Source organism: Streptococcus halotolerans, assembly GCF_001598035.1.
GTDB classification, from domain to species: domain Bacteria; phylum Bacillota; class Bacilli; order Lactobacillales; family Streptococcaceae; genus Streptococcus; species Streptococcus halotolerans.
Window position 1 is genome coordinate 288,357 of sequence record NZ_CP014835.1, and the last position, 230,686, is coordinate 519,042.

Sequence of the window (230,686 nt, forward strand, 5' to 3'; positions counted from 1 at the left end):
CGACTAAGACAGGGGAGATTATGCATCAAACAGAGACTCTAAAGGAGAAAATCAGCTTATTTCTCAAGCTTTTTTTCCCTATTTTAATTTATCAATTTGCCAATTTTTCAGCAACCTTCATTGATACTATGATGACGGGTAAGTATCGTACCGTTGACTTGGCAGGTGTTTCTATGGCTGGGAGCCTCTGGAATCCTTTCTTTACCTTGTTAACGGGTATTGTGTCAGCCTTGGTTCCCATTATCGGACAACACTTGGGACAGCGAAATCTTCACAAAGTCAAAGATGATTTCCACCAATTTATCTATATTGCTTTGATGTTGTCAGCAGTCCTTTGGCTTATTGTTCATGTTGGAGCCATTCCAGCTCTAACGCATTTTAATCTGGAACCATCTGTTGTAAGGGTTGGACAAGGTTATCTGTCCTGGATTTCAATGGGGATATTGCCCTTACTTTTATTTAGTGTCTGCCGTTCTTTCTTTGACTCTTTGGGCTTGACCAAGTTGTCCATGTATCTTATGTTGCTCTTGCTACCCTTTAATTCATTTTTCAACTATATCTTGATTTATGGAAAACTAGGTCTTCCTAAGATGGGGGGAGCAGGGGCCGGGCTTGGAACAGCCTTGGCATATTGGTTGCTCTTGCTAGTAGTAATAGCTGTCATGGTTGTTCATCCGACTATCAAATCTTTTCAAGTTTGGCAGTGGACGGCACCAAATAAAAAATTATTGAAACAAGGTTTCTTGCTGGGCCTACCAATTGGTTTACAAATTTTTGCGGAAGTGGCTATTTTTGCGACTGTCAGCTTGTTCATGGCTAAATTCTCGACAGAGATTATTTCAGCCCACCAGTCAGCCATGAATTTTACGACCCTCCTTTATGCCTTTCCGCTTAGCATTTCAATCACCATGCCGATTGCTATTTCCTTTGAAATTGGAGCAGGGAATTACAAGTCGGCTCGTGATTTTGCTAAAATTGGACGCTTGACAGCTATTGTTTTTGCGATTGTGACATTGACGTTCTTGTATTTCTTTAGAGAGCAAGTGGCCTACCTCTATGGTTCGGGGGATAGCTTTATCAGGTTGACAACTGAGTTCTTGGTTTACGCCTTTTTCTTCCAGTTGGCTGATGCTTTTGCGGCACCTATTCAAGGAATTTTACGTGGTTACAAGGACACTACCTACCCATTTGTTATTGGTGTTTCAGCTTACTGGGCCGTCGCTCTTCCGGTAGGTTGGTCACTTGATTTGATGACAACTTTAGGTCCCAAGGCCTACTGGATTGGGCTGATTGCTGGCCTCTTTTCTTGTGGTATTCTCTTGCGTTTGCGCTTGGCAATCATTGAGAAGCGTTATAAAGCTGGCAATCCTTTGGAGAGAGTGGTGTAAGGTATGATCATTAGACTGATTTAGTGAGCAGATACTATATTAGGATGGCTGAGAGTGTTCGTTCTAGTTTAAAAAGAATAGGTTTAGATAAACCTGAGACAACCTATTGTGATCCTTCCTTAGCTGATTTGGCCGATGCTTGTCATCAAGATACCCAATCAGCTGAGATGATGGCTGGTGACATGATTGTATTCTGGGTGGTTCAGGTAGTTTTGGCAAAACCACTGATAGCATATGTGAACGTCAAAAGCGTTATGTTGCTGAAAAAGCTAAAGGTAAGGGATTGGAAGTCGCTATCTGTTCAGCTAAAGAAGTTGATTATGATAAGATGTATTGACAGGTTTCGACAATCAAAAGCAGCCGTTGATGGCTTGATGTGATGGATTCCAGTTCTATCTGTATCAGAGTTGTCTAGTCTGCTTGTGATTTTCATTGAGTATTAGAGATGACAGAAGTCTTAGCACAAGCTGTTAGACCATATGAAAGTTTGGAATTTGAGCATTTAGATGCTCTATTAGCTAATGATTATGAGCATCATGCGATGACTATTGGGATGATGGAAGATTTGAAAAAAGAGTGTTTAGCGGTATAGCTAAACTAGAAAAGGAAAGATATGGCATTAATTTGGTCTTATTTGAAAAAATACCCTAAGTGGTTATTTTTAGATATTTTAGGAGCCTTTCTCTTTGTTGTGGTCAATTTGGGCTTACCGACTATTTTGGCTAAAATGATTGACGAAGGCATTAATATGCGTGATGTTGACCAGCTTTACTTTTGGGGCTGGATGATGTTAATTGTGGTAATCTTAGGGATTGTTGGCCGGATTGTTTTGGCTTACGCTGCTGGGAAACTAACCACAACGATGATTCAAGACATGCGTAATGATATGTATGATAAACTTCAGGATTATTCTCATAGTGAGTACGATAGAATTGGGATTTCATCCTTGGTAACACGTATGACGAGTGATGCGTTTGTGCTGATGCAATTTGCAGAACAAAGCTTGCGTCTTGGTATGGTAACGCCAATGATGATGATTTTCTCAGTCGTTATGATTTTCCTGACTAGCCCATCTTTGGCATGGATTGTTGCAGTATCCATTCCGTTTTTGGCTTGGGTTGTTGCCTATGTGGCTATCAAAACGAAACCCTTATCTGAAAAACAACAAAAAACACTTGATAAAATTAACCAGTACGTCCGTGAAAATCTTACTGGGCTTAGAGTGATTAGAGCCTTTGCTCGAGAATCCTTTCAAGAGGAACGTTTTGATGGGAAAAATGAAGAATACTCAGAAACCTCTCAGTCTCTCTTTATTTTGACAGGTTTGACTGAGCCATTATTTGTGCAAATTATCATTGCGATGATTGTTGCTATTGTTTGGTTTGCGTTAGATCCTTTAAGACAAGGAACTTTACAAATTGGTGACTTAGTTGCCTTTATCGAATACAGTTTCCACGCGCTCTTTTCATTTCTACTGTTTGCCAATCTGTTTACCATGTATCCTCGTATGGCGGTATCCAGTAGACGGATTCAAGAAGTCATGGATATGTCGATCTCTATCTCTAAAAATGAAGATGGCATAACAGAGACGGAAACGAGAGGCTATTTAGAATTTGACAATGTCACTTTTGCTTATCCTGGTGAGACAGAATCACCAGTGCTTCATGATATTTCCTTTAAAACCAAACCAGGTGAGACAATTGCCTTTATCGGTTCGACTGGTTCAGGGAAATCTTCTCTGGTTAACTTGATTCCTCGTTTTTATGACGTGACGTTTGGTCGTATCTTAGTGGATGGCGTTGATGTTAGGGATTATAATCTTAAAGCACTTCGTCAGAAAGTTGGGTTTATTCCACAAAAAGCGCTCCTCTTTACAGGAACTATCGGAGAAAACTTAAAATATGGTAAGGCAGATGCGACTCATCCAGAATTAGATGAAGCGAGCGATGTGGCGCAAGCCCGAGAATTTATTGAGAGTCGTGAGAAGCGTTATGAAACCCATCTAGCTGAAGGTGGTTCCAACCTGTCAGGGGGACAGAAACAACGCTTGTCCATTGCTCGTGCCATTGTTAAAAAGCCTGATATTTACATTTTTGATGATTCCTTTTCAGCGCTGGACTACAAAACGGATGCTACTCTTCGCCGTCGTTTGAAAGAAGTGACTGAAGACGCAACTGTTTTGATTGTGGCACAACGTGTTGGTACAATCATGGATGCTGATCAGATTATCGTCCTTGATGAAGGTGAGATTGTTGGCCGCGGCACACACGATGAGTTGATGGTATCCAATGACATCTACCGAGAAATTGCCAATTCGCAGCTTAATAGTCAAAACTTAGAGGAAGGAGAAGCTTAATGACAAATCAATCCCATGTTTTTAAACGCCTTTGGTCTTATTTAAGAAAATACCAAGGAGCGGTCTATATTGCTATCTTCTTAAAAGTGATTAGCGCTGTTATGAATGTGCTCGAGCCGTTTGTCTTGGGGCTTATTATTACAGAACTTACTAGCAACCTTTTGGACATCGCCAAGGGAGTTGAGGGAGCGAGTATCAATGTTAGCTACATTGCCTTTGTTTTAGCGCTTTATGCTGTTCGTGCCCTCTTTTATGAAATTGGCGCCTACGGTTCTAATTACTTTATGACGAAAGCTGTTCAAAAGAGTATTAAAGATTTGCGGAATGATCTCAGCCAAAAAGTCAATACCATTCCCGTATCTTACTTTGATAAACATCAATTTGGAGATATGCTTGGCCGTTTTACCAATGATGTTGAAACTGTTTCAAATGCTTTACAACAAAGCTTTTTACAGATTATCAATGCTTTTTTAAGCATTATCTTGGTTGTTGGGATGGTTCTTTATCTCAATTGGAAATTAGCCATGATTGTGATTATTATGATTCCCCTGACCTATGTGTCAGCACAAGCGATTGTTAAAAAATCACAGCCCTATTTTAAAAAGCAAGCAGATGCTCTAGGTGCGATGAATGGTTTTGTCCAAGAAAAATTAACAGGCTTTAATGTGCTGAAACTTTATGGTCGAGAAGAAGCGTCAGCTGAGGAATTTCGTCAAATCACTCAAAATCTTCAAGAGGTTGGGTTTAAGGCTAGCTTCCTTTCAGGAATGATGATGCCTGTTCTTCATGCCATTTCAGACAGTATTTATTTGATTTTAGCTGTTTTTGGTGGGCTTCAAGTCATCTCTGGTAAATTAACGGTTGGTAATCTTCAAGCCTTTGTTCAATATACTTGGCAAATTTCGCAACCCATCCAAACGATTTCGCAGTTAGCAGGTTTACTTCAAAGTGCTAAATCATCGCTGGATCGTATTTTTGCAGTGCTGGATGAAGCAGATGAAGCTAACAAAGTGACTGAAGTGCTTGAAGCAGATTTAACTGGTCAAGTTAGTTTTAACCATGTTGATTTCCAATATGTTGAAGGAAAACCATTGATTCGTGATTTCAACTTGGAAGTCAAACCAGGTGAGATGATTGCCATCGTTGGTCCAACCGGAGCTGGTAAGACCACGATGATCAATCTGTTAATGCGCTTTTACGATGTGACGTCAGGCTCTATTACGGTGGATGGTCACGATATTCGTCACCTGTCTCGTCAAGATTTTCGTCAGCAGTTTGGCATGGTATTACAAGATGCTTGGCTCTATGAAGGTACCATTCAAGAAAACCTTCGCTTTGGAAATCTAAACGCTACAGAGGAAGAGATTGTTGAAGCAGCCAAAGCTGCCAATGTGGATCACTTTATTCGTACCTTGCCTGGTGGTTACAAAACGGATATGAACCAGGAGTCAAGTAATATTTCTCAAGGTCAGAAGCAGCTTTTGACCATCGCGCGTGCTCTTTTGGCAGATCCTAAAATTTTGATTTTAGATGAAGCCACGTCATCCGTTGATACCCGCTTAGAACTCTTAATTCAAAAAGCCATGCGGCGTTTGATGCAGGGACGGACTAGCTTTGTGATTGCTCATCGTCTCTCTACTATTCAAGAAGCTGATAAAATTCTTGTTCTTAAAGATGGTCAAATCATCGAACAAGGTAATCATGATAGTCTCCTAGCTGACAAAGGATTTTATCATGACCTTTACATGAGTCAGTTTGCCTCGCAAAACTAAGCTGTTTCATTCTGCTTGTTATACTAAAGTTTAGCTAGTGTGTTTTAAGCTGGTCGCTTGTCATGCTACAAGAATATAGCTAATAAAATAACCGTTGAGGAACTGACTCTCAATCATTACTTTTTTACTTATAGGACTTAGCATTGAGCCAAATATCAGGTATAATGCTAAGTCTTTTTAGGGCTCTTTGTCAACTGTAGTGGGTTGACTTATAGTTAACACCGAGAGAGGACCAGTTTGGTCTTCTCTTTTGTTGTATTCAAAGCAAGATAAATCCGTTTTTTGAAGTTTTCGAAGTTCCTAAAGCCAAAAGCATTTCGCTTAATGACTTTAATAAGGTTGTTGGTCGCCTCTAGTTTGGCATTGGAATAAGGTAGTTTCAGGGCGTTGATAATCTTTTCCTTGTCTTTTAGAAAGGTTGATAAGACGGTCTTGAAGATGGGATGGACTTGTTTGATGGTATCAGAAATGAGTTCAAAGAAGTGTTTCTCCTGCTTTTCTTGGAAATGAAAGAGAAGGCATTGGAAGAGTTCATAGTGGTGACGTAGCTCATCAGAGTAGCTCAAAAGACGTTGCACAATCTCTTGATTGGTCAAGTGCATGCGAAAAGTTGGACGATAAAACCGTTTATCGTTTAGGTTACGACTATCTTGTTGGATGAGTTTCCAGTAACGTTTCAAGGCCTTATATTCGTGAGATTGACGCTCAAATTGGTTCATGATTTGGATACGGAGACGGTTCATAGCGCGAGATAAATGTTGAATAATGTGGAACCTATCGAGAACAATCTTCGCCTTAGGAAACAGTGTCTTAGCGATGTCATAGTAGGGACTAAACATATCCATGGTGATGACTTTAACACGACTGCGCACCTTGTGAGAATACCGCAAAAAATGATTTCTGATGACAGCTTGCGTCCGACCATCAAGGATAGCGATAATCTTGTTAGCATCGAAATCTTGGGCAATAAAGCTCATCTTTCCCTTCTTAAAAGCATACTCATCCCAGGACATGTTCTCGGGTAACCAGGTTAAATCGGTCTTGCACTCAAAGCGGTTGAGCTGCCGATAGACGGTTGACACAGAGACAGACAGGTCTTCAGAGATTTTTGTCATTGCCTCACGACTCATGAGTTTGTCGGTGATTTTGTGGTTAATGATGTTGGGAATCTGGTGATTTTCTCTGACCAGAGAGGTCTTAGCAACAGCCATTTTCCCACACGCTTGACATTTGAAGCGACGCTTTTTGAGACGAATCAGTACTTTACAACCCGCCATTTCCAGATAGGGAATTTTGCAAGGCTTTTGGAAATCGTACTTTGTCATTTTTCCTTGACAAACAGAGCATTGAGGGGGATCATAATCTAACTTGGCATGATACTCTCTGTGAGTGAAGAACTTGTCAAATGTCTTTTCAAAAGTGATGTTAGGGTCTTTAATGTCGAGCGAATCTTTGATATAATCTAGTTGTTCCATATGAGTCTTTCTAATGAGTGGTTTAGTCGCTTTTCATTATAAGTCATATGGGACTTTTTTGCTATATTCAAAAAGACTCCATAATCTCCGAGAAGAATTTACCCACTACAGAAATTATAGAGCCCTTTTTAGCTACCCTTTTTGTGTTGGGGAAATGGCTGGTGCGAATCGACTTTTTATACTCATCCAAAATCAAAAACTAACTTTCTGTAACCATTGTCTGTTGACGGTGGTTTTTAATACTCTTCAAAATCAAAGGCAGACCTTATTGACATGATTTGATGAACTTTAGTTCTATCTGTATCGGCGTTGCCTAGTTTGTTTTTGATTTTCATTGAGTATTCACAGCAGTGTTTAGCCTTGGCCTTAACTATACTTGCTTGAGAGATGTTAAAAGGGTACTTTAAGTAACAACGGTTGTCCATAAACCCTGTAAGGCATATAGTTAGTTTTAGGCTCACTAAAGAAAAAGGAAAGTATCATCAGGCCTAATCCATTTAGGGCATTCATTACCTTAATGTGACGTCTATTTGTCTTGTAAGCTTAGCAGATACTGTTTGGTGTCAGAAATCTATTTTTGTATTTTGTCAGACTTTTTAGGATTTGTTATAATGACACTAAGGATTAGAAATGGAGCGAAGCATGATCATCGAGAAAGTGTATAACAATAATGTGATTCAAGTGAAAGACGATAAGGACCAAGAATTGATTGTTATGGGAAGAGGTCTTGGTTTTCAGAAAAAGATGGGTGATGAAATTGATCAATCCAAGATTGAAAAGGTGTTTGCGCTTCAAAAAGGGAAATTGTCTTCTGATTTGGAGGATTTGTATGAGCAATTGCCACATGACGAGTTAACTAGTTTCCTGCAGGCCATTGATTGTTCGGAAAAAGCATTGGGTGTTACTTTTAATAGTAACCTACACCTATCGTTGACAGATCATTTGCATTTTATGTTAGCGCGGGTAAAGCAGGGAATTACGATTTCTAACCCTCTAGCCTGGGAAGTTCGTAAATTTTATCCTAAGGAATATAAAGTAGCGCAAGAATTACTAGGTCGTCTAGGTGATGATTTTGGTTTATCTATTGACGATGATGAAGCTTCTTCCATTGCTTTGCATTTTATTAATGCTCAAAGTGAAAATGGCGACATTAACCAGTCGCGACAGACGACTCGATTGGTGATTGATATTTTAGAGATTGTTCGATTACATTTTGGAAAAATGGTAGCGGAAGATAGTATCTCTTATAATCGTTTTGTAACCCATTTGCAGTATTTTGCGCAGCGTGTGGTGAATGGGTTGGTTCAAGGTTCCAATGATCCCTTCTTGTATGAGCAAATTAAGCAGAATTATCCGGTGAGTTTTAGTTGTACTCAAAAAATTGCCCACTACGTGAAGGACAATTATGAGTTCGAGATGAGTATTGATGAAAAGGTGTATCTGACGATTCACATTCAACGCATGCAAGATGCTCGGTAACTTGAGAATGGCTGAAAGTGTCAACACTGTCCATAAGATGAGTCAAAGAACAGAGGTTAAAAAATCATTCTGATTTAGATTTGAGGGTAAGACTCTAGTCATCATCATTCTTTCGAACCTTGGTTACTTTTTTCCTGAAAAGAGTTAACTAGGTAAAGGTATTCCTTTTAAAAGACTGCTGTTTGATGTGATCGCTGATGTTACAGAAAAAGGTCAGGGAAAGTACATGAGAATGGGCATTAATACCCTACAAAAACAGCTTTTAGGTCATCCATTATGTGTCAGTTGACTTTTCAAGTGATTTGATTTTCGACAGAATTTGTGGAGAGTGACTATTTTTGCCATAGGTTTGTCTTATGAAGTTGAGGTCATAAAAAAGGAGTCGTTGTCTAGTTGCCTGAAAATTAAGGTATTTAGACTTTGTGCTGACTGAATGTTGAATGAGAATTGATTTTAAGAGGGTGGATTGGAATAGTTCTTTCTTAAATAGTAATAGCATAAACAGTTGAGTGACGATTTGGCTTTTTCTTTTAGAAAGAATCAGATCGTTTTTTTTTACACCTTTCTAAGAAATGGCAGCTTCTAATGTTTGACCGTATGTTTAGTTGTCAAACAAAGTATGAGTCGTTTTTAGCGGTGGATTTTCAGCTCCCGAGATTCACTCGTTCATAAGTTAGCATCGTGACAGAGTCAGATAAAACGAAGAGTTATCGGTAAAGCCCTTTCATACTTGGTTGACAGCCCTTTCTTTTAATGTTAGAGTGACTATTGTAGAAACAATTTAATCAAATATACCATGATACGATTTAGTTTTGCTCTTTTGACCACCATATAATTGTTGTGAAAGCGTATAGCCAAGGAAAAGAGGGTTAGTTGAACTAGTATCTGATAATTTGCAATTATTTTAGATTAGAAAGGAAAGGCTATGACAACTAAAAAAGAACAAGCTATTCGGCAATTAGCTCAATTACCAACGCATCAATTATTAGAAGAGTTAAAGACTCAGCCAGAAGGATTAGATCATGAACAAGCCGAGCAACGCTTAGAACAATTCGGTCCTAATAAAATCAACGCTGAAAAACCAAGGACAGTCTGGCAGATTCTTAGGAGATGTTTTACTGATCCTTTCGTACTTGTTTTATCCCTCTTGATGATTGTCTCATTCGTGACAAGAGATATCGAGTCAGCAGTGGTTATGTTACTAATGATTATTGTCAGTGTCAGTATTTCATTTGTTCAGGAATATAAAGCCCAGCAATCGAGTCAGGCCTTGAAACAGATGATTGAGAATACGGCCACGGTGACACGGTCTGGTCAAAAGGTAGAAATTCCCATGGAAGACATCGTTCCTGGCGACATCATTACACTGACCACTGGCGACATGATCCCTGCCGATGCTATCTTAATTCAGAGTCGAGACTTATTTATCAACCAATCTTCCTTAACCGGTGAGTCTGTTCCTGTTGAAAAAAGACATGAGCGCGACTCTGATGATAGCAGTGCTATCTTTGACCAATCCAATTTGATTTTTATGGGGAGCGATGTGATTAGTGGTTCAGGCTTAGCAGTTATTAGCCACACTGGAGAAGCTACCTTATTTGGAGATATTGCTAAAAAAGCGACCAATCAGCGTCGGAAAAATACTTTTTCAAAAGGGTTAAGAGACGTCAGTAAGTTGCTGATTAGAATTATTGCCATTTTGTTTCCACTAGTCTTTCTTTTAAATGGCTTTTTCAAACACGATTGGAGTAATGCTTTTTTCTTCGCCATTGCTGTAGCTGTCGGTTTAACACCTGAAATGCTTCCTATGATTGTGACCAGTAACTTAGCCAAAGGAGCAAATCGTCTTGCTAAAGAAAAAGTTATTGTCAAAGAAAGCGAAGCCATTCAAAATTTAGGGGCTATGGACATTCTTTGTACAGATAAAACAGGGACCATCACTGAAGACCGTGTTGTCCTTGTTGAACACTTAGGCGCAGATGGTCAAAGTAATGAGCAAGTCATCGAGTATGCCTTTTTAAATTCCTATTATCAAACAGGTTGGCGAAATTTGATGGATGTTGCCGTTATTGACTACTTTGAAAAGCACTTTGCCACACCCCATGCTTATCAACACAAGATTATTGATGAAATCCCCTTTGATTTCTCTAGACGTCGGATGAGTTTAATTGTTGATCACAACACCCATCATTTGATGATTACCAAAGGCTCTATTGAAGAGGTCATCGAAGTGGCTACGCATGTCCATATCAATGGCACCAGACAAGCATTGACCAAAGCCAGACAAGAACACTTTTTAGAACTCAGTGAAACCCTTAATGCCAAAGGGATGCGTGTTTTAGCTGTTGCCGCTAGAGATTTGGCTGAGCATGATCTCGAATACAGTGTTTCTGATGAAAAAGAGATGACCATTCTAGGGTTAATAGGCTTTTTAGACCCAGCGAAACCCTCGGCGGCAGAGGCGATTCAAAACCTACATGAATACGGAGTCAATGTTAAAGTATTGACAGGAGATAATCCGATTGTCGCTGCTAAAGTTTGTGAAGATGTTGGTATTCGTTCAGATAAATACCTTTTAGGAACGGACATTGACCAGCTCTCTGATCATGATTTAAAAGAGATAATTGACAAGATACAGCTGTTTGCAAAATGCACACCCAATCAAAAATCTCGACTCATTAGATTGTTGCAGGAAAAAGGGCATACTGTTGGCTTTATGGGGGATGGTATCAACGATGCACCTGCTCTCAGAACAGCTGATGTCGGCATTTCAGTGGATACTGCTGCAGACATTACCAAAGATGCTAGTTCGATTATTTTACTTGAAAAGAGCCTAATGGTTCTGGTAACAGGTGTGTTAGAAGGTCGAATCGTCTTTGAAAATATGATGAAATACATCAAATTAACCCTCAGCTCAAATTTTGGTAATGTCTTTTCAATCTTGATTGCCAGTATCTTTCTTCCTTTTCTTCCCATGCTGTCCATGCAAATTTTACTCCAAAATCTCATTTATGATTTATCGCAATTAACACTTCCTTGGGACAATGTCGATAACAGTGCGATTGAAAAACCGACCAATTGGAATTTGACGGAACTATGGAACTTTACCTGGAAAATCGGTCCTGTCAGCAGTATCTTTGATATTCTAACTTTTCTCGTCCTATGGTATGTGATTGGGGCTAACAGTTTAGCAACACAAGGTATTTTCCAAGCTGGTTGGTTCGCTGTTGGATTAGCGACTCAAATAGGTGTCGTTCACATTGTTAGAACAAACAAAATCCCATTTCTTCAAAGTCGTGCTAGTACTTTAGTGCTGGTTACCTCACTACTTGGGATTCTTTTAGGCTTTGTGATTTTACTAAGCCCCCTACACACCTATGTTGATTTTGGGGAAATCCCTGGAGCATTTTGGTTCTGGTTTATTTTCTTGGTCTTTGGTTATTTAATAACGATTCAACTGTTGAAAAAACGCCTACAATCGTAATGATTTCCCTCTGTTGGGGATGATGAGATAGGATGCCAACTATTATTAAGATTGACGAAGTGTTATTCATCGGTTTTAAAGTCGATGAATAACACTTTTTGTGTTCTTTTCCTACTCGGGTGGCTGACTAGAAAATACTAACCTTTAGACAGCGTGAAACATGTTGGTTTTGTTTTTTTAAAAGCCCCATCAATGATAGCTGTTGATTTAAGGACATCCTAGAAAAGCAGTTTTGTAATCCTCAAAGGCCCCATTGGATTTGTTGGAGAATGTTCAAAAGAGCCCTTTACTTTTCCCAACATTTTAGTCATAATGGTAAAAAACGACAAAGAAGGGTTATTATGAAAGATATTTTATTACCTAAAGAGCTGGCTCAAGTCTTGTCTTCCGAAGAAGAGAAAAGGATTCAAGTAGCGATTACAGGTGATGGAAATCTCTTGTTGAAGTCATACCCCAAAAAGTCAGAACTGCCTATCAAAACTTGGGTTCTTATTCTAATCAATTCATTGATTAGCCTGATATGCTACCTGGTGTTAAGAATGACAGGGACAAGCCATCTCCCTCTGACAGGGAGACCTTCGATTTTTGCGGCTCTCTTAGTTGTGGGTGGAATTGTCAGTTTAGCAGTGTTTTTAGTTGGCTTTATTAAAAGTCGGGCTTATTTTTTAGATGGGCTTCCTAAACGCGTTTTTTGGCGAGTATTGCCTGTGATTGTCTTATCATTTGCTGTTGTCTTGGTACTGCTGATTCTAGGGATAGCTTGGGTTTTTGGTCAACTATTCAAAGGGATTTTATTTGATCGCCTGACGGCTTCATTTTTATTGGGGATTTTAAGTTTTATCTTATCTTTCCTGATGACAATCTTGTCAGAGCGTTTGAGAGGAAACTGGCTGACTAGTCTTTTTTCAATCATTATCATTAGTGGTGTTGTTCTGGCTATGGTCAGTAACCAAAATAACCAGTGGTGGCAGGTTAATCTCAGCTTTCTTGGGACTAGTCAAGCTAATAACAGTTGGACCTTCAACCTTGCTTTGATGCTATCAGCCATGGTTTTGCTGGCTTTGATTGATTATCTCTTTGTTGCCTTACGTGTGAGATATGGAACCTCTAAGCGGTTGATGTTACTACAAGGTCTGCTCGTTTTATTGGCGCTTGATTTGGGAGCCGTTGGCTATTTTCCAAATGATAATAGGTGGCACACGATTCATACAACTGTTGCTGGTTATCTGGTCTATATTATTATTGCCTTAATTGTGAGCGTTCGTTGGTTGTTACCAGATGTTAATCGCGATTTTTTGGCGGCTTCCTATACGATAGGGGCACTCCTGGTGGTTCAAACAATCGCTTTTTATGGGCTAGGTTATCTGTCCTTAACGGCTTTTGAAATCCTGTCATTTTTACTGGCTTTTTCTTGGATTATCATGCTGTTAAACCGTTTAGAACAACTCTTGATGATAGAGGATTCAGAGATGATATACCTACTTAAAGTGACTGATTAAGGTGTCCTGTGACCTGATTAAGGAGACAGGTCTCTATTAAGATTGTTTTTTAAAGACTATATAAAGAAAGCTATTTCTCCAAACCCCAGAATGGTATCGCTATTTGGCAATACTATTCTGAGGTATTTTTTATCTGAGCCTATGGTTTTTCAATAGAATTGTACCTAAAAGGTAGTGAGCAATAACATCTTATGGCGTTGCTCTTGATAACGTTTATGTACTGGTTACACGTCATTACGCTATACCGGAATGTTAACAGCAGTAGTGTCCAAACGAGCTTTATTTCCAATTGAGTTTTGCTTAGAGAAGCTCCGCCACTCGGCTTTTGACGTTAAGATTCTTGATCCCATTACTCAGAAAATAGCATGCTAGGCTAATAAGGCATGAGGCCAGTACATGAGCGAGGCAATTATCTAGCTTACAAGAAGTCCTCTCTTAGTGGTTGAAAAGTTAAATGATAGAAGCGACTTGGCTAATTCAAAGCAATTGGTTCAGCAGTTGTGGTGAGAGTCATTCAAAATAAAAAACACAACAAAAGATAAAGACTAGTATTCCATTAGTCACTCAAAGAGGAGATAGAAATGCAGTTGGATAACCTAGTTTGATAGTCTGAAACGAGGTTCTGATCGAAAGGCTTGACTAGATAGAGCGTTTAAACCATTTAGTCACAAAATCTTCAAAAAAACTAAAAAAGCGCTTGCATTATTCAGAAAAGTCTGCTATGATAATAAATATCAGATGGATTGTTACTGGTCAAGCAGGCAAAACCTAAATAAATACAAGATAAACAAGGACAGCAGTCTATACGTCTGTTGGTGGTTTATTTGGTATTTGTTTAGGTTTTTTCTTTGCCTAAATGCAATCCAATAAACAACTATTTAGGAGGAGCCAAAATGGCTAAAAAAGATTACACTGAGTTGGCAAAAGATATTGTTGCTCATGTTGGTGGCAAGGATAATGTTGTCAACCTTCGTCATTGTGTGACGCGTTTGCGTTTTGTTTTGAAAGACGAAAGCAAGGCAGATACGGATTACCTCAAAGCGCGTGATGGTGTCGTAACTGTTGTTAAAGCTGGGGGACAGTACCAAGTTGTTATTGGGAACCATGTTCCAGATGTTTACGCAGCTGTTCTCGAACAAGGTGTTTCTGGTATTGGTTCACTTGATATCGATGAGGGTGATGATTTTAATGGCAACCTTTTTGATCGCTTTATCGATGTCATCTCTTCTATTTTCCAACCATTCCTTGGTGCTTTGACTGCAGCCGGTATCTTAAAAGGGGTTACAGCACTTTGCTTGGCTCTAGGAATGAATGATAAAAGTAGTGTTTATATCGTTTTGAACACGCTTGGCGATGGTTTATTTCAATATCTACCAATGATTTTGGCTGTCACTGCAGCTCAAAAATTTAAAATGAATATATTTACAGCTATTGCTATTGCTGGGGCGCTTCTTTATCCTAACTTAGAAGCTACTTTGGCAGAAGCTACTGGCTTTAACATTGCCTTGCCAGCTGGTGGGTACTTCCAAACGGTTCTTCCAATTATTTTAGCTATCTTTGTGGCTTCAAAAATTGAAAAATTCATGGCAAAAATGTCACCAGATTCATTGAAAATGTTCTTGGTACCGTTGGTTACTATTGCCATCACAGTTCCTCTAACATTCTTAGCAGTGGGACCTGTTGCTAACACAGCATCTGCATGGGTTGGAGCAGCCTTCCAAGCTATCTACGGTTTTAGCCCAATTCTTTACGGTTTAGTACTAGGTGGTCTATGGCAAGTATTAGTTATGTTTGGACTTCATTGGGGTCTGGTTCCGATTGCTATCTTGGACTTTGCAATGAACAAGCAAAGTACATTCCTTGTTGCCGCAGGTCTTCCAAACTTTACACAAACAGGTGTTCTTTTGGCAATCTGGCTTAAAACAAAAGAAGATAAAGTTAAGAAAGGTGCAATGCCTGCCTTGATTTCATCACTTGTTGGGGTTACAGAACCAGCTATTTATGGTTACACTCTCCCAATGAAAATTCCATTCTATATCTCATGTGTGGTTTCTGCTATTGTCGGTGCCTTTGTATCATTCTTTGGTACAACTGGTTATGCCATGGGTGGTCTTGGAATCTTCCAGTATCCTTCATACATTAACCCAACAACAAAAGATTTCACATTCATGTGGGTAATGCTTGCTGGTACAGCAATTGCTATCATTCTATCATTTATCATTCAATACTTTGCACCAGTTCCAACGCTTTATGGAAATCCAACTGAAGAAAAAGTCAAAGAAGCAGAAGCAGTTGCAGCGGAAGAAGTTGTTGATATCAAACAAGAAATTATTGCTAGTCCACTTATCGGTAACATCGTAGCTCTTGAAAATGTTCCTGATGAAGTCTTTGCTTCAGGAGCAATGGGGAAAGGGATCGCTGTTGATCCAGCGGACGGTGTTGTTGTTGCACCCGCGAATGCAGAAGTATCGCTTGTCTTTCCAACAAATCACGCTATCGGTCTTAAAACTGAAAATGGCGCTGAAATCTTAATTCATATCGGCATGGATACTGTGTCATTGGCTGGTAAAGGTTTCAAGAACTTTGTTGCCGTTGGTGATAAAGTGACACCAGGACAAAAACTTCTTGAATTTGATGTTAATGCCATCAAAGCAGCGGGTCTTCCAGTTATCACCCCAATTATTATCACAAATACTGATCATTATGCAGATGTGTTAACAACCCAAGAAGGTCGTGTCAACATAGGTGACTACCTTCTAACAACAGTTCAATAAAGATATATCAATAAATACTATCTGTTTTATCAGGTGGTATTTATTGATATAAAAAAATGTAAGCGCTAAGTTTTTTTATATTCCCATCAAGAAAGGAAGTTTATATGAGAAAAATATTCAGCCTGATATTTAGTATATTTGTATCTATTGTTTTGGTAGCATGTGGCCAGGAAACTGATAATACTGCCTTTAAGAATGACGTGGTTAAGGAAATTTCAACGGGTCCTCTTAAAGGGCATATTGATGAAGAGAACCAAGTTCTAGAATGGTTGGGGGTACCTTATGCGGAAGCCCCGGTTGGAGAACTAAGATGGAAGGCTCCACAACCTCCTAAAAAATGGAAAGAGGAGTTTGATGCTACGACTAAAGGTGATTCATTTATTCAATTATCGAATAGTGAAATTATTGGGACAGAAGAATCACTTAATTTAGATATTGTAAGACCAAACACAACTGATAGTAAACTACCTGTAATGGTTTTTATTCATGGAGGAAATAATCAGACTGGACATGCGCAAGAAATCAAAGGGAATGACTTTGTAAACGATGTGAATGCTGTTTATGTTTCTGTGAATTATCGTTTGGGAGCGCTAGGGTTTAATCCTTTAGAAGCATTAAAAAATGGCACTGATGAAGAGAATTCTGGGAATTTTACCTTACTTGATATTGCTGCTGCACTAGATTGGGTAGAACAAAATATTGAAACCTTTGGTGGAGATAAGGATAATGTGACCCTGGTCGGTTTCTCAGCTGGCGGACGAGATGTTATGGCAACATTAATCTCCCCCCTGTTTAAAGATAAATATGATAAAGCTATTTCATTCAGTGGTGGTATGACTTTGGCTGATGAATCAAATAGTCAACAAATTTTTGCCAAATCTATGGCTCCATTAGTAGTAGAAGATGGAAAGAAAGCGTCACTGGAAGAAGCTGAGAAGTGGTTGTTGTCATCCGACAAAGAAGTAAGAGACTACCTATATGATCTGTCTGCGGATCGTTTAGCTCCGCTAATGGGAAATGCTGGTATTCGTATGTCAGTATTCCCCCATCTATACAAGGATGGAGTCGTTATTCCTAAGGAAGGGTTTGAAACTAAAAAATATAATGATGTTCCGTTATTGCTGCTGACTGGTACGAGTGAATTTTCACTGTTTGCAGCGTTTGATCCCTATTTTGTATCGCCTGCAACGGATGGTAGTCTATTTGAAGATCAAGAGAAGTTGAAAGAGTTTGTTTTTGCAGAGACGTATGGTAGTGCCCTTTACCGCATGTCAAATACAGTGGATAGTGCAAGGGTTATGAGTGGTCTTTATAACTCGCCTATCTATATAACAAATATTTCTTATGGTGATGATAAGAGGGTTGCACCAAAAACCGCCCCACTCTTGGGAGCCTTTCATGGCGTATTTGAGCCTCTTCTGCAAGATTCCTCAAATTATGCCACTTTTATTGGTGATGATTTTAAATCTGCTGGTCCTAAGGAGTTGAGCGCAAACTTCAAAAGTTATTTGAAAGAGTTTATTGCCAATGGTAATCCGAATAGTGACCAGTTGCCTCAATGGAAAGAATGGACTGCTGAAAGAAACGAAATTCTTCAAATGGATGCAAGTAAAGAAGAAGCTAACATTCAAATGAGGGTAGACAAACAGACTTCTAAGGATATTATTGCAGAAATGAAGGCTGATACGACTCTATCAGCGGATAAAAAACAGGTTTTAGTGGATAATGTGATGAAAGGTAGATGGTTTAGTCAGCCCTTGGAAGAAGTAGTGTTTGAATAGATAATTAAAACTTATCCAAAATCAAAAACTAACTTTCTGTAAACATTGTTTGTTGACGATGGTTTTTAAAATGGATTAGTCTAAATCTTGAATCACCTCTTGCAGCTTGTTCCCGACGTCATTAAGTGTTTTAAACGTGGCTTTAAGAATAAGAGATTTAGAACATTAAATGAGGTCATTGATAACCTTCAAGAAGTGATTCAAACTTTGTCATCTTGTCAACTAAAGTCGATTGTGCAGCGGTAATGCCACGGTTGAATTTTTATTGCCGTTTAGTTTATTATTTTTGAAAGGATTTTTTATGAGACAAGAACTTTATAATAACGATTGGCTTTTTTGGAAAGACGGTGATTCGTTTGCTCTAGTGTGGAATGTGCCGGAATATGCTCAAAAAGTCACACTTCCCCATGATGCTATGATTTTTGAGAAAGCTTATGCTGAAAGTAAAAATGGAAGTAATACTGGTTCTCGTGATGGTGGCAATTATGTCTATGTTAAAACCTTTAAAGCGATTGCAAGTGATTTGACCAAACGTCACGTTCTCAAATTTGAAGGCTCCTACATGAACACATTTGTTTATGTTAATGGGCAATTGGCAGGAAAAAACCATAATGGCTATACTAGTTTTTATGTTCCTATTCACGATTTCTTGCACGAGGGTGATAATGAAATCCGTGTTCAGGTGCGTAATGCTGCGATGAGTAATAGCCGTTGGTACTCTGGAAGTGGACTTTATCGAGATGTTTATCATTTGACTAGTGATGATCTCTATATTGCTGAAACTGGAAGTTGTGTTAAAACATTAGCCTTAGAGGAAGATTTAGCGACTTTAGAAGTGAGTGTGCCTGTCAGAAATGGGTCAAGTCGAGCAAAAGATGCTCAATTGGATCTGGTGATTAAGGATGAAAACGGGGAAACTGTTCAAAAGGACAGTCGACCTTATTTAATAAAAGCTGGTGAGGAATTACCAATTATCACTCGTTTAATCGTCACTGATGCTAAAGCTTGGTCAACTCAAACGCCAACTCTTTATCACTTAGAAGTTTCCCTTCGAGATGGCGAAGAAGAACGTGATAGAGATAGCCGGTCATTTGGTATTCGAACAATCAGTGTTGATAGTAAACGAGGACTTCGTATAAACGGGCAGGTGACTAATCTGCGTGGTGCTTGTATTCACCATGATAGTGGTCTTTTGGGAGCGGCAACTTATGACATAGCAGAGCGCCGTCGTGTACGCTTGCTAAAAGAAGCTGGCTTTAATGCCATTCGTATGTCACATCATCCAGCTGCACCTGCACTTTTAAAAGCTTGTGATGAGTTGGGAATGTATGTCATGGATGAGACATTTGACATGTGGACTCGTTTTAAAGGAGATTTTGACTATAGTTTAATCTTTGAAGAACAATGGCGTAATGATGTGACATCCATGGTAACAGTTGATTATAATCATCCTAGCGTCATTCTATACTCTATTGGTAATGAGATTCCCGAAATCGCTACCCCTCATGGAGCTCATTTAGCTAAAGAAATTCATGATCATATTAAGTCTCTCGATGAGACACGCCCAACTTTAGCTGGGATAAATGGTGTCTTTGCTTCGAGTGATGGCATACCTCAAATCCTGCGGGATGTAGCTGCTGAAAAAGAAGCCAGGGGCGAAGAAGTGGTTGGTAATGTTAATGACTTTATGACCATGATGGGTACCAGTATGGATCAAATTGTCATCCATCCTATCGTCTCTGAAAATCTGGAACGGGCGACAGCCGCAACAGATATCGCTGGTTACAACTACATGACTGCTCGCTATGAGGGCGACAGCCAGACCTACCCTAACCGTGTCATGGTCGGTTCTGAAACCTATCCGCCTGAGATTGCGCGTAATTGGGCCTTGGTGGAAAGATTACCGAGCGTCATTGGTGATTTTACTTGGACAGGTTGGGACTATATCGGTGAAGCTGGTGTTGGTGTTCCTGCCTACAATCGGGGTGAAGGTGGGTTTGGTGCCCAATTCCCTTGTCAATTGGCCTACTGTGGTGACATTGATATCACAGGTGTTCGTCGTCCGCTATCTTACTATCGTGAAATTGTTTTTGGATTGCGAAAAGCCCCTTACATCGCCGTTCAGAAGCCTGAGCACTATGGCAAGCATCTGATTAAAACACCTTGGGTGTTGTCTGACGCTATTCATTCTTGGAATTGGTCAGGTTTCGAAGGAAAACCTATTATTGTGGAAGTATATGCTGCAGGTGATGAAGTTGCTCTTTATCTCAACGATACGCTTCTTGAGAAGAAAGTTGTTGGTCAAGAATTAGGTTGTTTGACTTGCTTTGAAATACACTACCAACCAGGTGTTCTTAAGGCTATTAATTATAGTGATGGAACTGTAGTTGGAGAGACTGTACTAGCAACAATTGATGAAGATAGACCTAATCTTGTAGCAACAGTTGAAGACAATGATCAATTAACCTATGTGAGTTTGAGTATCACAGACCAGTCGGGTCAAATCATTCCGACTGCGGAAGTTGCTCTGCAGATCCAAGTCGAAGGTGGTGAATTACTTGGTTTTGGTACAGGCAATCCAAAACCAAATGATAATTATCCTGATTCAGAAACCACAACTTATCACGGTCGTGCATTAGCTATTATCCAAAAAAGAGATGATACAGCAACAGTCACCGTATCAGATAAAGAAATGATAACAACCGTAACGATTTAATAGAACAAGCAAGGACAGGGGAGCCCTGCACTTGCTTGTTTGAGTGCACGTTCATCAAAAAATAGAAAGTATGATGTCTTCAGCAAGTTTCAGATAAATTATTTTGAGATTAACTAGCACCACGAGTATATATAAGTTGTTTTTTGATTTTGGATGAGGTGAATCTTTACGTTTTATCATGTAGTACCCAGCATTGGTGCTGAGTGAAAAAAATACTGTTGTTCCAATTTCATTAAAATATGATTGAGCGAATCAGTTATGGTAAATATCTAGATGGTGGAATTGTTTAGCTATTTATAGTCTTTTGAATTAAGGTTGATACATCACCGCTTTCGACTTGCCGTACTCAAGTACTGTCTGTGTTTCAGTTCCTAGTTAATTCATTTGATCATAAATGGCATCAATGAGTATTTCAATCCTTCCCTCGGGAGGGATTTTTTTAGGACGACGGGCATGTCGTATTAAAAAAAACAGGTTACTTGTTTAAGTGGCCTGCTTTAATAGAGAACATCATCGGTGGGGTTAATCAGCATTTTAGCTTCTTTCTTCTTCTTGAATTGTGTTCGATATTGACTTGGTGTTAGTTGGTAATACTTTTTAAATTGGCGATTGAAGTTGGAGAGGTTGTTAAAACCAACTTGCGTGGCGATGTCTATGATTGGTTTACGGGTGTTCACTAGAGCATCGCAGGCTTTGTTTAGCCTTACTTGAATGATGAATTCGATACAAGATGAGCCTGTTTGCTGCTTGAAGACTGACATAAAATGAGTTTTACTGTATCCCATTTTTTCAGCCAGAGATGCGATGGATAGTTCTTCGTGATAATGATTATTGATGTAATCAATCAATTCTCTGAGTTTTTCATCTTTGCGGTAGCTGTCGTCTGTCAATTTTCGAACCACGTAGCGGTGGAAGAAGAGCAAGTAGATCAGCTCGTTCAATCTGGCTTTGAGCAAGACTTCAAAGTGTCTCCCTTCTTCTGTGGCTAATTGAAACAAATCAAAAAGGATCCGTTTAATTTCATTGTAGCCCTCCATGTGGGGTTGAATCCGCTGGACGAACTTGTAGGTGGAGTTTTGCAAAGGTTGGAGATAGCGTATGCTCACCTGATCGACAATGGAGTAGCCAATCATGTCCAAGTGGAAGAGGAAAGTATCAGTGACGTGTTCTTGATGATCGATAGGATGGATAGAGTGCATGCCGTTTGGACGAATGAGGATAATATCACCAGCAGTACTGTTGAAAAAATCGTAATCAATATGATAACGAGCGCTACCTTCATAGACATAGTTGATCTCTAACTCAGGATGCCAATGAAAAAGGGTATCTGGTCGCCCATTCCTAACTTCTGTGTGATAAAAGTGATAAGGCAATAAGTGGTTATCGTAATCGATATCAAGACGAAAATCTTCTTTTTGTTTGTTCACGCGTACTCTCCTTTTATTCCTTTCTATTTTAGCATAAGTGATAAGATTATCAAAGGATAGTATCAGTATTTCAAAGGATAGTGTTAGCTGTTAAACAGATGTCTTTATATAATAACATTATCATTAAAATGAACGAGGTAAACAAATGACTAACATATTTCCAAAAGAGTTTCTCTGGGGCGGTGCAACCGCAGCCAATCAATTTGAAGGGGCTTATAACCTTGATGGCAAAGGATTGTCCGTTCAAGATGTGACCCCAAAAGGGGGTATGCCTGCTAAAGCTGGAGACCATAATCCTATCATTACAGATCAACCGACAGAAGATAACCTCAAATTGGAGGGGATTGATTTCTACCATCGTTATAAAGAAGATATTGCCCTTTTTGCCGAAATGGGTTTTAAAGTATTTCGATTGTCGATTGCTTGGTCACGGATTTTCCCAAATGGTGACGAAACAGAACCCAACGAAGCAGGTCTTCAATTTTACGATGATGTCTTTGATGAGTTAGCCAAATACGGTATTGAGCCCTTGGTAACTCTATCTCACTATGAAACGCCCCTCCATCTAGCTCGCAAGTACAACGGATGGGCTAGTCGTGAATTGATTGGATTTTATGAAAATTATGTCCGTACTGTCTTCACACGTTATAAGGATAAAGTTAAGTATTGGTTGACGTTTAATGAGGTCAATTCGGTTCTTCATGCCCCCTTCATGTCTGGCGGGATTGCCACACCAGTTGAGGAGTTATCCAAACAGGACTTATACCAAGCGGTGCACCACGAGTTGGTTGCCTCTGCTTCAGCGACAAAAATCGCTCATGAGATTAACCCTGATTTCAAAGTAGGTTGTATGGTGCTTGCGATGCCAGCCTATGGGATGACCTCAAATCCTTTAGATCAATTAGCTGTACGTGAATTTACAAACCAAAACTATCTCTTCTCGGACATTCATGCGCGTGGGAAATACCCTAATTACATCAAGCGTTATTTCAAAGAAAATGACATTGAGATTACCTTTGCTGAGGGAGATGAGGAATTGTTAACTCATACCGTTGACTTTATTTCTTTCTCATACTACATGTCTGCTGTTGCAGCGCACAATCCTGAAGAGTATCAAACAGGTCGTGGTAATATTTTGGGAGGCATCTCTAATCCTTATCTAGAAGCGTCTGAGTGGGGCTGGCAAATTGACCCAGTAGGTCTTCGTTTAGTGCTAAATGATTTCTATGATCGCTATCAATTGCCACTCTTTATCGTAGAAAATGGTCTGGGTGCTAAGGATGTGTTAGTAGACGGTCCTGATGGACCTACTGTTGAAGATGATTATCGGATTGACTATCTTCAAAAGCATCTAATCCAAGTGGCCGAAGCTCTCCAAGATGGCGTGGAACTATTGGGTTACACCACATGGGGACCAATTGATTTGGTGTCAGCGTCAACGGCACAGCTCTCCAAACGTTACGGCTTTATCTATGTTGATCGCAATGATGATGGAACAGGAAGCTTGGCTCGCTATAAGAAAAAATCATTTAACTGGTACAAAGAAGTGATTGCAACGAACGGTCAATCCTTATTCCGGTAATTCTTCCAAAAAACTCTCTAGCTTCTCTCCAGACTAGAGAGTTTTTAGCTAATCAGAATTATGTTACAATGAAGTAAGCGTTTTATGAAATAGCTATATTTTTTGATGATAAATGCTATGTTTATTGTCAAGTCATCGTCATTTAACGATCGACAAAGTGACCTTTGCGTCTTAATTAGGAAGGATCTTATGATTACAACAGGATTTATAGGAAATGGCAAATCAACTAACCGCTATCACATGCCTTTTATCTTAAAAACAGGCAAATTTAAGGTTAAAACCATTTATAACCGCTCCCTCAAAGAAGATTGGGCAAAGGTTGAAGGAGCAGTCTACACTACTGATTTGGACCAGCTGTTACATGACCCCGAAATTGAACTCGTTGTGGTAACAACGCCTTTGTCTAATCATTATGAGTCTGCCAAAAAAGCACTCTTGGCTGGTAAACATGTTCTTTTGGAGAAACCATTTACAAGAACTCTTTCAGAAGCTAAAGAATTATTTGAGCTTGCGCGTGAGAAGGGGCTTATGCTTCAGGGGTATCATAATCGTCGCTTTGATGCCGATTTTTTAACCACTCAAAAGGTTATCCAATCACAGAAATTGGGGAAACTTCAGGAACTTGAGATGCATTATGATTATTTTCGTCCAGAAGTGCCCGAGAGTGTGACCGAATTTTCAATTGATACCAGCTTTTTGTATAACCATGGCTGTCATACTTTGGATCAAGTGATTTCCTATTTTGGAAAACCTGATCATGTTCATTTTGATTTGCGCCAGCTTTTAGGGGAAGGGCGTATGAATGATTATTTTGACATCGATCTGACCTATGGGGAACTTAAGGTTTCGGTCAAGTCCTCTTATTTCCGATTGAAAGAACGCCCTAGTTTTGTGGTTTATGGCGATAAAGGGGTCTTTATCAAAGCAAGCAAAGATCGCCAAGAAGAAGATTTGAAGAAATTCTATCTCCCTGAGCATGCTGATTTTGGTTTGGATCGCCCTCAAGATTATGGAATCCTTTCTTATATGGAAGGCGGACAATTCCACGAAGAAAAAGTGGTGTCAGAGGTCGGTGATTACAGCCTTTTCTATGATGCTCTCTACGATACTTTGAAACATGGGGCTGAACCACTAGTCAAAGAAGAGCAGACCTTACTGTTGATGTCCTTGTTAGAAGAAGGCATCGCAACGCTACAAAAATAAAGGAGTTTCAATGATTAAATTAATCGCAACAGACATGGATGGTAGTTTTCTGAGAGATGACAAAAACTATGATGTACCGAGATTTGAGAGACTTTTAAAGCGTCTAAAGGCTCATGATATTAAGTTTGTGGTGGCTAGCGGAAACCAATACCGTCAATTGACAATGAAGTTTCCTAATGATTATAAAGACCTGACCTTCATTGCGGAAAATGGTAGTCATATTGTATCAAAGGAAAAGATTATAGCCCAACACTTTCAATCTGGTGAAGAGATTGAAGCCTTAATACGATACATTGACAAAATATTTCCAGAAGCTGCTATTTGCCTGACAGGGGAAAAAGCTGGTTATTTATTAGAGACGACTAGTGATCAGATTAAGGAGTTTTTGAAGCTTCATTTACCGGTGATGGTAGAGGTGGAACATTTGCTACCACTTCCTGAAGATCATTTTTATAAAACGGTAGTAGTCGTTCCAGATGGTAATAGTGAACCAGTCATAAGAGCTGTTTCTAAGGATTTGGCTGATTTATCATTGGTGCCTGTCGCTAGCGGTTATGGCAGTATTGATTTGATCACAAAAGGCATGCACAAAGCTTGGGGACTAGAGCAGCTGATGACGATGTGGGGGATTAGCGCTGATGAAGTGATGGCCTTTGGCGATAATTCTAATGATATGGAAATGTTAAGATTAGTTGGAGAGTCATACGCTATGGCAAATGCTAGTGATGCTGTTAAGGCATCAGCCAAGTATCAGGCCAAGTCTAACGAAGAAGACGGTGTGCTAGATGTTATCGAAGCTTATCTGGACACTTTAGACGCTTAATTGAGCTGTTATACCACTAAGATGAGAATTCTAGACGACTACTTAAAGCCGTCTAGGATTCTTTTTTAGACTGATTATGAGAATGGTACCTGTTGACTAGTAGCCACGCAGAAGGTTCCTAGTCGTCTACATACCCGGCCTCAATCTTAGTTGTGATAGAGTCTTCCAATCAACCAAGTTTTTTGAACTTGGACAATCAAAATCAGACATTGAAGACGTGCTTGAAGGTCAGTCTTATCTGCCTAGGTATCACCTCGATTGGGTTACTTTTGATTGAGAAACAGGGACTAACAGTACGATTAGACTAGCCCAAACGCATGATGAAAAGGCGATTTTCGGAAAAACGATTTTTGAGTTTAACTGCCACTTTTAGGTGAAAAAGTCTTGTAATACCCCTGAAAATGAGGAATGATTCATGCTATTGCGCCAATTTTATGGAAATATTTTAATCAATGCGACCATCTAATCTAGAAAACAGTTACAGTCCTTTTTGTGATGCGTATGACGTGCGCTCAGACTTTCTTAAATATCATAAGATAGTATCATTTTTTCATGCAATGCTATCAGAAATTATCTACTGATTGCGCTACAATATAGCTAAGATATCAAAAAAGAAAGAAGGATGACAATGGTATTTCCAAAAAATTTCCTATGGGGTGGTGCAATTGCCGCCAATCAAGCTGAAGGGGCATATAACGAAGATGGTCGCGGACTTGTTGCGACGGATGTGACAACAGGTGGTACAGTAAATTCACCCCGTTACATGACTTACATAGACAAAGATGGTCAACCTGGTAAAGTTAGTGCAATGGGACACAACGGTCAGATTCCAGCAGGTGCTAAGCATGCTGTTTTGGATACGGAGTACTATCCTAACCATGTCGCGGTAGATTTTTACCATCGTTACAAAGAAGATATTAAACTCTTTGCAGAGATGGGTTACTCAATTTTTCGCCTATCCATTTCTTGGGCTCGCATTTTTCCTAACGGTGATGATGCCCAACCTAATCAGGCCGGACTTGATTTTTATCGATCTGTTTTTGAAGAGTGTCGTAAATACAATATTGAACCTTTGGTGTCCATCTGGCATTTTGACACACCCTTAGCTCTTGAAGAAAACTACGGTGGCTGGACCAACCGCAAACTGATTGATTTTTACGTCAAATACTGCAACGTGATTTTCAATGAATACAAAGACCTTGTTAAATACTGGTTGACCTTTAATGAAATCAATAACACCACCATGTTTCTTGATATGTTTGGAGGTCAGGCTTCTGATGAGGAATACCAAACTGGTTATCAAATCTTACACCACCAATTTGTTGCCTCAGCCAAGGCTGTCCAACTTGGTCATAAGATCAATCCTGACTTTATGATTGGAAACATGATTTGTGGTATTACCTTCTACCCAGCGACTTCCGATCCTAAGGATATTTTGGCAAATCAACACAAGTGGGAGTCTGGTATTTACTATTGTGGGGATGTACAAGCGAAAGGGAAATACGGTACCTACGCGAAGCGTCTATGGCAAGAGCATCAGGTAGAGCTAGATATTACTGAAGAGGATTTGGAAGATCTTCGAAATGGAACTGTGGACATGTATACTTTCTCTTACTACATGTCAAACAACGTTACCACCCACACAGGTGTTGAACAAGTAGCAGGTAACTTTTCTACCGGAGCTAAAAACCCTTATCTGACCTACTCTGATTGGGGTTGGGCACACGATCCAGACGGTCTTCAATACTACCTTGAAAAAATCTATGATCGTTATGAAATGCCACTTATGGTGGTGGAGAATGGTCTTGGAGCATTTGATACCCTAGAAGAAGACGGCTCGATCCATGATGATTACCGTATTGATTATCACCGCGCCCATGTGAAAGCTATGAGCAAGGCCATTGACAATGGTGTTGACCTGATCGCCTACACCACCTGGGGTTGTATTGATATAGTCTCAGCAGGGACAGGGGAGATGCGCAAGCGTTACGGATTCATCTATGTGGATATGGATGATGCCGGAAACGGAACACTTGATCGAACTCCAAAAGATAGTTTCTACTGGTATCAAAAAGTCATCGCCTCAAATGGTGAGCACTTAGATTAAATCCTAAAATCACGGTTGTTTGAGCAGCCGTGATTTTGAACTGTTAACAAAGGAGAGAAAGAATATGTCATTTCTAGCTATTGATTTGGGTGGAACCCAGTTTAAATCAGCCTTGATTTCAGAAGAGTTTCAACTCGAAAAATCGTTTGAACCCAGACCCTCCGCACGCCATTTAAAGGAGTTTCAAGAACTCTTACAGGACATGATTCAGCCACATTTGGCTACTATTAAAGGGATTGCCATTTCCTGTCCGGGTACTATCGATCCCATAACAGGAACGGTTTATAAAGGGGGGATGTTACAGTATTTAGATGGATTTTCATTGAAAGCTTTCCTAGAGCAATCCTATGAAAAACCAGCAGCTGTTCTTAATGATGGCAAGGCAGCTGTCTTAGCCGAATTAGCTTCTGGAAATTTAAAAGGGGTTACGAATGGTTTAGCCATGATTGTAGGAACAGGTCTTGGTGGGGGAATTATCATCAATGAACAACTTTATCAAGGGTCACATTTTCAAGCTGGGGAATTAACCTTTGCTCTGCCGCAAGACAAGATGTCGCCGTTATCAGCAGCAGATTTGGCAGGCGGCGCATTATCTGCGGTTAATTTCATTACAACATGCGCTAAAGCACTTGGTTTACCAGATGAACAGGATGGTAGAGCGGTATTTGAAGCCATTAAGGGTAAGGATGAGCGTGTCTATCCTGGCTTTCAACGTTATTGTCGCCACTTTGCCCTTCAAATCAACAATCTACAAAGTATTTTGGATGTGGAACGAGTGATTATTGGTGGTGGCATTTCTGCTCAAACGATCTTAATTGACGAAGTCAACCGTCAGTTGGACCAGCTAGAAACCGAAGAAGGCTGGGTTTTCAAAGTGGTAAAAAGACCACAGGTCATGGCCTGTTTCTACCACAATTCAGCCAATTTGATTGGTGCAGCCTACTATTTGGGGCAAAGCCTATCAAAAGATTAAACTAGTTTTTGGTGACGAAAGGCATAATGGCATTACCCAACCAGTGTTCAACTTTTCAGCTCTTTAAAAAGAAAGTTCTTGTTAACCTGAAAAAACTGAGCTAAAGAAGGAATTAAGAGTTATAGGACAGTCCTAAGTCCTAAATAGAAGGTAAAGCTAAGCTTGCGTTGACTGGCTGGAGAATAATCGTAACAAGATCTAGTTGACGTGTAATAAAAAAATAAAAAGAGTATGGAGCAAAAGTTGATAACTTACAACGGTTGATTTTGCAATTTCAGTTTGGATTGATGATGATAAAACCACCGAAGGCGGATTCCTTAAGCGTAACCACTTGAAAAAATGAAACAAGCTAATGCGAAAGATTAGAGGCTTTATGACAGTTTCTTAGCCTAACATTTCCGTAGTCACTAAGGAAATTTGTAATATGGTAATATATGAAAACGCTTGCTAGAATAGAGCTATCAATATATTTAGAGGAGGAAATGATGTCTAAATTACGTGAAGATTTCTTATGGGGTGGAGCGGTCGCTGCTCATCAGCTTGAAGGAGGATGGCAAGAAGGTGGAAAAGGTGTTTCCGTAGCCGATGTGATGACATCAGCTCGTCACGGTGTCCCTCGTGAAATCACAGAAGGTGTTGTAGAAGGCAAGTATTATCCTAACCACGAAGCGATTGACTTTTACCATCGCTACAAAGAAGATATTGCTCTTTTTGCGGAAATGGGCTTTAAGTGTTTCCGTACATCAATTGCTTGGACACGTATTTTTCCTAAAGGAGATGAGTTAGAGCCAAATGAAGAGGGGCTTCAGTTTTATGATGATCTTTTTGATGAGTGTTTAAAACATGGTATTGAACCAGTAGTGACGCTGTCTCACTTTGAATTGCCATATCATCTTGTAACGGAATATGGTGGCTTCACCAATCGCAAAGTGATTGATTTCTTTGTTCGATTTGCTGAAGTGGTTTTCAAACGCTATAAAGACAAGGTTAAATACTGGATGACCTTTAACGAAATCAATAACCAAGCAAACTATCAAGAAGATTTTGCTCCTTTTACCAACTCAGGCATTGTTTATAAAGAAGGTGACGACCGTGAAGCGATCATGTATCAAGCTGCTCACTATGAGTTGGTTGCCTCAGCTCGTGCTGTCAAAATTGGGCATGAGATTAATCCTGATTTCCAAATTGGTTGTATGATTGCCATGTGTCCGATTTATCCTGCGACATGTAAACCATCTGATATTCTAATGGCTCAAAAAGCCATGCAAAAACGCTATTACTTTACAGATGTTCATGTGCATGGCTTCTACCCAGAACACATTATCAAGTATTGGAAACGCAAAGGGATTGAGATTGATTTCACCGAGGAAGATCGTAAAGACTTGCTTGAAGGCACGGTTGATTATATCGGATTCTCATACTACATGAGTTTTGCTATTGATTCTCATCGTGAAAATAATCCTCACTATGACTATCTTGAAACAGAAGATTTGGTTAAAAATAATTATGTGAAGGCTTCTGATTGGGATTGGCAAATTGACCCAGAAGGCCTCCGTTATAGCCTAAATTGGTTTACCGATATGTATCACTTGCCACTCTTTATCGTTGAAAATGGTTTTGGTGCCATTGACCAAGTTGAAGAGGATGGTATGGTGCATGATGATTACCGTATTGATTATCTCGGCGCTCATATCAAAGAATTCATCAAAGCAGTGGATGAAGATGGTGTTGATTTGATGGGTTACACACCGTGGGGCTGTATTGATCTAGTATCTGCTGGTACAGGTGAAATGCGCAAACGTTATGGCTTTATTTATGTTGACAAGGATGACAATGGTGAAGGAACTTATGAACGCTCTCCAAAACAATCCTTTAACTGGTATAAAGAAGTGATTGCAAGTAATGGCGAAAGCCTCTTGCAGTAATAAGACATCGCATTATGATAACTGTGTAAATGCTTGTTTAACAAGGTCTGACTTGATTTTTTACCTTAGTTGAGAATGATGTTAATGATGCAGAACCAAAAGACTTCATCATAGCAGCATTTGATTGAAAATCAGGACAAGTCTTTGTTACCTCAAGAAGAATAGTATCCTTTATTAGAAAAAAGTGATAAGTAAACAAGAGTTGAAAGCAACTCTTGTTTTTTTGAAAAATGCTTCAAAAAAACGAAGGAAACGCTTGCACAAGTGATTTTTTAAGAGTAGAATATAGTTAATTTATGTCATAGAAAGTGTGAAACGTATGTTATACGTGCCTTTGTTTTTAAGATTTAATTTATTTAAACCACCGAGAGAAACTCTTTCGTAAATTGATGTCTAATAACTAAAAAGAAAGAGGCTAAAAATGGAAGTATTATTTGGACTTATTGTTATTGTTGGCTTTATGTATTTTTTCTGTAGAATTGTGATTGGAGCCAGAAAGAATCTAATTGCACCTAGCTACGGAGAAAACAAGAAGTATACGACTTACTTTATTAATTTTAAAAATACTACTAGACCAGATTTAAGAACAAGTGATCGTTTCAATGAGGTGGCGAAAGTTAAATTTGATACAGAAGATGGCTATAGCGTAGCCTCCTCCATTAATGATCGTAAATTGAGAGATTTAGTTATGGCTGAATTTAACTTAAAACCTAGTCAAGTTATTGTGACTTATAGGCAGGTTGTTTAAAAGGTGTTTATGTTATGATTGTTACTTTTATTTCTGCTCTATTTGCGATGCTTTTTTTTGTAATTCTTTTAATTTGGGTGAACCATAAGCTTAAAGAAAAACAAACAGAAAATCACTATGCTGTTTATCGTATCCAATTTAAAGATAGTGCTGATAAAGTGACGATTACTCAAAGTGCAGACATTTTATCTCACGTGACAGTCGCCATTGAAGATGATTATGGTTATGTTGCTCATAGTGATATTGATGATCATCATTTGAAAAGTTTAATGCTGCAAGAATTTAATCTCAAACCATCACAGTTTATTGTGACATCAAGACAATTTATGAATTTCTAGAGGGAGGTATGTTGAGTGGTAGTGGTATTTGTATATATCATTGGAATTCTACTGCTATTATATATTTTCTATCTCTCCTTTAAGTTTATGGTTTTTGTTAATAGAAACTGCGGTTATAATTACTTGGTTCGTTTTTATAAAATAGAAGACATTCCATATTTAAAAGCTAATAAACGGTTTTATCGGAAATTTAGAGTAGTATCACATTCTTCAAAAGGTGTTTATACTATTCAATCCAAATGGAGTGATCGAGAGTTAAAAGAAAATATTATAAAAGAATACAAACTTGATAATAATCAAGTAACGGTATAATCTCTACAGATCTCAGGACCATTGGGAATGGTTTAACAAAATGGAAAATCAGCTCAAATGAGCTGATTGTTCCTATTTTGATTAGATAAGGAAATTCTAAAAATTAAATAGAGACTTTTTCCGCAATGCTAAGGAAAAAGTCTCTTTTGATGTTGTAAACGATTTCAATTATACTTTAACCATAAGATAAATAAAAAAATACTTGGAGGTTATCTTTATGACTAAAGCTTTGATTATCTGTGCTGGAGGTATGTCATCTTCACTCATTGCTAAAAAAACACAAACACTTTTGGCAGAACAAGGGCATGATATTGAAATGAATGCTGTGGGTGTACCAGAAGGTGGTAAGAAAATCAATTCAGCTGAATATGATTTATATCTCATTAGTCCGCAAACTAAAATGCATTACAAACAATTTGAAGAAGCTGCTAAAAAAGTTGGCAAACCAATCGTTCAAATCCCACCTCAAGCTTATATTCCAATTCCAATGGGAATTGAAAAAATGGCAAAATTGGTTTTGGACAACATCTAAATCCTTGATATAATAGAGTGACTATTTAATTTAGGAGGATGATATGCTTAACACAAAAGAAAAGATGATTTTACAATATCTCTACCAACATCGGGGAGAGTATTCCACTAGTAAAGTCTTAGCAAATTATCTTTCCTATTCGGACAGAACGATTCGGACTTATATCAAGAAATTATCAGCTGATTTATCTGTTGAGGAAGCTGGTTTTAGGATTATTTCCAAACAAGGGTTCGGTTATCAGCTTGACATTATAGATGATGATACGTATCATCATTTTCTTGTCGCGAATGATTTGGCTGTGGGCCTAGATTATGGCGATATTGAAAACCGTCATAAGGCAATTTTAAACAAACTGATTTTTGAAGAAGAAACGGTTTTGTTTGATGATTTAGCAGATCAGCTATTTGTGAGTCGTTCAACCTTATCCAGTGACTTTAAAAAAATCAGGAGCCAGTTGGCTAAATACCAACTCAGTATCGAGAGTAAACCCTACCGTGGCGTTTATGTTTTGGGAAACGAACAAGATAAGCGCCACTTTATTATGGATTATTTCTTCGGTGATCAATTTCATCAAAACATGACACACTTTGTGGGTAAAGACATTTTATTATTACCATTATCATTAGAAGAATTAACCATAATAGTTTTGGATGAATGTCGCAATCATGGATTGAAATTATCAGATTATGCGATTCAAAATCTTGTCATTCATTTGGGATTAGCAGTCCAACGATTTCAAAAAGGTTTTCGGATTTCATCCATTGATTTGGATCAAGCGAAATACCACAAGGAATTAACCGTTGCGCGAAGTATTAGTCAACGTCTTGCCAATCGCTTAAAGGGAATTGAGTTAATTCCCGAGGAAGAGACCGACTACATTGCTTTGCATTTGATTTCAAAATCGTCAACAGATCAGAAATCCTTAGATATGACGGCAAGTTTAAGGCAAGAGGTTGGGCTTCGATTAGAAGAGTATGATCTCAAAGAAGGCTATGATTTTTTAAATGATATGTCTTTGCGAGAAGGTCTGCTGACACACTTAGAAATACTTTTAGAGAGATTGGTTAATAATATCCACTTAAACAATCCACTTTTAGAGGATATCAAAACCCGTTATCGAGACACTTTTAGATTAACAGCAGATTTTATGTCAGGCCTTCCGTCTTTTCAGAAGTATCAACTTTCAGAGGATGAGATAGCTTATGTCGCTCTTCATTTTATGGCATCCTTAGAGCGTCAAAAAGAAAGCCATAAATTAAACGTTCTAGTCATTTGTGCAACCGGTTTTGGAAGTGCGCAAATGCTCAAAAATAGAATTATTAATGAGTTGGGACAACTAGTAACCATTTCAGACGTCATTGGTTATTATGACTTGACTAACGATAAACTTAAAGATGTTGATGTGATTATGTCGACCATTGATTTATCGAATCTGGTTTTTAATATCCCTGTTCAAACAGTTAGCGTTTTTCTTACAGATCAAGAGGTAATTGAAGCTAAAAAGACATTTTCCCAATTAAAAAAGAAATGTCATCCTAAAGAAGCTAAGCAGCTAAATGATCCTCTACGTGAGGGTAGTTTACTGTCGGCATTTGATCACTATTTTTCAAAAGAACATTTTATGGTTTTGGAAAATGCTGAGAAACGAGGACTTGCTTCTGAAATGATTCGAACGTTAATTCCTGATGACGTTAAGCAACAAGAAGAGTTAGCGAATTTAATTAAAAGTCGAGAACGTTTAAGTACCTTGGTATTTGATCAAGACATCGCCGTTCCTCACCCAATAAAGCCAATTAGTGAGAAACATCAAATTGCTGTTGCTATTATCAAAAATGGATTGTATTGGGAAGATGGTTTTGAAGCGATTAAGCTAGTTTTCTTGGTGGCACCTTCTATTTATTCAAATGAAGGATTAAAGCTAATTACCAATCGAATGGTTGATTTAGTTGATTTGCCAGATGTTAAGGAAGCACTGATAAAAGCAGAAGATTTTGAGACATTTAAACAGATATTTGTAGATAGTAAAAGGAGTTAATATGAATACAGAAGAATTGCAAATGGCTGCTTTTGGTATCATCTTAAGCAGTGGCAATGCTCGCACCATTGTACATGAAGCTTTTGCAGCTATGCGTGAAGGAGACTATGACAAGGCTGAGCAGCTATTAGAAGATGCTAACGCCGACATGTTAGAAGCGCACCACGCACAAACAGATTTGCTACAAGAGTATGCCAGTGGTACAGAAATTAAAATTGAAATTATCATGGTTCATGCTCAAGACCATTTAATGACAACCATGACACTACGCGAAGTGGCGCTTGAAATGCTAGCTTTGTATAAAAAAGTCGGATAGGAAGGTAATGAGATGAGTAAAGTAACGTCTATTCATAAAAAAAATAATACTCCTAGATCAACCGAGGAGATTAGAAGAGAAGTTAAACAAAAAAATAATTTATTTAACCGTTACATGCTCTTTCGTTATAGTCTAGCCCTCTTTTTCTTTGCTAATATCTATTGGTCATTGACTTTATTTTTTAAGCCAAATCTATACTTGGTTATCCCTCTCGCTTTACTAGTCATACTAATTATGGCAACGGTTGAGCAATTTAAATTATACGGCGCATCTGTCCCAAAATTATCACGTACAGAGTTAGCTTTAAAAGTACAGTTGGTGACTAACCTATTAGTTATTGCTTTGACGGTGTTTAACCAAACGTCTGTCTTATTTCCAACTTTTACCAATCAATTACCTGCAAAGTTAATGATTGTTATCCTGCAAGTTTTAGGAGTGCTTCTCGTTAATTTAAATCTAAATCGCATTACCTTAATTAAGCAGAATAAGGACAAATATTATCAACGTTTTCAAAATATTGAAAAATACATTTAATTTTTAGGAGGAGTTCTCATGGAAGAACAAAAAGGTTTCTTTGGTCTACTGGACAAATATCTCATGGGGCCTATGGGTAAACTGGCATCTTATAAAGTAGTTCGTGCTATCACAGCTGCTGGTATGGCTGCAGTTCCTTTTACCATTGTTGGGTCTATGTTCTTGGTATTTAGTATTTTGCCACAAGCATTCTCATTCTGGCCAATTGTTGCTGATATTTTTGCAGCATCATTTGACAAATTTACAGCTCTCTACATGGTTGCTAACTATGCAACAATGGGATCACTATCACTTTACTTCGTGCTTGCTATTGGATACGAATTGACAAAAATTTATGCTGAAGAAGAGGAACTTGATTTGACACCAATCAATGGTGCGCTCCTGTCACTTTTTGCATTCATTATGACAGTTCCTCAAATCATTTTTGAAAAAGGAATGATGTCTCCAGTCGTTTCTCTTAAAGAAGGTAACGTTGTTGCTGATGGTTGGGCGATGGCAAATGGGGTTACTCGTTTTGGTACAACAGGTATTTTTACAGCTATCATCATGGGGGTTGTTTCAGTTCTTTTATACCGTATGTGTGTTAAAAATAACTGGGTCATCAAAATGCCTGAGTCAGTTCCAGAAGGTGTATCTCGTGGTTTCACAGCCTTGATTCCTTCATTTGTTGTTGCTTTCTTCGTTATTATTTTAAATGGTATCCTTGTAGCCTTAGGAACAGATATCTTCCAAGTTATTGCGATTCCATTTGGTTTCGTTGCAAATCTTACAAGCACTTGGATCGGACTTGTAATCATCTACCTTTTAACTCAAGCTCTTTGGATTGTTGGTATTCACGGTGCTAATATCATCTTTGCCTTTGTTAACCCAATTGCCCTTGCGAATATGACTTTGAATGCTTCAGGTCAACGTCTTGTTGTTGCTGGTGAGTTCTCAAACATGTTCGTCATCGCTGGTGGTTCTGGTGCGACGCTGGGACTATGTATTTGGTTAGCTACTCGTGCTAAGTCTGAACAACTTTCTGCTATCGGTAAAGCATCAATTGTTCCAGGATTTTTCAATATTAATGAACCTTTGATTTTCGGATTGCCAATTATCTACAATCCAGCACTTGCTATTCCATTCATGCTTGCACCTGTTGCTTCAATGACTGTTTACTATTTCTCAATGAAACTTGAACTCATTAAACCAGTTATTGCGCAAGTGCCATGGCCAACTCCTGTCGGTATCGGTGCTTTCCTAGGAACAGCTGACTGGAAAGCAATCATTGTGGCGTTGATTTGTGCCTTGGTTGCATTCCTTGTTTACTATCCATTTATTAAAATCTATGATAAACAATTGCTTAAAGAGGAAGCTGAAAACGCAGCTGAATTAGCATAGTACATGTCATACATTAGGCCACTATACGTGGTCTTTTAATTTCCCACAATAGTATCAGTTTTTCATATCAAAAGCCTAGTTTTTGTAGTCTAGGCTTTTTATAATGTAGGATAAGGGAGGTTTTGTATGACAATTAAAATGATAGCCAGTGATATGGATGGGACCTTTTTGAATGATAAGGGGACTTATGATCGCAAGCGTTTTGAAAAGCTTTTAGATCGTCTTGATGAACATGGCATTCGCTTTGTGGTAGCAACTGGCAACAATATGAATCGCGTTAATATCATGTTTAAAGGGCTTTTAGACCGTTTGGATTTTGTAGCAGAAAACGGTGCTCACTTACTGGTTAAAGGCGAAACGATTGATCGATTTGTTTTGGATCAAACTGATGTGGCCCTGTTTTTAGAATATTTTAAAGCTCAATTGGCAGCTTACCGTGTGATTTTAACAGGCACCAGACATTCTTACATGTTAGACGCTGCAGAATGGGAGATGGTGCACCATATGATTGCACCCGAAGAAGCAAAAGCTTTTATGGATGCTATTGTTAGAGTAAAATCCTTTGAAGATATTCCAAAAGATGAGCCCATTATTAAAATGAGTATGGTAGCTACTGATTTTACAGAAGCTGACGCAGTCATGGCTGACTTTAATGCCCATTTTACAGGAAATCTAACAGCGGTGTCTTCGGGATTTGGCACGATTGATATTATTCAAACAGGCGTTCATAAAGCAGCAGGCTTACAAATACTTATGGATAGATTTGGAATTTCAGCTGATGACTTAATGGCTTTTGGTGATAGCGGCAATGACGTCGAAATGTTACATCTAGCTAATTACTCTTATGCTGTTGGAAATGCGCCGCAAATCATTAAGCAACACGCTAAATTCTTAGCACCGAGTCACAAGGATGATGGTGTTTTAGAGGTTATCGAGGATTATTTGGATAATCAAGGCTTAAAATCGTAAGATAGTATCATTATGTCGTAAGATAAGACAAGAAAAGGGTTACCATTCTTGTTAAACTATAACTATCTTAACTATGATAAAAGGAGTTTTTCATGACAAAACAATTTCCTAAAGAATTTTTATGGGGCGGTGCTACGGCTGCCAATCAGTATGAAGGTGCTTGGAAAGAAGGTGGTCGTGGACCAGCCACTTCAGATACAGCACGCGCAGTTTCTCCAGAAGAGCGTAAGACAATAGGTGGCGAATTCACAACACCTATGAATCGAGAGCGCTTAGAGTTTGCCCTGAATGATCAAGAAGGCCTTTATCCTAAACGCTGGGGATCTGATTTTTATCATCGTTATAAAGAAGACATTGCTCTCATGGCTGAAATGGGCTTTAAGACTTTCCGTCTATCCATTGCCTGGTCTCGTATTTTCCCAAATGGGGACGAAAAGCTCCCCAATGAAGAAGGCTTGGTTTTCTATGATGCGGTCTTTGACGAGTTGAACAAACATGGTATTGAGCCTCTAGTAACTCTTTCTCACTATGAATTTCCGATTGGATTGGTAACAAAATATGGTGGGTGGAAAAATCGTAAGGTCATTGATTTCTTCGTTCATTATGCTGAAACTGTATTCAAACGTTACAAAGGGAAAGTCAAATACTGGTTGACCTTCAATGAAATCAATATTCTTGGAATGACGGGTTATTTATCGGGGGGCTTGCTTTTTGAAGATGGTAAACTTAACCTGCAAGAGATGTATCAGGCAGTCCATCACCAATTTATCGCCTCCAGTTTAGCTACAAAAATTGGACATGAGATTGATTCTAATAACCAAATCGGAATGATGCTAGCCCGTATGGAAGCCTACCCAGCAACTTGCCATCCAGATGACATCATGCAGTCTATCACTAAAGACCATGAAAATCTTTTTTATGCTGATGTGCAGATTCGTGGTCAATACCCCAGTTACATGAACCGTTTCTTTAAAGAAAATAATATTAATCTTGTTTTTGCAGAAGGTGACGAAGACATTTTAAGAAATTATACCGTTGATTTCATGAGTTTTTCATACTATATGTCATCAATAACACGTCATCCAAACAATCAAACTGCAGAGCAAAAAGCGACAGCTGGTAACCTGATTCTGGGAGAAGCCAATCCTTACCTAGAAGCTTCTGACTGGGGTTGGCAAATTGACCCCGTTGGCCTTCGCGTGACTCTCAATAAACTCTATGACCGTTATCAAATCCCATTGTTCATCGTGGAAAATGGTCTTGGAGCTCTTGATCAGTTAGAAGAGGATGGTTCTGTTCACGACCAGTACCGGATTGATTATCTTGAGAAACATATTAAGCAGATGTACGAAGCCATTGAAGACGGAGTTGAGCTTATGGGTTATACCATGTGGGGTTGTATCGATTTGGTATCAGCTTCAACTTCTGAAATGTCTAAGCGTTACGGTTTTGTTTATGTGGATGCTGACGATCAAGGAAATGGCAGCTTTGACCGTTACCGTAAAGATTCCTTCTTCTGGTATCAAGAATTGATTGCCACCCAAGGTCAATCCATTTTAGAAGATAACTAATAGAAAAACCAGTGCCGTCTGGTTTTCTTCTAAAATGCTAACAAGTTGTTAGAAGTAGTGGAAGGGTTATCTGTTGAGGGAAAGCAGGGTGAATGTCTTGTTGTGATTGGCAATTGTGCTTTCTGATAAGCGTCTAATCATCCAAGTAGAAGATAGAGGTGAGTGAGTGTGAGAAAACTTTATTTAATGAGACATGGGGAAACCCTATTTAATACCCAAAAACGTGTACAGGGAGCTTGTGACTCCCCCTTGACGGAACTGGGGATTGAACAAGCCAAACTAGCTAAAACATACTTTGAAAAAGAAGGCATTCATTTTGATGAGGTCTATTCTTCAACGCAAGAACGTGCGACAGACACTGCTAAATTGGTGTCAGGTCGTGATCAAGTCGCTCAACTTAAGGGACTCAAGGAAATGAATTTTGGTCAATTTGAAGCACAACCTGAAATCTTATTACCCAAGCATCGTCCAGGTACCATTTCTTTTGAGGATTTATTAGTACCTTTTGGTGGTGAGGATATTCGTCAAGTAGGTGTCCGAGTACGTGAAACCATTCAAGAAACCTTGAGTCAGTCACAAGCTGACCAGATTCTCATGGTAAGTCATGGTGCTGCTATGTGGGGATTGATGCTAGAACTTGGTATTACCTTTCCACCAGGTGTGCGGTTTTCAAACTGTGCAATCTGTGCTTTTGATGTAGCGGAGGATGGCCAACTAAAGCTTGAAAAACTCATTTTACCAACACAGGATTTTGACGTACATTACTTTTAAGGAGGTTGCATGACAAAAACGTTGTATTTAATGCGCCACGGTCAAACACGATTTAATGAACTAAAACGTATTCAAGGGGTCTCTGATAGCCCTTTGACGCCGCTTGGTATTCAACAGGCGACAAAAGCACGTGCTTATTTTCAAAAGTTAGGTGTCGAGTTAACAGCAGTTTATTCATCAACGCAAGAGCGAGCAGTTGACACTGCAGAGATTGTCTCAGGTAGCACTGATATTGTGCGTCTTAAAGGGTTGAAAGAAATGGATTTTGGGACCTTTGAGGGACAATCTGAAACTCTAAATCCGCCATTGATTCCAGGTATCGGGTATGCTGATTATTTTGTTCAGCATGGTGGTGAAGATTCCCTGGCAGTACGCCAAAGAGTGGGGGACACCGTACGTGATTTACTGGCAAACCATGCTGATGGAGATACTATTTTAGTCGTCAGTCATGGAGCAGCCATCGCACAATTTTACCGTGGTGTTTTGGAAAATCCGCCACAAGTTCGTATGAGAAACTGTGCTATTTTAGCATTTGAAGTGGAAGATAATAACTTTCGACTGGATTACATTTACGATCCTGTGAACGAAAGTATGCTTTATGAAAATACAGCTGCAATATCATAGCATAGTATCACTTTATCTGATGAAACAACCAGTTTTTGACGACTAGGAGTGGTATAATGACATTATTAAATCATGAAAGAGGTTTCAAAATGACAAAATTAAAAGCATTTCCAGAAGGTTTTTTATGGGGTGGAGCAACTGCTGCCAATCAAGTAGAAGGTGCTTACGATGTAGATGGTCGTGGACTTGCTAATGTTGATGTGGTGCCAATTGGTGAGGATCGTTTTCCAATCATTGCCGGTCAAAAGAAAATGTTTGATTTTGAAGACGGTTATTTCTACCCAGCTAAAGGATCGATCGATTTTTACCACAATTACAAAGAAGATATTGCTCTCTTTGCAGAAATGGGCTTTAAAACCTACCGCATGTCAATCGGTTGGACACGTATTTTTCCTAAGGGTGATGAGTTAGAGCCAAATGAAGCTGGTCTTCAATTCTACGAAAATGTTTTTAAAGAATTGCGCAAGTACGACATCGAACCATTGGTAACCATCACGCATTTTGATTTTCCGATGCATCTGATTGAAAAGTATGGCGGCTGGCGTAATCGCAAGGTTATCGAGTTCTACGAGCGTCTTTGCAAAGTCATCTTCAACCGTTACAAAGGTTTGGTTAAATACTGGCTAACCTTTAATGAAATTAACATGATTCTTCATGCACCATTCATGGGAGCAGGATTGTATTTCGAAGAAGGCGAAAACCAAGAACAAGTCAAATACCAAGCAGCTCACCATGAGTTGGTAGCGTCAGCTATTGCCACTAAAATCGCTCATGAAGTGGACCCAGAAAATAAGGTAGGTTGCATGCTAGCAGCTGGACAATACTATCCAAACACAGCACACCCACGTGATTATTGGGCAGCAATGCAGGAAGACCGTGAGAACTATTTCTTCATTGATGTGCAGGCGCGTGGGGAATACCCAAACTACGCTAAGAAGAAATTTGAGCGTCTCGGTTTAGACATCGAGATGACAGACGAAGATTTGGCCATACTGAAAGAACATACGGTTGATTTCGTGTCATTCTCATACTATTCAAGTCGTGTGGCTTCAGGTGATCCAGAAGTCAATGAAAAAACAGAAGGAAATATTTTTGCTTCCATCAAAAATCCGTATCTAGAAGCTTCTGAATGGGGCTGGCAAATTGATCCACTAGGTCTTCGCATTACGCTAAATACCATCTGGGATCGTTATCAAAAACCAATGTTTATCGTGGAAAATGGCCTCGGAGCGATTGATACCCCTGATGAAAACGGCTATGTGGCAGATGACTATCGCATCGATTACCTTCGTTCACATATTGAAACCATGAACCAAGCCATCAACGAAGATGGTGTTGAGCTTCTTGGCTATACGACTTGGGGTCCGATTGACCTTGTCTCAGCAGGAACAGGAGAAATGAAAAAACGTTACGGTTTCATCTATGTTGATCGTGATAATCAAGGGAATGGAACCCTCAAACGCTCTAAGAAAAAATCATTTGACTGGTATCAAAAAGTGATCGCTTCAAATGGGGTAGATATTGATTAAATCAACTGAATAAGGTCACGTCAAACACTAGTTTAAGGTTATTAGACTAGTGTTTTTTCATCTGAGATGGTCCATCATTATGAATTTTCTCGCGATGATAACTCTTGTCAGGCCATTTTTTGAGGAGAGGAAATTCAATTTTTTTTTCATGTTATAATAGAACAATATCATTTTTTAGGAAAGGTTTTGGTTTTGTTTCATAAGGTTAATCGTTTGTCTCAAATATTGTTTTATATGATTGGTGTTTTCCTGCTTGGTTTGGGGATTACTCTGTGTACTAAGACTTCTCTTGGAGTATCGCCAGTAGTTTCTCTAGCCTACAATGCTTCAGTTATTTTCAATATTCCAATTGGAATAACCAGCTTTGCTAACTTCGTTCTTTGTATCTTCATTCAGTTTTTACTGTTGGGAAAATCATTTGATCAATTTAGGATCTTCCAGGTAGTGGCTAGTTTTCTAACTAGCTTTGTCATGCAGTTTTTCGACAATACTCTCATAATGCCAGAGAGTATGGGCATGCGATTTGTTTGGCTCTTAGCAGGAGTTGTGATCACAGGCTGTGGTGCCTCTTTGAGTGTTGCTATGCGCTTCATTCCAAACCCTGCTGATGCACTCGCTCATACGATAGGTCAAGTAACGGGTAAAGGATTTGGAACGGGGAAAAATCTCATGGACCTTGTTTACATCAGTCTTTCCTTGTTTTTATCCTTCGGAACTGGTCAGGGATGGCTTGGCGTTGGTATTGGAACACTGATTGCCAGTGTAGTAACAGGTCGAGTGATAGCTATCTCTTTTCCAACATTTGAAAAACTATATGAGAAACAAGTCGCAAAAACATAGGATAGTATTATTATTTCAAAGGATAGTGATGGTTTCATAGCGATCTTTTCTGTATAATTAAAGTTATTAAGATTAGAATGATTAAGTGAGGTAAGACATGTCAAAAATTATCTTTTTAGATGTAGATGGAACATTGGTAGATTATCACAATAGGGTCCCAGAATCAGCGGTTAAAGCAATCCGCTTAGCACGCGACAATGGACATAAAGTCTATGTCTGCACAGGTCGCAGCCGTGCTGAGATGCAAGATGCCATTTGGGATATTGGTATCGATGGAATGATTGGTGGCAATGGCTCCTACGTAGAAGATAATGAAGAAGTGGTTATGCACCAATTGATTTCAAAAGAGGAAGCCAAACATATCGTTGATTGGCTTCACAGTCGCGGTTTAGAATTTTACCTTGAATCCAACAATGGGCTCTTTGCTTCTGAAAACTTCAAAGAAGCAGCTCGCTTGGTTCTAAGGGAATACAGCCTTCGTAAAGGAAAAACGGAAGAAGAAGTGAAAGATCAAGAGCCTGAAGATGCTTTGCATGGTTTGATTTATGGCGGTGAACTTTACCGTGATGACCTCAACAAGGTCAGCTTCATCTTATCAGACTACCAGGACCATCTTGATTCCATAGAGGAATTTCCAAATCTAGAAGCCCATACTTGGGGGGGGCGTGGTGAAACAGCTCTCTTTGGAGATCTAGGTGTTAAAGATATTGATAAGGCCCATGCTGTGGACGTTCTTTTAAAACACCTTGGTGCTGATCGTAAAGATACCATTGCTTTTGGTGATGCCAAAATTGACATCCCTATGCTAGAATACTGTCAAGTTGGTGTTTCGATGGGAAATGGTGGGCCAGAGATTCTTGCGATGGCTGATATGGTAACAGATGATGTCGAAGAAGACGGTCTCTACAATGCCTTTGAAAAACTAGGACTTCTAGCTTAAGTTAAACAAAAAGCCTAAGCTCTCTTTGAGTCTTAGGCTTTTAATATGCATTTTTTACAATCGCAGGCTGGCTATGGTTCCAGAGAAACCGATCACGAGCAAGATAAGAGATAAGAATTTACCGATAAAAACAGAAGTGAAAATAGGGCTTGCCAAAAGCAAAATGCCTAGCAGTAGAAGTCCCCAACCTGATAAGAAGGTACGCTTGGTAAATCCAGATCGACGAAGCTGATAGCTGGAAATCAGTCTCAAAATACCCACCACTAAAATCCAATAGGCAATGATGGTGATAACTAAGCGACTAAGTGAAAAGGCTGAGCTACCAAGCAGAATGAATCCAAAAATGATGGTTACGATTGCTTGAAGCAGTTGCCAAACAGTTCGTTGAGAGCTATCGCTACGGAAATAAGTAAGCAAGCTTTGAACACCCCAGACAAAAATCATAAGGGCAATTAGCCAGCCGATGGAGGCGATGGCAGATAGGGGCTTATTAAAAAGATAGAAGCCTAATATGAGTGAAAAGAGGCTTGGTATTAATGTCAATAGTTTCATAGAAATCTCCTTTGTGTATCATATTATAGTCAATAAAGGTCAAACTGTCAAAAATCTGCTGCTAGCTTGTTTATCAGTTTCGTTTTTAGAGAGAGTAACCGGTTGCCAAATTACTTTGAAATCGTTAGGATAGTAATAGGAGGATATTTTTATGAAAATGTTACACACTTGTATCCGAGTTCAAGACTTGGAGGCATCTATTGATTTTTACACTAAAGCTTTTCCTTTGGAAGAAGTGCGTCGCAAAGATTTTCCAGATAATCAGTTCACCCTTGTTTTCTTGAAAACACCCGATGACTCCTTTGAAATTGAATTGACCTATAATTATGATCATGGACCTTATGATATCGGTGACGGCTATGGTCATTTGGCTGTTGGCGTAGATGATCTTGAAACAACACATGCCCAGCATAAAGACACCGGTTTTGAAGTCACAGACCTAAAAGGGCTCCCAGGACAGGAGCCACATTACTACTTTATCAAAGATCCAGACGGCTACAAGATCGAAGTCATTCGCCTAGGAAAATAAGAGCAAGATTCTGAGTGTGAGCTCAGAAGCTTGTTAAGTTTTGTACAGCTGTTTTAAGAATAGCAGTCACCTCACTTGGTGTTTCTTTAAAGTCATTTTTAACCCAAACGAATATGATGGTTTTGATTGTCATCACATAGATGGAAAGAAGGTATTTTTCAGAAAAATGATAACCTTCTTTTAGTTTGGCGTTTAGATGGTCTATACTAGAGTGCTTAGGATCGGTCATCTTTGTAATGTAGTTAGTAACAATCTGATCAATATTGGGGTAGTATAGAACTAAAGCTCTGGTGTAGTTGCTATGCTCTTTCAAAAATGTTAACGCGTCAACAACAACCTGATCTGGGTAGGCCAAGTCCTGGTTTAAAATGAGGGTGATGTGATCTATATACGCTGATAGACAAAAATCAATCAAGCTTTCTTTGCTGTCAAAATAATTATAGAAGGTTGTTCGACTAACGCCTGATACGTTTAAAATATCAATGATACGAATATCGGCTGGTGATTTCTCATCCAAGAGCTTGATAAAAGCATCAATAAGATAACGTTGAGATTTTGTTAGGGTTTGATGCGGAGATGTCATAATATTACCTGCCTTTTTCGGTGATCGGTTAAAATATCTAAACTATTATAACACTGAAATCTAAAAAAAGTATTAAATGACTTACTGGAAGATGTTTTTGAGCTATTATTACGGGAAAATGCAAGTAGTCGCATGAGGCTCTGACTATCGTTGTCATAGATCATCAGTTGTAGGATTTCTAAAAGGTAGGCTTAAATAGGGACAGCTTTATGAATGTTTTCTGCCATGTCTGGACTGGGCTCTACAAAATTAGAGCTTACCCATTTGTAGATAAGAATCTTAACTGTTACTATATACACATCAGATGCGAATTTTCAGGAACGCGATGCCCAACCTCTAATTGTTTGCCAAGAACAACGCTATCAGAATGTTTGTATAACAGCGGTGACCTTATTGTCAAAATCAGAGTGATGCTCTTTTCAGATCTGACAGTAGGAACTGTTTTTTCGATATCATCTAACAACTTGGATAAAATAGGTATATTAAACAATTAATTCTTATCTAAAATATATCATTGATAGCAATTATCAGACAGGGCGGTTTTAGAGCAATTAAGCTACTGAAATGATTATAAAAGTGGCACAGCTCGTGTTAGCGGACTGCGCAACATGAGTGTTACTGATGTTAGTCAGCTTTTTTCGTTCTAGAGCGAGGTGTATGCTCAAATGATGTTTCTTTTAGCAGAATTCATAACTATCTCAACATCAACTAACTTTTCTCATTTCTAATTTTTAAATCGATTATCATTGATTTCGGAATAATAACCAAATGATGCTGTGTTTCTTCTTTAATCATTTGGCATTTACGATCATTAAGGACCACTGGTTTGGTAATAAGATTTCAGTCAGTGTGATAGGATTTGCAATAGGTTAAGACCTTACTGAAAAGGACACAAAAGATTCTCGTAACTCATATAAGAGATAGCAATAAACGCTAAGGATAAAAAGGATTTGAGACACTGGTAGGATGTCGAGTCGTTTTGGAACGACTGTTCTAGACATGAAAGTGAGATTTCGACGTTCAGCACACGATGAGCGATTTTAGGTTAGTTTATTGAGAAATGAGTGTTCTGTATCAATGATTAGTGGCTTGTCTGGTGTCAGGTCAGTTTGTCTAAGCTAAAATCCGAAAAATAAGTCAAAATAAGAGGTAAAAACTTGACAGCAAAATTCTGAAAAATTTATACTATGTTAAGTGAACTAAAATTTAGATCTCGAGAGGAAATCATTATGGTATCAGGAAAAGAATACGTTACTAACGTTTTTGAAAAAGTAAAAGAGCAAAACGCTCATGAAGAAGAGTTTCTACAAGCTGTTGAAGAAGTGTTTCAATCACTCGTCCCTGTTTTTGACAAGTATCCCAAATACATCGAAGAAAATCTCCTCGAGCGCTTGGTCGAACCTGAGCGTATTGTTTCTTTCCGCGTGCCTTGGGTTGACGACAAAGGTCAGGTACAGGTTAACCGCGGGTACCGTGTGCAATTCTCATCTGCTATTGGACCGTATAAAGGTGGCCTTCGTTTCCACCCATCGGTTAATCAATCCATCATTAAATTCCTTGGCTTTGAACAAATTTTTAAGAATTCATTGACTGGTCAGCCTATTGGCGGTGGTAAAGGTGGGTCAAACTTCGACCCTAAAGGAAAGTCTGACCTAGAGGTGATGCGCTTTACACAAAGCTTTATGACAGAGTTGCAAAAACATGTCGGACCAGATAGTGATGTTCCAGCTGGGGATATTGGTGTTGGAGCTCGTGAGATTGGCTACATGTTCGGTCAATACAAACGCCTCAAGGGGTATGAAAATGGTGTCTTGACTGGTAAAGGACTGACTTACGGTGGCTCTCTGGCTCGTACTGAAGCAACTGGTTATGGAACAGTTTACTTTGCTGAACAGATGCTTAAAGCCCGTGGAGAAGACTTGAGTGGCAAAACGGCTATTGTTTCAGGCTCAGGGAACGTGGCTATTTATGCTACTGAAAAACTACACGAGCTTGGTGCAAAAGTGATTGCAGTGTCAGACTCATCAGGTTATGTATACCATGGTGATGGTATTGATCTTGACCTTTTGAAAGAACTGAAAGAAGTTAAACGTGCCCGCATCAGTGACTACGTGGAAACATACTCAGACGCTGTCTTCACACCAGCAGATGAAAACTCTATCTGGACCTTGAAAGCTGACCTTGCCTTTCCATGTGCAACTCAAAATGAGCTTGATGAAGAAGATGCTAAAGCCTTAGTTGCCAACGGTGTCAAGGCTGTCGCTGAAGGAGCCAATATGCCATCAACACTTAAAGCTATTAACGTCTTCCATGAAGCAGGTGTCGCCTTTGGACCAGCCAAGGCTGCCAATGCTGGTGGTGTTGCCGTTTCAGCACTTGAAATGTCTCAAAATAGTCAGCGTACTTCTTGGTCATTTGAAGAAGTTGATGAAAAACTCAAAGGGATTATGACAGATATCTACAATCAATCAGCTTCAGCTGCGAAAGAATTTGGTGCTGAAGGCAACCTTGTTGTCGGATCGAACATTGCAGGTTTTCTAAAAGTAGCCGAAGCGATGTCTGCCCAAGGCATTGTATAAGACAGATTAATCCTAGAAGCGGTTGGAAACGTCCAGCCGTTTTTTTAAGGACGACGAGCATGTTGCACAACTGGGGTGAAAGTGCTCTTTGGGCACTCACTACCGATAAATCTGATAGTGACTTCCAAGCTTGACTAGAATGAGGTAGCGGCCTAAATCAGTCTGAGGATAGATTGTTTTAAGGTTGAGGCTAGAAACTAAAACCCTCATCAGGGAAGCTTCTTACAATTGGTGATCAGTACAATCATGAGAGTGGTAACCTCATATAGGCGTTCTAATTTGGAAATTTCTACTGTTATCAGTGTGATGGTTGAAGTTCCCAGAGATGTAAGCATTGTTTTGACGATGACAGAGACTAGGGCAAGGGAAGGCTTGCTAGCCTCATCAAACCGTAGACGATGAGGGAGATGGCTTTGGGTAAAAGCAGCTGTATTGTCCAAGCCTAGCTAAAATCTCCCTTAGATTAAAAGGATATTGCTAACGCTAACCGATGATGATTTTGACAATTACGTGATTAAATTGATGTGCCTATCAAAACTAATCTAAGTTATTTTTAGAAACTCTTACAAGATAATAGCAAATCAATCAAGTAAGGATAGCTAAACTTGCTTAACTTTATGGATTTGACATAGCATGGAAAGCTTGAGATGAAAGGTCTTAAGCTTTTTGGTATAATGCCTAATAGTGAATGCTACTATAAATAGGAGTTATTATGATTAAAACTATCGTCAAAGACATTTTTTTCTTGGGACAAAAGTCACAGAGAGCGAGTAAAGAAGACCTCTATATTGGTCAGGATCTAGAAGACACACTCAACTATCATCGTGAGACCTGTCTTGGCCTAGCGGCCAATATGATTGGCTATCAAAAGCGTGTGATTATCATTAGTCTGGGATTTGTAGAACTGGTTATGTTCAATCCTGAGATTGTCGCCAAAAGTGAGCCTTTTAATACGGAAGAATCTTGCCTTTCTTTAACAGGATCTCGCCCGACTAAACGCTATCGTCAGATAAGCGTGACTTATCGCGACAGCAATTGGATGACAAAAACCATTACGCTCAAAGACTTGCCTGCACAAATCTGTCAGCATGAATTGGACCATCTGGAAGGGATTATCATCTAATCGACAAGTAACCAAACAAATAGCTTGAAGAAATTTAGGCAAAAAGTTACTATTCATTAGTAGTAAAAATCCGGAGGTTATGAATTGCTTAAACGTATTGGTATCATTGTGGGAAGTGTTCGCGAAAAATCCTATTCTAAGTCTCTTGCTAAGGCTATATCAAGCTTCTTTCCTGAAACAATAGAGATGACCATTATCCGCATCGACGATTTGCCTCTTTTTAATCCTGATTTAGATCAAGATGTGGCTCTGAGACCAGACAGTTATGAGCGGTTTAGAAGAGAAGTGAAGGCCCAAGATGCCCTGATTGTGATTAGTCCAGAGTATAATCGTACCATTCCTGCAGCTCTAAAAAATGCTATTGAAGTTGGCTCTCGTCCAATGACTGACATTGCTTTCAATGGTAAGCCAACATTGGTTATCACGCAATCTGCAGGTAGCATGGGAGGCTTCGGGGCCAATCATCATATCAGACAGGCACTTGTTTTTTTGAATGCTATTGCCATGCCTCAACCAGAAGTGTATCTATCAGAAATTCATCACTTGATTGATAAGGAAGGGACTATTTTAAAAGCAGATACAGAGCAATTTTTACGAATGGTTGTTAAGAACTTTCTTGGGTTTGCGACATTATTTTGAAATGAGAAATAGTAAAAACAATAAGAAGCCTGAACCGATCAATCATCGAAGTTATTAAAAGAACAAACAAAAATCACCTTTTTGGGTGATTTTTGTTGCTTTTAAGGAACGATTTGTCTTTTTTATTATGGATTTTACAGAAAAACAGTAAACTTCTCATTTGACATAGTGACCACTTTATTATATTATATGGTGGTAACTTAGTGACGATATCATTCGTAAGACGATATGGTCACTAAAGAGAGGAGAATAATGTGACATTACTCGAAGTCAAAAATCTAACCAAAGTATTTGGTAAAAAACAAAAAGCGGCGCTTGAGATGGTCAAAGAAGGCAAGTCAAAAACTGACATTTTAGAAAAAACAGGCGCTACTGTCGGTGTCTATGATGCTAGTTTCGATATCAAAGAAGGTGAAATCTTTGTTATCATGGGTCTTTCAGGATCTGGTAAATCAACGCTGGTTCGCATGCTTAACCGTTTGATTGAACCATCGTCAGGTAATATTTTACTTGACGGCAAGGACATTTCTAAGATGAACGCAGAAGAACTGCGAAACGTTCGCCGTCACGATATTAACATGGTTTTCCAAAGCTTTGCCTTATTCCCACACAAGACGATCTTGGAAAATACAGAGTTTGGACTAGAGCTTCGTGGTGTTTCCAAAGAGGAAAGAACACAAGCAGCTGAAAAAGCTCTTGATAATGCAGGTCTCTTAGCCTTTAAAGACCAATATCCTAACCAATTATCAGGTGGTATGCAGCAGCGTGTTGGTCTAGCGCGTGCCTTGGCTAATAAGCCTAAAATCCTTTTGATGGACGAGGCTTTTTCAGCCCTTGACCCATTGATTCGTCGTGAAATGCAAGATGAACTCTTGGATTTGCAAGATGCTAGCAAGCAGACGATTATTTTCATCAGTCACGACTTGAATGAGGCGCTTCGCATTGGTGACCGTATTGCCCTTATGAAAGATGGTCAAATTATGCAAATCGGTACAGGTGAGGAAATTCTTACCAACCCAGCCAATGATTTTGTCCGTGAATTCGTTGAAGATGTTGATAGATCAAAAGTCTTAACAGCACAAAATATCATGATTAAACCAATCACAACAACACTAGAATTAGATGGTCCCCAAGTAGCACTGATGCGTATGCATACTGAGGAAGTATCTATGCTAATGGCAACCAATCGTCGTCGAGAGTTGATTGGAGCCGTGACTGCTGATGCAGCGCTGGAAGCTCGTAAAAAGGGCTTGCCACTGTCAGAAGTTGTTGATCGTGAAGTTCTAACGGTTTCTAAAGATACTGTTATCACGGACATTATGCCTCTTATCTATGATTCATCTGCACCGATTGCCGTGACCGATGACAATAACAAACTGATTGGAGTTGTTATTCGAGGACGTGTGATCGAAGCCTTGGCAAATGTCCAAGACGATGCAGAAGAAACAGTTGAGAAATAAAGAAAGAGGTAGTCTAGTTTGGATATTTTACAAAAACAATTACCAGTTGCTCAGCTGGTAGAAGCATTTACTGAGTGGATTACAAAGACCTTCTCAGGGCTCTTTGATTTGCTACAAAGTATTGGTAGTACTCTTATGGATTTTGTTACCAATACCTTACTATTTATTAACCCGCTATTATTTATCGTTTTAGCGACAGTGGCTGTTTTCTTCTTGGCTAAGAAGAAATGGCAAATTCCAACTCTAACTTTCCTTGGGTTCTTGTTTATCTATAATCAAGGACTCTGGGAAGAATTGCTCAATACCTTTACCCTGGTACTTGTGGCAAGTCTTATTTCGATAGTTATTGGTGTTCCATTAGGGATATGGATGGCTAAAAGCAATACTGTTAAGAACATTGTTAACCCAATTCTTGACTTTATGCAGACCATGCCGGCCTTCGTTTATTTGATTCCAGCCGTAGCCTTCTTTGGTATTGGTATGGTACCTGGTGTTTTCGCCTCCGTTATTTTCGCCTTACCGCCAACGGTTCGTTTTACTAACTTGGCTATTCGCGAAATTTCAACTGAATTGATCGAAGCATCAGATTCATTTGGGTCAACACCATCACAAAAACTCTTTAAGGTAGAGTTGCCACTGGCTAAAAATACCATTATGGCAGGTGTTAACCAAACCATGATGCTTGCACTTTCTATGGTGGTAACAGGTTCGATGATCGGGGCTCCTGGTCTTGGACGTGAAGTATTGTCCGCCCTACAAAAAGCTGATGTTGGTAACGGTTTTGTGTCAGGGATTTCCTTGGTAATCCTGGCTATCATCCTTGACCGTGTGACACAAGCTTTTAATGCAAAGTCAGAGGGTGGTAAGTCAAAATCAGCTGTCAATAAATGGGTAGGTATCGCAGCCTTAGTGGTCTTCTTTGGGGCAGCACTAGGACGTGTATTTGTTAATATGAACTCTGATAAATCTGGTAAAGGCGAAACCGTTCGTATTTCTTACGTACAGTGGGATTCAGAAGTAGCCTCAACCAATGTTATTGCAACAGTCTTAGAAGACCAAGGCTACAAAGTTGATATGACACCGCTTGATAATGCGGTTAACTGGCAAACCATTGCTAACTCAGATGCAGACTTTTCAACCAGTGCTTGGTTACCAGTTACACACGGTAATCAGTATAAAAAATATAAAGATAAACTGGATGATTTAGGACCTAACCTAAAAGGAACTAAATTAGGCTTGGTTGTTCCAGCTTATATGGAGGCTAACAGCATTGAAGAATTATCTGATCAGGCTGGTAAGAGAATTACCGGTATTGAACCTGGTGCAGGTATCATGAATGCTGCTGAAAATGCTCAAAAAGATTACAGTAACCTTTCTAGCTGGGAGTTAACATCTGCGTCAACGGGTGCTATGACATCTTCATTGGAAAAAGCGATTAAGTCTAAGGATGAGATCGTCATTACTGGATGGTCACCACACTGGATGTTTTCAAAATATGATTTGAAATATCTGGAAGATCCTAAAGGTTCATTTGGTGCTGAAGAAAACATCAACACCATTGCACGTAAAGGATTGAAAAAAGATATGCCTGATGTCTACAAAATTGTTGACAATTTTAACTGGACAACAGAAGATATGGAAGCAGTTATGCTTGACATGAATGACGGCATGTCTCCAGAAAAAGCAGCTCGTAAATGGGTTGATGCTAATCAAGATAAAGTTAAAAAATGGTTACCATAAGCCTTAAAGAATCCTAAAGAAGTCGATGAATCGGCTTCTTTTTTCGTTTTTTAAAAGTGTAAAATGGTATAATAAAAAGCATATCATCCTGAATCATAGGAGTGATTCTCCGAGTGATGTGATGTCATGATGTTGAATCGTTCATTGGATTCAAACCTTGTAGCTAGTGGAAAAGTTATTGACCCATACGACTACTTAACGGTCAAAAACCGTTGGCGCAACGGATCTGTTTTAAACCATTGGACAGAACTTATGTCCAAAAGGTGTTAACGTATAAGAACCGTTTCATCTAAATGGAGTCGCTATGATAAGACTTACCCAGTACCCCTAGTATTACTATTGAAGAAGAGTGAGAAAACATGTCTATTTATGGTCCATATGCCCAATACCTTCCCTTTATCCTTGATGATTTAGAACAGCGCATTCTAACAGCTAATCAGACGATCAAGGCAGCGACTGGTTTTAAATTATATGAACATCTTCATTCGCGAATTAAGACAGTGGAATCCATGCAGGAAAAGTTGGTTAGAAAAGGTTATGCCCAAACCCCGCAGTCTGCCTTGAAAAAAGTTCGAGATAGTATTGGTTTTCGAATCGTCTGTGCTTTTGTCGATGATATTTATCAGACGATCGAAGTGTTACGTGAGATGGATGATATTACTATCGTCGCAGAAAAAGATTATATTCAAAATGCAAAGCCAAATGGTTATCGATCCTATCATCTTATTCTTGAGATGGCAACCTCTTACCCTGATTGTGAAGGAAATGAGCAGGGACGCTATTATATTGAAATTCAACTAAGAACCATTGCCATGGATTCTTGGGCGAGCCTGGAGCATCAAATGAAGTACAAACGGACGGTCAAGCATCAGGAGATGATTACAAGAGAACTAAAGCGTTGTGCTGATGAGTTGGCTTCTTGTGATTTGACCATGCAGACCATTCGGGATTTGATTCAGATGGATAATCAACATAAGGAGTCGTCACTATGAAAATCTTATTAGCAGAAGATGAGCTACAAATGTCGCGTGTTTTGAGCGTTGCCCTTTCACGTGAAGGGTATGATTTAGACGTTGTTCATGATGGACAAGCAGCTGTTGAGATGGCTGCTCAAAATGCTTACGATGTGATGGTATTAGATATCATGATGCCAATAAAAACAGGTATTGATGCCCTCAAAGAAATCCGAGCTACTGGCGATGAGAGTCATGTCATTATGCTAACAGCTATGGCAGAAGTTGATGACCGCGTGACCGGCCTTGACTCGGGGGCAGATGATTATTTGACCAAGCCTTTTTCCTTGAAGGAATTGCTGGCTCGTTTACGCTCAATGGAGCGTCGTCTTGAGAAGATGTCGCCAAATATCATCGCAGTGGGTTCAGTAAAGCTCAATCTAGGAGAGCAAGAACTCTCTGCCGGAAATAGCATCCGATTATCGGGAAAAGAAGCTAAGATGATGGCTTATTTTATGCGACATCAAGGCAAAGAGCTAGCAGCAGATGACATTTTTACCCATATTTGGACCAAGGAGGAAAGAGACGAAGTTGACCCAAGCTACGTTTTTGTTTATGTTTCTTATTTGAGGCAGAAATTACAAGCAATAAAGGCGGATATAACAATATCAGATGCTGATGATGGGCAGTTTGTTTTGGAGCAAGTGGAAGGAGACCGTGATGTTTAAACGCTTGCGTATTCGTTTTATCCTCGTTGCCTCCTTAGCTATTTCCATATTGATGGCAACCATTCTTGGTATCACGACTTCTATCCGCTATTTTCAAACACAAGGTGAAATTTCGTCAGTCTTAGAAGTCTTATCTGAAAATAAAGGAAGCTTTCCTAGTTTGGATGAAACGGAGAAAAGGTTGGGACAGCCCACCAGTAAAGACACACTTAGCAAATATCGTTTTGTGAGTGCCAGGATTGCCAGTGATGGGACAGTGTATGATCTTAATACCAGTAATATCTCTGAATTATCATCTGAAGAAGCCATTGCCTATGCTGAAAATTTAGCTAAAAGTGGACATGAAACTGGCCGCTTTTCGGATGGCTTGCGTTATTATGCCTACCAAGTAAATCACTTAAAGAATAAGGAAACCTTTGTTGTCCTATTAGATACGACCGTCATTCTAGCAGAGTATCAAGCTCTCTTGAAAATCTCGATTTGGTTGGGGCTTGGGGGCATTCTTTTCTTTACAGTGATTATTAGTGTCTTATCCAAAAAGATCATTGAGCCCTATGTTCGGAATTATGAGAAACAAAAACGATTCATTACAAATGCTGGGCATGAGTTAAAGACACCATTGGCTATTATTTCTGCCAATAATGAACTGGTTGAATTGATGAACGGTGAATCTGAATGGACGCAGAGTACGACCGTTCAAGTTCGGCGTCTTACAGACTTGATTAATCAGATGGTAACGTTAGCTAGACTCGAAGAACAAGAGGAAGTGGTATTACATGATTTAGACTTTTCAGTGGTTGCTGAAGACGCTGCAGAAGATTTCAAAGGTCCTGTTATAAAGGATGGCAAAACCTTCCGAATGGACATTACACCGGGTATCCATGTCAAGGCAGAAGAAAAGTCACTATTTGAGTTAGTGACCATTTTGGTGGATAATGCTAATAAGTATTGCGATCCAGGCGGTGAAGTGCGCGTATCCTTGAAACCAATAGGAACTGTTTCAAAAAAAGCTAAGCTCAGTATTTCCAATACCTATAAAGAAGGGAAAAACCTTGATTATAGTCGCTTCTTTGAGCGTTTTTACCGAGAAGATGAGTCACATAACAATGACCGACAGGCAGGATATGGCATTGGCTTATCAATGGCAGAAAGCATGGTTAATCTATTTCATGGTAAAATTTCTGCCCATTATAAGAATGATAACATTACCTTTACTGTTATCTTGTAAAATAGCTTATCATGCTAAGGTCAACTCTTCTTTAATATAACCAATAAAGGCTTCTACAATGTCAGAAGTCTTTTTTTTGTTAGAAATAACATAACCTAATGTATGAAGAGAGCTATCGGATAAAGGAATTAGTGTGATATGGTCCTTTACAAAGCCTGTCACAATTCCCAAACCAGAAGCGTAGGCTTGCGTAGCTAAAAGAATATTCATCAAACTGCCGCGATCATTGGCATAGATCACTTTTTGACCATCTTCAATTGCCAAGGGATCTTCATCAAAGGTCATACCAGAATCATCTTGACTAAAGCGAATTTGAGCATACCCTTGCAAGTCAGATATGGTCAGTTCCTCTTTCTTAGCTAAGGGATGATTTTTGCTCAAAAAAATTTTTGTTTGAAAGTCTCCCAGTGGAATGAAAGAGAGGTCTTTTTGCTTGAGACTCCTTTCTAATGTGACTTTGTTACTATCATCGAGGTAAATAATCCCCAAGTCACTTTGAAACGAAGCAACACTATCAATAATAGCTTTTGTAGTGGTTTCAACGAGTTGAAATTCTTGATAAGAAGCAGAAAACTGCTCTGAAATAGTTGCCAAAGGTTGGGATAGAAAGTCATAGTGGTGACTAGCAACCACAAAGCTTTTCTTAAAGTCTTCTTGATAGCGATTTTGGAGCAAGTCCAATTCGCCAATAATCCGCTTGGCATATTTAATAAAGTCAAACCCATCTTCAGTCAATCGCGCCCCCGTATTGGAACGGATAAAGAGCTGAACCCCAAGTTCATCTTCTAATTGATGGATTGATGCCGAAAGGTTAGGTTGACTAACAAATAATCTTTTAGCAGCCTCACTAAAAGAGCCAGCTTCTGCAATTGTGACAACGTAACGACATTGTTGAAAATTCATGGGACCTCCAGAAACATGTATTAGGACTATTATAACAGAAGGTTGCTTGGTATTTTTAACAATCTGATAGTGACTTTTAGGATGGCTATAAGTTTTTCTTATACCCATCCATCAAAAATATAGATTGGTCAAGATAAGACTAACGTGTTAAGATAGTAACATCAAAAAAAGAGAGGTAGCATGTCATGGGGAAACCAATCATAGGGATTACAAGCACTGAAACAAAGGTATCACCTGACGGCTTGATGGTTCACAGCTCAGTGTCTCGACACTTTGCGCGTGCAGTCATTAAAGCTGGTGGGGTACCAATCCACATACCTGTTTGTAGTCCAGACATGGCTGAATCTTATGTTTCAATGATTGATCGTTTGATTTTATCAGGCGGTCAAGATGTTCAACCTTCTCTTTATCATCATGAAAATGACATTGATACTGGCCTTTATTTTCCAGAGCGAGATGATTTTGAAGTTGCTCTTGTCCAAGAAACCATTCGTCAGAAAAAGCCAATCATGGGGGTTTGTCGTGGGATTCAACTTTATAACACGGTACAAGGTGGTAGCTTGAATCTCGATATTAAGGGGCATCAATACGAGAATCCTGAAGTTCTTGTCCATGGTATTTCCGTTGAAAAAGGAAATGCACTTCACGATATTTTTGGAAACAAAGGTGCAGTCAATTCTCTACACCATCAAAGTATCAAAGATTTGGCACAAGGTTTGGAAGTTCTAGCGCGTGATAGCAAGGATGAAACCATAGAGGCTGTCCAGTCAAAAGATAAACGCAGCTTTCTTGGAGTCCAATGGCATCCAGAATACCTTTTGGACATCAATCCTAAAAGTCAAAACTTGTTTAATTATTTCATCAGTTTATAAACTGTCTCGTCAATGGCAATAGTAAGCAAGATTCCCAATAATGATATATAAAAAGTTCCGAAGTAAAATCTGATACTTCGGAACTTTTTGTATTTTAGAAATAATCCATCACAAATCATTTGTCATTCTCCTATCACGAGCTATCTCCCATGATTTTCACACTACCGTATACTGTCAGTAGCAAATCAAACGAAGGGCATAGTCACGTTACAACCTATTCTTTGTTAGAGGTTGTACAATCTCAACCTTTTAGAAAGAAAACGAGACATAAGCCGCTGATGATTTGCTGTAAGTTTTTTGATCAGAACAGTGAGTGAGTCTATGCCTTGCCTGGTTCTTGTTTTCCCAAGAATCCCTAAACTATTTAGACTAAGGGGGATAGAGTAATACCTGACTAGAATAGTAATAGTCTGTTTATAGGGGATGGATGAAATCGAAAGAAACATCAAACTCTCTGCGTTTATAGGAAAAATTAGCATATTTTTATCAAATGTTCATGAGACGATTAACCTTTCTAAGGGTTAATCGTTTTTAGGTAACAGCTTAGAAGAAAATTGATGCATCAAGTAGATAGTTTGTTAAGATATATTTACAATTATCTTATACTATCAGTCATTGTTTTATCATTTGTTAGAAAATCAGAATATTGTTTTAGTTTATCATTTTTCCTATTTTATCAAGACAAATATGCTTATCATAGCTTGATGTTATCAGTTTTAACGTTATCGAAAATAATTTTGAATTTTGAGAACTGATTATTACAATTAAATATTGACACGTCAGATGGTTTCTGTTACAATCACCATAATCAATGAGAGACTAATGTTAAACTAATGATTAACTTGTGATTAGAGGTTGGAAATGAATGAAGTTTTGAGACAGGAAAAGAAGTATTTGATTACTATCGAAGATTATTATCGTTTGTCTGAACAGTTTTCACAATTGATGACTTTGGACTCGCATAGTTCTGGTGATGGTTATTGTATTCGATCCTTGTATTTTGATTCGTTAGAGGATGTGGATTGGCATGAAAAAGATGATGGTGTCGATTTACGACGCAAGATTCGCTTTCGTAATTACGGCAGCCATAGTCAATTTGCAAAATTAGAAATGAAGCAAAAGCAAGGAGCCAATCAAAAGAAGCGGTCGTTACGTCTGTCTAGAGAGGACGCACAAGAATTGATTAGGGGAAATCATTCAGTGTTGTTATCTTACCCAGATGATTTTGCGGCAGAATGCTACGCTCTGATGAGTATGAAGCTTTATAGGCCTAAAACTGTCATTGAATACCAGCGAAAAGCTTTTGTGGCCAAAGAAAATAATATTCGGATTACCTTCGATCACCATATCATTGGAACTGAGTCCTGTTACGATATTTTTTCAGAAAACTTGAATCAAAATTATCTGTTAAATCCTTATTTGGTGATTTTAGAAGTCAAGTACAATGGATTTCTTTTATCTTATATTAAAGAATTGTTGACTTCTATAGATGGGAGTGAGTTGTCAGCAAGTAAATACTGCATGGGTAGAGCTATCAGCAAGCATTACAGATTTTAAAATTAGTAGTTAGTGTTTAAGAGAGAGGATTAAAATGAAACAGTTATTGAGAGAGATTTTGGAGCAAAATGGCAATTTGACCTTCCAAGATATGTTATTGCATATTCTTGTAGCGGCTTTATTGAGTGGAGCCATCTATATTTCATATGCCTATACGCATAGTGGGACTTCTTATAGTAAAAAATTCAATGTTTCTTTAATGACGTTAACAGTTTTAACAGCAACAGTAATGACAGTTATTGGTAATAATGTAGCCCTATCTTTGGGGATGGTCGGTGCCTTGTCTGTTGTCCGTTTTAGAACGGCTATTAAGGATTCAAGAGATACGACTTATATCTTTTGGACAATAGTAGTTGGTATCTGTTGTGGTGTTGGAGATTATGTCGTTGCTTCTTTAGGGAGTGGTGTTATTTTTATCCTGTTATGGATTATGGGCAGGGTTAGAAATGAAAATCGACTGTTATTAATTGTACGTTGTGATCGATTACTTGAAGTCGATGTAGAAGGTATATTTTTCAGATATTTTGCCGGCAGAGCCATCCAACGAGTCAAAAATTCGACGGCTGATTCCATCGAAATGATTTTTGAGATATCAAAAAAGGATTATGATAAATACTACCAAGAAGATAACCAACTAACAGCAAAAGTTTACCAATTAGGGAATATTGATTATTTCAATATTGTTAGTCAAAGTGATGAAATTAATGGGTAGACTTATGAGAGGAAAAGTAATTTATGTAATGACACTTATGGGGCTTTTCTTATTTATCATTTTGGCGGTTGGGCTACCTAAACGTCATCATAAGAGGGTTCATCATCACCAATTGCCTTCCTATCCTACCAATAAAGGGGGAAAGGGACTCAAGAGTCATCTGCCTATCATCAGCATTGATACAAACCATCAGACCATTCCTCTTGTCATGAAAGAAGAAGGAGAATACTTTAAGGAAAAAGATAATGTCTTAGCAAAAGTGGAACTTCGTGACCAGCTTGATCGGTCTCATGATATCAACGAAAAGCCTAGAGTAACAGCAAAAGCATTAGTTACCTATCGAGGAAACTCTTCACGTTATTTCGATAAAAAGTCTTTGAAAATCAAGTTTGTGACAAAAAAATTAGATAAAAAAGAATATAAGATTGCCGGCATGTCTAAAGAATCTGAATGGGTTTTGCATGGTCCTTTCCTAGATAGGAGTCTCATTCGGAATTATCTTAGCTATAATATTGCTGGTGAAATCATGGACTATGCCCCCAATGTTCGTTATTGTGAATTAATTCTTAATAATACTTATCAAGGACTTTATCTTGCTGTTGAAAGTATTGAGCAGGGAAAAAAACGTGTTGATATTGAAAAGAGTGATAAAAGGTCTCATAAAACCGCTTATATTGTAGCTTGGGATAGAGAACATAAGGCCAAACAAAAACTTGATAATTATCTCCATTATAGCCATCAAGCTGGGGTTTCAGCGTTAGATGTTAAATATCCAGGCAAAAACCGATTGACACCAGGACAGTTAGACTTTATTAATAAAGATATTAGCCATATTGAAAAAATACTCTACTCCTATGATTTTAGTCAGTATCCTAAATACATAGATCGGAAATCATTTGCAGACTATTTTATCATTAATGAATTTTTTCGAAATGTAGATGCTGGGAAGTTTTCAACCTACCTATATAAAGACTTACGTGGAAAAGTTAAATTGGCAGTCTGGGACTTTAACAATGCTTTTGACAATCAAATTGAAAGCAAAGTTGATGAAGCTGATTTTACATTGACAGATGTCCCTTGGTTTTCAATGTTGGTCAAGGACCGAGAATTTGTTGATTTGGTTATTCAAAGGTATCATGAATTGAGGCAAGGCGTCTTGGCAACGGATCATTTAAACGCTTACATAGATGAAACGGTTTCTTTTTTAGATTCAGCTATTGATCGAAATAATGATAAGTGGGGCTATGTTTATCAACTCGAACATCCCGATTCAAGAAATTATTTACTGCCTTTGGATCGTAATGTGACGAGTTATGAGCAATCAGTTGATCAGTTAAAAACATTTATTAGGCGAAGAGGAAGATGGCTAGATAAGCATATTGAGACCTTGTACCAATACAGTGCCCCTTCTAAGAATGTCAATACTACTTTGGAGTAACTCATTATGAAAAGATATTTAAGTATTGTTGGTTTATTGACTATCGTGCTGAGTTTTAGCTATTATTTTTATTATTTTGATGGGAGCCTTTATCTGCCAAACGGACTTTTTGAAAAATCCATCAAAACTAATTTTCAAGTCAAAGGCAAGCATATTTGCCAGACACAATCTGGTCAGCCTTTTCAAGTCAAAGGTGTTGACTTGGAGTCTTCTCTTGCAGGTTATCATCAAAATGAGTTTCCAATTGACGAGGCCACCTATCGGAAATGGTTTCGGAAGATTACTGCTATGGGAGCCAATACCATTCGAGTGAAGATGCCGATGAATGTTGCCTTTTACGATGCTCTTTACCATCATAACCGAGAAGAAGATATTCCCCTTTATTTATTGCAGGGTTTCCGGATTGATTCCTATCGAAATAATGCTGCTATGACCGCTTTTGACAATCCTTACCGAGGTTATTTATTACGTGAAGCTAAGGGAGTTGTGGACATCATTCATGGTCGTAAACAGGTTTGGAATACGGATTTTGGTAGCAGCCATTACCATCACGATTTAAGCAAGTGGCTGCTTGGTTATATTGTTGGCGATGATTGGAACAGTGGAACGGTAGCTTATACTAATCACCAGCAAAAGCCCCAGCGCTTTAAGGGGAATTATTTTTCAACATCGTCCGATGCCAATTCATTTGAAACGGTGTTAGCCGAAGTGATGGAAGAAGTGATTCATTATGAGAGTAAAAAATATGGTTGGCAACACCTTATCAGTTTTTCAAACTCTCCTATGACAGATCCTTTTTTATACCATAAACGTTTTGCAGCTCAGGCCCCTAAATATGTGTCTCTCAATATCGAACATATTAAACCGAGTGCTCAGGTTAAGGCTGGTATATTCGCTTCTTATAAAGCTTTTGATTTTCATCCAGATTATAAAGATTATCTTCTTTTTCATCGAACGGGCGTCGATAATGACATTGTTAGACAGGTTAAAGCCTTATCCTTGGCTCAAGGATATGTCAGATTATTGACTGCCTTTCATAAAAAGCCTGTCCTTGTTACAGGTTTTGGTTATTCTACATCTAGAGGAGTCGATAAAGATCGAATTGATCAAACGGAACTGCCAATGACTGAAGAAGTACAAGGCAAACGCATTGTGGCTGATTATAAGTCCTTTATTGATTCTGGCACAGTGGGAGCTACTATTAATGCGTGGCAAGATGATTGGAATGCTAGAAGTTGGAATACTTCCTTTGCGACAGATAAACATAGCAATTTTCTTTGGGGAGATGTGCAAGTTTATAATCAGGGATATGGTCTTATGGGCTTTGAAAATGCACTGAAAACGCACCGTATTGATGGCAAAAAGGGGAAGAAAGAATGGCAAAAACCTCTCGGAAACCAAAAGAAAGGCCACCGCTTGTTTGTTGATAGCGATCAAACCTATCTTTATTTAGGATTAGAAGGTAGCTTTAGTGATAGTAATCAGGAACTTGTGATTCCGATAGATGTAACGCCAAACTCAGGTAGTCAAAAGGCAACTGGTATTTCGGCAAGCTTTGAAAAAAAGAGCGACTTTTTACTGTTGCTCAATCCTAAAGGTCAATCGCGATTGTTAGTTCAAGAAACTTATAATGCTACTAAAGCAAACTATTTAAAACAAATGAATGGTAAAGATTTTTACACCTATCCGCCTGAGAAAGATTCGAAGCAGTTTGATTTGGTTACGATGGTTTTACGTAATACAACTATTCTTGAAGATATCGAAAAAGCAGGAGCAGCTGAGAGGTACCTACCAACTTTCCCAACGGGACTCCTAAGAAAGGGAACGGATCACCATGGAGTTAAGATGCTTGATTCTCAAACAGATATTGTCTTTGGGGAAAAGTGGACTGAAATGCGGATTCCATGGCAACTGTTGAATTTTTCTAATCCGGCTACAAAACGCATTCACGATAATTATTTTCAGCATTATGGTGTCAAACAAATGGAAAGTAAAACGATTGCTCTGGGATGCGGATTAGCACAGTCACAAGAGACTATTAGTATGGCTGACTATCCGTTAGCCAATTGGGAAAGACCCAAAGTTAAAGCTTTTCTAAAAGCGTCATATTCTATTATTAAAAGAGAGTGGAATAAAAAAGGAGAGTAGTAATATGGTACATCGCGTTTTATATTTTTATATTATCATTTGTGTAGCGTTAATTATTTTTAATCTTAGTTATATTCTGAAGCAGCGTTTTATTCAGTTTCAAAGACCTCATTTCTTTGATCACTGGACAAAAAGACGGTAAACGCTAAGATGGAGGAGAAAGAAGCATGAAACTATTCTTTACTTTTTTGCAGATATCACAGCTCATTTTTTTAGTGCTGTTGATTGCTTATGCCAGTTTTTTAATAGTTTCTATCGTTATTGGAGGGGTCCATCTTTATGAAAAGCGAAAAAGTAAAGCCAATTTAGCGCATTGTTCGAGCGATATTGCGGTTTCTATTATAGTTCCAGCCTATAATGAGGCAATGACTATTATCAGTTCGATTGATTCTTTACTTCATCTTGATGATGACAACTATGAAATTATCGTGGTTGATGATGGTTCTATTGATCAAACGTCAGAGTTGTTAAAAGATCACTTCCAACTCTCTCTTCATCCAAAAGATATCAATCAACACATCCTGACTAAGCCCTGTAAAGCGGTCTATAAAGGAGAAGCCAATGGCATACAGCTTACCTTGATTAGTAAAGAAAATGGAGGTAAGGGAGATGCTTTAAATATGGGAATCAATGCTTCTTGTTATGACTATTTTGTGTGCTTGGATGCAGATTCAATGTTGCAGGCAGATTCTTTAACCCAAATTGTGAAAATAGTCCGTCAAGATCCAACAGTAGTGGCAGTAGGTGGCTTAGTCCAAGTTGCTCAAGGGGTTAAAATTGAAAAGGGACAAGTGGTCTCTTACCATCTTCCTTGGCATGTGATTCCTTGTGTTCAAGCGATTGAATATGATTCTTCATTTTTAGGAGCTCGTATTTTCCTAGATTATTTGAAAGCTAATTTGATTATTTCGGGTGCTTTTGGTCTTTTCAAAAAGGATGTGGTGAAAGCTGTCGGTGGATACGATACACAGACTCTTGGAGAAGATATGGAGTTGGTCATGAAACTACATTTTTTCTGTCGCAATAATCAGATTCCATATCGTATTTGTTATGAGACAGATGCGATTTGCTGGAGTCAGGCGCCAACTAGTTTAGGAGATTTAAGAAAGCAGAGACGGCGTTGGTTTTTAGGTCTTTATCAATGTTTGAAAAAATATAAAAGTATTTTTGTCAATTATCGTTTTGGGGCAGTTGGGTCTATTTCGTACATGTATTATATTTTATTTGAATTATTATCTCCTTTTTTTGAACTTTTTGGAATTGGAGTCGTTTTATTAGCCCTAATATTCCACCAACTCAATGTTCCCTTTTTCTTTTCTCTCATTTCGCTGTATATTTTTTATTGTATTTTAATTACTTTAACGGCTTTTTTGCATCGTATTTATTCTCAAAAACTAATGATTGGGATTATGGATATCGTCAAAGTTATTTATATAGCTATTTTTCGATATCTCGTGTTACACCCTATATTGACTTTAGTTAAAGTAGCTGGCATTATTGGCTATCGCGAGCATAAGAATGTTTGGGGGCAACTGAAACGCGAAATTCAGATGCAGGAATACGATCATTCACTTTCTCAGAGGAGTTCAAAACAATAGAAGGCATAGGATAGGTTTTTTAAAGGATTGTCATAAAAAACTTTATCTGTAAAAATATCCTTAAAATAGTCGCGCCCAAGGTATGAAGTAAGTATTGTTTGTAGACATCGAAAAACACCATCACAAAATCAATCAAAGTAGTAAACTTAAAGATAGGAACTACGATGATTGATTTTATTTTTTTATAGAAGATATGTAGGCATTTATGACGAACGATGTTGAAAAATTGGAAAGTCAGTTCCTATTAACTCTAGGAGTTATTCTATTAGCAACTGTCTTATATGTTTTTAGACAAGGGTAAATAAACTTTCAGCATTTTCCTCTTTGCAAGAGTTTTCGCCTTGGAAAGACTTTCTAGAAGGTAGGTTATCTATTTCCCAGCTTTCAAGCCATGCTGCTTAGCTGTTTCTAGTAAGCTCATGGTGACGCAGAGTCACCTCTAGTTCTTCGTTTCCATGTAGAAATATCTCAAATAATAGGTCAGCTGGCTGTTGCTTTCTAAGTCTCTATAAGTGAGGAGTAGTGGCGGTGTCAATAGCTTCTTTCACAAGAAAGGAGGACGGCATAATATCATAGAATGAAACAAGAATAAGGCAACAATACTTCAAGAAAAGTGCAGCAACGAAGCGATAGTTTGCTGAGGTATGTTACGAAAATCTGGTGAATGTATCATATAACATGATATCATCATGGTGTCGTCGTTATATGGTTTTTGTTTCATGTTATGATACTGACTAGAGTCTATGTGTTAGTTGGTGATCACTTTGTCAGAAAAGAACCGCAGTTAAGTGGATGATAGATTAGATCCTGGTTTTTGAATTGAATGCCATATGACATTATAAGAAGTGGTGAAGAGAGATAAATTTAGCAATAAGCTGGAGCTTCTTAGGGATGACTGGCTTTATTGTAGAAATGAGTCTTGCTAAGAACAAAAAGGGAACGCTGGTTAGTTAGGGAGATTTCGTTGGAGACGAGTCGAAATAGACTGAAGAACAAAGGGTTATTAAGTTCTTGTTGAGGTGTTTCAATAAAAATGGCTATTTGGAAATAGTCTGACAATAGTTAAAAAAGGACGTTACTCATTCATTTAAGTTGTTATTTTTAAATTGTGAAAAAATTTAGGGTACCGGAAGGGGTTCTTTGAAGTATAAGTCGCATTTTCTTTAAAAATACGGTAAAATAGTTCTGTTATAAAACGTCAAAAGAAAAGATAAAGTTATGAAATCTATTGGAATAGGTAAGTCACATAGTAAGATCATTTTGATGGGAGAACATTCTGTTGTCTATGGTTTTCCAGCTATTGCCTTGCCGCTCAAAAATATTGAAGTGACCTGTCAATTAACACCAGCTAAACAGTCGCTAAAAATGACCATTGCTGATCCTTTGGTTACGGCTATTTTTGCTGCTTTAGAGTATTTGGAAATCTCACATGCAAAAATAAAGTATGAGATTATCTCATCCGTTCCACAAAGACGTGGGATGGGGTCTTCAGCAGCGGTAGCAATTGCCGCTATTCGCTCTGTTTTTGATTACTATGAACGGGATTTGGACACTCAAACCTTAGAGATATTGGTTAATCAGGCAGAAATTATTGCTCACACTAATCCAAGCGGTCTTGACGCTAAGACCTGTTTAAGCGATAAGGCCATTAAATTCATTCGAAATATCGGATTTTCAACCCTAGAAGTTGATTTGGATGCCTATCTCGTCATTGCTGATACAGGCATTCATGGTCATACTAGAGAGGCAGTTGAAAAAGTTGAAAGCCAAGAGGAAAAAGCATTGCCATTATTACATGGACTCGGTCAGTTGGCCGATGCCTTTGAAGAAGCCCTTGCCGACAAAAACTTAGAACGTATGGGCTTGGCGATGAACCATGCCCACGATTTACTAGATGAATTAGGTGTGTCAAGTCCAGAATCTAACCATCTCGTGCAGATTGCTAGAGAAGGGAAAGCTCTGGGTGCCAAGATGTCAGGTGGGGGTCTAGGCGGTTGTATCATCGCTCTCGTCCATACCAATGAAGAAGCAGAGCAGCTATCTCAAGTATTAGAAAAAGAAGGAGCCGTTAACACATGGATCGAAAACCTGTAAAGGTCAAATCGTACGCCAATATTGCCATTATTAAATATTGGGGAAAAGCAGATGCTGACAGAATGATTCCTTCCACCAGCAGCATTTCGCTGACTTTGGAAAATATGTTCACTGAAACGCAATTAACACCTTTGGATAAGGCAAGTTCAGATGAATTTTATATCGGAGATGTCAAACAAGGAGCTGATGAACTTAATAAAATGAGTAAGGTCCTTGACCTCTTTCGTCAAGACCCGTCAGAGTTTGTCAAAATAGAGACTTGGAATAATATGCCAACAGCTGCAGGACTGTCATCAAGTTCCTCTGGTTTGTCAGCTCTTGTTAAAGCAGCTAATGACTACTTTGACGCTAATAAGTCACAAAGTGAGCTGGCTCAAATGGCTAAGTTTGCCTCTGGTTCTTCTTCACGCTCTTTCTTTGGCCCTTTAGCGGCTTGGGATAAAACGACTGGAGACATTTACCGCGTTGAGACTGACCTCAAACTTGGTATGATTATGCTAGTTTTGAACGACCAAAGAAAATCTATTTCAAGTCGTGAAGGCATGAAACGTGCTTCAGAAACGTCAGGTTACTTCTCAGAGTGGATCAGGCAGTCCGAGCAAGATTACAAGGATATGCTGACCTATCTAAAAGCTAATGACTTTGAAAAAGTTGGAGAATTAACAGAAGCTAATGCTCTCCGTATGCATGAAACGAACCATCAGGCCCAGCCAGCCTTTTCTTATCTAACTGACAAAACTCAGGAAGCTATGGACTTGGTCAGAAACTTACGTCAAGCTGGTGCGAAATGTTACTTTACCATGGATGCAGGACCAAATGTCAAAGTGCTTTGCCTAGAAAAAGATATGGAAGACTTGGCGGCTATCTTCCAAAAACATTATCAAGTGATTACTTCTCCAACAAAGGTGCTGTAAGATGATGAAAACCATCAGTGTTAAAACCGGAGGAAAGCTCTACCTTGCTGGAGAGTACGCCGTTTTGACTCCCGGAAAAACAGCTCTTATTAAAAACATCCCCCTTTACATGACAGCTCAGGTGAGTCAAGCGACTCACTTGCAGCTCAAGTCTGACATGTTTGATTATGCTGTGAATATGACAGCTGACAAAGGCTATGCTTTGATTCAAGAAAGCGTGCGTACGTTTGCTGCTTTCCTTGATAAGAAGGTGGAAGACTTAGTCCCCTTTGAATTGTCTATTTCAGGCAAGTTGGAAAAAGATGGTAAGAAGTTAGGAATCGGCTCGAGCGGGAGTGTCACGGTGCTCACCATTAAAGCGTTAGCAACTTTCTTTGACGTTCCCCTCAGTAAGGACCAGCTTTTCAAACTAGCTTCCTACACCTTGCTCAAGATGGGAGACAATGGTTCCATGGGAGATATCGCCTGTATTACCTACGACGACCTTGTCGCTTATACATCCTTTGAACGCAACGCCATTTCGTCTTTACTTTTAGAAAAATCCTTAAAAGAACTTTTGGCTATGGATTGGGGATACGAGATTGTCACTCTAAAGCCCAAGCTAACAGCTGATTTTTTAGTAGGGTGGACTGCTCAGCCAGCATTGTCTAGTCAGATGATTAAAGATCTCAAAAATCATATTTCAGCTAGTTTTCTAGAGCAGACACAAAAGCAAGTTTTATGTGCTAAAGCAGCTTTAATAAAAGGCGATAAAGACATTCTAAAAGAATCTTTAGAAACAGTTAGCGATCTACTAGCTTCACTTAGCCCAGCTATTTACACGGACAAATTATTGGCACTCAAAGAAGCTAGTCAAGATTTGGATGCTATCGCCAAGTCTTCAGGAGCAGGTGGTGGCGATTGTGGCATTGCCTTGTCTTTTAATCCTGAAAACACAGCCATCTTAAAAGAGTGCTGGAAAAAAGCTGGAATTGAGATTCTCTATCAAGAAAGTTGGTAAGCATGACAGACTTAGCATTGATTAAACCAAGTATAGACTATTTGGAAACCATTGCTGCCTATAAAAATGAATTTGCGCAAGCAAATGAGCATCTTTATGGTGGTGCGCATTTGGAAAATGATGTCGATTTAGGCGCTTGGATTGCCTACACTCAAGCCATCGAAACAGAAAGTGGCGTTAAAGAGGGACAGGCACCATCGTCAACCTTTCTTTGTGTGCGTCAAGCAGACCAAAAGATGGTTGGCATTTGTAATATCAGGCATCATCTGAAGCAAGATTCTTTAATTCATTTTGTTGGTCACATTGGTTACTCGATTTGTCCCAGTGAGCGGCGAAAAGGTTACGCCAAAGAACAATTAAAACTTGCTTTAAAGGAAGCCTACAAACTTGGCATCACAAAAGTTTTGGTGACTTGTGATGCGGATAATCTTGCTTCTGAAAAAACCATTTTAGCTAATGGTGGGGTTTATGACAATACCTATGTCGACCCAGACGATTATTCTCAAACCAAACGATTCTGGATAGAGGTAAACCATGGAGATAAACCGTAAAGACGATCATATAAAATATGCCTTAAAGTACCAATCGCCCTATAATAGTTTTGATGATATGGAGTTGATACACCGTTCTCTGCCAGATTATGATTTGGACGAGATTGATCTGTCCACTCAATTCTTGGGTATGGATTTTGACTTTCCTTTTTACATCAATGCTATGACTGGTGGTAGCCAGAGAGGGGCTGAAATCAATCGAAAATTAGCTCAGTTAGCAGAAGCAACTGGCATTATCATGGTGACGGGTTCCTATTCTGCCGCTTTAAAAGATCCAACGGATACTAGCTTTCAAGTAAAAAAACATCATCCCAATCTTACTCTAGCGACTAACATTGGGATTGATAAGGACTATAAACTTGGACTACGGGCTGTTGAAGAGATGGCGCCTGCATTTCTTCAAGTGCATGTTAATCTTATGCAGGAACTTCTTATGCCAGAAGGAGAGAGGCATTTTCGTTCCTGGAAGAAAAATCTTGCCGATTATGCTAAGCAGATGCCTGTCCCTGTCATGCTTAAGGAAGTGGGATTTGGACTGGATTTGAAAACCATGGAAACAGCTTATGATTTAGGATTTAGAGCTTTTGATATCTCTGGTAGAGGGGGGACCAGTTTTGCCTATATCGAGAATGAGCGTGGTGGTGATCGTTCATTTCTTAATGAATGGGGACAAACTACTGTACAAGCTCTTTTAAATGCCCAGCCCATGATGGCTAAAGCTGATGTTTTAGCCTCTGGTGGTGTTCGCCATCCATTAGATATGATCAAATGTCTTGTTCTTGGAGCCAAAGCAGTGGGCTTATCCAAAACAGTCCTAGAATTGGTCGAAACCAAACCAATAGAAGAAGCTATTGCTACGGTTAATGGCTGGAAAGATGATTTGCGCTTGATTATGTGTGCTCTAAACTGTCAAAAGGTATCGGACTTAAATAAGGTCGACTATATGCTTTACGGCAAATTGAATCACCTCAAAAAAGAGGATATCAAAAACTGAAGCTAGCTGTGCTAGCTTCAGTTTTCTTGTCTCAATTTTTGGAGCAAGGCTTTAGAGGTTTCCAAGTTCATGTGTTTTTCTTTTAAGAGCTCTTGAACTAATGGTCCAACTTCTTTGTCTTTGGCACCAGCAAGAAGTGCTAAGGATTTAGCCTGTAATTTCATGTGCCCTGCTTGGATTCCCGTTGAGGTCAAAGCCTTCAGGGCTGCAAAGTTTTGCGCTAAACCAAGTGATGCAATCAAGCTAGCAAGTTCTTTAGCGTTAGGATTGCCTAACAAGTCATGAGCGACTTGAACGGTTGGATTGAGACCAATAGAACCACCTCTAGTGGCGATTGGCATTGGTAAAGTCATATGTCCCTTGATAGTGGCAGCTTCTTCATCGTAACTCCAGTGGCTCAACCCTCTGTACTGACCATCTCGGCTAGCATAGGCATGAGCACCAGCTTCAATCGCACGCCAGTCGTTACCTGTTGCCATAACCAAAGCGTCAATGCCATTAAAAATGCCTTTATTATGAGTGCTAGCACGATAGGAGTCAACTTGTGCTAGTCGACTGGCCATGACCAGTTTTTGCGCCAGGTGATGCGCCTCTTCCTTATTCCGACTAAGGCTAGAAATATTAACTTGACAGTCAGCTGAAACTAAACTTTCTGTAGCATAGTTAGAGAGGATGGCCATTAGAGATTGTCCTTGGGACAATTCTTCTAAAGAAGGAACCAGGGCTTCCATCATGGTGTTGACCATGTTAGCTCCCATAGCTTCTTGGGTATCCACTGAAACATAAACTATAAGAAAGTCTTCTTTTGGCTCTAACCAGAGGTTTCGAGTACCGCCACCACGTTTGACGATGGAAGGGTGGGCTTGATTCGCTAGGCTAAGCAAGAAGGCCTTTTTCTCTAAAATACTAGCAGTGGCCTCGTCAACATTAGGCACTTCAAAGAGGGCAACCTGTCCAATCATTTGACGATTATGGACAGTGGTTGTAAAACCTCCTGAACGTTTAATCATTTTAGCGGCGAAGCTAGCAGCAGCTACTACAGAAGGTTCTTCCGTCACCATAGGTAAGTGATAGGTTTTACCATTGACCAAAAAGTCAGGGGCGATGGCAAAAGGTAGAGACAGCTCAGAAACGACATTTTCGGCCATTTGATTCGCTGTTTCTAGCGGTAATTTTTTCTGTTGTTGTAGAATCTCTTGGCTCTCTTCTTTGAGCAAGCCAAACTCTCTAATCAGGTCAATCCGTTCTTGTGGGCTTTTTTTAGCAAAGCCAGTCCATTTTAAATTAGTCATGTTCTTTTCTCACATAGATGCGTTGATGATTTTGGATTTGTTCTAAGGCGAAGCTCCCTGTATCATAAGTGTCAAACTTGGCATTTCCTTCTTCAGTCAAATCAGGTTCTTCATAAAAGAGTTTTTCATAAGCACTGATACTAAGAGCGCTACGCTTCTCCAAGTCAGCTGTGCGATCACTGCGGAGCATTTCCTTAAAACCATCTATCAAGTGAAGGGAGAAAATTTCAGAAACAGCGCCAGAGCCATATGAAAAGAGCCCAATTTTATCACCAGCTTGGAGTGTTTGACTATTTTCTAAAAGAGACAGTAAGCCTAAATAGAGCGATCCGGTATAGATATTGCCGACTTTTCGACTATATTGAATTGAAGCCTCAAACTGATCGGTCAAGTGGTTTTTAAACGATTCATCTAAGTCCTTAGGCATGATTTTTTTGAGTCCTTTTAAGGCTAACTTAGGGTATGGCAAGTGGAAGCAAAAAGCAGCAAAATCTTCTAAGTTGGCTTGATGTCGTTTTTGGTACTCGGCCCAAGTTGTTTTGAGACTATCTAAATATTGTTTGGTTGAGTAAATACCATCAACAAAGGGTGTTGTTGAATAGTTTGGACGCCAGAAATCATAGATATCACGGGTTTGAGCGACATTGTCATCTGAGAAAGCGGCAATGCGAGGATTGGAAGTTACTAACATGGCGACAGCTCCTGCCCCCTGAGTGGCTTCACCAGCAGATGCGATACCATATTTGGCGATGTCACTTGCGATAACGAGCACTTTGCGGTCAGGATTTTTTTCCACATGCAATTTAGCATAGTTTAGCCCTGCGGTTCCTGCGTAGCAAGCTTCTTTCATTTCCACAGAACGAGCAAAGGGTTGGATACCAAGGAGTTGATGAACATAGACGCTGGCTGCTTTGGATTGGTCAATACCGGATTCCGTCGCTACGATAACCATGTCAATAGTTGTCTTGTCGTCATCTGTCAAAATAGTTTGAGCAGCAGAAGCCGCCAAGGTGACAATATCTTCTGTAATCGGTGTGATACTTAAGGCATCCAACATCAGACCTGTTGTGTATTTTTCGATTTTTTGCCCACGGGCTTGGGCCAATTCTTCTAACTTTAAAACGTACTGACTGGTTGCAAAACCAATCTTATCAATTCCGATGGTCATAAAACCCTTCCTTCATCTCTTCATAAAATGTTTTAGTAATTAAATTGTAACATAAAACGAGCCGTTGCTTGTTATTTTGGCATATGATTTGATAAAAGTGATGGAATGATTTAATAACTATTTTTCTAGTGGAAAAAAAGAGTAAAATTCGATAAACTATACTAGTTATAGAAAAATAAACGAGGTAACTGAGTCCATGACAAAAGCAGATGATATTTTTAAAGCCAATATTAAGCGTATCTTAGACGAGGGTGTCATGTCTGAACAGGCTCGTCCCAAGTATAAGAATGGTCAAACGGCTAATTCAAAGTATGTGACCGGAGCATTTGCGGAGTATGATTTAGCAAAGGGAGAGTTTCCTATTACCACTTTGCGTCCAATTCCTATAAAATCTGCTATTAAAGAAATTCTTTGGATTTATCAAGATCAATCTAATAGTCTGGATGTTTTAGAAGAAAAGTACAATGTTCACTATTGGAATGATTGGGAAGTTGGTGACAGTCGGACGATAGGAGAGCGTTACGGAGCTGTCGTTAAAAAACATGACATTATCCATAAGATTTTGAAGCAACTGGAAGAAAATCCATGGAATCGTCGTAATGTCATCTCGCTTTGGGATTATGAGGCTTTTGAAGAAACAGGTGGTCTCCTCCCTTGTGCCTTTCAAACCATGTTTGATGTTCGACGGGTAGATGGCGATATTTACTTGGATGCAACGTTGACCCAACGTTCAAATGATATGTTGGTAGCGCATCATATTAATGCCATGCAATACGTTGCTCTTCAGATGATGATTGCCAAACATTTTGGTTGGAAGGTTGGGAAATTCTTTTATTTCATTAACAACCTTCATATTTATGATAATCAATTTAACCAAGCTAATGAGTTATTAAAACGTGAACCCAGTGTTCATCAGCCACGATTGGTATTAAACGTTCCAGATAAGACTAATTTCTTTGATATTAAAGCAGAAGATTTTCAATTGGTGGATTACGATCCTGTTAAGCCACAATTAACATTTGATTTAGCTATCTAGTGATTTTATGTCAGCATTTTTGCTTAAATTTTGCTAGAATAAAAATGATAGATATTAAAAAGTAGGAAGCAAATGAGCAAAGATATTATTGCCATATGGGCAGAAGATAACCATCATTTAATTGGTCACAAAGACAGCTTGCCATGGCGTCTACCAAAGGAATTAAAACATTTTAAAGACACCACCATGGGGCAAGTCTTGCTGATGGGAAGGGTGACTTTCGAGGGAATGAACCGCCGCGTTCTTCCTGGAAGACAGACTATCGTTTTGACGAGGGATAAAGACTACCAAGCTGACGATGTTATTGTCCTACACTCAAAAGCAGAAGTGCTTGATTGGTTTGACAACCAAGACAAAACCTTGTTTATTGTTGGCGGAGCTCGTATTTATCAGAGCTTTTTATCGGTGGCTAATAAGTTATTAAAGACGGAAGTCGATGGTGTTTTTGAAGGGGATACCTATTTTCCTGATTATCCCGAAACAGACTTTGAACTAGTTTCTGAAAGATTTTTTGAAAAAGACGACAAAAACGCATATAACTTTACAGTTAAAGAATTGGTAAGGAAGGTGAAGTAAGCCATGCAGCGTAGTTTATTTGGTGTTTTTACCGCATGTTTGGCGATCATCTGCTTTTTATGCGCATTGCCAGCGTTCAAAAAAAACCGATACGGATTAGGAGTCATTTTTTTATTAAATGCCTTTACAAATCTAGTTAATACGATTCATGCCTTTTACGGTACACTATTTTAGGAGATAAGAAAAATCATGGTTGGAAATCGAACGAATGATACAATGGTTTATTGCTCTTTTTGTGGCAAAAACCAAGATGAAGTCAAAAAAATCATTGCCGGAAATGGTGTCTTCATCTGTGATGAATGTGTTGCTTTATCACAAGAAATTATAAAAGAAGAGTTAGCTGAAGAAGTTTTAGCTGATTTGACAGAAGTTCCAAAGCCAAAAGAATTGTTGGCTATTTTAAACCAATACGTTGTTGGTCAGGATCGAGCTAAACGTGCCTTGGCAGTAGCAGTCTACAATCACTACAAACGGATTAGTTTTACAGAGAGTCGTGATGAGGAAGATGTCGTTCTTCAAAAATCGAACATTCTAATGATTGGTCCAACAGGTTCGGGAAAAACATTCTTAGCCCAAACCTTGGCTAAAAGTCTCAACGTCCCATTTGCCATTGCTGATGCGACATCCTTGACAGAAGCTGGTTATGTGGGAGAAGACGTTGAGAATATCCTGTTGAAACTGATCCAAGCAGCCGACTACAATGTAGAACGAGCTGAACGTGGCATTATCTACGTCGATGAAATTGATAAAATTGCCAAAAAAGGTGAGAATGTTTCCATTACACGCGATGTTTCGGGTGAAGGGGTACAACAAGCACTTCTCAAAATTATCGAGGGAACGGTTGCCAGTGTGCCGCCACAAGGGGGACGTAAACACCCAAGTCAAGAAATGATTCAAATTGACACGAAGAACATTCTGTTTATTGTTGGTGGTGCTTTTGATGGTATCGAAGAGATTGTTAAACAGCGTCTCGGCGAAAAGATCATTGGATTTGGTCAAAATAGTAAGAAAGTTTCAGATGATTCGTCTTACATGCAAGAAATCATTGCCGAAGATATTCAAAAATTTGGTCTTATTCCGGAGTTCATTGGTCGCTTGCCTGTCACAGCAGCGCTTGAACAGTTGACGGTTAATGACTTGATTCTCATTTTGACAGAACCTAAAAATGCGCTTGTTCGCCAATATGAAACCCTGTTATCATATGACAACGTCGAATTAGCATTTGATCGTGAAGCCTTAGAAGCCATTGCTGCTAAAGCTATTGAACGTAAAACAGGTGCGCGCGGCTTACGTTCCATCATTGAAGAGACCATGATGGACATCATGTTTGAAGTTCCAAGCCAAGAAGATGTCAAGCGTGTTCGGATTACCAAAGATGCAGTAGATGGTACAGGTCAACCGATTTTAGAAACGGCTTAGGAGAATTTATGGCTGAAGAACAGGTTTTAAATACCCACAATGCCTCAATCCTTTTGAGTGCTGCAAATAAATCTCATTACCCCCAAGACGATTTACCCGAGGTAGCTCTAGCTGGTCGTTCAAATGTAGGGAAGTCTAGCTTTATTAATACGCTTTTGGGACGCAAGAATCTAGCACGTACGTCAGGAAAACCAGGAAAAACACAATTGCTAAATTTCTTCAATATCGATGATAAACTGCGATTTGTTGACGTCCCTGGCTATGGTTATGCCAAGGTATCCAAAAAAGAACGTCTTAAATGGGGAAAAATGATTGAGGAATACTTAGTCACACGGGATAATCTAAGAGTGGTTGTGAGTTTAGTTGATTTGCGTCACGACCCTTCTCAAGATGACATCCAGATGTATGAGTTTCTCAAATACTATGAGATTCCTGTTATTATTGTCGCCACAAAGGCAGACAAAATTCCTCGCGGAAAGTGGCAGAAACACGAATCAGCGATTAAAAAGAAATTGAATTTTGATCCAAACGATGCTTTTATCGTTTTTTCATCAGTGACTCGTGAAGGATTGGATGCTTCATGGGACACCATTTTAGATTACCTTTAGGAGAATTATGTTGATTGTATTAGCTGGAACCATCGGAGCTGGTAAAAGCTCTCTTGCCAAGGCTTTAGGAGAACATCTGGGAACAGATGTTTTTTATGAGGCTGTTGATAACAACCCTGTTTTGGATTTGTATTATGAGGATCCTAAAAAGTATGCCTTTCTTTTGCAGATTTATTTTTTAAATAAACGCTTTGAATCCATCAAGGCAGCCTATAAAGATGATAATAATGTGCTTGATCGGTCTATTTTTGAAGATGAATTGTTTTTAACGCTAAACTACAAGCAGGGTAATGTCACGAAAACAGAACTCGATATTTATAAAGAATTACTCGATAATATGATGGAAGAATTAGATGGGATGCCTAAAAAACGCCCTGATCTTCTGATCTACATCGATGTTACGTTTGAAAAGATGCTGGAGCGTATTGAAAGACGTGGCCGTTCGTTTGAACAAATTGACGGCAATCCAGGACTTTATGATTATTATCAATTGGTTCATGGGGAGTACCCAACATGGTATGATAATTATGATTTTTCACCGAAGATGCGCATTGTCGGAGATGAATTGGATTTCGTCAATTCAGAAGAAGACCTCCAAACGGTTTTGAAGATGATTGAAGAAGAGTTGAAAAAACTCAACTTGAACAAATAAGAAGAAAGCTACTGAGCTCCCCTTAAAATGGGCTATTCAGTGGCTTTTTGTTTTATATAGTTAACGATAGCTTAGCAAACATTATGACTTTCAGATCCATCAATGAAGAGGTTCCTAATTGACTATCTTGAATAATAATGTATTTCATTTCAAGTATTCCTGAGATGCGATCGCTCACAAAGGCCTTACTTTATTGGTTAAGTTTAAGCTAATCTTAAAAGCATCGCAGTAGAAGAAGACATATTTTCAGGGATAAGCACACTTTTTCGTACCAATATAGTTTTAGTAAAGAAGCCTTTAAGTTTATTTAAGTAGCTTTAGGATTTTCTTAAAGAGAAGGCAAGAAGCGAGTAGATGATGTCAGCTATTCCGTATGAACCCGGTCAACATTTTTCTTAATAAGTGCAAAAGACTTGCTCAAATAAACGAATTCTGTTAAAGTTATAGTTGTATTTAATACAAGTACAAAATAGAAAGCAACTATATGGATACAAAATTTTCGGTAGCCCTTCATATCTTGGTAATGATTAGTGAAAGTAAGGAAGTGTTTAGTTCACAAGCCCTTGCGACAAGCGTTGGAACAAATGCGAGTTATATTCGAAAGGTTATTTCTCTGTTGAAAAATGCTGGTCTGATAACTTCTCATCAAGGAAAGTCTGGTTACCAGATCAGCAAGTCACCTAAAAGAATTTCTTTATTGGAGATTTACTATGCGACACAGGAAATTGACCACATCCGTCTCTTCCAAATTCACCAAAATGCTAATCAGGATTGTCCTGTCGGGAAGCATATAGAAGGAGCAGTAGCTCCCATTTTTACAAGTGTGGAACAACAATTGGAAAAGGAATTGATAGATCAAACGCTAGATCAAGTGATTGATAATCTTTATCAGATTGCTAAGTAAGTCTATATCTGACTGAGTAAAAGTCAGATTTTCTCAACGCAACAATGTATCTGTTTTAGATACAAGTACATTTTAACAAAAAAAGGAAGAAAACATGAAAGCCGCACAACATACAACTTATAACAAAAACAATATCGCATTAACAATGGTAAACATTGCAAAACCAGCAATTACCCAACATCAAGTGCTTATCAAGGTCAAAGCAGCAGGAGTGAATCCCTTGGATAATATGATTTCTCGTGGTGAGGTCAAGATGATCGTTCCTTATAAAATGCCACAGATAGCGGGTAATGAAGTGGTTGGTTTGGTAGAGCAAGTTGGGTCAAATGTCACAAGTTTTGAAGTGGGAGACCGTGTTTTCGGGCGCTTGCCACTTGATCATATCGGTGCTTTTGCAGAGTATGTCGCAGTGGATGCCGCGTCTCTTGCTAAGGTTCCAGCCTATCTGACAGATGTGGAAGCTGCCGCTGTTCCCCTCACTGCCCTCACCATTATGCAGGCGTTAGATTTGATGGAAGCGCAAGCAGGCAAGACCATCTTCATCTCTGGTGGAACTGGAGGTGTCGGTGGTATGGCGATTCCGATTGCAAAAGCTAAGGGGTTGACGGTTCTTACCAACGGTGATGGTGCCAATGCAGAGCGTGTCCTAGCTCTAGGAGCTGATCGCTTTATCGACTATAAGACAGAAGATTACACCAAGCTTCTTGGAGATGTGGATTATGTCTTAGATACCCTTGGTGGGGAAGAAACTGAGAAACAGATGTCAATTATGACAAAAGGTGGACATTTGGTATCCCTTAGAGCTATGCCAAATGGCGATTTTGCAAAACGCATGAACTTACCAAAAGCAAAACAACTGTTGCTCGAGGTAGCTGGTCATAAGTTTGACAAAATGGCTGCGAAATATGGTGTGCACTACCACTTCATCTTTGTAGAAAGCAATGGTCGACAATTACAAGAAGTAGCTGATCTTTTCACGAAGCTTGAAATCAAGCCGTCTATTGATACTGTTTATCCATTTGAAGAAGTCAATGTAGCCCTTGATAAAGTAGCAAATGGTCGTTCACGTGGCAAAACAGTCCTCAGTTTTGATAATCATTAAGGAGAAAGCATGTCTTATATCACAACGAAAAATCAATATATAAAAGTAGCTGATAACAGAATCGCTTATCGTGAACTTGGTAAAGGAAAGTCTAACTTGCCTCTTGTTATGTTGGTGCATTTAGCAGCTACTTTGGATAATTGGGATCCCAAATTACTCGACTTGATTGCTGAAAAGCAACACTTGATTGTTTTAGATCTGCCTGGTGTAGGTGCTAGTCAAGGAAAGGTGGCAACTACCATTCCTGGTATGGCGGAGCAGGCAATTCACATTATAAAAGCCTTGGGTTACGATCGGATTAACCTACTTGGACTTTCTATGGGCGGAATGATTGCTCAAGAAATCGTACGTCTAAATCCTGACATGGTTCAACGTTTGATTTTAGCAGGAACAGGTCCTCGTGGTGGCAAAGAAATGGATAGAGTGACAGGGAAAACCTTCCGTTATATGTTAAAAGCTGGTTTGGAACGTGTTGACCCTAAGCGCTATATCTTTTATAATCATGATGAACAAGGTAAAGTAGAGGCCGATAAAGTTTTGGGACGCATGGGAATGCGAAGCGATGCTCATGCGGATAAGGAGATGAGGATCTCTGGTTTTCTAACCCAGTTAAAGGCCATCAAGCGTTGGGGGAAAGCTGTTGAGGATGATTTGAGTCACATTACGCAGCCGACCTTGATTGTCAATGGGGATAAGGACATGCAAGTACCGACTGAAAATTCTTATGATATGCATGCGAAAATTAAGGGAAGTAACCTCATCATCTATCCAAATGCAGGTCATGGCTCTATTTTCCAATATGCTGACGAGTTTTCAAAGGACTTACTAGCTTTTTTGGCAGGCTAAAGTATTCAAGTCATTGTAATATTTCTTCAATATAATTGTCTAAAATCTACTACTGGTGACTGTTTCTAATGGGTAATCAGTTATCTTTTCCTATTATGCTCTTCGAAAATCAAAATTAGGTCTCTTGGGCGTGATTGGATGACCTTCAGTTCTATTTTACCTCAGTATCGTTTAGTTTGATTTTATATTTATTGAGACTTAGTGGATTACTGATGAGATAATGTAGCCATTTGACATAATAGTAGAACAAAAGTACCTCAAGAAAAGTACCGCTGTTTGGCGATCTTTTCCTGAGGTGCTTTTGAGTTACCCCCTATTTTCTCAATGAGATGATACTTAGGTGATTGGGGAGACAACAGGATTTATTATTTGGACCATAACGGTAGTATTGGTACTGTATTTCATTGTAGTAGCATTCTTCAAAATAACTAACAGCCAACGTCTTTAGGCGCTAGCTGTTAGTTTGCTCTATATTTCTCGCTCAAATCTTTTCAACTCGAGTGATGGGAAGGATTTTGGATTGTAATGTCTAGTATTGTCAGTGTAAAACATGAGCGACTTTTCCTTAGCGGTGGTTATTTATTCTTAAACAGTTTGGTGTTAGTGTATTTTTCACCATAAGCAACCATCAATTCTAAAATGGGTAAAAGGTCTCTTCCTTTATCAGTTAGTGAATATTCCACTCTAAGTGGTACTTCTGGATAGACACAACGGTTAATCAATTGATCGTGTTCCATCTCTTTGAGTTGTTTAGTGAGTGATCCTTGGGATAGCCCCCCGAGATGGCGCTGAATGTCACTAAAGCGTTTATCCTCATCTATTAGATAATCTAAAATCATCAATTTCCAGCGCCCTGTCATGATATTTTGTGTATATAACAGATGAAAAATGGGTGTCGGATTTTCTAAATCTTCTTCATGAAATCCTTTTGGACAGATTTTAGCCATAGTATACCTCAATAATTGTTAATTAATCTGATTGGTTGAAAGCTTAAAAGGAATGAATTCAACACAAAAGTGTACCTGGTCGTAAAATATTGCCGTCTTCACAACTAATCAGATCGGTGATAGACTTATTTTATCAAAAAAAGAGAAAAGAGAATAAAAAATGACTTCACAAAAACAAATGAAAATTGTCTTACAAATGGTATCAGGCTATGGGGGTGAATTTAAAACTTGGCGATTACCCGAAGCTAAGGCAGATGCCTATTCGGACATGGATCTCTATGTTGAATTAGCACAATTAGCTGAAAAAGGGAAAATCCATGCGCTTTTTATGGCTGATACACCAGCTTTAGTTAATGACTTAGAGACGAACACGCCCATGCATTCAATGGATCCCTTGATTGCAATGACGTCTGTGGCACGTGCGACGTCACATATCGGCTTAGTGGGAACTTTTTCGACAACCTTTAATGAACCTTATAATCTAGCTCGGCATTTAAAAGCCTTAGATGTTATTAGTCGCGGTCGAGTGGGGTGGAACGCTGTCACAACCTCGACCCCTCAAACAGCAGCGAATTTTGGAACCCACATTGCTAATCGTGCAGAGCGTTATGAGAGGGCTCATGAAATGATTGAAGCTGTTCAATCATTATGGGGGTCATGGGGAGAACATGCCTATAAACATGATAAGGAAACAGGGCACTTTGCAGATAGCTCACAGATAAAACCAGTTCACTATCAGGGGCAATACCTGTCAACAGTGGGACCTTTGCCAATCCCACCCTCTGAACAAGGACAGCCAGCTATTTTTCAAGCAGGACCAAGTGGTGAAGGGATAAAACTTGCAGGCCGTTTTGCTTCAGGTGTTTATGCTAATCCATTTACGATTGAAGAATCACGTGAATATCGGGAAATACTCCGCCAAAGCGCTGTTGAACACGGTCGTTCTGCCGATGATATTAACATCTTTACAGGATTTATGTTTACCATTGCCGACACACGTGAGGAGGCTTTGGCCCGTCGTCGTCAAGTGATGAACTTTGATCCTGTGGAAACAGAGCAACGTCTCGACTACTTGTCAGCTATGGTTGGTGTCAATCTCAAAAGTTTAGATGTTGAGCGTCCTCTTCCACAAGGTGTTAGAGAGATGTTGCAGGCACATTGGCAAGATCCACGTTCTCCAAGAGCAGTTGAATTGCTTAAAGAAGGCTATTCTCCAATGGATACATTAGCTATGGGCGTAATCAACTACCATCCTGTTGTTGTCGGTACAGCCAAGGATGTTGCTGATTTTCTCCAAGAATGGTTTGAATCAGGTGCAACAGACGGTTTTTCTATTGTCCCAGATTTAGCGCATGATGGGGTGAAACGTTTTGTAGAAGAGGTTGTTCCAATTTTACAGGAACGTGGTATTTTCCATAAAGATTATGAAGGAGCGACCCTTCGTGAGAATTTGGACTTGCCTTATCAATATGGTTTGAGAGAAGAAGACTAAACTACTGGAAAGATAAGAGTGTTAGCACTTTTATCTTTTTTAGTTATTGACTTTGTAAAAAATCTTTCATATAGTTGTAGTTACTAACACAAGATTATGGGAGGGACTATGCTTCAAACAATTATGTCAGCTTTGGCTGTTTTTGTTTCGACTAGTATTGATTATGTTGTCTTGCTCTTTATCATTTTTGCGAGTTTGGGACGAAAGCAATTTGTAAAGGTTTTGACTGGTCAATATATTGGTATCTCGTTGCTGGTGATTGTTAGCCTTCTAATTGCCTATCTTTTTCGTTTTATTCCAGAAGATTGGATGATAGGATTACTTGGCTTTATTCCAATAGCTTTAGGAATTCGCTATGCCTTTTATGGCGAAGCAGAAGAAGATGACGAAGCGGTTAAAACAAAGCTTGATAACGAAAGAGAGGTTTTGTTAGCTGTGACGACTTTGACAATTGCCTCTGGAGCGGATAACTTAGGTGTTTATATCCCTTATTTTGCAGGTCTTTCTTGGGATCAACTGACGATTGCTCTGTTAATATTTATTGTAGCCACTTTTCTGCTTAATTGGACAATCTACCAGGTCGCTGACAATTCTTGGATAGCTGATGCAGTTGAGAGAGTTGAAAAACGGCTGTTACCTCTGGTCTTGATTGGACTTGGACTTTATCTGTTAATAGAGAATGGAACGGTAAGTCACCTATTGAACATAGGCTAATCTCATCAGAAATCAATGTTTTCGTAATTGGTTGGCCAAAAAAAATAAAAAAATCGCATAAAAAACTTGCATCTTTTGAAAAAGAATGATATTATGATAAAGGTTTTGAAATAAAACTGACCTAAGACAGCAGGGGAGCACGACTCATAAACATCCTGCCGAGGCACAAAACGTAACGAATAAATTGTAACGTATTGTACTTTCGTGTCTAGGTTTAGGTGCGATTTTTTTGTGCCTAGCCCAAAAAATAAAAACGGAGGTAAAACTACTAATGAGTGAAGCAATTATTGCTAAAAAAGCTGAACAAGTCTCAGTTGTTGCTGAGAAAATGAAAGCTGCAGCATCTATCGTAGTTGTCGATTCACGTGGACTTACAGTTGATCAAGATACTGTACTTCGTCGTAATCTTCGTGAAAGCGATGTTGAGTTTAAAGTAATTAAAAACTCAATTTTGTCACGTGCTGCTGAAGAAGCTGGACTTTCAGAACTTAAAGAACTTTTTGTTGGACCATCTGCTGTAGCCTTTTCTAACGAAGATGTTATCGCACCAGCTAAAGTTATCAGCGAATTCGCTAAAGACGCAGAAGCTCTTGAGATTAAAGGTGGTGTTGTTGACGGTTCATTCACATCTGTGGAAGAAATCAACGCTCTTGCATCACTTCCAAACAAAGAGGGTATGCTATCTATGCTCCTTTCTGTTCTTCAAGCGCCAGTTCGCAACGTTGCATACGCTGTCAAAGCTGTTGCAGAAAAAGACGAAGACGGTGCTGCATAAGCATCTCTTCGCAACTCGTAGCCTAAGGTTACAAACATTTTATATTATATCATCTATACTTGGAGGAAATTACAATGGCATTGAACATTGAAAACATTATTGCTGAAATTAAAGAAGCTACTATTCTTGAGCTTAACGACCTTGTAAAAGCTATCGAAGAAGAATTTGGTGTAACTGCAGCTGCTCCTGTAGCTGCAGCTGCAGCAGGTGCTGCTGACGCAGGTGCTGCTAAAGATTCATTCGACGTAGAATTGACAGCTGCTGGTGACAAAAAAGTTGGCGTTATCAAAGTTGTTCGTGAAATCACAGGCGAAGGTCTTAAAGAAGCTAAAGCTATCGTTGATGGTGCACCATCAGTTATTAAAGAAGGTGCTTCAGAAGCAGAAGCTAACGAAATCAAAGAAAAACTTGAAGCAGCAGGTGCTTCAGTTACTCTTAAATAATTATTTTTATAGCTTAACAGCTTAAAAATATGATTAAACCGCTATTCTTAGGAGTAGCGGTTTTTTGTGCGTTATATGATTTTTGGCTCTTTGTCAACTGTAGTGGGTTGACTTATAGCTAACACCGAGAGAGGACCAGTTTGGTCTTCTCTTTTGTTGTATTCAAAGCAAGATAAATCCGTTTTTTTGAAGTTTTCATCTTCCTAAAGCTAAAAGCATTTCGCTTAATGACTTTAATAAGGTTGTTGGTCGCCTCTGGTTTGGCATTGGAATAAGGTAGTTTCAGAGCATTAATAATCTTCTCTTTGTCTTTTAGAAAGGTTGACAAGACGGTCTTGAAGATGGGATGGACCTGTTTGATGGTATCAGAAATGAGTTCAAAGAAGTGTTTCTCCTGCTTTTCTTGGTAATGAAAGAGAAAGCATTGGAAGAGGTCATAGTGGTGACGTAGCTCATCAGAGTAGCTCAAAAGACGTTGCACAATCTCTTGATTGGTCAAGTGCATGCGAAAAGTTGGACGATAAAACCGTTTATCGTTTAGGTTACGACTATCTTGTTGGATGAGTTTCCAGTAACGTTTCAAGGCCTTATAGTCGTAAGATTGATGCTCAAATTGGTTCATGATTTGGATACGGAAACGGTTCATGGCACGAGATAACTGTTGAACAATGTGGAACCTATCGAGAACAATCTTAGCCTTAGGAAACAGTTGCTTAGCGATGTCATAGTAGGGACTAAACATATCCATGGTGATGACTTTGACACGACTGCGCACCTTGTGAGAATACCGCATGAAATGATTTCTGATGACAGCTTGCGTCCGCCCATCAAGGATAGCGATAATCTTGTTAGCATCGAAATCTTGGGCAATAAAGCTCATCTTTCCCTTCTTGAAAGCATACTCATCCCAGGACATGTTCTCAGGTAACCAGGTTAAATCGGTCTTGCATTCAAAGCGGTTGAGTTGCCGATAGACGGTTGACACAGAGACAGACAGGTCTTCAGCGATTTTTGTCATTGCCTCACGACTCATGAGTTTGTCGGTGATTTTGTGGTTAATGATGTTGGGAATCTGGTGATTTTCTCTGACGAGAGAGGTCTTAGCGACAGCCATTTTCCCACACGCTTGACATTTGAAGCGACGCTTTTTGAGACGAATCAGTACTTTACAACCCGCCATTTCCAGATAGGGAATTTTGCATGGCTTTTGGAAGTCGTACTTTGCCATTTTATCTTGACAATCAGGGCATTGCGGGGCATTATAATCTAACTTGGCATGATATTCTCTGTGAGTGAAGAACTTGTCAAATGTCTTTTCAAAAGTGATGTTAGGATCTTTAATGTCAAGCGAATCTTTGATATCATCTAGTTGTTCCATATGAGTCTTTCTAATGAGTGGTTTGGTTGCTCTTCATTATAAGTCATATGGGACTTTTTTGCTATATTCAAAAAGACTCCATAATCTCTGAGGAGAATTTACCCACTACAGAAATTATAGAGCCTGATTTTTTTAATTGGGATTATGTTTTGGAAAAGTGGAGAATAATACTATCCCAGTCTTTTTTTTCAAATTGTAGATGGATGCCTGAGTATATTAACTCAGTTCCGGAAATTACAGCGCTATTTTTTTCAAAAATATAATCAGCATCTGGATTTAGATAGGGTATTTTGATTATATGGTGATGTTCATTGACATGGAATCTATTTCTAAAAACAGTGAGAATATATTCGGATTTGTTCTTGCTTTCAAACAACCACGCAGTCAGATTACTATTAAAGGGTGAAGAGAGCCTATAGAAATTTGAGGATGAAATCAGTTTACGGTCGTGTTTATACTGATCAATATGTTCCTTCACTAGAATAGTATCACACGTTTCTAAGTCAAGAATATCAAGTTCATATCCCATATTGGTTGAAGAAGCTAAATTTTGGCGTGTAGTAAGCGGCGTCTGCCTCTGCGTTTGATGGTTAGGAGTTACAGAAACGTGGCCAGTCATTTGATAAGGGTGAAAAAGATAACTAGCCCCATATTGGATCTCTTGTCTATCTAAGCCATCTGTGTTATCACTAGCCCATGTTTGTGGGAAATAGTAAAGCATTCCAAAATCAAATCGTCCTCCGCCACTCGAGCAGTTTTCAAATAATACATTAGGGAATTTGGACGTTAACTGATTGATTACTTTGTAAAGCCCAAGCATATACTGGTGTGAATATGCTTTAGGGTGTTGCAATGTATTGATTTGGCTAAATGGTTCGGTAATATGTCTATTCATGTCCCATTTAATATAGTCAATTTTATAATTGTGAATGAAGTTTGATAGGGTTGAAATTAGAAAGTCCTGCACTTCAATTTGTGCTAAGTCTAAAACATATTGATTCCTTCCAAGTAGTGGTTCATACCACTTAGATTTCATAATCCAGTCAGGATGCTTATTGAGCAATTGACTATCAGGAGAAACCATCTCAGGCTCGAACCAGATACCAAATTTTAATCCAAGTAAATGAGCTTTATTAATTATGTGATGTAAATCATTTGGAAACTTTCTCTTATCTATCAACCAATCACCCAGAGAGGTTTTCGAATTATTGCGTCCTAAGAACCAGCCATCGTCTAAGATAACGGCCTCGAAACCAAGCTCACATGCTTTATTAACTAGTGAATCCATTTTTTGCTCATTCACATCAAAATAGGACATTTCCCAACTGTTTATGAGAATAGGAGCAGTGCCATTCCGAAAATGTGGTGGAACAATATGATTAGTTGCAAAATCATGAAAAATTTGGGACATCCCATTAAATCCAATTGAACTATAAACTAAAACTGCTTGAGGACTGTAGAAACTCTGATTTTTTTCTAAGGTCCAAGAAAAGTGGTCAGAATTTAAACCGATTTGGAGACGTATTTGATTATATTGGTCACGTTCAACCAGCTCTGTATGGTTACCACTATAAATAAGAGTTAATGCGTGTACTTCTCCAGATGTTTCCGAATTATTTTCGCTTAAAGCTATAAACGGGACATGTTGTGGACCGCTTGCACCGCGAGATGTACCAGTTTTAAATTGGCCGTGATGAATTTTGTGCGAGTCAAGTTGAAATTCTTTTTGGTGTGAACCATGCATTGTCGTAACATTTTGGCCTTGGTAGTAACAATCAATCGATGCACTTGCTAACTGCTCAACGGATAATATAGCACTTCCGTGATTTGTAATTTTACTAGAACGAATGATAGCATTGCTATTTTCAAAAATACTGTAGTATAGATCAACTTTTACCTTAGCAATGTCATCAATCATAGAAATAATTAGGGTTCTAGCCAAGTCTTCACTGGACTCTCTAGCTTGAGGTAATTCAGGAATACGAGGTAACCCATTGATAATTTTATGGCTATGATATTTCAGCCTAATTTGATCAATAGTCATATTTCGCGTAACACGAATAGCAGGATTCTTAAAGTCACCTTGATATGACTGCGGGAATTCCATTGGAAGAAATTCTAAACTAAACTCAGGTCTATTAGCGTATGGGGATGCTGCAAAAGTTTTTTTATACATTGGTACTTGATTGTGTTTTCCATAGTCTCTTAATGCTTTTCCCCAGTAACGATGAGCTAAGTAGGTGTTATGCACAATTTCAATGATATAACTAATATCACCATTTGTAAGATGGAACAGTTGAGTTTCCTCAGAAAAAGAAATATTAAGTGTCATGAGCGAATTCCTTTCTATAGTTAGTTGGCGAGAGTCCTGTGTATTTTTTAAAAAATTTTGAAAAACTAAGCACATCAGAAAAGCCGACGTAACCTGCAACAATGTTAATAGCGTCCTGAGTTTGTAGGAGCAATTCTTTTGATTTTTTTATTTTTAGATTGATAAGATATTGTTTTGGTGAGATTCCTTGTTCTTCTTTAAATAAATTTGCAAAATAATTGGGATGAAGCCCTACAAAATTAGCAATGTCAGAAATCTGAATAGCCTCGTGGTAATGTAATTCCATATAATGAATAGCAAGTGAAGATAAGGACTGCTTTGATTGATAATCCAACATTTCAATCTCATCAACAAGTTTTCCAAGTAGATGGTACATCAGTCCGTTAATTTTTAAGAACGAACTAAACGAGTTATCTGATATTTGCAGTATCTCTCGGATAATATCTTCATATTTTGCTGCATTTTGACAGTCAAAAACAAATTGATTGCGTGCAGCAACTTGATAAATAAAATGCGATTTGATTCCTAAAAATCCAAACCAAGAGTATTGAAACGGATGTTTAAAATCTGACTGGTAGTGAAAAGCATATCCTGCTGGAATGATAAATAGTTGATTAGGAGTGACTTGGTAAGTTTTTCCCTCGATTGTAAAAGTTCCACAACCGTCTCTCACAAAATGAATGACATGATAATCTTTGCCACGTAATTCATAGCTATAACCTGGGGTACAGTGCTCAATCCCACTACTATATAGGATTAGATCAGATATGCTTTTGTTATTGAAATCTGTAAAGCGATCTGTATATTGTTTAAGGTAATGTTTCATAGTGACAGTATACAATATCTTTAAGATGAATGGTATATAATCTTAGAAATTTCCATATTTTCCTTAAATTATACTATGTTTATAAATTGTAAAAAGGGCTATTATAAGTCTATAGAAACAATAAAAAGAATAGAAAAGAAGATATGAAAAATCACTATAAGAATAAGATTCATTTAGAGCCACCGCAAGGGCTTATTAACGATCCAAATGGACTGAGTTATTTTAACGGTGAATACTATGTGTTTCATCAATGGAATCGTTTTTCATGTAATCATACCTATAAAGAATGGGGATTATTTAAGTCGAAAGACTTGCTAACTTGGGAACACAAAGGTTCTGCCATATTACCAGACAGTCAGATAGATTCACACGGTGTCTATTCGGGTTCTGCTGTTGTCGCGGAGGATAAACTTAGAATTTTCTATACAGGTAACACCAAAAGTAAGTTTGGGAGAAAATCTTATCAGTGTTTGGTGGAGAGTGAGGATGGGCAAACCTTTATTAAGAAAAGTAGTTTTGAAACTCCAAATAATTTGACAGAACATCATCGTGATCCAAAAGTATTTTACTTCAATAATACTTGGCATATGCTTATTGGAAGTCAAAATTTAAATGATAGAGGAACTATTGCTTTATACACATCGGATAACCTAGAAGAGTGGCATTATCAAGGGATTTTTTTTGAATCGCCTAAACTAGAGCAAATGTGTGAATGTCCAGATTTGATTGACTTTGGTGAACAACAAGTGTTGCTAGCCTGTCCCCAGAAGCGAAATGTTTTTGAAGATACTGCTATCTCTAGTTATTCAGGATACTACATTGGTAAAATTGTAAATCAAAGTTTTCAATCATTTACAGACTTTTCTTCAGTAGATGATGGTTTTGATTTTTATGCTCCTCAAACGTTTAGAGATCCAAAAGGACGATGTCTGATGTGGGCATGGATGAGCCGAATGTCTGAACAAGAAGAGCAAGCTTGCCCAACCAAGATGTTTGGCTATATGCACTGTTTAACAATGCCTAGAGAAGTTGTTCTAGAAAATGGTGTGCTGCTTCAAAAGCCATTAGAGGAATTTCTTAATCAAAGAAGGACGCTAGAGATAGATTATTCTAATTGGTTTATTTTTGAGCAAAAAGAGGACGTACTTTTGTTTGAAGTTGACTTTTTTGAAACAGCAACAAAGTTTCAGATGGAACTAGCAGAAGGGAATGTAACGCTCACTTATAGGAACAACCAACTTTCACTAAAAAGACAAAGTTGGCTGGATAATCAAATGCAAGCAAAATTAATCAAAATAAAAGAAATAAAAAAGTTACAAGCATTTATTGACCAATCTTCGTTAGAAATATTTATCAATAATGGAGAAAAGGTTATGTCCTTAAGGTACTTTCCTAAAACTCCAAATAAAGTCCATCAATTTAACTGTGATACCAATCACAAAGCTACACTATCAAAAATAGAAATAGGAGAAGAAAATGGATAACAAAACATTAGCAAGAGAAATACTCGACAATGTTGGAGGTATTAAGAACATAAAATCTGCTCAACATTGTGCTACTAGACTACGTATCATTACTAAGAATCAAGAATTAGTTGATGTTAAAGCCATTGAGAATCTCGACAAGGTTAAAGGAAGTTTTTATAACTCTGGACAATATCAAATTATTCTAGGAACTGGACTTGTTGACAAGGTCTATGAAGAATTTATGCCTCTAATTGGACAAGAGACAACAGCCAAGGTTGAAGATGAACTGCCTGGATCAGAAAAAATAACTTTTAGGAGAGCCATTAGAATATTTGGTGACGTTTTCGTGCCAATCATTCCAGTATTGGTGGCGACTGGTCTTTTCATGGGATTACGTGGCCTGCTCACACAAGAGGCCATACTAAGTGTGCTCGGATTAACACCAGGTGATGTTCCGGTTCAACTAATTCAATTCACTCAAATCTTAACAGATACAGCATTTGCTTTTCTACCAGCCTTAGTTGCATGGTCAACGTTTAAAATTTTTGGCGGTACACCTATTATCGGGCTAGTATTAGGTTTGATGCTTGTTCATTCTATTTTACCGAGTGCCTACGCTGTGGGGGCAGGGGAAGCGGAACCATTGATTTTCTTTGGCTTTATTAAAGTCGTCGGTTATCAAGCTTCTGTTTTGCCGGCTTTTATGACAGCTATCGCAACTGCAACTATTGAGAAATGGTTCAAAAAAGTTATTCCAGACTCACTGGATTTGATTTTACGACCGTTTCTAACCTTACTCTGTGGTTTGATTTTAGGTTTATTTATCATCGGTCCAGTCTTCCATGAAGTTGAAAATTATGTATTAGCGGCTGTTAAATTCTTATTAACCTTGCCATTTGGGCTTGGAGGTCTTATTTATGGGTCTTTTGGTCAATTGCTAGGTATTATAGGAATTCACCATATCCTTAGCCTTTTAGAAATCAATATGTTAGCAAAAGATGGCTGGAATTTGCTCAATCCTGTTGGTACGTGTGGCAATGTCGCACAAGCAGGAGCTGTTTTAGCAATTGCGGTTAAGACGGCTTCAAATAAAATGAAACAAATTGCTTATCCGTCAGCCTTATCAGCTGCTTTGGGAATTACGGAACCTGCTGTGTTTGGTGTTACTTTACGACTTGGTAAACCGTTTATCATGTCAATGATTGGAGGCGGCGTTGGTGGTTTCTTTGCTTCAATTTTCCAACTAAGGGCTACGGGATTAGGTTTGACGGGTATTCCAGGAACATTGCTATATCTCAACGGACAATTACCTCTATACATTCTGACAAACTTAATCGCATTTGCTACTGCATTTGCATTGACGTGGGTGTTTGGATACAAGAAAGACGACACATTATAAGTAATAAAGAGTGGAATTTGATAAATTATTCTGATTTATTAATAATTCCACTCTTTTATATATTCATACAAGTAAGGTATAGTCAAATGAATTGCCATTGCTAGATTGTCACTTTTGAATGATTAACAATATTTCTCATAATTGATAATAGTTGACAAAATATCACAGGGGGTTTACTATTTAATTGAATAGTTTAGGAGTTATCATTATGGAAGAAAAAATAGTAGCATACAAAAATAATTTATATCAAGTATTATCAAAATTAACAAAAGGACTCGGTAGTGAGAAGCGTTTAGAAATTTTAAATGCTTTACTGCATGGCGCTAAAACTGTAGATGCTATTGCTAAAGTGACAGGTTTGTCAGTAGCTAATACGTCAAGACACTTGCAAGTCTTAAAAGAAGGGGCGCTTGTTGTTACGACTAGAGAAGGAAATTTTATTCGTTATCGTCTAGCTTCTAAAAAAATAGCTGAGTTGCTTCTTTTGTTATGCCATGTGGGAGAAGAACAATTGACAGATATGAGAGTAATCGAAAATGACTATGACCAGGAAATCGCCGTTAGGAAAGTCGAACTGGATGAAGCGTTAGAAATGGCAAAGGATGATAAAGCTGTTTTACTAGATGTGAGACCATTTGAAGAATTTGAATCAGGTCATCTACCAAATGCAGTTAACTTACCAATGGATGAGTTTGAATCGCAAAAATATAAACTCCCGATTGAGAAAACAATTATCGTTTATTGTAGGGGGAGACTTTGTGGTTATGCCAATCTTGCTGCTAAAGACCTTCAAGAATTGGGTTATGATACTTATAGTCTTAATCGTAGTTTTTCAGACTGGAAATGGGGATAAAAATAATAAAAATGGGGGCTGAGCATGTTATCAGCCCCCTCGTTTTTTACTGAATGTAATGATTCTATAGGTTTGAAACAAAATAGTTGCTTCTTTTTTTGGGTGTGTTATGATTCAATTATTCAATAAAATGATTGAATACGTAAAACAGGAACGTGTTCAGTCAAAAAAAATTAGAAGTGGTATTCAATAATTTGGTTGAATACAGGAGGTTGATATGACTAAACAAGTAATAACAGATAATTTTGCTAAAGAAATTGAAACAGGTGTTTCTCTGGTAGATTTTGGTGCAACTTGGTGCCCACCTTGTCAAATGATGGAGCCAGTGATTGATGAACTATCTCGTGACTTTGCTGGAAAGGCAACTATTGTAAAGGTAGATGTTGATCAGTCTCCTGAACTAGCACAGATGTTTAATATTCGTTCTATTCCAACTATGATTTTCTTTAAAGATGGACAAGCAATAGATGCTACTCTTGGCGTTCAATCTAAAAAATCATTAGCAGAGAAAATTGAAGCAAGCTTATAGGAGATGATGATGTACGATGCTATTATTGTAGGGTCTGGTCCAGCAGGTTATACCGCTGCTATTTATTTAAGTAGAGCTGGTTTAAACAATAAGTTGATTTCTGGTTATTCAGAAGGCGGACAGTTAACAACGACTACTTTGGTTGAGAATTATCCTGGTTTTGAAGTTGGCGTCGATGGTAATGAGCTTGTTAAAAGCATGCGTCGGCAAGCTTCTTCTTTCGGAACTGAAATGGTTTTTGGTCAAGTCGAGAAAATAGAAGGGGAACAGTCACCGTTTAAAGTATATGTTGATAATGGAGAGGTCATTGAGACCAAGGCTGTTATTATTGCAACAGGTTCTAGTGCTAAATACTTAGGGATTGAAGGCGAAGAAGAGGCTGTTGGTAAAGGTGTCAGTGCCTGCGCAACCTGCGATGGTTTCTTTTATAAAGAGAAAGAAGTAGTAGTCGTTGGTGGTGGTGATGTGGCTATGGAAGAAGCCTTATTTCTGACACGGTTTGCTTCTAAAGTGACGATTGTGCACCGACGTGATATCTTGAGAGCATCAGATATAATGGTACAGCGAGCTAAAGGTAATGATAAGATTCATTGGAAATTGGATTACACCCCTGTTGAGGTTCATTCTGATATGTTGGGAATGACGGGACTTGACGTGACAAATAATCAAACGGGTGCTGTTGAGCATCTAAAAGCAGATGGGCTTTTTGTTGCTATTGGACATAGTCCTAATACTGGATTTTTAGATGGTAAGTTAGATTTGGATAATAAAGGTTACATCCAAACAGAATCAGGAACTTCTAAAACCTCTGTAGCAGGCATTTTTGCTGCAGGAGATGTACAAGATCCAAAATATCAGCAAGCTGTGACAGCTGCTGGTAGCGGAGCTATTGCGGCTTTAGATGCCCTAGAATATATTAATGATTTATGATAAAAACAGTGACGTCTAGTTTAGAACTAGAAGATTTGTTAAAAACAAAAGGCGATCTTGCTCTTATTGTATCTGGTAATCAATGTAGTATTGCCTCTCTTGAATTAGGAAATCTTATTTCTAGGATACAGGAAGACAATTTACCGATTTACCAAGCAGATATTTTTCAAGTGCCACGGCTCATTTCTTTATTTGATTTGGAACCAACTGTCTCTACTTTCTTACAATTTAGAGGTGGCCAAGTGATTCTTAAGAAGGAGGTGTAATATGGCGCGAAAAGCATTAAGGGTAAAAAAAGAAAAAGCCTATTCGGTACAAGAATATACGAGATGCTTAGAATGTGGTCGTCCACATTCGGTATATCGCAAGTTTAATCTGTGTCGGATTTGTCTTCGTAAAAATGCTTACCAAGGGATGATCCCCGGATTAAAAAAAGCATCTTGGTAAACAGAAAGGAAATATAATGGAAATTAGTTACTGGTCAGATATAGCTTGCCCATTTTGTTACATCGGTGCTGCTCGGATGAAACGAGCGATGATAGCAGTTGGCATGGATCCTTTTGATTTAAAAATGAAAGCCTATCAACTTAACCCACAGGCGCCGATTGAGACAGATCAAACCATGGCAACACAATTTGCAGCTAGTCACGGAATGACTGATGAAGAAGCACAGCAACAATTTGCACATATGTCAGCAATGGGAGCGGAAGAAGGTTTACATTTGGATGTTGCCTCTGCCATACCGACAAACACGATGTCGGCTCATCGATTGGTTAAATGGGCAGAAAATCGTCTGGATAAAGTTGCGCACCAAGAGTTCATTATGAAGCTTTACAAACTTTATTTTGAAGATTATGTTTCTATTGCAGATAAGGCTGTTCTTCTACAAGCAGCTGTTGAGATGAATTTACCAGAATCAGAAGTAGCAACATTACTAGATAGCCAAGAATTTGAAGATGAAGTTAAACAAGATATGCTCGAAGCTCAACAATCAGGTGTTCAAGGAGCCCCATTTTTTGTAATCAATAATAAGTATGGGATTTCAGGAGCACAGCCCTACGATTATATGGTAGCTGTTTTAAAACAAATCCAAGAAGAAGGATGACGATATGAAAACATTTAAATTAGACTTGCTTGAAGATAGTCCTAATCAAGGTCTTGATTTGGTTTGTGGAATAGATGGTTGCCATGTTAATTTAGAGGAGGCTAATCGTTCAGACGCAGCTACTGAAGGTAATAAAGCTTCAAAGAATAGCAGGATGAGAGTAAGGTGAGTAATGATTGATTAACTGGAAGATTATCGCATAGCCTTATAATGTCATGATCAGGGTAAGCCATGTTTGGTTTATCCTGTTTCGTTTGGACAATCTTCCAAAAGATTGCTAGAGTTGTGTTTCACACGTGTTATCTTAGTTTGGCTGCTAATAGCGATAGTTATTTGACAGACAAGTAAAAGATCAATCAGCCTCATAAAATGACTTGAGTGGTCGGATCAAATGTTTTTCGACTAATCTAGATGGTGGTTGCGAGTTATCAGACTCAAAAGTTTATACTATATGTTACCATTGGTAATGATCCTTGCTATTTGTGTTAGATTTAGCCATTTATTGCGAGAGAGTTGTTATGAATTAATAGAATTATCAAAAAATATTGAAAAAAGCTTGACAAGTCATTTTTATCATACTATACTGGTAACCAATCATAAACAAAGGAGAATAAGAAATGCTTTTAACTCAGTTATCTACTAGTAACCAGAATACTTTCTTCAACTTTAGTTTCTTTAGATAGCCGTTTGTGTCTCTTAGGTACAAACGGTGCGCAGGTTTGTATCTATGAGGCTAAAGCATTTCGTTTTGACTTGGCTGATTAGATGATTATCTAACTGGTCAAGGGGAAACTTTTGATAAGTGGCTTTTGGGTTAAAGTCAGTGTAAACCAGTTAGAATTTTTCTAGCTGGTTTTTTGGTTATGACGATAATGTTCTGGATTTTTAGGCTGGTAATCCTAAATCCTAATAGCTGATTCAAGTGATTTGGAGGATTTTAAAATGAAAAAAATATGGAAAACAGTTGCTACGCTTGGAGCTGCAACACTTTTATTAGCCGCTTGTTCTCAATCAGGAGACAAGAATGGTACAAAAGAAATGCCTAACGTTGGGATTTTACAGTATGTCGAGCATGAGTCTCTTACAGCAGCACGCAAGGGATTTGAGAAAGGGTTAGCAGAAGAAGGATACAAGGAGGGCAAAAACATCAACATTTCTTATGAAAATGCTCAAGGCGATCAAGCCAATCTTCAGTCTATCTCTGAAAAATTGGTTTCTGATAATGATTTGGTTCTAGGGATTGCTACACCAGCTGCTCAGTCTTTGGTGGCAGCATCTTCAGATACGCCCATCTTATTTACTGCGGTAACAGATCCAGTCTCTGCTAAATTAGTTAAAAGTATGAAGAATCCGGCCGGTATGGCAACAGGTACTAGCGATATGTCACCAATTGATAAGCAAGTGCAATTGGTCAAAGAAGTTCTTCCAGATGCTAAAAAGGTTGGTATCATGTATACAACGGGTGAACGTAATTCAGAAGTTCAAGTGAAGCAAGCTGAAAAACTCTTTAAAAAAGCAGGAATCAAGGTCATTTCAAAAGGTATTTCGTCAACCAATGATGTACAAGATACTGCTAAAAGTTTGATGAAAGCTGTCGATGTCATTTTCGTACCAACGGACAATACCATTGCTAGTGCAGTAACGCTTTTAGGCGACTTATCGAAAGAAACCAAGGTGCCTGTTGTTGGTGGATCCGCTGACATGGTTAAGGGTGGTGTGCTCTTCTCGTATGGGCCAGATTACGAAAAATTGGGTGAGCAGACCGCTAAATTAGCGGTCAAGATCATTGAGGGAAAAGATGTTGCTAAGATTTCTGCAGAATACCCAGAGGCGTTAACGGTAGCGGTCAATGACAACATGGCAAAAGCGTTAAATATCGATGTTTCAGGCATCAAAAAAGAAAAATAAGGAACTTTGTCCAAGTTTTGTGCAAAAAATAGAGATGATTGCAACAAAAAAAGAACGATTATTGAAAAAATACCAAAGATTCCATTAGTATCCTTCTTTTTAGGTAACGATTATGGCGATAAGGTACTAAAGCTAGTTATTAGTGAGAAAGTATAATATTTTTGAATTATTCAGAAAAAACAACTTGACAAAGTCATTTCTTTAAGATAAACTTAGAACCATCATAAAACAAGGAGAAAGAAATATGTTACGACAAACGTCTGCCATTATGGCTCAAGCAAACTCATATTATTACTTTAGTTTCTTTAGATAGACGTTTGTACCTTGTAGATACAAACGTTGCAAGTTTGTATCTATGAGGCTAAAGCATTTTTCGATTGTCGATAGCCGATTAGATGATATCAGTCTAAGCGGCTATTTTTAGGATTTAATGCATGCACCTAAAGAAAGCCGGTTGGACTATAGTCTAATCGGCTTTTTGTTTATGATTTTTTAAATGTAATGTTTTGATGGTAAAGGAGTTTATGATGACAAATCGATTTAAAATAATGGTTGGTATTGTAGCGGCAAGTCTTTTGTTAACAGGGTGTTCTCAGTCTTCTGAGAAGGCCGATAAAGACGTCAAACATATTGGTATCTTACAATACGTCGAATTTGAAACCTTAGACGTTGCGCGTGAAGGATTTGTAGACGAGTTGGCGAAAAAAGGCTACAAAGATGGCAAGAATATTGTGATTGATTACCAAAATTCACAAGGTGATCAAGCTAATCTGCAAAGCATTTCGGAAAAATTGGTCAAAGACAATGACTTGGTTCTAGGGATTGCCACTCCAGCAGCCCAAGCTCTAACAACAGCTTCCTCAGAAGTACCGATTACCTTTACAGCTGTGACGGATCCTCTTTCGGCTAAGCTGGTTAAAAGTATGAAAAAACCTGGCACTAATGCAACAGGAACTATTGATATGGCACCAACTAAAGAACGCGTTGCTCTTTTGAAAAAGGTAATGCCAAACTTGAAAAAAGTGGGCATTATGTACACGACTAATGAACGTAACTCAGAGGTACAAGTCAAGGAAGCTAAAAAAGTTTTTAAAAGAGAAGGCATTAAAGTGGTTACCAAAGGGATTTCATCAACCAATGATGTTCAAGATACAGCACGTTCTCTAATGAACCAAACAGAAGTGCTTTACATGCCAACGGATAACTTAATTGATAGCTCAATCACCCTTGTGACCGATTTATCTAAGGAAATGAAAATTCCAGTGTACGCGGCCAATGCAGACTTGGTTGAAAAAGGAGCGCTCTTCTCGTACGGACCAGACTTTGAAGCCTTAGGGCGTCAAACAGCACGCCAAGCCGTAAAAATCTTAGAAGGGAAAAAAGTTTCCCAAGTACCAGTGGAAGCTCCTGAAAATCTGACGGTTAAAGTTAATGATGAAATGGCTAAACTTTTGAAGATTGACATGTCAGCAGTGAAAGACAAAAAATAAGTATTAGAAAAAGGAAAATAAGATGTTGGATATTGTATTATCAAGTATTTCTCAAGGGCTTCTTTGGTCAATTATGGCTATTGGGGTCTTCATAACTTTCCGTATTTTGGATATTGCGGATTTGTCAGCGGAGGGTGCCTTTCCAATGGGAGCTGCGGTAGCATCAGTTGGCATTCTTAATGGTTGGCACCCTATTTTAGCAACGCTTGCTGGTTTAGCTGGTGGTATGCTTGTTGGTCTGGTGGCTGGTTTCCTACATACCAAGATGAACATCCCACCCTTGTTGACAGGGATTATCACCTTAACAGGATTATACTCAACAAACCTTCTGGTGATGGGGCGCTCAAACGTCTCACTGTCCATGCAAAAGACTTTGGTGACGATGTTCCAAGAGATGGGACTTGATAAAACTTACGCTGTCATTCTTATTGGTGTGATTTTTATTGCCTTGGTTATCTTGTCTCTCATGCTTTTATTGAATACACAGTTAGGACTTTCGCTGCGTGCGACAGGTGATAATATCGATATGGGGCAGGCTAATGGGATTAACGTTAATCAGATGAAAGTCCTTGGCTATATGATTGGTAATGGCTTGATTGCTCTCTCTGGTGCTCTTTTAGCCCAAAATAATGGCTACGCTGACCTTAATATGGGTGTAGGTACTATTATCATTGGTTTGGCATCCGTTATTTTGGCAGAAGTCATCATCAAGCACCTATCACTTGGTAAGCGGCTCCTTTCTATCGTTTTGGGTTCGGTCATCTATCGTTTGATTATCGTGGTTATTTTAACGGCTAATGTCGATGCGCAAATGATCAAATTGGTATCTGCAGTTCTTCTTGCTATCATTTTATACATTCCAGAAATTCGCTCAAAACTTGGGATTAAAGCTTCAAAATCACTAACGGAGGAAAACTAATATGTCTTTACTGAGTCTACGAAATGTTCATAAAATTTTTGAAAAAGGAACAATCAATGAAAATCATGTGCTTCGCGGTTTAGATTTAGAAGTTGAAGAAGGTGATTTCATCTCTATTATCGGTGGTAATGGTGCTGGTAAGTCAACGCTTCTTAATACCATTGCGGGTGTTGTTCCAATGGATGAGGGAGATATTTCGCTTAATGGTAAATCTATCAAGAAAGATTCTGTCGCAACTCGCTCAAAGCATATCAGTCGTGTTTTTCAAGACCCTCGTATGGGAACAGCCACTAATTTGACGATTGAAGAAAATATGGCGATTGCTTACCTTCGTGGTAAAAAACGTAGCATTTTCAAAAAAGCTGTTACGGATAAAGAACGTCAGATTTTCAAAGGGGCTTTAAAAGAGTTAGGTCTTGGTTTAGAAAACCGCATGAAGACTGATGCTGGTTTCTTATCAGGTGGGCAACGTCAAGCGCTGACGCTTTCTATGGCAACTCTTGTTCGACCTGATATGTTACTTTTGGATGAACACATTGCGGCCCTTGACCCCAAAACGAGTGATATGGTTATGGCTTTAACTGAGAAAGTGGTTGAAGAACATGCCCTTACAACACTTATGATTACTCACAATATGGAACATGCGATCGCGTATGGCAATCGTCTTGTTATGCTTTATCAGGGTAAAATTGTTGTGGATGTTAAGGGAAAGGAAAAGAAAAATCTTACTGTGTCACAACTGATGGATCTTTTCCATAAAAATTCTGGTCAAATACTCAATGACGATGCGCTTGTATTAGGATAAGAAAGTAACTGGGTCTGGGATGGACAGTCATGATGATCAAAGGATCATGATTGTTTATCTCAGTCTTTTTTTATACTAGTTGTTTTGTATATCCAATATCCTCTCAAAGATTGGTGTTATTTAGAAGAGATAGTGAGTAGATTTGTAACGGTCAGATATAGCTCCAAACACATGTTTCAAAAAAACTAGCGGACAATTGCTAACAAGAGATAAGTGGTAGCGATAACTCACAAAGCATTTTCTAGAGAGCACTCGTTTATCTAATACCATTCTAAGGAGTTGATCTAGGTGCTATTGTTGGGCAATTCTCGCCGATAGCGACGGTATTACTGTAAGGAAACTGATTGACTATCAGAATGTTACTAAATAGATATTTTGTGGCAACGTAAATGTAACATAAAGTTGTTTATTTTTTATTTAAATGACATTATAATGATTATTGTAACGACTAATTATAATATTATTTAATTATAATTAAATAATATTATATTTTTTACTTTATTGTCATAGAGAGATGTAGAAGATTACCGAAAAAGTTTAGAACTGGGATTTTTTCAAGTTCTGCGCTACTAGTTTCTTCGATACTGTTACCGTCTGTTGTGGTTTATGTAGAAGCAATGAGACAAGTACAGGAACGAGATCAGAGAGTTTTTCTGAATACTATAACATCCGCACAGGCTATTGAGAACAATTCCGTTTGTGTTTGGGAAACTCTAACTCTAACTGTAAGTTGAGATAAAAAGTTATCCGTAACAGCAGAAGCAGTATCAGAGCTACTATTGCCACTGGAAAGGTTTTGGCGGTATCAGCTAATGCGATGGAGATAATTCATGTTGGTCATCAGAGGGAAAAGCTACTCCTAATGAACTTCAAGCTAGGTAGTCTTCTTCCATTTTCAACTGGATGAGTAGCGTTTATATAGGACGTGGTTTGCACTTATATCAAGACAAAAAACTTTGAAATCTTGTAAATGAGCGATCTTATCAAATGGAATAATATCAAAGCAATGTGGTTCATCTAGGGCAAATACTTCGTGTCAAATCTGTTAGTCAATTGTATCCTAATGATGGTATAGTGTCCTAACCCAATAATGATATTGAACCTTGGATTCTATATTCCAAGGACAAAGTGGAATTAGGGACTTTTAAAGATGATAGATAAACAGTAGAAAAAGATACTGCTCAGCATGGTGGTCGTCGGTGGAAGTTGAAAAAAGATGGCCGTCGAATTGGCTCACTAGACAAAGATGGAAATATTATTGCAGATTAAAAGGAGATAAAGATGAAAAATATTAAACTATCACATTTCGAATTTGAATATAATCCGATTATGGATTGTGTTTTTGATGAAAAGCAAAATAGATTAGTTTTTGTATCAGAAAATTACGGCGACGTTCACCTAGCTATCGAATTAAAAGGGTCAACCCTAATATTTCATCCAAGATGGAACATTAATATAGTAGTTGACGAAAAACACCCAAATAAATATATTATAGATGTTAATTCTACAAATTTTTAGAAGCTATTACTACTGTCAAAAAACACAATTTGCTTATTTTGGGAAGAAAGTGTGTCACTTTATATTTTTTAGAGAGGGGGTAACAAGTTGAAGTATCGATTCGGTTTTTCAAACCGTAATGTTAAATACTGTAATGTTTTAAAAATTACCGTTAGTTATGAAAGTGAAAAGGCAACACTTTTCTGTACAATTTTTATAAAGTGTTTTTTGTCAACCGATCACTCGCCTAGCCATGGGGGTTTGATAATTGAGACTGCCGTGAATGCGATGATGATTCCACCAGTGGACGTAGTCCTTGGTTTTAAGATTTAGTTCTTCAAGCGAATGAAAGATTTCTTGATTAATAAACTCAATTTTGAAGGAACGATAAGTATTTTCAGCCACGGCATTGTCATAAGGACAGCCTGCTTGACTAAGTGAACGGGTGATACCGAATGCTCCTAACACCTCATCAATCAGCTGATTATCAAACTCCTTACCACGATCAGAATGGAAAAGATTGACCTTGGTAGGGCATAAGGGATACTCTGAATCGCTTGCTTTACGAGCTCTGCGGTCTTCTGCCAACCGACTGACAGACCAATAATTTCACGATTATAGAGGTCTATTATCAAGCAAACATAAGCCCAGCGCTTACCAACACGGACATAAGTTAAGTCTGTTACAATCGCTTCAAGTGGCCTTTTTCGATTGAATTGTCTGGCTAAGCGATTTGGAATGGGTGCTTCATTTTTCCCTTTAGAATGCGACTTGAAGGTAGTCTGCTGGTAAACAGATACGAGATTCCATCGCTTCATGATCCGACGAATGCGACGACGAGACAAGAGGATTCCTTCTGTTTCCAGACATTTCTTGATCTTTCGAGCACCATATCTAGATTTGTTCTCAAGGAAAATCTGCTTAACTTTTTCTTCAAGCTCTGTTTCCGATACTGGCTCTATGGCTTTGTAGTAATAGCTAGAACGAGGGAGGTTCAACCAACGACACATGGCTGAAATGCTGTATTTATCCTTGTTAGCAGTGATTATTTGCCTTTTTGTGCCATAATCACTGCCGCTTGCTTTAGGATGTCTAGCTGCATTTCGAATTCTTTATTGCGTTTTCTAAAGGCTATTAGCTCCCGTTGGTCATCTGTTAGATTATCAACCGATTTGAAGGAACAAGTTGTTTTAGCTTGTCTCACCCATTTGTCAAAGGTTGAGGGGGTTAAATTATATTCTTTGATGATTTCGCTACGTTTCATACCTGCATTGTGAAGGTCAACGATTTGTTGTTTAAAGTTATCTGTGAATTGACGACGTACTCTTCTAGACATACATTTCTCCTGTTTTTGATTACTATAGAACACTTTATAAATTCTGTCTAGTTTAGTGTAACCGATTCAAAAGTTTAAATTGAAATCATGAGTAGTCTCACTAGATAGTGGCGCAAGTACAATTCCACAGAACGAGAAGATAACATTGAAAACAATTAAATTATCACATTTTGAGTTTGAGTATAATCCGATTATGGACTGTGTTTTTGATGAAAAGCAAAATAGATTAGTATTTATATCAGGAAATTATGGAGATATTCATCTAGCTATCGAATTAAAAGGATCAATCCTAATATTTCACCCAAAATGGAACATTAAAATATTGACTGACGAAAAGGAAAAAAACAAGTATATTCTCAATGTGAATTGTCCAGATGAGACACTCAACTTGGACGAATTGCATAAGAAATATTGATACTATGTGATATGCTACCACGTATAGTGGACAGTGACATAACGGCTCATTGCTCCCATACATGGTATTAGCATGGAAGAGTTGATTGCTTTGAATGACATCAAGGACTACACGGTTCATTCAGGATAAATACTACGTATTAAAGCTGTTAATCAATTGTATCCTAAGGATAGTGTGGTTTTTCAACCAAATAATAGTAATGAAGCGGTAATTTCAACTATCCCAAAAGTTGAACTAGGGGAAAGTGTGACTAAGACTCCACAGAATGACCCCTACAATAGAAATTCTGTGAAACTCATTTCCAAAGTTCAGCTGGATAATCTGATTACTACAACTTCAATTGTGAATGATACATTTGTTATTCAATATAACGAAGAACAAATAGAGAACCCTCTGATAAATACTAGATATGATGAAAACGTTATAAATCAGATGAAAGCGAAAGACTTTCATGGGTTTTCCAATGGAAGTAGATAATGTTGCTAGATATGGTAAAGTTTCTAAGTTAGTTGGTGGCGACAAGATTGAACGGACTCTGGTAGAAATTCCAGGCCACTACAAACCTCGAGAAGGTACTTTTGAGTATATTATTGAGCCAGATGGTCTTATCAGACATAGATTTTTCAATCCAAACAATATCAAGAGGTAAATTATGATTGACTATAATACAATATTATCAAGAGACTTATATCAGCGGGGTTATGATTTAAAAGGGGCTATACCTTAATGACCTTTCCTGGGATCATGATGATATTTTAGAAGTTATTGCCAGCGTAAAGAAGCACAAATTGCTTATTTTGGGAGGAGATGTTTATCATTTTAGAAAGGGTAATGTTTCTTGGACCTATGATGGCTGGAGTTATCAAGGGGATGATTGGATGGCCTCAGTTCAGAAGAGTTTGAGATATATTAAAGGTTATCATGAGCTGAACGGTCCCCACTATCTATACTCTCTCGTTATTGCTAGTCCTATGATGGCGTCACTTTGTTTTTCCAAGCACGATGAGTTAAGTCGTCGAGATAAAGTATGGTTTTAGTCGGGACTGGAGTAATGTGAGAGATATTGGGCAAATATTTTCGGGACAAAAGCTCACTCAAGCAACCTATGAAAGGGTTGAGAAACGCTATTTGGATGTTTTTAGAGATATCGCTAATATGATGTCTCTCTCCGAGGTTTACCTTTCTTCTTTGGAAGTCTTCAGTAGTGAGGTATTGATGGCTTATCCTTTCTTAGAAGAAGGGTATTCATTAACGTTGGACGAAGCTCTTTCCTGCATACAGTTAATGCTTAGAGAGAAAATATGGTGCAAACTGATTAATCCTCACTTGGAATTCCATTATGGCTATGACTACTACGCTTATCTCTATTTTGATTGGGATAAGGAGAGAGTAAAAGCTATTATTAAAAAACATCAGCTTTTTTGGGAAGACCGAGATTCACCTTATCTTTAGAACGGAGAAACAAGTTGAAGTATCGATTAAGCTTTTCAAAGTATGACATTAAATACCGTAATGAGCTGGGTCATTACTTGAGAGATGATTGGACGTCTATTTGGGATGTCGGTAAAGTCTGTGAAGGTGTTCTGGTGACGCTTGAGGAGTATGAGCGTGTAGAGAGCCAATACCTAAAGACATTAGAAGAAATTGTTAAGTTATTGGATATTGACTCTTTTCGCATTCGCGATGTTGATTATTATGATAATGAATTCTCTGACTTAGGCTTTCCAGTAAAAGTTGGGGCTACTGTCACTATTGAACAATTTTTGATATTAGCTAAGCTAATCTTACGAGAAGAGTTATGGGTGAGTTTTGAACATCCCGACATTTGGGTCAATTTTGTGGATGATTATTATGTTTTTCTAGGTTTTAATCGAAACTTAGATGGTGTTAAGCGCATTGTCAAAGCTAATCATTTATTTTGGGAGAAAGAAAAAACAGTCTTTTTTGACGAATAAGATGAAGATTGATTTTAAGCCTTTAGTATAGATATAGCATGTCACATAACAGATGGCAGATGAGAACAATAGCTTCTTTGTTCTTCTATCTGTTTTTTGTTGACTATCTTTCGAAAGACGTTTCAGATGCTCGTTATTCCAGTAAAATCGGTTTAGATTTTCCCAGAGATTTCACTATATCGATCATTGATATGACTTCTCTAAAGTAGGTTTCAATCCTAACAAGTTGGCTTTTGTCGTCTTGCTATTAGTTTTGCTAATGTTTATTAGCCATAAAAGTCGTTTGGGAATTAGTTACGAAAAGCTTTTTTTGGTTAATGGCATTCTAAGTTATTAGTTTTGTCAAACCACTAGAAAAGACGAGAAATCTTGTAAATTATCAGAAAGTTTTGCTATACTAGATAGAACAATTTAAACAAGAAAAATGAGGTATGTTATGGCAATGAAAATTGGCTTGCTCGGATTTGGGACAGTTGCCAGTGGTATTCCTTTTTTATTGAAAGAAAATCAATTAAAGATTAGGGAATTAGCGGGAGACGATATCGAAATCGAGAAAGTTTTGATAAGATCATCGGATGATGCCGACCGTTTGATCTCCCAAGGGTATGATTATGATTTTGTAACTTCGATTGAGGATATCATTTCTGACCGTTCTATTGATATTGTGGTTGAATTGATAGGTCGTATCGAGCCTGCTAAGACTTACATCAGTCAAGCACTCAAAGCTCAGAAACATGTTGTTTCGGCTAATAAGGATTTGATTGCTATTCATGGTCAAGAACTTATTGCCTTGGCTCAAGAAAATGACGTCATGTTTGCCTATGAAGCTGCTGTTGCAGGGGGGATTCCCATTCTTAGGACCTTATCTGAGTCTCTGATGGCTGATAAAATCACTCGTATACTTGGTGTTCTTAATGGGACATCCAACTATATGCTCACTAAAATGGTCGAAGAAAATTGGACTTATGACGAAGCCTTAATGGGTGCTCAAAAACTAGGTTATGCTGAAAGTGATCCGACAAATGATGTTGAAGGTATCGATGCAGCTTACAAAGTCGCCATTTTGAGCCAGTTCGGTTTCGGTATGGCTATTGATTTTGAAACCATTGATCACAAAGGGATTAATGTCATCAAATCAGAAGATGTTAACGCAGCTAAGGAGTTAGGGTATGTTATCAAATTAGTCGGTGATATCCAAGAAACTGACTCAGGACTTTGGGCAGAAGTTGTTCCAACGCTTGTTCCTTTCAATCACCCCTTAGCAGCTGTCAATGATGTCATGAATGCGGTTTTTGTGGAATCTGTTGGAGTTGGGCAATCCATGTATTATGGTCCTGGTGCAGGTCAAAAACCGACAGCAACTTCTGTTATGGCAGATATCATGCAGATTAGTCGACACATGCTTGAAGGAAAAGTGGTTAAACCATTTAATGCTTATCAAAGATCGATCCGGCTGGCTGAGGCAGAAGAAGTTGTTAGTGCTTATTATTTTGCGGTGGAAGCGAGCGATCAACCAGGTCAACTCTCACATTTAGCGCAGTTGTTTGAAGCATATGCTATTTCCTTAGACCAAGTGTTACAAGGTAGGGCTGACCATGGCAAAGCCTTGATTATGGTTATTACTCATCGTATTAACCGTCAACAGTTAGCAGATATCATGACTGCCATCGATAGTTCAGAAGCCTTTGTCTTAGAAAATGCCTTTAAAGTTTTAGGAGAATAATATGAAGATTAGTGTTCCAGCTACTTCAGCCAATTTGGGACCGGGGTTTGATTCGGTTGGACTGGCTGTTAGCTGTTATTTAAGCATCGAATTGTTGGAAGAAAGTCCTGAATGGGTGATCGAACATGATCTAGTAGGAGTTCCTTCTGATGAGAATAATTTATTAATTAAGACAGCCTTAGAAGTAGCGCCTGACATACAGCCTCATAGGATCAAAATGATCTCTGATATTCCTCTTGCGAGAGGCCTGGGGTCGTCGTCATCGGTTATTGTGGCAGGAATTGAGTTGGCCAACCAACTAGGGGAGCTCCATTTATCTGATGATGAGAAATTAAATATTGCGACAAAAATGGAAGGGCATCCTGATAATGTGGCACCTGCCATTTTTGGAAACTTAGTAGTGGCTTCTTTCATCTATCAAGACGTGAACAAGATTGTGGCGGATGTCCCAGAAGCGGCTTTGGTGGCTTATGTACCAGCCTATGAGTTAAAAACCAGTGATTCTAGACAGGCGCTTCCACAAGAATTACCGTTTAAAGAGGCTGTTTTGGCCTCCTCTGTGGCGAATATGGCAATAGCTGGTTTGTTGACTGGTGATTTGAAAACGGCAGGACGTGCTATGAGTCAGGATCGTTTCCATGAACCTTATCGTCAGAAACTAGTTCCAGAATTTGCAGAAATTCGAAAACTAGGGCAAGACTTTGAAGCTTATGCGACCTATCTTTCAGGGGCTGGGCCGACTGTTATGACTCTACTTCCAAAAGATAAAAAAGCGGCTTTTATCTTAGCTTTAGAAAACCAGTTACCAGCTAAAGTGCTTGATTTAGAGGTGGATCGTAAAGGGGTATTTGTTGAACTTTAAAGCAAATGTGCTGAAGAGTTAAACTTAACTTTTTGTCAATGTTTTGTGAAAACTGTGACCTCTGTCCTGAAATCTTTAGATAAATCCTCAAGACACTAGTTTTCTTATCGTATTTTTTAGATGATTATTACCATGAATGCTCAAAGTGTTTTTACTTGCTTGATTTTTGGTATCTATTCTAATAAGAGAAACTAACTTTTTTAGATCTGGAGTTCCCCATCGTTAAAGAGCAGAAACAGCTCCAGCTTACGATGTTATGCCTTGATTGCTATCTTTTTTAAAGAAACTTTTTCAAGTTAGCCTTAGGTTTCGACTGTTCAGATTCCAAGTCTAGCTGATGGGATACTTAGTTTCCTGAGATTTTTGTTTTTGAGTTATGAAACGATCGCTTTGAGAAAGCTATAAAATCAATGCCTTCTACCTAAATAAGATTAGTTTGCGACATTAACTCGACGATGTGCTTGTTGATGACTGTCAGCATGTTTAGGGAAAGGTGTTTTTGGAGAAGGTTAGCCATTTGTTTTTATCTGAATCACTGCCCTAGTCTCTATCTTGGGACAAGGGTGATCACAAAAAAAGTTAAAAACGGAAATTTAATAAAAATATTAGCTTTGAGTTGGTCAAAAGACCAGCTCTTTTGTTATACTTAGGTTATGATACATCAGATTGAAACAATGACTTACGAAGAGGGTCTTGCTTGGATTCATGACCAATTAAAATTTGGTATTAAGCCTGGGATTGAACGTATGAAGTGGCTGCTCAATGAATTGGGCAACCCACAAGAAAAAGTGAAAGGCATTCATGTGGTTGGGACCAATGGTAAAGGGTCAACCGTTAATTATTTACAAACAATGTTCACAGAGGCAGGCTATGAAGTAGGAACCTTTACGTCACCTTATATCATGGACTTTAGAGAACGGATTGCCTTAAACGGTGAGATGATTTCTAAAGAAGATTTATTACATCTGCTTTCTATGGTTAAACCTTTAGCAGAACGATTACCATCGGAGACAGGCTATGAGCCAGCCACTGAGTTTGAAATCATCACAGCCATGATGTTTCTCTATTTCGGGCAGGTTCATCCAGTCGATATCGCAATCATTGAAGCTGGGCTTGGTGGTCTTTACGACTCTACGAATATCTTTAAACCTCTAGCAGTTATATGTACCTCAATTGGACTAGACCACCAAACTATCTTAGGTCAAACCTACGAAGAGATTGCTACGCAAAAAGTGGGGGTTTTAAAAGATAACGTTCCTTTCGTTTTTGCTGAAAATCGGATTGGCGTGAAGTCGGTATTTTACAAGAAAGCCAATGAGATGGGCAGTCAGACGTTTGAGATGGGGCATGATTTTGAGGTTTCTGGACATAGCAGAGCTTTTGATTTTATAGGACAAGGCTTTAAGTTAGAGAAATTAACCTTGAAAATGCGTGGACAGCATCAGGTCACTAATGCTAGTTTGGCCCTTATGACAGCCCTCTTGTTGCAAGAAAAATACCCTCAACTGACTGAAGGTGTTCTTCGCAATGCACTCGCCAAAGCTTCTTGGCTAGGTCGAATAGAATTCCTAGAAGACAATCTAATGATTGATGGCGCCCATAATAATGAAAGCATAGCGGTACTGGTAGCATTATTGAAAAAAGAGTTTGCTGAAAAGAACATTCATATCCTTTTTTCAGCTATTGATACCAAGCCTATTCAAGGGATGATAGAGCAGTTAGCCACTGTTGGCGAATTAACCCTTACGACTTTTAATTATCCCAATGCCGTCCCATTAGAACACTATCCTAGTGCTTATCCTAAGGTGGCGAATTTTAAAGAATGGCTAAATACTTACAAGTCATCAGAAGAAGACCTCTATGTTATCACAGGATCACTTTATTTCATCTCACAAGTGAGACAATTTTTATTAGAAAAATAAATTAGAAATTTAGGAAAAATCATGAATCAAAAAAAAGCAGAAGCAGCTGTTTATCAACTTTTAGAAGCTATTGGTGAAAATCCTAATCGTGAAGGACTCTTAGATACGCCAAAACGTGTGGCTAAAATGTACGCTGAAATGTTTTCAGGTTTGAAGGAAGATCCTAAAGATCAATTCACAGCCGTCTTTTCAGAAGGACATGAAGAGATGATTTTGGTCAAGGATATCCCCTTTTACTCCATGTGCGAGCATCATTTAGTTCCCTTCTATGGTGTGGCTCATGTAGCCTACTTGCCTAGTGATGGACGAGTGACAGGATTGAGCAAATTAGCTCGCGCTGTTGAAGTCGCTGCGCGTCGTCCGCAATTGCAAGAACGCCTAACGGCTCAAGTGGCAAATGCTTTGGAAGAAGCCATGAATCCTAGAGGTGTGTTTGTCATGGTCGAAGCAGAGCATATGTGTATGACCATGCGAGGCATTAAAAAACCTGGTAGTAAAACTGTTACAACTGTGGCTCGAGGCCTTTATCAAGAAGATGGAGCAGCCCGACGCGAAGTGATGGCAATGATTAAGGAGTAATGATGGTTAAAATTGGTAAATATGAACTTGCTGGTAAGGCACTTATCATGGGAATTCTCAATGTGACACCAGATTCTTTTTCGGATGGTGGTAAGTATGACAGTATTGACAAGGCACTCCAGCAAGCTGAAGAAATGATTAAAGCTGGCGTCCATGTGATTGATGTCGGTGGTGAATCCACTCGTCCAGGAGCATCATTTGTAACGGCAGAAGACGAAATCAATCGTGTTGTGCCTATTATAAAAGCCATTAAAGAAAAATTTGATGTCCTAATTAGTATCGATACTTACAAAACACAGACAGCCAGAGCTGCTCTTGAAGCAGGGGCTGATATTCTAAATGATGTTTGGTCTGGGCTTTATGACGGTCAGATGATGGCGTTAGCAGCTGAATGGCAAGTGCCTTATATGCTCATGCACAATCAGGAAGAAGAAGGGTATGAGAATATTACGCAAGAGGTGATAGATTTCCTGAAAGAACGCGCACAAGCGGCACTAGATGCTGGAATTGCTAAAGATAACATTTGGATTGATCCAGGTTATGGCTTTGCAAAGTCAGCTCAGGATAATATTGATTTGCTTAAAGGTTTAGACCAAATTACAGCTCTAGATTACCCTGTCTTGTTTGGCATTTCCAGAAAGCGCACAGTGGTTTCTCTACTAGATGGGGAAACGGATATGGATGAAAGAGATCAAGCGACAGCTGCTTTGTCAGCCTATGCCATTATGAAAGGGGCAAAAATCGTACGTGTCCATAATGTGGCTGCCAATCGTGCTATTGTCAAAGTCATTAACCAACTGATATAGGAGACTGAAATGGACAAGATTATTATAAAAAATAGTCGTTTTTATGGGTATCATGGTGCCTTGTCCGAAGAAAATACACTAGGACAAATTTTTGTGGTCAATGCTACCTTGTCACTTGATTTGCGTCAAGCCTCTTTATCTGATGACTTAGAGGATACGGTGCATTATGGGATGGTTTTTGACTGTATCAAGCATCAAGTTGAAAACCAACGTTATCAGCTTATCGAGCGTTTGGCGGGCGCCATTTGCCAAGATATTTTTGATCAGTTTATGCCTGTTCAGGCGATTACTCTTGAAATTACTAAAGAAAATCCACCTATTAATGGACATTACGATGCTGTCGGTATCAGATTGGAGCGTCACAGATGACAGTTGTTTTTTTGAGCTTAGGTTCTAATATGGGGGATAAATTGGCCTACCTCAACCAAGCGATTCAAGCCTTATCAGAAATTCCTCAAACGCAATTGGTAAACGTTTCGTCTTTCTATCAAACAGTGGCCTGGGGTAAGACCGATCAAGATGATTTTGTGAATGCAGCGGTTGAGCTAGAAACCAACTTAGAAGCTCTTGAGGTTCTTCGAGAATGCCAACAGATTGAGAAGGATTTGGATAGAGTTCGTCACGAACATTGGGGACCGCGCACCATTGATATTGATATTTTGTTATATGGGAAAGAAACATTTAATATGCCAGATCTAAAAGTGCCTCATCCTTACATGACTGAGCGTGCTTTTGTTCTGGTTCCTTTGGCTGAATTAACTGAGAATGTGATGATTCCCAATACAGGGCAAACGGTTCTGGAAGCCCTATCTCGATTAAGTCATGAAGACGTTGTGAAAATTTAAAAATTTACTGTCACACCAGTTAATTTTTGGTATAATGAAGCTTGGCTATGCCAATTTTTGTATGTATGAGGGAAATGTGATGCTGAAAGAAATGGAAGAGGCTTTGTCTGGCATTGATATTCGTGTCGATGAGCCTTTGAAAAATTATACTTATACTAAGGTTGGAGGGCCGGCAGACTATCTTGCCTTCCCTCGTAATCGTTTTGAGCTGATCCGTTTGGTCAACTTTGCAAACAAGCATGATATCCCTTGGTTGGTTCTTGGAAATGCTAGTAATCTGATTGTTCGTGATGGCGGTATTCGTGGTATGGTTATCATGTTTGACCGTTTGAAAACGACAACGATTGATGGCTATGTGATGGAAGTCGAAGCTGGCGCTAATCTCAAGGAAACGACTAAAGTAGCACGTGATCATAGTTTGACAGGTTTCGAGTTTGCGGCCGGTATTCCTGGGAGCGTCGGCGGTGCTGTCTTTATGAATGCAGGTGCCTATTGGGGTGAAATCGCCCATGTCCTTGTTTCAGCTCAAGTCTTAACACGTGACGGTGTCGTCAAAACACTTGACGCCAAAGACTTAACCTTCGGTTATCGCCAATCTGCATTACAAACCTCAGGTGATATTGTCATTTCGGCTAAATTTGCTTTGAAACCAGGTGATTATACTGCAATCACCCAAGAGATGAATCGTCTCAATCACCTACGTGAGTTGAAGCAACCTCTGGAATACCCATCTTGTGGTTCTGTTTTTAAACGTCCACCGGGACATTTTGCAGGTCAATTGATTACCGAAGCTAACCTTAAAGGACACCGTATTGGAGGCGTTGAAGTTTCTGAAAAACATGCTGGCTTCATGATCAATGTCGATAATGGAACCGCCAAAGATTATGAGGATTTGATTGCCTATGTTATTGAAACGGTTGCCAAGACATCTGGCATTACGCTAGAACGTGAAGTTCGCATCATTGGAGAATCTCTTTAATAAAAAATGTCAGCTCAGAAAGTCATCTTTCTGGGCTGATTAGCAGTTTAGACTCTTTAACTGGCTGAAGACCAGACGGTGAACGTCGTTTGATGCCTTTAAGGGTCATTGTGACCATATTACCAAGTTTAGTTTTTCAGTTGAGAATCTTTGAACAAACTAACTGAGCCAAAGCTAAGCAAATGACACAAGCAAACATTTGCTAGAAAATCTATGGAGGATTTATGACCATTGACTAATCCAATTATTGCCTTCAAAAATGTAACAAAGACATTTGAGGACAGTGGGACAACTGTTTTAAAAGATATTAACTTCGAATTGGAAGAAGGAAAATTTTACACGCTTCTCGGAGCATCTGGTTCTGGGAAATCAACGATCCTCAATATTATTGCAGGACTTTTAGAAGCCACATCTGGCGATGTGTTATTAGATGGAAAGCGTATTAATGATGTTCCCATCAACAAACGCGATGTCCACACAGTATTCCAATCGTACGCTCTTTTTCCGCACATGACTGTTTATGAGAATGTGGCTTTCGCTTTAAAATTAAAGAAAGTAGCTAAAAAAGAGATTGATCAACGTGTTAAAGAAGCCCTTAAGATGGTGCAACTCGAAGGCTATGAAAAACGTTCGATTCAAAAACTATCGGGCGGGCAACGCCAACGCGTCGCTATTGCGCGAGCGATTATCAATCAACCCAGAGTGGTTCTTTTGGACGAACCGTTATCAGCGCTTGATTTAAAACTTCGTACAGAAATGCAATATGAACTTCGTGAATTGCAACAACGTCTTGGTATTACCTTTGTTTTTGTTACTCACGACCAGGAAGAAGCTCTAGCCATGAGTGACTGGATTTTTGTAATGAATGAGGGGGAGATCGTTCAGTCTGGAACGCCAGTCGATATCTATGATGAACCCATCAATCATTTTGTGGCGACCTTCATCGGTGAATCTAATATTCTTCCAGCGACGATGATTGAAGACTATTTGGTTGAATTCAATGGAAAGCGTTTTGAAGCGGTTGATGGGGGTATGCGCCCTAATGAACCGGTAGAAGTGGTTATTCGTCCCGAGGATTTACAAATTACCCTACCTGATGAAGGAAAACTTCAAGTAAAAGTAGATACGCAGCTTTTCCGAGGTGTTCACTACGAAATCATCGCTTACGATGAACTTGGTAATGAATGGATGATTCATTCGACTCGTAAAGCCATTGAAGGTGAGATTATTGGACTGGATTTCACGCCAGAAGATATTCATATTATGCGTCTTCATGAGACAGAAGAAGAATTTGATGCGCGTCTTGAAGAATATGTTGAAACAGAAGAAGTTGAAGATGGTTTAATCAATTTTATCGAGGAGGAGCGTCATGAAGAAAACGGCTAGCTTTTTCTCAATTCCCTATTTTTTATGGGTCTTTCTCTTTGTTTTAGCACCAGTTGCCATGATTATCTGGAAATCCTTCTTTGATATATCAGGTCAGGCTACTTTGGGAAATTACCAAACTTTCTTTGGGTCATGGACATACTTAAAGATGAGTTTAAACTCTATTCTCTATGCTGGTTTGATTACCTTAGTAACCCTCTTAATTGCTTATCCGACAGCCTTTATTTTAACCAGTCTCAAGCACAAACAGCTTTGGTTGATGTTGGTTATTTTACCAACTTGGGTCAATCTGCTCTTGAAGGCTTACGCATTTATGGGGATTTTTGGTCAACAAGGTGGGGTCAATGCCTTTTTAAGCTTCATGGGCTTGGGTCCCCAGCAGATCCTCTTTACTGATTTTTCATTTGTATTTGTAGCCGCTTACATCGAGATACCATTTATGATTTTACCGATATTCAATGCTTTGGATGATATTGATCGTAACCTTATTGATGCTAGTCGTGACTTAGGAGCCAGCGGTCTTCAAACCTTTACCAAGATTATTTTCCCCTTATCCTTGAATGGCGTTAGATCAGGTGTCCAGTCTGTTTTTATTCCGAGTTTGAGTCTTTTTATGTTGACGAGGCTTATCGGAGGTAACCGTGTTATTACTCTGGGTACCGCCATTGAACAACATTTTCTCACTACTCAAAACTGGGGGATGGGATCAACCATCGGTGTGGTCCTAATTGCTGCGATGTTAATGATTATGTGGGCGACAAAGGAGAGAAAATCATGAAAAAATTAGCTAATATCTATTTGATTTTTGTTTTTGTCCTCCTTTATGCACCGATTTTTTATTTGATTTTCTATTCCTTTAATAAAGGCGGGGACATGAATGGCTTTGCAGGCTTTACCATGGAGCATTATCGGAATATGCTTTCAGATAGTCGTCTCATGCTGATATTGGCCCAAACCTTCTTTTTAGCTTTTTTAAGTTCTTTGATAGCGACAGCTATTGGAACTTTTGGGGCAATTTTTATTCATGAAAGTAAAAAACGCTATCAAAATAGCATGCTGTCAACGAATAATATCCTCATGGTGGCACCTGATGTTATGATTGGGGCATCTTTCTTGATTTTATTCACAACGATTAAATTTCAATTGGGATTCGCCACTGTTTTACTCAGTCACATTGCCTTTTCGATTCCCATTGTTGTTCTGATGGTTTTGCCCAGACTTAAAGAAATGAATCAGGATATGATTCATGCTGCCTATGATTTGGGAGCTAGTCGCTCTCAAATGCTCAAAGAAGTCATGTTGCCTTACTTGACACCAAGTATTATTGCTGGGTATTTTATGGCATTTACCTACTCTTTAGATGATTTTGCAGTGACTTTCTTTGTAACTGGCAATGGCTTTTCGACCCTTTCTGTTGAGATTTATTCTCGCGCTCGTCAGGGAATTTCCTTAGACATTAATGCTCTCTCAACCTTAGTCTTTTTCTTTAGTATTCTTTTAGTGATTGGCTATTATTTCATTTCTCAAGACAAGGAGGTTAAAGATGCGTAAATTAACATCCTTTCTGACAGGTATTGTTGCTATCATTATTCTTTTGTGGGGGACTAGTTTTATCTTGCAAAAGCGATCAGGTGATGTCTCAGATAAGTTAGTCATCTATAACTGGGGTGATTATATTGACCCAGATTTGTTGACCAAATTTACCAAAGAGACTGGTATTAAGGTTCAATACGAAACCTTTGATTCCAACGAAGCCATGTATACCAAAATTAAGCAAGGTGGTACCACTTACGATATTGCCATTCCGAGTGATTATACGATTGATAAGATGATTAAAGAAAACATGCTTATCAAATTGGACAAATCAAAAATACAAGGGCTTGATCATATTGGTAAAGAATTCTTAGGAAAGAGTTTTGATCCTTCTAATGATTATTCAATTCCTTACTTTTGGGGAACCGTTGGTATTGTTTACAATAAAAAACAACTCGATACTTACCCTAAGCATTGGAATGACCTTTGGAAGCCGGAATATAAGGATAGTATCATGATGGTTGACGGCGCTAGAGAAGTGCTTGGAGTTGGGCTAAATAGCTTGGGATATAGCCTTAATTCCAAAAATAGGGCACACCTTGATCAAGTAGAGGAGAAGTTGAATCAACTAACCCCTAATATCAAAGCTTTGGTTGGCGATGAGTTGAAAGGGTATATGATTCAGGGGGATGCACCGATTGGTGTGACTTTCTCTGGAGAAGCTAGTGAAATGCTTTATGAAAATAAAGATTTGGTTTACGTTGTTCCGACAGAAGGGTCTAATCTATGGTTTGATAACATGGTTTTACCTAAAACAGCTAAACACACTAAAGAAGCTTACCAATTCATCAATTTCATGCTAGAACCTCAAAATGCAGCTCAAAATGCAGAATATATCGGTTATTCAACCCCTAATAACACAGCAAAGGCTTTACTACCAAAAGAAATCAAGAACGATAAGGCCTTTTATCCAAGTCAAAAAACCATCGACCGCTTAGAAGTATATGATAATCTTGGACAAAAATGGCTTGGTATCTATAATGATCTGTATCTTCAAATCAAGATGTATCGTAAATAACAAGCTTATTTAAGGAGCTAGTTTTCCTTTTAAGCCGTTTGTGTTATTTGCTGACGACGTAAGAAGATTTTAGGTCTTAAGGATTAACCGTTACGATACGAGCGCTATACGTTATAGGTGGAGACCTGGTGCCCTCTCAAAACGCTCTTCTAGGTGAATGTTATGTCAATTTTGAAGAGTAGTGATGTCACCTATCAACCCATGTCTTACTGATACCTCTCTCGTCTCAGTACAATATTGCGACAAAACTCATCCTCTTGGATGAGTTTTTTTAGATATTACCTTTGGATTTGTGATATGATAATAACACAATAGGGAGGTAGCAGATGATTAGAAGAGCTGTTTTGGCAGATATTCCAAGGTTACAAGTGTTACTGGGTCAAATTTTAAGCGTACATCATGCTGTCAGACCAGATATATTTAAAGCAAGTGGTAGTAAATTTTCAGATCAAGCGCTCAAAGAACTCATGTTTAATGACCAGCGTCCCATTTTTGTTTATGAAGATGATAAGGGTGAGCTTTTAGGTCACTTATTTTTAATGATTCAAGAAGCGCAAGGGTCAGCTATGATGCCTAATAAAACACTTTTTATTGATGATCTTTGTGTTGATGAAGCTGCACGTGGTCAAAAAATAGGAGAGACACTGTACCAGTTTGCTTGTCGAAAAGCGTTTGAATGGGATTGCTACAATCTCACACTGAACGTTTGGAATGCTAATGCTGGTGCTGTTAACTTCTACGAACGTATGGGCATGACACCTCAAGAAATGAGAATGGAAACCATTATCCATCCTCACTTAGAAAATGAGCAATAGCAATGAAAAATCTTTTAGATTATGTCGCCAATGTAGGTCAAACATTGTTTTCTGAAAAATCCCTGACCAGTTTAGATTTCGCCTTATTTAATGAATTGAGCTATCTGTCGATCTTCGAGTATTTGCCCAATGACTTGAAGTTAGCGGAATCCCTTGTCATTCATGATTTGGCTTTACTATTTCAGCAGTATGATCAAGACATTCAATTTACCTTTTTAAACACCAAGGAGCGTATCGATCTTTTGAAAATGGTTCTCGAGAGTAAGCGCTATCAACATGTGATGATTAATCATTATGTTAATGATATTAATGCTGAGTTTGAACGCCAGTTTGCAGCTATGGTCTTCTCCATACCAGAAGAAAATACGCATCAGCTAGTTTTTCGTGGCACAGATGATAGTTTGATTGGTTGGAAGGAAGATTTTAAATTGACTTACATGCGAGAAATTCCAGCTCAACGTGCAGCATCTATTTATTTAAAGGAAATTCTTCCGACTTTGTCTGGTCAAGTGTTGGTTTCAGGGCACTCTAAAGGTGGTAATTTAGCCGTTTATGCAGCTGCGCATTTACCAATAGAACTGCAAGATAAGATTGCACTTATTTACATGTATGATGCTCCTGGCTTTCGTCAAAACTTTTTACAATCACAAGGCTATCTAGCTATTAGGTCTAAGATTGTTGCCATGAAACCCTTCGAATCCGTAGTTGGTGTTATGTTGGAATCCGATAGAAAGCCAATAATTGTAGCTTCTAAGGATCGAGGCATGGGCCAACACCCTATGTTGAATTGGTCGATAGATGCGGACAAAAATGAATTTGAAACCGTCACACAATTATCTCCAATGAGCCGGAAACTTGAAAAGACATTTGCGATTTGGAATAAGAGTTTGTCTCATTATGAGCTGAAAAACTTATTTGACCTTCTGTTTGATCAATTGATTGCTAGTGGTGTTACCAGTCTTAATGATTTCTCTGCGAAGAAACCTCTAGGAGTAGCAAAATATTTTGAGGTTTATCGAAGGCTATCGCCAAAACAGAAACGAGTATTTACTAGAGCACTTCATTTATTTATACAAGCTTATCGAAGCAATGCAGTGAACCCTCGAAAGGCTAACTTGACAAGTATGTTAACAAAATGGCAACGAGAGAGAGATTAAAAGGATTTGGAGTATGACCCCCAAATCCTTTTAATCTTTTTCTTGACTAATACTGTAATAGGCCAGAGCAGTCATGAATCCAGCGAAGATAATACCACCAATAAGGGTTCCAATTAGTGCTCCAGGCTGAGTTACTAAGTCCCACAAGGATTTCCCATTTTTCAAAGCAGTTAGACTATTTTGTATGAGCATGAAACCTGTAAATAAGATGCCAGACAAGATACCGCGTTTGATGGCTTTACGTCTTTCTTTATCAATATTCTCTTTTGGAACTTCAATCATACCACTGGTATCAATATCAGCCTTATCCGTTTTCATTTTAAGCGTAAGTGGAATGATAAATACAGTCACTAAAATATTGATTCCCACATAAATCAGTCCTGAACAGTTGGGAAGAAAGTCGTTTATTGTTAGAAAAATCAGCGATGATAACAAGATGTAATAAGTTAGGATAAGATAGGCATGACCAGCTAGTCGATAAGCGATTTGCTGAACGTATTCATCAAACACACCGCTGATTCCAAAAAAGCGAGCAAATTGTTTTTCAAGTCGATTAGTTTTCTTTGACATGATCGTTTCCTTTCAAGTGTACAACATAAATGAAGTGACTAGTGATTGAGTCAACATAAAACATAAAACAAAGTGAAGATAGCCAGGCCAAATGTCAATAGTGATTATTGGTATAGTCATGCTATCAAGCATTAAGTGCTATATAAGGTAAAAGGGCTGCGGCTGCTTTTAAAACTTTTAAGGCAGGATAGGCATACTTGACAATCAAATGAGTTGAAACAAGAGAGGACTGATGACTTGTTTTAAGCCATAGTAACCGAGCCCATTAACAGAACAGCATGAGTATGGAAAAAGATCAATGAATCAGTCTTTTTAGTCATAAAGCTATTCCCTTCCCAAAAGATGATTTCCAGTGGCTGTCCCATTATCAAGAGTCACACGGTGATAGAAAAAACTCGAATAATATTGCCCAAAGTTAGAAAAATAAAGAGAAGGTTAACTGAAAGTCGCTCGTTTTTTGCGGTCTCAGTAGAAAAATAATATTGAGAACCTACTAATGTTCCAAATCATGCCTTGTGTTTGGCTAGGATAGAACAATAGAGGAGAATGTCTAACAACATGAACTCTCTACTAATGCATATGATTTTCTTTTCAAACGCTGTCCTTATTCTTTCTTTTACTTGGTTCCCAAAACAATGTGTTAAGGTCACTTTGGAGGGTTTCGGCAAGTCTAATACAAAGGTCGAGCGAGGGATTATATTTATCGTTTTCAATCAAGTTGATCGTTTGTCTGGCTACTCCAATCGATTTGGCAAGGACCAGTTGTGAAATCCCCTGTTTAACACGAAATTCTCTGACACGATTCATGATAATCCTTTCTAGAATGAAATGTCCTGGTATATGTGATAGCATCAATAAAAAAACAAGACGTAGAGGGCTAAATGTCAGATATATATGACACTATCGTTATAGCAATAAGATGAAAAATGTCAATTATAGATGACATAATTGTTAAAGTAAACTAAAAAACGATACTAAGATCGTTTGTAGTAATATCTGTTACTTTTTGCCTAAAACCTTTTTCAAGGTAAAGAGAACATAGCCAACAAAAATATAAGCTAACAGGATAAAAAGAGTATTCTTACCAACTTGAGCCCAGCCATATTTGTTAATATTGATAAAAAAGTAAGCAAAGGGACTATCTTCAGCGCCAGGGATTGGCCATTTAAGGATTGTACCGTTAAAAAGCGCAAAGATAAAATAAGCTAATGGTGCAGCAGTCCACCAAAATGGATCATACCAACAATAACTATTTTTACGATCGATGAAAAACGTATCTGAAATAAAGCCAATAGGAACAAGGTAGTGAACAATTATATTTCTAACATTCCAAAATTCATCAGCCTCTACTAAAGGAGCCAGCATGAAATGGTAAACTAAAAAAGTAATCGTGATACTCATGGTGACAGCAGCCTTTAGCCTGAGTGTGTTACTGTCAGAAATCTTTCCTGACCTAATGTCCCTAAAAACCAGATCAAAAAGAAATGAAAACACAAGGATGTTAGAGAGAACCGTGTAATAGAGCAACATTCCCCAGCCGTCTTCGCGAATTTGCATAGACACGCCAACTAGCCCAATAATGGCAAGGGATAAGCGATAGATAATAGTTTTTGACATGGTAATCCTTTCTAGATTAAGAAGCTAGTCTACTAATGTGGAAAATGTTTCAAGCTATTTTTAAAAAATTTATCGCTTTCTCATATAATTGGTTAATGTTTCAAGCAATACTTGCGATTTTTGATATAATTGGTAGGAAAGAGAAGGTCCCTTAGTCTGCATGGCAGTTGCTAAAATAGTCTTCTCTTCAGAAGACAAAACACCAATAGATTGCCAATAATTCAGAATGTCCAGAGATAAATCATCCAGTCGCAAATTTCGTCGATTTTTACGACGCCGGCACAAGGTTTGCAAAGTCTGGTAATTATCGGGGAGCAATGGTGCTTCCTCGTGTTTTTTAGCTTTTGGTAAATGCTTCGAAGTTTGTAACTCCAGGGCTTGACGTAGGCGTTCGTTTTCAGCTTGTAGCGCTTTTATTTGTTGCAAATAGTACTCGTTATCATTAGAAAACTGTGAGATTGATTCAATAGATATTTCGGGGCGTTCTTCCTCAAGCAAGAATGGTTTGATATAATCGGTCCAAAGTTGGATGAGTTGGGCAAATTCTTCAGAGCTATGGGCTTCTTTACGACCGCCTTTATAAATGAAATCTTTTAAACGTTTATAATCATTGAAAGCATGAAAGTTATTTTCAGGGCGTTCTCTAAAGACATCATTTTCTAAAAAGTAAGTGAGTAAAGGCCTCGAAAAATAGGTTTTGGTAAATTCTGGCAGTTGCTGATGACTTGCCAAGCGTTTGAGATGACCTAGTTTTTTGACTTCTTTGGCTGGTAGATAGTCGGTTGCAGCGGTAAAATAGGTGATGCAGTTAGCACCGATATGAACTAATCGTTTGCCATTTTTAGCATTGATTAATTCATACCAATCTTTGATGCCTCTGGTTCCACATAAACAGCGGATAGAATCATCAATCTCATTATGGATTTTAGCGATGCTTTGCCATTCCTTGATTGCTGTTGGTAAATGCTTAGACACAGAATTCTCCAATATTTTGTCAGCTAGTGGTTGACGAATTTTTCCCAAAATAGACCTCCTTTTTTAGTAAAAATATTATAGCATAATCTTGGTGAGATGGCTCTTGCTATTGTATGAGGGTTTCGGTACAATAAGTGAAACAAATGGAGGTGTGTCATGAAAGAGGTTAAGGGGCTTTTAGTCATGGATGTTGATTCAACTCTAGTTCAAGAAGAAGTTATTGACTTATTGGGTGAAGAAGCAGGTGTCGGTGACAAGGTTGCTGATATTACCGAACGTGCTATGCGTGGCCAATTGGATTTTAAAGAAGCACTGGCAGAACGTGTCGCTTTACTGAAGGGCTTGCCTGCGTCTATTTTTGATAGGGTTTATGGTAAGATTCACTTTAATCAAGGGGCTAAGGAATTAGTTGACGAATTACATGCGCGTGGCTATAAGGTGGGGCTAGTATCAGGCGGCTTTCATGAGACTGTTGATCGACTAGCCAATGAACTAGGAATTGACTATGTCAAAGCGAATCGTTTAGAAGTTGTTGATGGCTATTTGACTGGAAAAACAGAAAGGGAGATTGTAACCAAAGAAACCAAGGTTGCTAAACTGAAAGAATGGGCTGCAGAAAATCACCTTGATCTTTCTCAAACTCTTGCTATGGGAGATGGGGCAAATGATCTTCCGATGATTAAAAATGCTGGTATCGGAATTGCTTTCTGCGCCAAACCAATCGTAAGAAAAGAAGCCCCTTACCGCATAGACAAACCAGATTTGTATGAGGTGATTGGGATTTTAAATGAAAAAGAATAAGAGTAAAAGACGTGCCAATGACGGCGCGTTTTTTAATGATGTTTTCCTAAAACGCATCTTGCTCTGTTAGAGGCGACACGCTAGAGTCATCAATTAGACAGGTGATTCAGAATGTAGACCAACCTTCTCGGACAGAGTAGTCTCAAGGCATTGACCTTTACATTATTAACTAAAAAAGATTGAAAAAATTGCCTCAGATTTGTTGTTTCTTCAACCTCCACCGTTCTTTTGACGAATGGGTGCTTATCTCATCACTAAAATAAAAAGTACCGATTCGGTACTCACTTTAGTCAAGTTGATGAAGGACTAGCCTTAGTTTGCCTTACTGTCTTGCTCCGGATGGTTCCAAAATCAAGGGCTTTTCTAGTCGCATAAGTTTTTGGAGTTAGCGTTATGTTGTTTCCAATTTCTGTTTTCTCCAGTGTAGAACACTTTATAAATACTGTCTAGATTAGTGTAACCGATTTATGATTTTTGGTGCTAAAGTGGTGCTAATGACAAAAGAAAAAGCCTCAGAAACATTGGTTTCATTGGCTTTTTTTACTTATTATCTCTATTCCCACTCAACGGTTGCTGGTGGTTTGCTTGTGATGTCGTAGACGATGCGGTTAACGTGGTCTACTTCGTTAACAATGCGCGTTGAGACTTTCTTGAGAACGTCCCATGGGAGTTGCGCAAAATCAGCTGTCATTCCATCAATCGAAGTAATAGCTCGGATAGCAATGGTGTAGTCGTAAGTACGGCCATCTCCCATCACACCGACAGAACGCACCCCTGTATTAACAGTGAAGTATTGCCATACGTCGCGGTCTAAGCCAGCTTTAGCGATTTCTTCACGGAGAATAGCATCTGACTCACGGACAGTCTCTAATTTTTCTTTGGTAATAGCTCCCATGACGCGGATAGCTAGTCCTGGTCCAGGGAATGGTTGACGCCAAACGATCTCATCAGGCATTCCAAGAGCAGTACCAAGCGCACGAACTTCGTCTTTGAAGAGGGTGTTAAGTGGCTCAATCAATTGGAATTGCATATCTTCTGGCAGTCCACCAACATTGTGATGTGATTTAATCGTTTGAGCTGTTTCGGTACCTGATTCAATGATATCAGTGTAAAGGGTACCTTGAGCTAAGAAATCAACACCTTTTAGCTTGCTTGCTTCGTCATCAAAGACATAAACAAATTCATTACCGATGATTTTGCGTTTTTTCTCTGGATCTTCGATACCTTCAAGCAGGTCTAGAAACCGTTTTGAAGCATCAACTCTGATGATATTAAGACCAAATTTGCCACCGAGCATTTCCATCACTTGGTCGCCTTCGTTTTTACGAAGAAGTCCATGATCAACAAAGATACAGGTTAGCTGATCACCGATAGCACGTTGGAGAAGGACACCGACAACTGAGGAGTCTACCCCACCTGAAAGTCCCAACAAGACTTTACGATCACCAACGGTTTCACGGATTTTCTCAACTTCCATATCGATGAAGTTATCCATTGACCAGTCACCTTTGGCACCACAGATGTTCATCGCAAAGTTACGGAGCATGTCGTTTCCGTATTCAGAATGACGAACCTCAGGATGGAATTGGATACCGTAGATTTTCTTATCGGTGTTTTCCATGGCAGCGTAAGGGCAATCAACAGAGTCACCAACTAGGTGGAAACCTTGCGGAATTTCTGTAACGGCATCACCATGGCTCATTAACACAAGCTGTTGTTCGGGTGTGTTAGCAAAAAGTTCAGAAGTTGATTTTAAACGAAGGTAGGATTGGCCGTATTCACGATTACCAGCATCACCAGCAGGAACGACTTTACCGCCCAATTTGTGAGTGATGAGTTGCATACCGTAACAGATACCAAGGATTGGGATTCCTAATTCGAAGATTTCTTCATCAATGCCAAAAGCATTATCAGCGTAAACGGAATTAGGACCACCAGATAGCACAATACCAATTGGGTTAATCTCACGGATTTCAGCAGCAGTGATTTTGTGACTCATTAGCTCTGAGAAGACCCCAAATTCACGAATACGACGTGCAATCAACTGGTTGTACTGGCTACCATAGTCAAGGACAATGATTTTTTGAACTTCATTCAAAAGTGAAACGTCAGTCATGATTACCTTCCTTTTTTTACGTCACTTGGACTTTAGTTAATTTATTCTAGCACAATTGCCTAAGATTCGCATTAGCTTTCTTCAAAAAACAGAAGAAACCTTTCTTTAAAGATATCTTATTTTTTAGAAATTATGATAAACTATTGGTATAGATGTTTTAGTCAATAAATTAATAAACTAAAAAGAAGAAACATTGAGAAACGATAGAGGAGTTGTGCCATGATACCGGCTTACATAAGAATTCATGATAGTATCAAAAAGGGAATTGATGAAGGAAAATGGAAAATTGGTCAACGACTTCCAAGCGAACGCGACCTTTCTGATCATTTTGAAGTGAGTCGGATGACATTGAGACAGGCTGTGACGCTTTTGGTTGAAGAAGGTATCTTAGAGAGACGTGTGGGAAGCGGTACCTTTGTGGCTAGCAGTCGTGTGCAGGAGAAAATGCGAGGGACAACTAGTTTTACTGAAATTATCAAGTCTCAAGGCAAAGTCCCCTCTACTAAATTGATTTCTTATAAGCGAAGTCATCCCAATGAACAAGAAGTAAGGCATTTAAATGTTAAACCACACTCTTATATCATTCGGATGGAAAGGATTCGTTATGCGGATCATATCCCAGTCTTGTTTGAAGTGACTAGTGTTCCTGAAAAATTGGTGAGGGATTTTGATCAGACTGCTATCACAGAACATTTTTTTCAAACCATGACAGAAAATGGTTATGAGATTGCTAAAAGTCAACAGACCATTTCAGCTAAGACAGCAGATGATGAGGTGGCTTCTTATTTGGAAATAGCCCCTCACAGTGCTATTTTAGCCTTAACTCAGGTTTCTTATCTTATCGATGGACAGCCTTTTGAGTATGTTCGTAGCCAGTATGTTGGTGAGCGCTTTGAATTTTATTTAGAGAATAATTAGCAGAATTTGGCTAATACATCTTAGAAGTTGGTCACTGATCTTCATTTTGTGGTAAAATAAACCTTATGGAAATTGAAAAAACCAATCGCATGAATGCTCTCTTCGAATTCTACGCAGCCCTTTTAACGGACAAACAAATGAATTACATAGAGCTGTATTATGCTGATGATTACAGTCTGGCAGAGATTGCAGAAGAGTTCGGTGTCAGCCGCCAAGCGGTCTATGATAATATCAAACGAACTGAAAAAGTTTTGGAAACTTATGAAATGAAGCTTCATATGTATTCCGATTACATTGTTCGAAATGAAATTTTTGATGAGATCACGACAAAATATGCTGATGATGACTATTTACAAGAAAAGATTGCTATCCTGAGTAGCATAGATAATAGAGACTGATTTAGGTGTTTTTAAGCCTTATCATTTAAAATAATAAGTAAGGAAGAGGAAGACTAACATGGCTTTTGAAAGCTTAACAGAACGCTTGCAAGGCGTCTTTAAAAACATTCGTGGGAAAAAGAAACTTTCTGAGAAAGAAGTTCAAGAGGTCACTAAGGAAATTCGCCTAGCCCTACTTGAGGCAGACGTAGCCTTACCAGTGGTGAAAACTTTCATTAAGCGGATTCGTGAACGTGCAGTTGGTCAGGAAATCATTGATACCCTTGATCCAACACAACAAATCATCAAGATTGTAAACGAAGAATTAACCGCGATTCTTGGTTCTGAGACGGCTGAACTTGAAAAATCACCTAAGATTCCAACCATTATCATGATGGCTGGTCTTCAAGGAGCTGGTAAGACAACTTTTGCTGGTAAGTTAGCCAATAAATTAATCAAAGAAGAAAACGCCCGTCCTTTGATGATTGCTGCCGATATTTACCGTCCTGCAGCCATTGACCAGTTGAAAACCCTTGGTAGCCAAATTAATGTACCCGTTTTCGATATGGGGACTGAGACACCAGCTGTAGAGATCGTTAAGCAAGGACTTGAGCAAGCGCGTCAAAATCGCAATGACTATGTCCTTATTGATACAGCAGGTCGCTTGCAAATTGATGAAACCTTGATGCAAGAGTTACGGGATATTCAAGCACTGGCGAAACCTAATGAAATCCTCTTAGTTGTTGACTCAATGATTGGTCAGGAAGCGGCCAATGTTGCGCGTGAATTTAACGAACAATTAAATATTACAGGTGTTATCTTAACCAAGATTGATGGCGATACACGTGGTGGTGCAGCACTTTCTATCCGAGAAATTACTGGTAAACCCATTAAATTTACTGGTACGGGTGAAAAAATTACCGATATTGAAACTTTCCACCCAGACCGTATGTCAAGTCGTATCTTGGGAATGGGTGACTTGCTTACCTTAATCGAAAAAGCTAGTCAGGAATATGATGAGCAGCGTTCCATGGAACTCGCTGAAAAGATGCGTGAGAACACCTTTGATTTCAACGATTTCATTGATCAGCTTGACCAAGTTCAAAACATGGGACCTATGGAAGATCTTTTGAAGATGCTTCCGGGCATGGCCGGTAATCCAGCCTTGGCTAACCTGAAAGTTGATGAAAAACAAGTTGCTCGTAAGCGAGCTATTGTGTCATCGATGACTCCAGAAGAGCGTGAAAATCCAGACCTCCTAAATCCTAGTCGTCGTCGCCGTATTGCAGCTGGTTCGGGCAATAGTTTTGTGGAAGTCAATAAATTTATTAAAGATTTTAACCAAGCAAAACAAATGATGCAGGGCGTCATGTCTGGAGATATGGAGAAGGCCATGCGTCAAATGGGGATTAACCCTAATAACTTGCCTAAGAATATGCCTAATATGCCAGATATGAGTGGTATGGATATGTCTGCTCTAGAAGGAATGATGGGTCAAGGAGGCATGCCTGACATGTCAGCACTTGGTGGTAATATGGATATGAGCCAAATGTTTGGCGGTGGTATCAAAGGGAAAGCTGGTTCGTTCATGATGAAACAAGCTATGAAACGCCAAGCTAATAAAATCAAAAAAGCTAAGAAAAAACGTAAAAAATAAGTAAAATAATGTTAAATCCAGTTCTGAAAGGTTCTGGATTTTTTAATGTTTCAAAAAAGTATTTTAATACTATCTTTGTTCAGTAAAAAATCACTATTTTTATAATATTTTAGGTCGTTTTACTTTAAATATACATAGATTCCTATATAATAGAGGTGTTAAAAAATGTTTTCAGTTTGGAGGTGTCTTACTTGACTTTTCCTGACTTTCTGGAATTAGTCGAGATTAAAGCTAAAACAGCTAGTATCCTACCTTTCTTTATTGGTTGTTGTTTTTCATCCTATTACTACGACAGTACGCATATTGGTCTAGTACTCTTGTATTTTGTAGCAATGGTTTTATTCAATATGTTTGTGGATGTTTGGGATAATTACAACGACTATCTTAATGCGAAGGATGATCTGTACCAAAGGCAAACTAATATCATTGGAAGAGAGAACCTTTCTTTGAAGACAATCAAACGATTGCTGTTTGTTCTTTTTATCTCTTCGCTTCTTATTGGCCTTTATCTGGCCAGTCGAGTTGGTTGGCCACTCTTAGTGATGGGTGGGTTTTGCTATGCTGTTGGTATTTTTTATTCTTCAGGACCTAAACCTTTATCAAGTCTTCCCTTAGGTGAAGTCTTTTCTGGTTTTACCATGGGTTTTATGATTACTCTGATTTGTGTGTATTTAAATACTTATCAAGATTTTTCATGGGAACTGAAAGAATTGGGATACATTGCTTTAATCTCACTTCCCAATACACTTTGGATTGCTAATCTTATGTTGGCTAATAACCTTTGTGATTTGGAAGAAGACGAAGCTAATCATCGTCATACTCTGGTGCATTACATAGGTAAAAAAAGAGCCTTAATCCTATTTAGTATGGCAAATGTCCTAGCTTTTGTAGCTGTGGTATTTCAATACTTTTTAGGCTTAGCACCTATAAGCGTTTTATTAACCTTGTTACTCATTCCGTTTGTTTATGGACAAAGTAAACAATTATGGCAAAAACAGGTCAAGGTTGAAACCTTTCCTTGTGCTATTCGTATCTTAGCATTGGGAGCAAGTTTTCTTGTGCTAACTTATTCAATCGGTTTTATTTTTTAGAAGGAGTTTTAAAATGACAGAAGTAGTCGTTCTTGGAGCGGGTTATGCCGGTCTCAAAACTGTACGTGATTTGCAAAAACAATCAGGTGATTTTCATATTACCTTGATTGATCGTAATTCCTACCATTATGAAGCAACTGAACTTCATGAGATAGCTTCTGGTACTCACCAGCCAGATAAAATTACATTCCCAATTGTGGATGCTATTGATACTAAAAAAGTCACTTTTTTACAGGATAAGGTGGAAAAAGTTGATTGTGACGCTAAAACGATTCAACTAGAAAAAACTGGAAACATGTCTTATGATTACCTAGTGATTTCACTCGGTTTTCGTTCAGAAGGTTTCGGTATTCCAGGGGTTGTAGAAAACGCTCTTCAAATGGTTGATGTTGACTCAGCCAACCAAGTACATGAGCATGTTTTGTCAATGATGAAAAAATACCGCGAAACAAAGGATGCTAATCTTTTGAAACTAGTCATCTGTGGGGCTGGATTTACGGGGATTGAGTTGGCAGGAGCATTTGCTGATGAGAGAAGTGCTTACGCTGAAATAGCTGGTGTGAAACCAGAAGAAATCTCAATCACTTGTGTAGAAGCTATGGATAGCATTCTACCGATGTTTGACCGAGACATGGCGAACTATGCGATGGATGTTATTCAAAAACGTAACATCACTTTGATGCTCGGGGCAAAAATTAAAGAAATTCAAGACGGAAAAGTTGTTTACACCAAAGGTGATGATGAGGCACCTAACTTTGTAGAAGCTGGAACCATTGTTTGGACAACTGGTGTTAGTGGTAGTCAAGTTATGGAAGAATCAGGCTTTGAGCAACGCCGTGGTCGTGTCGTCGTTCAGTCGGACTTGCGTCATCCACATTATGAAACGGTTTACGTCATCGGGGATGTCTCTGCTTTCATGAATCCTGAAAGTAATCGGCCTTATCCAACAACCGCTCAAATTGCAACGCAAATGGGGAAACATACTGCTAAAAATTTGGCTCATCAATTAAGAGGTGAAGCAACAGAGGACTTTATTTATAATGAGCAAGGGACAGTTGCCTCAATTGGTAATACACATGGTTTGGGTAAGGTTGGTAAGATGTCTCTTAAAGGTTATCCTGCTTCTGTTATGAAAAAGGTCATTGTTGATAAATCACTTGTCGATATGGGTGGTTTGAAAGAACTGTTGGCCAAGGGACGCTTTGACTTTTACCATTAATCAGAACAAAATACGTTAGCAGAAAATCTTAGGAAATCCAATGGAAGAAGGATTTCTTAAAGTCAAATAAGATTATATTTTTCCCTGGAGGGGTTTTATGACAATTGAAACTTTGGCACGTTTGCAGTTTGCCATGACAACCGTTTTTCACTTTTTCTTTGTACCATTTACTATTGGGACATCGATTGTGGTTGCAATTATGGAAACTTGTTACGTGGTTACAAAAAATGAGGAGTACAAGAAGTTAACCAAGTTTTGGGGAAACATCATGTTGCTCAGTTTTGCGGTAGGTGTTGTGACGGGGATTATTCAGGAATTTCAATTTGGAATGAACTGGTCTGATTATTCTCGGTTTGTTGGAGATATTTTCGGTGCACCTTTGGCGGTTGAAGCACTCTTAGCTTTTTTCCTTGAGTCAACATTTTTGGGTCTCTGGATGTTCACATGGGATAATCCAAAGATTAGTAAGGTATTGCACGCTAGCTTTATCTGGTTAGTAGTCTTTGGGTCACTCATGTCTGCCTTTTGGATTCTGATTGCAAATAGCTTTATGCAACATCCAGTAGGTTATACGATTAAAAATGGTCGTGCACAGATGACGGATTTCTTTGCGCTTATCACCAACCATCAATTCTTCTATGAATTTTCACACGTTATCACTGGAGCTATTACCATGGGAGGTATTGTTGTGGCTGGTATGGCTGCTTTCCGTTTACTCAAGCGTGATACCTTAACAGATTCTGTTCAAAAGCTTTACCAAAAATCACTTCGCATTGGCTTATTAGTGGCTTTAGTAGGTTCGATTTCCGTTCTTGGGGCTGGGGATTTGCAGATGAAAGCTCTCATCAAGGATCAACCGATGAAATTTGCTGCCATGGAAGGTGGATACGAAGACTCTGGAGACCCTGCTGCTTGGACTGTTCTTGCCTGGGCTAATGAAGCAGAGCACAAACAGGTCTTTGGTGTTAAAGTGCCGTACATGTTGTCTATCCTGTCTTATGGTAAACCATCAGGTGCCGTTAAGGGGATGGAAACAGCCAATAAAGAATTAATCGAAAAGTATGGCGAACGTGATTACTTTCCAATGGTTAACTTACTCTTTTATGGTTTTCGTATCATGGCAGGTTTTGGCACACTGATGCTGGGTGTCTCTGCTGTTGGACTTTGGTTATCTCGTAAGAAAAAGCCTGTTTTATTTGAGAAAAATTGGATGCTGTGGGTGGTTGCCTTAACGACATTTGCGCCTTTCTTATCAAATAGCTTTGGTTGGATTATTACTGAAAATGGACGTTACCCTTGGACGGTCTACGGTCTCTTTACGATCAAGGAAAGTGTATCACCGAATGTGTCGGTAGCATCACTCTTGACGTCTAATATTGTTTACTTCTTGTTATTTAGTGGTTTGGCAGCAGCTATGATCACGTTTACCATTCGTGAGTTAAAACGTGGTCCGGAATATCAAGAGACTGCCTTAACCAATCAGTCTAGCATAGATCCATTTGAGAAAGGAGTGTACTAATGTCAGGTTTACAAATGTTCTGGTTTTTCCTAATCGGCCTACTCTTTTCCATGTTTTTCTTCTTAGAAGGATTTGACTTTGGAGTTGGAATGTCTGTTCAATCATTGGCCCATACTGACGAAGAAAAAGATCAAATAGTTAATACCATCGGTCCTGTTTGGGATGGTAACGAGGTCTGGTTACTAACAGCGGGCGGCTCTATGTTTGCCTCTTTCCCCTACTGGTACGCGTCTCTTTTCAGCGGTTATTATCTGATCTTCTTACTCATCTTAGTTGGATTGATTATTCGTGGGGTTTCGTTTGAATTTCGTTCCCACTGTAAGCCCAAGCAAAAGAATCTTTGGAACTGGACCTTGACCATAGGTTCAATCATGGTGCCCTTTTTCTTTGGTTTATTGTTTACTAGTTTGGTTCAGGGGATTCCGCTAGATGCGGCGGGAAATGTACAGGCTACTGTTACCGATTATATCAACCTATTCTCAGTTGTAGGTGGTCTCGCTGTAACCTTGCTAGCCTACCTTCATGGTTTAAACTATATTGCTCTTAAAACAGAAGGCCCTGTTCGTGAGCGTGCGCGGAACTATGCCACCTTGTTTTACTGGGTGCTTTATCTTGGGCTTGTTGCATTTGCTGTCTTACTGTTTTTCCAAACAGACTTCTTCCAAAAGCATACGGTGTTGACTAGTCTTTTGGTTCTCTTAATGGTTGGTTTAACAGTTCTGGCGCATGTTTCTGTCTTTCGGAAGAAAGAACTGACTGCTTTTTTAGCAAGTGGTTTTACTCTGATTGCAGTTGTTGTGCTTTTATTCCAGGGCTTATTCCCTCGTGTCATGATAAGCTCGACAAATTCAAAATTCGATTTGTTGATTGAAAACGCCTCTTCATCACCGTATACGCTTAAAATCATGTCTATCATCGCCTTAACCCTTGTCCCATTTGTATTAGCCTATGTGGCATGGTCCTACTATATTTTTAAAAAACGCGTTACCTTACCGACCGTTAAAACTGGAGGTCATTAATGTTTGACAAAGCCTTAACTCGCTTGTCTGGTTTTAAACAAATGGTTGGACTGCTTGTTGGATTGGATATCCTGCAAGCTTTCTTTATTATCGGACAAGCTTATTTTTTGAGTTTATCGATCACCCGTGTGTGGGAAGGGCATTCTCTCAAGAGGCAGATCAGCTGGATTATTCTCTTTTTCGTCTGTCACTTGGCTAGGCATATAATGACCTTCATGAAAGATAAGCTTTTAGATGATTTTTCGGCGAGAGAAGCCAAACGGATGCGTCAAAAGCTTCTAAAGAAATTATTTGATTTAGGTCCTGTCATCGTTCAGAAAGAAGGTGCTGGAAATACTATTACCATGGCGCTTGATGGTATCGATTTGGTCGAAAATTATATACATCTTATTCTCAATAAAATGATTAACATGAGTATCATCCCATGGATTATTTTAGCCTTTGTTTTTCTTTTGGATTGGGAATCTGGTCTTATTTTGACCATTGTCTTTCCAATCATTATCCTGTTTATGATAATTCTAGGTTTGGCAGCCAAAGCACGCGCTGACAAACAGTATGAAAGTTACCAAGTGTTATCCAATCATTTTCTTGACACCCTTCGGGGAATTGACACGCTCAAATTCCTAGGCATCTCAAAACGCTATGGTAGCAGCATTTATCAAACCAGTGAAAATTTCCGAAAAGCAACCATGAGTGCTTTAAGAATTGGAATATTATCAACGTTTGCCTTAGATTTTTTTACAACTCTCTCAATCGCAGTCGTAGCTGTTTTTCTTGGATTACGGCTCATTAAAGGGGAATTCGGTCTCTTACCAGCTTTAACGATCTTGATTTTAGCACCAGAATACTTTTTGCCTGTACGTGATTTTTCCAGTGATTACCATGCCACTCTAGATGGAAAAAATGCCATGCAAGCTATCGGAAAGATTTTAAAGCAAGATAGTATCCGTGGTCAACAAGTGGCCATCAACGATTGGAGTGAAACCAGCCAATTGTCATTAGAAAACATTGCGATTTCTTATGAGGATAAAACCCTTCTTGAGGGAACTTCTTACCAAGTTCAAGGCTTTAAAACCGTAGCTTTAATTGGAATGAGCGGTTCTGGTAAATCAAGTCTCGTTAATCTCATCAGTGGTTTTTTGGATAAGTCAGCAGGAAAAATCCTAATTGATGGAGAAGAAGTGCCTAATCTTAATCAAGACAATTGGCAAAGACAAGTTATTTATATCCCACAGTCGCCTTATCTCTTTGATCTTAGTTTGAAAGAAAATATTGCCTTTTATACCCCACAAGCTTCCTTAAAAGACATCCAAGAAGCTATCAGAGTTGTTGGTTTAGAAGAATTTGTGGAAGGGCTACCTGATGGCTTAGATACTATGATTGGTGGCGGTTCGCGCCCTCTTAGTGGTGGTCAGGCGCAGCGCATTGCCTTGGCTCGTGCGTTTCTAGATAACTCACGCCGTGTCATGATTTTGGATGAGCCAACAGCGCATTTGGATATTGAAACAGAGTTAGAGTTAAAGACCAAGATTTTGCCACTTTTTAAAAATCGTCTGGTTTTCCTTGCAACGCATCGTTTGCATTGGTTAGCTGATGTGGATGATATTCTTGTCCTTGATGATGGTCAATTAGTCGAACAAGGGACTTATAATGACTTATGGGCTCAAAAGGGCCAATTATATCAACTGGTAACAGCCATGGGAGGTGGTCAAGATGTTTAAATGGTCTATGGTAGAGACGTTAAAAAAAGATCACTGGGTCAAACCCTTTTTCAAACAATACCGTAACTGGTTTTACCTTGCACTTTTTTTGGGATTTATAACCCTTTTTAGTGGAGCAGCCCTCATGTTTGTCTCGGGACTTTTGATTTCCAAATCAGCCTCCATGCCAAGTAATATTCTTTTGGTTTACATCCCTATTGTCTTGACTCGTGCATTTGGGATCAGTCGTCCTTTGTTTCGCTATTTAGAACGCTTGACCAGTCATAATTGGGTCTTGAAAATTACGTCTAAGCTACGCTTAAAACTTTATCAGTCACTGGAAAAACGCGCCGCTTTCATCAAGAAAGATTTTCGTTTAGGAGACATGTTAGGTCTATTGGCTGAAGATATTAATCATCTGCAAAATCTGTATTTGAGAACTGTCTTTCCAACACTCATAGCATGGCTTTTATATACGGTTATTATTATCGGCTTAGGCTATTTCTCCTGGTGGTTTGCTTTGGTCATGCTGTTCTTGTTAGGGCTCTTGGTTTTTGTTATGCCGGTATACTCCTTAGTCTTCAATGGTGCCCGTCAAGCTAGAGAAAAAGAAATTAAAAACCGCCTCTACCAAGAACTGACAGATAATATTATCGGAATTTCTGATTGGATTTTTAGTCAGCGCGGAGAAGATTATGTTGGCCTTCATGAAGCTAGCCAAGCTGAACTCTTAGAAATTCGAGACAAGATAAAACGATTTAACCGAAGACGACATCTTATGTTTGAAGCCATCTTTGGCTTAATAGTAACACTTGTTCTAGTATGGGCTAGTTACCGTTTCCCTGGAAATCACGGTAGTATGGCTAACTGGATAGCTGCCTTTGTCTTGGCCATTTTCCCATTAGCAGATGCCTTTGCCGGTTTGTCAGCTGCTAGTCAAGAAACGGTTATCTATCATGATTCCATTATTCGTTTAAATGATTTGGATGATAGCGTGGATCACGAAAAGCTATCTAAAGCCCCTGTGACTAGATCACTTGATATTGCTATGACTAACCTTGGCTTTCATTATCAGGACAATGCAGCGTTTATTTTGAAAGATGTTAACTTAGCCATTCCTCAAGGTCAAAAGGTGGCTATTCTTGGGCGTAGTGGTACAGGAAAATCAACTTTAGCTAGTCTTATCAGAGGTGATTTAAGAGCCAGTCAAGGTAGTGTCACCCTCGCTGGCATTGAAACGTCTGATTTTGGTGACGCTATCGCAGAGAAGATTGGCATTATGCAACAAAATCCTTATTTATTCAACACAAGTATTTTGAATAACTTGAGATTGGGCAACGCCAATGCTTCTGAAGAAGCTATTTGGAGAGTTCTTGAGCAGGTTGGCTTGAAAGACATGATTGCAAAGTTGCCTCATCAATTGGAAACACAGGTGGATGAGACTGGGCTTCGTTTTTCAGGAGGAGAACGTCATCGCTTAGCTTTGGCGCGAATACTACTCAAACAAACGCCTATTGTTATTCTTGATGAACCAACAGTAGGTCTTGATCCTGTTACAGAAATGGGGCTTATTAACACCATTATGTCTGCCTTTAATCACCAAACGGTTATTTGGATTACCCATCACTTAAAGGGAATTGAAAAAGTGGATCGTGTTCTTTTTTTGGAGCATGGTCAACTCGTCATGGATGGTAATCCTCATGACTTATTGTCAACGAACGAACGATTCGCCCAGCTAAAAGCAGTAGATGATGGACGTTTCACAGGATAAGAAAAGATGCTGGACCATGTGTCCAACATCTTTTTTAAATACTGCGTTTTAGCAGTTCTTTGGTTAATCGTGATAGGATGTTACGTTCCTTGTTGCGCGGTAGTTTTTGAATATCTTCCAGAGCTTTGTTGGTGAAACGTTGCGCTAATGCCTTGGCCTTATCGATCCCTTGATTTTCTCGAACCAAGCTTGACACTGTCTTGATATCAACTTGGGTTATGTTTTCTTTTTTATTGAGTAACTCCTGAAAAGCTGCTGGATTTGTTTCCATTGCTAGTAGTAGCGGCAGCGAATAAACACCAGTTGTTAAATCCTCTAAAACAGGCTTATTGAACTTTTCTTTATCAGCACTGTAATCCAAAATATCATCAAGAATTTGAAAAGCCATACCAATGTTATGACCGATGTGGCCTGCCAAACGAATAATGTCTTTGTTGGCTTCGGAGAAGTAAGCTCCCTCACGACAAGCTAATTGAAAGAGAGCGGCAGTTTTACCAGAAACAGCTCTAAGATAATCTCTGACTTTTTGGTCTTGATGATAACGAAGTTGCATTTGGTCCAATTCCCCAACCAAAATTTTCTTCATAGTTTTGGCATTGACAGCCATGTAAGGAGAACCATTCATATTCCTTAGAACCAAATCAAAGAAAACGGTGAAGAGAAAGTCACCGGTATAAACAGCGACATCTTTGCCAAACTGTGATTGAATCGTAACAGTGCCTCGTCTAAGCGGTGAATCATCAATAATATCATCGTGGATAAGAGTTGCCATATGGAGAATTTCCAAGGAAGCAGCGATTTCTATTAGAGAGTGATTGGTTTTAGGGTTCTCAGGTCCAAAACTCGTAAATAAAAAGAAAAATGCTGGTCTGAGATATTTTCCACCAGACTTAGTTAGAGTTTCTAGAGCAGACCTTATATCGTCATTGCGAACCTGAATAGATTGTTCAATCAGAAGACGAGTTTTATTGAGATTATTGTTTAAGTCAGGATACTGTTTCCATTGGGTGGACATCTGTATCATCCTTTCACGCTATGATATTTCATTTTACGCTAAATGAATCAAATTCACCAGTATTATGTCAGTTGACTTTTAAGAGATTTGCCAACCATCAGGAAGTGATGATTGAAAGTCTCGAAGTGGTTTTAGCTTGGTTAATAAATAATTTCCTGTGAGACCAACGAAAAAACCAGAGAGAATGCCACTGAATGACAAAACCGGCAGATAATTTAAGACCAACCAAGACTGTCCAATCAGGGCAAAGACAAGTAATTGTCCGATATTATGCATGATCCCTCCCATAACTGAAATGCCAATAACGCTGACGCGTTTGGGACCTAGTGCCTTAATCCATACCATCATCAAATAACTTAGCAAAGTGCCTGCTAAACCATATAAGAAGGTAGAAAAGGTGCCACTCAGAAAAGTTGAAACCAATAGTCGGAAGGTAACAACTTTAGCACTATCCTTGAAAGGCAGAGTAAATAGGGAAATGATGGTAATGAGATTTCCTAAACCCAGCTTGGCACCTGGGGCAAAAGCAAAAGGTGTTGGAAGGAAACGTTCAAAAAAGGAAATGACCACTGCTTGAGCAACGAGCATGGTGATGAACATTAGTTTGCGATTGGAATTTGTCATAGGTCTATTTTACCATAAAACGCAGTCCTTATTTTTGTGAAATAAATCCCAAAGTATGTTGTTTAATACTAATTAGTCTGATATAATTGTAAGCGTATTATGAAAAATAAATAGGGGGATTTAGCTATGACAAAAGACATTGTTGTCGTTGGTGCCGGTTATGCAGGAGTGACTGCCGCTCGCCAATTAGCTAAAAAATACAAAAAAGACAAGGATGTGACGATTACCTTAATCGATAAAAATTCCTTTCAAACTTATATGACTGAACTGCACGAAGTTGCCGCTGGCCGTGTGGAACCAGAAGCCATCAAATACGATTTGCAACGTATTTTTAAAAAATATCCCAAAGTCAACTTGGTAACAGACAAAGTTGTCTCAATTGATTATGACAATAAAAAAGTGGTTGCTGAACATCAAACGCTGACTTTTGATTATTTGCTCTTGGCCATGGGTAGCGAAGCCAATGACTTTGGAACACCAGGTGTGAAAGAAAATGCTTTTACCCTCTGGTCAATTGAAGCAGCCGAAAAACTTCATGATCACATCGTTAATTCCTGCTTGCAAGCGATGGGGGAACACGATGAGGCTAAACGTCGTGCTCTGTTAACCTTCACTGTTATCGGTGCTGGTTTTACCGGTATCGAGATGGTTGGTGAACTTATTGATTGGGTGCCCATTTTAGCGAAACGCTACAAACTCGATCCAGAAGAATTCTCACTCAAGGTTGTCGAAGCGACGCCGAATATCCTCAGCATGGTGACTGAGAAAGAACAGACAAAAGCCCGTAAATACCTTGAGAAAAAGGGAGTTGAATTGGTTCTCTCCGACGGTGTTGTCAGTGTTGATAAAGAATCATTGACTCTTTCGTCTGGTCGTGTTATTCTAACCTACACGTCAATCTGGACAGCTGGGGTGAAAGCCAATACTGACGCAGCAAACTTTGGTATTGACCAAGCGCGTGCAGGTCGTCTCGTGGCAAACCAATACATGGAAGCCGAAGGCAAAGAAAATGTTTACCTAGCAGGCGATATCATGTACTACGAAGATGGCTCTCAAGAAGGTCGTCCAGTTCCTCAGATAGTACAAGCCGCTGAACAGACAGGTCATACGGCAGCGCATAATATTATCGCAGCGATTAGCGGAGGTGAAAAAGAAACCTTCAAAGGAAAATATGATGGTTTCCTTATTTCCATCGGCACTAAGTATACTGTTGCCTTTGTCATGGATAAGTATCATGTCTCAGGTTTTATAGCCAGTGCTATGAAACACTTCACTAATCTTCTATACTTCTTTACTATCCGTAGTTTTTACAATATTGGTGCTTACATGCGTCATGAATTTTTTGACGTCGCAAATGGACGAAACATGTTCGGTAGCCATACATCAAGTAAAGGAAATCGTATGTGGTTAGTGCCACTGCGTATCTTCTATGGTTCTGTTTGGTTGCTGGAAGGGGTTAAGAAGGCCTTTGGGCTATTTGGAACCCAATCGTGGTTTGGTGATAAGGTCGTTTTCCCGTTTCCGTGGTTGCAAGAGGTAGCTGAAGCCACTTCAGGAGCTTCAGAGACAGTTGCTTCTTCAGAAGTCGTATCAGCAGCGTCTCAAGTAGCAGAAGGTGCCGCGCAAGCAACTACAGAAGCGAGTCATCAAATCTTTAGTTTGAGCTATGCCTATGGTGAGGAGCCAATGCAAGTCTTGAAAGAAATGCCAGATTGGTTTGCCTCAATCATGAAATTCATGTTGCCAAACCAAGAAGTGGCTCTCTTCATGCAGAAAATGATGACCTGTGTTGAGATTGCCATTGGCCTTGCCCTTATTGTTGGTGCCTTTGTGTGGTTGGTATCAGCTGTAACAGCAGCCTTCGTTCTTATGTTTAGTCTTTCAGGAATGTTCTTCTGGGTAAACATTTGGTTCATCCCAGTTGCTCTTGCTCTGATGGCCGGAGCGGGACGCTCCTTTGGGCTTGACTACTGGATAATGCCATGGTTAGGCCGTTGCCTTGATCAGTGGATTTATGGAAAGCCGAGCCATCTCTACAGACGTTAATAAGGATGATAGGATTTCTAAAAAATCCATGCTATAATAAGAATAAGGTTATCTTATGGTGGTTGTATTGACTAACCTGAGATAGCCTTTCTTTTTAAATTAGTCGAAAAAACGAGTCATTTGTTAATAAGGAGTTTTACGTGGTACATCACATTTGGGATGACTTCCCAGAGATTCAAAAAGGCTTAGAATCAGTTAGAACAATTATGATCTCGGAATTATCAGTGATACATCCAGAGGTTAAAGAAAAGATTATTGATTATATGGAAGCTCCTGGAAAGTATTTGCGATCAGGTTTGTGCCTTTTGCTTTCTCAATCTAAAACAGGGCATATTCCAGAAGGAAAACTTTACCTTGCAGTTTATTTGGAAACCTTACATTTAGCGACGTTAATCCATGACGATGTCATTGATGAAGCGGATAGTCGTCGTGGTTTGCAAGTCATGAATAAATCCTTTTCAAACCGCATTGCCATCTATGCCGGAGACTATTTGCTGGCCTATGCTAATCAATTTTTACGGAAAGCTTCTGAGCTCTTAGATATCGGCAAAGAAGAGCAAGAGCTGGGCAAGCATAAGGTGATTGAGCGCATTTTGGTAGGTGAGTTGGCGCAATTAATGAACCAATACGATTATCAGGTGTCTATGAAAGCTTATCTGAAGCAAATTAAAGGGAAGACGGCCACACTTTTTGCATTAGCCTGCCAAATGGGGGCTTGGGAAAAAGGGACCACAAAGCGAGAATCTCGCTTAGCCTATCGTCTAGGACAATCTATTGGTATGGCTTTTCAAATCAGTGATGATCTGATTGATTACCAAATTGATGAGAAAAACTCAGGCAAACCTCGAATGCAGGATATTCAAAATGGAATCTATACAGCACCTTTCTTATTTGCCAGAGAAACGGATCATCAACTTATTGACCATTTCCAATTAGAACAGAAAAAAGACTGGTCAGAAGAAGAGTTAAGAGACTTTTACCATCGCTTGACTCAGGCACAAGCTTTCGAAAAAACAGAACAATTAATAAAAGCTTATCTAGGAAAAATGAAAGAACAAAGCCAAAAACTCTTGCCTCCTGATAAAGCAGAAGAATTAGTAAGTTTCCTATTTAAGGTAATGGATAGGCAATTTTAATCAGAGCTTTACAAAAAAGAACTAGTAGTGGCTAGTTCTTTTTACTATTCAGCTAGTCAACCATGATAACTTATATTATTAAAATTACTGAAAAAGGAGTATAATACTCAATGAAAACCAGAAGTGGACTAGGCGTCGCTGATGCAGATAGAACTATGTTCTGTCAAATCAAGTCAATAAGGTCTCTTTTTGAGTTTTGAAAACTATAAGTCCAAAAGGAAAGAGGTAATCCATGAAAGTAGCTACTTTTATACAGCCGTATGAGATGACGGTAACAGAAACTGAAAAATCACAAATTGAGGAGTCAACTGATGCCGTCATTCGAGTGGTCCGTGCCTGTGTCTGTGGTTCAGATTTATGGTGGTATCGTGGGATTTCTCAAAAAGAATCTGGAACGTTCGCCGGTCATGAAGCTATCGGTGTTGTTGAAGCAGTTGGAAGTGACGTGACTCAGGTTAGACCTGGCGACTTTGTTGTTGTTCCTTTTACGCATGGTTGTGGTCATTGTGCTACCTGTAAGGCAGGTTTTGACGGCAATTGTCAACACTATCAATCAGGCCCTATTATTGGCTACCAAGCAGAGTACATGCGTTATCGTAATGCTGACTGGGCCTTGGTCAAAATCCCTGGTCAGCCAGAAGATTATTCTGACGACCAACTGAAATCACTCCTAACCTTGTCTGATGTCATGGCGACCGGTTTTCATGCGGCTAAGACAGCTGAAGTTAAGTCAGGTGACACGGTGGTTGTTATGGGGGATGGAGCGGTTGGTCTCTGCGGTGTTATTGGTGCCAAACTTTTGGGTGCTGACCGTATTATTGCCATGAGTAAATACCCTGATCGTCAAGCCTTGGCTAAAGAATTCGGTGCAACTGATATCATTGCGGAACGTGGTGATGAAGCTGTCAATCGGGTCATGGAACTGACTGGCGGAACGGGAGTCGATGCTATTTTAGAGTGTGTTGGTACTGAGCAATCAGTGGACACAGCCATTAATGTTGCACGTCCAGGCGCCATTATTGGTCGTGTAGGAATTCCACAAAACGAGAACATGAACACCAACCAACTCTTTTTTAAGAATATCGGACTTCGTGGCGGCATTGCTTCTGTCACGACATTTGACAAAGAAATTCTACTAGAAGCTGTTTTATCAGGACAGATTAACCCAGGAAAGGTCTTTACAAAAGCGTTTGCTTTGGATGAGATACAGGCTGCTTATGAAGCGATGGATAAGCGAGAAGCGATTAAGTCTTTGATTGTTTTTTAAGGAGATGATATTAAAAAGTTGAGCAGCCTTAAACGCTCAGCTTTTTTAGTTGGTAATGCTAATCTGACCAAAGGGGTTATTTTCTCAAAAAAGAGTGATCCAATCAGTCAAGTGATGTTAAGTACTTTCAAACTGACCGTTTAATAACTTTTTGCTATGGTGACTAGGTTATATCCGTTGACTATATCGGTCAAAAGTTGTAAATTATACCCTGGAGGAATTTATGAATAAAAAAATATCGACTAAAGTCTTTATGTGGTCAGCAGCCATAACTGTCTTGTTAGTAATGTTAGGGATTGTCATTCCAAAGCCGTTTCAAACGACAACACAGCACTTGAGAAACGTTATTACGACAAACTTTGGTTGGCTTTACTTGCTATTAGTAACGACTATTTTAATGTTTTGTATTTTCTTTATTGTTAGTCCACTTGGACAGATTCGTCTGGGGAATCCAAATTCTAAACCAGAACATGACACCGCATCTTGGATTGCGATGATGTTCTCAGCGGGTATGGGAATTGGCTTGGTCTTCTACGGAGCAGCAGAGCCCTTGAGTCACTTTGCCATCTCAACACCTAATGCACCACTGCAATCACAAGAGGCTCTGGCCGATTCATTCCGTTTTACCTTTTTCCACTGGGGTGTCCACGCTTGGGCTGTTTATGCGTTGGTTGCATTAGCACTTGCTTATTTTGGTTTTCGTAAAAAAGAAAAATACCTCTTGTCTGTTACTTTGAAACCATTTTTTGGTGAGAGAGTAAATGGACCATTAGGAACGATTGTTGACACTATTACGGTTTTAGCGACGGTTATTGGGGTGGCGACAACACTTGGTTTTGGTGCCGCTCAAATCAATGGCGGTCTGTCATATGTCTTTGGTCTTCCTAATAACCAGTTTGTACAGATTATTATTATTGTTATCACAACTGGGCTTTTTATCATGTCAGCTTTGTCTGGTCTAGGTAAAGGGGTTAAAATTTTATCAAATATTAATTTGATTTTAGCCATAGGTCTCTTAGCTTTAGCGATTATCCTAGGACCAACAGTTACTATTTTTGATACCTTTACAGAAGCTATTGGTCTTTACCTTCAAAACTTTTTCCGCATGAGTTTCCGGGCGGCAGCTTTTGATAATGCTAAACGGACCTGGATTAACAACTGGACTGTCTTTTATTGGGCTTGGTGGATTTCTTGGTCACCATTTGTTGGGGTCTTTATTGCTCGTATTTCTAAAGGACGTACTATCCGAGAATTTTTAACCGTAGTCCTTTTGGTACCAACTGTTTTGAGTTTCCTTTGGTTTTCATCATTTGGTACACTTGCCAATAATGTCCAAATGGCGGGTACAGATTTAACAGGTTATGCAACAGAAGAAATTCTTTTTGCGACATTTGGGCAATATCCAATGGGGATTATTTTATCAATTGTTGCTATTATCTTAGTTTCAACCTTCTTTATTACCTCAGCTGATTCAGCGACTTATGTTTTAGCGATGCTGACAGAAGATGGCCATTTGAACCCAACGAATCGCAAAAAATTAATTTGGGGTGTTGCCTTAGCAGGAATTGCTATTGCACTCTTGCTTTCAGGTGGTTTAAATGCTCTTCAAAATACCTTGATTATTGCTGCTTTGCCATTTTCAGTTGTTCTTATCTTAGTGCTCTTTGCCCTTTTAAAGGAGCTTTATCACGAGAAAAACGAAATGGGACTTGAGATCACACCAGATCGTCAACCTAAGAAAAATGAACCATTCCGTTCATACGAAGATTAAACAAGTAACGTTTGTTACTGTTAGTGGCTGATTACAGCCAGAAAGGAGAGGAGACCTTTTGTCTTCTCTTTTTTGTGTTCAAAATCCCAAATGACTTAACCTCAGCGTGTTTAAGACTTTCTAAATGACCAGATTACGTTAGACACTCTCAGCTAGTTCAGAGAAGGTGATATTAGGTTTACTATTAGTTTGATCAAGAAGATAGTGGCACAAAGCCAGTACAACTAGGATTCAATAACTACTGGTACGGCAAAGTCATTACATTTTTGTAAAGAAGTTCAGATATAATCCTTGACTGTCTTGAAAAAAGTCCATCTGCCTAAGCCATTCGTGGTCCCTTTGTCAATTGCTAAAAGGCTTTATTTAAAGAGATTGCTGCCGATATTATTTACCAAGAAGGATGTTTTAGATGAAGACATCACCTCAATCAGAAAGACACGAGGACTTTAGCTGACAGATGTTTCTAATAGCGTAATCGTTTATACTCTTCAAAAATCAAAAGAAGTCTAGGAGGTGCCGATGTAGATATATTTGAAGTTTATCAAATCAAGTCAACAAGTTCTGCTTTGCTTTTCATTAAGTATTAGGTGACGTCTCCTAGCTAAATGGGGATCTTTAGCTATGCCAAACATAAATTATTCTTTGTGTCTAGCATAATCTTATACTTCAGAAACTAAAGATTGACTTAGAACTTGTGGTATAATAAAGATTATCAATACCAAGAAAGTAAAATTATGGCAGATCAAGTAGATATTAATCGTTATCATCAACTAGCCCTTCAAAAACAGGATGTTCATCGTAAATTTCTTGCCAAACTCAAGAAAAAACCACCTAAACAGCTAGATAAAATCACCAAAGAACTTCATGAGCAAGTCTTTAGCGAGATTGATTGCACCAAGTGTGCCAACTGTTGTAGAGATTTAGGACCTGATCTGACAGAAGCAGATATTACCCGTATGTCAAAACTCTTTCGCATGACATTATCAAGCTTTGAAAAGACTTATCTTCGCGTAGACGAAGATGGTGACAAGGTTTTTAAGGCCATGCCATGCCCATTCCTAGGACCTGACAATCTCTGTGATGTCTACGATGCTAGGCCCAAAGCTTGCGCAGCCTTTCCCCATACAGATCGCAAGCGTATCTATCAAATTAATCACCTGACCTTAAAAAATACACTTATTTGTCCAGCTGCCTATCTTTTCGTTGAAAAATTACGACAACGATTAGACTACTAAAAAGATGATGGAAAAGTTTGTCTATCTTGATTCAAGATTAAGCTAGAATGCCGACTACTTTCGGCTTTTTTCAGTCATTAAAAATTATTACAATTTGCTAAGGCTTAACAATCAAGTCAGGATGAAGAAGAATGGGTTTTAGCTGACAAGACCTATTTTGGAATACTTCTTTTGTCTTAAAAACCTAGAACATAACCGTTTTCTACGGCAGGAGACGATCGCATCGTTTAGAAAGGTAAACCGAGCATGACGTTCCAAATCATAAAACCTGCTGTTCAGAGATATTGATGATGTCATTGTTGTCACGACGAGCTCTAATGATTTAGATAGACCTTATATAACTTAGACCAGTTAGAGAGTTGACCAAACTATCGTTACATAAAGATAGACTTTTTTGCAATAAAACTAGTTTTTTCTTGACTTAGAGTTAGTCTAACTTGATACAATATAAGCGAAGGAGTGTTCAATGCCTACAATCAAAGATATATCAGAAATGATAGGCATTTCTGCACATGCCATTCGGTTTTATGAAAAAGAAGGTATGGTGGAGATTCCGAGAAATTCAAGAGGCATTCGTCAATTTGATGATGCTAGTATTAGCCGCTTGAAGGCTATTGTGCATTATCGTAGGGTGGGGATGTCCTTAGAGGATATCCGACGTATTTTAGCAGAGTATCACAATCATGCCTTGTCAACTGAGCTTTTGGAGAAAACCCAACTTGAGTTGGAAAAGCAAATCGCAGAACTCCAAGAAACCCATCGCTATCTGATGGCAAAAATAAAAATTCATCGCCGCTTGGCTGAGCTGGAAAAACAAAGTTTGTCAGATGTCGAGTGGGCTGATTACGACAGGCTCAGATAAAAAAGATTTATCAGAGAGAACACTTTTTAATCATAGCTAGTAAATAACCGATGACAAACGAGTCATCAAGGAGGATTTTATGGAAAATTATACACTTTCTAACGGCGTTCAAATCCCTAAAATTGGATTTGGAACATGGCAAATTCCTGACGGAGATGAAGCATATAATAGTGTTTCACATGCGCTTAAAGTTGGTTACAATCACGTTGATACCGCTCAAGTTTATGGTAATGAAGTGAGTGTTGGAAAAGCAATCGCTGACAGCAATCTTGCGCGTGAAGATATCTTTTTAACCACCAAGGTATGGAATGACAAGCACGATTATGAGTTGGCTAAGGCTTCCATTGATGAATCACTTGAAAAACTAGGCGTCTCATACGTTGATCTTCTCTTGATTCATTGGCCAAATCCAAAACCAATCCGTGACCACTGGAAAGAAGGAAACGCTGGCGCTTGGAAAGCAATGGAAGAAGCTTATAAAGAAGGTAAAGTAAAAGCTATTGGGGTCTCTAACTTTATGCAACATCATATTGAAGCCCTTCTTGAAACAGCTGAAATCAAACCGCATGTTAACCAAGTTCTTCTAGCACCAGGATGTCCACAAGATGAGCTGGTTGCATTTTGTAAAGATAATGACATTCTGTTGGAAGCTTATAGTCCACTTGGGACTGGAACCATTTTCTCTAACGATACCGCAAAAGCAGTCGCTGAAGCAAATGGCAAATCCGTTGCCCAAGTTGCCCTTCGTTGGAGTCTTCAAAAAGGCTTCTTGCCACTTCCAAAATCAGTAACGCCAAAAAACATCGAGTCAAACCTTGACATCTTTGATTTTGAGTTATCAGCAGAAGACATGGCAACCTTGGATACTATCGAAGGAGTAAAAGCTCAGAAAGATCCAGACACAACTGATTTCTAATAACAGTAACTAACCAAGATGATTATCATCTTGGTTTTTTCTAGTCCCCCATTGATTTTTAAAGAACGGTAATATGTTATAATACCTTACCTATTACCAATTTCAACTCTTCGAAATCAGTAGAAGTTGATTGATACAAATAAACGACTAAAAGCCTTTGAAATCGCTTGGTTTCAAAGACTTTTCTTGTTGAATGAATTGCTTCTGCTTATTGTTTTTTGACAGGTGAATGGAGAACGATTGCAAGTGATTAAGTAATCCTTTAGATAGTATCAAATCGTTGAATTGTTTAAGTTCATATGATACTAGTTTGTGCATGAAATAGAATATGATAAAATTAGTCTAGATTATTGGTGTACTGGAGAATAAAATGAATTTTGAACAATTACTCTATGTTGAGGTTTTGGCTCAACATCAGTCCATGCAAAAAGCGGCAGATATCCTTCACATTAGTAAGTCAGGCTTGAGTACCTCGGTGAGGCAATTGGAAGAAGAGTTAGGAATTACTTTGTTTGAAAGAACGAAAAAGGGATCGAAGTTAACTAGTCAAGGTGAAAAAGTCATCTCTTCAATTTCTGAAATCTTGCGATCAAAAATGCAGTTAGAGCAGGTAGCAGAAATGGTAGCTACGCCAAATATTCCTCAGACAATTTCTATACAATATATGAACACAATGCTAAGGCCTTTTATCTCTACATTTTTAGACTTGAATAAGACTCACGAACAGCAACTTTTTATCAGCTGCCAGGACTTCGAGACTATAGTTCAAAACGTTCAAGAACAGAAGATAGATGCTGGTTTTATCGCTATCAATAATTTTGAACATCCCTTATTAAGCAATCTATCCTTTACTGTAGTTGGTAAAAGCAAGATGGTTCTCTCGTGTTTGCCAGAAAATCTACTGAGTAACCTGGATAGGCCAGTAAGTCTAGATGATTTGAAATCTCAGAAGTATTGTCTGTTCAACGATAGTTCTCATGACGTCTTTTTTGATAGGTTACAGTTTCTGTGTGGTCCATTACGTTTGGTGATGCGAGTGGATGATGCTTGGGCCATGGAAGAAGTGGTTAAAAGTGAAAATGCAGTTTTTTTTTGGTAGAGAACTACAGGGCCGATATGCTAGTTCTGAGAACTTTTCAACGTTTCAAACAATTGATATTGGTCACTTGATTGATGATCACTTTACCTTTGGTTGGTTAACCAATCCTGACAAATACCTAGCATCTGAGGTCAAGCATTATTTAGAAAGTGTCACCAAAGCCATAATGAAAAAATAAGACACGGATTATCTTTGAACCCGTGTCTTTTTAAACAGAGTTAGGTATGAGTAACTTCAGTACCTAAATCATCTGTAGCTAATTCTTTAAGATAGTCAATTCCAGGCATTCTAAATTCTGGAACGTTTGGTAATAGATTTATCAATCCTGGTGTCAATTTTGAAAGGTTAACGGCTTCTTCATTGAATGTCAATGAAATCTCGTTTTCTTTACCATTTGCGATTTTATAGGCAATTTGGGGATCAATGAGAGTCGGACGTCCAAGAGACACAATATCCATATAATTTAGTGCGTCAGCCATTTGTTCTGGGGTGTGAATACCACCAGCCATCGTGAGCAGAGCAGGTGCTTGAACCGCTTCACCTAAAAGTTCAGCTAAAGTTTTATTGGAGTCATTAGGCGTAGATTTGTAATCAAGGGTAGACAGGTGAATGTAATCAAATTCAAACAAGGTCGTTAACTTTTTAACTAATTGTTGGGATTCATGCCAAGTGTATCCAATATTATCCCCGTGGATTTCTTCAGGACTGATGCGATAGCCAACGATAAAATCATCTGGTGCAAATTCTTTCACTACTTTGAAAATTTCTTTAGAAACTTCTATGGCAAAGTTCATACGTTTCTCTAAAGAACCGCCCCAGTAATCCGTCCGCCTGTTAGAATAAGCTGAGAAGAATTCTTGAAGTAAGTAGTGGTTTGCTCCATGGATTTCGATACCATTGTAGCCACAGTCGATAGCACGTTTAGCCGCTGTACCAAAATCCTTGACGATTTGCCACACTTCATCTTCACTTAATTCGTAAAGTGGGTAGTCAATCCATGGAAAATCAATAAGTGAAGGGACTTCAACACGACCACCAAGTGTGTGACGGTAAGCAGCTTCACGTCCAGAATGGACAAGTTGAAGAATGGCTTTGTTACCATCTTTTTTAAGTACTTTAGCAACTTCTTCATGACCTGGTTTAAAATCATCGTTGTAAAGTGCCAATTGTTCTCGATCTGGTGCCCAAGAACGTGATGGTCCACCGTTAGGACTTACGCTAGTATATTCGACGATAACCATTCCAGCAGATTGAGAACGAGCGGCGTAGTAATCAATTGTATCTTGTGTGACCTTTTCATCATGCCCGCTGTTTGTTAACATTGGTGCCTGAGCGGTACGTGTTTTGATGGTCGCACCATGGCGGAAAGTGACAGTATCTGTTAAGCGTTTCATTGAAAGCGCCTCCTTTGTTTTGTTGTATTTAGTTTATCATTTCACAAACAATATCAAAATCAGATATTTCAGGACAGAGTGTACAGTTTTAGTGAACAGTGATTTGTTTTATCATTTCGACAGTTTTCTTCTTTATTGTCTTTAATATGAATCAAGATGATTATCGTCTTATGTTTTTTAGATGCCCAATGAGTTTTAAGGAAAAGCGATGTGTTATAATAGCCTTAAAGGAGATACCATGACCCATTACAAATTTCTACTGTTCGAGATAAGAAGATAATAAGTGATACAATTTAATGTAATAAAAGCCTGAAATCAGTGACTTTCAAGGCTTTTTTTTCTTTCTTATGGGAAAGCTTAATATCAGATGTGCTCTTAATTGTTTATGCGACATTTGCAAAATAATAATCGTTAAAAGTTATTAAATCGTTAGAAAGTATCAACCGATAAACTCACTGTGGTATAATGATTTTAGTAAATGGCTCAACTATTTAGGAGTAAAAATGGCAAATTTTGTTTTTCAGCAAGTGATTTGTTCAAGAGAATTTCTTGAAAAATTTTTTATTGACTATTATCCAATTCATAAGGATAACCCTCTAGATAGACCCTACATTAGCTTCAATAAGATAGTCGGTGTAACTAGTTTAAATGAATACAAAGAGAAATTTGGTGAGTATATCTATTACAGTTATGGCTTTTCATATAAGACCTTGGCTGATGGTAGGGTAGTTCTTAAATTTTCAACTAAATCGGACTATCCAATAGCGGCAATTCACCGCACCTTGACGTTAGACCATTCTATTGAATGGTATGCTGTTGAAGAAAATGACCTTTATGTCTCTAGATTTTATTGGGAACAAGGTGTCCAAGAAAGGATAGCCTTGCTTGGAGATGACTTTTATGTTTGGTCTGAAAGCCAACAGCTAATCGAAGATGACCTCACTGATGAAGATCATCTCTTATGGTATTTCCTGAAGGATCATCAAGTGCCTTGGATTCCGTGGGCGGATGAATTAAATTTACCGAGATTTTTTAAAGTATAGTCAGGAGAAAGTTATGTGGACAAAACGGCGTGCTTATGTGACAGAATCGAAACAGTTGCAAGATTATTTGGAAAAAGAAGATGGTTTTCATGACTTTATTATCGGTTCATTTTCTTTTGATAGTCAATTGAATACATTAGAGATGACTATTGAGGAAGACTACACCTTATCCGATGTTTCAAATGCACCAGCTTTGGTTTGGAATTTGTCCTGTCAGGGAGTGAGTCATTTTGTGGTGGAGAGCATGGATGGTTTGTCTAAGTGGTGGCTCAGTGAATTGCTATTTGATGGAGATACTTTTCAAGTGCAATTGGTCAATGGTTACTTCTCATTTAAAGCAAGCTCTTTTTCCTTGGGGATTCCTCATAAAACTGCCACTAAATTTGGTGTAGAGATTTCATGAATCCAGCTTAACTATCTCTTACAAGAAATAAAAGCTAGAAAAATAGTGGATGAAATTGCTTTTGCATTTGAGAGTGATGGTGATGAGGTGCTTAGATTAATTGGTATTTCTGACGATGTGGAAGAACCCTATTGGGTGGGACGTCTGATAGTCCAGATAGAAAACGATTTAAAGAAATTGATGAGCTTTTTAAGGCTAAGATTTATGAAGGAAAATCCTTGAAGGAGCGATGGTCTGAGGTAATTATTTATGGAATTTCAGGTCAATCACTTGATGACTGGTTGACCTTTGCCGAACATTCTGTGGATACGCATGTTTTCGAATCAGAAGAAGATTATGCACTATTTATTTATTAATGGTGTTGAACTTGATGGCTTCATTGATGAAGATAGTTATTGCAAGATTTGTGGTGCAAACCAGTGTTATTTGGATGACTACGATGAGTATTTTTGTCCTTTCTGTAACCAGTGGTTGCATGACGATTGGTGGGACAAAGAAGATATCCATTATTTCAAAAAACGTCCATTAGAGCCAGCCTTGCTATGGAAACCTAACAAGGAACTACGTTTTTGTCAAGTTGCTTATCATCAGAATGGGAAGCACTATACTTATTACTGCCCTAATGAATTAATTAGTGAAGGTGATTGGGTTTCTGTGCCAGTTGGAAAACAGAAGCTTGAAAAAGAAGCACAGGTCATCAACGTGTTTCAAAGTCAAGCCAATAAACCACCATTTCCTTTAAGAAAAATAAAAGCTGTTTCTAAAAAAATTACCTAGCATGACGCAAGACGTGGAAGAAACGTTTAATGAATTAACCCAAAACGGTTTGATTTGCGATTTATCGACAGAAAAATTACCTGCGGATTCTTCTGTTGCTTATGATTTATTAAAAACGCCAGTCGGACATTTTTGGTTAGAATTTAACCATCAACCCATTAAAATGTTGATTAAAACAAATTATCCTGCTGATGGTAGTAAGTATTTTGTTGAAGGTTCTTATTTTATTAGGCTCCACCAGACAGATTTTGTAGATTTTAAGCAACTTTGTCTCTGTACGGACATAGACTTTAGAAGTGCAAGACTGATTGATAACCTAGGTGGGGAACATCATTATGGTTATAATTGGCAAGTGAAGGAATACGATATTGGTTTAGTTTCTCATCCGTACTCCTATATGGAAAATGAGGTCTCTGGGACTCCGGTTGGTCTACCGCTCTATGTTGAATGGTATGAAGATTATAAGCATCTCTATGGTTTTTCGGTCGATTGGAAGTACTATATTTCAGATGAAGATTTATCGATTTGGTATAATGTATAAATTTGATTTGACCTATCATTTTGTATAGGTCTTTTTTGTATATTCTTATACTCATCCAAAATCAAAAACTAACTTTCTGTAACCATTGTCTGTTGACGGTGGTTTTTAATACTCTTCAAAAGCAGACCTTATTGACATGATTTGATGAACTTTAGTCCTATCTGTATCGGCGTTGCCTAGTTTGTTTTTGATTTTGGATGAGTATTAGTAATTTCTGCATACCTCGATATATAGTAAAATGAAGTAAAAACAGTACATTTGTGATATCATATTTTTATGGCATATTCACTAGATTTTCGTAAAAAAGTTCTCGCCTACTGTGACAAAACTGGCAGTATTTCTGAAGCATCTGCTGTTTTCCAAATCTCACGCAACACCATTTATCAATGGCTAAAACTAAAAGAAAAAACAGGCGAGCTTAATCATCAAGTTAAAGGAACTAAGCCAAGAAAAGTTGATAGAGATAAATTAAAAAACTATCTTGAAGCTCATCCAGATGCTTATTTGACTGAAATAGCTTCTGTATTCGGCTGTCATCCAACCACTATCCATTACTCTCTCAAAGCCATGGGGTATACTCGAAAAAAAAGAGCACTACCTACCACGAACAAGACCCTGAAAAAGTAGCTCTGTTTCTTAAAGAATTGAACAATCTAGGGAACCTGACTCCTGTTTATATTGATGAGACAGGGTTTGAGACCTATTTTTATCGAGAATATGGTCGCTCCTTGAAAGGTCAGTTGATAAAAGGTAAGATCTCTGGAAGAAGATACCAGCGGATATCTTTAATGGCAGGTCTTCTCATAAATGGTGAGCTTATAGCTCCGATGACTTATAAAGATACTATGACTAGTGATTTTTTCGAAGCTTGGTTCCAAAAATTCTTACTCCCCGTTTTGGAGACGCCATCAGTTATCATTATGGATAATGCAACGTTTCATAGAATGAGCAGACTAAAGGTTTTGTCTAAGGAGCAGGGGCATAGAGTTTTACCCCTTCCTCCGTACTCACCTGAGTACAATCCCATTGAGAAAACATGGGCTTACATTAAAAAACACCTCAGAAAAGTGTCGCCAAATAGCCATACTTTTATTGAGGTACTTTTGCCCTGTTCTTGTTTCAGTTGAGTATACTTCAAAAGAAGAAGTCAACTTTCATTTCAAAAACGGAGCAGTTATATCAATGTGATGTGACTGTTTTTCACTTTATCTGTGGTATAATGAAAACAATGAGTTCAAGGGAGAAATGATTTGCACCCCCTTTTGCCCCTTTGCACCCCCCTAGAAAGGAAAAATCATCAATTGTATTATAAATATCTCCTATTCGACCTTGACCATACTCTATTAGACTTTGAAGCTGCAGAAGACGCAGCTTTGACAGAGATGCTTCTTGAAGTTGGGGTTGAGGATGTTGATGCTTACAAAACTTATTACAAACCTATGAATCAGCAGCTATGGCGTGATTTGGAAGCTAAAAAAATCACCAAATCAGATTTAGTAAAAATGCGTTTCGTCTTATTATTCGAGCATTTTGGTCATCAAGTCGATGGAGAAGCGATGGCCATGCTTTACGAAAAGCATATTAGTCAACAGGGACAAACCTACCTTGGCGCTCATGAACTCTTGGAGGATTTGATTGCAGCTGGTTATGAGATTTATGGGGCAACTAATGGCATCACAGCTATTCAAGAGGGGCGTCTGTTACGTTCTAGCATCGGCACTCTCTTTAACCATGTTTTTATCTCGGAGCAAGCTGGAACCGCTAAGCCAGATCTTGCTTACTACGATTGGATTGGAGCCAATATCGAAGCCTATACCAAAGCTGAGACACTCATGATTGGTGATAGCTTAACGGCAGATATTCAAGGGGGACACAATGCAGGCCTAGACACAATGTGGTATAACCCAAATCATCAAGTTAATAATAGTGGATTAGAACCAAATTATGTTGTCAGCGACTATGATGATATCCGCAAGGTTTTATTGCCCTAAACAAAAAGACAGAGCCCAAAACTCTGTCTTTAGTTTTGAAAATAAAGGTTACAATTGCAATTATGGATTAACAGAAACACATCTAGTATCTCGATTTTTTAAATGTTTCTAGGTTCATATTCGGAAATTTGTCAATGAAAGCGACTGGCACAATCATTTATTCCTTCATTTTATGAGTTGTAACAGACAGCGACAAATCTCATTTATGGATAATCGTGATTTATAGAAACTATCGCAGGATACCATTGTTGCATTTCGCTAAAACTTGAAGGACTGACATTTAATAACATAATATCTAGATTTATCCAGTAGTATCCATTAAGCAAAGTTCCTTTGGAATCATATGTCCCTTATGAATGCCTAATGAAAGTTTTAGCATTATTGCCTGCTAAGCTGTTAATTCAATTTTTTTCATTAACCTTCTTAACGCAAGTTTTAAAAAGATAGTGTCAACAGAGTTCCTAATTTTCCAAACTTTTTATGTTGGTATCCTTCAAAAGGTAACTATCATTTCTATGTTAGATCTGAGAATTTTCACCAAATAAGAAGCCATTTTTTGGTATAATAAGGGTATGAATCAACTGATCAAGAATAAGTTGGAGCTGTTGCCAAATAGTCCAGGTTGCTACCTCCACAAAGATAAAACAGGCAAAATCATTTATGTCGGAAAGGCTAAAAATCTTAGAAATCGCGTCCGTAGTTATTTTCGTGGCAGCCACGATACTAAGACGGAAATGCTGGTTTCTGAAATCGCTGATTTTGAATTTATCGTCACTGAGTCCAATATCGAGGCATTACTGCTTGAAATAAACCTCATCCAAGAAAATATGCCTAAGTATAATATCAGGCTTAAAGATGACAAGTCGTATCCGTTTATAAAGATAACGAATGAAACTTACCCTCGGCTAATCATCACGCGTCAAGTCAACAAAAAGGACGGAGGTCTTTATTTTGGCCCCTACCCTGATGTTTATGCGGCTAATGATATCAAGCGCCTTCTAGACCGTATGTTTCCTTTCAAGAAGTGTACCAATCCTGCTAACAAGGTTTGTTTCTATTACCATATTGGTCAATGTAATGCTCACACTGTCTGTCATACTGACAAATCTTATTGGGATGGATTGATTACAGACGTCAAACAGTTTCTTAATGGTCATGATGACAAGATGGTCAAGGAGATGCAAAGCAAAATGAAGACATTTGCTGAACGCATGGAATTTGAAAAAGCAGCTGAATACCGTGACTTACTAACAGCTATCCAAACCCTGAGAACCAAACAGAGAGTTATGAGTCAGGATATGCAAGACCGCGATATTTTTGGTTACTATACCGAAAAAGGATGGATGTGTGTGCAGGTTTTCTTTGTTCGCCAAGGGAAACTGATTCAACGAGACGTCAATCTCTTTCCCTATTACAATGAGCCAGAAGAGGACTTTCTGACCTATATGGGACAATTTTACCAAGAGTCCAAACACATCTTACCCAAGGAAGTTTTCATCCCATCAGATATTGATGAAGCATTGGTTAAGGCTATTGTACCAAGTAAGGTTATTAAGCCGCAGCGAGGAGAGAAAAAACAGCTGGTTAATTTGGCTATAAAAAATGCTCGTGTCAGCTTGGAACAAAAATTCAATCTCTTGGAAAAAGACCTCAAGAAGACCCAGGGCGCTATTGAAAATCTAGGACAGCTTATGGGAATTGATACACCTGTTCGTATCGAGGCTTTTGATAACTCTAACATAATGGGGACAAGCCCCGTATCAGCTATGGTTGTCTTTGAAAATGGCAAGCCAAACAAAAAAGAGTATCGAAAATATAAGATTAAGACGGTTGAGGGACCAGATGACTATGCTAGTATGCGTGAAGTCATTCGCCGTCGTTATGGACGTGTCAAGAAGGAGGAACTAACACCGCCAGATCTTATCATTATTGATGGAGGACAGGGTCAAGTTAATATTGCAAAAGATGTTCTTACAAACGAACTCAATATGCCCATACCTGTCGCTGGCTTACAGAAAAATGATAAACACCAGACGCAAGAACTCTTGTTTGGTGATCCCTTAGAAGTCATTGATTTACCGAGAAATTCAGAAGAATTTTTCTTACTTCATCGCATCCAAGATGAAGTCCACCGCTTTGCGATAACCTTTCACCGTCAAGTCCGAAGCAAGAATTCCTTTAGTTCTAAGCTAGATGGTATCAAAGGCTTAGGTCCTAAGCGCAAGCAAACCCTCTTAAAGCATTACAAGTCACTGAGCAAAATACAAGAGGCTGACATTGCAGAAATGAAAGCTTTGGGCATTCCTGAAAAAGTAGGAGAAGAGTTAAAGAAACAGCTAGGGCATCAAGGCGAGTTGTGATCGGACCCTCTCTCTAAAATTAAAAATACTGAATCTCTAATAAATAGCGACGCCTATTAAAATCATTATACCAACGTAGAAATATTGTTAAAAATGTTAAAATGATGTACAATGTTCTTTGGTATTAAAATGGGAGTAGAAAACTATGGCGAAGCATAAGCGCTCAATAAACGGTCGTTATCGGTCAAGAACATGGCAGTTGATTAACACCTGTTTGTTGGGCTTATATACATTATTAGCAGGTTTAACAGCATTTATCTTATATAAAAACCACATTTTAGCGGTTAATGGCCTAAATTGGATCATATTTGCTGTCTGGATACTGATTTTTTTAATAGCACTGATATGCCTCATTAGCAATAAACTCAATAAATTAGTAACTGTTGTCCTCATGTTATCATCGCTCTTAGTTGGTGGTATTCTTTTCTTTGCCAAATCAACGGTTGATGCGACAAAGAGAATGAATGAATCAGCTTTTTATTCGGAAGTGGAGATGTCAGTTATCGCTCATAAAGATAGTGTGCTCAATTCCATATCAGATGTGACAGCGGTCGAGGCACCAGTCGCTCTAGACAAAACCAATATCGCTCAACTAAAGGATCATCTTCTGGAAAGTGAACAAAAAGAGTTATCTCTGGCTGAAACAGAATCCTACCAAACAGCTTACGAGACGATTCAAGCAGATCACAGTAAGGCGATGGTGATAAACAGTGCTTATATGCCGTTGTTAGAGCAGCTGGATCAATCTGTTAAGGATAATATAAAGACCCTCTACACTTATACCATTCGGAAAAAATCAAAAAATCAACTCAAGCAGCATCAGTCTGATGTAATGAATGTCTACATCAGTGGTATCGATACTTACGGTCCGATTACTACGGTGTCTAGATCTGATGTTAACATGATTATGACAATAAACAAGAAGACTAAGAAGATTCTTCTAACAACAACACCACGGGATTCCTATGTTAAGATTCCGGACGGTGGTGCCAATCAATTTGATAAATTAACACATGCTGGAATTTATGGTGTTGAAACGTCAGAAAAAACGCTCGAAAATCTGTATGGCATTAACATTGATTACTATGCGCGCATTAACTTCACGTCCTTTATGAACCTGATCGATTTGCTAGGAGGCATTGAAGTGATCAATGATCAAGCTTTTTCTAGCAATGGTTATGATTTCCCGGTAGGAAAAGTTTCTCTAGATTCTAGAAAAGCCTTGGTATTCGCGAGAGAACGTTATCAACTAGAAGGCGGAGACAACGATCGTGGTAAAAATCAGCAAAAGGTGATCACTGCCATTGTTAATAAATTATCTAGTTTCAAGACGATATCAAACTTTTCAAGTATTGTAAATGGATTAAGTGATTCTATTCAGACAAATATGCCAACCGAAACGATGATGCGTTTTGCTAATGACCAAATCGCTAGCGGCGGACGCTTCTCCGTGACTTCTCAGGAAGTTACAGGAACAGGATCAACAGGAGAATTGACCTCATATGCTATGCCAAATGCCAACCTCTATATGTATTCGCTTGATGAGTCTTCAGTAGAGAAAGCTAAGGCAGAAATCCAAAAGATAATGGGAGAGTCACATGATTGATCTTCATTCTCATATTATTTTTGATGTTGATGATGGCCCTAGTACACTAGAAGAAAGCATAGGATTAATTGGGGAAAGTTATCGACAAGGTGTTAGAACTATCGTCGCAACATCTCATCGCAGAAAAGGAATGTTTGAGACCCCCGAAGAGGTTATCCGCCATCATTATGGTCTTGTCAAAGAAGCAGCTGAATCGCAATTTTCAGGACTTGAACTACTTTATGGTGGTGAACTTTATTATACGACCAGTTTAATACAGAAGCTTGAGTCTAAACAAGTTCCGACCTATAATAATAGTCGTTATATCTTACTTGAATTTAGCGGCTCAACCCCTTGGAAAGAGATTCACAGGGCTGTGACGCGAGTTTTAATGCTTGGTTTAATCCCTGTTGTTGCTCACATCGAGCGTTACAATGCTTTAGAATTTCATCAAGAAAGAGTTCAAGAACTTAGAAATATGGGCTGCTATACGCAAGTTAATAGTCTTCATCTTTTGAAACCAAAACTATTTGGTGATAAGGAGAAGCAGTATAAAAAACGTGGACGATTCTTTTTGGAGCATGATCTGATTGACTGTATCGCTAGTGATATGCACAATCTAACGAAGAGGCCTCCATATATGGCTCAAGCCTATCAGGTCGTTTTGAAACAAAAAGGTTCTACCATAGCAAATGACTTGTTTTACCATACCCCAAAAACGATTATTGCTCAATAAAAACTAGGAGAAAACATGCAAACACCAACAATTGAAATTGATATTTTACAATTATTTAAAAAAATATGGAATCGAAAGTTTCTCATTTTACTAATCTCCCTAATAGGGGCTGTTATCGGTTTACTGATTAGTATTTTTGTCATCACACCAGAGTACAAGTCGACGACAAGATTATACGTGGTTAGTCAATCTTCAGGCGCCGACAATCCAACTGTTCAGGATATTCAGGCTGGCGGTTATTTGGTTAATGACTATAAAGAAATCATCACTTCTGAGGATGTTCTTTCTGAAGTTGTTGAAAAAAAAGGTCTGACATTATCTCCCAAACAACTAGCTGCTAAGATGTCAGTGAGCATTCCAGCTGAAACCCGGATTATTTCGGTTAGTGTCATGGATGAAAACGCGAATGAAGCTAGTGACATTGCGAATACCATTCGAGAAGTTTCAGCAGAGAAAATCAAAACAGTCACAAATGTCCAAGATGTGACTACACTTGAGGCAGCGAAGCCATCAAAATCTCCAGCAACGCCAAATACTAAACGAAATATACTATTAGGTTTTGCTGTCGGTTTTGCGATTACGATTATTGGTGTTATGATTGTTGAAATCTTGGATGACCGCGTTAAAAGACCAGAAGACATCGAAGACCAACTGAAATTAACATTACTGGGCATCGTTCCAGACTCTAAACACTTATAAGGAGAAGACTAGTTATGCCTAGACTAGAACTACATAGCAAGCGAGAACAAGCGTTGGCGAAAACTGAAGAATACTTCAACTCGATTCGAACCAATATTCAATTTTCTGGTAATGATTTAAAGACGATTGTTATCTCTTCTGTACAACCTAACGAAGGAAAATCAACAACCTCCGTTAGTTTAGCAAACTCTTTTGCTAACGCAGGTTTTAAAACATTACTAATCGATGCAGATCTTAGAAACTCTGTGATAACAGGATCTTTTTTAGCACTTGAAAGCTATGAAGGGTTAACAAGTTATTTAACAGGTAATGCAGGTATTACTGAAATTTTTTGTAGTACCAATATTGACAATCTTGTAGTTATTCCTTCTGGACAAAAATCTCCTAATCCAACGTCTTTGTTACAAAATGCTCAGTTTGATCAGTTGTTACAAAAAGCAAGAAGTATTTTCGATTACATCATTATCGACTCGCCACCAATTGGGTTAGTCATTGACTCGGCTATCATTGCTAATCAATGTGACGCTAGTCTTTTGGTTGTTGAAGCGGGCGCTATCAAGCGACGTTTTGTCCAAAAGGCTGTTGAGCAAATGACACAAAGCGGAACACCATTCTTGGGCGTTATTCTAAATAAAGTTGATTTGACAAAAGAAAAATACGGCGTTTATGGAAGTTATGGTTCTTACGGGAATTATGGTAAAAATCCAGAACCCAAAAAAGAGACCAGGAAAGCTAAAAAAAGTAAACGCAAGACACGTTCAAGAGCATCAAGATAGCTTGTCGATAAGATTGATGTTATATCTGTAAGCCTAGTTAAGCTCAAAAGAAATTGAATTATAGATTAAGTAGAGTAGTAGTAGTATTCATTCCAATCTCAGCTGCAGTTATAGTAGCTCCTATTGTCGATGTTTGTTTAATTTCAAATAGACTGTAAAGTTAAGAAAAAGAGAGTTTCAAAAGTTTATTTCATTATCTTTAATGTCCAATTATTTTGGTTGATTCGCTTCTGCTATATTTCAACATAAATGAATTTTTAAGTGCTAGCCTTTCTGTCTCGATATTACTTGCGGAGGTAACTGCAGTCATTTTGAAACAGAGAGACTGATTGCAATTTTTAATAGATATCATCAACTATCTTTATATCTCGACTGAAAATTGTATGACAGTATAGTTTAGATAAAGTACGATGAAGTGACAAGCATACGAACTCTTAATCGATATAAGTACAGATATGTAGACGAATTATATCATTTATCAGGGAGTCCTTTTAAGATGTTTGCTCTGTGATTTGAGTTGGACAGTAAAGTTGTAAGGCCATACCGACTATAATAGCAGTAGTGTTGAGTGATGTCTTATCTTTTATAACTTTTAAGATAATTAGACAAATTATCTTAAACTTCGATTAAAACAGCTCATTAGGACTATACTATATGTTTTGTCACTTACAATTTAGTCCAATCGAGTTTTTTTATTGCATTTTGAAATTTGTTGGCACTACAAGTAGATTATATTTATTCGTCAAGTTGAGGTTATTAGTCAGAGTGAGAAAGGAGTATTGATTGTATAGTGAAGCATCTGTTCAAAAAATGTTATTTTTACTTAGTGATTTTATTAGTCTATGTCTAAGTTGCTTAGTTCTAAGCCTATTTTTTGAATACCCTTATTTAGACTCTTATATTGATATTATTTTTTTAGCATTATCAACCGTATTTTTAACAGTCATATCTAATAACTATTCATTAATCCATAAGGTAACGGTAAAAGAATTTTTCTGGTTGAGTGTTAAATTTATTTGGAAATTCTTAATTAGTATTTTAGTCATTCAATTCTTAAAAGAAATTATTTTAGGATCTAGCGTTATTAGCTTGAATTCTGATGCCTTATTTATCCAATTTATTGTTGTATTTTTCTCTTGTTTTATTTTCAGAATAGTTACTTTATTATGTTGTAGTTACTTTTTAAAATTCAAAAAAAATGTTATTTTAGTGGCTCCAAATAGCTCAGTTGAAAATTATGTGAAAAAATTGATGTCATATAATTACGATGTGAAAGCGGTGTTTAATCAAGAAAAAGAAAACAGAGAAGGTCTTTATCGTCTTAAATCACTTGAAGATATTCGTAATTTTTTAAGTCATCAAGAGATTAATGAAGTCATTATTTCGGCTGAGTCGAAACAAGACTACCTCCCAGTTCAAAAGTATTTTCATTCAATAGGACTTCCGGTATCAATGGCTTTAGATTCAAGTGAGATCACGCAGCGTAAATATGCAATAACTCGTATTGGAAAACGTTTCTTCATCACATCTGCCTTAAATGTCATTAGTTATCGAAAATTATTGGTAAAAAGAGGTATTGATATTATCATTGCTTCTTTGGGTACAATTATCATGGGACTAGTTTTTGTTGTGATTTATCCCATAGTCCAAAAGCAATCTAAAGGACCAATGCTTTTTAAGCAAAAACGTATCGGAAAAAATGGCAAAATTTTTAATGTTTATAAATTCCGTAGCATGTACTTAGATGCTGAAGAAAGAAAAAAAGAGTTAATGTCTCAAAATCAGTTGTCTTCTGACTTAATGTTTAAAATGGATAATGATCCTCGGATCTTTCCTTTTGGTCAGAAAATGAGAGACTGGTCAATTGATGAGTTACCTCAATTTATCAATGTTTTGAAAGGAGACATGTCAGTTATTGGGACTCGTCCTCCTACATTAAATGAGTATTATAAATATGAATTGCATCATTTTAAACGTTTAGCCATGAAACCCGGCATAACAGGTATGTGGCAAGTTTCTGGAAGAAGTAATATTACTGATTTTGAAAAAGTAGTTGAGTTAGATACTTATTACATTGAAAATTGGTCAGTATGGTTAGATGTTAAGATATTTTTGAAAACCATAATTGTAGTATTGAAGAGGGATGGAAGTAAATAATGATTGAAGCAGTTAAAATGCTAGGTGTCAAGATTAACCCTTTGACAATGGGTGAGACAGTGGATGTAGTTGATCAAGAATTTATCCAAAAGAATAAGCCGTTACATTTAATGGGTGTTAATGCTGATAAAATAAATCAGTGCTGTAATGATTCCAAAATGATGACAATTGTTAACAATTGTGATATTGTCAACGCTGATGGAGCTTCAGTTGTTCTGGCAGGAAACTATCTTGGAGTTGATATACCCGAAAGGGTTGCTGGTGTCGATTTAATGCAAGAGCTTCTTAAATTAGCAGAAAAGAAAGCTTATTCAGTTTATTTCCTTGGTGCTAAAGAAGAAGTTATTCAAAAAATGCTGACCAATTTTAAAAATGATTATCCTAATTTAGTTGTTGCTGGTCATAGGAACGGTTATTTTAATGATAATGAAATTGATTTGATTTCCGAGGAAATTCGTCAGAAAAAACCACAAATTGTATTCGTCGGTATTACATCTCCTAAAAAAGAATACTTAATTGAAAAATTTTTAGAGGATGGCAGCGACTCCGTGTTTATGGGGGTGGGTGGTAGTTTTGATGTTTTATCTGGAATGATCAAGAGGGCTCCATTATGGATGCAAAAATCTCATTTAGAATGGTTGTATAGGGTTGCTAAAGAACCTAAGCGATTATTTAGACGTTATTTTGTAGGAAACATCGAGTTTATCAAACGAGTGTTGAAGGCTAAGAAAGAAAAGAGTATATGAATCAACAAATTAATTTAAAAAAATTACAAGATACACTTCTTGATGCTGTGAAAGAGTTTAAAAAAATTTGTGATGAAGAAAATATATCATTTTTCTTAAGAGGTGGTAGTGTTATGGGGGCTGTCAAGTATGACGGCTTCATTCCTTGGGATGATGATATGGATATCGCTGTTCCTAGAGATGATTACGATAGATTGATTGAGATTTTTAATAATCGAAAAATTGCCAATAAGTATCAAATTTTAAACAGTAAATATCAACCTGAATTACATTGCTATTTTCCTCGTCTCTTTCTTATTGAAGAGGAAAGAGAGAAATTAGGTTTACCATCAAATACTCATTTAGGGTTACATCTAATTGATATTTTGCCTCTTGATGGAGCACCCAATGGTAGATTTCAAAGAAATATTTATTTTGGTAAAGTTTACGCACTCCGTTTTTTGGCAAGTTTAGGTACAACCTATGTAGATGGCCATGTTGACATGCATACTCCTAAACAAAAAATGCTGATAAATATAGCAAAGGGACTCCTATTACACAAAATGTTCCCTCAAACTAAAGTTTATCGCATGTTGGATAGCCTCTATACAAAATACGATTGGAAAAAACAAAATTATGCGGGTACGATAACTGCTTCATTATTTAAAAAAGAAGTGATGCCCGTAGAAATATGGGGAGATGGCGTTTGGCATCAATTTGAAACGGAGCGGTTTTTGATTCCGACTGACTATGATACCTATTTAAAAATTATGTATGGTGAAAATTATCTATCAGAAGAACCTGATGAAAAAAAATCTCACCATAAGTAGAAAGATAAAAATATGATTTGCTTTATTATCTTGCATTATATGGTAAAAGAAGAAACCATAAAATGTGTTGAATCTATCATGAATAGAGAAACTGAAGACATTAGAATAATCATTGTTGATAATCACTCACCAAACAATTCTGGACAAGAATTGTTTAAATTATATCGAAATAATGATATTGTTGATGTTTTACTACATGATGAAAATGCTGGTTTTGCCAGTGGAAATAACATTGGATATGTTTATACAAAAGAAAAGTATAATCCTGATTTTATGATCGTTATGAATAACGATGTAGAATTAGATTCAGATAATTTTTATCAAAAACTATATAACATTTATGAGGATGAGAAATTTTATGTTTTAGGCCCTGATATCTATTCGACAACTTACGAATTACATCAAAGTCCAAAAAGACTTTCTCATTATACTTATGAAGAAGTTTTGAATTTACATCAAAAATTTGAAAAAAATAGAAAAGTATCACTTTCAATAAAGTTAAAGGTATGGTTAAAATCAAACGATTTCTTAAGAACTTTTGTTTACCAATCCAGAACTAAAGGAAAATCCATAGATTTTTCTAAAGTTTATTATAATGTTCCACTTCATGGATCTTGTGTTATTTATTCAAAAGATTATATAAAAAGAGAAGATTATGCTTTTTATCCAGGCACTTTTTTCTATTACGAAACTGAAATATTAGACTATATTTGTGATAAAAAAGGTTACAAGACAATTTATTATCCAGAATTAAAAGTATTACATCACCAAAACGTTTCAACAAATGTCGTTTATGACAATATGATGAAAAAAACGCTTTTTGCTAATAAATGTAACTATGAGTCTACAGGTATCTTTTTGGATGTCATTAAGTCATTTGATGAGAATGGAGTGAAGTAGTAATGACTTTATTGCTAGTTTTATTTATAAGTTTATTAATTTTATTTTTTCTCGTCTATATACTTTCGCAACGAGATATTTTATCGCCACCAGTTGTGATGCTAGGAATGTTTATTATTAGTACTATATTTGCCTTGATTAATGCTAAGAATTGGCAGATTGACTATTCATTTCTAGCTACTTTTTATATTACATCTGGTATTGTAGTCTTCAGTTTGCCAATTTTATTTATGGCAAATAAAATTCCTTCAATTTCGGAAAAAATTACAAATAGTAAAGTAGATATAGCAACTTGGAAAGTAGTATTTGCAATTATTTCAGATATAGTTATTGTGTACTTATTTAGAAAAGAAATGCTACAATTGGCGGCTCAAGCTGGTTACCGCGGTCAGAGTTTGCAGTGGTTTATCAGGAATACAACTAACTATGAGGGGGTGTTAGAGTTTTCCTCCTCTATACGTTTGTTAGTAAGATTTGTAGATATTACTGCCTATATTTTTATGTTTACTCTGATTGATAAGTTTATTTATAATAATAAGAAAGGTAAAGATTTGTTGTTAATTATTCCTGTTCTTATTTTTATTTATAAAACCTCTTTAACTGGTGGTAGGCAAGATATTTTAAAGTTAGTTTTTGCTGGGATTGTACAGACTTATATTCTTCAAAAAACTAAAACAGGATGGAATAAGGTTATTTCTGGGAAATATATTTTCGTAGGTTTGTCTGGAATTTTAGTAGGTATCCCTAGCTTCTATTATGGGCTATTTTTAGTTGGTAGAACGACAACTAGAACAATGATGGAATCTGTTTCGACTTATATTGGTGGACCAATCCAACATTTTAATCAATATATTCAACATCCGATATCACCATCGAGATATTTCGGTTCAGAAACATTTGTACCAATTTTAAATATGCTTGGGGATGCAGGTTTTATAGATTATAAGGCTACTGTTCATTTAGAATTTAGACAGCTTGGCGTAACAATAGGTAATGTTTATACTTTCTTTAGACGACCACTGCATGATTTTGGTCCAATCGGTATGTATCTATTTGTTTTCTCTATTGGTCTATTTTTTGGATTTTTATACTATATAGTTATTCGTTCGAAATCAAGAAGTACACTTTGGGATATCAATGTTATGGTATATTCTTATTTATTCTATTGGATATTTTTATCATCAATTGAGCAGTATTCGATGACAATTATCAGCGTATTTACTCTTATTGCAATTATTTTATTTTATCTGTTATCCGTTTTTTATTGGCAGTTTAAGTTTACGCCGACAGGATTTGCTTTTATAAATAATGATGATGAAATAGAAAGGGAGGAGATATAAATGAAAAAAATTATGCTAGTTTTTGGTACCCGTCCAGAGGCAATTAAGATGTGTCCACTAGTGAATGAATTAAAGAAATCTGATCAAATTGATGTTAAGGTTTGTGTTACAGGGCAACATAAAGAGATGTTGCAGCAAGTTCTTGATGTATTTGAAGTTGTACCTGATTATGATTTAGAAATTATGCAGCCTAATCAAACTCTGTATACTATTACAACAAGTATTTTAGAAAAAATTAAACCAGTATTCGATGATTTTAAACCAGATATCGTACTTGTACATGGAGATACAACTACGACTTTTGCTACTTCATTAGCAGCATTTTATTCTGGAATTAAAGTAGGTCATGTAGAAGCAGGATTACGTACTTATAATCTTTCGAGTCCATTTCCTGAGGAGTTTAATAGGCAAGCTGTTTCAATTGTATCTGATTTTAACTTTGCCCCCACAGAAATTTCAAAACAGCATTTACTTTCAGAAGGAAAAAAAGAAGAAACAATTTTTGTAACAGGAAATACAGCAATTGATGCACTAAAAACAACAGTAAAAGAAGATTATAACCATAAACTTTTTGATTGGGTTGGCGATTCCAAATTAATTATGATTACAGCTCACCGTAGGGAAAATCTAGGTCAGCCCATGAAAAATATGTTTAAGGCAATTAAGCGTGTGTTAAATGAAAATCCAGATTTAAAAGCAATTTATCCCATTCATAAGAATCCTGTTGTACGTGATACAGCAAATGAAATCTTCGGGGACGATGATCGCTTAAGATTAATTGAACCTCTTGAAGTTATTGACTTTCATAATTTCTTAAACAAAAGTTATTTAATTTTGACTGATTCAGGGGGGATTCAAGAAGAAGCACCATCCCTAGGAAAGCCTGTTCTCGTAATGCGGGATACTACTGAAAGGCCAGAAGGAGAGGCAGCAGGAACCTTAAAACTTGTAGGCACTGAAGAAGAAAATATTTATAAAAATTTCAATCGTCTTTTAACCAATAAAGACGAATATCTTAAAATGAGTAAGGCAAGTAATCCTTATGGTGATGGTACAGCTTCTCAGCAAATTTCAGATATATTACTAAAAGAATTATAAGGATTTATTTTGAATACAGATAAATTAAAAAAGATAGTAAAAAATTTTGGTTATGTAATCACTTCGAATTTACTTACCTTAATTATCTCTTCATTAGTCATTTTAGTGTTACCCAAAGTAATTGGAGTAAATGAGTATGGTTACTGGCAGCTTTATACCTTTTATCTGACTTATATTGGTTTCTTTCATTTTGGATGGTGTGATGGGATTTATCTAAAATTTGGAGGTAAGATATATGAAAATCTAGATAGATCATACTTTTCATCACAGATATCAAGTTTTATTATTTTCCAATCGGTCATTTCATTAATCAGCATAGTTTTAAGCTTAGTGTTGACAGATGGAGGGGATACACTATTTATCTTTATTGCTCTATCATTAAATTTCGTTATAACAAATACTAGACTTTTATATATATATACGCTTCAAACAACTAATCGAATAAAGGACGCCTCAATCATTACTATTGCAGATAGATTTATCTACGCGTTGTTATTGGTAGTTCTTTTATTATTAAATCATGTTAGTTTTAAAAACATGATTATTGTTGATAATATTGGTAGATTGATTTCATTAATTTACGCAGTTATAGTTTGTAGAGAAATAACTTTTACTCCAAGGATACAACCGTTTAAACTTAAAGATAGTTGGGATAATATTAAAGTTGGCAGTAATTTAATGCTAGCAAATATTGCTAGTAATTTAATTATTGGCGTTGTAAGGTTCGCTATTCAAAAGGGGTGGGATATTGCTACCTTTGGTAAAGTATCGTTAACGTTAAGTCTATCTAACTTAGTTATGACGTTTATTAATGCAGTTGGAGTTGTAGTATTCCCAATGTTAAAACGTACTCATCCAGACAAGTTGTCAAGAGTTTATGAGTCTATGAGACTTTTACTGATGTTGGCTATGTTAACAGTTTTATTGTCATATTACCCAATTCGACTAATATTAGAAAATTGGCTGCCAGCTTATAAAGTTAGTCTAGAATTCATGGGTATTATTTTTCCAATGGTTGTATTTGAAGGGAAGACCTCTCTGCTATTGAACACTTATCTAAAAGCTATGAGACAAGAGAAACTCATTTTTAAAATTAATTTTTTATCAACTCTGATGAGCGTTTTTGTGGCTTTGATCTCTGTTGGGTTACTAAAAAGTCTATACCTTTCGGTTTGTTCTATTGTAATATTATTAGCATTCCGAAGTACAGTATTGGAACTTTATTTAACAAAACTTTTGAATATTGAACTTTCGAAAGATATGTTCTTAGAGTTACTTATAGTATTAGTGTTTATTTTTGCCAATATATTTGCAAAAATTCAAATATCTCTTATAATCTATATTATGGCCTTAATCATTTACTACTGTATAACGTTAAATAAGAAAAATATAACTTTATTGAAGTCTTTAAGAGATATTTAGACTTGAAGTTAATTAGATGGGATTTGTCGTTTTTTTGTTGACATTTTAGAATAAGTGTATTCAAAATTACTGATATAATATCTGAAATAGTGGCTACGGTTATTCCGTTTCAAATATTGCTAAGACGAGCTAGTGTTGGAAAATGAATCATCCAGAATGCTTTTTATAAAAACTGGAGTTAAGGAGTCACTACAAGTGGCTTTTTTAAATCCCGTGAAATCCTTTCCATTTCGTGGTATAATGAGATATTGAAATTAAAAATTTCTAGTTATATTTTAGTTGATTAGGTCAGTTTTTGACTGATTAGTGAAGGAGTATGTTTATGTCTACGATTGATTTTAAAGCAGAAGTTGATAAACGCCGTGAGGATATGATGGCAGATCTGTTTACTCTTTTGAGTATTAACTCTGAGCGTGACGATAGTCAAGCAGATGAGCAGCACCCATTTGGTCCTGGTCCTGTTAAAGCTTTGGAGGCATTCTTAGAGATTGCTAAGCGCGATGATTACAAGACACGAAATATCGATAATTATGCGGGTGAGTTTGAATTTGGTGACGGTGATGAGGTCATGGGGATTTTTGGTCACCTAGATGTGGTTCCTGCTGGTTCTGGTTGGGATACTGACCCTTACACACCTGTTATTAAAGATGGTCGTCTCTATGCGCGTGGGGCATCTGACGATAAAGGCCCTACGATGGCATGCTATTACGGTTTGAAGATCATCAAAGAACTTGGCCTTCCTGTTTCTAAAAAAGTGCGCTTTGTGGTAGGTACTGACGAGGAGTCAGGTTGGGCTGACATGGATTATTACTTTGAGCACGCTGGTGTTAAAAAACCTGATTTTGGTTTTTCTCCAGACGCTGAGTTTCCAATCATCAACGGCGAAAAAGGTAATATCACTGAATACCTTCATTTCTCAGGTGATAATGATGGCGCGGTCGTTCTTCATAAATTTGAAGGCGGTCTGCGTGAAAATATGGTTCCTGAATCAGCAACAGCTCTTATTTCAGGTGATATTAATTTTGAAGACTTATCTGAAAAACTTCGTGTCTTTAACGCCGATAACGACTTGACTGGTGAGATTTCTCAAGATAATGATGGTAATGTGGCGATTACCGTTAATGGTAAATCTGCCCACGGCTCTATGCCATACAAGGGTGTGAACGGTGCAACCTTCCTTGCTAATTTCTTGAAAGATTTAGCTTTTGAAGGTGGAGCACGTACCTTTATTGATATTACAGCTGATGTTCTTCATGAAGACTTTGAAGCTGAAAAACTTGGCTTGGCTTATACTGATGACAAAATGGGATCAGTTAGCATGAATGCTGGTGTTTTCTCATTCTTGAAAGAAGAAGCAGACAACACTATTGCGCTTAATTTCCGTTACCCTAAAGGAACAGATACTCAAACCATTAAAGCTGGGCTTGAAAAGCTCGATGGGGTTGAAAAAGTGACGCTTTCTGAGCATGAACATACGCCACACTATGTGCCAGTTGAAGACCCATTAGTTGAAACCCTACTTTCAGTCTATGAAAAGCACACAGGGCTTAAAGGTCACGAGCAAGTTATCGGTGGTGGTACTTTTGGCCGTCTCTTAGAGCGTGGCGTTGCCTTTGGTGCCCTTTTCCCAGATTCTATCGATACCATGCACCAAGCTAATGAATTCTCTGATGTTGAAGAACTCTTTACAGCAGCTGCTATTTATGCAGAGGGAATCTACGAATTGATAAAATAAGAAAGAATCAATAGCTCTCTTAGGCTGAAGGACAGGTCCGCTTTAAGCGAACTTTCTTCGGCCTTTTTGGGTTTTCTGATTATAATGAGAGTTAACCCAACCTTTTTAAGGATTTTGTGTCAATCTGAGGGGACAAGCCACTGCCCTCGACAGTCAAAAAAAGTAACAATCTGAAACTGGTTTTTAAGCCAAAAAACGGTATAATAGAGACTGTTACTAATATCAGGAGTATAGACTATGTTTGAAGTTATTGGATCTGACTTGGCCAAATATCACCAACAAAAATTAGCCGATTATCTGTCTGCTAATCAGCGGGACCCCAGAGATGCGATTGTTTTTACAGGGGACTCGATTATTGAATTTTTCCCTTTAAAGAAATTTTTTGGTCGAGAACAAGCCATCTTAAATCGAGGGATTGCTGGAACAGATACCAATTGGCTTAAAGCGCACATCAAAGAACAGGTTTTAGAAGTAGAACCTGCTAAGCTTTTTATTTTAATTGGAACCAATGATTTTGGTCTTGGTTACGATGAGGAACATATTCTTAAAAATATTGAGTCCATTTTGGAAACTATCCAGTTTGAATCCATTGCGACCAAGGTGTATTTGGTTTCGGTTTTGCCGGTTAGCCATAAGAAAGACTATCAAGACAGGGTAAAAGTCCGACATAACAATGCTATTCAGCGTTTGAATCAGAAACTTGAAGAACAACTGTTGGCTGACTATATTGATCTTTATCCTTATTTATGCGATGAAGAGGGCAACTTGGCTGATGAGTATACAACTGATGGTTTACACTTAAGTCAAAAAGGTTATGCTCTTATTTCTGAACACTTGAAGATGTACTTATAGAATCAAAGGAGAATTTGTGAAATTTACAAAAAAAGAAGTAGGTTATATCGTTCTGACTTTCTTTCTCTGTTTTGGGATTTATCAGAATTGGGAAAGTGGTGCTGATCTGCTCAAAACGTTCTGGAATGCTTTAAAACCCTTTTTAGTGGGGGCAGGAATTGCCTACATTATTAACATTGTCATGTATGTCTACGAAAACTGGTTCGAAAAGTTTATCAAGCTATCATTTTTACTAAAGGTAAAACGTCCTATTTCAATGCTTTTGGCTTATCTGACTTTTATTTTAGTGGTTGTTTGGATTTTTTCAATCGTTCTTCCAGATTTGATTTCGAGTTTGCAAGTTCTCTTGAAGGTTGATACCCGAGCTGTTTCAAAAATCATTTCTGAATTAAATGACAACAAAATGGTTGATCGTGTTTTAGATGCTTTCGGTCAAAACTCCGATATCAGTTCGAACATTTCTAAATTAACGCAGCAAATCACCAAACAATTGCTGTCTGTTCTGACGAACATCTTGACCTCTGTTTCCAATATTGCTTCAACAGTTATCAATGTCTTTGTCAGTCTTGTTTTTTCTTTCTATGTTTTGGCAAATAAAGAAACCTTGATTCGACAATCGAGAACTTTGACCGAACTTTATACTGGTAAATGGGCTTCAACAATTTTCTATGTTACGGAGATCCTTCATGACCGTTTCCATAGTTTCTTTGTGGGGCAAACTCTTGAAGCCGTTATTCTTGGTACTTTAACCGCTATTGGTATGGTTATTTTTGGTTTTCCTTATGCTGTCACCGTAGGGGTTTTAATTGCCTTTACTGCCTTGCTTCCGATTGTCGGGGCCTTTATTGGAGCTGGAGTTGGTTTTATTTTAATTGCGACAGAATCTTTCCAGTTGGCTGTTTTTTTCATCATTTACCTGTTGATCCTGCAACAAATTGAAAGTAACCTTATTTATCCTAAAGTTGTTGGAAATTCTATTGGTCTTCCAGGGATGTGGGTTCTTTTAGCGATTACTGTCGGAGGTGCTGTCAATGGTGTTTTAGGGATGCTAGTCGCTGTTCCAATCGCAGGAACCTTCTATCAAGTGCTTAAAGACAATGTCAGAGAGAAGCAGAAGAAGTCGGAAAAACAAGTGAGACCACCACATTATTAAACAGGTCATAAAAATGTTAGACGCAAATACAAACAAGGTTCTTAGAATTCAGTTTCTAAGAGCTTTTTTGCTGTAACATGAACAGGTGGCAAGATGATGAAAGATTTCTACAAGAACCGAGTGAGTATTCACTTTGTTAAGCTGATGACAGACTAGCGTTTTGTTGACATTGTGATATTGTTTTGATGGATTCTATTAAAAATGTTACAAACTTCACCTCAAAATAGTCAAGGAGACATCTCAATAATCACAACGATAAAAGGCCAGGTAATAAAGCAACACTATAAAAAATGATATGAAGCAAAACATTCAGTTATAATCGTTTGTCAGTGTCATTAGTGTCATTTTAGGTCACGTGCTTTAGTTAACTTATTTGTTAAAAATAGGGGATAGAGCGGTATTTGGCTATATGATATTGGGTAAAGGATTTGACACTCGAATGAATACTTTGGGAAATTGTAAAAGGATTGCTGCGATTGCAGTCCTTGTGGCAGTTTTTGTAATAATGATGCTATTTCATGTGTTTAAGATTTGATGATAGGACAACGTGAACTACTATAAGACGACTCCTGTGTTAGAGTAGTATTGTTTCGAATGTGTTTATGATTGATCAGTAGAGAATAGATTGCTCTAAAATCAAGTGTTTATGGCGAAAAATGCTACCACTAAAGGAAATCAATTGCTTGCTAATGCTTGACGATCTTATCAGTGAGAGTGTTTTTGGTTGACTTACAAGGGGCATTTATGTGAAAATAGTTATAAATTATTGAAAGGTGACTGTAAAAATGATTATTGGTATTCCGAAAGAAATAAAGAATAATGAAAACAGGGTTGGGTTAACACCAGCAGGAGTCTTAGCTTTTAAACAAGCAGGGCACAAGGTTTGGATTGAAAAAGATGCAGGTCTTGGTTCTGGTTTTTCTGATGAAGATTATATTGCTCAAGGAGCTGACATAAAACAAACACCTGAGGAAACCTGGGCAGCTGATATGGTTATCAAAGTTAAAGAACCGTTAGCTTCTGAATATGTCTATTTTCGTCCAGACTTACTTCTATTCACCTATCTTCACTTGGCTCCAGCACTTGAATTAACCACTGCTTTGCTGGATGGTGGACTAGCTGCCGTAGCCTATGAAACAGTCGTTGACCGTGGCAGACTACCTCTTCTTAACCCTATGAGTGAAGTTGCAGGACGTATGGCAACTCAAATAGGTGCACGCTTCTTGACGAAGATTGAGGGTGGCTCTGGAATTCTTTTAGGTGGAGTGCCAGGTGTTAGAAAAGGCCGTGTCGTGATTATCGGAGGCGGTAATGTAGGGGTTAACGCAGCTAAGATGGCTGTCGGCTTAGGAGCAGATGTTACTATTTTGGACGTTAATCCAACACGTCTAGCACAACTCGATACACAATTTGATGGTAAGGTTCAAACCTTGATGTCAAATACCCTCAATATTGCAGAAGCTGTTGCAGAGGCTGATTTATTGATCGGAGCGGTCCTTATTCCGGGAGCACGCGCTCCTAAGCTAGTGACTAAGGAAATGGTAGCTACCATGAAACCTGGCTCAGTGATCATCGACGTTGCTGTCGACCAAGGTGGAATTATTGAAACAGCTGACCGAGTGACGACACATGATGCTCCTACATATGTAGTTGATGATGTGATTCATTATGCCGTGGCAAACATGCCAGGCGCTGTCGCAAGAACATCGACACTTGCCTTGACAAACGCGACATTACCGTATGCGCTTGAGTTGGCTAACAAGGGTCTTGAAACAGCAATTGCTGAAAATCCTGCCCTTCGATCAGGCCTCAACATCTATCATGGAAAATTGACTAATCAAGCTGTTGCCGAGGCCCATGATTTACCCTATCATGAAATTTAAGTCTTCAATGATGAGCTAGGAACATAGCTATTTGGAAGCATTAAATGTCATGGGTGCTAGGCTGCTACTTGAAAAGTATCAGTGACATCAATGGTTAAAAGAGATTGTATTGAGATAGTAATCAGTAAACTTCAATGATAGAGATCAATAATTTGGTTATTCAGACTTGAAAACATAGTCATTGGAATTAGAGAACTTCATTCCTTATCTTCGATTGGAAAAGCTAGGCAGATGCCTAGCTTTTTTGATATTTTTACGAATAGATAGATAGGACAATCAAATGACAAGGGGATTATTCTATGTATCACGTTACTATTCCAAATGAAGCGCTGTTACCTCGTGAACGTTTAGTTCAACTGGGGGCTGAAAAACTCAGTAATCAAGAACTACTAGCCATTTTATTACGGACAGGAACGAAAAAAGAGCCTGTAATGGCTCTGTCTCAAGCTATTTTATCAGAACTCAATAGTCTAGCTGATTTGCAGGAGTTATCACTACAAGAGTTACAAACGATTCATGGTATTGGTCTGGCTAAATCAACAGAACTCAAAGCCATGCTTGAATTGGCTAAACGAATAAATGCCTCAGAGACTAAACGTTCTGAGAGAATCATGGGAAGTCAACAAGTTGCCAAGAAAATGATGATAGAGCTAGGGAGGCAGAAGCAGGAGCATCTGGTTGTACTTTATCTAGATACACAAAATCGCATTATTGAACAACGTACGATTTTTATTGGCACCGTCCGACGATCGGTTGCTGAGCCACGCGAAATCCTTTATTATGCCTGTAAAAACATGGCAACATCCATTATTTTAGTCCATAATCACCCCTCAGGAACTGTTGATCCAAGTGAGAATGATTTACGTTTCACAGAAAAATTGAAACGTTGTTGTGATGATATGGGATTGGTCCTGTTAGATCATCTGATTATTGGAAATAAGGATTATTTTAGCTTTCGAGAAGAGTCTGACGTATTGTAAGCTTTATTGATGACAAAATCAAATAGGTTTGTGTCATCGGTCAAGGAGCTTTAGAAATGCTAGTTGTGATTGAACGCTTAGTCAGAGAGCAAGGTTTTCATTGAGCCATATCAGAAGTACCGATCTTTTGGTCTTAACTCACTCAATGATTGAAAATTTCATATGTTTGAGAGAATCAACAAAAAGAGCGATTGTTATTAGCAATCGCTTGTCAGATGTTAGGGTGATAATCTTAACTTAAAAAAGTAGATTATTGTCCTTTTCCTAGTAGAATTATCTGATTAATTATGGATACACTGGGAAAAGACATGGTCAGAAACAAAAAGATAACAGATTTATCATCAGATCCTTTATCTTCTTTTTAACACTTTGAAGGGCATTATTTTTTAAATACCTTCTTTAAAATGAAAGCTATAATCACGAGCCTTCGAAATTTTTGAGGTTAATTTTGTTTCTGGTTCATAAAGTAGAGAAGTGTCTGCAATTCGCTGGTAAGGTCTACGTATTGTACGACAACATCTTTTGGCACAGAAAGATGGACAGGTGAGAAGCTTAGGATCCCTTTAATACCAGCTTCGACCAGCTGATCAGCAACTTCTTGTGCTTGAAGGCTTGGAACTGTAAGGATAGCTGTTTCAATGTCAGTATCTTTGAGGGTTTCTTTTATGGTAGAGATTCCATGAATGGGAATACCATCTGGAGAACTTGTTCCAACGATTTCATTATCATCGCGGTCAAAGGCAATGGCAATCTGCATTTTGTTACGATCATGGAAGCGATAGTGCATAAGGGCACGACCAATATTTCCCACCCCAACTAGGGTAACGTTAGTGGTAGAGTGGTCATCCAGAATATCAGCAAAGAAATTCATTAATTTCTTAACATCATATCCAAAACCGCGGCGACCTAATTCTCCAAAGTGTGAAAAGTCACGACGGACGGTAGCAGAGTCAATTCCCATTGCGTCTGCGATTTGTTTAGAACTTGCTTTTTCAATATTATCAGTATAAAAACGTTTAAAAATACGGTAATAAAGTGATAAACGTTTGGCTGTCGCTTTTGGAATAGTTTTTTCAACAGACATGGCTGTCTCCTTTTCTAAGATGTACTTTAATCTTGATAAATACATCATTTGTTAAAAATGCTTTTACTTCCTTATTTTAAATAATCTTTGTGAAAAATGCAACTTTTATGTCTAGTATAGGTGTTTTTAAGTGACAAATAAACAAGATAAAGAGAACATGTGATTAGAACGCTCATTGTTCTAGAAAACTAGCAAAATAAAGCGAGAAGAACCTTTTGCCTGAGACTAATTAATCAGTAAAAGGTAAAAAAAGAAGCTAGGATAATATTTCCCAGCTTCAGTTTGATGTATTAGCTTAATCCTTTTTTATCAAGAGCGTAAAAGAGATTTCCGAAGTTACCAGAGTAGTCAATTTCCTCATCTTTGTATAGCACTTTTGTCACAGGAAAGTGATCAGAAATGCCAATCACACAAGACATCTGGGCTTGACGGTAGGCATCATAAGTCTCATAGTTAACTTCTTTTTCTTGTTTAGCATCATTTAGATAGGAAATGGTTAGCATAGAACCTCCTTATTGCTCTTTTTTGATAAAGACTTGACGTTCTACCAGACTATCCATTAGGAAGTAAAATTTATCTTGCAGTATTTTATGGTCATCAGATTTAAAGATGTTCACTAAACGAAGACCAGATTGATCAGTAATATTGAGTTTAAAACCAGTCAATTCCTTATGGATAACAATTTTTAAGAGGAACCCTTGACCGGAGTTGGGGACTTCCTCCAAAAGACGACTCAGTTCATAATGACCAACTTTGTTTTCTGAAAAAGTTAAATCTTTGAGGGTATATTTTTTGATGTTTGGGTCAATCGCATAGGTGTATTGACAATCTTTTAGTGAAATTGATTTTTCAAAAGCCATTCTAGTCTCCTAATAATGATTTTAGTAGGTTAGCTAAGCCAATAACTTCCTCTTCAGTATTTAATTCTGAAAAGCTGATTCGGATGGATTCTTGAAGCTTAGGTGAGTCCGTTCCATATTTGGCAGCCAAAACGTGACTAGGATCAACTGTCCCTGCTGTACAAGCTGAACCAGTAGAAACAGAGTATCCCTGTAAATCAAGCTGTGTTAAAAGGATGCCATTGTTGGCACCTGGAAAACCAATATTTAACACATGTGGCATTGCTTTAGTATTGGTATTTAAATAAAAATCCAGTCCAGCTAACTGTTCCAAGAAAACATGATTGAGTTGGGTCACCTTATCCCAGTTTTCATCTAGATGCTTATGGCTATCAGATAAGGCCTTGGTCATGCCCGCAATACCGATGAGATTTTCAGTGCTGGCGCGATGTTTCTCTTCTTGTTCTCCGCCGTGTAGGAGGGGGTCAAACAGCATCCGATTACTAAACAGGATACCGACGCCCTTAGGTCCATGAAACTTATGAGCTGAGATAGACATGAAATCAATGCCTAGTTTCTCTGGTTCTAGAAGGATTTTTCCAGCCACTTGAACGGCATCAACGTGAAAAGCAGCTGGGTGGTCTTTTAATAAGTTACCGACGTCAGCAATTGGCAACATGTCTCCAGTCTCATTGTTGGCGTACATGAGACTAACCAGAATAGTATCTTCTCGCAAAGCACTTTCTAAGTCTTCAAGACGAATGACGCCATTAACAGGCTGCAGGTAAGTCACTTCGAAACCAAAACGTTTTTCCAAATACTCCAGAGTATGCAATACAGAATGGTGTTCGACAGCTGATGTAATAATATGCTTGCCATTTTTCTGATGGGCTAGGGCATAGCCTTTTAAGGCAGTGTTATTACTTTCGGTGCCTCCAGAAGTGAAGATGATATTATTTGGAGTTGTGCTTAGAAGTGATGCTACTGTCTGTCGGTACTCTCTTAATTTTTGACTAGCTAATCGGCCATGCGCGTGAATACTCGATGGGTTTGCTAGCTGGAGTGTCATTGTTTGTGTCATCTCAGCGATAACAGACTCTGTTAAGGGGGTAGTTGCAGCATTATCCAAATAAATCAAAATGTATTAATCCTCGTCTGGGTGAAATGTAAAGAGTGGGCTAAGTGGTTGGCGTTTTTGGATACGAACAATGGCATCGGCAAACAACTCACTAGCTGTGATGTATTTTGCATTGCTAGGGACACGTTCTTTTGACAAAACAGAGTCTGTTAAAAGAATTTCTTTGATAGGAGCAGCTTCTAGAATATCGGCAGCTCCACCAGCAAAGAGACCGTGACTTGATACAGCGTAAATGTCAGTGGCACCACCGCGCTCAACAATTTTACTTGCTTCTGCGAAGGTCTTACCAGTGTTTAGAATATCATCAATAAGAATTGCTTTTTTACCAGCAACATCACCGATGATGTAACCTTCTTCACGATGGCTATCGTCTTCTTGCGCATAATCAATGATAGCGATTGGTGCGTCAAGGTATTCTGCTAGGCTACGAGCACGTTTGATACCAGAATTTTTAGGGCTGACAACAACCACATCTTGGCCTGATAGTCCTTTGTTGATATAGTGTTCTGCAAATAAGGGTGTTGTGAAGAGATTATCAACCGGGATGTTGAAAAATCCTTGAACTTGAACAGCATGTAAATCAAGGGTGACAACACGATTAACGCCAGCTTTAACCAGCATATTAGCCACTAATTTAGCTGTAATAGGTTCGCGAGACGCAGCAACACGGTCTTGGCGTGAATAACCAAAATATGGCATAACAACAGTGATTGAATTAGCACTAGCGCGTTTGCAGGCATCAATCATAATAAGCAATTCCCAAAGATTATCATTAACAGGGAAGTTGGTAGACTGAATGATGTAGATATCATCACCACGAACACTCTCTTCAATATTAATCATAATCTCACCATCAGAGAACTGACGAGAAGAAAGTTTTCCAAGAGGAATGCCTGAGGCTTCAGAGATTTTTTCAGCGATATCATGATTTGATGTCAAAGAAAAAAGCTTCATTTGAGGGGTGGCGTTGTTTTGTGCCATGACAAAATGCTCCTTATATAATTAGTACACATATATTTTACCAAAAAAAGCCAGAAAAATACATGGAGACTAACTGTTTAACCAAGGCATAGGCATGAAACGATTATTTTCAAATGATAGCATCGTTAATAGTCGATCATTTTGGGATTTTTTAAAGTAATAGTTTGAAAAACGGTACCTATCGTTGAAATACTAGAACTTTAAAATACAGAAAGTGTTATTTTTCCACTAAAAGTTTTTCACACGTTTGGCTTGACTGTTTAACCCTTGAGGACTAAACAATAGAAAATAAAATGAATTAATGACAACATTTTGTGACAAAAACACCGAAACGAGAAGTTAGTAATGCAAGAGATTAAAGGGATTCATCACATTAGTGCCATGGTTGGTGATTTAGAGAACTTGGTCAGGTTATTGTTGAGATAGCAACGAAACTCTCGGGACTTATGATTGATAAAACAATCAAAAATTGTGGAAGAGCCTTCGGTTGCCACAAAAATAGGAATTTCGCCGTAAAGAGATTTAAAACAGGTTACCTAGACTAAAGTAATGATGATGAGAAGGACTACGAAAAAAAGAGCTGAAGGGGTTCTGGCTCTTTCTTATCGTCTATTTTGAAGGGTTGCTACAAAGCGGGCGACCTTGCTTTTAGCGTATTTAAAACTGATATTATGAGACTCAAGGTAATCGTCAAAATCTTTTTGACCTTGTGTAGCGTCTTCAACTTCCAGTTCTAGTTCGTAATCGATGCGATCGGCATAGTGATTTTTATCTAAGGCAAGGAGGCCAATTGGTAGGCGGGTTTCGCGTCGAATAGTGGTTAAATGACCTAAAACAGATAGTCTTTTGAGAGGGATATTTTTTTCGGTGAGTAGTTCTCTGACTTTGCAATCGGGAAATTGTCCGCTATCCATGATTTCTCTGGCTTCTTCCTTAGTTAGGTCAACGTTGTATTCCATAGTGCCTACTTGTTCAGGGATTTTTAAGGTTAATTCGGCCACCTTGTCGAAGGTCCTAATACGAAGTGATAGCTTTTTGGCACGCATATCTCCTTCGGGAGTGTCGAAGTAATAATTGGTTTGGGTGACAGGACTGACATGCATTAGGAGATTTTGCAGATGATTAAACTCTGCTTTATTAAGCATGGTCTTGTATTCGATTTCGAGATTACTCATAGACGGTTTTATTTCCTTTTTTGGTCTGAATATTATGCTATAATAATGATTAGATTTATTTTATAAAAAACTCCTCTTTTTTACAAGGATGTGCCGTAAAACAAGATGGAAATTAGACAGGAGTCCTCAATGACAATGGATTGGGAAGAATTTTTAGACCCCTATATTCAAGCCGTTGGCGAATTAAAAATTAAACTGCGGGGTATTCGTAAACAATATCGTAAACAAAAAAAGCATTCTCCTATCGAGTTCGTTACTGGACGAGTAAAGTCGGTAGAGAGCATTCAAGAAAAAATGGCTCTGCGTGGTGTTCTTTTGGAAAATATTGCTCAAGATATTCAGGACATCGCAGGACTTCGGATCATGGTTCAGTTTGTAGATGATGTGGATGAAGTGTTGCAGTTATTACGACAGCGCCATGATTTAACAATTGTTCAAGAACGGGATTATATTCGACATATGAAGTCCAGCGGTTATAGATCCTACCATGTGGTCGTCGAATATCCTGTCGACACTATTGATGGGCAAAAGACTGTTTTGGCTGAAATTCAAATCAGAACCCTAGCTATGAACTTTTGGGCGACTATTGAACATTCGCTGAACTATAAGTATCGAGGGGATTTTCCAGACGATATTAAGCAACGCTTAGAAATAACAGCAAGAATGGCATTTGAACTTGATGAGGAGATGCGGAAAATTAGAGAGGACATTCAAGAAGCTCAGTTGCTTTTTGATCCGGCAAATAGAAGTTTAAGTGATGGTATAGGAAACAGTGATGACACAGACGAATATTACAGATAAGCCGATGCGGGTGGCGATTATCGCAAATGGTAAATACCAAAGCAAGCGCATTGCTTCAAAATTGTTCAATGTATTGCGTGATGCGCCAGATTTTTATTTAAGTAAGCAAAATCCTGATGTTGTGATAACTATCGGTGGTGATGGTATGCTTTTATCTGCTTTCCATATGTACGAGAAAGAATTGGATACCGTTCGTTTTGTTGGTATTCATACAGGTCACTTAGGCTTTTACACGGATTATCGTGATTTTGAGGTGGATAAGTTAATTGACAACTTGAGACACGACAAGGGAGAAAGTATTTCTTATCCCATCCTTAAAGTGAAGGTGACTTTGGATGATGGTCGGATTTACCGCTCACGTGCCTTGAATGAAGCAACCTTAAAACGTATTGAAAAAACGATGGTAGCAGACGTTTTAATTAATAAAGTCAAGTTTGAGCGTTTCCGAGGTGATGGCATCTTGGTATCGACACCAACAGGAAGCACTGCTTATAATAAATCGCTAGGAGGTGCTGTTCTTCATCCAACGATTGAGGCTCTCCAGATGACTGAAATTTCAAGTATTAATAACCGTGTCTTTCGTACGTTAGGGTCATCTATTATTATTCCAAAGGATGATCGCATCGTTCTTGTGCCAAAACGTTTAGGGACTTATACGGTTTCGATTGATAATAAAACCTATCACCATAAAAATATCGCTAAGGTGGAATTTTACATTTCTAATCACAAGATTCATTTTGTGTCTACGCCTAGCCATACTAGTTTTTGGGCCAGGGTTAAGGATGCCTTTATCGGAGACTTGGATTCATGAGGTTTGAATTTGTCGCCCACAGACCAGGTAAGGTCAAATCCCTTTTAAAGGAACATGATATTTCCAAGGGTCTTTTGGCTAAAATTAAGTTTAGAGGAGGCCGTATTTGGGTTAACAATGAGGAGCAAAATGCGATTTACATTGTTGATGTTGGAGATGTGATTGCTGTGGATATTCCAGATGAATTGCCTTATGAAAAATTAGAGCCGATTATGGTGCCTTTGTCGATCGTATCTGAAGATGATCATTTTTTGGTACTTAATAAGCCTTCGGGAGTGGCTAGTATTCCGAGTGTCAACCATTCCAATACTATGGCTAACTTCGTTAAAGGCTATTTTATGAAAAACAAGTATCCTAATTTGCAAGTTCACATTGTTACACGTTTAGACCGTGACACTAGTGGATTGATGTTATTTGCCAAGCACGGCTATGCGCATGCTCGCTTGGATAAGCAGTTACAAAAGAAAGCTATTGAAAAACGCTACTTTTCCCTTATTTCTGGTAAGGGAAAACTTGACAAGCAAGGGGAAATCATTGCACCAATAGCGCGTGATGAGGATTCTATTATCACTAGAAGGGTCCACCATTCTGGAAAGTATGCTCATACAACCTATGAGGTAATGGCTTCTTATGGTGATGTTCATCTTGTTGATATTCGACTGCATACAGGACGTACGCACCAAATACGGGTTCACTTTGCTCACATCGGTTTTCCTCTCTTAGGTGATGATTTATACGGTGGCCGAATGGATTTGGGGATTGAGCGACAAGCTCTGCATTGTCACACCTTATCATTCTTTGATCCTTTCAAAGGAGAGAGGGTGACACATGAGCTTGGCTTGACAAATGATTTCGAAAACGTTATCATGTCATTAGAAAATAATAATAGATAGAGGTATTTTTTAAACAATGGAAGGTATTCGTTCACTTTTTGGTAGTTTGCGTGAAAAAGTTGCTGGAAAACATGTCAAAATCGTTTTTCCAGAAGGAAATGATGAACGTGTTGTTCGTGCAGCAGCCCGTTTGAAATTTGAAGGTTTGGTTGACCCAATCATCTTAGGTAAACCAGAAGAAGTTAAAGCTTTGCTAGCAAAACTAGGCTTTGAAGATCCAAAATCTGAAATTATCGATCCAGAAACTTATGACGATTTTGAAGCGATGAAGGAAGCATTTGTTGAGATCCGTAAAGGGAAAGCAACTCCAGAAGATGCTGATAAAATGCTTCGTGATGTAAACTATTTTGGTGTGATGTTGGTTCAAATGGGACTTGCTGATGGTATGGTATCTGGTGCTATTCATTCAACGGCTGATACCGTTCGTCCTGCTCTTCAAATCATCAAAACCAAACCAGGTATTTCTCGTACGTCAGGTGTTTTCTTGCTGAATCGTGAAAATACCAACGAACGTTATATCATGGCTGACTGTGCTATCAATATTGAGCCAAACGCTCAAGAATTAGCTGAAATTGCTGTTAATACAGCGCAAACAGCAGCTATCTTTGACATTGATCCTAAGGTGGCTATGTTGAGCTTTTCAACAAAAGGTTCTGGTAAATCACCACAAGTTGACAAGGTAGCTGAAGCAACTAAATTGGCCAAAGAACTGGCACCTGAACTTGCCTTGGATGGTGAATTGCAGTTCGATGCAGCCTTTGTTCCAGGGACAGCAGCCATTAAAGCACCAGATAGCGATGTTGCTGGGCAAGCAAATACCTTTGTCTTTCCAGATCTTCAATCAGGAAACATTGGTTATAAAATTGCACAACGCTTAGGAATGTTTGATGCTATTGGACCAATTCTTCAAGGACTTAACAAACCTGTTAATGATCTCTCTCGTGGTTCAAGTGCTGATGATATTTACAAACTTGGTATCATTACAGCAGCCCAAGCACTAGAAGAAAAATAATTCTAAAAGCTGAGTTTTTTGCTCGGCTTTTGTCGTTTAAAAAGAAGAAGAGGAGTATGTAATGGTAAAAACAGCTTTAGTAACAGGAGCAACAGCTGGTTTTGGAGCTTCAATTGCAAGAGAATTAGTGGCAAATGGTTATCAAGTAATTGGGACAGGTCGCCGCTTAGCGCGCTTAACAGCTTTAAAAAACGAGTTAGGCGATGCCTTCTTTCCCCTTCAAATGGATTTGCAATCAAAAGAAAATATCTCTGAAGCACTTGAACAGATTCCAGAGGTATTTCAACCGATTGATATACTGGTCAATAATGCGGGGCTAGCTTTGGGGCTTGAAAAGGCACATAAAGCTCATTTTGATGACTGGGAAACCATGATTATGACTAATGTCATGGGATTAACCTACTTGACTCGCCAAGTCTTGCCAGACATGGTAAGACGTCAGTCTGGTTATGTGATTAATATAGGATCGATTGCTGGTAACTACCCATATCCAGGTGGCAATATTTATGGTGCTACTAAGGCCTTTGTGAAACAATTTTCGCTCAATCTTAGAGCTGATTTAGCTGGAACGCATGTCAGAGTAACTAATATTGAGCCTGGTCTGGCTGGTGGGACAGAGTTCTCAAATGTTCGCTTTAAAGGTGATGATGAAAAAGCAAGCAAACTCTATGAAAAAGCCAACAGTCTTCAGCCGGAAGATATGGCTAGGACAGTGGTTTGGTTGGTTGAACAGCCTGAACACATGAACGTCAATCGTATCGAAATCATGCCAACTTCCCAAAGCTTTGGTGCTTTGCCTGTCTATAAAGAAGATTAATCTTTAAAAAGTGCCCATTTCCGATGGTTAAAGAAAACAAGAAAAGTGAAGTTGAAACTAAAATTCAACTTCACTTTTGGTTTAATCATCCTCTATTTTTGTAATTTGATGGTAGATTAAATACCACTTTTCGTTACGACGCCAGAGGCTCATGTGCTGTTTGTTTTCTAAAGTATAGGTCAGTAATTTTGTTTTTTGGCTAATGTTTTTTACTTGAAAGTTAGTGAAGTTGGCAGGGTAAAAGATTTGTTGATCCATAACCTGCTCCTTATTCAAAATTTTGCCATCGGCTTCAATAGTAAAGAAATCTTCGGAGATGTATTGCTCAAAATCTGGGATTTTGGAAAGGATGATCATCTCATTTTTGTATAGTTTTTTGACCACATTTCCAAAAATATCGTCTTCAGGAATAGCAGCGGGTTCAACGTGGATATCAATATCATAAACTGAGAAACGTTCACTGAGCATTTTTTCGACTTGTTCTGTAATATCATGGCTCTCATAAACCGAAAGATCTGGATTCATCTCTAAAACAATATCTAGGTAAATATTACTACCGTATGTTCGTCCACGCTGCGATTTTACCGCGGTTATTTTAGGAATTTCTAGAATGGCTGCTTCATATTTTTTGAGTTGAGATTGGTCAAAACCGTCAGATAGGCTAAATGTCGCTTCCATAAATATCCCATAGGCTGTTCTAAGGATAAAAAACGTGATAATAACAGCGACTAAGTGGTCAATAATAGGGAAATTTAGTGAGGTTGCGATGATGGCAACCGTAGTTCCCAAAGAAGTTAGAGCGTCAGAAAGATTATCTTTTGAGGCGGCAACTAAGGCACTCGATTTTACTTTTTTGGAGAGTGTTTTATTGTAAATATAAACCCCAAACATGACCAGGGCTGAGATAAGGCCAACAATAGCACCGAGAGGGTCAATAGCAGCTTCTTTGCCTGAGATAATTCTTTGGATGGTTTGGATTAATACTTGAAAACCAACCAAAAACATGATGAATGATGTAATCAAGCTAGAAAGATCTTCAATCTTCCAATGACCAAAACGATGGTCTTCATCAGCTGGCTGGCTGGCTAGGTGTAGCCCAATCAAAAGCGTAACATTTCCGACGATATCAGACAAGTTATTAAAGCCATCGGCTATTAGTGAAGACGAATTAAACCAATAACCAGAAATTAATTTACCGATAGTAAGGACAAGGTAAGCTGAAATGCTCAAAATCGGACCACGCTTGGCCAAGCGTAAATTTTCAGAAGGATGTGACATGAAAGCTCCTCTATTTTTCTTAACTTTACCATTATAACACAAGAAAAACACCAGTTTCCTGATGTTTGTGTCTTATTTTTGCTTTGTAAAATATTTCTTCGTTTCATGAAGGATGACTGGCGATAATCCAAGCAATGCTATCAGGTTAGGAAAGGCCATAAGACCATTAACAATATCAGCCAACACCCAAATCGTTTCCAAGCTAATGTAGCCGCCAAGAGCAATCATAACAACATATAAAATGCGATAGACGATGATCGATTTACTCCCAAAGAGAAATTCAAAACAGCGTTCTCCATAGTATGACCACCCGAGGATAGTTGTAAAGGCAAAGAGTATGAGACTGATCGTCAAAGCAACTTGACCAATATTACCGAAAACTTGACTGAAGGCAAATTGTGTTAAGATGGCGCCGTTCAAGTCTGTTGACCACCCATCAGTAACGATAATAGCCAAACCAGTTAGGGTACAGATAATGATAGTGTCGATAAAGGTACCTGTCATTGAAATCAATCCTTGTTCAACAGGTTCATTGGTACGAGCAGCGGCAGCAGCAATGGGAGCAGAACCCAGGCCAGACTCATTAGAGAAGACTCCGCGAGCCACACCAGATTGAATGGCTAACATGAAACCGGCACCTGCAAATCCTCCCAGAGCAGCTTGCCCCGTGAAGGCCGATTTAAAAATAAGGATGAGACTTGGAATAAAGTTGTTAGCATTAGCAAGGATAACCGCAATAGCAGCTAGGATGTAAATCCCTGCCATGAAAGGAACTAACTTTTCAGAAACTTTTGAAATGGATTGAATCCCACCAAAGATGATAGCGGCCACAAGCACAGCCAAGATAGGACTAACCAGTTGTGGCGAAAGCCCTATCGTATTTTTCAGTGAATCCGTAATGGAATTGACTTGTGTAAAGGTTCCTGATCCTAGGAGCGCTACCATAGATCCAAAAATTGAGAAAATAACCGCTAGCCATTTCCATTTTTGTCCCAGACCATTGGTGATGTAGTACATTGGTCCACCAGCTTTTTCACCATTTTCGTCTGTGATACGATATTTGATAGCAAGAAGTCCTTCAGCATATTTGGTTGCCATACCAAAAAAGGCAGCAACCCACATCCAAAAGAGAGCACCAGGACCACCAAGCTTAATCGCAGTGGCAACACCAACAATATTACCAGTACCTACTGTTGCAGCGAGTGCTGTTGCTAAAGCAGCGAAACTGGAGATATCGCCATCACCATTAGCATCATCTGAAAAAATCAGTTTAATAGCAGTAGGGAGTTTGAAAATCTGAATAAAACCTAGTCGGCTAGAAAGGAAGATCCCAGTTCCAACCAAAAGGATTAGTAAGGGAGGTCCCCAAACGTATCCATCAATGGATGATAGTAATTCGTACATGGTTGTATACTTTCTATAATGATTATTGGATTAAGGTTATAAATTGACGTTGTCTATTATATAGTTACTTGAAATGATTTGTCAAATAGAGAAAATACTATAAAAAATGAGTATTGTCAGCTAATTTTTATCAAAATATCGTCTCGTTTCTTTAATAATAATCGGTGAAAGCGCTAAAAGTGCTATTAAATTAGGAATGGCCATGAGGCCGTTAACGATGTCTGCCAAAATCCAAATCAACTCAAGATTAAGAAAACCACCTAAACTGACCATGAGAACGAAAATCAAACGGTATAAAGACAGGTGTTTGACACCAAACAAGAACTCAAAACACCGCTCACCATAATAAGACCACCCAAGAATTGTTGTGAAAGCAAAAAGTAAAAGTGAGATGGTTAAGGCTATAATACCCCATTCACCAAAAATGTCAGCAAAGGCAGCTTGGGTAAGAGGGGCACCATCAAGGGATGTTGTCCATTGACCAGTCACCAGTATAGCTAAACCCGTCAGGGTACAGATAATGATGGTATCGATAAAGGTACCTGTCATTGAAATCAAACCTTGCTCCACAGGCTCATCTGTTTTAGCTGCCGCTGCCGCAATTGGTGCAGAGCCTAATCCAGATTCATTTGAGAAAACCCCACGTGCGATACCTTTTTGGATTGCTTCCTTTACCACAGCTCCAGTAAAACCACCAATAGCAGCAGTTTTGCTAAAGGCTGAGGTAACTACAAGAGAAATCGTCGGAAGGATGTGTTGATAATGAAAGGCGATGACTAATAAAGTGGCAATGATATAAAGGCTTGCCATAAATGGGACGACTTTTTCTGAAATTTTTGAGATTGACTGGATGCCGCCGAAGATAATAAGTGCAGTCAAGGCTCCTAAACCGAGACTAACCAGTTTAGGTGAGAAACCAAGGCTATTTTCTAAAGAAGAGGTAATGGAATTGACCTGCGTAAAGGTTCCAATACCAAACCAAGCAACCAACACTCCCGCGACAGCAAAGAAGATGGCTAAAGGCTTCCACTTTTGTCCCATTCCATTGATAATATAGTACATTGGTCCGCCAGAAACGTCTCCATTAGCATCCTTGCTGCGATATTTAACTGCTAAGAGTCCTTCAGCGTATTTAGTGGCCATGCCGAAGAAAGCAGCAACCCACATCCAAAAAAGAGCACCAGGACCACCACTTTTAATAGCCGTCGCCACTCCAACGATATTCCCAGTACCCACGGTTCCTGCTAATGCTGTTGCCAGAGCGGCAAAACTGGAAATGTCACCTTCACCCTTATCCTCAGCAAAAATGAGCTGAATGGCTTTGGGTAATTTGGTCACTTGAATAAGATATAACCTGCTTGAAAGGTAAACACCAGTCCCAACCAAGAGAATTAAAAGTGGCGGTCCCCAAACGAAACTGTCTAAATGAGTGAAAAAAGCAATCATGACAAACTCCTTAACCGAAGGATTATCGATTAAACAAAAGAAAGAAAAACCACCTCTATTGAGATGGTTGTATGGTTACTAACGAAAATAGACGATGATAGCTAAAAAGCCGTATCAAAATAGACCCTTAATAATAGGTCTTTTTCCTTTTGTCTTTGCTTCTGTCCTTTTGCCTGAGAGATTGAGCATTGCCTTGCCCCTTCGGCGCCCCACTAAAGAGGTCTCTCCAGAAGTCCGTCAGTAAACCAGTCCCACCTTTGATGAGGTACCTGAGAGTTTAACTCCTTCGGCGATAGTTGTTGGACTATCTTCTCCTGATTAACATCATTCGGTATATTTTATTTTGATTTATCATAATCTAATCTGTTAGACTTGTCAAGTTTATTTTTAGAAACAGTTTAAATTGCCCTAGAAAACGAACAATGTGACAACTTTAAGGAAAAACGAAAAAATTCTAGGAGATTTTACACGTTAAAAATGGTAAAATGGTAGATGATTTTACAAAAAGAAAGAGGACCTTATGAATCCTTTGTTAAACGGAATGAATGATCGTCAGGCTGAAGCGGTACAAACGACAGAAGGACCGCTTTTAATTATGGCAGGGGCAGGATCTGGAAAAACGAGGGTTTTGACACATCGTATTGCCTATTTGATTGATGAGAAATTTGTTAATCCTTGGAATATTTTAGCCATTACCTTTACCAATAAAGCTGCGCGTGAAATGAGAGAACGTGCCATGGTACTTAATCCAGCGACACAAGACACTTTAATAGCCACTTTCCACTCCATGTGTGTGCGTATTTTGCGTCGCGAAGCTGATCACATTGGTTACAACCGTAACTTTACCATCGTTGATCCCGGTGAACAACGTACGCTCATGAAGAGGATTCTCAAAAACCTTAATTTGGATCCCAAAAAGTGGAACGAACGTGCGATTTTAGGGACCATTTCTAATGCTAAGAACGATTTGTTGGATGACAAAGCTTACGAGATGCAAGCAGGAGATATGTATACGCAAATCGTTGCTAAATGTTACAAGGCCTATCAGGAAGAGCTTCGGCGTTCTGAAGCTATGGATTTTGATGATTTGATCATGATGACTTTACGTCTTTTTGATCAAAATCCTGATGTACTTAGTTACTACCAGCAGCGTTATCAATATATTCATGTCGACGAGTACCAAGATACGAACCATGCCCAGTATCAATTGGTTAAATTATTGGCGTCACGGTTTAAAAATATTTGTGTCGTCGGGGATGCTGACCAGTCTATTTATGGATGGCGTGGGGCTGATATGCAAAACATTTTGGACTTTGAAAAAGATTATCCTCAAGCCAAGGTTGTTTTATTGGAAGAAAACTATCGTTCGACCAAGAAAATTCTTCAAGCCGCAAACGAAGTTATTAATAATAATCGAAATCGCCGTCCTAAGAAGCTCTGGACACAAAACGCTGACGGTGAGCAATTGGTCTATTATCGTGCCAATAATGAACAAGAAGAGGCTGTTTTCGTGGCCTCGACCATTTCAAATATGGCACGCGAAATGGGTAAAAATTTCAAAGATTTTGCTGTTCTTTATCGTACTAATGCTCAGTCTCGTACTATTGAGGAAGCCCTTCTCAAGTCCAATATTCCATATACTATGGTTGGTGGTACCAAGTTCTACAGCCGTAAGGAAATTCGCGATGTGATTTCTTATTTGACTGTTATTGCTAATACGGCAGACAATATTTCCTATGAACGGATTGTTAATGAGCCTAAGCGTGGTGTTGGGCCAGGGACGTTAGAAAAAATCCGTAGCTTTGCAAACGCTCAAAACATGAGTTTACTTGAAGCTTCTGAACAAATCATGCTTTCAGGTGTTAAAGGAAAAGCTGCACAAGCGGTATGGGATTTGGCTAATCTGCTCTTAAATTTGCGATCTGATTTGGATAAGTACAGTATTACCGACCTTGTTGAAGCTGTTTTGGAGAAATCTGGTTATCTAGAGTCTTTGCAATTGCAGAATACTCTGGAAAGTCAGGCTCGCATTGAAAACATTGAAGAGTTTCTCTCAGTAACCAAAAACTTTGATGAAACCAATGAGGATGGGCCAGAAGATGAATCTGGTCTTGACAAACTTGGTCGTTTTCTCAATGATTTGGCTCTCATTGCTGACACAGACGATGGGAATCAAGAAGCAGCGGAGGTAACTCTGATGACCCTACATGCTGCCAAAGGTTTGGAGTTTCCAGTTGTCTTTCTAATTGGTATGGAAGAAGGAGTTTTTCCACTAACAAGAGCAGCAGAAGATCCAGATGAGTTAGAAGAAGAGCGACGTCTTGCTTATGTTGGAATTACACGAGCTGAAGAGATTCTTTTTATGACCAATGCCAATACACGTACTCTTTTTGGTAAAACATCTTATAATCGTCCGACACGATTTTTGAGGGAGATTTCAGATGATTTGCTCCAATACCAAGGTTTAGCAAGACCAGCAACTTCTTCCTTTGGTGTCAAATACACTAAGAATCAACCAACCCAATTTGGCCAGGGTATGAGTTTATCACAAGCGCTTCAAGAACGTAAGTCTCAGGCACAACCACGTTCGGCAGCTCAATCATATCACTCAAATAAGGGCCCACTACCCTTTAAAAAAACAAGCCAATCTAACTCAACAGAAGTTGACTGGCAGATTGGTGATATTGCCCATCATAAAAAATGGGGAGATGGCACTGTCTTAGAAGTATCTGGCTCTGGGTCAACTCAAGAATTAAAAATCAAATTTCCAGAAGTTGGCTTAAAAAAACTTCTGGCTTCTGTTGCACCTATTGAGAAAAAATAGGAGTTGTCAGAACACAGAATATGACCAAGATTGATAAGTCAACAAACTTGCTACTGAATTCTCTAGTAGCAAGTTCTTTTTATACTGCACTGATCATCAAAAGAGTCAATGAGGTTCCCTCTTGAACTGAGACCAAAACGCTACCAAGTCAATATTGGTATGTTATAGTCACTAGCTATTTTGTCCAATTCCTTGGTTAATGAGATCTTGTCAATGCTCAGTTACTTGGTAGTAAGGCCTACAGTGATGGCGTTATTGAATCATAGGCTATTTGTCGTCTTTCTTTGTTGTTTTGAATCATGAGGGTCAAGTATTATTTGGCTTAGAAGTAATAAGCATAAGGTATTAGCAAGTATACCCAATTAAGCGATAATGTTGTTAGAATAGTTTTGTTCAAATAACTGTCAGATAATTAAATATGCAATAGTGAATGAAAACGCTTTTTTATTTGCATCTCCGTTTCCGCTTTTTTCTGAAAACGAACTCTTATAAAAAATATTAAAAAATCGTTCGTGATGTACTTGTTTATTCTGATCTTTTTGATACAATAAAATTATCAAATAACAGGAGATGCTTATGAAAAAAAAGGCTATTTATAAGTATATGATACAAGCGTCGGTTCTCTTCGCACCGCTTGTTTTATCTGCTAATTTACCCCAACAAAATGTGCTTGCTGATGAATCAGATCCTGCATCTGAAATAATCCAGCCCAAAACAGAGAGTTTAGCTAATAGTTCGGGTTTATCAGGAGCTCCCGCTAATGGAAATGGTTTGGATACTGATCAAGCAGCACCTGAGGTTCAAGGGCCAGAGCCAAGTTCTCTCGTTGATTCTGTCTCAGAGTCTAGTCCAACTGTTGGTAGTCCAATACCGCTAGCCCAAGCACGCGAAACTGAAAAAGGACAGACTGTCACTGTTTCTGGTAAAGTTATCAGTACTGTCAACGCTTGGGGTGGAAATGGTTTCTACATTCAAGATGAAGCTGGTGATGGGCTTTATGTTTATCCTGGGAAAAAACAAGATGTTACAAGAGGCGACACTGTTCAATTAGATGGTACTTTAGGGGCTTTCAGTGGAGAAGTTCAACTGACTAAAGTATCTAAACTTGCCAAAGTCGCTGATATTTCAGTTCCCCAACCAACGCTCACAACTGTTGAAGGTTTAACTGATAAACTTCAGTCAACTTTAGTGACTTTGAAAGAAGTAACTGTCGGTCCTATCTCAAGTGATACTAATGGAACATCAACGTTTTACATTACTGATCAAAAAGGGCAGAAAGTTGCTGTTCGAGTAGATAGCCGTACAGGTATTGACAACACTAAGTTGTTAAGTTTGATTTCAGAAAATGATACGATTAACCTCACTGCGATTTTATCCACTTACAGAGGAAATAATCAGCTAAAACCATTTTTAGAAAATCAGTTTGAAGTGGTTAAAAAAAGTGTCACACCACCTCCAGTGGAAAGAATCGTGTCAGTAGGACAAATCCAAGGAGAAAGTCACACGTCACCACTTGAGCATCAGACGGTTACCGTTAAAAATGTCGTTGTGACATATGTTGCCAATAAAAACCATTTTTATGTGCAAGATATAGCACCTGATGGCAATCCTAAAACATCTGATGGTATTGATGTTTTTCTAGCCAATCATGACGTTTCTGTCGGTGATAAATTAACTGTTATGGGAAAAGTGGTTGAATATTTAGGAACTGGCTATAGTGAGAAAGAACTTACTGATTTGACCACTACTCAAATTGCTGCGACATCAGTGATTAAAGAGGGGAAAGTAACGGTACCAGCACCTGTTATTCTTGGTGTTGATCGTATTGCTCCAACTAAAATTGTTGAAGATGACGCCTTTTCATCTTTCGATCCAGATACAGATGGCCTTGATTTTTGGGAATCTCTAGAAGGTATGCTGGTTGGTATTGATAATGCTAAAATTATTGGACCGCAAGCTAATAAAGAAGTTTATGTCGTTCCAGGTGGTTATAAGGGACCAATGAATAAGGTAGGAGGTCTTACCTTAGAACCAGACAACGCACATCCAGAAAAAATCGCTGTCCTTTTTGATAAGAAACTGATTACAAAAACAGGAGATTCTTTCCAAGGACGGATTTATGGTCCAATCACATATGGATACACTAACTACAAGTTATTAGCTAAAGTTGCCAATTCTCCTAAAGTGACTGATGGTGGTGTAAAACCAGAAATAACGACTATTGTCAAAGACCAGGAGAAGCTAACGATTGCTTCTTATAATATTGAAAATTTCTCAGCCAATAATAAAACGACAGATAATGCAAAGGTAAAACGAATTGCAAAATCATTTGTCAATGACTTGAAATCACCAGACATTATTACCCTAATTGAAGTTCAAGATAATAATGGTACTACCGATGACGGTACAGTTGATGCTAGTCAAAGTGCTCGTCGCTTGATTGAAGCAATCAAGGCTGAGGGTGGCCCAAACTATCAATATATTGATATTGCTCCAGAAAACAATATGGATGGTGGTGCTCCTGGTTCTAATATCCGTACAGGATTTCTTTACAATGCCGATCGGGTGAGTTTGGCTGATAAACCTAAGGGTGATGCCAAGACACCTGCTGCTTGGGAAAATGGTGAATTGAAATATAGCATAGCTCGTATCGATCCGCTGAATGCTGCTTGGAGCAACTCTCGCAAGCCAATAATTGCAGAGTTCCATTTCAATGGGCAAAAAATTAACCTTGTTGCTGTTCATCTCAATTCAAAACGTGGTGATGATGGTATTTTTGGAAAAGTACAGCCTGTCAGCTTTAAATCAGAAAAACAACGCCATCAAATGGCTACTATTATCAATCAGTTTATCTCCGAAGGAATGAAGCAAAATCGTAATCTGAATGTTGCTATGTTAGGCGATTACAATGATTATGAATTCACCAAGACACTCGATATTATCTCAGGTGATATCATGTCTAATTTGGTGAGTCGCCATGATAAGTCAGACCGTTTCTCATACTTCTATCAAGGAAATAACCAATCGCTTGATAATGCAGTCATCTCAAATAATCTTCTAGATCGCTACGAGTTTGACATGGTTCATGTTAATTCTATTTTCATGAAAGAACATGGCAGAGCTTCAGATCACGACCCATTATTGTTGCAACTGGATTTAAGACCAAAAGAATCGACGGAATCAGGTTCTAGTGAAGAGGATACTACGGGTAACGCTTCAGCAACTATTGCTGTTAAAGACAATGCTTCAAACCCAGTAGCTGGTGCAACTGTTGAATTGTTGGCAGCAGATGGTACAGCTCGTCAAGTGAAGACAGATGAATTCGGTAACGCTAACTTTACAGACGTTAAACCAGGCAAAGGCTACACAGCTGCTTTGGCAATGGTACCCGAAGGCTATGAATACAACAGCTACCGTACAGCAGCGTTTGACTTAAATAACGCTGATCATCACGAAGACTTCATCACAGCAGATAAGACTCAAAAAGAAGCACCAAAAGAAGACAAAGAAGTTGGTAATGCTTCAGCAACTATTGCTGTTAAAGACAATGCTTCAAACCCAGTAGCTGGTGCAACTGTTGAATTGTTAGCAGCAGATGGTACAGCTCGTCAAGTGAAGACAGATGAATTCGGTAACGCTAACTTTACAGACGTTAAACCAGGCAAAGGCTACACAGCAGCTTTGGCAATGGTACCAGAAGGCTATGAATACAACAGCTACCGTACAGCAGCGTTTGACTTAAATAACGCTGATCATCATGAAGACTTTATCACAGCAGATAAGACTCAAAAAGAAGCGCCAAAAGCAGATAAAGAAGTTGGTAATGCTTCAGTTACAATTTCTGTTAAAGATAACGGCTTCAAACCAGTCGTTGGCGCAACTGTTGAATTGTTAGCAGCAGATGGTTCAGCTCGTCAAGTGAAGACAGATGAATTCGGTAACGCTAACTTTACAGACGTTAAACCAGGCAAAGGCTACACAGCAGCTTTGGCAATGGTACCAGAAGGCTATGAATACAACAGCTACCGTACAGCAGCATTTGACCTAGCTAATACAGATCATCACGAAGACTTCATCACAGCAGATAAGGCTCAAAAAGAAGCACCAAAAGAAGACAAAGAAGTTGGTAACGCTTCAGTAACTGTTAAAGTAGTTGACAATGGCTTCAAACCAGTCGTTGGCGCAACTGTTGAATTGTTGGCAGCAGATGGTTCAGCTCGTCAAGTAAAGACAGATGAATTCGGTAACGCTAACTTTACAGACGTTAAACCAGGTAAAGGTTATACAGCTGCTTTGGCAATGGTACCAGAAGGCTATGAATACAACAGCTACCGTACAGCACCATTTGACCTAGCTAATACAGATCATCACGAAGACTTCATCACAGCAGATAAGACTCAAAAAGAAGCGCCAAAAGAAGATAAAGAAGTTGGTAACGCTTCAGTAACTGTTAAAGTAGTTGATAATGGCTTCAAACCAGTCGTTGGCGCAACTGTTGAATTGTTGGCAGCAGATGGTTCAGCTCGTCAAGTGAAGACAGATGAATTCGGTAACGCTAACTTTACAGATGTTAAACCAGGTAAAGGCTACACAGCTGCTTTGGCAATGGTACCCGAAGGCTATGATTACAACAGCTACCGTACAGCAGCATTTGACCTAGCTAACACAGATCACCACGAAGACTTCATCACTGTTGATAAGACTCAAAAAGAAGCACCAAAAGAAGACAAAGAAGTTGGTAATGCTTCAGCAACAATCAAAGTAGTTGATAATGGCTTCAACCCTGTGGTTGGTGCAGTTGTTGAGTTGAAAGCAGCAGATGGTTCAACTCGCCAAGTAACAACAGATGAATTTGGTAACGCTAACTTTACAGATGTTAAACCAGGTAAAGGCTTCACAGCATCTCTAGTTTCTGTTCCAGAAGGTTATGAATTAAACAGCTACCGTACAGCAGCGTTTGATCTAGCTAATACAGATCATCATGAAGACTTTATTGCAGTTGATAAAGTCCAAAAAGCTGACAAACCAGGTGAAGATCAACCAAAAGAGGAAAAACCAGAAGCACCAAAAGCAGATGATACTCAAAAAGAAGAACAAGGTAAAGATGGTTCTAATGCTTCAGATAAAGGAGCTAAAAAAGCTGCTGATAAATCAGAAGTAAAAGCATCAGCTGCTAAAGCAACAGCTTCTTCTGAAAAAGCAGAAGCATCAAAAGCTGCGAATGACGATCAATTGCCAAGTACTGGTGAAAAATCATCATCAACAGCAGTTGTAGCAGGTTCAGCTATTGCACTTGCTTCACTAGGTTTTGCAGCATCACGTCGTCGTAAACAAAACTAAAGATTTTTGACCCTGTCTTATAGAAAATCATTTTAGTCTCCATTTTATCAAGACACGGGAAAGCTAATAGCTCTCTCGTGTTTTTGGTAAATGAAAAAATATGGGAGGTGAGAGACTACGAAGCGACCTTATACAGCTCATGCCAAGAAAATAGAAAGGTTGTGATGGTATAGATAAAAAAGAAAAAAATTTAAAAAAAGAGAGCATATTAATTGTTTTATCGACATAATAGTGTATAATAACAATATAAATTAAATGAAATGTGGTCAGTTTTAGAAATGCTGTTACAAAAGCATAGAGAACGTTTTCTTTGTTTGAGTGATGCTGCTAAAAAGTAATTTACACACTCACTTAATTTATAAGTGGTCACTTTGACCATTTCTCGAGAAAGTTGTTGTTTTGTTAATATGATACTTTAAAGAAGTATCTGGCGTAATTCCCATAGGGATATGAATAGAAAGGTTTTATATTATGTCATTATTATGGTCACTTATTGTCGGAGCACTTATCGGTGCGATTGCTGGAGCCCTCACTAAAAAAGGTGGCTCAATGGGTTGGATTGCTAATATCTTAGCTGGTATTGCCGGTTCTTGGGTTGGTCAAGCCTTATTTGGTTCTTGGGGTCCTAGCTTGGCTGGTATGGCACTTGTCCCATCAATCCTTGGAGCAGTGATTGTTGTTATCGTTGTATCATTCGTACTTTCAAAAACTAAATAATCATTCATAAAGGAGGAGTCATGGCAAAAGGATGGAAATTTCTATATAGCCTTGTCGGGATTGTGCTTCTTACGGTGTTGGGGAATGTTATTTTTCTTAATCAGCGTATCTTGCGCCTTCCAGCTCTATCTTGGGTACCTGTAAACTTTCGTGCACATAGCATTTGGCAAGAGTTTTTAGCGCAGTATTTCTTATGGGCTGCAATTGTACTCTTTATCCTGGTTCTTATTGGGATTTTAGTCATCATCTTTTTCCCTCGTCGTTACAGTGAAGTTGAACTTGCTGACGCTAAAGGAAAATTGAAACTCAAGAAGTCAGCTATTGAAGGTTATGTTAAGAGTCTCGTTGAATCAGAAGGTTTAATGAAAAATCCTAAGGTAACAGCAAATCTTTACAAGAAGAAATTCAAGGTGGATGTCAGAGGTCAAGTTGTTCCTCGATCAAATGTCATTACGAATACAGAAAAACTTAAGAAAGATTTGGAAGTTGGACTTAAAGCATTCTTTGGCGTGGAACATGATGTTGATTTTAGTGTCAAAGTCAAAGATGTTGTCGAAGAGAAAACAATCAAAAGTGGTCGTGTAGAGTAGGAGTGAAGCATGGAAATATTTGAAAAGTACAAATACCCCATCATTGGTGGAGGGGCAGCTTTCTTCTTAGCACTTCTACTAGTGACATTCGGATTTTTTAAAACATTATTCATTTTAATTCTAGTCGCGGCAGGTAGCTTTGCTGGTTACTTTGCTCAAGAAACAGGACTAATTGATCGTTTCTTAGAAAATTTTAAATAATAACTAAGTCATTATTCTTTATATAGAAAGAGGTATATTATGGTACAAAATCATTCAGTAAATAACAGTCCAGTGGATCCAAAAGCTATTCGTGGTCAGCTAACTTATGAAGATAAAGTTATTGAAAAAATTGTAGGGCTTGCTGTTGAACATGTGAATGGCTTACTTGCTATCAATGGTGGCTTCTTCTCAAACATCAAAGAAAAATTAGTCAACACTAACAATGTGACAGATGGTGTCAACGTTGAAGTTGGTACAAAACAAGTTGCTGTTGACTTAGATGCTGTTGTTGAATATCAGCAACACGTGCCAACTATTTTTGATCAAATCAAAAGAGTTGTTGAAGAAGAAATTACGAAAATGACTGACCTTGAAGTTGTTGAGGTTAACGTTAACGTTGTAGATATTAAAACACGTGCACAATTTGAAGCTGATTCAGTAAGCCTTCAAGATCGTGTATCAAATGGCGCACAAGCAACTAGCCAGTTTGTTTCAAACCAATATGACAATGCTAAAGGTGCTGTAAGCAATGGTGTTGATCGTGTTCAAGAACAAACTGAGCCACGTGTAAAATAATAAAAGATAACTCTGGGATAACATTAGGAGGAAAGAAAATGTCTGAAGAAAAATTTGATGCTAAAGTAGATAAAGTTTCTGGTGGAGTTAAAGAAGGTCTTGGAAAAGTGACTGGAGATAAACGTACAGAATCTGAAGGTAAAGTCGAAAAAGCAACTGGTGATATCAAAGAAAAAATCGCTGATGCTAAAGATACTGTAAAAGGTGCTATTGACGGCCTTAAATCAAAAAACAACAAGTAGGAATAGGTAGTATTATGACTGAAATTAAAAGTACAGTAACTTATGATGAGAAAGTAATTCAAAAAATTATTGGTCATGCTCTTGAAAACATCGACGGATTGTTATCTGTTAGTGGAGGATTTTTCTCAAACGTTAAAGATAAGTTAGTTAATTCTGAAGATGTAACAACTGGCGTTAATGTTGAAGTTGGTAAAGAAGAAGTAGCTACTGATCTTGATGTTATCGTTGAATACGGTAAAGATATTCCAGCTATTGCTGAAGGTATTAAAGAGATTATCTCTCAAAATGTTGAAGTGATGACTCATTTGAAAGTTATCGAAGTTAACATCAACGTTGTTGACATTATGACTCGCGAAGAGTTTGAAGAAGCTTCTGTGACTGTTCAAGATCGTGTTGAGGCTGGCTATGCTAAGACAAAAGAAGCAACAGCAGCTGGTTATGAACGCGCTAAAGAAGCTACTGCCGCAGGTTACGAACGTACTAAGGAAGCGGCTCAGAATGCAGGTGAATACATTTCAGAAAAATCTGGTGAAGCTCGCGATTATGCGTCAGAAAAAGCTACTCAAGCTAAAGAATTTACTGCTGAAAAGACGGCTGAAGCTAAAGAATACGCTTCAGAGCAAGCAGGAAAAGCTAAAGAAGCAATGTCAACTGAACCTGAAGGAGTTACTTACACGGCTTCAGTCGATAGTGATGTTGTTGTTGCAGACTAATAACAATAGAGTAACTAGTTCAACTTAACGTTGAATTGGTGGCGGAAGGTTGGGAGAAATCCTGATCTTTTGTTTTGTATTGTGAAGTGTTGAGTGAGGTCGAGGATGAACAATATCATATTTTGGCAAGTTTCAGCATTTCAAAAAAATGGTAAGTTCGTAGATTTATTCCTATTGTCAAGACTTGTATAAGGTGGTAGAATCAAGTCGGAGGTATCATAATGAGGAGAGTCAATTCCGAAGTAAGGAGTTCCAAGTATCAGCAGGTTGCCGTTGCCGTTGCTAAACGAATTGCAGATGGCGATTACGAAGTTGGTGAGAAATTAAAATCAAGGTCAACATTAGCGAGTACCTTTAATGTCTCTCCGGAAACTGCTCGTAAGGGTTTAAATATTTTAGCTGATATGCATATTGTCAGTTTAAAACATGGTAGTGGTGCGATTGTCTTATCAAAAGAGAAGGCTGAAGACTTCTTGAAAAATTATGAAACGACGCATTCTATCGCAATGATAAAAAATAAAATCCGTGAAAATATTAAACAGCAAGCGCAGGAGTTAGAGGATCTTGCTGATTTGGTTGATGAGTATTTGTTGCAAAGTCAGTCTGTCAGTCGTAAATATCCTTTTACACCGTATGAGATCATTTTAACTGAAGAAGCTAGCCATTTGGGAGAGTCCATTCGTGATTTAAATATTTGGCATCAAACTGGTGCAACTATCGTTGGTATTGAACATAACGGAACCCTTCTATTATCACCGAGTCCTTACGCTGTTTTAGAAGCAGGGGATCATATCTTTTTTGTCGGAGATGATCTTGCTTATTCGCGTTTGAAGAATTTATTTAATATAAATGTCGGACTATAAGATTACTCTTAAAACCAGATTTATCTGGTTTTTTACTTGCTTTAGCATCACAGTTGTATTAAAATACTAATATTAACAGAAGGAGAGATGTTCCGGTTATGGAAGCAATTAAATCAAGTAATCATTCCCTTTTAAAAGATATTGCTAGTATTTTTAAAGGAAGAGCGGTCTCTTCAAAAGCTGAGGGAGAACGTATTGCGGTTATCAATATCATTGATATAAAGGATGGTCTTATTGACTATACTAATTTAAAAACTTACGATGAGGATGAGCGTTTAGTTTCCAAATACTATTTACAAGCAGGAGATGTTTTGGTTTCTTCTAAAGGCACTCAGCTGAAGCTTGCCGTATTTGACCAACAGTCTGGTCCAGTCGTAGCCTCATCTAATTTCACCATTATCAGACCATCAACTAAAGTTAGAGGCCACTATCTTAAATTATTTTTTGAAACAGCTGCTGGTCAAGAATTATTAAAGGCAACTGACCGTGGGAAAGCTGTCATGAATCTATCAACCAAGGAAATCGGAGACATTCTTATTCCCTTGTTACCTATTGTCAAGCAAGATTATGCTATTGGTCGTTATTTACGAGGGCAAGCTGATTTTCAACGTAAGTTTGAGCGTGCTAATCAAGAATGGCAATATATTCAAGAAGAAGTGAAGCGTACACTATTTCCCTGATAACAAAGAAGGCACTGAATATCATTGCTTTTTTTGTTATAATAAGACCAAATGATTGAGGAGTTTGAGATGAACGAAATAAAATGCCCCCATTGTCAAACGGTGTTTACCATAAACGAAACAGAGTATAGTCAATTATTAGAACAGGTAAGAACTAAAGAATTTGAACATGACCTTCTAGAAAGACTTGCATCAGAAAGACGATTGATTGAAGAACAGTCTAAAAATGCCTTACAATCTGAGTTGGGGAAAAAAGAAAGAGAAATTGCGACTTTAGAGCATAGACTAGAGACATTCGAAAGCCATCAAGCTGTCGAATTGCAGGATGCAATGGCTCAGAAGAATGACGAGATCAATGATTTAAAACAAAAAATCGATAAACTAGTAGCTGATAATGCTCTGGCCTTGGCGCAAGCCTTATCGCAAAAAGATAAGGAAAATCAAGAATTACAAGCAAAAATCGACCTTCTTGGTTTGGAAAAAGACAAGGAAAAACAAGAAGCCCTAACTCAACTCCAACAAGAAAAAGACCAGATTACTAATCAACTCTTACTTCAAGAACAAAAGCAAGAGTTGGCTAAACAATCTTTACTCAGCCGTCACCAAACAGAACTAGCGCAAAAAGACGAACTTATCGCTTACTACAAAGACTTTAAAGCAAAACAATCAACTAAGATGATTGGAGAAAGCTTGGAGCAACATTGTGAGTATGAGTTTAACCGTCTTCGTATGACAGCCTTCCCAAATGCACAATTTGGAAAAGATAATGATGCTAAAACGGGATCGAAAGGTGATTATATCTACCGAGAGTTCGATGACAATGGTATTGAGATCATTTCAATCATGTTTGAGATGAAAAACGAGGGTGATGAAACAGCTTCCAAAAAGAAAAATGAACAGTTCTTCAAGGAATTGGATAAAGACCGCCAAGAAAAAAATTGTGAGTATGCTATTTTGGTTTCACTTTTAGAAATGGATAACGATCTTTACAACAATGGTATCGTGGATGTTTCCTATGAGTATCCTAAAATGTATGTTGTTCGTCCACAATTTTTTATTCCGATCATTACCTTACTACGTAATGCAGCACTCAATTCATTGCAGTATAAGCAAGAGTTAGCTTTAGTAAAAGAGCAACATATTGATATCACTCACTTTGAAGAAGATTTAGATATCTTTAAAAATGCCTTTGCTAAGAATTACCAATCAGCCAGTAAGAATTTCCAAAAGGCTATTGATGAAATCGACAAATCCATCAAACGAATGGAAGCCGTTAAAGCAGCTTTAACGACCAGTGAGAATCAGTTACGACTAGCGAATAATAAATTGGAAGATGTTTCTGTCAAAAAATTAACACGAAAAAATCCAACGATGCGAAAGCAATTTGAAGAGTTAAAAAAAGATAATATTTAAATACTAAAAAAGAGGTTTGCGGTGCACAATACAATAGATTTAAAAAAACCAGTTGCTGACATTATAAAAGACCACCCAGAACTTCTGGAGATTCTAGTAGAATTAGGGTTTAAACCGCTGGCAAATCCTGCCATGTTAAACACTGTTGGTAAGGTAACCAGTTTAAAGTCTGGGGCAACATTAGCCCACATTCCAATCGAAAAGATTAAAGAAACGTTACTGATGCATGGGTATGATATAGAGGAATAGCTAATGGATAAAAATCGTATTGAAATACTAAAAGAAATTTTACTTGAACTTCACCAGGGTGCCAGCGCTGAATCTGTTCAGGAACGTTTTAACGAGCATTTTACAGGGGTTTCAGCTTTAGAAATTTCAATGATGGAGCATGAGTTAATGTCTTCTGACACAGGGATAACGTTTGAGGATATTATGGGCTTGTGTAATGTCCATGCTAATCTTTTTAAAGGTGCCGTTCAAGATGTGGAAGTGGCAGATGTAGATCAAGAGGGGCACCCTGTTTATGTTTTTAAACAGGAAAACCTGGCTCTTCGAGCTGCTATGCTTCGCATTCGTCGTATCTTGGATCATTTAACGAAACCTGAGCATGCAGACTTTTCTGATCAACTATCTAAGGGCTTAAAGCACCAGATGAGACTCCTAGGTCAATTTGATAAGCATTATACTCGAAAAGAAGAACTGTTTTTCCCTATTATGGAGCGTTATGGCCATGATGCACCGCCTAAGGTTATGTGGGGAGTTGATGATGAAATTCGGGACTTGTTTGCAGAAGCTAAGAAGGCTGCTGACTTTTTACCAGAGGCGTCTATTGAACTGATCAAAGAAAAATTTGAAGCATTTGCAAGTGAATTCGAAGAAATGATTTTCAAAGAAGAATCTATCTTATTGATGATTCTATTGGAGACTTTCACCCAAGATGATTGGTTGGCTATTGCTAAAGATAGTGACAAGTATGGTTATGCTATTATTAAGCCAACCCAAGAATGGCAACCGCACCGAAAGGAATTTCTACAAACGAGCGGGCAGATCACAGACGATGCGAATAGTGAACATCTTTCTGAGTATTCGGATACTAAAACCATAGAAACTGATGCTGGCGTTTTCTCAATCACCTTTACACCAAAGAAAGAAAAAAAGAAGGTTGATAGAACGACACCGCAGGCTTTTGGGAATGGCTATTTATCGGTGGAACAAGCTAATCTAATCCTTAATCATTTACCTATGGAAATCACTTTTGTCAATAAAGAGGATATTTTCCAATATTATAACGATTATGCGGCAACTGAGGATATGATATTTAAACGTAATCCAAGCCAAATTGGCCGTCATGTTGAACTTTGCCATCCTCCTAGGGTTTTGGAAAAAGTAAAAAAAGTTATGGAACTTCTCAAGTCTGGACAAAAAGATAAAGTAACTATGTGGTTTAAGTCTGAAAAAAGAGAGATGTTTGTACATATCACTTATGCGGCCGTGCGTAACGCTCATGGTGACTTCGAGGGGGTTTTAGAATATGTTCAAGAGATTCAAGATTTCAGAGCCATAGATACAGATTTTAACAGAGATATTTTATAAATAAAGGTAGCAAGAGTGAGAGCAAGTCGGTCTATTAATTAGCGGTTCTTGTGTCTCACTCTTTTTAGGCTTTATGATATAATAGCTATTATGATTAACGGAATTATCAACTTAAAGAAAGAGGCTGGAATGACCAGTCATGATGCAGTTTTTAAACTTCGTAAACTACTGCATGAAAAAAAGATAGGTCATGGTGGAACTTTGGATCCTGATGTCACAGGCGTTTTACCAATAGCGGTAGGAAAGGCAACCCGCGTGATTGAATTCATGACAGAGGCAGGAAAGGTCTATGAGGGTGACATAACATTTGGTTTTTCCACAACGACAGAAGATGCCAGCGGTGAAATGGTTGAGCGAACACCGATCCCTAAGGATCTAACGGAAGAAGCCATTGATTCTGCGATGCAAACCTTGACTGGACCGATAACTCAAGTTCCTCCCATGTACTCAGCTGTGAAAGTTAATGGCAAAAAGTTATATGAGTATGCTCGAGCTGGTGAAACGGTTGATCGCCCTGAGCGTCATGTTGTGATTAAAGAATTTGTGAGGACTTCTCCTTTGACATTTGATGACGAAGTGGTCAGATTTTCCTTCAAAGTTGCTTGTAGTAAAGGAACCTATGTGAGAACTCTTGCAGTTGATCTTGGAAAACGCCTTGGTTTTGCTAGTCACATGTCGCGACTAGAGCGAACAGCATCTGCTGGTTTGAAACTCTCTGAAGCATACTGTTTAAAAGATATCCAGGAAATGATCGAGAAAGAAGATTTGAGCTTTCTGTTACCGATTGAATATGGCGTATCTGATTTACCTTCAGTCGAATTAAGCGATGATGACCTTGCTAATATCCGATTTGGTAGGTTTATCAAGTTAGATAGTCAAGAAGCGACACTGGCAGCTTATTATAATGCCAAAGTTGTAGCCATTTTAGAAAGACGAGAAGATTTGTATAAACCAAGAAAAGTACTACTATCATGAAAATAAAAACGATACATTCTTATCAAGAAATTAATGAAGCTGAAAAAACAGTGCTTGTTTTAGGATATTTCGATGGCCTACACCAAGGCCATAAAGCACTGTTTGAACAGGCTAAAAAAATTGCCAATCAAAAAGATCTAAAGGTAATCGTATTAACTTTTGTTGAATCTCCCAAATTGGCTTTTAGTCGATACACTCCCGACTTGTTACTCCATATTACCTCGCCTCAAAAACGTTATGAAAAATTTGAAGAGTATGGGGTTGATACCTTATATTTAACAGATTTCACGAGTGATTTTGCCAAAGTGACCTCTGATCAATTTATTGATACTTATATTAGGCAGCTAAATCCAGATTCTATTGTTGTTGGCTTTGATTATCATTTTGGTCATAATCGAACAAATGCTGATTACCTTTCTAGAAATTTTGAAGGTAATGTCGTGACGGTAGCAGAAGTGACGGATGGTAAACAGAAAATTAGCTCCACACTGATTCGAGAATTAATTCAAGAGGGTAATGTCCGTGAGGCCAATAAATTGCTTGGATATGAGTTTTCGACCAGAGGAATTGTTGTTCATGGTGATGCTCGTGGTCGAACGATTGGCTTTCCGACTGCTAATCTAGCGCCTATCGATAGAACACATATCCCGTCTGATGGCGTTTATGTGACAGATGTCTTAGTCAAGGGAAAGCGATACCGATCGATGACCAGTATTGGAAAAAATGTAACCTTTGGTGGGACTGAGATGCGCTTAGAAGTCAATATCTTTGATTTTTCAGGTGATATATACGGCGAAGAAATTGAAATATTTTGGTTGGAAAAGATTCGAGAAATGGAAAAATTCAATGGCATCGATGATTTAGTTGACCAATTGAAAAGTGATCAAGAAATTGCGATAAATTGGCAAAAACCATAGCCAATCCACTTATTTTTTTGTATAATAAAAAATAAGTAGATTGATTAATGAGGCAGTATATGATTACTTTATTTTTATCACCAAGTTGTACCAGTTGTCGTAAAGCACGCGCTTGGTTAGAAAAGCATGACGTTGAATACGAAGAACACAACATTATCACAAGTCCTCTGACTCAAGATGGATTGATGTCTATTTTGTCATTCACTGAGAATGGCACAGAAGATATTATTTCAACGCGATCCAAAGTGTTTCAAAAATTAGATGTCGATGTGGATGATTTATCCGTTTCGGAATTGATTGATCTTATTGCTTCAAATCCTAGTCTGTTACGTCGACCAATTATTATGGATGCCAAACGCATGCAGATTGGTTTTAACGAAGATGAAATCCGTGCCTTTCTTCCTCGAGACTACCGCAAGCAAGAACTTCGTCAAGCGACTATCCGTGCTGAAATCGAGGGACAACATGCGCAATAACAATTATTCATACCCGCTTGATTTATCCTGGAGTACTGAAGAAATGACTTCAGTACTTCATTTTTTTAATCAAGTCGAAAAAGCGTACGAGAGTAAGGTCAGTGTGACAATCTTACTAGAAGCTTATAAAGATTTTAAAAAGGTCGTTCCTTCAAAAGGTGAGGAAAAACGTTTAGATAAAGATTTTGAGCAAGTCAGTGGCTACTCAACGTACCGAGCTGTTCAGGCAGCAAAATCGCAATCTGAAGGGTGGTTGAAGCTTGGAAAGTAAATTTTTATTTGCAAAATCCCTGATTAAGGAAGCTGGTTTATTTATTAAAGATGCCATGCATCAGGATTTTGATATAGAAGTGAAGGCTGATGAGACTGATTTGGTCACCAGTTTAGATAAGCAATGTCAGGAACTAATGATTAAGGCTATCCTAAAAGCCTATCCAGATGATCATTTTCTTGCAGAAGAAGATGATGTCACTCATCCGATTTCTGACGGCAAGGTTTGGGTCCTTGATCCAATTGATGGCACTGTTAATTTTATCGCCCAACAAGACCATTTTGCCATTATGATTGCCTATTATGAAAATGGCGTTGGCCAGTTTGGTCTGATTTTGGATGTCATGAAAGATGTTCTTTACTCAGGTGGCGGTCAATTTGATGTTTATGCTAATGATGTGAAACTTGAAACCTATCATCATCGTTCTTTCAAGAGAAGTCTAGTTGGTGTGAATGCTCAAATGTATTTAGAAAATACTAATGGTCTCCGAGAATTCACTAAAACTGCTCTTGGCATACGTGTTTACGGTGGTGCTGGCATCAGCATGGCTCAAGTTATGTCTGGGAAATTGCTGGCTTATTTCTCTCACATTGCTCCTTGGGATTATGCAGCAGCATCCATTATGGGCGAGAAACTAGGTTATTGTTTGTTGACAGTGACTGGACAGAAAGCCGACTTTAAAAATCGACAGAAGGTCATGTTTGTCCCAAAAGAAGAATTGTCCGCAATTCAGAAATTCGTACATTAAATGAGATCAAGAAGAAGAGCCTCCAAGGGCTTTTTTTATAGGTCAATAGTTAGGAATTTGTTATAATATGACTATGGAATTACCAAAAGATTTTATCAAAAAATACCAAGATCTACTTGGACATGAAGCCCAGCCTTTTTTAGAATCATTTGCCAAAACGGCTATTTCAGCTTTTCGGACTAATCCCTTAAAGGAAGAACAGGCTGTGTTTGATGACCCTATACCTGACACCCCATGGGGATATTATGGGAAAATATCAGGAAAATCTGTTGAGCATGTGACAGGCCTAGTATACTCACAAGAGCCGGCTGCTCAAATGGTTGGTCAAGTTGCCAGTCCTAAATCTGGAATGAAAGTTTTGGATTTGGCGGCCGCCCCAGGTGGAAAGACAACTCATTTGTTAAGTTATTTAAATAATACTGGCTTTTTAGTCAGCAATGAAATAAGCGCTAAGCGAAGTAAAATACTGGCCGAGAATGTTGAGCGATTTGGTGCTAGAAATGTCATTGTCACTAATGAGTCAGCCGAACGATTAGCGAACGTTTTCCCAAGTTATTTTGATTTAATTGTTTTTGATGGGCCTTGCTCTGGCGAAGGCATGTTCCGAAAAGATCCTGATGCGATGACCTACTGGCATGCAGACTACCCAAGTGAATTAGCTAATTTGCAAAAATCCATTTTAGCTGAGGCTATAACAATGCTAGCGCCAGGAGGTGAGTTGGTTTATTCAACTTGCACATGGGCGCCAGAGGAAAATGAAGGTGTTGTTTCTTGGCTTTTAGAGAATTTTGATGATTTGGAATTAACTCCGATTAATCCTATAAATGGTATGACTCATAGTGAAATCGTCCCAGGAACAGTTCGCATGTATCCTCATCGCTTCAAAGGGGAAGGACAATTTATCGCTAAATTTAAAAATCTACGAAGCGAATCAAATAAACTGAAAACAAAAAGTAAAAAAACATCAAGAGCAACCTCAAACACTTTAACTAAAACTCAAGTTGATCTGTGGCATCGCTTTTCAAGTGAGCACTTAACGACTGACCTCATCGGATCTTACGAAACCTTTGGTGATAATCTTTATCTGTTACCAGAAGGTTTACCAGATTTATCAAAGGTAAGAATTGCCAGAAATGGTCTCCATTTAGGAACATTTAAGAAGAATAGATTCGAGCCATCCTTTGCTTTAGGAATGGCCTTAAAACCATCTGAGGTAGTACAGAATATAGAAATTAATATAGAACAGTTTGAGCTTTATGTTTCTGGAAATCAGGTGCTTTTAGATCAACATTACGCTAACGGATGGTACCAAGTCGTTATAAATGGGAATGGTTTAGGATTTGCCAAAGTTGTTGGAAATCAGTTGAAAAACTATTATCCGAAAGGTTTACGGTTTCAATACTAACTGTTATTGAATACAATTTGATTCAAAAAGAAAGTCAGTTGATGGACTTCTTGATATAATAATTTTGTGCTATAGAGTTATCTGACAATATAAGAAAGTTACTGTTAGCACACTTTAAATTGATTTCGTTCTTCGGAGGAAAAAAAATGAAAAAGAAAAAGCTACTCACACTCGTGGGAATGCTTGCTGTAGTATTATTGTTCCTTTCTGGCTGTGCCAAGTGGATTGATAAAGGGGAAACGTCAACAGCAGTTGGCTCAACAGCCTTGCAGCCACTTGTAGAAGCAGCGTCAGATGAATTTAGTAAGCAAAATATTGGTAAAACCATCAATGTTCAAGGCGGCGGGTCTGGTACAGGACTTTCTCAGGTGCAATCAGGTGCTGTTCAAATTGGCAACAGTGACTTGTTTGCTGAGGAAAAAGACGGTATTGATGCCTCTAAGCTTGTCGATCATCGTGTGGCGGTTGCCGGTCTTGCGGTTATTGTTAATAAAGAAGTTTCAGTTGATAATCTGACGACAGAACAGTTACGTGATATTTTTTCCGGAAAAATTTCTAACTGGAGTGAAGTTGGTGGAAAAGATTTAACTATTTCTATTATTAACCGTGCAGCCAGCTCGGGATCACGTGCCACCTTTGATAGTGTTATCATGGGTGATGCCACTGCCAAGAAAAGTCAAGAACAGGACTCAAATGGAATGGTAAAATCCATTGTTTCCCAAACGCCTGGAGCCATTTCATACCTAGCCTTTGCCTATCTAGATGATAGTGTTAAAACAATGAAACTTAATGGGTTCGAACCGTCTGCTAAAAATGTGGCTTCTAATGACTGGCCTATTTGGTCATATGAACATATGTATACAAAAGGTGAGCCAAAGGCTCTTACGAAAGAATTTTTAGACTTCATGATGTCTGAAGAGGTTCAGTCCAATATCGTTACTGGAATGGGGTACATTTCTATGAACGATATGAAAGTTGAGAAAACAGCTGATGGTAAAGTCTCACCAAAATAAAGGAGTAGAAATGAAGAATCAGGAATTGGCTAAGAAATTAGTCGCACCTTCAAAAAACTCTCGTCTTGAGAAGTTTGGTAAGACCATTACTTTTCTATGTCTTGCTTTAATTGTTTTTATCGTTGCGATGATTTTGATTTTTGTCGCTCAAAAAGGACTTTCAACATTCTTTGTTGATCGCATTAATGTCTTCAAATTTTTATTTGGTTCAGACTGGCAACCTAGCGTAAAAGGTCCAGATGGTAAGCCTCTCCTGGGAGCTTTGCCTATGATTATGGGCTCTTTTATCGTAACCATTTTGTCAGCCTTGATTGCGACACCTTTTGCCATTGGGGCAGCAGTCTTTATGACAGAGGTGTCTCCTAAGTATGGTAGAAAAATCCTTCAACCAGCTGTTGAATTATTGGTTGGTATTCCATCTGTGGTTTATGGATTTATTGGTTTACAAATCGTTGTACCATTTGTCCGTTCCATTTTTGGAGGAACAGGGTTTGGTATCTTGTCAGGGGTCTTTGTTCTTTTTGTTATGATTCTCCCAACGGTGACCTTTATGACAACTGACAGCCTTCGAGCTGTCCCTCGTCATTATCGCGAAGCTAGTATGGCTATGGGAGCAACGCGTTGGCAAACCATTTGGCGTGTTGTTTTAAATGCTGCTCGCCCAGGTATTTTTACGGCTGTAATCTTCGGAATGGCGCGTGCTTTTGGTGAAGCGCTAGCTATTCAAATGGTTGTTGGTAACTCTGCTGTTATCCCAACGTCATTGACAACACCAGCAGCTACTCTAACATCAGTGCTAACTATGGGAATCGGTAATACCGTCATGGGAACAGTTCAAAATAACGTTCTCTGGTCACTTGCCTTGGTCTTGCTCTTGATGAGTCTCGCCTTCAACACCCTCGTTAAATTCATTACAAGAGAGAGAAAGAGAAACTATGAACGCTAAAAAAATGGATAAATTAGCAACTGGTGTTCTCTACACCATTGCAGCGATTATCGTCGCAATCTTGGCATCGCTCATCCTCTTTATTTTGGTTCGCGGTCTGCCTCATATCAGTTGGTCCTTCTTGACTGGTAAATCTTCTTCATACGAAGCAGGTGGTGGTATTGGGATTCAACTATACAACTCCTTGTTCCTACTTGTAACAACCTTGATTATTTCAGTTCCTTTGTCAATGGGTGCAGGGATCTATCTTGCAGAATATGCTAAAAAAGGTCGTTTGACGAATTTCATTCGCACCTGTATCGAAATTTTATCTTCATTGCCATCAGTGGTTGTTGGTTTGTTTGGTTACTTGATTTTCGTTGTGCAATTTGAATATGGTTTTTCAATCATTTCTGGTGCCCTTGCCTTGACAGTCTTCAATCTTCCCCAAATGACGCGTACGGTTGAAGATAGTCTACGTACGGTTCATCACACACAACGCGAAGCAGGTTTAGCACTAGGTTTATCACGCTGGGAAACTGTTTTACATGTTGTCGTTCCGGAAGCCTTGCCTGGTATTGTAACGGGGATTGTCTTGGCTTCAGGACGTATTTTTGGAGAAGCAGCAGCCTTGATCTACACAGCTGGTCAATCAGCTCCGGCACTTGACTGGTCAAACTGGAATCCTCTAAGCGTAACCAGCCCGATCTCACCTTTCCGTCAGTCTGAAACCTTAGCTGTTCATATTTGGAAAGTTAATAGCGAAGGAACCATTCCTGATGCTACTCTTGTATCGGCAGGATCAGCAGCAGTCTTACTCATCTTTATTTTGATTTTCAACCTGTCTGCTCGCTTTATTGGTAAGAAATTACATGAAAAATTAACATCAGCTACATGATAAGGAGTTTATATGCCTGAGTATAATTGGGATGAAAGACATATTATCACTTTCCCTGAAGATAACCTCATTTTATCTACCAATGACTTGCATGTTTATTATGGTAAAAATGAAGCTATCAAAGGAATTGATATGCAGTTCGAAAAAAATAAAATTACAGCTTTGATTGGTCCATCAGGATGTGGCAAGTCAACCTTCTTGCGTAGTTTAAATCGTATGAATGATACGATTGATATTGCTAAAGTGACAGGTGAAATCATGTATCAAGGGATTGATGTCAACGCACCTGAAATCAATGTTTATGAAATGCGTAAGCACATTGGGATGGTTTTCCAACGCCCTAACCCATTTGCAAAATCGATTTATAATAATATCACTTTTGCTCATGAGCGTGCTGGTATTCGCGACAAAAAAGTGTTGGATGAAATTGTTGAAACCTCTCTAAAACAAGTTGGTCTATGGGATAAGGTAAAAGATGATCTTCATAAATCAGCTTTTACACTGTCCGGTGGACAGCAACAGCGTTTATGTATTGCTCGCGCAATTTCTGTAAAACCTGATATCCTTTTGATGGATGAGCCAGCATCAAATTTAGACCCAATTGCAACTATGCAACTGGAAGAAACTATGTTTGAGTTGAAAAAAAATTACTCTATCATTATCGTTACGCACAACATGCAACAAGCTGCACGTGCTAGTGATTACACAGCCTTTTTCTACCTAGGTGATTTGATTGAATATGACAAAACCAAAACCATTTTCCAAAATGCTAAGTTACAGTCAACCAGCGATTATGTTTCAGGACGTTTTGGATAGGAAGGAGAACGAATGACAAAACCAATTTTACAAGTCCGCGATTTGTCGGTATATTATGGTAAGAAAAAAGCTTTGAATAATGTGTCACTCGATATTTTTCCAAACGAAATCACAACCCTGATTGGTCCATCTGGTTCTGGTAAGTCCACTCTTCTTAGAGCCATTAACCGTATGGGAGATTTAAATCCAGAATGGTCTTTAACGGGTTCTATTAGCTATGATGGTCAAAACATTTATAGTCCGAGAACAGATACTGTAGACCTGCGCAAAGAGATTGGAATGGTATTCCAGCAACCGAATCCCTTTCCAATGTCCATTTATGAAAACGTTGTTTACGGTTTACGTATCAAGGGTGTCAAAGATAAAGCGATTCTTGATGAAGCAGTGGAAAAATCTTTGATAGGTGCCTCCATCTGGAATGAAGTTAAAGATCGACTTAATGATTCTGCGCTTGGTTTGTCTGGTGGCCAGCAGCAACGTATTTGTGTGGCACGTGTCTTAGCAACAAGCCCACGCATCATCCTCTTAGATGAGCCAACATCAGCCTTAGACCCTATTTCAGCAGGGAAAATTGAAGAGACCTTGTACGGACTTAAAAAAGACTATACGATGGTTGTTGTAACACGTTCCATGCAGCAAGCATCACGAATTTCAGACCGTACCGGTTTCTTCCTTGATGGTCATTTAATTGAGTTTGAAAATACTAAAACCATGTTTATGAAACCAAAACATAAAGAGACAGAAGACTATATTACTGGTAAATTTGGATAATCCAAATCAAAGAAAGAGGTAGCCTATGTTACGTACACAATTTGAAGAAGAATTAGATAAATTGCACAATCAATTTTATGCTATGGGAACAGAAGTTTTGGCACAGATTAACAAAAGTGTTCGCGCCTTTGTTAGCCATGACCGTGATTTAGCTCAGGAAGTGATTGACGAAGATGAAGTGGTTAACAATTACGAAACCAAACTTGAAAAAAAATCACTTGAAATTATCGCTCTGCAACAACCAGTTTCACAGGATTTGCGAACCGTTATTACTGTTTTAAAAGCTTCTAACGACGTTGAGCGCATGGGCGATCATGCTTCCTCTATTGCAAAAGCAACGATTCGAATGAAGGGAGAAGAGCGTGTTCCTCACGTAGAAGCAGAAATTAGCAAGATGGGGAAAGCCGTTAAACGCATGTTAGAAGATGCTTTTAACGCTTATATCAATGGTGATGAGGCTGCTGCTCGCGAAGTTGCGGCTAAGGACGAAGAAATTGATGAGTACTTCAGAACAATCCAACATCAAGCGGTGGAAGGTATCAGAGAAAATCCAGAAGCAGCTTTTGCTGGCAAAGAGTATTTTCAAGTTCTCATGTATCTGGAACGTATTGGTGATTATGCTCGCAATATTTGCGAGTGGGTAGTCTATCTTAAAACTGGCAAGATTATCGAATTATAAGTCACTTTATGATATAATTAGGGATGTTGGATTCAACATCCTTTTCTTATTTTTTGGTTTTTACAACTAGTCTTAAGGGACAATCAAACCAATTAACACTCTTCGACGATCAAAAGCAGACGTTGTTGACTTGATGAAGGTCAGTTCTATCGCCATCGGCGTCGCTTAGTCTACTTTTGATTTTCATTGAGTATAAAAAGTACTTAGGGAAATTCCCAGCTAATATTAAGGAGTATTATGACAGTAGTTGAACACTTGATCGAAACGTTTATTCCAGAAAACTATAATCTTTTTCTTGATTTGAATCGCCAGGAAAAACAATTTTCAGGTAATGTTGCTATCACAGGAGAAGCGCTAGATAATCAGATTGCCTTGCATCAAAAAGGATTGCACATCGAATCTGTAAAACTAGATAATGAAACACTTACTTTTGAGGTTGACCACGACAACGAATGTGTTCGTATCGATTCGCCTGATACCGGTATGATGACACTGGTCATTGAATTTTCGGGTAAAATCACTGATAATATGACCGGAATTTACCCATCTTATTACACTGAAGATGGTGTCAAAAAAGAAGTTATTTCGACGCAGTTTGAAAGTCACTTTGCAAGAGAAGCTTTTCCATGTATTGATGAACCTGAAGCAAAAGCGACATTTGATCTCTCCTTAAAATTTGATCAAGAAGAAGGAGAGATAGCCCTCTCTAATATGCCTGAATCAAATCCTGAACTTCGTCAAGAAACAGGTGTCTGGAGCTTTGAAACCACACCAAGAATGTCTTCTTATTTGTTGGCTTTCGGTTTTGGAGACCTTCAAGGAAAAACACAAAAATCTAAAAATGGCACTGAAGTTGGAGTCTTCTCAACCAAGGCTCATCCTTTAAAATCACTTGATTTTGCACTAGATATTGCGGTTCGTGTCATTGATTTCTATGAAGATTATTTTGGTGTTGCTTACCCAATCCCATTGTCATACCATCTAGCTCTTCCTGATTTTTCTGCAGGAGCTATGGAGAACTGGGGACTTGTTACTTACCGTGAAGTTTATCTTTTGGTGGATGAAAATTCTACGGCATCAAGTCGTCAACAAGTCGCGCTTGTTGTTGCTCATGAGTTAGCTCACCAATGGTTCGGAAATCTTGTAACGATGAAATGGTGGGATGATCTATGGTTAAATGAAAGTTTTGCCAACATGATGGAATACGTTTCTATTGATGCTATCGAACCTTCATGGAATATTTTTGAAGATTTCCAAACAGCCGGTGTCCCACATGCCCTCAAACGTGATGCGACTGATGGGGTACAGTCAGTACATATTGAAGTAAACCATCCAGATGAAATCAATACCTTGTTTGATTCAGCTATTGTTTATGCTAAAGGAAGTCGTCTCATGCATATGTTGCGTCGTTGGCTTGGTGACGATGCCTTTGCCGCTGGTTTGAAGGCTTATTTCAAAAAACATCAATATCAAAACACAGTAGGGTACGACTTATGGAGAGCTCTTTCAGATGCTTCTGGTAAAGATGTTGCCGGCTTCATGAATTCTTGGTTAGAGCAACCTGGTTATCCAGTTGTGACGGTAACTGTTGAAGATGATAACTTGGTTATTAGCCAAGAACAATTCTTTATTGGTGATGGAGAAAAAGTTGGTCGCTTGTGGCAAGTTCCGCTTAATAGCAATTGGGCTGGCCTTCCAGATACACTAACTGAAGAACGTCTTGTTATTCCTAATTATAGTCAACTCGCTGCGCAAAATAAGGGTGCCCTTCGTTTGAATACTGAGAATACAGCTCATTATATTTCAAATTATAAAGGTCAAGTTTTAGAGGCAATCCTTAACGATTTAGATAGTTTAGATGCAACAAGTCAACTACAAGTAACCGAAGAACGTCGTTTATTGGCTGAAGGTGGAAAAATTTCTTACGCAGAGCTAGTTCCTCTGATTGAGCGATTATCAAAAGCAGATTCATATATGGTTGTCTCTGCCATCGTTTCTGTATTGAATGGTCTTGACAAGTTTATTGATGAGAATAGTGAAGAAGAAGCTGCCAAGCACGACTTGATTCGTCGTATTTTCCATTCCAAGTTTGAACGCTTAGGTTTTCTTCCAAAACCAGGAGAGTCTGATGAAGATGAAATGGTTCGCCAATTAGTTTTAACTCAGTTGATTGAAGCGCGTGATCTCGAAGTAACAGCACAAGCCAGTCAATTATTTGCACAGTATCACGATGATTTAGGGAAGATTCCTGCTTCCATTCGTACGGTACTCTTAGTCAATGAATTTAAATCTTCTGAAACAGCTGACCTTCTAAAAGAATACATTGATTACTATGTCACGACTAATGACGGTACCTTCAAACGCCAATTGTCTCACGCTATTGCTAATACAAAGACAGAAAGTAACCTCTCAACAATTTTAGGCTTCCTAAAAGATAAAGATATTGTTAAACCACAGGATTTATCTTCTTGGTATGGAGCTCTTCTAAGTCACAGATTTAGTCAAGCTACCGTATGGAAGTGGTCAAAAGATAATTGGGATTGGATAAAAGAAGTTCTTGGAGGTGATATGAGTTTCGATGCTTTCGTTATCATACCTTCTCGCTTATTTAAAACAGCAGAAGCGTTTGAAGAATATAGAACCTTTTTTGAACCTCAATTAGATGATATGGCTATTAGCCGTAATATTGCTATGGGGATAAAAGAAATCTCAGCTCGACTTGAATTAATCAACCAAGAAAAAGAAGCCATTTCAAAAGCCCTTTTGACATAAGGTAACATCAACCTTTCCCATAAAAAAACGGCTCTTTGTCAACTGTAGTGGGTTGACTTATAGCTAACACCGAGAGAGGACCAGTTTGGTCTTCTCTTTTGTTGTGTTCAAAGCAAGATAAATCCGTTTTTTGAAGTTTTCGAAGTTCCTAAAGCCAAAAGCATTTCGCTTAATGACTTTAATAAGGTTGTTGGTGGCCTCTAGTTTGGCATTGGAATAAGGTAGTTTCAGAGCATTAATAATCTTCTCTTTGTCTTTTAGAAAGGTTGACAAGACGGTCTTGAAGATGGGATGGACCTGTTTGATGGTATCAGAAATGAGTTCAAAGAAGTGTTTCTCCTGCTTTTCTTGGAAATGAAAGAGAAGGCATTGGAAGAGTTCATAGTGGTGACGTAGCTCATCAGAGTAGTTCAAAAGACGTTGCACAATCTCTTGATTGGTCAAGTGCATGCGAAAAGTTGGACGATAAAACCGTTTATCGTTTAGGTTACGACTATCTTGTTGGATGAGTTTCCAGTAACGTTTCAAGGCCTTATAGTCGTGAGATTGACGCTCAAATTGGTTCATGATTTGGATACGGAGACGGTTCATAGCACGAGATAACTGTTGAACAATGTGGAACCTATCGAGAACAATCTTCGCCTTAGGAAACAGTTGCTTAGCGATGTCATAATAGGGACTAAACATATCCATGGTGATGACTTTGACACGACTGCGCACCTTGTGAGAATACCGCATGAAATGATTTCTGATGACAGCTTGCGTCCGCCCATCAAGGATAGCGATAATCTTGTTAGCATCGAAATCTTGGGCAATAAAGCTCATCTTTCCCTTCTTGAAAGCATACTCATCCCAGGACATGTTCTCAGGTAACCAGGTTAAATCGGTCTTGCACTCAAAGCGGTTGAGTTGCCGATAGACAGTTGACACAGAGATAGACAGGTCTTCAGCGATTTTTGTCATTGCTTCACGGCTCATGAGTTTGTCGGTGATTTTGTGGTTAATGATGTTGGGAATCTGATGATTTTCTCTGACTAGAGAGGTCTTAGCGACAGCCATTTTCCCACACGCTTGACATTTGAAGCGACGCTTTTTGAGACGAATCAGTACTTTACAACCCGCCATTTCCAGATAGGGAATTTTGCAAGGCTTTTGGAAATCGTACTTTGTCATTTTTCCTTGACAATCAGGGCATTGCGGGGCATCATAATCTAACTTGGCATGATACTCTCTGTGAGTGAAGAACTTGTCAAATGTCTTTTCAAAAGTGATGTTAGGGTCTTTAATGTCAAGCGAATCTTTGATATAATCTAATTGTTCCATATGAGTCTTTCTAATGAGTGGTTTGGTTGCTCTTCATTATAAGTCATATGGGACTTTTTTGCTATATTCAAAAAGACTCCATAATCTCCGAGAAGAATTTACCCACTACAGAAATTATAGAGCCAAAAAAACGAGTCCATCACAGTAACATTCTGAGATTGGACTCGTTTTTTATCATCATAAATTGGATAAATACAGGGACTTTAGCTTTAGTTAAGCCTGCTAAATTACAATAGTGGAAATGTTAAATAATAAAAATACTCTCGCAAGGACTGAAACAAGTGGCTTAGCTAAGCATAATTAGGTATAATGTAAGAACAAAGGAGAAATGTTTTATGATAAAATTGCTCTTGGTTGAAGATGATTTGAGTTTATCCAATTCGGTTTTTGATTTTCTAGATGATTTTGCAGATGTAATGCAGGTTTTCGACGGTGAAGAAGGTTTGTATGAAGCTGAATCTGGCGTTTATGATCTTATTTTGTTAGATTTGATGCTTCCTGAAAAAAATGGCTTCCAGGTTTTGAAAGAATTGCGAGAAAAAGGAATTACGACACCCGTTCTTATCATGACAGCCAAAGAAAGCCTAGATGATAAAGGTCATGGTTTTGAACTGGGGGCTGATGATTATTTAACAAAACCATTTTACCTCGAAGAACTAAAAATGCGTATTCAGGCGCTGTTGAAACGCTCTGGTAAACTAACCAATAATAACATTGTTTACGGAGATCTTACAGTTGATACTTCGATCAATAGTGTTACGGTCGATGGTAACAATGTAGAACTGTTAGGGAAAGAATTTGAATTGTTGCTGTATTTTCTACAAAACCAAAACGTTATTTTGCCTAAAACACAGATTTTTGATCGACTTTGGGGTTTTGACAGTGACACGACTATCTCAGTCGTTGAAGTTTACGTTTCAAAAATTCGTAAAAAACTAAAGGGTACAAGTTTTGCGGAAAACTTACAAACCTTAAGAAGTGTTGGCTACATTTTAAAAGATGCATAAATATATACAACAAAAGATACATTCGGACAACTTTAATCCATTTATTCATTTCGCAGCCGTTTTCACAGCTATTTTCTTTGTCATGACCATTATAATCCTTCAAATTATGCGGTTAGGATTGTACTCATCGACAGATAGTAGTCTGAAGCAAGCTAGAGGTGTTATTTCAACCTATATTGATATGACCATGTCACGAACCTACTCTTGGAAGTCCGTTGAAAATGGTATCAATATTACTATTGAGCCAAGTAAAATTAACCCTGACGATAATTTAGTTGCAGCGTTAGATGTTATTGTTTATGACAAGCATGGGAATATTCTTAATACACTGGATGCTTATTCTGAGTTTTCACGAGTGAGTTTGAAAAAATCACAGTTAAATACTATTGTAAAACGAAGACTTTTAAATGCGTATGGCCATTCTGAAAACTATCGTAGTGTCACCTTGGAGGTTTCAGATCCTGACTATCCTCAAGCGAAATACATCAGTTTTTTAGCTAGTACCAGGCAATTAGATGAAGCTTACGATCGCTATGTCAAAGTAGTAGTAACAATCATGATGATATTTTGGTTCATATCTGTTATCACCAGTGTTTATTTGGCAAAATGGAGCCGTAAACCTATCATTGCTAGTTATGAGAAACAAAAAAGTTTTGTTGAAAACGCCAGTCATGAGTTAAGGACGCCACTGACAGTTCTACAAAATCGTTTGGAAACCCTATTTAGAAAACCAAATGATACGATTTTAGAACATAGCGAAAATATAGCAGCTAGTCTTGATGAAGTCAGAAACATGAGACTATTAACGACAAATCTTTTGAATTTAGCAAGAAGAGATGATGGTATTCATCCTAAAATAGAAGAATTAGCACCTTCCTTTTTCGATGATATTTTTGATAATTATCAATTGATCGCAGAAGAAAACGGTAAACAACTGCTATTAACAAATCAAATCAGTCGCCCACTGAAATCTGATAAGACGTTGATGAAGCAGTTGGTGACAATCTTATTTGATAATGCTCTAAAATATACTGGCGATTCCGGTATCATAGCAATTTCAGTAGAAAATAAGGGCCGCCGATTCTTACTAAAAGTATCGGATAATGGTCCTGGTATATCGGATAATGATAAACAGAAGATTTTTGATCGATTTTATCGGGTTGATAAGGCGAGAACAAGACAAACCGGAGGGTTCGGGCTGGGCTTATCATTGGCCAAACAAATTGTTGATGCTCTTGGAGGGGAAATCACTGTTAAAGATAACGAGCCCAGGGGAGCTGTTTTTGAAGTTCTGATATAAGGATAACTTAAAAGCTAAGTGCTATTCTGGCACTTAGCTTTTTTATCGATAATTGAAATAGAGACAGCACAGACATAGAAACAAATATAGGTGCAGCATTGTCACTAGATTTTCATAGAACACCTCAGGAAAATATTGTTCAATGGCAATACTTTCCTGAGGTGTTTTATGTCTTATTATTGTTTTAATGAACTGTTTTTGCAACAGAACTTTTAAGCAAGCAAAAAGAGTCATCAGCTGATGACTCGATTTTTAGATTGATTAGCCAAGTTTTGTAGCAAGACGCGCTTTATCACGGCTAGCTTTGTTTGCGTGGATCAAACCTTTTGATTTTGCTTTATCGATGCTTGAAGAAGCAGCGCGGAAAAGCTCTTCAGTTGGGTTAGCTTCAAAAGCTTTAATCGCAGAACGCATAGCTGATTTTTGTGCTGAGTTTTTTTCGTTACGTTTAACGTTAAGTTCAGCGCGTTTGATAGCTGATTTAATATTTGCCAAAGTATTCACCTCCATATTTACTAACTCTATCATTATATAAGAAAATGATGGCTTTGACAAGTCTTTCTCACTTTTTGAGGTAAATTTCATCAATTTTATGATTGTGAGATTTATGCAAGATAATATCAGCGCGATTACGTGATGGCTCGATATAATGTTTTAGGTTGAGAAGATTGATGTTTTTCCATGTGGTCTTCGCAATATCTAAGGCTTCATGATGGCTTAATTGTGTGAAACGATAATAGTAGTTATCTTTATCTTCCTTTGCAATTAAAAGTAATTTGGCAAAACGTTCCAAATACCACTCTTCAATATGTTCAACATTTGCATCGATGTAAATGGAAAAATCAAAATAGTCAGCCATGTAAAGGCGTTCATTTTGTGGATTTTGAAAGACATTGATGCCTTCAACGATTAAGAAATCTGGCGCTGCCAGAGACATCATCTGATTTGGAATAATGTCATAAATTTCATGGGAATAAATGGGAATATCAACGGTTCCGCCATTTTTGATACTATCTAAAAAGTGAAGAAGTCGCGGCATATCGTAAGATTCTGGAAAACCTTTTCGATTAAGGATCCCTTTATCAATCAAAGTCTGATTAGGAAATAAAAAACCATCCGTTGTCACTAATTCCACTTGGCTTTCTGGGTATGTTCGACTTAATAGTAATTGTAGCAACCGACTTGTCGTGGATTTACCAACAGCTACAGATCCCGATACTCCAATGATAAAGGGGCGTTGATTGGGTTCATCCTTTAAGAAAAGGCTTTTAGAAAAAGCTAAGTCGTCGATACTTTTTTTGTAAATTTTTATGAGATTAATTAGTGGAAGATAAATATCTTTAACATCTCCTAAATCAATTTTATCGTTCAAGCTTCTGAGCGATTCAAGCTCTTCAGAAGTAAGCAGTGCGGGTGTGTGACGATGAAGTTGTTGCCAATCCTGTCTAGACATACTTATAAAATTAATTAAATCGTGAATCATAATGTAAACTCCTGACCAACATTATAACAATAAAAAAGAAAAATGAAAACAGTTTCAAAAAAACTAGTACAAAAGGCAAAATTATGGTAAAATAGTACCACGAAAGCAAGTAGAAAAGAGATAAGATGGCTAACATGTACTACGAGGAAAATCCTAATAGCAGTCATGATATTCAAGAATTGAGCGTGACACTTTTGGGAGAGAATTTCCGCTTTAAGACGGATGCAGGTGTCTTTTCAAAAAAAATGATTGATTTTGGAAGTCAAGTATTATTGAACACATTAACCTTTAAATTTAATGATAGTGTGCTAGATGTGGGTTGCGGATATGGCCCACTTGGTATTTCTTTAGCCAAAGTTCAAGGCGTGCAAGCTACCATGGTAGATATTAATAATCGTGCGCTTGATTTAGCAAAAGAAAATGCCAAAGCCAACAAGGTAGAAGTTGACATTTACCAATCTAATATTTATGAGAAAGTTACTGGAAAGTTTGACCATATTATTTCTAATCCCCCCATTCGTGCTGGTAAAGAGATTGTCCATACGATATTGGAAGAATCTTTTCATTATCTCAATGAGGGTGGGGATTTAACAATTGTCATTCAAAAGAAACAGGGTGCTCCAAGTGCCAAGACTAAAATGGAAGAAGTTTTTGGCAATGTTGACACTCTGAAAAAAGATAAAGGCTATTACATTTTAAGGAGTGTTAAAGAATGAGAGCAGTAGATTTAATTCAAAAAAAACGCGATGGCTTTGAGCTTACAACAGAGGAAATCAACTGGCTAATCGATGGTTACGTATCTGGTCAAGTTCCAGATTACCAAATGGCAGCTTGGGCAATGGCTGTCTACTTTAAAGGAATGTCGACTCGTGAAACCAGTGATTTAACGATGGCTATGGTCGCTACTGGGGATCAAATCGATCTTTCTGCTATTGAAGGCATCAAGACGGATAAACACTCAACTGGCGGTGTCGGAGATAAGGTGACCTTGATTTTGGCACCATTAGTAGCTAGTTTCGGAGTACCTGTTGCCAAAATGAGTGGTCGGGGATTAGGGCACACTGGAGGAACTCTTGATAAATTAGAATCTATTAAAGGCTATCAAATTGAAAGAACTCAAGAAGAGTTTATCAAACAAGTTCAAGATATTGGTATATCGGTGATAGGACAATCTAATCAATTGGTTCGCGCTGATAAATTACTTTACGCCCTTAGAGATGTGACAGCTACGGTCGATATTATTCCTTTGATTGCTAGCTCTGTTATGAGTAAGAAAATCGCTGCGGGGGCAGACGCCATTTTACTTGATGTCACAGTCGGTGAGGGTGCTTTCATGAAGACAATCGATGAGGCTGAAGAACTTGCTCAAACCATGGTTGACCTGGGAAAAGCTGTTGGTCGTAAGACGGTTGCTGTTATTACTGATATGCGTCAACCTGTTGGACAGGCTATTGGGAACCGTCTAGAAGTTTTGGAAGCTCTCGATATTATGAAAGGGCAAGCGCGTGAAGACGTCACTCACTTTATTTGTGAACTTGCTCAAATGATGCTTAGCTTAGCTGGAAAAAATATTGACCTGGAGACGATTCACGATCACCTGGTTAATGGAAAAGCATTGGCAAAATTTGAAGAAATGGTAGTTGCGCAAGGAGGTGATTTAACAGATTTACATCGTCAATCATCAGCCGAATTTATTACTGACATCAAGGCAGACAGGGATGGTTTTATCGAAGCGTTACCCGCATTAGAATTTGGATTGTTCGCTATGAGATTAGGAGCAGGCCGTGCCGTAAAAACCGACTCTCTGGACTATGAAAGCGGTATAGTGTTCGTGAAAAAAATTGGTGACAGTGTTAGCAAGGATGAAATCGTCGCAAAAATCTACTCAAACCAAAAATTAACCGAAAATCTACTTACAGAATTCAAAAAAAATGTTAAAATAGGTATGACTAAAAATCAACCTAAAGAAATTGTAAAAATCATATCTTAGGAGATAGCTAAAATGAAATTTAATCGTTTGATTGATCACACTTTGTTAAAGCCAGAAAGCACACAAGAACAAGTTGATAAGCTTATTGCAGAAGCAAAAGAATATGAATTTGCCAGTGTTTGTGTTAACCCAACTTGGGTTAAGCATGCTAGTGAAAAATTATCAGAGACGCCTGTGAAAGTTTGTACGGTAATTGGCTTTCCTCTGGGGGCAAATACGAGTGCAACCAAGGCATTTGAAACTAAGAATGCCATTGAAAATGGTGCTGATGAGATTGATATGGTTATCAACATTGGCGCAGCTAAGGATGGAAATTTTGACCTAGTCGAAGCAGATATTGCAGCGGTCGTCAAGGCAAGTGGTGATAAACTTGTCAAAGTTATCATTGAAACCTGTCTCTTAACAGATGATGAAAAAGTTAAAGCATGTAAGGCTGCTGTATCAGCAGGAGCTGACTTCGTCAAAACATCAACTGGCTTTTCAACTGGTGGTGCAAATGTACATGACGTTGCTCTAATGCGCGAAACAGTGGGACCAGATATTGGTGTTAAAGCTTCAGGTGGTGCACGTTCTCTTGAAGATGTCAAACAGTTTGTTGAAGCTGGGGCTACTCGAATTGGAACATCATCTGGTGTTGCTATTGTTCAAGGAGAGTTAGCTGATGGAAACTATTGATCTCATCACTTTAGCTAAAGAAGCCAGCCAAAACGCATATGTGCCCTATTCACACTTTCCAATTGGGGCTGCTGTTTTAACAAAATCTGGCCAAGTTTTTCAAGGCTGTAATATAGAAAACATCAGTTTTGGCTTATGTAATTGCGGAGAACGTACAGCAATATTCAAAGCAGTCTCTGAAGGCTATCGCGAGCTGGAAACAATAGCCGTTTATGGTGCAACAAAGGAGCCAGTTTCGCCTTGTGGCGCTTGTCGTCAAGTGATGGTTGAGTTTTTCGAACCAACCTCTAAAGTTATCTTAATTTCGCAAAATGGTAAGACAGTCGAGATGACAGTCGAAGAGTTACTTCCATACTCTTTCACAGATTTAGATTAATCTGTTTGTTGTTGACCTTTTTGGTTATGAGCTCGCAACCTAGTTGCAATATTTTTTAGGAGGATTCATTACGATGAACAAAAAGATTGTTGGTGTTGGTCTTGCATCAGTAGCTGTGCTTACTCTTGCTGCATGTGGAAACCGTGGTGGTTCAAAATCAGATGGTGGTGATGCTGGACTTAAAGTTGCAATGGTAACTGATACTGGTGGTGTTGATGACAAATCATTTAACCAATCAGCTTGGGAAGGTCTTCAAGCTTGGGGTAAAGAGAATGGCTTGAAAAAAGGTAAAGGATTCGATTATTTCCAATCAACAAGTGAATCTGATTATGCTAATAACCTAGATACAGCTATTTCAAGTGGTTATAAACTTGTTTTTGGTATTGGATTTGCGCTTCATGATGCTATCGAAAAAGTTGCTCAAGATAATACAGATACAAACTTTGTCATCATCGATGATGTTATCGAAGGAAAAGATAACGTTGCAAGTGCAACATTTGCTGATAATGAAGCAGCTTACTTAGCTGGTATCGCTGCTGCTAAAACAACTAAAACTAAAAAAGTTGGTTTCGTAGGTGGTATGGAATCAGATGTTATCACTCGTTTTGAAAAAGGATTTGAAGCAGGTGTTAAATCTGTCGATGATTCTATCGAAATTAAAGTAGATTACGCAGGTTCATTTGGTGATGCTGCTAAAGGTAAAACGATTGCTGCAGCACAATATGCTAGTGGCGCAGACATTGTCTACCAAGTTGCCGGAGGAACTGGTGTTGGTGTCTTCAGTGAAGCAAAATCACTTAACGAAGGCAAAAAAGAATCAGAAAAGGTTTGGGTTATCGGTGTTGACCGTGACCAAAAAGATGAAGGTAAATATACTTCAAAAGACGGCAAAGAGTCTAACTTTGTTTTAGCTTCTACACTTAAAGAAGTTGGTAAAACAGTTGAACTTATTTCAGGTCAAGCTAAAGATAACAAATTCCCTGGTGGTGATGTAACTGTCTACGGTCTTAAAGATGGTGGTGTTGACATCGCTACAACAAATGTTGATGAGGCAACTGTTAAAGAAATTAACAAAGCCAAAGAACAAATTAAATCAGGTGAAATTAAAGTACCTAAAAAATAAGTCTTGAAAAGGGCGACCTTGGTCGGTCGCCTTTTTTTGAACTGAGATTTTATATCTCAGTAAAGTCTATCACCATTAGTTTGGTTGATTTTAGTGAAATATAACTTCCATCGAAAGGAAACTCCTTATGACACAGAATGTCATCGAAATGAGAGAAATTACCAAAATTTTTGGTGATTTTGTCGCAAATGATAAGATTAATCTGAATTTGCAAAAAGGCGAAATTCATGCTCTTTTGGGAGAAAACGGAGCAGGTAAGTCAACATTGATGAACATGTTGGCAGGTCTGTTAGAGCCTACGAGCGGTGAGATTGTTGTTAATGGTCAATCTGTATCTATCGATTCGCCGTCAAAATCATCACATCTTGGTATCGGAATGGTTCACCAACATTTTATGCTCGTTGAAGCATTTACTGTTGCTGAAAATATTATTTTAGGAAATGAAATCACATCAGGTGCATCACTTGATATGAAGAAGGCTCATAAAGAAATTACAGAGCTATCTGAACAGTATGGCCTTGCTGTAAATCCGAAAGCAAAGGTTGCTGATATTTCTGTTGGGGCTCAACAGCGTGTTGAAATTTTAAAAACATTGTATCGCGGTGCTGATATTCTGATTTTTGATGAACCAACAGCTGTTTTAACACCTGCAGAAATTGCTGAGTTAATGGTCATCATGAAAAATCTAACGAAAGAAGGAAAATCAATTATTTTGATTACTCATAAGTTAGATGAAATACGTGCCGTAGCTGACCGTGTAACCGTTATTCGTCGTGGTAAAAGTATCGAGACAGTGGAAGTCGGTGATGCTACTTCAGAAGATTTAGCAGAGATGATGGTGGGTCGTTCAGTATCATTTACAACAGCTAAACAGCCTTCTGTGCCTGGTGAAGTGGTATTATCTATTGATCATTTGGTTGTTAATGAAAACCGCGGTGTTCCAGCTGTTAAAGACCTCTCTCTTGAAGTAAGAGCGGGTGAAGTCGTCGGAATAGCTGGTATTGATGGAAATGGTCAAAGTGAACTAATTCAAGCTATCACTGGTCTGCGTAAAGTAAAATCTGGTCGCATTACGATTAAAGGTCAAGATGCTACTAAAATGTCTTCTCGTAAAATCACGGAACTCAGTGTTGCCCACGTTCCTGAAGATCGCCATAGAGATGGTTTAGTATTAGACATGACCTTGGCTGAAAATGTTGCTTTACAGACCTATTATAAGGAACCATTAAGTAAAAATGGTGTATTGAATTACAACAAAATCAATGAATATGCCAAAAAATTGATGGCTGAGTTTGATGTTCGCGGTGCCAGTGAGTTAGTTCCTGCAAGAGGTTTTTCTGGAGGAAATCAACAAAAGGCAATTATTGCTCGCGAAATTGATCGTGACCCAGATCTCTTAATTGTTAGTCAACCAACTCGAGGACTCGACGTAGGTGCTATCGAATACATTCGTAAACGTATTATTGAAGAACGTACCAATGGAAAGGCTGTCCTCGTTGTTAGTTTTGAACTTGACGAAATCCTGGATTTATCAGATAGAATTGCTGTTATTCATGACGGCAAAATCCAAGGTATTGTTGCTCCAGAAAAAACAAATAAACAAGAACTTGGAGTCTTGATGGCAGGTGGAACAGTAGCAAAGGAGGAGAGTCATGTCTAATAAAAAACAAAGCATAGCGGTTCCCATTATTTCTGTTGTTTTGGGACTTGTTTTGGGAGCTATTATCATGCTCATCTTCGGTTATGATCCTATTTGGGGATATGAAGGCTTGTTCCAAATCGCCTTTGGAAGTGTGAAAAACATTGGTGAAATTTTTAGAGCTATGGGGCCTTTAGTTCTCATCGCTCTAGGATTTACTGTGGCCAGTCGAGCAGGATTTTTCAATATCGGTCTTTCAGGTCAGGCTTATGCTGGCTGGATTGCTGCTGGTTGGTTTGCTTTATCACATCCTGAGTTACCACGTCCAGTGATGATTTTGATGACCATCATTATCGCTGTTCTTGCGGGTGGTATCGTTGGGGCCATTCCTGGTTTCTTGCGTGCTTATCTTGGTACTAGTGAAGTTATTGTGACTATCATGATGAACTATATCATCTTGTTTGGAGGGAATGCGATTATCCAACGTGGCTTCTCGAAAGATATTATGAGAACAACAGATTCATCGATTTATGTGAGTCAAAATGCGACTTATCAGTCAGACTGGTTAGGTGCTTTAACGAATAATTCACGTTTAAATATTGGGATTTTCTTTGCTTTAATAGCTGTTGTTGTTATTTGGTTCTTACTCAATAAAACGATTCTAGGTTTTGAGATTCGTTCAGTTGGGCTAAATCCTCATGCAAGTGAATATGCTGGAATGTCTGCTAAACGGACGATTATCTTATCGATGATCATTTCAGGAGCTTTAGCAGGACTTGGAGGAGTCGTTGAAGGTTTAGGAACTTTTGAGAATGTCTATGTTCAAAGTACCTCATTGGCAATTGGTTTTGATGGAATGGCTGTTAGTCTTTTAGCTTCAAATCATCCCATTGGTATAATTTTTGCGGCCTTCTTGTTTGCTGTCCTTAACGTTGGTGCTCCAGGTATGAATACGGCTGGTATTCCTCCGGAACTCGTTAAAGTTGTAACAGCATCAATTATCTTCTTTGTAGGTGCTCATTACCTTATCGAGCAATTTATTAAGCCCAAAAAACAAGTGAAAGGTGGTAAC

209 protein-coding genes, 4 pseudogenes, 2 riboswitches and 1 other annotated feature (2 of these 216 only partly in view) are annotated in these 230,686 nt (G+C 38.4%); of the genes and pseudogenes, 181 read left to right on the forward strand and 32 right to left on the reverse strand.

What is annotated here, in order from left to right:
• The 6 genes from A2G56_RS01315 to A2G56_RS01335 all read left to right on the forward strand — a co-directional run.
• A protein-coding gene (locus A2G56_RS01315; protein WP_062707930.1) for an ABC-F family ATP-binding cassette domain-containing protein crosses the window boundary here: on the forward strand, positions 1–7 show its end. Its footprint begins 1,865 nt before the window's first position; 7 of the gene's 1,872 nt are visible here — the last part of the coding sequence; its start codon lies off the left edge, out of view; the stop codon is at positions 5–7.
• A 13-nt stretch (positions 8–20) separates the two neighbouring features.
• On the forward strand, positions 21–1,388 hold the full coding sequence (locus A2G56_RS01320) for an MATE family efflux transporter (RefSeq protein WP_062707931.1): 1,368 nt from the start codon (positions 21–23) through the stop codon (positions 1,386–1,388).
• Positions 1,389–1,432: 44 nt separating this feature from the next.
• On the forward strand, positions 1,433–1,768 hold the full coding sequence (locus A2G56_RS01325) for a hypothetical protein (protein WP_062707935.1): 336 nt from the start codon (positions 1,433–1,435) through the stop codon (positions 1,766–1,768).
• A gap of 65 nt (positions 1,769–1,833) precedes the next feature.
• A complete protein-coding gene (locus A2G56_RS10555; RefSeq protein WP_157761184.1) occupies positions 1,834–1,980 on the forward strand; it encodes a hypothetical protein in 147 nt (48 codons plus the stop codon).
• Between the two features lie 21 nt (positions 1,981–2,001).
• Positions 2,002–3,744 (forward strand): ABC transporter ATP-binding protein, encoded by a 1,743-nt coding sequence (locus tag A2G56_RS01330; protein ID WP_062707938.1) that lies wholly within the window; start codon positions 2,002–2,004, stop codon positions 3,742–3,744.
• Positions 3,744–5,516, forward strand: a complete 1,773-nt coding sequence (locus A2G56_RS01335) for an ABC transporter ATP-binding protein (RefSeq protein ID WP_062707941.1) — start codon at positions 3,744–3,746, stop codon at positions 5,514–5,516. The genes A2G56_RS01330 and A2G56_RS01335 overlap by 1 nt, the downstream gene beginning before the upstream one ends.
• A 215-nt stretch (positions 5,517–5,731) precedes the next feature.
• Here the strand turns inward: A2G56_RS01335 and A2G56_RS01340 are convergent, their stop codons facing one another.
• Positions 5,732–6,991: an ISL3 family transposase gene (locus A2G56_RS01340; protein ID WP_062707495.1), complete on the reverse strand. Its 1,260-nt coding sequence runs from the start codon at positions 6,989–6,991 to the stop codon at positions 5,732–5,734.
• 642 nt (positions 6,992–7,633) lie between these two features.
• Here A2G56_RS01340 and licT point away from each other — a divergent pair.
• From licT to A2G56_RS01370, 7 genes and pseudogenes are all read left to right on the forward strand, one after another.
• On the forward strand, positions 7,634–8,470 hold the full coding sequence (gene licT, locus A2G56_RS01345; protein ID WP_062707946.1) for a BglG family transcription antiterminator LicT: 837 nt from the start codon (positions 7,634–7,636) through the stop codon (positions 8,468–8,470).
• Positions 8,471–9,395: 925 nt separating this feature from the next.
• Positions 9,396–11,954, forward strand: a complete 2,559-nt coding sequence (gene mgtA, locus A2G56_RS01350) for a magnesium-translocating P-type ATPase (RefSeq protein ID WP_062707948.1) — start codon at positions 9,396–9,398, stop codon at positions 11,952–11,954.
• A 341-nt stretch (positions 11,955–12,295) separates the two neighbouring features.
• Positions 12,296–13,453 (forward strand): hypothetical protein, encoded by a 1,158-nt coding sequence (locus A2G56_RS01355; RefSeq protein WP_062707951.1) that lies wholly within the window; start codon positions 12,296–12,298, stop codon positions 13,451–13,453.
• 893 nt (positions 13,454–14,346) lie between these two features.
• Positions 14,347–16,227, forward strand: coding sequence for a beta-glucoside-specific PTS transporter subunit IIABC (locus A2G56_RS01360; RefSeq protein ID WP_062707954.1), 1,881 nt, complete (start codon positions 14,347–14,349; stop codon positions 16,225–16,227).
• Between the two features lie 104 nt (positions 16,228–16,331).
• Positions 16,332–18,008, forward strand: a complete 1,677-nt coding sequence (locus tag A2G56_RS01365) for a carboxylesterase family protein (RefSeq protein ID WP_062707959.1) — start codon at positions 16,332–16,334, stop codon at positions 18,006–18,008.
• 132 nt (positions 18,009–18,140) lie between these two features.
• Positions 18,141–18,254 (forward strand): annotated as a pseudogene (locus tag A2G56_RS10885) (IS630 family transposase); the annotation flags it as partial.
• Between the two features lie 55 nt (positions 18,255–18,309).
• On the forward strand, positions 18,310–20,724 hold the full coding sequence (locus A2G56_RS01370; RefSeq protein ID WP_062707963.1) for a glycoside hydrolase family 2 TIM barrel-domain containing protein: 2,415 nt from the start codon (positions 18,310–18,312) through the stop codon (positions 20,722–20,724).
• A 497-nt stretch (positions 20,725–21,221) separates the two neighbouring features.
• On the opposite strand, the gene A2G56_RS01375 is transcribed toward A2G56_RS01370, so the two are convergent.
• Positions 21,222–22,151 (reverse strand): AraC family transcriptional regulator, encoded by a 930-nt coding sequence (locus A2G56_RS01375; RefSeq protein ID WP_062707966.1) that lies wholly within the window; start codon positions 22,149–22,151, stop codon positions 21,222–21,224.
• Positions 22,152–22,296: 145 nt separating this feature from the next.
• Here A2G56_RS01375 and A2G56_RS01380 point away from each other — a divergent pair, with 145 nt between their 5' ends.
• From A2G56_RS01380 to A2G56_RS01480, 20 genes are all read left to right on the forward strand, one after another.
• Complete coding sequence (locus A2G56_RS01380; RefSeq protein WP_062707968.1) at positions 22,297–23,733, forward strand: glycoside hydrolase family 1 protein; 1,437 nt, start codon at positions 22,297–22,299, stop codon at positions 23,731–23,733.
• A 189-nt stretch (positions 23,734–23,922) separates the two neighbouring features.
• Entirely contained in the window at positions 23,923–24,936 is a 1,014-nt protein-coding gene (locus tag A2G56_RS01385) for a Gfo/Idh/MocA family oxidoreductase (protein ID WP_062707971.1), read from the forward strand.
• A gap of 10 nt (positions 24,937–24,946) precedes the next feature.
• Positions 24,947–25,759 (forward strand): Cof-type HAD-IIB family hydrolase, encoded by an 813-nt coding sequence (locus A2G56_RS01390; RefSeq protein ID WP_062707974.1) that lies wholly within the window; start codon positions 24,947–24,949, stop codon positions 25,757–25,759.
• Between the two features lie 622 nt (positions 25,760–26,381).
• Positions 26,382–27,866 (forward strand): glycoside hydrolase family 1 protein, encoded by a 1,485-nt coding sequence (locus A2G56_RS01395; RefSeq protein ID WP_062707978.1) that lies wholly within the window; start codon positions 26,382–26,384, stop codon positions 27,864–27,866.
• Positions 27,867–27,930: 64 nt separating this feature from the next.
• Positions 27,931–28,839, forward strand: a complete 909-nt coding sequence (locus tag A2G56_RS01400; protein WP_062707980.1) for an ROK family protein — start codon at positions 27,931–27,933, stop codon at positions 28,837–28,839.
• 485 nt (positions 28,840–29,324) lie between these two features.
• The gene (locus A2G56_RS01405) at positions 29,325–30,764 is read left to right on the forward strand and encodes a 6-phospho-beta-glucosidase (RefSeq protein WP_062707983.1); all 1,440 of its coding nucleotides are present in this window, start codon (positions 29,325–29,327) and stop codon (positions 30,762–30,764) included.
• Positions 30,765–31,185: 421 nt separating this feature from the next.
• Positions 31,186–31,512 (forward strand): hypothetical protein, encoded by a 327-nt coding sequence (locus A2G56_RS01410; protein ID WP_062707985.1) that lies wholly within the window; start codon positions 31,186–31,188, stop codon positions 31,510–31,512.
• 14 nt (positions 31,513–31,526) lie between these two features.
• On the forward strand, positions 31,527–31,850 hold the full coding sequence (locus A2G56_RS01415; protein WP_062707987.1) for a hypothetical protein: 324 nt from the start codon (positions 31,527–31,529) through the stop codon (positions 31,848–31,850).
• A 529-nt stretch (positions 31,851–32,379) separates the two neighbouring features.
• Complete coding sequence (locus tag A2G56_RS01425) at positions 32,380–32,694, forward strand: PTS cellobiose transporter subunit IIB (protein WP_062707990.1); 315 nt, start codon at positions 32,380–32,382, stop codon at positions 32,692–32,694.
• A gap of 43 nt (positions 32,695–32,737) precedes the next feature.
• On the forward strand, positions 32,738–34,729 hold the full coding sequence (locus A2G56_RS01430) for a BglG family transcription antiterminator (RefSeq protein WP_062707993.1): 1,992 nt from the start codon (positions 32,738–32,740) through the stop codon (positions 34,727–34,729).
• A 1-nt stretch (position 34,730) separates the two neighbouring features.
• Positions 34,731–35,045, forward strand: a complete 315-nt coding sequence (locus tag A2G56_RS01435) for a PTS cellobiose transporter subunit IIA (protein ID WP_062707996.1) — start codon at positions 34,731–34,733, stop codon at positions 35,043–35,045.
• 12 nt (positions 35,046–35,057) lie between these two features.
• On the forward strand, positions 35,058–35,579 hold the full coding sequence (locus tag A2G56_RS01440; protein WP_062707998.1) for a hypothetical protein: 522 nt from the start codon (positions 35,058–35,060) through the stop codon (positions 35,577–35,579).
• An 18-nt stretch (positions 35,580–35,597) separates the two neighbouring features.
• Positions 35,598–36,959 (forward strand): PTS cellobiose transporter subunit IIC, encoded by a 1,362-nt coding sequence (gene celB / locus A2G56_RS01445; protein WP_062708001.1) that lies wholly within the window; start codon positions 35,598–35,600, stop codon positions 36,957–36,959.
• 126 nt (positions 36,960–37,085) lie between these two features.
• Entirely contained in the window at positions 37,086–37,928 is an 843-nt protein-coding gene (locus tag A2G56_RS01450; RefSeq protein WP_062708004.1) for a Cof-type HAD-IIB family hydrolase, read from the forward strand.
• Between the two features lie 92 nt (positions 37,929–38,020).
• Positions 38,021–39,499 (forward strand): glycoside hydrolase family 1 protein, encoded by a 1,479-nt coding sequence (locus A2G56_RS01455; protein ID WP_062708007.1) that lies wholly within the window; start codon positions 38,021–38,023, stop codon positions 39,497–39,499.
• Positions 39,500–39,685: 186 nt separating this feature from the next.
• Entirely contained in the window at positions 39,686–40,270 is a 585-nt protein-coding gene (locus A2G56_RS01460) for a histidine phosphatase family protein (RefSeq protein WP_172793800.1), read from the forward strand.
• Between the two features lie 9 nt (positions 40,271–40,279).
• On the forward strand, positions 40,280–40,894 hold the full coding sequence (locus tag A2G56_RS01465; protein WP_062708013.1) for a histidine phosphatase family protein: 615 nt from the start codon (positions 40,280–40,282) through the stop codon (positions 40,892–40,894).
• A gap of 89 nt (positions 40,895–40,983) precedes the next feature.
• Positions 40,984–42,423 (forward strand): 6-phospho-beta-glucosidase, encoded by a 1,440-nt coding sequence (locus A2G56_RS01470; protein WP_062712359.1) that lies wholly within the window; start codon positions 40,984–40,986, stop codon positions 42,421–42,423.
• A 186-nt stretch (positions 42,424–42,609) separates the two neighbouring features.
• Positions 42,610–43,263 (forward strand): YczE/YyaS/YitT family protein, encoded by a 654-nt coding sequence (locus A2G56_RS01475; RefSeq protein WP_237334428.1) that lies wholly within the window; start codon positions 42,610–42,612, stop codon positions 43,261–43,263.
• 97 nt (positions 43,264–43,360) lie between these two features.
• Positions 43,361–44,203 (forward strand): Cof-type HAD-IIB family hydrolase, encoded by an 843-nt coding sequence (locus A2G56_RS01480; protein ID WP_062708016.1) that lies wholly within the window; start codon positions 43,361–43,363, stop codon positions 44,201–44,203.
• A gap of 54 nt (positions 44,204–44,257) precedes the next feature.
• Here A2G56_RS01480 and A2G56_RS01485 read toward each other — a convergent pair whose 3' ends face one another.
• On the reverse strand, positions 44,258–44,755 hold the full coding sequence (locus tag A2G56_RS01485) for a DUF308 domain-containing protein (RefSeq protein WP_062708020.1): 498 nt from the start codon (positions 44,753–44,755) through the stop codon (positions 44,258–44,260).
• A gap of 151 nt (positions 44,756–44,906) precedes the next feature.
• Here A2G56_RS01485 and gloA point away from each other — a divergent pair, with 151 nt between their 5' ends.
• Positions 44,907–45,284 carry a lactoylglutathione lyase gene (gloA, locus tag A2G56_RS01490; RefSeq protein ID WP_062708023.1) on the forward strand — a complete coding sequence of 126 codons (378 nt, stop codon included), beginning with the start codon at positions 44,907–44,909 and terminating at the stop codon, positions 45,282–45,284.
• A gap of 22 nt (positions 45,285–45,306) precedes the next feature.
• Here the strand turns inward: gloA and A2G56_RS01495 are convergent, their stop codons facing one another.
• A complete protein-coding gene (locus tag A2G56_RS01495) occupies positions 45,307–45,867 on the reverse strand; it encodes a TetR/AcrR family transcriptional regulator (RefSeq protein ID WP_062708026.1) in 561 nt (186 codons plus the stop codon).
• A gap of 1,229 nt (positions 45,868–47,096) precedes the next feature.
• Between A2G56_RS01495 and gdhA the strand changes: the two genes are divergently transcribed.
• From gdhA to A2G56_RS01535, 8 genes are all read left to right on the forward strand, one after another.
• Positions 47,097–48,446: an NADP-specific glutamate dehydrogenase gene (gdhA, locus tag A2G56_RS01500; protein WP_062708029.1), complete on the forward strand. Its 1,350-nt coding sequence runs from the start codon at positions 47,097–47,099 to the stop codon at positions 48,444–48,446.
• Positions 48,447–49,158: 712 nt separating this feature from the next.
• Positions 49,159–49,569: a peptide deformylase gene (locus tag A2G56_RS01505; RefSeq protein WP_062708032.1), complete on the forward strand. Its 411-nt coding sequence runs from the start codon at positions 49,159–49,161 to the stop codon at positions 49,567–49,569.
• 84 nt (positions 49,570–49,653) lie between these two features.
• Positions 49,654–50,208: an NADPH-dependent FMN reductase gene (locus tag A2G56_RS01510; protein WP_062708034.1), complete on the forward strand. Its 555-nt coding sequence runs from the start codon at positions 49,654–49,656 to the stop codon at positions 50,206–50,208.
• Positions 50,209–50,462: 254 nt separating this feature from the next.
• Positions 50,463–51,668, forward strand: a complete 1,206-nt coding sequence (locus tag A2G56_RS01515) for a quaternary amine ABC transporter ATP-binding protein (RefSeq protein ID WP_062708037.1) — start codon at positions 50,463–50,465, stop codon at positions 51,666–51,668.
• 18 nt (positions 51,669–51,686) lie between these two features.
• Positions 51,687–53,408 (forward strand): ABC transporter permease/substrate binding protein, encoded by a 1,722-nt coding sequence (locus A2G56_RS01520; protein WP_062708040.1) that lies wholly within the window; start codon positions 51,687–51,689, stop codon positions 53,406–53,408.
• A gap of 359 nt (positions 53,409–53,767) precedes the next feature.
• A complete protein-coding gene (locus A2G56_RS01525) occupies positions 53,768–54,400 on the forward strand; it encodes a GTP pyrophosphokinase (protein ID WP_062708044.1) in 633 nt (210 codons plus the stop codon).
• A complete protein-coding gene (locus A2G56_RS01530; RefSeq protein WP_062708047.1) occupies positions 54,397–55,089 on the forward strand; it encodes a response regulator transcription factor in 693 nt (230 codons plus the stop codon). Before A2G56_RS01525 ends, A2G56_RS01530 begins: the two co-directional genes overlap by 4 nt.
• Positions 55,082–56,317 carry a sensor histidine kinase gene (locus tag A2G56_RS01535; RefSeq protein ID WP_062708050.1) on the forward strand — a complete coding sequence of 412 codons (1,236 nt, stop codon included), beginning with the start codon at positions 55,082–55,084 and terminating at the stop codon, positions 56,315–56,317. The genes A2G56_RS01530 and A2G56_RS01535 overlap by 8 nt, the downstream gene beginning before the upstream one ends.
• Before the next feature lie 9 nt (positions 56,318–56,326).
• Here A2G56_RS01535 and A2G56_RS01540 read toward each other — a convergent pair whose 3' ends face one another.
• Positions 56,327–57,220, reverse strand: coding sequence for a LysR family transcriptional regulator (locus tag A2G56_RS01540; protein ID WP_062708053.1), 894 nt, complete (start codon positions 57,218–57,220; stop codon positions 56,327–56,329).
• Positions 57,221–57,405: 185 nt separating this feature from the next.
• Here A2G56_RS01540 and A2G56_RS01545 point away from each other — a divergent pair, with 185 nt between their 5' ends.
• The 11 genes from A2G56_RS01545 to fni all read left to right on the forward strand — a co-directional run bounded on the left by A2G56_RS01545 (position 57,406) and on the right by fni (position 71,098).
• Positions 57,406–58,092 (forward strand): gamma-glutamyl-gamma-aminobutyrate hydrolase family protein, encoded by a 687-nt coding sequence (locus A2G56_RS01545; RefSeq protein WP_062708056.1) that lies wholly within the window; start codon positions 57,406–57,408, stop codon positions 58,090–58,092.
• An 861-nt stretch (positions 58,093–58,953) separates the two neighbouring features.
• On the forward strand, positions 58,954–59,649 hold the full coding sequence (locus A2G56_RS01550; RefSeq protein WP_062708058.1) for a polyphosphate polymerase domain-containing protein: 696 nt from the start codon (positions 58,954–58,956) through the stop codon (positions 59,647–59,649).
• Positions 59,650–59,683: 34 nt separating this feature from the next.
• On the forward strand, positions 59,684–60,361 hold the full coding sequence (locus A2G56_RS01555; protein ID WP_062708061.1) for a DUF4956 domain-containing protein: 678 nt from the start codon (positions 59,684–59,686) through the stop codon (positions 60,359–60,361).
• Positions 60,354–61,799, forward strand: coding sequence for a CotH kinase family protein (locus A2G56_RS01560; RefSeq protein WP_062708064.1), 1,446 nt, complete (start codon positions 60,354–60,356; stop codon positions 61,797–61,799). Before A2G56_RS01555 ends, A2G56_RS01560 begins: the two co-directional genes overlap by 8 nt.
• A 6-nt stretch (positions 61,800–61,805) precedes the next feature.
• Entirely contained in the window at positions 61,806–63,947 is a 2,142-nt protein-coding gene (locus tag A2G56_RS01565; protein ID WP_062708066.1) for a hypothetical protein, read from the forward strand.
• A gap of 167 nt (positions 63,948–64,114) precedes the next feature.
• Positions 64,115–65,545, forward strand: a complete 1,431-nt coding sequence (locus A2G56_RS01570) for a glycosyltransferase family 2 protein (RefSeq protein WP_062708068.1) — start codon at positions 64,115–64,117, stop codon at positions 65,543–65,545.
• Positions 65,546–66,763: 1,218 nt separating this feature from the next.
• On the forward strand, positions 66,764–67,639 hold the full coding sequence (gene mvk, locus A2G56_RS01575; RefSeq protein WP_062708070.1) for a mevalonate kinase: 876 nt from the start codon (positions 66,764–66,766) through the stop codon (positions 67,637–67,639).
• Entirely contained in the window at positions 67,621–68,553 is a 933-nt protein-coding gene (gene mvaD / locus A2G56_RS01580; protein WP_062708072.1) for a diphosphomevalonate decarboxylase, read from the forward strand. Before mvk ends, mvaD begins: the two co-directional genes overlap by 19 nt.
• 4 nt (positions 68,554–68,557) lie before the next feature.
• Positions 68,558–69,553 carry a phosphomevalonate kinase gene (locus A2G56_RS01585; protein WP_082785145.1) on the forward strand — a complete coding sequence of 332 codons (996 nt, stop codon included), beginning with the start codon at positions 68,558–68,560 and terminating at the stop codon, positions 69,551–69,553.
• A gap of 2 nt (positions 69,554–69,555) precedes the next feature.
• Positions 69,556–70,104, forward strand: coding sequence for a GNAT family N-acetyltransferase (locus A2G56_RS01590; RefSeq protein WP_062708077.1), 549 nt, complete (start codon positions 69,556–69,558; stop codon positions 70,102–70,104).
• The gene (gene fni / locus A2G56_RS01595; RefSeq protein ID WP_062708078.1) at positions 70,088–71,098 is read left to right on the forward strand and encodes a type 2 isopentenyl-diphosphate Delta-isomerase; all 1,011 of its coding nucleotides are present in this window, start codon (positions 70,088–70,090) and stop codon (positions 71,096–71,098) included. Before A2G56_RS01590 ends, fni begins: the two co-directional genes overlap by 17 nt.
• 17 nt (positions 71,099–71,115) lie before the next feature.
• Here fni and A2G56_RS01600 read toward each other — a convergent pair whose 3' ends face one another.
• Positions 71,116–72,390 carry a hydroxymethylglutaryl-CoA reductase, degradative gene (locus tag A2G56_RS01600; protein WP_062708081.1) on the reverse strand — a complete coding sequence of 425 codons (1,275 nt, stop codon included), beginning with the start codon at positions 72,388–72,390 and terminating at the stop codon, positions 71,116–71,118.
• Positions 72,383–73,558, reverse strand: a complete 1,176-nt coding sequence (locus tag A2G56_RS01605) for a hydroxymethylglutaryl-CoA synthase (RefSeq protein ID WP_062708084.1) — start codon at positions 73,556–73,558, stop codon at positions 72,383–72,385. Before A2G56_RS01605 ends, A2G56_RS01600 begins: the two co-directional genes overlap by 8 nt.
• Before the next feature lie 196 nt (positions 73,559–73,754).
• On the opposite strand from A2G56_RS01605, the gene A2G56_RS01610 reads away from it, so the two are divergent.
• The 8 genes from A2G56_RS01610 (at position 73,755) to A2G56_RS01645 (ending at position 80,701) form a co-directional block, all read left to right on the forward strand.
• Positions 73,755–74,594 carry a thymidylate synthase gene (locus A2G56_RS01610; RefSeq protein ID WP_062708087.1) on the forward strand — a complete coding sequence of 280 codons (840 nt, stop codon included), beginning with the start codon at positions 73,755–73,757 and terminating at the stop codon, positions 74,592–74,594.
• Between the two features lie 72 nt (positions 74,595–74,666).
• Positions 74,667–75,170 carry a dihydrofolate reductase gene (locus A2G56_RS01615; RefSeq protein WP_062708090.1) on the forward strand — a complete coding sequence of 168 codons (504 nt, stop codon included), beginning with the start codon at positions 74,667–74,669 and terminating at the stop codon, positions 75,168–75,170.
• Positions 75,171–75,359: 189 nt separating this feature from the next.
• Positions 75,360–76,589: an ATP-dependent Clp protease ATP-binding subunit ClpX gene (gene clpX / locus A2G56_RS01620; RefSeq protein WP_062708093.1), complete on the forward strand. Its 1,230-nt coding sequence runs from the start codon at positions 75,360–75,362 to the stop codon at positions 76,587–76,589.
• Positions 76,590–76,597: 8 nt separating this feature from the next.
• A complete protein-coding gene (gene yihA, locus A2G56_RS01625) occupies positions 76,598–77,197 on the forward strand; it encodes a ribosome biogenesis GTP-binding protein YihA/YsxC (RefSeq protein ID WP_062708096.1) in 600 nt (199 codons plus the stop codon).
• A gap of 7 nt (positions 77,198–77,204) precedes the next feature.
• Positions 77,205–77,849: a deoxynucleoside kinase gene (locus A2G56_RS01630; RefSeq protein WP_062708100.1), complete on the forward strand. Its 645-nt coding sequence runs from the start codon at positions 77,205–77,207 to the stop codon at positions 77,847–77,849.
• A gap of 484 nt (positions 77,850–78,333) precedes the next feature.
• Entirely contained in the window at positions 78,334–78,753 is a 420-nt protein-coding gene (locus A2G56_RS01635; protein WP_062708102.1) for an Rrf2 family transcriptional regulator, read from the forward strand.
• A 94-nt stretch (positions 78,754–78,847) separates the two neighbouring features.
• Positions 78,848–79,855, forward strand: a complete 1,008-nt coding sequence (locus A2G56_RS01640; RefSeq protein WP_062708105.1) for an NADP-dependent oxidoreductase — start codon at positions 78,848–78,850, stop codon at positions 79,853–79,855.
• A gap of 9 nt (positions 79,856–79,864) precedes the next feature.
• Positions 79,865–80,701, forward strand: coding sequence for an alpha/beta fold hydrolase (locus A2G56_RS01645; RefSeq protein WP_062708108.1), 837 nt, complete (start codon positions 79,865–79,867; stop codon positions 80,699–80,701).
• Between the two features lie 575 nt (positions 80,702–81,276).
• On the opposite strand, the gene A2G56_RS01650 is transcribed toward A2G56_RS01645, so the two are convergent.
• The gene (locus A2G56_RS01650) at positions 81,277–81,648 is read right to left on the reverse strand and encodes a winged helix-turn-helix transcriptional regulator (protein ID WP_062708111.1); all 372 of its coding nucleotides are present in this window, start codon (positions 81,646–81,648) and stop codon (positions 81,277–81,279) included.
• Between the two features lie 160 nt (positions 81,649–81,808).
• Here A2G56_RS01650 and A2G56_RS01655 point away from each other — a divergent pair, with 160 nt between their 5' ends.
• The 4 genes from A2G56_RS01655 (at position 81,809) to rplL (ending at position 85,072) form a co-directional block, all read left to right on the forward strand.
• The gene (locus tag A2G56_RS01655; protein ID WP_062708114.1) at positions 81,809–83,140 is read left to right on the forward strand and encodes an NtaA/DmoA family FMN-dependent monooxygenase; all 1,332 of its coding nucleotides are present in this window, start codon (positions 81,809–81,811) and stop codon (positions 83,138–83,140) included.
• Positions 83,141–83,248: 108 nt separating this feature from the next.
• A complete protein-coding gene (locus A2G56_RS01660) occupies positions 83,249–83,854 on the forward strand; it encodes a cadmium resistance transporter (protein ID WP_062708117.1) in 606 nt (201 codons plus the stop codon).
• A 102-nt stretch (positions 83,855–83,956) separates the two neighbouring features.
• Positions 83,957–84,093: a sequence feature (ribosomal protein L10 leader region), on the forward strand.
• Between the two features lie 32 nt (positions 84,094–84,125).
• A complete protein-coding gene (rplJ, locus tag A2G56_RS01665; protein WP_018379546.1) occupies positions 84,126–84,629 on the forward strand; it encodes a 50S ribosomal protein L10 in 504 nt (167 codons plus the stop codon).
• Positions 84,630–84,703: 74 nt separating this feature from the next.
• Positions 84,704–85,072, forward strand: a complete 369-nt coding sequence (rplL, locus tag A2G56_RS01670; protein ID WP_062708119.1) for a 50S ribosomal protein L7/L12 — start codon at positions 84,704–84,706, stop codon at positions 85,070–85,072.
• A gap of 118 nt (positions 85,073–85,190) precedes the next feature.
• On the opposite strand, the gene A2G56_RS01675 is transcribed toward rplL, so the two are convergent.
• From A2G56_RS01675 to A2G56_RS01685, 3 genes are all read right to left on the reverse strand, one after another.
• Entirely contained in the window at positions 85,191–86,450 is a 1,260-nt protein-coding gene (locus A2G56_RS01675; protein WP_062708122.1) for an ISL3 family transposase, read from the reverse strand.
• A gap of 142 nt (positions 86,451–86,592) precedes the next feature.
• Positions 86,593–88,782 (reverse strand): alpha-galactosidase, encoded by a 2,190-nt coding sequence (locus tag A2G56_RS01680; protein WP_062708125.1) that lies wholly within the window; start codon positions 88,780–88,782, stop codon positions 86,593–86,595.
• On the reverse strand, positions 88,772–89,608 hold the full coding sequence (locus tag A2G56_RS01685) for an AraC family transcriptional regulator (protein WP_062708128.1): 837 nt from the start codon (positions 89,606–89,608) through the stop codon (positions 88,772–88,774). The genes A2G56_RS01680 and A2G56_RS01685 overlap by 11 nt, the downstream gene beginning before the upstream one ends.
• A gap of 143 nt (positions 89,609–89,751) precedes the next feature.
• Between A2G56_RS01685 and A2G56_RS01690 the strand changes: the two genes are divergently transcribed.
• The 14 genes and pseudogenes from A2G56_RS01690 (at position 89,752) to A2G56_RS01750 (ending at position 102,530) form a co-directional block, all read left to right on the forward strand.
• Complete coding sequence (locus A2G56_RS01690) at positions 89,752–91,092, forward strand: glycoside hydrolase family 32 protein (protein ID WP_082785087.1); 1,341 nt, start codon at positions 89,752–89,754, stop codon at positions 91,090–91,092.
• Positions 91,085–92,473, forward strand: coding sequence for a PTS transporter subunit EIIC (locus tag A2G56_RS01695; protein WP_062708131.1), 1,389 nt, complete (start codon positions 91,085–91,087; stop codon positions 92,471–92,473). The genes A2G56_RS01690 and A2G56_RS01695 overlap by 8 nt, the downstream gene beginning before the upstream one ends.
• 208 nt (positions 92,474–92,681) lie before the next feature.
• Positions 92,682–93,326: an ArsR/SmtB family transcription factor gene (locus A2G56_RS01700; RefSeq protein WP_062708134.1), complete on the forward strand. Its 645-nt coding sequence runs from the start codon at positions 92,682–92,684 to the stop codon at positions 93,324–93,326.
• A gap of 217 nt (positions 93,327–93,543) precedes the next feature.
• The gene (gene trxA / locus A2G56_RS01705) at positions 93,544–93,855 is read left to right on the forward strand and encodes a thioredoxin (protein ID WP_062708136.1); all 312 of its coding nucleotides are present in this window, start codon (positions 93,544–93,546) and stop codon (positions 93,853–93,855) included.
• A gap of 9 nt (positions 93,856–93,864) precedes the next feature.
• Positions 93,865–94,785, forward strand: coding sequence for a thioredoxin-disulfide reductase (trxB, locus tag A2G56_RS01710; RefSeq protein WP_062708141.1), 921 nt, complete (start codon positions 93,865–93,867; stop codon positions 94,783–94,785).
• On the forward strand, positions 94,782–95,051 hold the full coding sequence (locus tag A2G56_RS01715; protein WP_062708144.1) for a hypothetical protein: 270 nt from the start codon (positions 94,782–94,784) through the stop codon (positions 95,049–95,051). The genes trxB and A2G56_RS01715 overlap by 4 nt, the downstream gene beginning before the upstream one ends.
• A 1-nt stretch (position 95,052) precedes the next feature.
• Positions 95,053–95,232: a type Z 30S ribosomal protein S14 gene (locus A2G56_RS01720; RefSeq protein ID WP_062708147.1), complete on the forward strand. Its 180-nt coding sequence runs from the start codon at positions 95,053–95,055 to the stop codon at positions 95,230–95,232.
• Positions 95,233–95,248: 16 nt separating this feature from the next.
• Positions 95,249–95,890: a DsbA family oxidoreductase gene (locus A2G56_RS01725; protein WP_062708150.1), complete on the forward strand. Its 642-nt coding sequence runs from the start codon at positions 95,249–95,251 to the stop codon at positions 95,888–95,890.
• 4 nt (positions 95,891–95,894) lie between these two features.
• Complete coding sequence (locus tag A2G56_RS10560) at positions 95,895–96,059, forward strand: hypothetical protein (RefSeq protein WP_157761185.1); 165 nt, start codon at positions 95,895–95,897, stop codon at positions 96,057–96,059.
• Positions 96,060–96,832: 773 nt separating this feature from the next.
• Positions 96,833–97,795, forward strand: a pseudogene (locus A2G56_RS01730) (ABC transporter substrate-binding protein); the annotation flags it as partial.
• Between the two features lie 530 nt (positions 97,796–98,325).
• Entirely contained in the window at positions 98,326–99,288 is a 963-nt protein-coding gene (locus tag A2G56_RS01735) for an ABC transporter substrate-binding protein (RefSeq protein ID WP_062708156.1), read from the forward strand.
• A 22-nt stretch (positions 99,289–99,310) separates the two neighbouring features.
• Positions 99,311–100,207, forward strand: a complete 897-nt coding sequence (locus A2G56_RS01740; RefSeq protein ID WP_062708159.1) for an ABC transporter permease — start codon at positions 99,311–99,313, stop codon at positions 100,205–100,207.
• A 1-nt stretch (position 100,208) separates the two neighbouring features.
• Positions 100,209–101,012: an ABC transporter ATP-binding protein gene (locus tag A2G56_RS01745; protein ID WP_062708163.1), complete on the forward strand. Its 804-nt coding sequence runs from the start codon at positions 100,209–100,211 to the stop codon at positions 101,010–101,012.
• Positions 101,013–102,293: 1,281 nt separating this feature from the next.
• Positions 102,294–102,530 (forward strand): KH domain-containing protein, encoded by a 237-nt coding sequence (locus A2G56_RS01750; protein WP_062708166.1) that lies wholly within the window; start codon positions 102,294–102,296, stop codon positions 102,528–102,530.
• 210 nt (positions 102,531–102,740) lie between these two features.
• On the opposite strand, the pseudogene A2G56_RS10045 reads toward A2G56_RS01750, so the two are convergent.
• A pseudogene (locus tag A2G56_RS10045) lies at positions 102,741–103,845 on the reverse strand (IS3 family transposase).
• A gap of 145 nt (positions 103,846–103,990) precedes the next feature.
• On the opposite strand from A2G56_RS10045, the gene A2G56_RS01765 reads away from it, so the two are divergent.
• The 19 genes from A2G56_RS01765 to A2G56_RS01860 all read left to right on the forward strand — a co-directional run bounded on the left by A2G56_RS01765 (position 103,991) and on the right by A2G56_RS01860 (position 119,900).
• Positions 103,991–104,260: a hypothetical protein gene (locus A2G56_RS01765; RefSeq protein WP_062708172.1), complete on the forward strand. Its 270-nt coding sequence runs from the start codon at positions 103,991–103,993 to the stop codon at positions 104,258–104,260.
• Positions 104,261–104,711: 451 nt separating this feature from the next.
• Positions 104,712–104,909, forward strand: a complete 198-nt coding sequence (locus A2G56_RS01775) for a hypothetical protein (RefSeq protein ID WP_157761186.1) — start codon at positions 104,712–104,714, stop codon at positions 104,907–104,909.
• A 115-nt stretch (positions 104,910–105,024) separates the two neighbouring features.
• Entirely contained in the window at positions 105,025–105,297 is a 273-nt protein-coding gene (imm40, locus tag A2G56_RS11125) for an Imm40 family immunity protein (protein ID WP_418080410.1), read from the forward strand.
• Positions 105,298–105,313: 16 nt separating this feature from the next.
• Positions 105,314–105,712: a hypothetical protein gene (locus tag A2G56_RS01785; protein ID WP_062708185.1), complete on the forward strand. Its 399-nt coding sequence runs from the start codon at positions 105,314–105,316 to the stop codon at positions 105,710–105,712.
• Between the two features lie 14 nt (positions 105,713–105,726).
• Positions 105,727–106,215 (forward strand): hypothetical protein, encoded by a 489-nt coding sequence (locus A2G56_RS01790; protein ID WP_062708187.1) that lies wholly within the window; start codon positions 105,727–105,729, stop codon positions 106,213–106,215.
• A 436-nt stretch (positions 106,216–106,651) separates the two neighbouring features.
• A complete protein-coding gene (locus tag A2G56_RS01795; protein ID WP_062708191.1) occupies positions 106,652–107,938 on the forward strand; it encodes a homoserine dehydrogenase in 1,287 nt (428 codons plus the stop codon).
• 1 nt (position 107,939) lies between these two features.
• Positions 107,940–108,800, forward strand: coding sequence for a homoserine kinase (thrB, locus tag A2G56_RS01800; RefSeq protein WP_062708194.1), 861 nt, complete (start codon positions 107,940–107,942; stop codon positions 108,798–108,800).
• Positions 108,801–109,474: 674 nt separating this feature from the next.
• Positions 109,475–110,722, forward strand: coding sequence for a bifunctional folylpolyglutamate synthase/dihydrofolate synthase (locus A2G56_RS01805; protein ID WP_062712367.1), 1,248 nt, complete (start codon positions 109,475–109,477; stop codon positions 110,720–110,722).
• Positions 110,723–110,740: 18 nt separating this feature from the next.
• Entirely contained in the window at positions 110,741–111,301 is a 561-nt protein-coding gene (folE, locus tag A2G56_RS01810) for a GTP cyclohydrolase I FolE (RefSeq protein ID WP_062708197.1), read from the forward strand.
• A gap of 2 nt (positions 111,302–111,303) precedes the next feature.
• Positions 111,304–112,107 carry a dihydropteroate synthase gene (gene folP / locus A2G56_RS01815; protein WP_062708200.1) on the forward strand — a complete coding sequence of 268 codons (804 nt, stop codon included), beginning with the start codon at positions 111,304–111,306 and terminating at the stop codon, positions 112,105–112,107.
• Positions 112,108–112,116: 9 nt separating this feature from the next.
• Positions 112,117–112,476: a dihydroneopterin aldolase gene (folB, locus tag A2G56_RS01820; protein WP_062708203.1), complete on the forward strand. Its 360-nt coding sequence runs from the start codon at positions 112,117–112,119 to the stop codon at positions 112,474–112,476.
• On the forward strand, positions 112,473–112,952 hold the full coding sequence (folK, locus tag A2G56_RS01825) for a 2-amino-4-hydroxy-6-hydroxymethyldihydropteridine diphosphokinase (protein WP_062708206.1): 480 nt from the start codon (positions 112,473–112,475) through the stop codon (positions 112,950–112,952). Before folB ends, folK begins: the two co-directional genes overlap by 4 nt.
• Positions 112,953–113,031: 79 nt before the next feature.
• The gene (gene murB / locus A2G56_RS01830; protein ID WP_062708208.1) at positions 113,032–113,931 is read left to right on the forward strand and encodes a UDP-N-acetylmuramate dehydrogenase; all 900 of its coding nucleotides are present in this window, start codon (positions 113,032–113,034) and stop codon (positions 113,929–113,931) included.
• A gap of 231 nt (positions 113,932–114,162) precedes the next feature.
• Positions 114,163–115,317: an ABC transporter ATP-binding protein gene (locus A2G56_RS01835; protein ID WP_062708212.1), complete on the forward strand. Its 1,155-nt coding sequence runs from the start codon at positions 114,163–114,165 to the stop codon at positions 115,315–115,317.
• Positions 115,301–116,095 (forward strand): ABC transporter permease, encoded by a 795-nt coding sequence (locus tag A2G56_RS01840; protein ID WP_062708213.1) that lies wholly within the window; start codon positions 115,301–115,303, stop codon positions 116,093–116,095. The genes A2G56_RS01835 and A2G56_RS01840 overlap by 17 nt, the downstream gene beginning before the upstream one ends.
• Positions 116,092–116,868, forward strand: a complete 777-nt coding sequence (locus tag A2G56_RS01845; protein ID WP_062708216.1) for an ABC transporter permease — start codon at positions 116,092–116,094, stop codon at positions 116,866–116,868. The genes A2G56_RS01840 and A2G56_RS01845 overlap by 4 nt, the downstream gene beginning before the upstream one ends.
• Positions 116,861–117,928 (forward strand): ABC transporter substrate-binding protein, encoded by a 1,068-nt coding sequence (locus A2G56_RS01850; protein ID WP_062708218.1) that lies wholly within the window; start codon positions 116,861–116,863, stop codon positions 117,926–117,928. Before A2G56_RS01845 ends, A2G56_RS01850 begins: the two co-directional genes overlap by 8 nt.
• A gap of 326 nt (positions 117,929–118,254) precedes the next feature.
• On the forward strand, positions 118,255–118,743 hold the full coding sequence (locus A2G56_RS01855) for a GNAT family N-acetyltransferase (protein ID WP_062708223.1): 489 nt from the start codon (positions 118,255–118,257) through the stop codon (positions 118,741–118,743).
• A gap of 2 nt (positions 118,744–118,745) precedes the next feature.
• Positions 118,746–119,900 carry an Mbeg1-like protein gene (locus tag A2G56_RS01860; protein ID WP_062708226.1) on the forward strand — a complete coding sequence of 385 codons (1,155 nt, stop codon included), beginning with the start codon at positions 118,746–118,748 and terminating at the stop codon, positions 119,898–119,900.
• Between the two features lie 30 nt (positions 119,901–119,930).
• Here A2G56_RS01860 and A2G56_RS01865 read toward each other — a convergent pair whose 3' ends face one another.
• The 4 genes from A2G56_RS01865 to A2G56_RS01880 all read right to left on the reverse strand — a co-directional run bounded on the left by A2G56_RS01865 (position 119,931) and on the right by A2G56_RS01880 (position 123,110).
• The gene (locus tag A2G56_RS01865; protein ID WP_062708229.1) at positions 119,931–120,470 is read right to left on the reverse strand and encodes a DUF3278 domain-containing protein; all 540 of its coding nucleotides are present in this window, start codon (positions 120,468–120,470) and stop codon (positions 119,931–119,933) included.
• A gap of 591 nt (positions 120,471–121,061) precedes the next feature.
• Entirely contained in the window at positions 121,062–121,277 is a 216-nt protein-coding gene (locus A2G56_RS01870; RefSeq protein WP_062708231.1) for a helix-turn-helix transcriptional regulator, read from the reverse strand.
• 192 nt (positions 121,278–121,469) lie between these two features.
• Positions 121,470–122,087, reverse strand: coding sequence for a Pr6Pr family membrane protein (locus A2G56_RS01875; protein WP_062708234.1), 618 nt, complete (start codon positions 122,085–122,087; stop codon positions 121,470–121,472).
• A gap of 69 nt (positions 122,088–122,156) precedes the next feature.
• Positions 122,157–123,110, reverse strand: a complete 954-nt coding sequence (locus A2G56_RS01880; RefSeq protein WP_062708237.1) for a hypothetical protein — start codon at positions 123,108–123,110, stop codon at positions 122,157–122,159.
• A gap of 108 nt (positions 123,111–123,218) precedes the next feature.
• Between A2G56_RS01880 and serB the strand changes: the two genes are divergently transcribed.
• Positions 123,219–123,863, forward strand: coding sequence for a phosphoserine phosphatase SerB (gene serB, locus A2G56_RS01885; protein ID WP_062708240.1), 645 nt, complete (start codon positions 123,219–123,221; stop codon positions 123,861–123,863).
• Positions 123,864–124,416: 553 nt separating this feature from the next.
• Here the strand turns inward: serB and guaA are convergent.
• Positions 124,417–125,979, reverse strand: a complete 1,563-nt coding sequence (gene guaA, locus A2G56_RS01890; RefSeq protein ID WP_062708243.1) for a glutamine-hydrolyzing GMP synthase — start codon at positions 125,977–125,979, stop codon at positions 124,417–124,419.
• Between the two features lie 219 nt (positions 125,980–126,198).
• Between guaA and A2G56_RS01895 the strand changes: the two genes are divergently transcribed.
• The 9 genes from A2G56_RS01895 (at position 126,199) to cydC (ending at position 137,250) form a co-directional block, all read left to right on the forward strand.
• Positions 126,199–126,897 (forward strand): GntR family transcriptional regulator, encoded by a 699-nt coding sequence (locus A2G56_RS01895; RefSeq protein WP_062708246.1) that lies wholly within the window; start codon positions 126,199–126,201, stop codon positions 126,895–126,897.
• A 65-nt stretch (positions 126,898–126,962) separates the two neighbouring features.
• Complete coding sequence (locus tag A2G56_RS01900; protein WP_062708249.1) at positions 126,963–127,295, forward strand: putative DNA-binding protein; 333 nt, start codon at positions 126,963–126,965, stop codon at positions 127,293–127,295.
• Between the two features lie 58 nt (positions 127,296–127,353).
• Positions 127,354–128,931 carry a signal recognition particle protein gene (gene ffh, locus A2G56_RS01905; RefSeq protein WP_062708251.1) on the forward strand — a complete coding sequence of 526 codons (1,578 nt, stop codon included), beginning with the start codon at positions 127,354–127,356 and terminating at the stop codon, positions 128,929–128,931.
• A 191-nt stretch (positions 128,932–129,122) separates the two neighbouring features.
• Complete coding sequence (locus tag A2G56_RS01910) at positions 129,123–130,022, forward strand: prenyltransferase (RefSeq protein WP_062708254.1); 900 nt, start codon at positions 129,123–129,125, stop codon at positions 130,020–130,022.
• A 13-nt stretch (positions 130,023–130,035) separates the two neighbouring features.
• Positions 130,036–131,241, forward strand: coding sequence for an NAD(P)/FAD-dependent oxidoreductase (locus A2G56_RS01915; protein WP_062708257.1), 1,206 nt, complete (start codon positions 130,036–130,038; stop codon positions 131,239–131,241).
• 97 nt (positions 131,242–131,338) lie between these two features.
• The gene (locus A2G56_RS01920; RefSeq protein ID WP_062708259.1) at positions 131,339–132,760 is read left to right on the forward strand and encodes a cytochrome ubiquinol oxidase subunit I; all 1,422 of its coding nucleotides are present in this window, start codon (positions 131,339–131,341) and stop codon (positions 132,758–132,760) included.
• A complete protein-coding gene (gene cydB / locus A2G56_RS01925) occupies positions 132,760–133,779 on the forward strand; it encodes a cytochrome d ubiquinol oxidase subunit II (protein ID WP_062708261.1) in 1,020 nt (339 codons plus the stop codon). The genes A2G56_RS01920 and cydB overlap by 1 nt, the downstream gene beginning before the upstream one ends.
• Positions 133,779–135,500, forward strand: coding sequence for a thiol reductant ABC exporter subunit CydD (gene cydD, locus A2G56_RS01930; protein WP_062708264.1), 1,722 nt, complete (start codon positions 133,779–133,781; stop codon positions 135,498–135,500). Before cydB ends, cydD begins: the two co-directional genes overlap by 1 nt.
• Positions 135,493–137,250, forward strand: coding sequence for a thiol reductant ABC exporter subunit CydC (gene cydC / locus A2G56_RS01935; protein WP_062708267.1), 1,758 nt, complete (start codon positions 135,493–135,495; stop codon positions 137,248–137,250). The genes cydD and cydC overlap by 8 nt, the downstream gene beginning before the upstream one ends.
• 34 nt (positions 137,251–137,284) lie before the next feature.
• Here cydC and A2G56_RS01940 read toward each other — a convergent pair whose 3' ends face one another.
• Together A2G56_RS01940 and A2G56_RS01945 are read right to left on the reverse strand one after the other, a co-directional pair.
• The gene (locus A2G56_RS01940) at positions 137,285–138,265 is read right to left on the reverse strand and encodes a polyprenyl synthetase family protein (protein ID WP_062708270.1); all 981 of its coding nucleotides are present in this window, start codon (positions 138,263–138,265) and stop codon (positions 137,285–137,287) included.
• A 78-nt stretch (positions 138,266–138,343) separates the two neighbouring features.
• Complete coding sequence (locus tag A2G56_RS01945) at positions 138,344–138,889, reverse strand: Gx transporter family protein (RefSeq protein WP_062708273.1); 546 nt, start codon at positions 138,887–138,889, stop codon at positions 138,344–138,346.
• Between the two features lie 126 nt (positions 138,890–139,015).
• Here A2G56_RS01945 and A2G56_RS01950 point away from each other — a divergent pair, with 126 nt between their 5' ends.
• The 9 genes from A2G56_RS01950 (at position 139,016) to A2G56_RS10890 (ending at position 149,399) form a co-directional block, all read left to right on the forward strand.
• The gene (locus A2G56_RS01950) at positions 139,016–140,935 is read left to right on the forward strand and encodes an NAD(P)/FAD-dependent oxidoreductase (protein ID WP_062708277.1); all 1,920 of its coding nucleotides are present in this window, start codon (positions 139,016–139,018) and stop codon (positions 140,933–140,935) included.
• Between the two features lie 140 nt (positions 140,936–141,075).
• A complete protein-coding gene (locus tag A2G56_RS01955; RefSeq protein ID WP_062708280.1) occupies positions 141,076–142,071 on the forward strand; it encodes a polyprenyl synthetase family protein in 996 nt (331 codons plus the stop codon).
• A 232-nt stretch (positions 142,072–142,303) separates the two neighbouring features.
• Positions 142,304–143,338: a zinc-dependent alcohol dehydrogenase family protein gene (locus A2G56_RS01960; protein WP_062708283.1), complete on the forward strand. Its 1,035-nt coding sequence runs from the start codon at positions 142,304–142,306 to the stop codon at positions 143,336–143,338.
• A gap of 223 nt (positions 143,339–143,561) precedes the next feature.
• Complete coding sequence (locus tag A2G56_RS01965; RefSeq protein ID WP_062708286.1) at positions 143,562–145,109, forward strand: BCCT family transporter; 1,548 nt, start codon at positions 143,562–143,564, stop codon at positions 145,107–145,109.
• A 734-nt stretch (positions 145,110–145,843) separates the two neighbouring features.
• A complete protein-coding gene (locus A2G56_RS01970; RefSeq protein WP_062712370.1) occupies positions 145,844–146,344 on the forward strand; it encodes a YkgJ family cysteine cluster protein in 501 nt (166 codons plus the stop codon).
• Between the two features lie 466 nt (positions 146,345–146,810).
• A complete protein-coding gene (locus A2G56_RS01975; protein ID WP_062708288.1) occupies positions 146,811–147,206 on the forward strand; it encodes a MerR family transcriptional regulator in 396 nt (131 codons plus the stop codon).
• Positions 147,207–147,285: 79 nt separating this feature from the next.
• Positions 147,286–148,122, forward strand: a complete 837-nt coding sequence (locus tag A2G56_RS01980; protein WP_062708290.1) for an aldo/keto reductase — start codon at positions 147,286–147,288, stop codon at positions 148,120–148,122.
• 370 nt (positions 148,123–148,492) lie between these two features.
• Complete coding sequence (locus tag A2G56_RS01985; protein ID WP_237334429.1) at positions 148,493–149,221, forward strand: LysR family transcriptional regulator; 729 nt, start codon at positions 148,493–148,495, stop codon at positions 149,219–149,221.
• On the forward strand, positions 149,202–149,399 hold the full coding sequence (locus tag A2G56_RS10890; RefSeq protein ID WP_237334430.1) for a hypothetical protein: 198 nt from the start codon (positions 149,202–149,204) through the stop codon (positions 149,397–149,399). Before A2G56_RS01985 ends, A2G56_RS10890 begins: the two co-directional genes overlap by 20 nt.
• A 40-nt stretch (positions 149,400–149,439) precedes the next feature.
• On the opposite strand, the gene A2G56_RS01990 is transcribed toward A2G56_RS10890, so the two are convergent.
• Entirely contained in the window at positions 149,440–150,615 is a 1,176-nt protein-coding gene (locus A2G56_RS01990; protein WP_062708291.1) for an oxidoreductase, read from the reverse strand.
• 503 nt (positions 150,616–151,118) lie between these two features.
• On the opposite strand from A2G56_RS01990, the gene A2G56_RS01995 reads away from it, so the two are divergent.
• From A2G56_RS01995 to radC, 24 genes are all read left to right on the forward strand, one after another.
• Positions 151,119–151,658 (forward strand): hypothetical protein, encoded by a 540-nt coding sequence (locus A2G56_RS01995; protein WP_062708292.1) that lies wholly within the window; start codon positions 151,119–151,121, stop codon positions 151,656–151,658.
• 13 nt (positions 151,659–151,671) lie between these two features.
• On the forward strand, positions 151,672–152,061 hold the full coding sequence (locus tag A2G56_RS02000; protein WP_062708293.1) for a hypothetical protein: 390 nt from the start codon (positions 151,672–151,674) through the stop codon (positions 152,059–152,061).
• A gap of 131 nt (positions 152,062–152,192) precedes the next feature.
• Positions 152,193–152,417, forward strand: a complete 225-nt coding sequence (locus A2G56_RS02005; protein WP_062708294.1) for a hypothetical protein — start codon at positions 152,193–152,195, stop codon at positions 152,415–152,417.
• Positions 152,398–152,838, forward strand: coding sequence for a hypothetical protein (locus tag A2G56_RS02010; protein ID WP_062708297.1), 441 nt, complete (start codon positions 152,398–152,400; stop codon positions 152,836–152,838). The genes A2G56_RS02005 and A2G56_RS02010 overlap by 20 nt, the downstream gene beginning before the upstream one ends.
• A gap of 1 nt (position 152,839) precedes the next feature.
• Complete coding sequence (locus A2G56_RS02015; RefSeq protein WP_062708299.1) at positions 152,840–153,379, forward strand: hypothetical protein; 540 nt, start codon at positions 152,840–152,842, stop codon at positions 153,377–153,379.
• A 276-nt stretch (positions 153,380–153,655) separates the two neighbouring features.
• A protein-coding gene (locus tag A2G56_RS10050; protein ID WP_099091451.1) for an IS630 family transposase occupies positions 153,656–154,506 on the forward strand; the annotation gives its coding sequence in 2 pieces (ribosomal slippage) (positions 153,656–153,959 and positions 153,959–154,506; 852 coding nt in all).
• A gap of 174 nt (positions 154,507–154,680) precedes the next feature.
• Positions 154,681–155,370: a pyrimidine 5'-nucleotidase PynA gene (gene pynA, locus A2G56_RS02030; RefSeq protein WP_062708307.1), complete on the forward strand. Its 690-nt coding sequence runs from the start codon at positions 154,681–154,683 to the stop codon at positions 155,368–155,370.
• Between the two features lie 572 nt (positions 155,371–155,942).
• Complete coding sequence (gene uvrC, locus A2G56_RS02035) at positions 155,943–157,730, forward strand: excinuclease ABC subunit UvrC (protein ID WP_062708310.1); 1,788 nt, start codon at positions 155,943–155,945, stop codon at positions 157,728–157,730.
• A gap of 145 nt (positions 157,731–157,875) precedes the next feature.
• Positions 157,876–159,336, forward strand: coding sequence for an LCP family glycopolymer transferase CpsA (gene cpsA / locus A2G56_RS02040; protein WP_062708313.1), 1,461 nt, complete (start codon positions 157,876–157,878; stop codon positions 159,334–159,336).
• Complete coding sequence (locus A2G56_RS02045; RefSeq protein WP_062708316.1) at positions 159,329–160,051, forward strand: CpsB/CapC family capsule biosynthesis tyrosine phosphatase; 723 nt, start codon at positions 159,329–159,331, stop codon at positions 160,049–160,051. Before cpsA ends, A2G56_RS02045 begins: the two co-directional genes overlap by 8 nt.
• Positions 160,052–160,066: 15 nt before the next feature.
• Entirely contained in the window at positions 160,067–160,750 is a 684-nt protein-coding gene (locus A2G56_RS02050) for a Wzz/FepE/Etk N-terminal domain-containing protein (protein WP_062708319.1), read from the forward strand.
• Between the two features lie 14 nt (positions 160,751–160,764).
• Complete coding sequence (locus A2G56_RS02055; RefSeq protein ID WP_062708322.1) at positions 160,765–161,526, forward strand: tyrosine-protein kinase; 762 nt, start codon at positions 160,765–160,767, stop codon at positions 161,524–161,526.
• Between the two features lie 783 nt (positions 161,527–162,309).
• The gene (locus A2G56_RS10055) at positions 162,310–163,683 is read left to right on the forward strand and encodes a sugar transferase (protein ID WP_157761187.1); all 1,374 of its coding nucleotides are present in this window, start codon (positions 162,310–162,312) and stop codon (positions 163,681–163,683) included.
• The gene (locus A2G56_RS02065) at positions 163,683–164,429 is read left to right on the forward strand and encodes a WecB/TagA/CpsF family glycosyltransferase (RefSeq protein WP_062708325.1); all 747 of its coding nucleotides are present in this window, start codon (positions 163,683–163,685) and stop codon (positions 164,427–164,429) included. Before A2G56_RS10055 ends, A2G56_RS02065 begins: the two co-directional genes overlap by 1 nt.
• On the forward strand, positions 164,426–165,238 hold the full coding sequence (locus A2G56_RS02070) for a LicD family protein (protein ID WP_062708328.1): 813 nt from the start codon (positions 164,426–164,428) through the stop codon (positions 165,236–165,238). Before A2G56_RS02065 ends, A2G56_RS02070 begins: the two co-directional genes overlap by 4 nt.
• Before the next feature lie 12 nt (positions 165,239–165,250).
• On the forward strand, positions 165,251–166,138 hold the full coding sequence (locus A2G56_RS02075; RefSeq protein WP_062708331.1) for a glycosyltransferase family 2 protein: 888 nt from the start codon (positions 165,251–165,253) through the stop codon (positions 166,136–166,138).
• A 2-nt stretch (positions 166,139–166,140) separates the two neighbouring features.
• Positions 166,141–167,478, forward strand: a complete 1,338-nt coding sequence (locus A2G56_RS02080) for an O-antigen polymerase (protein ID WP_082785089.1) — start codon at positions 166,141–166,143, stop codon at positions 167,476–167,478.
• Positions 167,479–168,576, forward strand: a complete 1,098-nt coding sequence (gene wecB / locus A2G56_RS02085) for a non-hydrolyzing UDP-N-acetylglucosamine 2-epimerase (protein ID WP_062708334.1) — start codon at positions 167,479–167,481, stop codon at positions 168,574–168,576. It begins immediately after the preceding gene.
• 9 nt (positions 168,577–168,585) lie between these two features.
• Positions 168,586–169,998: a lipopolysaccharide biosynthesis protein gene (locus A2G56_RS02090; protein ID WP_237334431.1), complete on the forward strand. Its 1,413-nt coding sequence runs from the start codon at positions 168,586–168,588 to the stop codon at positions 169,996–169,998.
• 322 nt (positions 169,999–170,320) lie between these two features.
• Positions 170,321–171,733, forward strand: coding sequence for a dipeptidase PepV (gene pepV / locus A2G56_RS02095; protein WP_062708337.1), 1,413 nt, complete (start codon positions 170,321–170,323; stop codon positions 171,731–171,733).
• Between the two features lie 237 nt (positions 171,734–171,970).
• Positions 171,971–172,585, forward strand: a complete 615-nt coding sequence (locus tag A2G56_RS02100) for an SGNH/GDSL hydrolase family protein (protein ID WP_062708339.1) — start codon at positions 171,971–171,973, stop codon at positions 172,583–172,585.
• A 16-nt stretch (positions 172,586–172,601) separates the two neighbouring features.
• Positions 172,602–173,738 carry an AI-2E family transporter gene (locus A2G56_RS02105; protein WP_062708342.1) on the forward strand — a complete coding sequence of 379 codons (1,137 nt, stop codon included), beginning with the start codon at positions 172,602–172,604 and terminating at the stop codon, positions 173,736–173,738.
• Between the two features lie 785 nt (positions 173,739–174,523).
• Positions 174,524–175,621 (forward strand): alanine dehydrogenase, encoded by a 1,098-nt coding sequence (gene ald, locus A2G56_RS02110; protein WP_062708345.1) that lies wholly within the window; start codon positions 174,524–174,526, stop codon positions 175,619–175,621.
• A gap of 299 nt (positions 175,622–175,920) precedes the next feature.
• The gene (gene radC, locus A2G56_RS02115) at positions 175,921–176,601 is read left to right on the forward strand and encodes a RadC family protein (protein WP_062708349.1); all 681 of its coding nucleotides are present in this window, start codon (positions 175,921–175,923) and stop codon (positions 176,599–176,601) included.
• A 442-nt stretch (positions 176,602–177,043) separates the two neighbouring features.
• Here radC and A2G56_RS02120 read toward each other — a convergent pair whose 3' ends face one another.
• From A2G56_RS02120 to A2G56_RS02145, 6 genes are all read right to left on the reverse strand, one after another.
• The gene (locus A2G56_RS02120) at positions 177,044–177,685 is read right to left on the reverse strand and encodes a redox-sensing transcriptional repressor Rex (protein ID WP_062708354.1); all 642 of its coding nucleotides are present in this window, start codon (positions 177,683–177,685) and stop codon (positions 177,044–177,046) included.
• 290 nt (positions 177,686–177,975) lie between these two features.
• Complete coding sequence (locus tag A2G56_RS02125) at positions 177,976–178,188, reverse strand: DUF4649 family protein (RefSeq protein ID WP_062708357.1); 213 nt, start codon at positions 178,186–178,188, stop codon at positions 177,976–177,978.
• A gap of 9 nt (positions 178,189–178,197) precedes the next feature.
• Positions 178,198–178,545: a DUF1831 domain-containing protein gene (locus tag A2G56_RS02130; RefSeq protein WP_062708360.1), complete on the reverse strand. Its 348-nt coding sequence runs from the start codon at positions 178,543–178,545 to the stop codon at positions 178,198–178,200.
• A 1-nt stretch (position 178,546) separates the two neighbouring features.
• Positions 178,547–179,662: a cysteine desulfurase family protein gene (locus A2G56_RS02135; protein ID WP_062708363.1), complete on the reverse strand. Its 1,116-nt coding sequence runs from the start codon at positions 179,660–179,662 to the stop codon at positions 178,547–178,549.
• Positions 179,663–179,668: 6 nt separating this feature from the next.
• Positions 179,669–180,643, reverse strand: a complete 975-nt coding sequence (locus A2G56_RS02140; protein WP_062708366.1) for a ribose-phosphate diphosphokinase — start codon at positions 180,641–180,643, stop codon at positions 179,669–179,671.
• Positions 180,644–181,245: 602 nt separating this feature from the next.
• Positions 181,246–181,818, reverse strand: a complete 573-nt coding sequence (locus A2G56_RS02145; protein WP_062708369.1) for a CYTH domain-containing protein — start codon at positions 181,816–181,818, stop codon at positions 181,246–181,248.
• Positions 181,819–181,947: 129 nt separating this feature from the next.
• Here A2G56_RS02145 and yjbM point away from each other — a divergent pair, with 129 nt between their 5' ends.
• The 5 genes from yjbM (at position 181,948) to A2G56_RS02170 (ending at position 186,152) form a co-directional block, all read left to right on the forward strand.
• Positions 181,948–182,619: a GTP diphosphokinase gene (gene yjbM / locus A2G56_RS02150; protein ID WP_062708372.1), complete on the forward strand. Its 672-nt coding sequence runs from the start codon at positions 181,948–181,950 to the stop codon at positions 182,617–182,619.
• Positions 182,594–183,430 (forward strand): NAD kinase, encoded by an 837-nt coding sequence (locus A2G56_RS02155; RefSeq protein ID WP_062708377.1) that lies wholly within the window; start codon positions 182,594–182,596, stop codon positions 183,428–183,430. Before yjbM ends, A2G56_RS02155 begins: the two co-directional genes overlap by 26 nt.
• Positions 183,427–184,323, forward strand: coding sequence for an RluA family pseudouridine synthase (locus tag A2G56_RS02160; protein ID WP_062708379.1), 897 nt, complete (start codon positions 183,427–183,429; stop codon positions 184,321–184,323). The genes A2G56_RS02155 and A2G56_RS02160 overlap by 4 nt, the downstream gene beginning before the upstream one ends.
• 16 nt (positions 184,324–184,339) lie before the next feature.
• On the forward strand, positions 184,340–185,335 hold the full coding sequence (gene pta, locus A2G56_RS02165; protein ID WP_062708382.1) for a phosphate acetyltransferase: 996 nt from the start codon (positions 184,340–184,342) through the stop codon (positions 185,333–185,335).
• A 61-nt stretch (positions 185,336–185,396) separates the two neighbouring features.
• Entirely contained in the window at positions 185,397–186,152 is a 756-nt protein-coding gene (locus tag A2G56_RS02170) for an SDR family oxidoreductase (protein WP_062708384.1), read from the forward strand.
• 81 nt (positions 186,153–186,233) lie between these two features.
• On the opposite strand, the gene A2G56_RS02175 is transcribed toward A2G56_RS02170, so the two are convergent.
• The 3 genes from A2G56_RS02175 to A2G56_RS02185 all read right to left on the reverse strand — a co-directional run bounded on the left by A2G56_RS02175 (position 186,234) and on the right by A2G56_RS02185 (position 190,280).
• On the reverse strand, positions 186,234–187,430 hold the full coding sequence (locus A2G56_RS02175) for a cation diffusion facilitator family transporter (protein WP_062708387.1): 1,197 nt from the start codon (positions 187,428–187,430) through the stop codon (positions 186,234–186,236).
• Between the two features lie 72 nt (positions 187,431–187,502).
• Positions 187,503–188,834 (reverse strand): alanine/glycine:cation symporter family protein, encoded by a 1,332-nt coding sequence (locus A2G56_RS02180; protein WP_062708390.1) that lies wholly within the window; start codon positions 188,832–188,834, stop codon positions 187,503–187,505.
• Positions 188,835–188,954: 120 nt separating this feature from the next.
• Positions 188,955–190,280 (reverse strand): alanine/glycine:cation symporter family protein, encoded by a 1,326-nt coding sequence (locus A2G56_RS02185; protein ID WP_062708393.1) that lies wholly within the window; start codon positions 190,278–190,280, stop codon positions 188,955–188,957.
• A 151-nt stretch (positions 190,281–190,431) separates the two neighbouring features.
• Positions 190,432–190,520: riboswitch (glycine riboswitch) on the reverse strand.
• 1 nt (position 190,521) lies between these two features.
• Positions 190,522–190,607: riboswitch (glycine riboswitch) on the reverse strand.
• A gap of 193 nt (positions 190,608–190,800) precedes the next feature.
• Here A2G56_RS02185 and pcrA point away from each other — a divergent pair.
• The 26 genes and pseudogenes from pcrA (at position 190,801) to A2G56_RS02315 (ending at position 218,698) form a co-directional block, all read left to right on the forward strand.
• Positions 190,801–193,104 carry a DNA helicase PcrA gene (gene pcrA / locus A2G56_RS02190; protein WP_062708396.1) on the forward strand — a complete coding sequence of 768 codons (2,304 nt, stop codon included), beginning with the start codon at positions 190,801–190,803 and terminating at the stop codon, positions 193,102–193,104.
• A 576-nt stretch (positions 193,105–193,680) separates the two neighbouring features.
• On the forward strand, positions 193,681–198,444 hold the full coding sequence (locus A2G56_RS02195; protein ID WP_062708399.1) for a SpaA isopeptide-forming pilin-related protein: 4,764 nt from the start codon (positions 193,681–193,683) through the stop codon (positions 198,442–198,444).
• A gap of 471 nt (positions 198,445–198,915) precedes the next feature.
• On the forward strand, positions 198,916–199,161 hold the full coding sequence (locus tag A2G56_RS02200; RefSeq protein WP_062708402.1) for a GlsB/YeaQ/YmgE family stress response membrane protein: 246 nt from the start codon (positions 198,916–198,918) through the stop codon (positions 199,159–199,161).
• 20 nt (positions 199,162–199,181) lie between these two features.
• Entirely contained in the window at positions 199,182–199,751 is a 570-nt protein-coding gene (gene amaP, locus A2G56_RS02205) for an alkaline shock response membrane anchor protein AmaP (protein ID WP_062708405.1), read from the forward strand.
• Positions 199,752–199,760: 9 nt separating this feature from the next.
• Positions 199,761–199,952 (forward strand): DUF2273 domain-containing protein, encoded by a 192-nt coding sequence (locus tag A2G56_RS02210; protein ID WP_062708408.1) that lies wholly within the window; start codon positions 199,761–199,763, stop codon positions 199,950–199,952.
• Positions 199,953–199,991: 39 nt separating this feature from the next.
• A complete protein-coding gene (locus tag A2G56_RS02215; RefSeq protein ID WP_062708410.1) occupies positions 199,992–200,528 on the forward strand; it encodes an Asp23/Gls24 family envelope stress response protein in 537 nt (178 codons plus the stop codon).
• 38 nt (positions 200,529–200,566) lie between these two features.
• Entirely contained in the window at positions 200,567–200,770 is a 204-nt protein-coding gene (locus tag A2G56_RS02220) for a CsbD family protein (protein ID WP_062708413.1), read from the forward strand.
• A 14-nt stretch (positions 200,771–200,784) separates the two neighbouring features.
• Positions 200,785–201,309, forward strand: a pseudogene (locus A2G56_RS10895) (Asp23/Gls24 family envelope stress response protein); the annotation flags it as partial.
• A 395-nt stretch (positions 201,310–201,704) separates the two neighbouring features.
• Positions 201,705–202,346: a TrkA C-terminal domain-containing protein gene (locus A2G56_RS02230; protein WP_062708417.1), complete on the forward strand. Its 642-nt coding sequence runs from the start codon at positions 201,705–201,707 to the stop codon at positions 202,344–202,346.
• Positions 202,347–202,444: 98 nt separating this feature from the next.
• Positions 202,445–203,026, forward strand: coding sequence for a restriction endonuclease subunit S (locus tag A2G56_RS02235; protein ID WP_062708420.1), 582 nt, complete (start codon positions 202,445–202,447; stop codon positions 203,024–203,026).
• 69 nt (positions 203,027–203,095) lie between these two features.
• Positions 203,096–204,439 (forward strand): DUF2130 domain-containing protein, encoded by a 1,344-nt coding sequence (locus A2G56_RS02240; RefSeq protein WP_062708424.1) that lies wholly within the window; start codon positions 203,096–203,098, stop codon positions 204,437–204,439.
• A 21-nt stretch (positions 204,440–204,460) separates the two neighbouring features.
• Positions 204,461–204,688, forward strand: a complete 228-nt coding sequence (locus A2G56_RS02245) for a DUF1858 domain-containing protein (RefSeq protein ID WP_062708426.1) — start codon at positions 204,461–204,463, stop codon at positions 204,686–204,688.
• Between the two features lie 3 nt (positions 204,689–204,691).
• Complete coding sequence (locus tag A2G56_RS02250; protein ID WP_062708429.1) at positions 204,692–206,032, forward strand: DUF438 domain-containing protein; 1,341 nt, start codon at positions 204,692–204,694, stop codon at positions 206,030–206,032.
• A 90-nt stretch (positions 206,033–206,122) separates the two neighbouring features.
• Positions 206,123–207,007, forward strand: a complete 885-nt coding sequence (gene truB / locus A2G56_RS02255) for a tRNA pseudouridine(55) synthase TruB (protein WP_062708432.1) — start codon at positions 206,123–206,125, stop codon at positions 207,005–207,007.
• On the forward strand, positions 207,004–207,924 hold the full coding sequence (locus A2G56_RS02260; RefSeq protein WP_062708436.1) for a bifunctional riboflavin kinase/FAD synthetase: 921 nt from the start codon (positions 207,004–207,006) through the stop codon (positions 207,922–207,924). Before truB ends, A2G56_RS02260 begins: the two co-directional genes overlap by 4 nt.
• Positions 207,925–207,983: 59 nt before the next feature.
• Positions 207,984–208,400 carry a Spx/MgsR family RNA polymerase-binding regulatory protein gene (locus tag A2G56_RS02265; RefSeq protein WP_062708438.1) on the forward strand — a complete coding sequence of 139 codons (417 nt, stop codon included), beginning with the start codon at positions 207,984–207,986 and terminating at the stop codon, positions 208,398–208,400.
• Positions 208,390–208,671 carry a UPF0223 family protein gene (locus A2G56_RS02270; RefSeq protein ID WP_062708441.1) on the forward strand — a complete coding sequence of 94 codons (282 nt, stop codon included), beginning with the start codon at positions 208,390–208,392 and terminating at the stop codon, positions 208,669–208,671. The genes A2G56_RS02265 and A2G56_RS02270 overlap by 11 nt, the downstream gene beginning before the upstream one ends.
• Positions 208,661–209,419 (forward strand): inositol monophosphatase family protein, encoded by a 759-nt coding sequence (locus A2G56_RS02275; RefSeq protein ID WP_062708444.1) that lies wholly within the window; start codon positions 208,661–208,663, stop codon positions 209,417–209,419. The genes A2G56_RS02270 and A2G56_RS02275 overlap by 11 nt, the downstream gene beginning before the upstream one ends.
• A 73-nt stretch (positions 209,420–209,492) precedes the next feature.
• Entirely contained in the window at positions 209,493–210,824 is a 1,332-nt protein-coding gene (locus tag A2G56_RS02280; RefSeq protein WP_062712376.1) for an RsmF rRNA methyltransferase first C-terminal domain-containing protein, read from the forward strand.
• A 146-nt stretch (positions 210,825–210,970) separates the two neighbouring features.
• Positions 210,971–211,837, forward strand: coding sequence for a phosphate ABC transporter substrate-binding protein PstS (locus A2G56_RS02285; RefSeq protein WP_062708447.1), 867 nt, complete (start codon positions 210,971–210,973; stop codon positions 211,835–211,837).
• A 10-nt stretch (positions 211,838–211,847) separates the two neighbouring features.
• Positions 211,848–212,783, forward strand: coding sequence for a phosphate ABC transporter permease subunit PstC (gene pstC / locus A2G56_RS02290; RefSeq protein ID WP_062708451.1), 936 nt, complete (start codon positions 211,848–211,850; stop codon positions 212,781–212,783).
• Positions 212,773–213,660 (forward strand): phosphate ABC transporter permease PstA, encoded by an 888-nt coding sequence (pstA, locus tag A2G56_RS02295; protein WP_062708455.1) that lies wholly within the window; start codon positions 212,773–212,775, stop codon positions 213,658–213,660. The genes pstC and pstA overlap by 11 nt, the downstream gene beginning before the upstream one ends.
• 12 nt (positions 213,661–213,672) lie before the next feature.
• Positions 213,673–214,476, forward strand: a complete 804-nt coding sequence (pstB, locus tag A2G56_RS02300) for a phosphate ABC transporter ATP-binding protein PstB (protein ID WP_062708458.1) — start codon at positions 213,673–213,675, stop codon at positions 214,474–214,476.
• 12 nt (positions 214,477–214,488) lie between these two features.
• Positions 214,489–215,247 carry a phosphate ABC transporter ATP-binding protein PstB gene (pstB, locus tag A2G56_RS02305; protein WP_062708460.1) on the forward strand — a complete coding sequence of 253 codons (759 nt, stop codon included), beginning with the start codon at positions 214,489–214,491 and terminating at the stop codon, positions 215,245–215,247.
• 25 nt (positions 215,248–215,272) lie between these two features.
• The gene (gene phoU, locus A2G56_RS02310) at positions 215,273–215,926 is read left to right on the forward strand and encodes a phosphate signaling complex protein PhoU (RefSeq protein WP_062708462.1); all 654 of its coding nucleotides are present in this window, start codon (positions 215,273–215,275) and stop codon (positions 215,924–215,926) included.
• Positions 215,927–216,163: 237 nt separating this feature from the next.
• Positions 216,164–218,698, forward strand: coding sequence for a M1 family metallopeptidase (locus tag A2G56_RS02315; protein ID WP_062708464.1), 2,535 nt, complete (start codon positions 216,164–216,166; stop codon positions 218,696–218,698).
• A 63-nt stretch (positions 218,699–218,761) separates the two neighbouring features.
• Here A2G56_RS02315 and A2G56_RS02320 read toward each other — a convergent pair whose 3' ends face one another.
• Entirely contained in the window at positions 218,762–220,021 is a 1,260-nt protein-coding gene (locus A2G56_RS02320) for an ISL3 family transposase (protein WP_062708466.1), read from the reverse strand.
• Between the two features lie 335 nt (positions 220,022–220,356).
• Between A2G56_RS02320 and A2G56_RS02325 the strand changes: the two genes are divergently transcribed.
• Both A2G56_RS02325 and A2G56_RS02330 read left to right on the forward strand, forming a co-directional pair.
• Positions 220,357–221,028 (forward strand): response regulator transcription factor, encoded by a 672-nt coding sequence (locus A2G56_RS02325; RefSeq protein WP_062708468.1) that lies wholly within the window; start codon positions 220,357–220,359, stop codon positions 221,026–221,028.
• A complete protein-coding gene (locus A2G56_RS02330; RefSeq protein WP_062708470.1) occupies positions 221,021–222,328 on the forward strand; it encodes a sensor histidine kinase in 1,308 nt (435 codons plus the stop codon). Before A2G56_RS02325 ends, A2G56_RS02330 begins: the two co-directional genes overlap by 8 nt.
• Positions 222,329–222,589: 261 nt before the next feature.
• On the opposite strand, the gene rpsT is transcribed toward A2G56_RS02330, so the two are convergent.
• Positions 222,590–222,838, reverse strand: a complete 249-nt coding sequence (gene rpsT / locus A2G56_RS02335) for a 30S ribosomal protein S20 (RefSeq protein ID WP_062708474.1) — start codon at positions 222,836–222,838, stop codon at positions 222,590–222,592.
• 52 nt (positions 222,839–222,890) lie between these two features.
• Positions 222,891–223,811, reverse strand: a complete 921-nt coding sequence (coaA, locus tag A2G56_RS02340; protein ID WP_062708477.1) for a type I pantothenate kinase — start codon at positions 223,809–223,811, stop codon at positions 222,891–222,893.
• 125 nt (positions 223,812–223,936) lie between these two features.
• On the opposite strand from coaA, the gene A2G56_RS02345 reads away from it, so the two are divergent.
• The 7 genes from A2G56_RS02345 to A2G56_RS02375 form a co-directional block, all read left to right on the forward strand.
• Positions 223,937–224,527 carry a class I SAM-dependent methyltransferase gene (locus A2G56_RS02345; protein WP_062708479.1) on the forward strand — a complete coding sequence of 197 codons (591 nt, stop codon included), beginning with the start codon at positions 223,937–223,939 and terminating at the stop codon, positions 224,525–224,527.
• Entirely contained in the window at positions 224,524–225,801 is a 1,278-nt protein-coding gene (locus tag A2G56_RS02350; RefSeq protein WP_062708482.1) for a pyrimidine-nucleoside phosphorylase, read from the forward strand. The genes A2G56_RS02345 and A2G56_RS02350 overlap by 4 nt, the downstream gene beginning before the upstream one ends.
• Positions 225,802–225,813: 12 nt before the next feature.
• Positions 225,814–226,476 carry a deoxyribose-phosphate aldolase gene (gene deoC / locus A2G56_RS02355; RefSeq protein ID WP_062708485.1) on the forward strand — a complete coding sequence of 221 codons (663 nt, stop codon included), beginning with the start codon at positions 225,814–225,816 and terminating at the stop codon, positions 226,474–226,476.
• Positions 226,463–226,852: a cytidine deaminase gene (locus A2G56_RS02360; RefSeq protein WP_062708488.1), complete on the forward strand. Its 390-nt coding sequence runs from the start codon at positions 226,463–226,465 to the stop codon at positions 226,850–226,852. Before deoC ends, A2G56_RS02360 begins: the two co-directional genes overlap by 14 nt.
• Before the next feature lie 73 nt (positions 226,853–226,925).
• A complete protein-coding gene (locus A2G56_RS02365; protein WP_062708491.1) occupies positions 226,926–227,975 on the forward strand; it encodes a BMP family lipoprotein in 1,050 nt (349 codons plus the stop codon).
• Between the two features lie 127 nt (positions 227,976–228,102).
• Positions 228,103–229,635: an ABC transporter ATP-binding protein gene (locus tag A2G56_RS02370; protein WP_062708493.1), complete on the forward strand. Its 1,533-nt coding sequence runs from the start codon at positions 228,103–228,105 to the stop codon at positions 229,633–229,635.
• Positions 229,628–230,686 carry the 5' portion of an ABC transporter permease gene (locus tag A2G56_RS02375; protein ID WP_062708496.1) on the forward strand. 3 nt of this gene lie beyond the right edge of the window, so the window shows 1,059 of its 1,062 coding nt (coding positions 1–1,059); it begins with the start codon at positions 229,628–229,630; the stop codon falls past the right edge of the window. Before A2G56_RS02370 ends, A2G56_RS02375 begins: the two co-directional genes overlap by 8 nt.

Bases quoted from the DNA above. Each gene is read 5' to 3' on its own strand.
- A2G56_RS01410 (WP_062707985.1), top strand. From the start codon at position 31,186: ATGGAAGTATTATTTGGACTTATTGTTATTGTTGGCTTTATGTATTTT.
- A2G56_RS02070 (WP_062708328.1), top strand. From the start codon at position 164,426: ATGAATCAACAAATTAATTTAAAAAAATTACAAGATACACTTCTTGAT.
- A2G56_RS01555 (WP_062708061.1), top strand. From the start codon at position 59,684: ATGAAACAGTTATTGAGAGAGATTTTGGAGCAAAATGGCAATTTGACC.
- A2G56_RS10555 (WP_157761184.1), top strand. From the start codon at position 1,834: ATGACAGAAGTCTTAGCACAAGCTGTTAGACCATATGAAAGTTTGGAA.
- gloA (WP_062708023.1), top strand. From the start codon at position 44,907: ATGAAAATGTTACACACTTGTATCCGAGTTCAAGACTTGGAGGCATCT.
- A2G56_RS02180 (WP_062708390.1), bottom strand. From the start codon at position 188,834: ATGTACGAATTACTATCATCCATTGATGGATACGTTTGGGGACCTCCC.
- pta (WP_062708382.1), top strand. From the start codon at position 184,340: ATGGAAGGTATTCGTTCACTTTTTGGTAGTTTGCGTGAAAAAGTTGCT.
- A2G56_RS02200 (WP_062708402.1), top strand. From the start codon at position 198,916: ATGTCATTATTATGGTCACTTATTGTCGGAGCACTTATCGGTGCGATT.
- A2G56_RS01480 (WP_062708016.1), top strand. From the start codon at position 43,361: ATGTCAAAAATTATCTTTTTAGATGTAGATGGAACATTGGTAGATTAT.
- A2G56_RS01600 (WP_062708081.1), bottom strand. From the start codon at position 72,390: ATGACTAATTTAAAATGGACTGGCTTTGCTAAAAAAAGCCCACAAGAA.
- A2G56_RS02120 (WP_062708354.1), bottom strand. From the start codon at position 177,685: ATGTCTGTTGAAAAAACTATTCCAAAAGCGACAGCCAAACGTTTATCA.
- A2G56_RS01385 (WP_062707971.1), top strand. From the start codon at position 23,923: ATGATTACAACAGGATTTATAGGAAATGGCAAATCAACTAACCGCTAT.
- A2G56_RS01455 (WP_062708007.1), top strand. From the start codon at position 38,021: ATGACAAAACAATTTCCTAAAGAATTTTTATGGGGCGGTGCTACGGCT.
- A2G56_RS01960 (WP_062708283.1), top strand. From the start codon at position 142,304: ATGAAAGTAGCTACTTTTATACAGCCGTATGAGATGACGGTAACAGAA.
- A2G56_RS01945 (WP_062708273.1), bottom strand. From the start codon at position 138,889: ATGACAAATTCCAATCGCAAACTAATGTTCATCACCATGCTCGTTGCT.
- A2G56_RS01470 (WP_062712359.1), top strand. From the start codon at position 40,984: ATGACAAAATTAAAAGCATTTCCAGAAGGTTTTTTATGGGGTGGAGCA.
- A2G56_RS02130 (WP_062708360.1), bottom strand. From the start codon at position 178,545: ATGGCTTTTGAAAAATCAATTTCACTAAAAGATTGTCAATACACCTAT.
- A2G56_RS01565 (WP_062708066.1), top strand. From the start codon at position 61,806: ATGAAAAGATATTTAAGTATTGTTGGTTTATTGACTATCGTGCTGAGT.
- A2G56_RS01725 (WP_062708150.1), top strand. From the start codon at position 95,249: ATGGAAATTAGTTACTGGTCAGATATAGCTTGCCCATTTTGTTACATC.
- A2G56_RS02260 (WP_062708436.1), top strand. From the start codon at position 207,004: ATGAAAATAAAAACGATACATTCTTATCAAGAAATTAATGAAGCTGAA.
- A2G56_RS01645 (WP_062708108.1), top strand. From the start codon at position 79,865: ATGTCTTATATCACAACGAAAAATCAATATATAAAAGTAGCTGATAAC.
- A2G56_RS02280 (WP_062712376.1), top strand. From the start codon at position 209,493: ATGGAATTACCAAAAGATTTTATCAAAAAATACCAAGATCTACTTGGA.
- A2G56_RS01675 (WP_062708122.1), bottom strand. From the start codon at position 86,450: ATGGAACAACTAGATGATATCAAAGATTCGCTTGACATTAAAGATCCT.
- A2G56_RS01585 (WP_082785145.1), top strand. From the start codon at position 68,558: ATGAAAACCATCAGTGTTAAAACCGGAGGAAAGCTCTACCTTGCTGGA.
- A2G56_RS02065 (WP_062708325.1), top strand. From the start codon at position 163,683: ATGATTGAAGCAGTTAAAATGCTAGGTGTCAAGATTAACCCTTTGACA.
- rplL (WP_062708119.1), top strand. From the start codon at position 84,704: ATGGCATTGAACATTGAAAACATTATTGCTGAAATTAAAGAAGCTACT.
- A2G56_RS02175 (WP_062708387.1), bottom strand. From the start codon at position 187,430: ATGTCACATCCTTCTGAAAATTTACGCTTGGCCAAGCGTGGTCCGATT.
- A2G56_RS02325 (WP_062708468.1), top strand. From the start codon at position 220,357: ATGATAAAATTGCTCTTGGTTGAAGATGATTTGAGTTTATCCAATTCG.
- A2G56_RS02215 (WP_062708410.1), top strand. From the start codon at position 199,992: ATGGTACAAAATCATTCAGTAAATAACAGTCCAGTGGATCCAAAAGCT.
- A2G56_RS01495 (WP_062708026.1), bottom strand. From the start codon at position 45,867: ATGACATCTCCGCATCAAACCCTAACAAAATCTCAACGTTATCTTATT.
- A2G56_RS02160 (WP_062708379.1), top strand. From the start codon at position 183,427: ATGAGGTTTGAATTTGTCGCCCACAGACCAGGTAAGGTCAAATCCCTT.
- uvrC (WP_062708310.1), top strand. From the start codon at position 155,943: ATGAATCAACTGATCAAGAATAAGTTGGAGCTGTTGCCAAATAGTCCA.
- A2G56_RS01590 (WP_062708077.1), top strand. From the start codon at position 69,556: ATGACAGACTTAGCATTGATTAAACCAAGTATAGACTATTTGGAAACC.
- A2G56_RS01390 (WP_062707974.1), top strand. From the start codon at position 24,947: ATGATTAAATTAATCGCAACAGACATGGATGGTAGTTTTCTGAGAGAT.
- A2G56_RS01485 (WP_062708020.1), bottom strand. From the start codon at position 44,755: ATGAAACTATTGACATTAATACCAAGCCTCTTTTCACTCATATTAGGC.
- A2G56_RS02050 (WP_062708319.1), top strand. From the start codon at position 160,067: ATGCAAACACCAACAATTGAAATTGATATTTTACAATTATTTAAAAAA.
- A2G56_RS01355 (WP_062707951.1), top strand. From the start codon at position 12,296: ATGAAAGATATTTTATTACCTAAAGAGCTGGCTCAAGTCTTGTCTTCC.
- A2G56_RS01450 (WP_062708004.1), top strand. From the start codon at position 37,086: ATGACAATTAAAATGATAGCCAGTGATATGGATGGGACCTTTTTGAAT.
- licT (WP_062707946.1), top strand. From the start codon at position 7,634: ATGATCATCGAGAAAGTGTATAACAATAATGTGATTCAAGTGAAAGAC.
- A2G56_RS02330 (WP_062708470.1), top strand. From the start codon at position 221,021: ATGCATAAATATATACAACAAAAGATACATTCGGACAACTTTAATCCA.
- A2G56_RS02365 (WP_062708491.1), top strand. From the start codon at position 226,926: ATGAACAAAAAGATTGTTGGTGTTGGTCTTGCATCAGTAGCTGTGCTT.
- A2G56_RS01610 (WP_062708087.1), top strand. From the start codon at position 73,755: ATGACAAAAGCAGATGATATTTTTAAAGCCAATATTAAGCGTATCTTA.
- A2G56_RS01695 (WP_062708131.1), top strand. From the start codon at position 91,085: ATGGATAACAAAACATTAGCAAGAGAAATACTCGACAATGTTGGAGGT.
- pstB (WP_062708458.1), top strand. From the start codon at position 213,673: ATGCCTGAGTATAATTGGGATGAAAGACATATTATCACTTTCCCTGAA.
- A2G56_RS01615 (WP_062708090.1), top strand. From the start codon at position 74,667: ATGAGCAAAGATATTATTGCCATATGGGCAGAAGATAACCATCATTTA.
- A2G56_RS01395 (WP_062707978.1), top strand. From the start codon at position 26,382: ATGACAATGGTATTTCCAAAAAATTTCCTATGGGGTGGTGCAATTGCC.
- A2G56_RS01635 (WP_062708102.1), top strand. From the start codon at position 78,334: ATGGATACAAAATTTTCGGTAGCCCTTCATATCTTGGTAATGATTAGT.
- A2G56_RS02185 (WP_062708393.1), bottom strand. From the start codon at position 190,280: ATGATTGCTTTTTTCACTCATTTAGACAGTTTCGTTTGGGGACCGCCA.
- A2G56_RS01860 (WP_062708226.1), top strand. From the start codon at position 118,746: ATGAAAAATCTTTTAGATTATGTCGCCAATGTAGGTCAAACATTGTTT.
- A2G56_RS01895 (WP_062708246.1), top strand. From the start codon at position 126,199: ATGATACCGGCTTACATAAGAATTCATGATAGTATCAAAAAGGGAATT.
- cpsA (WP_062708313.1), top strand. From the start codon at position 157,876: ATGGCGAAGCATAAGCGCTCAATAAACGGTCGTTATCGGTCAAGAACA.
- clpX (WP_062708093.1), top strand. From the start codon at position 75,360: ATGGTTGGAAATCGAACGAATGATACAATGGTTTATTGCTCTTTTTGT.
- yihA (WP_062708096.1), top strand. From the start codon at position 76,598: ATGGCTGAAGAACAGGTTTTAAATACCCACAATGCCTCAATCCTTTTG.
- A2G56_RS01650 (WP_062708111.1), bottom strand. From the start codon at position 81,648: ATGGCTAAAATCTGTCCAAAAGGATTTCATGAAGAAGATTTAGAAAAT.
- truB (WP_062708432.1), top strand. From the start codon at position 206,123: ATGATTAACGGAATTATCAACTTAAAGAAAGAGGCTGGAATGACCAGT.
- A2G56_RS01920 (WP_062708259.1), top strand. From the start codon at position 131,339: ATGACAATTGAAACTTTGGCACGTTTGCAGTTTGCCATGACAACCGTT.
- pcrA (WP_062708396.1), top strand. From the start codon at position 190,801: ATGAATCCTTTGTTAAACGGAATGAATGATCGTCAGGCTGAAGCGGTA.
- A2G56_RS02170 (WP_062708384.1), top strand. From the start codon at position 185,397: ATGGTAAAAACAGCTTTAGTAACAGGAGCAACAGCTGGTTTTGGAGCT.
- A2G56_RS01525 (WP_062708044.1), top strand. From the start codon at position 53,768: ATGTCTATTTATGGTCCATATGCCCAATACCTTCCCTTTATCCTTGAT.
- A2G56_RS01655 (WP_062708114.1), top strand. From the start codon at position 81,809: ATGACTTCACAAAAACAAATGAAAATTGTCTTACAAATGGTATCAGGC.
- A2G56_RS02320 (WP_062708466.1), bottom strand. From the start codon at position 220,021: ATGGAACAATTAGATTATATCAAAGATTCGCTTGACATTAAAGACCCT.
- A2G56_RS01680 (WP_062708125.1), bottom strand. From the start codon at position 88,782: ATGACACTTAATATTTCTTTTTCTGAGGAAACTCAACTGTTCCATCTT.
- rplJ (WP_018379546.1), top strand. From the start codon at position 84,126: ATGAGTGAAGCAATTATTGCTAAAAAAGCTGAACAAGTCTCAGTTGTT.
- A2G56_RS01530 (WP_062708047.1), top strand. From the start codon at position 54,397: ATGAAAATCTTATTAGCAGAAGATGAGCTACAAATGTCGCGTGTTTTG.
- pstA (WP_062708455.1), top strand. From the start codon at position 212,773: ATGAACGCTAAAAAAATGGATAAATTAGCAACTGGTGTTCTCTACACC.
- trxB (WP_062708141.1), top strand. From the start codon at position 93,865: ATGTACGATGCTATTATTGTAGGGTCTGGTCCAGCAGGTTATACCGCT.
- A2G56_RS01550 (WP_062708058.1), top strand. From the start codon at position 58,954: ATGAATGAAGTTTTGAGACAGGAAAAGAAGTATTTGATTACTATCGAA.
- A2G56_RS02155 (WP_062708377.1), top strand. From the start codon at position 182,594: ATGACACAGACGAATATTACAGATAAGCCGATGCGGGTGGCGATTATC.
- mvaD (WP_062708072.1), top strand. From the start codon at position 67,621: ATGGATCGAAAACCTGTAAAGGTCAAATCGTACGCCAATATTGCCATT.
- A2G56_RS01505 (WP_062708032.1), top strand. From the start codon at position 49,159: ATGATTAAAACTATCGTCAAAGACATTTTTTTCTTGGGACAAAAGTCA.
- A2G56_RS01400 (WP_062707980.1), top strand. From the start codon at position 27,931: ATGTCATTTCTAGCTATTGATTTGGGTGGAACCCAGTTTAAATCAGCC.
- A2G56_RS01535 (WP_062708050.1), top strand. From the start codon at position 55,082: ATGTTTAAACGCTTGCGTATTCGTTTTATCCTCGTTGCCTCCTTAGCT.
- A2G56_RS01320 (WP_062707931.1), top strand. From the start codon at position 21: ATGCATCAAACAGAGACTCTAAAGGAGAAAATCAGCTTATTTCTCAAG.
- serB (WP_062708240.1), top strand. From the start codon at position 123,219: ATGAAAGAGGTTAAGGGGCTTTTAGTCATGGATGTTGATTCAACTCTA.
- A2G56_RS02360 (WP_062708488.1), top strand. From the start codon at position 226,463: ATGGAAACTATTGATCTCATCACTTTAGCTAAAGAAGCCAGCCAAAAC.
- A2G56_RS01845 (WP_062708216.1), top strand. From the start codon at position 116,092: ATGAAAAAATTAGCTAATATCTATTTGATTTTTGTTTTTGTCCTCCTT.
- A2G56_RS01425 (WP_062707990.1), top strand. From the start codon at position 32,380: ATGACTAAAGCTTTGATTATCTGTGCTGGAGGTATGTCATCTTCACTC.
- A2G56_RS01460 (WP_172793800.1), top strand. From the start codon at position 39,686: ATGAGACATGGGGAAACCCTATTTAATACCCAAAAACGTGTACAGGGA.
- A2G56_RS01735 (WP_062708156.1), top strand. From the start codon at position 98,326: ATGACAAATCGATTTAAAATAATGGTTGGTATTGTAGCGGCAAGTCTT.
- rpsT (WP_062708474.1), bottom strand. From the start codon at position 222,838: ATGGAGGTGAATACTTTGGCAAATATTAAATCAGCTATCAAACGCGCT.
- radC (WP_062708349.1), top strand. From the start codon at position 175,921: ATGTATCACGTTACTATTCCAAATGAAGCGCTGTTACCTCGTGAACGT.
- A2G56_RS01915 (WP_062708257.1), top strand. From the start codon at position 130,036: ATGACAGAAGTAGTCGTTCTTGGAGCGGGTTATGCCGGTCTCAAAACT.
- A2G56_RS01985 (WP_237334429.1), top strand. From the start codon at position 148,493: ATGAATTTTGAACAATTACTCTATGTTGAGGTTTTGGCTCAACATCAG.
- A2G56_RS01805 (WP_062712367.1), top strand. From the start codon at position 109,475: ATGACTTACGAAGAGGGTCTTGCTTGGATTCATGACCAATTAAAATTT.
- A2G56_RS01965 (WP_062708286.1), top strand. From the start codon at position 143,562: ATGAATAAAAAAATATCGACTAAAGTCTTTATGTGGTCAGCAGCCATA.
- coaA (WP_062708477.1), bottom strand. From the start codon at position 223,811: ATGATTCACGATTTAATTAATTTTATAAGTATGTCTAGACAGGATTGG.
- A2G56_RS01855 (WP_062708223.1), top strand. From the start codon at position 118,255: ATGATTAGAAGAGCTGTTTTGGCAGATATTCCAAGGTTACAAGTGTTA.
- A2G56_RS01950 (WP_062708277.1), top strand. From the start codon at position 139,016: ATGACAAAAGACATTGTTGTCGTTGGTGCCGGTTATGCAGGAGTGACT.
- A2G56_RS01900 (WP_062708249.1), top strand. From the start codon at position 126,963: ATGGAAATTGAAAAAACCAATCGCATGAATGCTCTCTTCGAATTCTAC.
- fni (WP_062708078.1), top strand. From the start codon at position 70,088: ATGGAGATAAACCGTAAAGACGATCATATAAAATATGCCTTAAAGTAC.
- ald (WP_062708345.1), top strand. From the start codon at position 174,524: ATGATTATTGGTATTCCGAAAGAAATAAAGAATAATGAAAACAGGGTT.
- mgtA (WP_062707948.1), top strand. From the start codon at position 9,396: ATGACAACTAAAAAAGAACAAGCTATTCGGCAATTAGCTCAATTACCA.
- A2G56_RS01875 (WP_062708234.1), bottom strand. From the start codon at position 122,087: ATGTCAAAAACTATTATCTATCGCTTATCCCTTGCCATTATTGGGCTA.
- A2G56_RS01560 (WP_062708064.1), top strand. From the start codon at position 60,354: ATGGGTAGACTTATGAGAGGAAAAGTAATTTATGTAATGACACTTATG.
- A2G56_RS02235 (WP_062708420.1), top strand. From the start codon at position 202,445: ATGGAAGCAATTAAATCAAGTAATCATTCCCTTTTAAAAGATATTGCT.
- A2G56_RS01715 (WP_062708144.1), top strand. From the start codon at position 94,782: ATGATAAAAACAGTGACGTCTAGTTTAGAACTAGAAGATTTGTTAAAA.
- thrB (WP_062708194.1), top strand. From the start codon at position 107,940: ATGAAGATTAGTGTTCCAGCTACTTCAGCCAATTTGGGACCGGGGTTT.
- A2G56_RS01940 (WP_062708270.1), bottom strand. From the start codon at position 138,265: ATGTCCACCCAATGGAAACAGTATCCTGACTTAAACAATAATCTCAAT.
- A2G56_RS01775 (WP_157761186.1), top strand. From the start codon at position 104,712: ATGGGTTTTCCAATGGAAGTAGATAATGTTGCTAGATATGGTAAAGTT.
- A2G56_RS01330 (WP_062707938.1), top strand. From the start codon at position 2,002: ATGGCATTAATTTGGTCTTATTTGAAAAAATACCCTAAGTGGTTATTT.
- A2G56_RS02285 (WP_062708447.1), top strand. From the start codon at position 210,971: ATGAAAAAGAAAAAGCTACTCACACTCGTGGGAATGCTTGCTGTAGTA.
- folB (WP_062708203.1), top strand. From the start codon at position 112,117: ATGGACAAGATTATTATAAAAAATAGTCGTTTTTATGGGTATCATGGT.
- yjbM (WP_062708372.1), top strand. From the start codon at position 181,948: ATGACAATGGATTGGGAAGAATTTTTAGACCCCTATATTCAAGCCGTT.
- A2G56_RS01415 (WP_062707987.1), top strand. From the start codon at position 31,527: ATGATTGTTACTTTTATTTCTGCTCTATTTGCGATGCTTTTTTTTGTA.
- ffh (WP_062708251.1), top strand. From the start codon at position 127,354: ATGGCTTTTGAAAGCTTAACAGAACGCTTGCAAGGCGTCTTTAAAAAC.
- A2G56_RS02230 (WP_062708417.1), top strand. From the start codon at position 201,705: ATGAGGAGAGTCAATTCCGAAGTAAGGAGTTCCAAGTATCAGCAGGTT.
- A2G56_RS02125 (WP_062708357.1), bottom strand. From the start codon at position 178,188: ATGCTAACCATTTCCTATCTAAATGATGCTAAACAAGAAAAAGAAGTT.
- A2G56_RS02265 (WP_062708438.1), top strand. From the start codon at position 207,984: ATGATTACTTTATTTTTATCACCAAGTTGTACCAGTTGTCGTAAAGCA.
- A2G56_RS01335 (WP_062707941.1), top strand. From the start codon at position 3,744: ATGACAAATCAATCCCATGTTTTTAAACGCCTTTGGTCTTATTTAAGA.
- A2G56_RS02370 (WP_062708493.1), top strand. From the start codon at position 228,103: ATGACACAGAATGTCATCGAAATGAGAGAAATTACCAAAATTTTTGGT.
- cydB (WP_062708261.1), top strand. From the start codon at position 132,760: ATGTCAGGTTTACAAATGTTCTGGTTTTTCCTAATCGGCCTACTCTTT.
- A2G56_RS01435 (WP_062707996.1), top strand. From the start codon at position 34,731: ATGAATACAGAAGAATTGCAAATGGCTGCTTTTGGTATCATCTTAAGC.
- celB (WP_062708001.1), top strand. From the start codon at position 35,598: ATGGAAGAACAAAAAGGTTTCTTTGGTCTACTGGACAAATATCTCATG.
- A2G56_RS01685 (WP_062708128.1), bottom strand. From the start codon at position 89,608: ATGAAACATTACCTTAAACAATATACAGATCGCTTTACAGATTTCAAT.
- A2G56_RS01865 (WP_062708229.1), bottom strand. From the start codon at position 120,470: ATGTCAAAGAAAACTAATCGACTTGAAAAACAATTTGCTCGCTTTTTT.
- A2G56_RS02000 (WP_062708293.1), top strand. From the start codon at position 151,672: ATGTGGACAAAACGGCGTGCTTATGTGACAGAATCGAAACAGTTGCAA.
- A2G56_RS01380 (WP_062707968.1), top strand. From the start codon at position 22,297: ATGACTAACATATTTCCAAAAGAGTTTCTCTGGGGCGGTGCAACCGCA.
- amaP (WP_062708405.1), top strand. From the start codon at position 199,182: ATGGCAAAAGGATGGAAATTTCTATATAGCCTTGTCGGGATTGTGCTT.
- pstB (WP_062708460.1), top strand. From the start codon at position 214,489: ATGACAAAACCAATTTTACAAGTCCGCGATTTGTCGGTATATTATGGT.
- cydD (WP_062708264.1), top strand. From the start codon at position 133,779: ATGTTTGACAAAGCCTTAACTCGCTTGTCTGGTTTTAAACAAATGGTT.
- A2G56_RS02075 (WP_062708331.1), top strand. From the start codon at position 165,251: ATGATTTGCTTTATTATCTTGCATTATATGGTAAAAGAAGAAACCATA.
- phoU (WP_062708462.1), top strand. From the start codon at position 215,273: ATGTTACGTACACAATTTGAAGAAGAATTAGATAAATTGCACAATCAA.
- cydC (WP_062708267.1), top strand. From the start codon at position 135,493: ATGTTTAAATGGTCTATGGTAGAGACGTTAAAAAAAGATCACTGGGTC.
- deoC (WP_062708485.1), top strand. From the start codon at position 225,814: ATGAAATTTAATCGTTTGATTGATCACACTTTGTTAAAGCCAGAAAGC.
- A2G56_RS01700 (WP_062708134.1), top strand. From the start codon at position 92,682: ATGGAAGAAAAAATAGTAGCATACAAAAATAATTTATATCAAGTATTA.
- folK (WP_062708206.1), top strand. From the start codon at position 112,473: ATGACAGTTGTTTTTTTGAGCTTAGGTTCTAATATGGGGGATAAATTG.
- A2G56_RS01750 (WP_062708166.1), top strand. From the start codon at position 102,294: ATGAAAAATATTAAACTATCACATTTCGAATTTGAATATAATCCGATT.
- A2G56_RS02210 (WP_062708408.1), top strand. From the start codon at position 199,761: ATGGAAATATTTGAAAAGTACAAATACCCCATCATTGGTGGAGGGGCA.
- wecB (WP_062708334.1), top strand. From the start codon at position 167,479: ATGAAAAAAATTATGCTAGTTTTTGGTACCCGTCCAGAGGCAATTAAG.
- A2G56_RS01995 (WP_062708292.1), top strand. From the start codon at position 151,119: ATGGCAAATTTTGTTTTTCAGCAAGTGATTTGTTCAAGAGAATTTCTT.
- A2G56_RS01840 (WP_062708213.1), top strand. From the start codon at position 115,301: ATGAAGAAAACGGCTAGCTTTTTCTCAATTCCCTATTTTTTATGGGTC.
- A2G56_RS01605 (WP_062708084.1), bottom strand. From the start codon at position 73,558: ATGACCATCGGAATTGATAAGATTGGTTTTGCAACCAGTCAGTACGTT.
- folP (WP_062708200.1), top strand. From the start codon at position 111,304: ATGGTTAAAATTGGTAAATATGAACTTGCTGGTAAGGCACTTATCATG.
- A2G56_RS01540 (WP_062708053.1), bottom strand. From the start codon at position 57,220: ATGAATTTTCAACAATGTCGTTACGTTGTCACAATTGCAGAAGCTGGC.
- pstC (WP_062708451.1), top strand. From the start codon at position 211,848: ATGAAGAATCAGGAATTGGCTAAGAAATTAGTCGCACCTTCAAAAAAC.
- A2G56_RS01465 (WP_062708013.1), top strand. From the start codon at position 40,280: ATGACAAAAACGTTGTATTTAATGCGCCACGGTCAAACACGATTTAAT.
- A2G56_RS01440 (WP_062707998.1), top strand. From the start codon at position 35,058: ATGAGTAAAGTAACGTCTATTCATAAAAAAAATAATACTCCTAGATCA.
- A2G56_RS01795 (WP_062708191.1), top strand. From the start codon at position 106,652: ATGGCAATGAAAATTGGCTTGCTCGGATTTGGGACAGTTGCCAGTGGT.
- A2G56_RS02345 (WP_062708479.1), top strand. From the start codon at position 223,937: ATGGCTAACATGTACTACGAGGAAAATCCTAATAGCAGTCATGATATT.
- A2G56_RS01325 (WP_062707935.1), top strand. From the start codon at position 1,433: ATGGCTGAGAGTGTTCGTTCTAGTTTAAAAAGAATAGGTTTAGATAAA.
- A2G56_RS02350 (WP_062708482.1), top strand. From the start codon at position 224,524: ATGAGAGCAGTAGATTTAATTCAAAAAAAACGCGATGGCTTTGAGCTT.
- A2G56_RS01745 (WP_062708163.1), top strand. From the start codon at position 100,209: ATGTCTTTACTGAGTCTACGAAATGTTCATAAAATTTTTGAAAAAGGA.
- A2G56_RS01990 (WP_062708291.1), bottom strand. From the start codon at position 150,615: ATGAAACGCTTAACAGATACTGTCACTTTCCGCCATGGTGCGACCATC.
- A2G56_RS01360 (WP_062707954.1), top strand. From the start codon at position 14,347: ATGGCTAAAAAAGATTACACTGAGTTGGCAAAAGATATTGTTGCTCAT.
- A2G56_RS02315 (WP_062708464.1), top strand. From the start codon at position 216,164: ATGACAGTAGTTGAACACTTGATCGAAACGTTTATTCCAGAAAACTAT.
- A2G56_RS02100 (WP_062708339.1), top strand. From the start codon at position 171,971: ATGTTTGAAGTTATTGGATCTGACTTGGCCAAATATCACCAACAAAAA.
- A2G56_RS01975 (WP_062708288.1), top strand. From the start codon at position 146,811: ATGCCTACAATCAAAGATATATCAGAAATGATAGGCATTTCTGCACAT.
- A2G56_RS02270 (WP_062708441.1), top strand. From the start codon at position 208,390: ATGCGCAATAACAATTATTCATACCCGCTTGATTTATCCTGGAGTACT.
- A2G56_RS01370 (WP_062707963.1), top strand. From the start codon at position 18,310: ATGAGACAAGAACTTTATAATAACGATTGGCTTTTTTGGAAAGACGGT.
- A2G56_RS01970 (WP_062712370.1), top strand. From the start codon at position 145,844: ATGGCAGATCAAGTAGATATTAATCGTTATCATCAACTAGCCCTTCAA.
- A2G56_RS02055 (WP_062708322.1), top strand. From the start codon at position 160,765: ATGCCTAGACTAGAACTACATAGCAAGCGAGAACAAGCGTTGGCGAAA.
- mvk (WP_062708070.1), top strand. From the start codon at position 66,764: ATGAAATCTATTGGAATAGGTAAGTCACATAGTAAGATCATTTTGATG.
- murB (WP_062708208.1), top strand. From the start codon at position 113,032: ATGCTGAAAGAAATGGAAGAGGCTTTGTCTGGCATTGATATTCGTGTC.
- A2G56_RS02010 (WP_062708297.1), top strand. From the start codon at position 152,398: ATGCACTATTTATTTATTAATGGTGTTGAACTTGATGGCTTCATTGAT.
- A2G56_RS01630 (WP_062708100.1), top strand. From the start codon at position 77,205: ATGTTGATTGTATTAGCTGGAACCATCGGAGCTGGTAAAAGCTCTCTT.
- A2G56_RS10560 (WP_157761185.1), top strand. From the start codon at position 95,895: ATGAAAACATTTAAATTAGACTTGCTTGAAGATAGTCCTAATCAAGGT.
- gdhA (WP_062708029.1), top strand. From the start codon at position 47,097: ATGGTATCAGGAAAAGAATACGTTACTAACGTTTTTGAAAAAGTAAAA.
- A2G56_RS01690 (WP_082785087.1), top strand. From the start codon at position 89,752: ATGAAAAATCACTATAAGAATAAGATTCATTTAGAGCCACCGCAAGGG.
- A2G56_RS02195 (WP_062708399.1), top strand. From the start codon at position 193,681: ATGAAAAAAAAGGCTATTTATAAGTATATGATACAAGCGTCGGTTCTC.
- pepV (WP_062708337.1), top strand. From the start codon at position 170,321: ATGTCTACGATTGATTTTAAAGCAGAAGTTGATAAACGCCGTGAGGAT.
- A2G56_RS01740 (WP_062708159.1), top strand. From the start codon at position 99,311: ATGTTGGATATTGTATTATCAAGTATTTCTCAAGGGCTTCTTTGGTCA.
- A2G56_RS01660 (WP_062708117.1), top strand. From the start codon at position 83,249: ATGCTTCAAACAATTATGTCAGCTTTGGCTGTTTTTGTTTCGACTAGT.
- A2G56_RS01430 (WP_062707993.1), top strand. From the start codon at position 32,738: ATGCTTAACACAAAAGAAAAGATGATTTTACAATATCTCTACCAACAT.
- A2G56_RS10890 (WP_237334430.1), top strand. From the start codon at position 149,202: ATGCAGTTTTTTTTTGGTAGAGAACTACAGGGCCGATATGCTAGTTCT.
- A2G56_RS02240 (WP_062708424.1), top strand. From the start codon at position 203,096: ATGAACGAAATAAAATGCCCCCATTGTCAAACGGTGTTTACCATAAAC.
- A2G56_RS01720 (WP_062708147.1), top strand. From the start codon at position 95,053: ATGGCGCGAAAAGCATTAAGGGTAAAAAAAGAAAAAGCCTATTCGGTA.
- A2G56_RS01980 (WP_062708290.1), top strand. From the start codon at position 147,286: ATGGAAAATTATACACTTTCTAACGGCGTTCAAATCCCTAAAATTGGA.
- A2G56_RS02220 (WP_062708413.1), top strand. From the start codon at position 200,567: ATGTCTGAAGAAAAATTTGATGCTAAAGTAGATAAAGTTTCTGGTGGA.
- A2G56_RS02250 (WP_062708429.1), top strand. From the start codon at position 204,692: ATGGATAAAAATCGTATTGAAATACTAAAAGAAATTTTACTTGAACTT.
- A2G56_RS02140 (WP_062708366.1), bottom strand. From the start codon at position 180,643: ATGGCACAAAACAACGCCACCCCTCAAATGAAGCTTTTTTCTTTGACA.
- A2G56_RS02145 (WP_062708369.1), bottom strand. From the start codon at position 181,818: ATGAGTAATCTCGAAATCGAATACAAGACCATGCTTAATAAAGCAGAG.
- A2G56_RS02015 (WP_062708299.1), top strand. From the start codon at position 152,840: ATGACGCAAGACGTGGAAGAAACGTTTAATGAATTAACCCAAAACGGT.
- A2G56_RS01545 (WP_062708056.1), top strand. From the start codon at position 57,406: ATGGGGAAACCAATCATAGGGATTACAAGCACTGAAACAAAGGTATCA.
- A2G56_RS01365 (WP_062707959.1), top strand. From the start codon at position 16,332: ATGAGAAAAATATTCAGCCTGATATTTAGTATATTTGTATCTATTGTT.
- A2G56_RS01850 (WP_062708218.1), top strand. From the start codon at position 116,861: ATGCGTAAATTAACATCCTTTCTGACAGGTATTGTTGCTATCATTATT.
- A2G56_RS01640 (WP_062708105.1), top strand. From the start codon at position 78,848: ATGAAAGCCGCACAACATACAACTTATAACAAAAACAATATCGCATTA.
- A2G56_RS01340 (WP_062707495.1), bottom strand. From the start codon at position 6,991: ATGGAACAACTAGATTATATCAAAGATTCGCTCGACATTAAAGACCCT.
- A2G56_RS01405 (WP_062707983.1), top strand. From the start codon at position 29,325: ATGTCTAAATTACGTGAAGATTTCTTATGGGGTGGAGCGGTCGCTGCT.
- A2G56_RS01870 (WP_062708231.1), bottom strand. From the start codon at position 121,277: ATGAATCGTGTCAGAGAATTTCGTGTTAAACAGGGGATTTCACAACTG.
- guaA (WP_062708243.1), bottom strand. From the start codon at position 125,979: ATGACTGACGTTTCACTTTTGAATGAAGTTCAAAAAATCATTGTCCTT.
- trxA (WP_062708136.1), top strand. From the start codon at position 93,544: ATGACTAAACAAGTAATAACAGATAATTTTGCTAAAGAAATTGAAACA.
- A2G56_RS02080 (WP_082785089.1), top strand. From the start codon at position 166,141: ATGACTTTATTGCTAGTTTTATTTATAAGTTTATTAATTTTATTTTTT.
- A2G56_RS01570 (WP_062708068.1), top strand. From the start codon at position 64,115: ATGAAACTATTCTTTACTTTTTTGCAGATATCACAGCTCATTTTTTTA.
- A2G56_RS02045 (WP_062708316.1), top strand. From the start codon at position 159,329: ATGATTGATCTTCATTCTCATATTATTTTTGATGTTGATGATGGCCCT.